Origin of the sequence: Roseomonas sp. HF4, assembly GCF_005222755.1 — a bacterium.
Lineage (GTDB): Bacteria > Pseudomonadota > Alphaproteobacteria > Acetobacterales > Acetobacteraceae > Neoroseomonas.
Window position 1 is genome coordinate 220,250 of record NZ_STGD01000003.1, and the last position, 166,562, is coordinate 386,811.

Sequence of the window (166,562 nt, forward strand, 5' to 3'; positions counted from 1 at the left end):
GTAGCGCCGGGAGAAGAAGCGCAGCTGCGGCTCCCAGGACCGGTGGTCGCCCGCGAATTCATGGACGAAGACCATCGGGATGCCGGACCCGGCTTCTTCGTAGTGCAGGGTCACCCCGTCGTCGGTGCTGATGCTCGGCATGCCGTCCTCGTGCAGTTCCCGGCGCGGAGGATGGAAGCGTCGCGGCGCGGCGTCCAGGCGCCTTGACAGGGACGGGGCGCGAGCGCATCTGAAAACAGTACCTGAATGGTCCTGATTGCAGGAGGGCAACGGCCGTGCTGCGGCTCTCGAAACTCACCGACTACGCCGTGGTGGTGCTCACGCGGCTCGAGGAGGCGGAGGAAGGCGGCGTGCTGACCGCGCCCGGCCTTGCCGCCGCGACCGGCCTCGGCGAGCCCACGGTCTCGAAGGTGCTGAAGATTCTCTCGCATGCCGGGCTGGTCGAGGGCCGCCGCGGCGCGCTCGGCGGCTACCGGCTGACGCGCCCGCTGGCCGCGATGCCATTGACCGACGTGATCGCCGCGATAGACGGACCGATCGCGCTCACCGCCTGCGTGGACAATTCCATCGGCGTCTGCGACGCGGAGGCGACCTGCCCCGTGCGCGGCCGCTGGGACCCTGTGAACGACGCCATCCGCCGGGCGCTGTCCGGCATATCCATCGCCGACCTGGCAGGCGCGCCGCAGCGCGCCGCCCTGGCCGCCGAATAGGACGGAGAAGACCAATGCCTGCCGTCACGGAGACCATCGAGACCGTCCAGGCGGTCGCGGAGTCCGGCTACAAGTGGGGCTTCGAGACCGACATCGAGATGGAGTTCGCGCCCAAGGGGCTGAACGAGGACATCGTCCGCTTCATCAGCGCCAAGAAGAACGAGCCCGAGTGGCTGCTCGAATGGCGCCTGCGCGCCTTCGCCGCCTGGAAGACCATGGAGGAGCCGCGCTGGGCCGCGGTCAAGTACCCGCCGATCGACTACCAGGACAGCTACTACTACGCCGCGCCGGTGAAGAAGCCGGGGCCGAGGTCGCTCGACGAGGTCGATCCCGAGCTGCTGCGCACCTATGAGAAGCTCGGCATCCCGATCCGCGAGCAGGCGATCCTGGCCGGCGTCGAGGGCGCCGGCGAAACGCCGGCCGAGGGCCGCCTGCCCGTCGCGGTCGACGCGGTGTTCGACAGCGTGAGCGTCGCGACCACGTTCAAGGCGCGGCTCGAGAAGGACGGCGTGATTTTCTGCTCGATCAGCGAGGCGGTGCAGAACCACCCGGAGCTGGTGCGGAAATACCTCGGCACGGTCGTGCCGCAGGGCGACAATTTCTTCGCGGCGCTGAACAGCGCGGTCTTCACCGACGGGTCCTTCGTCTACATCCCGAAGGGCGTGCGCTGCCCGATGGAGCTGTCCACCTATTTCCGTATCAACGCGAAAAGCACGGGGCAGTTCGAGCGCACGCTGATCATCGCGGATGCGGGCTCGCACGTCTCGTATCTGGAGGGCTGCACGGCCCCGATGCGCGACGAGAACCAGCTGCATGCCGCGGTGGTCGAGCTGGTCGCGATGGACGACGCCACCATCAAGTATTCCACGGTGCAGAACTGGTACCCCGGCGACGCCGAGGGCAAGGGCGGCATCTACAACTTCGTGACCAAGCGCGGCGCCTGCCGCGGCGCGCGGTCCAAGATTTCCTGGACGCAGGTGGAGACGGGCTCGGCCATCACGTGGAAGTATCCGTCCTGCATCCTGCAGGGCGAGGACAGCGTGGGCGAATTCTACTCCGTCGCCATCACGAACAACTACCAGCAGGCCGATACCGGCACGAAGATGTTCCACATCGGGCCGCGCACCAAGTCGACCATCGTGTCGAAGGGCATCAGCGCGGGGCACGGGCAGAACACCTATCGTGGCCTGGTGCGGATCGGTGCCAAGGCCGCCGGCGCGCGTAACTTCACGCAGTGCGACAGCCTGCTGATCGGCGACCTCTGCGGCGCGCACACCGTGCCCTACATCGAGAACCGCTGCGCGACGGCCAAGGTCGAGCACGAGGCGACGACGAGCCGCATCGCCGAGGACCAGCTGTTCTACTGCCGCCAGCGCGGGCTGACGCAGGAGGAAGCGGTCGGCCTCATCGTCAACGGCTTCTGCCGCGAGGTCCTGAAGGAGCTGCCGATGGAGTTCGCGGTGGAAGCCCAGAAGCTGTTGCAGATTTCGCTCGAGGGGAGCGTCGGTTGATGTTGCATATCGAAGGACTGACCGCCGAGGTCGACGGCAAGCCGATCCTGCAGGGGATCGACCTCCAGGTGCCGACGGGCGAGGTGCACGCCATCATGGGCCCGAACGGGTCGGGCAAGTCCACCCTGTCCTACGTGCTGGCCGGGCGCGACGGGTACGAGGTGACGGGCGGCATCGCCACCCTCGACGGCCGCGACATCCTGGCGATGGAGCCTGAGGAGCGTGCCGCCGCGGGCGTCTTCCTCGCCTTCCAGTATCCGGTGGAGTTGCCCGGCGTGGGCAATGCGATGTTCCTCCGCACCGCGCTCAACGCCGTCCGGCGCGGGCGTGGCGAGAGCGACCTCGACGCCATGCAGTTCCTGAAGCTGGCGCGCGAACGCATGAAGGCGCTCTCGATGCCCGAGGACATGCTCAAGCGCGGCGTCAATGTCGGCTTCTCGGGCGGCGAGAAGAAGCGCAACGAGATCCTGCAGATGGCGCTGTTGCAGCCGGCGTTCGCCATCCTGGACGAGACGGACAGCGGGCTCGACATCGATGCGCTCAAGATCGTGGCCGATGGCGTGAACGCGATGCGCGGCCCGGGCTTCTCGGCGCTGGTCATCACGCATTACCAGCGGCTGCTCGACTACATCGTGCCGGACCGCGTGCACGTGCTGATGGGCGGGCGCATCGTGAAGTCCGGCGGCCCGGAACTGGCGCAGGAGCTGGAGGCGCAGGGCTACGGCGCCGTCCAGGCCGCGGCATGACGGCGGCGCAGACCGGCGCGGCCGGCTTCCTCGCGCGCTACGAAGGGCTGAAGGACCACCTGCCCGGCGCCCGCAAGCCTTGGCTGAATGCACTGCGCGCCGACGCCGCCGCGCATTTCGCCGCGCGCGGCTTCCCGACACGCCGCGTCGAGCAGTGGAAGTACACCGACCTCGCGCCCGTCGCGCAGGCCGCCTTCGCCGAGCCGCTGACCAGCGTGGGCGGCAGCGTTCGCCTGCCCGCGGCGAACTCGCCGCACCGCGCGGTCTTCGTGGATGGGCGCTTCCGTCTCGACCTCTCGACGCTCGACGGGCTTCCCTTCCGCGTGCGCGGACTGGCGCAGGACCTGGCCGAGGCCGAACCGCATCTCGGCGCGCTGGCGAAGCCCGAGGCCGAGCCGCTCGCGGCGCTAAACACCATGCTGTTCGAGGACGGGGTCTTCCTAGAACTGCCCGAGGGCGTGGATGGCGGGCTGCTCGAGCTCGTCTCGGTCGCGGTCGATCCCGGGCGGCCCTTCGCCTTCCATCCGCGCCACCTGGTCCGCCTCGGCGCTGGCGCCCGCCTGACGCTGATCGAGACGGCTACCGGCGCCGGCACCTGCCTGCACAACCCGGTCTTCGAGATCGACGTGGCCGAGGGCGCCATGCTGACCCACGGCCGGATGCTGCAGGAGGCGGCGACGGTCTTCCACCTGTCGACCATCTATGCGCGCATCGCGGCGGGGGCGACCTACGACAACTTCACCGTGGCCGCTGGGCCGCGCCTCACGCGCAACGAGATCCACGCCGCCCTGGTCGGGCCGCATGCGGCCTGCCACATGAACGGGGCGCAGATGGCCGCCGACGGCCAGCACGTGGACACGACCACGTCGCTTGACCATGCCGCGCCGGACTGCGCCAGCCGCCAGACCTACAAGACGGTGCTCACGGGCCGTGCGCGTGGCGTCTTCCAGGGCAAGATCCACGTCCATCGCGTGGCGCAGCGCACCGACGGCTACCAGATGAACCAGGCCCTGCTGCTGAGCGAGGAGGCCGAGATCGATAGCAAGCCGCAGCTCGAGATCTATGCCGACGACGTGAAGTGCAGCCACGGCGCGACGGTCGGCGCGCTCGACGCCGACAGCCTGTTCTACCTCCGCTCCCGCGGTATCCCCGGGGACCAGGCGCGCGCGATGCTGGTCGAGGCCTTCCTGCACGAGGCGGTCGAGACCGTTACGGACGAAACGCTGAAGGGCGCGCTGACCCGCGTGCTGGATGCCTGGTGGGAACGGCAGGGGGTGGCCGCGTGATGGACGGCATCGCGGCTGCCCCGTTCGACGTGGCGCGCATCCGGCAGGATTTCCCGATCCTGTCGCAGCCGCAGGCGCGTGGGCGGCCGCTGGTGTTCCTCGATTCCGGGGCGTCGGCGCAGAAGCCGCGCGCGGTGATCGACGCGATGGTCCGCTGCATGGAGACCGCCTACGCCAACGTCCATCGCGGCGCCTATCGGCTCAGTGAGCTCGCGACCGACGCCTACGAGGCCGCCCGGACCGCCACCGCCCGCTTCATCAACGCGGCCGATGCGCGCGAGGTCGTGTTCACGAAGAACAGCACCGAGGCGATGAACCTCGTCGCTCATTCCTGGGGCCGCGGCGTGATGAAGCCCGGCCAGGCGGTGCTGATCAGCGAACTCGAGCACCACGCCAACATCGTGCCCTGGCAGATGCTGCGCGACGACAATCGCGGCATCGAACTCCGCGTCTGCCGCGTGACCGATGCCGGCGAGATCGACATGGACGACCTCGAGGCGAAGCTCGCGGACGGCAAGGTGGGCCTCGTCGCAATCGCGCACATGTCGAACGTGCTCGGCACCGTCACGCCGGTCGAGCGCATCGTGGCGCTGGCCCATGCGCAGGGTGCGAAAGTGCTGCTCGACGGCTCCCAGGCCGCGGTGCACCGGCGCGTGGACGTGCAGGCGATCGGCTGCGACTTCTACTGCTTCACAGGGCACAAGCTGTACGGGCCGACTGGCATTGGCGTGCTGTGGGCGCGGCTCGAACACCTCGACCGCATGCCGCCCTTCCTCGGCGGCGGCGACATGATCAGCGCCGTCACCTTCGAGACATCCGAATGGGCACCAGCCCCTGCGAAGTTCGAGGCCGGCACGCCGCCCATCATCGAGGCCGTCGGCCTGCACGCCGCGATCGACTACGTCACCGCCATCGGCATGGGCGCGATCGAGGCGCATGAGCGGGCACTGGTCGACCACGCCATGGGCGCGCTGGCCGGTGTCCCCGGCCTGACCCTGATGGGCCGCGCGCAGGACCGCGGCGGCGTCTTCGCCTTCGCCATGGATGCGGCACATCCGCACGACCTCGCGACCCTGCTCGACCGTGCCGGCATCGCCGTGCGCGCCGGGCGGCACTGCGCCGAGCCGCTGCACGCTCGCTTCGGCATGGAGAACGGCACGACCCGTGCCTCCTTCGGCCTCTATACGACGAAGGAGGAGGTGGACCTCCTGGCGCGCGCGCTGGCGGAAGCGCGGGAGTTCTTCAAATGAGCGGGCTGTTCGACGACCTGCGCGACCTCTACCAGGAGGTCATCCTGGACCATGGCCGCAAGCCGCGGAACTTCCGCCGGCTCGAGGATGCCGACGCCACGGGGCGCGGCGACAACCCGATGTGCGGCGACCGGATCGAGCTGTTCGTGAAGCGCGCGCCGGACGGCACCATCGCCGATGCCGCCTTCCAGGGCCGCGGCTGCGCCATCTCGACCGCGTCGGCGTCCCTGATGACCGAGGTCGTGAAGGGCAAGACGCCGGCGGAGGCGAAGGACCTGGGCGCCAAGTTCCGCGAACTGGCCATGACCGGCGCATGCCCCGACTGCGGCGCCGCGCTGGCCGACGACATGGAACGCCTGGCGCCGCTGTCGGGCGTGCATGAATTTCCCTCCCGCGTGAAATGCGCGACGCTCGCGTGGCATACGCTGAACGCCGCGCTCGACGGGACCAAGGAGGCGAGCAGTGAGTGACGACGCCACCACCGAGACCCGCAGCGCCTGGACGCCCGATGGCGAGGTCACGCCGCCGGCGCCCAAGGTGAGCGAGGACGCCGTGATCGCCGCGATCTCGACCGTCTACGACCCCGAGATCCCGGTCGACATCTACCAGCTCGGCCTGATCTACGCGGTCGAGATCGAGGACGACGGCAAGGTCAAGGTCGAGATGACCCTGACCACGCCCTCCTGCCCCTCGGCGCAGGAACTGCCGGCCCAGGTGGACGACGCCGTGCGTGCCGTGGACGGCGTGACCGACGTGCTGGTCGAGGTCGTGTGGGACCCGCCCTGGGACCCGTCGCGCATGAGCGAGGACGCCCGCCTCGCTCTCAACATGTTCTGAGGGCCCGCAGCATGAGCACCACCACCGAAGCCCCGCGCTCCCGGCGCGCCCTGCCGCCCCTGATGGGGCTGACCGACGCCGCGGCCGACCGCCTGCGCGCCCTTTATGCGAAGGGGGAGCACGGGAAGCTGCTGCGCATCGCGGTCAAGACCAAGGGCTGTTCCGGCCTGTCCTACGACCTGTCCTGGACGGATGCGGCCGCGACCTCGGACGAGGTCGTCTCGGACAAGGGCGTGACCGTGCTGATCGACCGCAAGGCGACCCTGTTCCTGATCGGCACGGTGATGGACTACGAGGTGAAGGCGATGACCGCGGGCTTCACCTTCACCAATCCGAACGAGAAGGGCCGCTGCGGCTGCGGCGAGTCCTTCCACGTCTGAAGGACCCGCCGCGCCTCACCATCAGGCGTTCGCCGGCACCAGCCGGTAGCCCGTCCCGGCGCGCTCGACGCGCCCGGTCGCCGGCATGTCGAAGTGATAGCCGACCACCGGCATGCGGTCGGTCGCCGCGCGGTCGAGCAGGCGCTTGCGCGTCTCCACCGCCATGGTCGGGTCCATGTCGAACACCGGGTACCATTCGGGGTTCACCATGAAGAAGGTCGGCGACGTGATGGCGTCGCCGATCACCAGCGCCTGCTGGCTGCCGTCATGCACCAGGAAGGAATTGTGCCCCGGGCTGTGGCCGTTGCTGGCGACGGCGCGGATGCCGGGCGCCACCTCGGCGTCGGGGGCGAAGCGCGACAGGCGCTGCTGGTAGGGCGCGAAGCGACGGCGGACATTGGCGAAGTTCGGGCGGCGGTTCTCGGCCGCGCGGGATTCCTCGCCCGCATCGGTCCAGAAGGCCCATTCGCGTTCCGGCACCGCGACCTCGGCCTGCGGGAAGACCGCGCTGCCGTCCGATGCGAGCAGCCCGCCGATGTGGTCGCCATGGAAATGCGTGTGCGCCACGAGCACGACGCGCGCGGGGTCGAGCCCCGCCGCGCGCATGTTCGCCTGCAGCGTGCCGGTGTCGGTATTCGGGAAGCCGCCGGTGCCGGCATCGAGCGCGATCAGCCCGCGCGGCGTCTCGACGAAGGTCACGTTGAAGGGGTTGCGCATGGCAGCCCCGGTGAGGCCCGCACCCTGCATCGCCGCGGCAACCTGCTCGGGCGATGCGTTCGCCACCAGCCCGCGGGTCGCGTCGGCGCGGACATTGGTGCCGTCGGTCACCACCGTCACGGTCAGTGCGCCCACCCGGAAGCGGTGGAAGGTCGGGCCGACCACCGGCGGCGCCGCGGCCTGCCCATTGGCCTGGCGGGCACCCAGCAGTGCGGGCGCGGCGAGGATGGTGGCCGCGCCGATCGCGCCGCGGCGGGTGATGTTGGTCATGCGTTGGGCCTCCCAGCCCCGAAGGGACGCGCGACGATGTCCCCGCCGCGCGCCGTTGCAAGCGACAAGGTCACACCGTGCTCGACCAGTCGGCCGGCACGAAGCGGAAGCCCTGGCCGGCGCGCGCGACGTAGCCGTTCGCCGGGAAGGGGTAGTGGTAGCCCGTGACGCGGATGCGGTCGGTCGCGACCATGTCGAGCACGCGTCGGCGCACCGTGGCGGCCGCGTCGCCGTCGAAGTCGAAGACAATCTGCCAGTCCGGCCGCGCCATCATGATCTCGGGGCGGTTCGTCAGGTCGGCCAGGAACATCATCTGGGCGTCGCCGTCGGCGATGCGGAACACCGTGTGGCCGGGCGTGTGGCCGTAGGCCGCCATGGAGGTGATGCCGGGCAGCACCTCGGCGCCCGGCTCGAAGGGCCGTACCCGGCCCTGGTAGGGAGCGAAGCGGCGCGCGACGTTGGCGAAGGTGCCACGCTGGCCCTCTGGGCTGCGCGTCTGGTTGCCCTCGGTGGTCCACCAGGCCCATTCGGTGCTTGGCACCAGCACCTCGGCGTTCGGGAAGGCGCGCGCGCCTCCGGCGTCGAGCAGGCCATTGATGTGGTCGCCGTGGAAATGGCTGTGGACCACATGCGTGACGCGCGCCGGGTCGATCCCGGCCGCCGCCATGTTCGCGATCATGCGCCCGTTGGTGGCATTGGCGGGCGTCACGCCGTTGCCGGCGTCGAATGCCGCGACCGTGTCGCCGCGCGCGACGAAGGTGATCGTGAAGGGAATGAGTGTACGGTCCGTGGGCAGGAAGGCGTCCCGCGCCACGGCCTGCACCTCGGCCAGCGGGGCGTTGCGCACAAAGCCCTCGAGCGGGCGGGCGAAGAAGCCGTCATGCACCGTCGTGACGATGAAGCCGCCGACCCGGAATCGATAGAAACCAGGCGCCTGCGGCGCGGCCGGAGCGGCGGCCTGCGCCAGGGCGCCCCGGCTGCGGAGCATCGCGGGCGCGGCGATTGCGGCACCGGCTGTGAAAAGGGCGGTGCGTCGGCTGGTCATGGCGTGGTCTCCTTGGCCGTGCGCCTTGCGACGTGGCCTGGGCAAGGGTGGGTTGCCGCGCGCGCCGATCAAGGCCGAAGGTCCAACAATCGCGCATTGCGCGCATCCCCGGTTGGTGAGATTTTCGAACCCGAGGCGCCAGGGTTCAAGCCAGGGGTTCACACGAGACCAGTGCCGAAGGACGATTCGAACCTGCCGATGCCGATCGAGGCGCCCCGCCGGCGCGGCGTCGTGCCGCGCCTCCTGTCATGGCTCTTCGCCACCGGGTCCGGCTCTGCGCCGCAGGGCGGCTACGCGACGCATGACGAGCTGTTCCGCATGCGCGGCGAGTTGGCGGCCGTGCGCGCCGAACTCGAGGCGATGCACGCCGCGATGGGCCGGCGCGACATCGCGACGCTCGAGGAGCTGTTCCGCGGCGGCAACCGCCGCCAGGTCGAGGCGCTGATCCGCGACCGCACCCAGAACATTCCGCTGCCCGACGGCAGCGTGCTCTGCCGCACCCTCGGCCGCTTCAAGATGTTCGCCGACGCGGCCGATGGCGGCATCGCGCCGCATCTTCTGCTGGACGGCTACTGGGAATACTGGATCACCGAGTTCGTGTGCCGCAACGTGGCGCGCGGCGAGACCGCGTACGACATCGGCGCCATCTACGGTTACTACACCGCGGTGCTGGCCGACCTGGTCGGGCCGGCCGGCCGCGTCGTGGCCTTCGAGCCCAATCCCTGGCTGCACTGGCTGCTGCAGCGCAACATCGCGGTGAACGGACTCGGCGACGTGGTCGCCATCCACCGCATGGCCGCCGCTGAGGCGGCGCGGGACAGCCTGCGTGTCCCCGCGCTGCTGACCGGCCCCTTCCACGGCCAGCACGCCAACTGGTTCACCTTCGAGAAGGGCCGCGCCGGCGCGCCCGCGCCCGCCGTGGCGCTGCAGGATTTCGAGCCCGGCAGCGTGGACTTCCTGCGAATCGGCGTGGCGACGGCCGCGGATTCCATCGTGGCCGGCCTCGGCGGGCTGCTCGACCGCAGCCCCAACCTGCGCATCCTGCTGGAATTCGACGCCAACCGGTGCAAGGAGGCGCCGGCGCTGCTCGCGGCGCTCTCGGCGCGCTACCCGCTGCATTACGTGGACGGGGATTCGCGCGCCAAGCCCTGCACGGCCGAGCAGCTGCTGGGCGAACGCCGCGTCGCGACGCTCTACCTCTCCCGGATGGAGCCGCGCTGAGGCATCGCGCCGCGCGTGAAGGCGACCACCGCCTCGAGCTGCGCCGAATGAACGAACTGGTCGATCGGCGTCGCCGCCGCGACATGCCAGCCTGCGACCGCGAAGGCGCGCGCATCGCGCGACAGTGCCACGGGGTTGCAGGACACATAGACGACGACCTGCACCTGGCTGCGCGCCAGCAGCGCCACCTGCTCCGCCGCCCCGGCATGGGGCGGGTCCAGCACGACGGCCGCGAAGGCGCCGAGTTCCGCCGCGGTCAGCGGTTGCCGCGCGAGGTCGCGCCGCGTCGCCGTGACCTTAACCCCCGCACGCCCCGCCGCGGCCGAGAGCGCCGCGACGGCATCCGCATCGCCCTCGAAGGCGGCGACGCGCCCGCGGGACGCGAGCGGGACCGAGAGCGTGCCGAGCCCCGCATGCAGGTCGGCGATGCGCCCGCGTCCCGCGAGCCGCGCCGGCAACGCCGCCAGCACGGCGGCGACGATCGCGGCCTCGCCCTCGGGACTCGCCTGCAGGAAGGCGCCCGGCGGCGCCGCCACCTCGGCGCCCGAAAAGGTGATGGTTGCCGGCCCGTGCTGCGCGGCGATCTCGGCCGGCGCCTCGCGCTCCGCCCAGGTGATGCGCGGCAGCCCGACCTCGGCCGCGAAGGCCGCAAGCAGCGCGCGGTCGGTGGCCATGAGCGGCCCGTCCGTCCGCAGCAGCAGGTCGGGCCCGGTGTCGAGCAGGTTGACCACCGCCGAACCGTCCCGCCGCAGCGCCTGGAGGCGGCGCAGCATCGCACGCATCGGCGCAAACAGGGCGACGATCCGCGGGTCCAGCACGGTGCAGGCGATCAGGTCGAGAACCTCGGCGCTGCCCGCCCGGTGGAAGCCGAGCACGACGCCGCCCGGCGCGCGCTTCAGCGCGAGGTCCGCCCGGCGGCGGCGGCCGGGCGGCGTCGTTACCGTCTCGGCCACCGGTGCCGCGGGGAAGCCTGCGCGGGCCAGCGCCTCGGCCAGGCGCGCGCGTTTCCAATTCGCCTGCGCCGCCGGCGCCCAGTGCTGCACGGCGCAGCCGCCGCAGCCCTCGTCGAAATGCGGGCAGCGGGGCGGCAGGCGGTCGGGGCTCGGCGCCAGAACGACCTCCAGCACCGCCGCCTGGCCGTCGCCGCGCTTCCCGGCAGCGCGCACGCGCACGCGTTCGCCGGGCAGGGCGCGCGGCACATAGACAGGGCCGGCGGCAACGCCGTCGCCGCCGGCCCCCATGCGTTCGATCGTCAGGTCCATGGCGCGTGCCGCGCCGGCCCGCTCAGCCCCCGAAGGCGTTCAGCCCGGTCTGCGCGCGGCCCAGGATCAGCGCGTGGACGTCGTGCGTGCCCTCGTAGGTGTTCACCGTCTCGAGGTTCATGACGTGGCGGATCACATGGTATTCGTCCACGATCCCATTGCCGCCGTGCATGTCGCGCGCCACGCGCGCGATATCCAGTGCCTTGCCGCAGTTGTTGCGCTTGACCAGGGAGATCATCTCCGGCGCCTCGCGGTGCTCGTCCATCAGGCGGCCGACGCGCAGCACCGCATGCAGGCCGAGCGTGATCTCGGTCATCATGTCCGCGAGCTTCTTCTGGATGAGCTGCGTGCCGGCCAGCGGCTTGCCGAACATCTTGCGGTTCAGCGTGTAGTCGCGCGCGCGGTGCCAGCAATCCTCGGCCGCGCCCATCGAGCCCCAGGCGATGCCGTAGCGCGCGCGGTTGAGGCAGGAGAAGGGGCCGGCCAACGACTTCACGCCGGGCAGGCGGTTCTCCTCCGGCACGAAGACCTCGTCCATCATGATCATGCCGGTCACGCTGGCGCGCAGGCTGAACTTGCCCTCGATCTTGGGGAAGCTCAGGCCCTTCATGCCGCGCTCGAGCACGAAGCCGCGCAGCACGCCGTCATCGTCCTTCGCCCAGATCACCGCGATGTCGGCAATGGGCGAATTCGTGATCCAGGTCTTGGAGCCGGAGAGCAGGTAGCCGCCATCGACCTTCTTCGCGCGCGTGCGCATGGACGAAGGGTCGGATCCGGCATCGGGCTCGGTCAGGCCGAAGCAGCCGACCCATTCGCCGGTGCGCAGCTTCGGCAGGTACTTGTCCTTCTGCGCGTCCGAACCGTAGGCGTGGATCGGGAACATCACGAGCGAGGACTGCACGCTGAACGCGGAGCGATAGCCGGAATCGACGCGCTCCACCTCGCGCGCCATCAGCCCGTAGGAGACGTAGCCGACGCCCGCGCAGCCATGGCTGTCGAGCGTCGCGCCCAGGAAGCCCATCTCGCCGAACTCGTTCATGATCTCGCGGTGGAAGTGCTCCTTCCGGAAGGCTTCCTGGACGCGGGGCTGCAGGCGCTCCTGGCAGAACTGGCGCGCGCTGTCGCGGATCATGCGTTCGTCCTCGGTGAGGACGCCGTCGAGCAGCAGCGGGTCGTCCCAGACGAACTGCGCGCGGACGGGGGGCTTGGAGACGACGTTCATGGCATGTCCTCCGGCATCTTGCCGGCAGGATGCGTCGCCGCCGGCGGTCGGGCAATCTCAATGAGGAGCCGGGCCGCTGCCCGGCCCGGTTTCAGGCGGCCTCGGTCTCGGGCGCCGCGTCGGTCGCGGCCGGCTTCTCGGCACGCGGCCGCGGCAGCGGGATCAGCATGAAGGCCGGCACGGCATCGCCGAAGCCCTTCACCGCCGGGCCGAGGTCTTCCTGGCGGTAGCGGCGCTCGCGGCTCGGGTCCCGGTCGCGCGGGGCGGCGTCGCGCTCGCGGTCCCGGCGCGGCTCGCGGGCAGGCTCGGCGGCCTCGCGCTCGATGCGCGCGCTACGGTCGCCGCTGCGCTCGCGGTCGGCGCCACGCTCGCGGCCGGCTTCGCGGTCGCGCTCGCCCCGTTCGCGGCGCGGGCGCGGCGCGGCCTCCGCGGCCTCATCCCGCTCGCGGCGCGGCCGCGGGGCGGCCTCGGCCGCCTCCTCGCGCTCACGCGGCGCGCGTTCGCGCGGCGGGCCGTCGCGGCGGGACGCGCCTTCGCGCCGGCCGCCCTCGCGTCGGTCGCCGCCGCGGCCCTTGGCGGGGGCGGCGGACCGCCCGCGCCCGCGGCCGCGGGGTGCGTTGCGCGCTTCCTCGATCTCGGCGTCCGTGACGGGGTCGAGCCCCTCCACGAAGATGCGCGGGATCGGCTTGCCGGTCAGCTTCTCGATCGCGGCGACGTTCTTCGCGTCGTCGGCGGTCGCGATGGTGTAGGCGTGGCCCTCGCGCCCTGCGCGGCCGGTACGGCCGATGCGATGGACGTAGTCCTCGTCGCGGAAGGGCACGTCGAAGTTGAACACGTGCGACAGGCCGCCGATGTCGATGCCGCGCGCCGCGACGTCCGAGCAGACGAGCAACTGCAGCTCACCGGCCTTGAAGGCGTTCAGCGTCGCGAAGCGCGTCGACTGGTCCATGTCCCCGTGCAGGGCGCCGACGCTGAAGCGATGCTTCTTCAGCGACTTGTAGAGGATGTCGACCTCGACCTTCTTGTTGCAGAAGATCAGCGCGCTCTGCACCTGCTCGCTCCGGATCAGCCGGCGGAGCGCCTCGCGCTTGTCCATCGGCTGTACATAGACCAGGCCCGCCACGATGGTGGTCGCGACCGAGGCCGGCGCCGAGACCGAGATCTCCTTCGGGTTCGACAGGAACGCATCGGCCAGGCGCCGGATCTCGGGCGCCATGGTGGCGGAGAAGAACAGCGTCTGGCGGATCTTCGGGATCATCGAGACAATGCGCTCGACATCGGGGATGAACCCCATGTCGAGCATCCGGTCCGCCTCGTCGATCACGAGCAGCTTGACGTCGGCCATCAGGATGCGGCCCCGGTCGAACAGGTCGAGCAGCCGGCCAGGCGTCGCGATCAGCACGTCGACGCCCTTGTCGAGCACGTCGCGCTGGTCGTTCATGCTCTCGCCGCCGATCAGCAGCGCGTGGTTCAGCTTCAGGTACTTGCCGTACTTCTCGAAGTTTTCGGCCACCTGCAGCGCCAGTTCGCGCGTCGGCTCCAGGATCAAGGACCGCGGCATGCGCGCCTTGGCCCGGCTGCCGGTCAGGATGTCGAGCATCGGCAGCACGAAGGAGGCGGTCTTGCCCGTGCCCGTCTGCGCGCAGCCCAGCACGTCGCGCGCCATGAGCACGGACGGGATGGCTGCTTCCTGGATCGGCGTCGGGTGGACGTAGCCGGATTCCTCCACGGCGCGGAGCAGTTCGTCCGACAGGCCGAGATCGGCGAAGGTTGTGCGCGGCGGCGCCGACTCGTCCTCCTCGTCCTCCTCGTCCTCGCGGGCCGCGTCGCGCACGTCCGCAATGGCCTCGTCCTCGGCCAGGGCGGCGGCGTCTGCCGGCGGGGCGGGCGCGGCGTTCACGTCGGCCTCGTCGCGCCGGGTCGTGTCGTCGCCGGCAGCGGCGATCGCCGTCTCGGTGGCGGGACCCGGCTGAGCCGGGGCTTCGGCCGCGTTCGCGGCCGTCTCGGGAAGATGGTTCAAAGTCGCTCTTTTCCATGGGCCCGGCGCACCGGGCGGCCAGCCTGATTGTGCGGTGGGTGGCCGAGCCCCGGCGGGGCGCACTCCGGGGCCGGCTATCCGGCCCGCCAATCCACGAGCGCGCGCGGTATGCGCCGCTTCGGGGGGAAAATCAAGGAATACGCAGCCCGTCCCCGGCGCAGCCGCATTTACGGCCCCCACCGGGCGCGATAGAGCCGCGCGCATGACCGAGACGCCGACGCTTCTTCTCCTGCCCGGGCTGCTCTGCGACGCCAGGCTCTGGCGGGACCAGGCGGCGGCGCTGGCACCGCTGGCCCGGCCCGTGGTCGCCGACCTCACGCAGGACGACCGGATCGAGGCGATGGCGGCGCGCGCCCTGGCCGCGGTCGAGGGCCCCGTCGCGCTCGCCGGCCTCTCCATGGGCGGCTACGTCGCGCTCGAGGTCATGCGCCAGGCGCCGGGGCGCGTCACGCGCCTCGCGCTGCTCGACACCTCCGCCCGTCCTGACACGCCGGAGCAGACGCGGCGGCGGCGCGGGCTGCTCTCGCTCGCGCGGACGGGGCAGTTCCGTGGAGTCACGCCGCGCCTGCTGCCGCAGTTGATCCACCCCTCCCGCCTCGAGACGCCGCTTGCCGCCGAGGTGATGGCGATGGCCGAGCGCATCGGCAAGGACGCCTTCCTCCGCCAGCAGGACGCGATCATGCACCGCGTCGATTCCCGGCCGCTCCTCGCACGGATCGCGGTGCCGACTCTGGTTGGCGTGGGGTCGGAGGACGCGCTGACACCGCCCGTCCTGGCCGAGGAGATGGTCGCGCTGATACCGGGCGCGCGGCTCGTTCGCTTCGCCGCCGCCGGGCATCTGCCGACCATGGAGACCCCGGAGGCGGTGACGGCGGCGCTGGCCGCCTGGCTCGTCGCGTGAACGCCGGATCGTCCGGACCCCTCCGCGATCAACTGGCCCGCACGATTCCCGGCGGCTGCCATTGGCCGCGGCCGATCGGCAGCAGGGACGGCGCCTCGGTCTTCGGCCAGTAGAGTCGCATCACGAGGTAGATCGGCCCGTCCGGCGCCGGCAGCCAGTTCGGCCGCAACTCGGCGCCCGGATCATCCTTCTGGATGTGGATGGTCACGCCGCCATCGGGGTTGCGCTTCATTCCGTTCAGCATCGGCGAGTTGATCAGGTAGCGGTCGATGGGGTTCTGCACGAGCAACTGGTTGCCGCCGTGGTACATCGTCACCGACCAGAAGGCGTTGACCGGCGGCAATTGACCCGGGGGGAAAGTCAGGGTGTAGCGACCCTTGCTGCCGTCCAGTGCCTCGCCGGTGGCGGTGGTGCGGGTGAAGGGGTAGGTCGCTTCCTCGGTACTGTTGGCGTAGATGCCGGCGCGGGCGGCGACGGCGCGCAGCATCCAGTCGCCATTGTAGCCCTCGGGGCTGCCGGGCAAGTAGACGACGTTCCAGCCGTTCATCTTGACGCCGGCGGCGGCGACCGCGGCCTCGACCTTCCGGTTGCCCTCGAAGGCGGCGGAGAGCAGTTCCAGCCGGTCGAAGAAGGCATGGGGCAGCGGCGTGCCGCGGCCGTCGATGCCGATCGAGGCGAGTTGCGCGCGGATCGCGGCCTCGTTCGGCTGGGGCGGGTTGAACTGCAGCGCGAAGGCCAGGTAGTCGAAGAAATGGTGCTTCGCGAGGTCGGCGTTGACGCGCGGCCAGCGGATTTCGGGCGCGGCCGGCGGCGCGGGCTGGCGCAGGAAGGTCGAGAGCGGCTCGGTGCGGTAGCCGCGCTGCACCGCCACCACATTGGGCATGTCGTCGGGCCCGAAGAGCTGCGTGCGGAAGATGGTGAGCGCGAAGAGCGTGGTCGAACGGATCACGCCCTTGATGCCGGGCGGCGTCGCGCCCTGCCAGCCGGGTGCCGCCACCAGCCACGACCCGCCCGCCTGCCCGGTCGTGCGGCTGCCGATGTAGCCGACATTGTAGGTGTTGCCGTCGCAGATCTGGACCGAGAAGTAGCGCCCGGCCGGCACGTCGGGCACCGTGATCACCACCGGTTCGGCCCGCATGTCGAGCCAGGACATGGGATAGGGCGTGTCGCTGTTGGGCGTGGGCACGGCGGTGTCGCGTCAGGTGAAGACCTGCGCGTCGTTCCACATGGTGTTGAACGGCGCCTTGAACTGGCCGCTGTTGCGGTCGACCGTGAATTCATACAGGACCGTGTAGTTCATCACGATCGGCAGGCCGAAGACGAAGGCGGGCTTCGACGGCGCCGACAACGCCGGGCCTGCTGGACTGCGCGATCGCGACGCGCGGCAGGGTGAGGGCCGCACCGGCCAGGGCCGACGCACGGAACAGGTCACGCTTCTTCATCGGTCACCTTCGGCATGAAGCGAAGCGGCCATCGTTGTCCGAGCCTCGCACTCGAAAAGCCTACCACCGATGCCGTTGCCGCGTCGTTGTAAAGCGTGTCCGGGTTGGGCGACCGCGCCGAGGCCATCCGGCCGCGATATGCGGGGCGGCGGGCCGAAGGGCGCGCATCATCACGCCGCCTCTGCCGCCCGCGGCAGCAGCGCGAGCAGGTGGCGCGCCAGCGCATCAGTGGCCGACACGCCCGCGCGGCGCTCGGCCTCGGGGTTGTAGTTGGTGTTCGTGTTGACGTCGTAGGCGAAGGTCGCGCCCGCCGCGTCGGTGATGAACTCGATGGCGCCGACGCCGATGCCGTTGGCGGACAGGAAGGCCTCCATGCGCGGCAGCAGCGGATGGGTGAAGCCGTCCAGGATGCGGAACTTCTCGCCCGGCGCCACGGCGGGGCAGGCGGCGCCCTCCGGCACCGCGCAGGCATCGGCGGGGCAGAGCTCGAAGCCTTCCGAGGTGTCCACGCGCACGGCATAGAGGAAGCGCCCGGCCACGAACTCGGCGCGGGTGATGAAGGGCTCGGGTGCCGCGATGTAGCGCTGCACCAGCCAGATGCCGTCGCGCGGCAGGGCGTGCGGGTCCTCGCTGGCGGCGATGCGCGCGACAGCCTCTTCGAGCGCGGCGGCGCTGCGCACGAGTTGCACGCCAAGCCCCTTGCCGGCGCGGTTGTGCTTCAGGATGAGCGGGAAGCCGATGCGCGCGGCGGCGTCGCGGATGTGCTGCTCACCTACCGCGGCCACGGTCGGGGGCGTCGGGATGCCGAGGGCGGCCAGCGCCTCGTACTGCGCGACCTTCGAGACCTCGAGCTGCAGCGCGCGGCGCCCGTTCACCACGGTGCGCCCATGCCGTTCGAGCCACTCGATCACGGCTGCCGCGTATTCCGGCGCGTAGACATGGCCACGCGTGTGCGAGGAGGCGGACATGCGGTTGTAGAAGACGCCCTCGGGCGGCGGCTCCGTCAGGTCGAGCACACCGCGGTCGAGGAACCATTCCTCGAGCGGCGCGCCGAGGCGCGCGAAGGAGGCGCGGAGCGGCGCCAGCCAGGCGTCGTTCTCGTGGATGACGTGGACCTTGGGCATGTGGCGCTCCGACGGTTTGTGTGGTCGGAGAAAACAATTCTTTTCAATGGCCGCAAGTGGCCCACGAAAAGAATAAAATTCTTTCGGTTGGGCACTTCGCGGGAGAGGGCCATGCCGTTGCGCGGCCGCCGGCCGCCAAGCCTTCCCCGTTGCCCCGCGCGGCCCGACCCCGTAATGGTCGGGGAAGGGGCTCGGGGGATATCGCATGTCCGAAACGCTCATGCTGGAGACGCGGGAGACGAAGCGCTCCTACGGCCCGCTCTGGCTCGTGCTTTCCATGCTGATGCTGGGCCTGCCCTTCCTCGGCCGCCAGCGCATCACCGTGACGAACGAGCGCATCACCGTCACCTCCGGCTTCCTGACCAAGGTGCGCGACGACATCGAGATCTTCCGCATCCGCGACGTGGTCGTGCGCCAGAGCCTCTATCAGCGCCTGACCGGCATCGGCGACATCCTGGTCAAGGCGATGGAGGGCCGCAGCGAGGAAGCGCACGTGCTGCGCGGCGTGCCGGATCCCGTGGCCGTCAGCGAGACCATCCGCAACCTCTGGAACCGCGCCGCCCGCCCGACCGGGCCTGCCTCGACGCTGGACTGACGGCGCCGGCGGTCCGTCCATGGCCGACAGCGCGGCCCGCGCCTGGCCGCCGATCGCGCGCTTCATCGCGGCCGAGCGGCGCCTCGGCGCACGCGCCGCGCGGGCCGGACCGTTCGCGTCGGGCTGCTACGAATTCCTCCGCTTCGGCGTGAAGCAGGGCTGGGCCTGCCTGTTCGGGGGCGTCCTGCTCGCGCTGCTGGTGGCCACGCACCTGCTCTATCCGCGCGATGCCTGGCTGCCGCGGTACGACTTCCTGCTGCTCGCCTGCCTCGCGATCCAGGGCGCGATGCTGGCGACGCGGATGGAGACGCTGGAGGAAGCGAAGGTCATCCTGGTCTTCCACGCCGTCGGCACGGCGATGGAGGTGTTCAAGACCGCCATGGGCTCCTGGACCTATCCGGAGCCCTCCTTCGTCCGCATCGGCGGCGTGCCGCTCTTCACGGGCTTCATGTACGCGGCGGTCGGGTCCTATCTGGCGCGCGTCTGGCGGCTGTTCGACTTCCGCTTCACGCACCACCCGCCGGCCTGGGCGGTGCTGCTGCTGGCGGCGGCGATCTACTTGAACTTCTTTACGCACCACTACGCCTGGGATGCGCGCTGGCTGTTGTTTGCCGTGACCGGCGTGATGTTCGCGCGCTGCCGCGTCCATTTCCGGCCCTGGCGGCGGCACCGCTGGATGCCGCTGCTGCTGGGCTTCGCGCTGGTCGCGCTGTTCATCTGGCTGGCCGAGAACCTCGGCACCTTCGCCGGCGCCTGGCTCTATCCGCACCAGCGCGGCGGCTGGTCCCCGGTACCGTTCAGCAAGTTCGGCTCGTGGTTCCTGCTGATGCTGCTGTCCTATGCGCTGGTCTTCGCGCTCCACGAGACGCGGGCAAGCCGGCGGGCGAACCCGTCCACATCCGGAAATCCTTTGCCGCGTAGCGTGGCCGGTGACTAGCCTGGAGGGCGGTGCCGAGGTGTCGTCGCGCCCGCACCGGGAGGAACGCCAGGTGACGATCGACCACAGCACGGCGCTTGCGCTTGCCGAGGCCTACACCGCTGCCTGGAACACCGGATCCCCCGTGGCCGTCGCCGATTTCTATGCGGCGGACGGGCGGATCGTGATCAATGGTGGCGAGCCCTGGGAGGGCCGCGCGCGTGTTGCCGACATGGCCGCGGCCTTCTTCGCCGACGTGCGCGAGATGCGCGTGTTCTGCGACGAGGTCCGCTGCGCCGGCGACCACGTCTGCTATCTCTGGACCTTCACCGGCCTGCATGCGGGGACGGGGATGCCGCTCCGCGTCGTCGGATGGGAGGAATGGGACCTCGATGGCGACCGCAAGGTAAAGCAGTCGCGTGGCTGGTACGACGCCGACGACTATGCCCGGCAGGTGGCGGGCGCCTAGGTCGGGTCAGGCCCCTGGGCCGACGCCGGCCTTCCGCAACTCCGGCCCGAGCCGACCGCTTGCCATCAGCGCCGTCATCCTGAGGTCCGAGACGAAGGACCAGGCCGGGTAGGTGAAGGTGGCGGGCCTGTGGCGCTCCACCAGCAGGTGCGAAACCCAGGCGAGGCCATAGCCTGCGACGGCTGCCAGCGGCAGTAGCCACCGGGACCCGGACAGCAGGCCCGCAAGCATCAGCAGGATGCCGAGCGCCGTGCCGGCCAGGTGCAGCGTCCGCGTCGCGGGCTGCGCATGCTGGCGCAGGTAGTACGGCCAGAACTCCGCGTAGGTGGCGATGCGCACGGCCATGGGGCAAGCCTATCCGCGGCCGCGCATGTCTCGCCAGCGCGAAGATGTCTTTCCGCAACCGTGCCGCCTCTGCCAGTTTGCAGGGATGCCCGCAGCCTTCGCGCCGCTCCGCCACCCCGCCTATCGGATGCTCTGGTGGGCGAACCTCGCCGCCAACATCGGGCTCTGGGTGCAGAACACCGGGGCGGGGTGGATGATGACCTCGCTCGACCCGTCCCCGATCATGGTGAGCCTGGTGCAGGCGGCCTCGATGCTGCCGGTCTTCCTGCTGGCGCTGCCGGCCGGCGCGGCGGCCGACATCTTCGACCGGCGGCGCTATTTGATCTCGGCGCAGGCCTGGGTGCTGTCGGTGGCCGCGCTGCTCGCGCTGCTCGCCTGGGCGGGCGGCGTCGGGCCCTGGGGGCTGCTGGCGCTCACCTTCTGCATCGGCATCGGCAATGCGCTGAACTTCCCGGCCTGGGCGGCGACGACACCCGAACTCGTCCCGCGCGAGGACCTGGTGCAGGCGATCGCGCTGAACGGCATCGGCTTCAACCTCTCGCGCACCGTGGGGCCCGCGATCGGCGGACTCGTCATCGGCCTGCAGGGGGTGGAGGCGGCCTTCGCGCTGAACGCGCTGTGCTTCCTGGTCCTGCTGCTCGCGCTCGTGGCCTGGAAGCGGGAGGCGCCGCGCAGCGCCCTGCCGAAGGAACACTTCCTGGGAGCCATCCGCGCGGGCGTGCGCTTCGTCACCGCGAGCCCGGCGATGCGCGCGACCATCCTGCGCGCCTGCGTGTTCTTCTTCTTCACGGCCGCCGTCTGGGGGATGCTGCCGCTCGTGGTGCGCCAGGGCCTCGGCCTCGGGCCGGAGGCCTACGGCATCATGCTCGGCATGATGGGGGTGGGCGCGGTCGCGACCGGCTTCGCGCTCCCGGCGCTGCGGGTGCGGCTGCCGACGCGCGGCGGCATGGTCTTCGTCTTCTCCCTGGTCTCGAGCGCGGCGCTCGCGATCCTCGGCCTGTCGGGCCACTGGCTGCCGGCGGGCGTCGCGATGCTGCTGTTCGGCAGCGGGTGGCTCGCGGCGGCCGCGACGCTGCAGGCCGCCGCGCAGTTCGCGACGCCCGCCTGGGTGCGTGCACGCGCCATCGGCATCTACCAGCTGTGCTTCTTCGGGGCGATGACGGCGGGCTCGGTGCTCTGGGGCTGGGCGGGGGCGAAGCTCGGCGTCGGGCCGGCGCTGCTGCTGGCCGCGGCCATCGCCGCCGCGGCCGCCGTGGGCGTGCGCCGTTGGTCGATCGACACGGTGCCGGCGTCCGAGGCCCCGTCGGTCGCCATGCCCCGGCCCGAGGCGCCGGCCGATGAGCTCCGTGAAGCGCTTTCGGGCCGCAGCGGCCGCGTGCTGGAAGTCGTGCGCTACACCGTCGAGCCGAAGGACCGTGCCGCCTTCCTCGCCGCGATGCGCGAGGCGCGTCGCGTGCGGCTGCGTTGCGGCGCCGTGGCCTGGCGGCTGCTCGAGGATGTCGCCCATCCCGAACGCTGGATCGAGCTCTGGGCCGTCGAATCCTGGGAGGAACACCTGCGCGAGGCGGAACGGCTCGACCCCGCCGACCGCACCGCGCTCGCCCGCGCCGCCGCCTTCCATGGCGGCGAGGCGCCGCCCGAGGCATCGCGCTACCTGGCCGTGCTGCCCTGACATGGCAGGGCCGGGGCTTATGCAGCGGGCGCAAATCCCCATATCCTGGCGCGAACGGAAGAAGGAGCACGCCATGGCCAAGTCCAAGCCCGGCAAGCTGCACGGGACGCGCAACGACCTGGGCGCCAATGCCCGGGAGACCTCCGTCTCGGTGCTCAACGCCGTGCTCGCCGATTCTATCGACCTGACGAATGCCGCGCGCATGGCGCACTGGACCGTGCGCGGCGCGCAGTTCGCCGCGCTGCACGAATTGTTCGGCACCTTCTACGACGACCTCGCCGCCGTGACGGACGACATCGCGGAGCGCGTGGTGCAACTGGGCGGCACGCCCGAGGGCACGACGCAGGCGGTGGGCGAGCGCAGCCGCCTGCCCGCCTATCCCGCCGGCCTGCGCGCCGGCATGGACCACGTGACGGCGCTGGCCGACCGATATGCGATGCTGGCCAAGGCGGTGCGCGCCGGCATCGACGCCACGGACGAGGCCGGCGACGCCGATACCGCGGACCTTCTGACCGGCTATTCGCGCACGCTCGACAAGGCGCTCTGGATGCTCGAAGCGCATCTGGAGGGCGCGTGAGCTGCGCTGCGCGACGGCTCGCGCTGACGGCCGCGGGGCTGGCGCTGGTTGCCGCCGGGTGCGCCGGGCCGGGAGGCGGCGCCCTCGTCGCCGGCGCGGATGCCTGCGGCCAGCAGGTCGGCGGCTTCAACGGCGCGGGCCAGGCCTTCCTGGCGCCGACCGCCGGCGCTGCGACCTGGGGTTCGCGCCAGCCGCTGACGGCTACGAATTTCGGCCGCGGCGTGCCCGCGCCCGGCACCGGGCTCGAGGCGACGCTCGCGCAGGAGAACGCCGACCTCGATTCGGTGCAGATCGCCTTCGACGCCCTGCTCTATTGCCGCTGGATCGAGGCGCGGACCATCCGCGCCGAACTCGCCGCCGGCCGCACGCCGCGCCCTGCCGCCGAGAGCCGCATGGCGGCGCTGCGCGCACGGCTGCAGCGCGACCTGGCACGCGCGCAGGCGGTGCTGGAGAGCCTGGAGCAGCGCGATTCGCAACGCGCCGCAGCGGTCGAGGCTGCCGCCCCGGGCGTGCGTCGCGCCGCCGCCGCCGCGCGCAGCGGCGCGGGCAATACCCGCCGCGTCGTCGCCGCCGCCACCGTGCCGCTCCGCCTCCGCCCCGAGGCCGGCGCGCCCGAGATCGGCCGCGTTCCTGCCGGGCAGGCCGTCAGCGTGCGCCCAGCGCAATCGGGCTTCGCGCTGGTGGAAGGGCAGGGAGGGCTGCGCGGCTACGCCCCCTCCGGCGCCTTCCAGGTGGCCGAGCGCGCGGCTCCGGCGGTCGCCGCCGCGGGACCCGGCGGCCGGGTGCGGGTATTGGCGGCCAGCAACATCGCCAAGCGCGACAATTTCGCCGAAAGCCTTGCCCTGGCGCGGGAAGCTGCGGTGTCGGGCTTCGAACTGGCGACCTGACTGGAACGGCACGAGGCTTCGGCTCGTGCCGAGGCCGCGACCGCTGCCCGCCGGGAATCCGGCGAAAGCCAAGGAGCCCGGAGGGTTTCGCCCGGCGTCCGAGGGCAGAAAACGACGCATGCCTGCGGTCGACGCATTCGACCGCAGGCATGCGGGGCCGACTCGCGGCGCGCGTTGTTTCCGCGCGCCACCGCCGGTATCCTCGCCGGCCATAGGGGAACAAGACATGAACGACCTGTTCGGCCGTGGCGGCGCGCGCAAGGGCGCCCCCGGGGGCGTCGCTGCGCAGGGCGAAGCCTATTCCGCCAAGGACATCGAGGTGCTGGAGGGGCTCGAGCCCGTGCGCCGGCGCCCTGGCATGTACATCGGCGGCACCGACGAGAACGCGCTGCACCACCTGGCGGCCGAGGTGCTCGACAACGCCATGGACGAGGCGGTGGCCGGCCATGCCGACCGCATCGAGGTGACGCTCGAGGCCGGCAACTGGTTCGCGGTTCGCGACAACGGGCGCGGCATCCCGGTCGACCCGCACCCGAAGTTCCCGAAGCTGAGCGCGCTCGAGGTCATCCTCACCACGCTCCATTCCGGCGGCAAGTTCGGCGGCAAGGCCTACGACACCTCGGGCGGGCTGCACGGCGTGGGCAGTTCCGTGGTGAACGCCCTGGCCGAGCGGCTCGAGGTCGAGGTCGCGCGCGACCGCACGCTGTTCACCCAGGCCTACGAACGCGGCAAGCCGGTCACGAAGCTGAAGAACGCGGGCCCGGTGCAGAACCGCCGCGGCACGCTGATCCGCTTCCGCCCCGACCCCGAGATCTTCGGCGCGCAGGACTTCAAGGCGGCGCGGCTGTATCGGCTGTGCCGCTCCAAGGCCTACCTGTTCCGCGGCGTCGAGATCCGCTGGTCCTGCGACCCGTCACTGTTGAAGGACGACACGCCGGCCCAGGCCACGCTGCATTTCCCGGGCGGGCTGCAGGACTTCCTCGCTTCCGCGATCGAAGGCCAGGCGACGGTTGTGCCCGCCCCCTGGGCCGGCGAGGCCGGCTTCCCCGACGGCGCCGGGCGCGTCGAATGGGCCGCGACCTGGCTCGAGCGTGCCGAGGGCTTCCTCAACACCTACGCCAACACCATCCCGACGCCGCAGGGCGGCACGCATGAAGCGGGCTTCCGCGCGGCGCTGGTCAAGGCGCTGCGCGCCTATGGCGAGCACCGGAAGGAGAAGCGCGCGGCGAGCGTCACCGCCGAGGACCTGCTCGGCGGCCTGGCCGGCATGCTGTCGGTCTTCGTCCGCGAGCCGCAGTTCCAGGGCCAGACCAAGGACCGGCTGACCAGCCCGGAGGCGGCGCGCCTGGTCGAGAACGCGCTGCGCGACCACTTCGACCATTGGCTCGCCGGAGACCCGGCGCGCGCCGACAACCTGCTGGCCTTCGCCATCGAGCGCGCCGAGGAACGGCTCCGCCGCCGGGCCGAGAAGGAAACGCCGCGCAAATCCGCCACCCGCAAGCTCCGCCTGCCGGGCAAGCTGTCGGACTGCTCGCGCGCCAGCGCCGACGGCACCGAGCTGTTCCTGGTGGAGGGCGATTCCGCCGGCGGCAGCGCCAAGCAGGCGCGCGACCGGGAGACGCAGGCCGTGCTGCCGCTGCGCGGCAAGATCCTGAACGTCGCCTCGGCCAGCGCCGACAAGCTGCGCCAGAACCAGGAACTGAAGGACCTGGTCGAGGCGCTGGGCTGCGGCGTCGGCGACCGCTTCGACATCGCCCGCCTGCGCTACGGGCGCGTCGTCATCATGACCGACGCGGATGTCGACGGCGCGCATATCGCCGCGCTGCTGATGACGTTTTTCTACAAGGAACTGCCTGAGCTGGTGCGCCAGGGTCGCGTGTTCCTGGCGCAGCCGCCGCTCTATCGCCTGCAGGCCGGCGGCGTGTCGGTCTACGCGATGGACGATGCCGACCGCGAGCGGGTGATGAAGGCGCGCTTCAAGGCGAACCAGAAGGTCGAGGTCAGCCGCTTCAAGGGCCTGGGCGAGATGCCGCCCGCGGCGCTCAAGGAAACCACGATGGACCCGCGCAAGCGCACGCTGCTGCGCGTCGTGCTGCCGCCCGAGGACCGCGCGCGGACCTCGGAGCGCATCGAGGCGCTGATGGGCCGAAGGCCTGAACTGCGCTTCCAGTTCATCCAGGAGAACGCGGCGAGCGTGGCGGCCGAGGCGCTCGACGCTTAGGGCGTTGTTCGCATGACCGGCACCGGCCCGCTGCCCGACCCGGCCAGCCATCGAGAGTGTCCAGGATTGGGTAGCCGGGTCGCGGAGAGCGAGCTGGTATCGGGTCCCGCTGCGGCGGAAAGCGTCCCGAAGCAATACGGACAACGGTCCGGCACGGTGCGCGGCGCGACTCGGCGCGAGGTCCTAGCCTCGCTGCGAACCACTCCGGAGACACCCCCTTCATGGAGCGCCTGTTTCACCTGAGGGAGCGCGGCACCGACCCGCGCACCGAGATCCTCGCCGGCCTCTCGACCTTCCTGACCATGGCCTACATCGTCGTGGTCAATCCCTCGATCATGGCGGCCGCCGGGATCGACCAGGGGGCGGCCTTCGTCGCCACCTGCCTCGCGGCCGCGATCGGCTCGATGCTGATGGGGCTGATCGCCAATTTCCCGATCGCCCTCGCCCCGGGCATGGGGCTCAACGCCTATTTCGCCTTCGCGGTCGTGCAGGGCATGGGCGTGCCCTGGCAGGTGGCGCTCGGCGCGGTGTTCGTCTCGGGGCTGCTGTTCTTCGCGGTGTCGGTGCTGAAGGTCCGCGAATGGCTGGTCAACGGCATCCCGGTGTCGCTGAAGTTCGGCATCGCGGGCGGGATCGGCTTCTTCCTCGGGCTGATCGGGCTCAAGAACATGGGACTGGTGGTGGCGCATCCGGCGACGCTGGTCGGGCTCGGCAACCTTGGGCAGGTCTCGACGCTGCTCGCCTGCGCGGGCTTCCTGCTGATCGCGGGGCTGTCGGCGCGCGGCGTGCCGGGCGGGATCGTGATCGGCATCCTGGCCACGGCCGCGGCCGGCATTCCCTTCGGCCTGACCACCTTCCAGGGCATCGCGAGCCTGCCGCCGTCGCTGGCGCCCACCTTCCTGCAACTCGACATCGCGGGCGCGCTCGGGCTCGGCATCCTAGGCATCGTCTTCACCTTCTTCCTGGTGGACCTGCTCGACAACACGGGCACGCTGATCGGCACGGTCCACCGCGCGGGTCTCATGAACAAGGACGGCACGGTGCCCAACCTCGGCCGCGCGCTGGTGGCCGACAGCACGGGCGCCATGACCGGCGCGGTGCTCGGCACCTCCACCACCGTCAGCTACATCGAGAGCGCGGCAGGCATCCAGGCCGGCGGGCGCACCGGGCTGACCGCGGTGACGGTCGGCGTGCTGTTCCTGCTGGCGCTGTTCCTGGCGCCCCTCGCGACCTCGATCCCCGGCTTCGCGACCGCGCCCGCACTGGTCTTCGTGGCCTGCCTGATGGCCCGCGCGCTGCAGGAACTGAACTGGGAGGACGCGACCGACTACATGCCGGCCATCGTCACCGCGCTCGCCATGCCCTTCACCTTCTCGATCGCGACCGGCATCGGGCTCGGCTTCATCGCCTATGCCGGCGTGAAGACGCTGGCGGGCCGGACCGCCGAGGTGCATGGCGCGGTCTGGCTGATCGCCGCGCTCTCGGCGGTGAAGTTCGCCATGTAGCGGGGCGCGGGCGGCGGGATCGCCCGCGCGCCCCTGCTCAGTGCGCGGCCTCGGCGGCGGTCGCGAGCCTGTCGCCGAGGCTGCGCGCCCAGCCCGCATGCGCATCCTGCAGGTCGACGCCGATCGCCGCGGGCACCGAGGATGCCTCGAGCCCGAGGAACCACCCCGCCGGCATCCCCAGCACCGCGCCGAGGCCGACCGCGAGGCGCAGCGTCAGCGGCTCCAGCCCCAATTCCACCCGCGCCATCCGCCGCTGGGAGATGCCGACGCGCCGCGCCACCTCGGTGGCGGTGAGGCCAAGACGGCGTCGGCGGTGGTGCAGCGCGGCGCCGGCCTGGCCGTCGAATTCCAGCCCGGCGGCCTCGGCCGCGGCGGGGTCCGCCATCGCGGTCGCCCGGTGCATGTGCTGTGACATCCTGTCGTCCTTTTCGCCTGGTCGTGCCCGGGAACGCCGCGCCCCCGGTCCGCCACGAGTGCGACCGATTCGGCTAACGCGTGGTGAAAATCCCGCGCCCTTGGGGGTGGGCATGGCGCGACCCACGACATCTTGGCCCCCGCGGGCAATTCCGCGCCGCGCCGGCTTGCCATAGGCTGATGTCTCCCAAGGCCAAGGACGCGCCCGATGCTCCCCTCCCAGCGCCATCTCTTCGACATCCCGCGGGAGGTCGCCTACATCAACGCCGCCGCCTGGTCGCCGCTGCCGCTGGCGGTGCAGGAGGCGGGGCGGCGCGGCGCCCTGCGGAAGGGCCGGCCCTGGGAGGTCGACCCCGGCCTCGGCGCGCAGCAGCAGGAACGCTGCCGCGCCGCCGCCGCCGCCCTGATCGGCGCGGCGCCGGAGGATGTCGCGCTGATCCCCTCGGTCTCCTACGGCGTCGCGACCGCGGGCAAGATCCTCGCCCCGCCGGCCGGGACGCGCGTGCTGGTGCTCGAGGACGACCACTCCTCCCCCGTGCTGGAATGGATGGCGCGCGCCCCGGCCCAGGGCTTCGTGGTGGAGGCGGTGAAGCGCCCCGCGGACGGCGACTGGACCGCGGCGGTCGAAGCGGCCATCGCGCGCCCCGGCGCGCCCGTCTCGCTCGCGTCGATCTCCAACGTCCATTGGGCGGATGGCGCGGTGATCGACCTCGACCGCATCGCCCCCGCCCTGCGCGCGATCGGCGCGGCGCTGCTGGTGGATGCGACGCACGGGGCGGGGATGATGGACCTCGATGTCGCGCGCATCGATCCCGACGTCCTGATCTTCCCGACCTACAAATGGGTGCTCGGCCCCTATGGCCGCGCCTTCGCCTACATCGCGAAGCGGCGGCAGGACGGCGTGCCGCTGGAACAGACGCCGTTCGGCCGCCGTTCGGTATCCTCCGAACGCGTGCCGTATTTCGCCGACCTCGCCTACGTGCAGAACGCGCGGCGCTTCGACATGGGCGAACGCGACCATTTCATCGGCCTCGACATGGCGGCGACGGGGATGGAGATGATGGCCGGCTGGGGCCAGGGCGCGATCGCCGAGCGCTGCGCCATGCTGACCGCGCGGCTGGAGGACGGGCTGGCCGCGGCCGGCGCCGCGCTGCCCCGGCGGAGCCTGCGCGTGCCGCACATCCTCTGCGTGTCCTTCCCTGGCGGCATGCCGGCGGGGCTGGTGGACGCGCTGGCGGCGGAGGGGGCGCATGCGGCGCCGCGTCTCGGCCGGCTGCGCATCAGCCCGCATGTCTACAACGACGAGGAGGACGTGGACCGCTTCGTCGCGGCCTTCGCGCGCGCGGCACGGCGCGCCGCCTGAAACGCGAAGGGCCCCGCGCGATGCGCGGGGCCCCCGTTGCGTCCGGTCCCGGGCGGGATCAGACGGAGTAGTACATCTCGAACTCGACCGGGTGCGGGGTGTGCTCGAAGCGGTACACCTCGCCCCACTTCAGCTCGATGTAGCTCTCGATCTGGTCCTTCGAGAACACGTCGCCGGCCAGCAGGAACTCGTGGTCGGCGGCGAGCGCCTGCAGCGCCTCGCGCAGCGAGCCGCACACCGTGGGGATGCCCTTCAGCTCCTCCGGCGGCAGGTCGTAGAGGTCCTTGTCCATGGCATCGCCCGGATGGATCTTGTTCTTGATGCCATCGAGGCCGGCCATCAGCATCGCCGCGAAGGCGAGGTAGGGGTTCGCACCCGGATCCGGGAAGCGGACCTCGACGCGCTTGGCCTTCGGGGACGTCGCATACGGGATGCGGCAGGACGCCGACCGGTTGCGGGCCGAATAGGCCAGCAGCACGGGGGCCTCGAAGCCCGGGATCAGCCGCTTGTAGGAATTGGTCAGCGGGTTGGTGAAGGCGTTCAGCGCCTTGGCGTGCTTGATGATGCCGCCGATGTAGTAGAGCGCGCTCTCGCTCAGGTCGGCGTAGCCGTTGCCGGCGAAGACCGGCTTGCCCGACTTCCAGATCGACTGGTGGACGTGCATGCCCGAGCCGTTGTCGCCATAGACCGGCTTCGGCATGAAGGTCGCGGTCTTGCCGTAGCTGTGGGCCACGTTGTGCACGCAGTACTTGTAGATCTGCATGAAGTCCGCCTGCTGCACGAGCGGGCCGAACTTGGTGCCGAGCTCATGCTGCGACTGCGCCACCTCGTGGTGGTGCTTCTCGCCGGGCAGGCCCATCTCGATCATGGTCGAGAGCATCTCCGCGCGGAGATCCTGCTCGCTGTCCACGGGGGGGACGGGGAAGTAGCCGCCCTTCACGCCCGGGCGGTGGCCCATGTTGCCCTCGGGGTAGTCCTTCAGGCTGGCCTGCGGGCCCTCGATGCTGTCGAGCTGGTAGATGCCGTAGGTGCCGCCCGTGCCGAACTTCACGTTGTCGAACACGAAGAACTCGGCTTCCGGGCCGAAATAGGCGATGTCGCCGATGCCGGTGGACTTCAGGTATTCCTCGGCCTTCTTGGCCGTGCCGCGCGGGTCGCGGTTGTAGCGCTGGCCGGTCGACGGCTCGTAGATGTCGCAGAACAGGATCATCTGCGGCTTGGCCGAGAACGGGTCCATCACCGCGGTCGACGCGTCCGGCATCAGGATCATGTCGCTCTCGTTGATCGCCTTCCAGCCGGCGATCGACGAGCCGTCGAACATGATCCCTTCCTCGAAGATCTCGGGCTCCATCGTCGAGACGTGCTGCGCCGTGTGCTGCCACTTGCCGCGCGGGTCGGTGAAGCGGAAGTCCACGTATTCGACGCTGTGCTCCTTGATCATCTCCATGACCTTGGAGACGGCGGAGCTGCCACCTGCTGCGGCGGCGGGCTTCTTGGCCATGATGTGCGGTCCTGTTCCCTGACTGCGAAAACCCCGAAATCTGTTCCGGCGCCGCGGCTTCGGTGCCCCGCGGCGCTGCCCGGCTTGCCCGGCCCGCCGGCGCATCGCGCCGACCGGCCCGGCTGTTCCGGCCCGGCAGGCGCGATGCGCCGCGTCCGGACCAGGCGCCGCCCCCCGCCGAGGAAGGGGCGACGAAATCCTTGGGCCTAGACGGCGTCCTCGCCGCGTTCGCCCGTGCGGATGCGGATCACCTCGGCGATGTCGGAGACGAAGATCTTGCCGTCGCCGATGCGCCCGGTGCGCGCCGCGGCCTGGATGGCTTCGACCGCGCGGTCCAGCATGTCGTCGCCGCAGACCACCTCGATCTTCACCTTGGGCAGGAAGTCCACGACGTATTCGGCGCCGCGGTAGAGCTCCGTGTGCCCCTTCTGGCGCCCGAACCCCTTGGCCTCGACCACGGTCAGGCCCTGCAGGCCGATCTCGTGCAGCGCGTCCTTCACCTCGTCGAGCTTGAAGGGCTTGATGATGGCCTCGATCTTCTTCATCGGCTCCTGTCCAGCGGCCTTGCGCCTTGCGGCGTCCGGCCTTCCTCCCGGTTGTGCTGCCCGGTCCGTTGATGCCCGCGTGACCTGCCCCCGTGCTGGGCTTGCCCGGGTGCGCAGGCGGTATTGCACGCACCGTGCCGGGGCAGCAATCGGACGGGGCTGCGGAAAATCGCCGGGAGGAACGGTCGATCGCCGATTTCCTGGGCGAATTGCACAATAAAAGCGCAATTTTTGCCGAAAAAGACGGCATGGCGCATGCCGCGTGGCGGGAGCCCGCCCGGTTGCCGCGCTCCGCGACCGGCCCCATAACCCCGCCACGTCACCCACCAAGGACATCGCGCCCGGCCATGCAGCCGCAGAACGCCCTTCTCTCCGCCACCGGCACCACGATCTTCACCGTCATGTCGGCGCTGGCGAACCAGCACCAGGCGATCAACCTCGGCCAGGGCTTCCCCGACTACGACGGGCCCGAGGACGTGGTCCGCGCCGCGGCGGATGCGCTGCTCGACGGCCGCAACCAGTACCCGCCCATGACCGGCGTGCCGGAACTGCGCCAGGCCGTCGCCGCCCACAATGCCCGCTTCTACGGGCTCGAGGTCGACCCGAATGCCGAGGTCGTCGTCACCTCCGGCGCCACCGAGGCGCTGACCGCCTGCCTCATGGCCGTGCTGAACCCGGGCGATGAATGCGTGCTGATCGAGCCGCTGTACGACACCTACCTGCCGGTGGTGAAGCTGCTGGGGGCGGTCCCGCGGCTCGTGCGGCTCTCGCCGCCGCATTGGGACCTGCCGCGGGAGGAACTCGCCGCCGCCTTCGGCCCGAAGACGAAGGCGATCCTGTTCAACACGCCGATGAACCCGGCCGGCAAGGTCTTCACGGCGGACGAGCTCGCCTTCATCGCGGGCCTCGTGCAGCGCCACGACTGCTACGCCATCTGCGACGAGGTCTACGAGCACCTGACCTTCGACGGCGCGAAGCACATCCCGCTGATGACGCTGCCCGGGATGCGGCAGCGCTGCATGCGCATCGGCAGCGCCGGCAAGACCTTCAGCCTGACCGGCTGGAAGGTCGGCTACATCACGACCGACCGCGGCCTCGCGCCCAATGTCGCCAAGGCGCACCAGAACCTGACCTTCACCACGCCGCCGAACCTGCAGCGCGCAGTGGCCGTCGGACTCGCGAAGGACGACGCCTATTTCGCCGGCCTCTCGGCCCATCTGGAGCAGAAGCGGGACAGGCTGGCGGCAGGGCTCGCGCGCCTCGGCTTCGGGGTGCTGGAGACGAAGGGCAGCTACTTCATCACGACGGATGTCCGGCCACTCGGCTGGAACGGGGACGACGTCGCCTTCTGCCGCACGCTGACGGAGGAGGCGAAGGTCACCGCCATTCCGGTCACCGCCTTCTACGCCAGCGAGGGCTCCCCGGATCATTATGTCCGCTTCGCGTTCTGCAAGGGCGACCACCTGCTGGACGAGGCCCTGGCGCGGATCGAGGCATGGCTCGCCGGACGCGGGGCGGCGAAGCGGGCCGCGGCAGGATGAAGGCGTCGATGCGACCTTAGCGCGACGTCTCAAAAATAAACTCGCGTTAATTCATCGTGAATCTACCCCTCGCGGTCGGGAGTAACCTATTGCCACAACATGTGGTGGCGCCTACGGGCATCGCAAAATTAAGATAATAATAGTAATTGCAGGCACGCGAGCAATCGTGGTCTAGTCCCCATCGTCGATTGCAAAAAGGGGCAGTCACCATGTCGGATACGGGACTCATGGATCGTCAGCGCATGCAGCGCTCGATCGCAGACCAACCGTTCGAGGACGGCCGCCTCGCGACCCTCCTTGGCCTGGTCGGCATCCTGATGGGCTTCGCCGCCGCGGCGGCCGGAACCTGGATCGCCTACGGCCAGGCCGGGTCGCTCGTGCCGCTGCCGGGCGGATTGCCGGCCGCCGAATCGCAGGTGGTCAGCATCTATCTTGTGGCCTGCGGCGCCATGACGGCGTTCCTCGGCGGCATCAGCATCTATCGCGCGCAGCGCTCCTGACGCGGCGCCCGTCGGGCAGGGCCGCCGCGCGATTGCGTCGGCCCGACATAAGCTGCTCCGGAATCGGCGTTTTTCGAAGCAGGACATCCGACCAGATTTTCCCGCCTGGTCGGATGGTGCCTAGGCTCCGGCGTCGCGCAGGTAAGGCTCGACGGTCCCGGTCAGCTTCAGCGTCAGCGGCCGGCCATGGCGGTCGAGCGACTTGCCCATGGACACGCGCACCCAGCCTTCGCTGACGCAGTATTCCTCGACATTCGTCTTTTCCTGACCGCGGAAGCGGATGCCGACGCCGCGCGCGAGCAGTTCCTCGTTGAAATAAGGGCTCGACGGGTCGGTGGAGAGGCGGTCGGGCAGGGTCTCGCTCATCGCTCGGCTCCTCAGGCGCCGCGGAAGACGGGGGCGCGCTTCGCGCGGAAGGCCGCGAGGCCCTCCTGGATGTCGGCGCTTTCCTTGCAGAGCCGCGCGCGCTCCTCGCAGGCCGCGACATCCAGCGCGCCGTGGCCGATCTCGTTCAGCGCCTGCTTCATGCCCTGCACCGCGAGCGGCGCCATCGACGCCAGCGTGGCCGCCAGCGCATCCACCGCGGCGTCGAGCCCCTCGGGCGGCACCAGGTGCGTCAGGTAGCCGATGCGCAGCAACTCCTCGGCGCCCAGCTTCTCGGCCGTCAGGAACAGCCGCTTCGCCGTGTTCATGCCGAGCCGCGAGACGTAGCGCCTGAGCCCGCCCGGATAGTAGTGCACGCCGAGCCGCCCGGCCGGCATGAACATCTCCATCCCCGCGACGCCCACGCGGAAATCGGCGGTCAGCGCCAGGTCGGTCGCGCCGCCATAGACGCCGCCCTGCAGGCGGCAGATGGTCGGCACGCGCAGCGCCTCGAAGCGGTCCACCAGCACGTCGAAGCCGGGCGCCTTCGCGGCCGCCTCCCTGTCCTCGGCGAAGCCGCCCAGGTGGAAGCCCGCGCTGAAGGCAGGGCCGGAGGCGGCGAGCACCAGCACGCGCAACTCGCGGTTCGCGTCCACCACGTCGAAATGCTCGAGCAGGCGCACGATGTCGCCGGGCTCGACGCGGTTGCGGTGCCGCGCGCGGTGCAGGCGGATGGTGGCCCGGTGGCCCGAGATCTCGAGGCTCGGCGGGTCCAGGCGGGGGTCTTCGGTCATGGCGGTCCTCTCGTCGCGGCCATTCTCCCCGATGGCGGGGCGGATGGCCATGGCGTCCGCGTCAGGCCGCGCGGGCATCGGCCTCGGCGTCCATCAGCGCGAGCCCCTCGGCGACCGAGACGAACTCGCCGCCGGCATCGATGCGCGCCGCGCCGAAGCGGTCCTCGAAGATCCGCCGCACGGCGGGCACGAAGGAGGTGCCGCCCGTGAGGAACACGCGGTCCACCGCGGCGGGCGCGATGGCGGCGTCGGCCAGCGCCGCGTCGACCGCGCCCGCGATGCGCGCGAGGTCAGGCGCGATCCAGCCCTCGAAGGCGGCGCGGTCGATCTCCTCGGCCAGCGCGAAGCCGCCGTGCCGGAAGTCGAGCACCGCGCAGTCCGCCACCGACAGCGCGGCCTTCACGCCCGAAACCGCGCGATAGAGCGCGTAGCCCGCCTCCTCCTCCACCAGGCGGATCAGCCAGTGCAGGCGCTCGGGATGCTCGGCGGTGCGCGCGACCTCGGCGATGTCGCGCAGCATGCGGGGCGCGCGCATCATCGACAGCCGGTTCCAGCGCGCGAAGCTCGTGAACCAGGCGGGCGGCACGGGCAGCATCTCGCCGCCCATGACGCTGTAGCCCGTGCCCTTGCCGAGGCAGGGCGCGACGACACGGTCGATGATGCGGGCATCGAAGGCGTCGCCCGCGATGCCGACGCCCGCATGGCCCAGCGCCACGACGCGCCGGGGCGACCCGCGGTCGAAGCGCAGCACCGAGAAGTCGCTCGTGCCGCCGCCGAAATCCGCGACCAGCACGACCGCCGCGGCATCGAGGCCGCGGGCGAAGCGATGCCCCGCCGCCGCGGGCTCCAGTGCCACGCGCACCGCGCCGAGCCCTGCCGCGGCGAAGCCGGCGCGCAGCCGACGCTCGCCCAGGCCCTCGTCCTGCCCCTGGCCGACGAATCGCACCGGCCGGCCCACCGTGACCCCGGCGCCGTCGAGGTCGTCGCGGAACGGCTCCAGCAAGGCGCCGAGGAACAGCCCGACCAGCGCCTCGAGGGTGTGGGTGCGGCCGAAGACCCGCGTCTCCGTGAAGCTCTGCTGCGCGAGGTAGGATTTCATCGACATGATGAGGCGGCTGTCGATCGGATCGGCGAGGTGGGCCTCGATCGCGGCCGGGCCGGCGGCGTGGCGGGCCGGCCCCGGGCCGTCGCGCCAGAAGCACAGGACGGAGCGGAACACATCGTCCGTCGCGTGGCGCAGCGTCCGGAGCGAGCCATCGGCGCGCCGCATCGCGACGACGCTGTTCGTCGTGCCGAAATCGATGCCGATGGCGGGGCGCATGCGCAGCGGGTCTCCGGGCGGGGCGCGCCTTGAACCCCGCCCGCCGCGTCCTGGCAAGCCCCGGCGCTACGCCGCCTTGGCTTCGCGCCGCCGGCGCGTCAGCACGAACTCGGTATAGCCGTTCGGCTGCGCCGCGCCCTCGAACACCAGGTCGCAGGCCGCCTTGAAGGCGGGCCCGTCGAAGCCCGGCGCCATCGGCACATAGGCCGGGTCGCCGGCATTCTGCCGGTCCACCACGGCCGCCATGCGCTTCATGGTCTCCATGACCTGCGCCTCGCTCGCCACGCCGTGGCGCAGCCAGTTGGCGATGTGCTGGCTGCTGATGCGAAGCGTCGCGCGGTCTTCCATCAGGCCCACGTCGTTGATGTCGGGCACCTTGGAGCAGCCCACGCCCTGGTCCACCCAGCGCACCACGTAGCCCAGGATGCCCTGCGCGTTGTTGTCGAGCTCCGCCTGCACGTCGGCCGGCGACCAGTTGGTGTCGCGCGCGAGCGGCACGGTCAGGATGTCGTCCAGCTTCGCGCGCCGCCCGCCCTTCGCGATCTCCTCCTGCCGCGCGGCGACGTCCACCTCGTGGTAGTGCAGCGCGTGCAGCACGGCGGCGGTGGGGGAGGGCACCCAGGCGGTGTTGGCGCCCGCCTTCGGGTGGCCGACCTTCTGCTCGAGCATCGCGGCCATCAGGTCGGGCATCGCCCACATTCCCTTGCCGATCTGCGCGCGTCCGCGCAGGCCGCAGGTCAGGCCGACATCGACGTTCCAGTCCTCGTAGGCGCGGATCCAGGGCAGCGCCTTCATGTCGTTCTTGCGCACGACGGCGCCGGCCTCCATCGAGGTGTGGATCTCGTCCCCCGTGCGGTCGAGGAAGCCGGTGTTGATGAAGACCACCCGGTCGCGCGCCGCCGCGATGCAGGCCTTGAGGTTGACCGTGGTGCGCCGCTCCTCGTCCATGATGCCCATCTTGAGCGTGGCGCGCTTCATGCCGAGCGCATCCTCGACGCGGGCGAACAGCGCATCCGCCCAGGCCACTTCGTCCGGCCCGTGCATCTTCGGCTTCACGATGTAGACGCTGCCCGCGCGGGAATTCATCCGCTTGCCGCGGATGTCGTGCAGCGCGATCGCCGCGGTGCAGAGCGCGTCCAGCACCGTCTCGGGCACCTCGGCGCCGTCCAGCGTCACGGCGTCGGTCATCATGTGGTGGCCGACGTTGCGCACCAGCATGACGGAGCGCCCGTGCAGCGTCATGGCGCCGCCGGACGGCTTCTGGAAGATGCGGTCGGCGTTGAGCCGGCGCGTCATCGTCCTGCCGTCCTTCTCGAACTCCGCGGCCAGGTCGCCCTTCATCAGCCCGAGCCAGTTGCGATAGACGCCGACCTTGTCCTCGGCATCCACGGCCGCGACGGAATCCTCGCAATCCTGGATCGTGGTCAGCGCCGCTTCCAGCACGACGTCGGAGATGCCGGCCGCATCCGTCCTGCCGATCGGATGGTCGCGGTCGAACTTCACCTCGACATGCAGCCCGTTGTTCACAAACAGCAGCGCCGTCGGCGCGTGCGGCTCGCCCAGGAAGCCCACGCACTGGCCGGGCCGTGCCAGCCCCACCTTGGCGCCGTCCTTCATCGTGACTTCGAGCGCGCCGGCCTCGAGCCCGTAGCCGGCGGCGTCGGCATGGCTGCCGCGGGCGAGCGGCGCGGCGCGGTCGAGCACCGCGCGCGCGCGGGCGATCACGGCTGCGCCCCGCTTCGGGTCGTAGCCGCGGGCCCGCGGCCCGTCCTGCGGGATCGCATCCGTGCCGTAGAGCGCGTCATAAAGGCTGCCCCAGCGCGCATTGGCCGCGTTCAGCGCATAGCGCGCGTTCGAGACCGGCACGACGAGCTGCGGCCCGGCCATGGAAGCGATCTCGGCATCCACGTCCGTCGTCGCGACCATCACCTCGCCGGGCTCGGGCAGCAGGTAGCCGACCTCCCGCAGGAAGGCGGTGTAGGCGGCGAGGTCGATGGGCTTCGCGGGGTTGGCGCGATGCCAGGCGTCGATCTTCGCCTGCAGGTCGTCGCGCTTCTTCAGGAGCGCCGCGTTCTGCGGCGCCATCTCGCGCAGGATGCGCTCCATTGCGTCCCAGAAGCGCGCGGGCTCGACCCCTGTGCCGGGCAGCGCCTCGGCTTCCATGAAGGCCTTGAGCACGGGGGCGACGACGAGGCCCTTCGTTGCGGGCATGGCAACTTCTCCTGAACGCGCGCGCCCTCCCCGGGCGCGAATGAGGGCCGCTTCCTAGGCGCAAAGCCGCCCTGGGGCAAACGCGGGGCTGCGGGGCTTGCCCGCCGCAGCCCCCGGCGCGACGCTGCCCCCGAACCTGAGGAAGGAACGCCCCATGGCCTGGATGCCGCCCCCGCATGTCACACAGCACTGGCAGGTGACCAAGCCCGGCGCCACGGGGAAGCGCGGCATGGTCGCATCCCAGGCGCGGGACGCGGCGGAAGCGGGCCTGGCCATCCTGGATGAAGGCGGCACGGCGGCCGATGCGGCGGTCGCGACGGCCTTCGCGCTGGCCGTCGTCGAGCCCTGGAACTCCGGGCTCGGCGGCATCGGCTTCGCGCAGGTGGCGGGACCCGGCCTGCCGGCCGAGACGCTCGATTTCGGCCCGGTCTCCCCGCACGCGCTCGACCCCTCGGCCTTCCCGATGACGGGGGTGATGAAGGACGACCTCTTCACCTGGCCCGAGGTGTTCGAGGACCGCAATATCCACGGGCCGCTGTCCTTCGCGATCCCGTCCTCGGTCGCGGGCTACGCGGCGCTGCACGCGCGGCACGGCAGGCTGCCGCTGTCGGTCGTGATGGCGCCGGCCGTGGCGCTGGCCAGGCGCGGCCTGGCGCAGGACTGGTTCACCACGCTCAAGATCGCGAACAGCGCCGCCGTGCTCCGGCGCTACGCGGAATCTGCGCGCATCTACCTCCCCGGCGGCCTGCCGCCCGTCGCCCCCTACCAGGGCAGCCCGGGCTTCTTCCGCCAGGGGAAGCTGGCCGAGACGCTCGAACGCCTGGCCCATGCCGGCCTGCGGGATTTCTACGAGGGCGAGGTGGCCGGCGAACTGCTCGCCGACTTCCGGGAGATGGGCTCGCCGATCAGCGCGGCCGACCTCGTCGGCTGCAAGGCGCTGGTCAAGCCGGCGCTGGAGGCCGAATGGCGTGGCAAGCGGCTGTTCCTGGCGAACGGCCTGACCGCGGCGCCGACGCTGCTGCGCGTGCTCGAGGGCATGCGCAGCGCCGACTTCTCGGGCAGGGCGCCCTCGGCCGCCTGGTATGCGCAGCTCGCGCGCGTAATGCGCGCGGCCTATGCCGAGCGGCTGGCCGGCCTCGGTGATGCCGAGCCGAAGGCCGCGGAATCCTGCACCACCCACCTGACCGTCTGCGACAAGGACGGGATGATGGTGGCGATGACGACGACGCTGCTGTCCTCCATGGGCAGCCGCGTCGTGCTGCCGCGCTCGGGGGTGCTGATGAACAACGGCATCATGTGGTTCGACCCGCGGCCGGAGGCGCGGAACGCCATCGCGCCGGGCAAGCGGCCGCTCACCAACATGTGCCCCGTGATCGCGGCCGAAGGGGGCGCGCCCTCGATCGCCGCCGGCGCTTCGGGCGGGCGGCGGATCATGGCGGCAGTGTTCCAGATGCTGTCCTACGTCGCGGATTTCGGCATGGACCCCGACCGGGCGGCGCATCATCCGCGGCTCGACGTCTCGGGGCCCGACGGGGTCACGGCCGACATCCGCCTCGGCGCCGAGACGCTGGCCGCACTGGCGAAGGACGCGGAGGTGACCGAGGTGGAGCACGCCGTGCTGCCGGTGAACTTCGCCTGCCCCAACCTGATCCGCATCGCCCCCGACGGCACGCGACACGGGACGACCGACGCCATGAGCCCCTGGAGCGCCGCTCTCGCGCAGTGACCCCGTGCGCCCGCGACTCGGCGGGCGCATTCCCCCCCGGGGGCTTTTTCGATAGCCTGCATGCCATCAGCGCCATCGGGGCCGGGTGGAGGTTCGATGTCCGTGGAGGAAGCAGGATCCGATCCGCCGGCGGACGACCCGCCGGCCGCGGCCGGGGGGCTGCACGTCGACCGGCGACGCATGCCGCGCGCCGCGGTCGAGATCCACTGCTCGGTCCATACCGGCGCCCATGTCCATAGCGCCACCATCCGCGACATCTCGGCCGAGGGCGCGATGCTGCGCGGCGTGCCGGGGCTGCTGCCGGACGACGTGCTGCAGCTGCGGCTCTCGCGACTGCCCGGCCGGCCCATCGTGGCGCTGGTCCGGGGCGTGAGCCTGCTCGGCATCCATATCGAGATCGCAGGGCCGGCCGAGCGCGCCGCCTGGCAGGAGGCGGTGCGCGATATCCTGCCCTGACGCGGCGCGCCGGCCGCGGCACGCCGTTTGCCTTGCCCCGTGCCGCGGCATCGCGCCGGGGATGAAGGCGGCAATCCTGCCTGCTTCATGATCAGCCCCCGGCCGCACCGCCGCCGCAGGGAGCAACATGATGCACCGTCGTTCACTCCTGGGCCTTGCCGCGACCGGCCTGCTCGGCGCGCCGGCCGTTGCCTCCGCCCAGTCAGGCGCCTGGCCGACGCGCGGTTCGATCCGCCTCGTCGCCCAGTTCCCGCCGGGCGGGCTGGTCGACACGATCAGCCGCCTGATCGCCCCTGTCATGTCCCAGGCACTGGGCCAGACCGTGGTGGTCGAGAACCGTGCCGGCGCCGGCGGCGTGATCGGCACCGATTTCGTCGCGAAGCAACCGGCCGATGGCTACACGCTGCTGATGAGCCATGCGTCGGTGCATGTCTTCTCGACCGCGACCATGCCGCGCCTGCCGTTCCACCCGGTCACGGACTTCACGCATGTCGGCCTGCTGGTCGAGGCGTCGAACGTCCTGCTGGTCAAGGCGGACAGCCCCTTCCGGACGCTCGAACAATATATCGCGGCGGCGCGCACGCGGCCGGTGCGCTTCGGCTCCTCGGGCATCGGCTCGGCGCCGCACCTGCTGGGCGCCATGCTGTCGGCGGAGGCGAATGCGCCCAACCTCGACCACGTGCCCTATCGCGGCAGCGCGCCGGCGATGCAGGACCTGATGGCGAACACCATCGAGTCCATGATCGACCCGATCACGACCAATGTGCGCATGCTGCAGGATGGCACGCTCCGCGCGCTCGCGGTCTCGTCGCCGCAGCGCCTGCCGGCGCTGCCGAACATCCCGACCTTCGCGGAGCTCGGCTATGCCAAGCTGACCTCGGCGCAGTGGCTTGGCCTGTCGGCGCCGAAGGGCCTGCCGCAGCCGATCGTGGACCGGCTTACCACGCTGATCCCGTCCCTGCTGACGCGGCCGGAACTCGTGACGCGCTTCGAGGAACTGCAGACGCTGCCGCGCAACCCGACGCTGTTCGCGGGCGACTTCGTGAAGATGATGGAGCAGCAGATCGGCGAATGGACCGCCGTGGCGCGGCAGTTCAACATCGTCGTGACGTGACGAAGGTGGGGGGAGGGGACCCTCCCCCGATCCCCCTCCCTGTCCTGGAACCTGGCGCCGACCTCCGCGGTGGGTCCCGAAGCACCCGACAAGATGGAGGGGTGAGCGAGAAGGTCTGCCTCCCCCTGGCGTCACTTCATCCCCGCCTGCGCGCGGCACCAGCGCGCCACCTCCTCATGCGTGCCGAACCACACGCCGGGCCTGCCCTTCATGTACTCGACCAGGCGGTCGAGCAGCACGATGCGGCTGCGGTGGCCGATCACGTGCGGATGCATGGTCAGCAGGAACAGACCGCCTTCGGCATAGGCGCCGTCGAACTCGGCGCGGAAGATCTCCTCCACCGACGAGGGCGGCGTGTAGGGCCTGAGCGCCGAGAAGCGCACCATGTTGAAGTAGACCGCGTCGTCGCGGATCCATTCGGGCGGAAGCTCCACGATGCCCGTAGCCTCGCCCTGGACTTCCAGCTCATAGGGATCGTCGTCCCCCATCAGCGAGGAATCATAGAGCAGGCCCATCTCCCGCACGATGTTCATCGTATCGACGGAAAAATCCCACGACGCCGTCCGGATGCCGACCGGCCGGCGGCCCGACACCTTCTCGAGCGTATCGGCCGCGCGCATCGTCAGCTCGCGCTCGACACCCGGCGGCAGCTGCGTGTTCGCCTCGTGGATCCAGGAATGGATGCCGATCTCATGGCCTTCCTCGGCAACCGCGCGCACCTCCGCCGGATGCAGCAGCGCCGAGACCGCCGGATAGAAGAAGGAGGCGCGTACCCCATGCCGGTCGAGCAGTGCGCGGATGCGCGGCACCCCCTGCCTGGCGCCGTACTGGCCCTGGCTGATGCGCATCGGGCTCTCGTCGGAATCGCGCAGCGGGATCGTCTCGTGGTCCGCGTCGAAGGACAGCGAGACGGCGCAGCGCGCACCCCCCGGCCAGGCCTTCGGCGCCAGGGAGCGGCCCGCGCGGGCGCGCCCCACGATGCTGCGCCATTCCGGCTCGGACCAGTCCCAGGGCTTCTTGGGCGTCTCGCTCATCGGTGATCTCCGTGCATCCGCGGATGGCACGGTAGTTGCGGTGCCCGCGCGGTCAACAGGCAGCGGGGGACCCCACCATGGACATCGGCGTCTTCATCCCGATCAACAACAACGGCTGGCTCATCTCGGCGGCCGCGCCGCAATACATGCCGTCCTTCGAGCTGAACAAGGCGGTGGTGCAGAAGGCGGAGGGCTACGGGATGGAATTCGCCCTCTCGATGATCAAGCTGCACGGCTTCGGCGGAAAGACCGAGTTCTGGGACCACGGCCTCGAATCCTTCACGCTGATGGCCGCGCTCGCCTCCGTCACCAGCCGCATCAGGCTCTATGCCTCGACCGCGGTGCTAACACTGCCGCCGGCCATGGTCGCGCGGATGGCGGCGACCATCGACGACGTCTCGGGCGGACGCTTCGGCGTCAACATCGTCTCGGGCTGGCACAAGATCGAATACAGCCAGATGGGCCTCTGGCCGGGTGATGAGCATTTCGGCAAGCGCTACGACTACAGCACGGAATACGTGCGCATCCTGCGCGAGCTGTGGGAGGAGGGGCGCTCCGACATCAAGGGCGACTACTTCCGGATGGACAACTGCGTCCTGAGCCCGCGCCCGCCCCGCCGCATCCCCGTGGTCTCGGCCGGCCAGTCCGACCGCGGCATGGAATTCGCCGCCGAGTGGTGCGAGTACAATTTCTGCCTCGGCGAAGGGCTGAACGAGCCCACGAAGGCGGCGGGCGTGCCCGCCCGCGTGCTCGCCGCCGGCCAGAAGACCGGCCGCGATGTCGGCGCCTACATGCTCTACATGGTCATCGCCGACGAGACGGACGAGGCCGCCTTCGCCAAGTGGGATTCCTATGTCGCGGGCGCCGACCAGGAGGCGCTCGCGCACCTGTTCGGCAAGGCGGCGGAGGACAAGACCGCAGGCGCCGATTCCACCGCCGCCGCCATGACGCGCGCGGCCAACCCCGTGAACTTCAACATGGGCACGCTGGTCGGGTCCTACGCGAAGGTGGCGCGCATGCTGGACGAGGCGGCGAGCATGCCCGGCGTGAAGGGCATCATGCTGACCTTCGACGACTTCATCGCCGGCATGGACGCCTTCGGCCAGCGCATCCAGCCGCTGATGCAATGCCGCAAGGACCGCATGCCCGCCGCGGCATGACTTGATGGGCGCGGGGCGGGGGGACATGGTGCGGCCATGTCAGACACCGACCCCGCGCTCATGTCCGCCGAGACGCTTCTCGGCCTCTATGCCCGCCGGCGCCTCTCGCCGGTCGAGGCGCTGAAGGCCGTCCTCGAGCGCGTCGCCCGCTACAACCCCTGGGTCAATGCCTTCGCCGTGATGAACCCGCGCGCGCTGCAGGCGGCCGGGGAGAGCGAGGCGCGTTGGGCGGCCGGCCGCCCGATCGGCCCGCTCGACGGCGTGCCCGCCACGGTCAAGGACCTGCTGAACCTTGCGGGCTTCCCGACGCGGCGCGGCAGCCGCGCCACCGACGCGACGCCCGCCACCGAGGACGCGCCGGCGGTCACCGGGCTGAAGGAAAGCGGCGCCGTCATCCTCGGCAAGACGACCACGACCGAGTTCGGCTGGAAGACGCCGGGCGACTGCCCGCTCAACGGCATCACGCGCAATCCGTGGAACCCGAACCGCACGCCGGGCGGGTCGTCCTCCGGCGCCGGCGCGGCGGGGGCCGCCTGCTTCGGCCCGTTGCATATCGGCACCGATGCCGGCGGCTCGATCCGCATCCCCGCGGCCTGGTGCGGGCTCGTGGGCGTGAAGCCGTCCTTCGGGCGCATCCCGCAATGGCCGCTCGGCGCCTTCGGGCATGTCGCGGTGGCGGGGCCGATGACGCGCACGGTGCGCGACGCCGCGCTGATGTTCGGCGCCATGGCGCGGCACGACCTGCGCGACCCCTATTGCCTGCCGGACGAACCGCGCGACTGGCGGCAGGGGATCGAGGAGGGCGTCGCGGGCCTGCGTGTCGCGGTCGTGCGCCGGATGGGCTTCGAGCCGCCGCTCGACGCGGATGGGGAGGCGGTCCTGGCGGGTGCCGCGGCGATGCTCGAGGAGCAGGGCGCGATCGTCGAGGAAGCCGACCCCGGCCTGCCCGACACCCGCGCCATCTTCGGACGCGTCTGGGGCGTGGCGCTGGCGCGCGTCGTCGCCACGGTGCCGGACGACAGGCGCGACCTGCTCGATGCCGGCATCCTGGACGTCGCGCGGAAGAACGGCGGCATGTCGGCGGTGGACTACCTGGCCGCCGAGGCGATGCGCCTCGAGGCCGCGCATGCCATGGCGCGCTTCCACCAGCGCTACGACCTGGTGCTGACCGCCTGCACGCCGACCGCCGCCATCGCGGCCGACCAGCCGACGGTGCAGCCGGACCTGGCGCTCTGGCGCGACTGGGCGCCCTGGACCTTCGCCTTCAACCTGACCCGCCAGCCCGCCATCAGCGTGCCGGTGGCGCTGGACGCGGACGGCATGCCGCGCGCGGTGCAGGTGGTGGCCGCGCTCTATCGCGACGACCTCGCCTTCCGTGGGGCCCGCGCGTTGGAACGCGCGGCGACGCTGCCGCTCGCCAACCCCGAGGAGACCGCGCTCAAGGCGCCGCTCGCATGACCGGGGACGCGACACCAGGCGACGACGACGACGTCTATGACGAGGCGAGCGGCGAGTGGCGCCCGGCCTCGGAGGTCGCGGCGGCGGCGGCCGCGGCTGCGCGCGTCGTCGTGCGCGACGCCGCGGGGTATGAACTGGCCAATGGCGGCCAGGTCACCCTCATCAAGGACCTGAAGGTCAAGGGCGCCGGCACGACGCTGAAGCAGGGCACCGTCATCCGCGCCATCCGCCTGACGGAGGATCCGGAGTTGATCGATTGCCGCCACAACGCCATCAAGGGCCTGGTGCGGCGCGCCGAATTCGTGCGCAGGCGTTGAATCGGGAGAATTCCATGCGGCTGGTGACATTCCGGGACGGCAGCGGCACGCGCATCGGCGCGCTCGACGAGGCGGGGGCGGTGCTCGACCTTGCCGCCGCCGACCCCGCGCTGCCGGGCGACATGCTGGCGTTGATCCGCGGCGGGGAGGGTGCGCTCGCGGCGGCGCGCGCGGCTGCCGGCAAGGCGCCGATCGCCGAGGGCGTGACGATCATCGCGCCCATCCCGCGCCCCGCGAAGAACGTCTTCTGCGTCGGCAAGAACTACCACGAGCACGCGAAGGAATTCGCCAACAGCGGCTTCGACGCCACCGCCAAGGAAGTGGTGCCCGAGGCCCCGGTCGTCTTCTCCAAGCCGCCCACCAGCGTGAGCGGCCCGCACGACCCGATCCCCTCCTACCTCGATGCCTCGGCCAGCACGGACTACGAGGGCGAGATCGCGGTCGTGATCGGCAAGGGCGGGCGCGGCATCAGCGAGGCCGACGCCTACGCCCACGTCTTCGGCTATACCATCGTCAACGACGTGACCGCCCGCACGACGCAGCACCGGCACCGCCAGTGGATTCTGGGCAAGGGCATCGACGGCTACTGCCCGATGGGCCCGGCGATCGTCACGGCGGATGCCGCGGGCGTGCCGCCGCGCCTGTCGATCTCCACCTGGGTGAATGGCGAACTGCGCCAGCGCGCGAGCTTTGGCGACCTGATCTTCGGCATCCCGACGCTGATCGCGGCGATCAGCGCGGGCATCACGCTGGAGCCCGGCGACATCATCGCGACCGGCACGCCCGCCGGCGTCGGCATCGGCTTCACGCCGCCGAAATTCCTCAAGCCCGGCGACGTGGTGCGCATCGAGGTGCCGGGCATCGGCGTGCTGGAGAACCCCGTCGCCTGAGGCGACACCAACCGGGAGGGAACGACAATGAAGCGACGCGACATGCTGGCCGGCACGGCCGGCCTCGCGCTGGCGCCGGGCCTGGCCTCGGCCCAGGGCGACTACCCGTCCCGACCCGTGCAGATGGTGGTCGCCTTCCCGCCCGGCGGGCAGGCGGACATCGTCGCGCGACCGGTGTCCGCCGCGCTCGAGCGTCTCTGGCGCCAGCCCGTGCCCGTGGTGAACCGCGGCGGCGCGGGTGGCGCCATCGGCAATGCCTCTGTCGCGCGCGCGCAGCCCGACGGGCATACGCTGCTGATGGCGCTCTCCTCGCTCGCCATGCTGCCGGAGGCCGATCGGCTGAACGGCCGCACGCCCTCCTATACCGTGGACCAACTGGCGCCGATCGCGCTGATCACGGCCGACCCGACGGTCCTGGTCGTGAAGGCCGACGCCCCCTGGCGCACGCTGGAGGAGTTCGTCGAGGACGCGAAGCGTCGCCCCGGCGCCATCACCTATTCCTCGGCCGGCAACTACTCGACGCTGCATGTGGCGATGGCGATGTTCGCGGGCGCAGCCGGTATCGACATGCTGCACGTGCCCTTCCAGGGCGGCGGACCGGCGATGACCGCGCTGCTGTCGGGGACCGTGCAGGCGCTGTCGTCCGGCCCCGGCCCGGCGCTGTCGCAGGTGCGGGACGGCAAGCTGCGCGCGCTGGCGCAATGGGGCGCCACCCGCGCGCCGGGTTTCGAGACCGTGCCGACCTTCATCGAGAAGGGCTTCCGCGACGTCGAATTCTACATCTGGGCCGGCGTCTTCGCCCCGGCCGCGACGCCGGCGCCGATCCAGGATCGGCTGCGCGCCGCGCTCCGCCAGGCGGTGCGGGACGACGCGCTCAAGACCGCGCTCGGTGCCGCCGGCAGCCCCATCGACTTCCGCGAGGGCGCGGCCTTCGAGACCTTTTTCCGCGAGGACAGCGCGCGGCTCGTGCGCGCCGTGCAGCGGATCGGCAAGATCGACTGACGCGTTGGGGGGAGAAGGGAACCTTGCCCCCCAAACCCCCCCTCAACCTTCTTTGGAACCAGGTGCCGGAGAAGGGAAGGCGCTCGGGGGAGGCTCGCCTCCCCCGACCTTATCAACCGCCGCGCCTTGCGCGACGCGGTTGCTCCGCTAGCCTCGCCGCCGAAGCGAGGGAGACGGGCATGAACAACGTGGCTTCGGGCGCGGCATGAGCGGCACTTCCGTCGGCCGGCCCGTGCGCATCGCCGTCGACATCGGCGGCACCTTCACCGACCTGCAGGTGCTGGATGCGCGGGACGGCATCGCGCGCGCCTGGAAGACGCCGACGACGCCCGAGGACCCCTCCATCGGCCTGCTCCGCGGCGTGACGGAGGCGGCCGGGCGCTTCGGCTTCGCGCTGGCGGATGTCGGGCTGCTGCTGCACGGCACGACCATCGCGACCAATGCGGTGCTGGAACGCAAGCTGGCCCGCGGCGTGCTGCTCACGACCGCCGGCTTCGAGGATGTGCTCGAGATCAACCGCCACGTCCGGCGCGACATCTACGGCCTGGCGCCCGACCCCTTCCCGGTGCTGGTGCCGCGCGACCGGCGCCTGCCGGTGCCGGAACGGATGCGCGCCGACGGCTCGGCGGAGATCCCGCTGGACGAGGCGGCGATCCCGGCGCTGCTCGACCGCGTCGCGGCGCTGGGGGCGGATAGTGTCGCCGTGTCGCTGCTGCACGCCTACGCCAACCCGGCGCATGAGCGGCGGCTGGCCGGGATGCTGCGCGCCGCGCGGCCCGACCTGCCGGTCTCGCTCTCCTCGGATGTCTCGCCCGAGATCCGCGAATACGAACGCACCTCGACCACCGTGCTGAACGCGCTGCTGGTGCCGGTGGTGAAGGCCTATCTCGACCGGCTCGAGGCGCGGCTCGGGGAGGGCGGGTTCCACCCGCTCGTGTTCCTCGTGCAGTCGAATGGCGGCGTCTGCAGCCTGCGCATGGCGGCGGAGCAGCCGGCGCGGCTGCTGCTGTCCGGCCCCTCGGGCGGCACGCTCGCGGCCGGGCGGCTCGCCGGGCTCCTGTCGCGCCCGAACCTCGTCGCGGTGGACATGGGCGGCACCTCCTACGACGTCTCGGTCGTGCAGGACGGGCGCGTGTCGGTCATCACGCAGGGGGAGATCGACCGCCTGCCGGTGCGCCTGCCGATGGTGGAGATGCGCACGATCGGCGCCGGCGGCGGCTCGATCGCCGCGGTCGATGCCGGTGGGCGGCTGACGGTTGGCCCGCGCAGCGCCGGCGCCACCCCCGGGCCCGTCGCCTATGGCCGCGGCGGCACCGAGCCGACCGTGACGGACGCGAACCTGGCGCTCGGACGGCTCGACCCCGACTTCTTCCTGGGCGGCATGATGCGGCTCGACATGCCGGCGACGCGCGACGCGCTGGCGGCGAAGGTGGGCGGCCCGCTCGGCCTGTCCGTCGAGCAGGCGGCGGAGGGGATCCTGACCGTCACCAACGCCAATCTCGGCGCCGCGATCCGGCTGTCGCTGTTCGAGAAGGGCCTCGATCCGCGCGATTTCTGCCTGCTGTCCTTCGGCGGCGCGGGCGGGTTGCACGCGACCGAGGTCGCGGCGGAACTCGGCATGACGGAGGTCGCCTTCCCGCGCGAGCCGGGCACGCTCTCGGCCCATGGCATCCTGTTTTCGGACCTGACGCAGGACATCGCGCGGTCGCGCGTGCTGCGCGCGGCGGCGCCGAGCCTGCCGGCGCTGGCCGAGGGCATCGCCGCGCTGCGCGCCGAGGCCGATGCCCGGCTCGCGGCCGACGGCATCGCCCCCGGGCGCCGGCGCGTCACCATTGCGGCCGACATGCGCTACCACGGCCAGGCCTTCGAACTGCTGGTCCCCTGGGGAGAAGTGGCGGCACCGGATGCGGGCGACCTCGCCGTGCTGGTCGAGGATTTCCACGCCATGCACCGGCAGCGCTTCTCCTACGCAAACCCCGGGGAGGCGGTGGAGATCGTGACGCTACGGGCGACCGCGACCGGCCTGCTCGACAAGCCCGAGGCCGCCGAGCCACCGCCCGCCGAGCGCCCCGCGCGGAAGGGCCTGCGCCGCGTGCACGAGGGCGGCGCCTGGCGGGAGGTGCCGGTCTGGGACCGCGAGGCGCTGGGCGCCGGAGACGTGATCGAGGGCCCCGCGGTGGTCGAGGAAGCCTTCGCGACCCACTGGATCGCGCGCGGCTGGACCGCCCGGCCCGGCCCCGCCGGCACGCTGATGGCGCGGAGGGATGCGGCATGACGCTCGGGCCCATCGAGATCGAGGTGATCCGCAACGCGCTGACCGCCGCCGCGGCCGAGATGGACATCACAATCTGGCGCACCAGCCGCAGCACCATCGTGCGCGAATTGCTGGACTACTCCACGGCGGTGTTCGACGCCGAGGGCAACAATGTCGCGCAGTCGGCGCGCATCCCGCAGCACCTGAACTCGATGGGTGCCGCGCTGCGTACGCTGCTCGACCGCTTCGTCGTCGCCGACGAATGGGGCGAGCATGACGTCGTCGCGACCAACGACCCCTATTGCGGCGCGCAGCACCTGAACGACGTGCTGGTTTTCAAGCCGGTGATGCACGAGGGCCGGCGCGTCGCCTATGTCGGCGCGCTCTGCCATCACATCGACATGGGCGGCATGGCGCCCGGATCCTACGCCGCGACGGCGACCGAGGTGTTCCAGGAGGGGCTGCGCATCCCGCCGCTCAAGCTCGTCGAGAACGGGCGGCTCAACCGCGCGGTCTGGGAGATGATCGGCCAGAACGTGAGGAAGCCCGCACTCATGCTGGGCGACCTGCAGTCGCAGCTGGCCTCGCTCGATGTCGGCGCGGCCTCCATCCGACGCCTCGCCGCGCGCTACGGCGCCGAGGGGCTGGTCGAGGCGACGGCGCGCATCCTCGACATGAGCGAGGCGGCGATGCGCGCCGCCATCCGCGCCATGCCCGACGGCCGCTACGAGTTCGAGGATTTCCTCGATGACGACGGCATCGACCCCGAGCCCGTGCGGCTGCACGCCGCGGTGACGGTCAGGGGCGACGAGATCGAGGTCGACCTTTCCGGTTGCGACGACCAGCGGCGCGGGCCGATCAACTGCACGCCGGCCATGTCCGACTGCGCCGTCTACTACGCCGTGATCGCCGCGACGGACGGGGCGATGCCCGCCAATGCCGGCTGCTACCGGCCGATCCGCATCATGCACCGGGAGGGCAGCGTGACATCCTGCCGCGCGCCCGCCTCGGTCGCGCATCGCATCGCGGTCGGCCATCGCCTGGCCAACGTGATGTTCGGCTGCCTGCACCAGGCGCTGCCGGACCGCATGCCGGCCGCCTATTACGGCGGGTCCTATGTCGCGACCTTCCAGACCGAGGCGGCGGACGGATCGCGCGAGGTGCTGGTCGAGATCGAGATCGGCGGCACGGGCGCCGCACCCGGCAAGGACGGCGTCAACGCCTGGTCCTTCGGCATGCACAACAACGCGAACATCCCGGTCGAGATGATCGAGAGCCAAATGCCGCTGACCATCACGCGCTACGGGCTGCTGCCCGGATCGGGCGGCGCGGGGGAATTCCGCGGCGGGCTCGGGCTCGTGCGGGAATGGCGGGTGGACAGCCCGGCCGCGGTCTTCACCGCCAACATGGACCGCTTCCGCTTCCCGCCCTACGGGCTGGCGGGCGGGGGGGCGGGCAGCCTCGGCCGGCTCACGCGGGTCAGGGACGGCGCCGAGACGCCGATCGCGCCGAAATCGGATGGCGTGAGGCTGCGCGCGGGGGATGTCGTGCGGCTCGAGACCTCGGGCGGCGGCGGGTTCGGCGACCCTGCCGGGCGCGACGCCGGGGCCGCGTCCAGCGACGCGGCGCTCGGCTACGTGCCGTGACCTTCGACCCGGCCGCGCATCGCGTGGTGCCCGAGCAGCGCTGGTTCGAGGACTTCGCCATGGGCGAGCGCTTCGTCCTGCCGAGCCGGACCATGACGGAGGCGATCTTCCTGGCCTTCCAGGCGGCGTCCGGCGACAACCACCCGGTCCATTACGACGTGGAATACTGCCGTGCGCGGGGGATGCCGCACATGCTGGCCCATGGCTACCAGGTTCTGGTCCAGACGGCGGCCGGGGCGGGGATGTTCCCGCACATGGTCGAGGAGAGCCTCAAGGGCTTCCTCGACCAGTCGAGCCGCTTCCTGCATCCGGTCTTCGCGGGCGACACGCTCTACCCGGCGCTCGAGGTGGACGAGGTGACGCCGCAGCGCACGACCGGCATCCTCGGACTTCGCAGCACCGTCCACAACCAGAAGGGCGCGCTGGTGATGGACGGGCGGCAGCGCTACCTGCTGCGCCGCCGCCCGGCCTGAAATCACGACCGCCGCACGCCGTCCCACGGAGGAAAACCATGGCCCGCATTCCCTACGCCGACCTCGCGCATCCCGACCATGTGGAGGCGGCGGAGGCGATCCGCGCCTCCCGCAAGCGGGTCGGGCACCTGCATCGGATGCTGCTGCACGCGCCGCCGATCGCCGCCGGCTGGATCACGATGTTCGACGCCATCCGCTGGAAATCGACGCTGTCGGGCAAGCTGCGGGAGCTCGTCATCTGCCGCATCGCCGCGATCAACGGCGCGTCCTACGAATGGGAGGCGCATGCGCCGATCGCGCTGAAGGAGGGTGCCACGCAGGCGCAGCTCGATGCGCTCCGCGACTGGCAGGGGAGCGATGCCTTCGACGCCGGCGAGCGCGCCGCGCTCGCCTATTGCGACGCCATGACGCAGCGGGTGCATGTGCCCGACGACGTGGCGAAGGCCGTGCGCGACCTGTTCCCGCCGCGCCAGCTGGTCGAGCTGACCGCGACCATCGCCGGCTACAACTGCGTCTCCCGCGTGCTGGAGGCCCTCGAGATCAAGGGCACCGACCCGCTGGCGCCGGGCTGACCGGTCCAGCCGGACGGGATCGGGGGACGGGGCAAGGATCGCTTCTCCCCCTCAGGGTTTCGTCCCCGTTGGTGTGCAGTCTCCGCGGTCGCGGCGCCAGTGTCCCCGCTCAGCACGAGGTACCAAAGAAGGGAGGGGGATCGGGGGAGGTTCTCCTCCCCCGACCTTTCAAACCACCACTGCACGCCAGGACATCAATCGGCGGTGCGCATCCCGTTCTCCTCCACGATGCGCCCGAACTTCGTGTATTCCGACCGCCAGAAGGCGCCGAAATCCACCGCGTTGCGATAGCGCACGGGCTGCGCGATGCGTGCGAGCCCGTCGCGCACCGCCGGGTTCTCCATGGTGCGGCGGCAGGCCGTGTCGAAGCGCGCGACCATCTCGGCCGGCGCGCCGGCGGGCAGGTACATGCCGCTCCAGATCGAGAAGACCTGGTCGTGGCCGAGTTCGCGCATTGTCGGCGCGTCGGGGAAGTCCGACAGCCGCGCCTCGGTGAAGGTGGCGATGGCGTGCAGGTCGTATTGCCGGATCAGGATGGACTGGTCGCTGAACAGCGCGACCGTGCCCTGCTGAAAGGCGAGGATGACGTCGCCCGAGCCACGGAAAGGCACATGCAGCATGGGCGTCCCGGCCGAGCGCGTCAGCGCCACCATCGAGATGTGCGGGATGGTCCCGATGCCCGACGACGCATAGGGCAGGTTGCCGCCCTCGGCGCGCGCGCGCGCCGTCACGTCCGCCCAGGTGCGCAGCCCGCTGGCCTTGGGCGTCATCATGATGACCGGGCTGTCGGTCACCTGGCAGACGGGCGTGAAGCTCTCGAGCCCGTAGGGCTGGCGGCGCATGTGCGGCTGGATGGTGACCGGCCCGATCGGCGTGAGGAACAGCGTGTTGCCGTCCGCGCGCGCGCGTGCCGCCTCGGTGGCGCCGATCGTGCCCGAGGCGCCGCCCACGTTGCGCACCACGATCTGCGTGCCGAGGGCGGCCGACAATTCGGGCTGGATCAGCCGGCCGAGGATGTCGGTGGCGCCCCCGGCGGGGAAGGGGATGATCATCTGCATCTGCATCTGCGCGCGCGCCGGCGCGGCGAGCATGAGCAGCGCGGCAAGCGCCGCTCCCGGCAGCAGTCTCATGGCGTCCTCCTCATGCCCTGCCTTGTGGCGGCCGGGCTTACCCGGCAGGCTAGCGCCATTGCGGGAGGATGCAAAAGCCGGATGAGCGGAACCATGACCGGCGGCGCCTGGCTTGCCGCGAGCCTCGCGGCCTCGGGCCAGACGCATGTCTTCTTCGTCGACGCGGTGCTGCGGCGCACGCTGCTCGCGTTGTCGGAGGCGGGCGTCGCGCCGGTGCTCGCGCATACCGAGAAGGCGGCGGCCTACATGGCCGACGGCTATGCGCGCGTGTCGGGCCGGCCGGGCGTCGTGGCGGTGCAGTCGGTGGGCGCGGCGAACCTCGCGGCCGGGTTGCAGGATGCATGGCTCGCGCGCACGCCCATCGTCGCGATGACGGGGCGCAAGGTGCCGGCGCACCAGCACCGCAACGCCTACCAGGAAGTCGACCACGCGCCGCTGTTCGCGCCGGTCGTGAAATACAGCGCCGACGTCGCCGAGGCCGCCGACCTGCCGCGCGCGCTGCGCCAGGCCTTCGCCGCCGCGACGGCGATGCCGCCGCGCCCCGTGCATCTCGAGCTGTTCGGCCTGCAGGCGGAAGTGGTGGAGGGCGGCGCCGTCGCCGCGCCCCCGGCCGACCTCTCGGCCTTCCGGATGCCGCTGCATCGGCCCGGGCCCGAGCCCGGCGCCATCGCCGCCGCCGCCGCCGCGTTGCTGGCCGTGCCGCGCGTCGCGATCGTGGCCGGCGACGGCGCGATGCTATCGGGGTGCGGGGGCGAATTGCTGGCGGTGGCCGAGGCGCTGGCGGCGCCGGTTGCGACCGCGCTCGGCGCGCGCGGCATCGTCTCCACGCGCCATCCGCTGCATATCGGCGTCGCCGGCGCCTATGCCGCGCCGCCGGCCAACCGCATCCTGCAGGAGGCCGACCTGATCCTGATGGTCGGCGCCGATACCGGCGACATGCTGACCAACTACTGGCGCACCCCCGCGCCGGGCGCACAGGTGGTGCAGATCGACGCCGACCCGATGGAATTCGACCGGTCCTACCCTGCGATGGTGGCGGTGCAGGCGGACCCGCGGGCGGCGCTACGCGCGCTCGCCGCGGCGCTCGGCCGGCCGGAGCGGGACGGCGCCTTCCTCGCGGCCGCGCAGGCGCGCATGGCGGAATGGCGGGCGGAGGTCGCGCCGCGGCTCGCCAGCGACGCCGCGCCGATCGACCCGGCGCGGCTTGCCGCCGAGATCACGGCGGCCCTGCCCGCCGACGGCATCCTGGTGGCCGACACCGGCTATTCCGGCATCTGGACCGGCACGCTGGTCGATCTTGAGCCGGGGCAGTCCTACCTCCGCGCGGCGGGCTCGCTCGGCTGGTCGTTCCCTGCCGCGCTCGGCGCGAAATGCGCCGCGCCGCATCGCAAGGTGGTGTGCTGGTCGGGCGACGGCGCGCTCTACTACCACCTCGCGGAACTCGAGACGGCGCGGCGGCGCGGCATCGCGGTCACGCTGGTGGTGAACAACAATTCCGGCTTCGGCCAGGGCTGGCCGAACCTGGTGCGCCAGGCGGGCAACCGGCCGGATGCGGCGGCCGAGCTGCTGCGCTTCGGGCCGACCGACTTCGTGCAGGTCGCGCGGTCCTTCGGCCTCGACGGCATCCGCGTGGAGCGGCCGGAGGAGATCGGCCCCGCGCTCGCCCGCGCCATGGCGTCCGACCGCACGATGGTGGTCGACGTCGTCACCGACATCGAGGCGCGCGCCCCCGCGCCCTGGGCACCGGAAGGAACATAGCCATGGCTCGCGTCGCGGTTCTCGGCGCCGGCACGATGGGCCACGCGCTCGCGCTGGTCTTCGCGCTCGGTGGCCATTCGGTGCGGCTGACGGACAGCAATCCCGCGACGCTCGCCCGGGCCAAGGGCCTGATGGAGACGGCGCTCGCGACGCTGGCCGAGGCGGGCGAGGCGCCGGACGGCTGGACGGCCGCGCATCTCGCCCAGGCGGTCACGCGCCACGACAGCCTGGCCGAGTGCGTCGATGGCGCCGAGATCATCGTGGAGGCGATCGTCGAGGACCCGGACGCGAAGCGCGCGCTCTATGCCGCGCTCGACGCGGTCGCGCCGCCGGAGGCGATCATCGCGTCGAACACCTCCTACCTCGACATCTTCCCGCTGATGCCGGCCGCACGGCAGCGCCGGACGCTGATCGCGCACTGGTACACGCCGCCCTACCTGGTCGACCTGGTCGACATCGTGGGCGGGCCGCAGACCGACCCGGCGGCGGTCGAGACGGTGCGCGCCACGGTCGCGGCCATGGGCAAGCAGCCCATCGTCATGCGGAAATTCGTCCCCGGCTACATCGCCAACCGCATCCAGTCGGCGATCGGGCTCGAGGTGCAGCAGCTGCTCGACGACGGCGTCGCCACGGCCGAGGAGATCGACGCCGCCATCATCCACGGCATCGCGCTGCGGCTGCCGATCCTGGGCGTGCTGGCCAAGGCGGACTTCACCGGGCTGCCGATGATGCAGCTGGCGCTCGCGAACCGGATGTACACGCCGCCGCCGGTGCGGGGCGCGAGCGGGAGCCTCGATGCGCTGGTCGCGCGGGGCCGCACCGGCGTGATGGCGGGCGCGGGCTTCTACGACTGGGGCGGCAAGGACCCCGAAACATTGTTCGAGGAGCGCGACCGCCGCCTGCTGGCGCTGCGCCGCGCGCTCCGGGAGATCGGCACCATGGCTGGACTGGAGCGCGACGCATGATCCGCTACGACCTCAAGGGCAAGACGGCGCTCGTGACCGGCGGCGCGTCGGGCATCGGCCTCGCCACCGCGGTGATGCTGCTGGAATCCGGCGCCAGGGTCGCGATCAACCACCTGGCCGACGACCCGCGCGGGCCGGAGGTGGTGGAGAAGCTGCGGGCCAACGGGCGGGACGCGATCTCGGCGCCGGGCGACGTGGGCGATGCGGCGGACGGCCCGCGCATGGTGGAACAGGCCGTGCGCGACCTCGGGCGGCTCGACTACCTGGTGAACAACGCCGGCACGCCCGGCACGCGCAGCATCATCCGCCCGGCGGAGCTCGACCGCCTGACCGACGAATTGTGGGACACGCTGCTGAAGGTGAACCTGCTCGGCGTGTTCCGCTGCACCAAGGCGGCGGCGCCGGCGCTGCGGGCGGCGGGCGGCGCGGTGGTCAGCGTGGCTTCCGTCGCCGGCCTCGACAGCCCGGGGTCGTCGATGGCCTACGGCGCGACCAAGGCGGGGGTGATAAGCCTGACCAAGAACCTCGCGCGCGCGCTGGCGCCGGAGGTGCGCGTCAACGCCATCGCCCCCGGCGCGGTCGATTCCACCTGGATGGTCGAATGGACCGAGGAGCGCCGTCAGGCGAGCGCCGAGAAGGCGCTGCTGAAACGCCGCTGCCAGCCCGCCGACCTCGCGGAGGTCATGGTCTTCCTGCTGGCCGGCGCCGCGATGGTGACCGGCCAGACGGTCGTCGTCGATGGCGGGCTGACGCTCGAGAGCCGCTGATCAAGGCCCCTTGGCGGCGAGCCCGCCGAGCGTTCCCGCCATCATCGCGAGCGCGGCCAGGCCGCGCAGGTGGTCGGCATCGCCGAGCGGCACCCGCAGCAGCGCGCCCGACTGGCTGCGCAGGTGCAGCTCCGCCCCCTTCGGGGATTCCAGGAGCGCCACGGAATTCAGGTCGTCTGATTGACGGTGGACGAAAGCCAGGTCGGACATTTTTCGGCCTCTCTGACAGCGATGCCGCGGATTGCGGTGCGATGACAGGACGCCCATCCGGCTTACCGGCACGTTAACGCCGCGCCTTGCGGGCGCGAATTTCGCGCCGCAGCATGCGACGAGGACGAAAAGGACCCCGCCATGCCGAGGATCGACGCCGAGCGCTTCCTGAAGGACCTGAACGACCTCCGGCGCATCGGCGCCTACAAGACCGGCGTGCATCGCCCGACCTATTCGCCGGACGACATGGAAAGCCGGCGCTGGCTGATGGAGCGGCTCGCCGAATGCGGGCTCGAGCCCTCGATCGACGGCATCGGCAACGTCTATGGGCGCCACAAGGGGCCGGGGCCGCACCTGCTGGTCGGCAGCCACATCGAGAGCCAGAACTACGCCGGCTGGCTCGACGGCGCGCTTGGCGTCGTGGCCGGGGTGGCGCTGGCGCGCGCCGGCCTGCCCGTCGATGTCTGCGCCTTCGCCGACGAGGAAGGGCATTTCGAGGGCGGCTTCCTCGGCAGCAAGTCGATCATCGGCGAATTGACCGAGGAGGAGATCGACCGCAGCCGCAGCCGCAACGACGGCACGCCGCTGCGCGACGCGCTCGCCGCCGCGGGCCTCGCCGGCAAGCCGCGCATGACGCTCGAGCCCGGCCGCCACAAGGGCTTCTTCGAGATGCACATCGAGCAGGGCCGCGTGCTGGAGGGCAGCGGGCTCCGGCTCGGCGTGGTCACCGGCATCGTCGCCATCTGGCAGTACCGCATCGTGTTCGAGGGGCAGCAGAACCACGCCGGCACCACCACCATGGCGGAACGGCGCGACGCCGGGCTCTCGGCCATGCGGTTGCTCGCCATGATCGACGCGGAATTCCCGCGCGTCGCCGCCGAGCGCAGCGTCTGGACCACCGGGCGCATCACGCTCGAGCCTGGAGCGCCGTCCATCATCCCGGGCCGAGCCGAGGTGCTGTTCCAGTTCCGCGACGTCTCGCCCGAGGTGCTGGAGCGGATGGACGCCGCGCTGCGCGCCCTGGTGCGGGAGAGCAACCGGCGCGAGAAATGCCAGGCGACGATCACGCAGATGAGCCGCGCGACGCCGGCGCTCTGCGACCCGGCGATGATGGCGGCCCTCGACGCCGCGGCCGAACAGGAGGCGTCGGGCGCCTGGATCCGCATGCCGTCGGGCGCCGGGCACGACGCGCAGTACATCGCGAAGCGGATGCCGGTCGCGATGCTGTTCCCGCCTTCGATCGGCGGCATCAGCCACCATTGGAGCGAGGACACGAAGCCAGAGGACCTGGCGCTCGCCTGCCAGGTGCTGGCGGGCGCAGCGGAGCGCTACCTAGCCGGTTGAGGGTATTGATGGCTCTGGCTGGAAGGGCGAGGGGAGAAGGGAACTTCTCCCCCCGGACCCCCCTCAACCTTCCTTGGCGCCTGGCGCCGCCCCACCCAGGATCGGCGCCAAATGACAAGGAAGGGAGGGGGATCGGGGGAGGTTCTCCTCCCCCGACCTTGTCCCTGACCATCCGCCTCAGGGCAGGTGCTTCAGCAGCCCGACCAGTCGCTTGACCGGCGCCGAGAGCAGCTTCGGCGTATAGAACTCCGACGCCGCGCGCTTGCCCGCCTCCTGCGCGGTCGGATAGGGCAGCACGGCGCCCGCCAGCGCCGACAGCTTCCGCCCGATCAGCAGCGCGAACATCCCCGCCATGTTGCCCACGCCCGGCCCGACCAGCGAGGCGCCGAGCAGGCGGCCCTTGCGGTCGGCCACCAGCTTCACCAGCCCCTCGGCGCGGCCCTCGGCGATGAGGCGGTCATTCTCGGCCAGCGGCCAGCGCGTGATGGTCAGGTCGTCCCGCCCGGCGGCGCGCAGTTCCGCCTCGGTGGGCCCGATCTGCGCGATCTCGGGATCGGTGTAGGTGACGCGCGGCAGGGCGTCGTAGCTCACCTTCGCGGGCAGACGAAACAGCATGGACCGCGCGATGATGCCGGCATGCTGGGAACAGACATGGGTGAATGCGCGCGGCCCGAGCCCCTCGGGGTCCGCAATGTCGCCTGCCGCCCAGACGCGGCGGTTCGAGACCGAGCGCAGCGCAAGGGTCGTCTTCACGCCGCGCGGGGAGAATTCGACCCCCGCAGCCTCCAGGCCCAGCCCATCGAGCCGCGCCGCCCGTCCGACGGCCAGCAGCAGGTGCGTGCCCTCGACCCGCGTGCCGTCCTCCAGCGTGACCGCGACGCCCGCCTCGGCACGCGCGACCGCCGCGACCTTCGCGCCCTCATGCAGGGCGACGCCGTCGGCGACGAGCGCGTCCCGCAGGGGGGGCACGCATTCCGGCTCCTCCCGGCCCGCGATGGCGAAGCCCTCCACCACCGTGACCCGGCAGCCGAGGCGGGCATGCGCCTGCGCCATCTCGAGCCCGATCGGCCCGCCGCCGATGATGACGAGGTGGCCGGGTGCCTCGGTCAGGCCGAACAGCGTCTCGTTCGTCAGGAAGGGCACCTCGCCGAGGCCGGGGATGGGCGGCACCACGGCGGCCGACCCTGCCGCGATAACGGCGCGGCGGAAGGTGTGGCGGCGGCCGGCGGCCTCGATCGTGTCTGGCGCGACGAACCGCGCCATGGCCTGCACGACCGTGACGCCCATGGCGGTGAAGCGCTCGACCGAATCATTGGGCGCGATGGCGGCGATGGCGCCCTCGACATGGGCGTTGACGCCCCCCCAGTCGACCACCGGCGGCGGCAGCCGGATGCCGTAGCGGTGCGCGCGGCGCGCCTCGGCCGCGGCATGGGCGGCGGCGAGCAGCGCCTTGGACGGGACGCAGCCGTAGTTGAGGCAGTCGCCCCCCATCTCCCCCTTCTCGAACAGCACGGCCTTGAGGCCGAGCCCGGCCGAGATGGCCGCGACCGAAAGGCCGGCCGCGCCTGCGCCAATGATGGCCACGTCATGATCAGGCATCGCGCTTCCTATTCCGCCACCAGGCACCAAGGAGGGAGAGCCCCGCCAGCCCGAGCAGCGGCAGCAGGATGGCGGGCGAGAAGATGACCGACAGGTCCGGCCGGCCGCCGGCGGCGAAGATCTCGCCCAATCCGGCGCCGATCCCGGAGAAGACCGCGGTGCCCGGGATGATCCCGATGGCGGTCGCGGCCGCATAGGGGGCGAAGGGCATGCCGACCAGCGCCGGCGCGAGGTTCGCAAGCCAGAAGGGCACGACCGGGATCAGGCGCAGCGTCAGGAGGTAGAAGAACCCGTCGCGCTCGAGCCCCGGCCGGACCTTGTCGAGCAGCCCCGCGGCGCGGCCGGCGACGAAGGGGGCAAGCGCCGTGCGCGCGGCCAGGAACAGCGCGCAGGCACCAAGCGTCGCCCCCACGACCGTCAGCGCCGTGCCAAGCAGCGCGCCGAACAGGAAGCCGCCGGCCAGCGTCATCACCGCGCCGCCGGGCAATGACAGCGCAACGACCGCGACATAGGCCGCCACATAGGCGCCGGCCGCCAGCGCCGGCCGGGCCGCGACCCAGCCGACCAGCGTGGCGCGATGCTCGGCCAGCGCCTCGAAGGACAGCAGGCGGGTCGCGCCGCTGGCCCAGGCAAGGCCGAGCAGCGCGGCGAGAAGGATCAGGGGCCAGAACCTGGCGAGTGCGGTACGGACGGGGCTTGGCATGGCTGCTGACGGGTTCGTCCTGCTCGGGGCCAGGGTTACATGCCGCACGGTTCGGCGGAATCGCGGCCGCCGCGGTTGACGCCCGGCGATCCCCCTCCCTATACCTCGCCCCCTCGCCGGCGCGCGCCCCCCACGGGTCCGCCGGTCCGTTCTGCTGGCGCCAGGCTGCGCGCGCCGGCGCCGAGGTTCAGGAGACTTGTCGTGAAGCGTACCTACCAGCCCTCGAAGCTCGTCCGGAAGCGCCGGCACGGGTTCCGCACCCGCAGCGCCACGGTGGGCGGCCGCAACATCCTGGCCAATCGCCGCTCGAAGGGCCGCAAGCGCCTCTCGGCCTGATCGGGTTCGCCGCGCGGAGCGACGCATGTCGGGCCACGCCGACCAGGCCGAGCCCAGCCCGGGTACGCCCGCGCTTCGCCTCAAGAAGCGCCGGGACTTCCTGCGCGTCTCCTCGCGCGGGAAGCGCGCGGCGCGGCCGGGCCTCGTGCTGCAGGCCGCGGCTGGGGAGGAAGGCCGGCTGCGCGTCGGCTTCACCGTGACCAAGAAGGTCGGCAACGCCGTGGTGCGCAACCGTGCCAAGCGACGGCTCCGGGAGGCCGCGCGCCTCACGCTGCCGACGGTGGGCGCCGCGGGGTGGGACCTCGTGCTGGTCGGGCGCGACGGGACCGGCCGCCGGCGCTTCGCGGACCTGATCGGCGACCTGCAGGGCGCGCTGCGGCAGGCCGGCGTCACGCGATGAACAGGCGCGCCGCCGCCGCGACGACCGAACACGGCCCGGCCGCGACCACCGGGCGCCGCGCCGCTGCGGCGGCCGGGCGCGCCTCCGGCGCGACGAGCGCACCCGCCGCCGTGCTCAAGGGCTGCGTCCACGCCTATCGCTACACGCTGCGCGGCGTGATCGGCGCCAATTGCCGCTTCCACCCGTCCTGCAGCGACTACGCGCTCGAGGCGCTCAGCGCGCATGGCGCGGCGCGCGGCGGGCTGATGGCGGCCCGCCGCATCCTCCGCTGCAATCCCTGGCATCCGGGCGGCTACGACCCGGTGCCCCCACCGACACCGCCCAAGGGCTGAGACATCCCCCCGATGGACCAGAAGCGCCTGTTCGCCGCGATCGCGCTCTCGATCGGCATCCTGCTGATCTTCGACGTGTGGAACCGTGCGAACACACCGCCCGCGCCGCCGCGCGTCGCCCAGCAGGCGGGGCAGGCCGCGCCAGACGTGCCGGTGCCGGCGCCGGCCTCGGGTGCTGTGCCCGCCGTCGTGCCCGCCGCGCCGGGCGCACCCGGCGGCGCCGAGGCGCGGGCCGCCGGGGCCCGCCCACCCGCTGCGCGCGTCGCGATCGAGAACCCGCGCGTCGCGGGCAGCATCAACCTGCGCGGCGCGCGCATCGACGACCTCGTCTTCACGACCTACCGGGAGACGCTCGACCCCGCGTCGCCGCAGGTGCGGCTGTTCGACCGCCGGGACAGCGCCGCGCCCTATTTCGCGCAATGGGGCTGGACCGCCGCCGACGGCCGCACCCGCGTGCCGGACAACGAGACCGACTGGACCGCCGAGGGCGGGCCGCTCGCGCCCGGCCGTCCGGTCACCCTCACCTGGGACAACGGCCAGGGCCAGGTCTTCGAGATCGTGCTGGCGCTCGACGCCGAATACATGGTCACGGCCGAGCAGCGCGTGCGCAACACCGACGCGGATCCGGTGGAACTTCTGCCCTGGGCGCGCATCCGGCGCGAGCACACGCCGCAGACCGCCGGCTTCTTCATCCTGCACGAAGGCTTCACCGGCGTGCTGAACGGCCGCCTGCGGGAAGTCTCCTACGGCGACGTGAAGTCGGAGGCCGCGCGCCGTCGCGGCGTCGGCCTCGAGGAGGAGACGTCCGGCGGCTGGGCCGGCATCACGGACAAGTACTGGCTGGCGGCGATCATGCCGGGCGGGCCGGACCAGACGATGCGCGCCTCCTATCGCCACGTGAACGAGGGCGGCGGCGCCGCGGGCGACCGCTGGCAGGTCGACCTCGCCCCGCCGGCGCCGGTCACGGTCGCGGCCGGCGGCACGGCCGCGACCTCGACCCGGCTGTTCGCCGGGGCGAAGGAGGTGCACCTGCTCGACAGCTACATGTCGCGGCTGAACATCACCGACTTCGACAAGGCGATCGATTTCGGCTGGTTCTACTTCCTGGTGAAGCCGTTCTTCCTGGCGCTCGACTGGCTGTTCCGCATGACGGGGAACTTCGGCGTCGCCATCCTGATCTTCACGGTGCTGATCAAGGCGGCATTCTTCCCGCTGGCCAACAAGGCCTACAAGTCGATGGCGCGGATGAAGGTCCTCGCTCCGAAGATGACCGAGGTGAAGGAGCGCTACAAGGACGACCCCCAGAAGGCGCAGCAGGAGATGATGGCGCTGTACCGGAGCGAGAAGGTCAACCCGGCCTCCGGCTGCCTGCCCATCCTGATCCAGATCCCGGTCTTCTTCGCGCTCTACAAGGCGCTGTTCGTGACCATCGAGATGCGCCACCAGCCCTTCTTCGGCTGGATCCAGGACCTTTCGGCGCCCGATCCGACCAACCTGTTCAACCTGTTCGGCCTGCTGCCCTTCGACCCGATGCAGTGGTCGGCGTTCCTGCACATGCCGGCCTGGGCGATCATCATGGGCGTCACGATGTGGGTGCAGCAGAAGCTGAACCCGCAGCCGCCCGACCCGATCCAGGCCAAGATCTTCGCCTGGCTGCCGATCGTCTTCACCTTCATGCTGGCGTCCTTCCCGGCGGGGCTGATCATCTACTGGGCCTGGAACAACACGCTGTCGGTGGCGCAGCAATACTACATCATGCGGCACGAACGGGCGGAGCGGCGGGCGGCCAAGGCCGGCGGCAAGGCGAAGTGAATCGTCAGCAGGCGGCGGGGGAGGGGGTCCTCCCCCGCGCTCCCTCCTCCCGGCCGTCGTCCCCGTGACCGGCCTGCTCGAGGCCCGCGACGATGCCGAGCGCGCCGCGCTGATCGAGGCCGGCCGCCTGTTGTTCGCGCGCCCCTGCGAGTTCTTCCACGCCGCGCAGAAGCCCGATCAGCTGCCCGAGCCCGGCCTGCCGGAAGTGGCATTCTGCGGGCGCTCCAACGTCGGGAAGTCGTCGCTCATCAACGCGCTGACGGGGCAGAAGGCGCTCGCGCGCGTCTCCCAGACGCCGGGGCGCACGCGGCAGCTGAACTTCTTCGACCTGGCCGGACGGATCGTGCTCGTGGACCTGCCTGGCTACGGCTACGCGAAGGCGTCGAAGGACCTGCAGCGGGACTGGCAGGGCATGATGTTCGACTTCCTGCGCGGACGGCCGAACCTGATGCGGGTGATCCTGCTGCTCGATGCCCGGATTGAGACCAAGACCGCCGATCGCGCGGCGATGGAGTTGCTGAACGCCGCCGCCGTCGCTTTCCAGATCGTGCTGACCAAGGCCGACGAGGTCGGGCCGGTGAAACTGGCGGCGCGGCTGGCCGAGGTTGAGGCCCTGGCGCGGGCGCACACCGCCGCGCATCCGCTCGTGCTCGTCACCAGCAGCAGGACGGGCGCGGGCATCCCGGAGGTGCGTGCGGAGATCGCTTCGCTCGCGGCCTAGGCGACAGGGCGGGCGCGCGCCCCGAACCAAGCCCGCCGCCCGGCGTCCTGGACGGTGCCCGCGGGACTGATACCAAGCGCATGAAGTTCCGACTTTCGGCCCGAAGGGCCGGGGCCGCGACTGCGGCCCGCCGGTCGTCCGGCGAAGCCAAGGGCCGCGGATGCGGCCCGCCCGGCGTCTGAGGGGCACGAAGGTGAAACCTTCGTGCGCCCGGTATGACAACGACAGACGCGCCTCGGGCAAGCCGCTTCGGCCTCCATCCAACCACGCTCAAATTTCCTTGAAGTGGCCCGAAGCCCGGCCGATGCTCCCTCGCGGATCGCCGGATCGGCCGGCCAGGCGGAGGCAGGCGCATGACGCAGGACGCGCAGGGGAATGCCGTCTCGGGCGGTACGCCGGAGTCCGTGGACCGCCTCGACCAAGCCATCCGCGCCTTCACCATCGGCCATGGCGATCCGCTGGCCCTGCTCGACGCGGCCGCCGCCCTGTCGCCCGACATGCCGATGGCCCTGATCGCCAAGGCGTGGATCCTCGCGATCCCGGTCGATCCCAGGCTGGCCACCATGGCGCGCGACCTCGCCGGGCGGGCACGGGCGCTGTCCCTGAACGGGCGCGAGCGCGCACTGCTCGGCGCGCTCGACCTGCTGCTCAACGGCGAAAGGCGGGCCAGCGTCACGGCACTTGAAGCCCATCTGCTGGACCATCCGCGCGATCTGCTCGCGCATTACGCCGCCTTCTACGGCGACGCGCTGTTGGGCCGCTTTCCCCGGACGCGCGAACGGGTGGCGCGCGCCCTGCCGTACTGGTCGCCCGACACGCCGGGATTCGCGGTGCTGCGCGCGGCGCGGGGCTTCGCGCTGGAGGAGGCCGGCAGCTACGCCGAGGCGGAGGAGGATGCCCGGGCGGCCATCGCCCTGGAGCCGCATCTCTATTTCGCCCACCACGGGATCATGCATTGCCTGGAGATGACCGGCCGCCCCGGGGACGGCCTCGCCTGGGGCAGGGAGCACGTTCCGCTGTGGGCCTCGGCCGAAAGCGGCGCGCAGGGCCATCTCTGGTGGCATACATCGCTGTTCCACGTCGAGCTCGGCCAGTTCAACGAGGCGCTGGACCTGTTTGACGGCCCGGTGATGCGCACGATCCGCCCGATCGGCTTCTCGCTCTGCGACCCCGCCGCCCTGCTGTGGCGCCTGGACACGCTCGGCTGCGACGTCGGCCGCCGCTGGCAGGACCTGCTGCCGCGCTGGGAAGGGCATGCCGATGGCCGCAGCATCGTCTTCGCCGACATGCACGCCGCGATGACTGAACTGCGTTCCGGCAACGAGGCCCTCGCCGAGGCGCGCCTGTCCACCATGAGCCAGACCGCCGCTGGCAGCGGCGAGCCCGCGGCGATGTACCGGGAGGTCGGTGTGCCCCTCATCGAGGGCATCATCGCCTTCCACCGCGGCGCGTATGACGACTGCGTCGAGCGCCTGTTCCCGCTGCGCGCCGAAATCTGGCGCATCGGCGGAAGCCATGCGCAGCGCGACATCATCGACTGGACCCTGACCGTCGCCGCGCTGCGCGGCGGCCGCAGAGCGCTCGCCCTGGGCCTGGCCTACGAGCGGCTGGCGGGGCGCCCCGAGAGCCTCATCAATCGGCGGTTCCACGACGAGGCAGAGCAGATCGCTGCCTGATCACGGGCCGGCGGGCTTCGAATGAACGGCAGTCGGGCGGAACCAGCAAGGGAACTCGAAATGCCGGGACCTGCACCGAAGATCCGCACTTCGTTCATGTGCACGATTCCCTCGGCGGTTGTGACGCAAGCCTTGGCACATGCGGGTGCAGACGCTGTCGTTATCGACCAGGAACATGGCGCAATCGGACCGGAGCATCTCCACGCGATGATTGCCGCGACGGCAGGCACGAAGTGTCGTCCTCTCGTGAGAGTCGGCAAGCGCGACGAGGCCATGGTGAAGCTGGCTCTCGACATGGGAGCCGCAGGCGTGGTTTTCCCCCTGGTGAATACCGCACAAGAGGCGGCGGATTGCGTCGCCATGACACGCTATCCGCCCCGGGGCAGGCGCGGTTTCGGCCCCTTTATCGGTCATTCCAGATGGGGCTTCTCGTTCGACGAATATTTGTCAAAGGTTGGAGGCACGATCATCTGCAACATATTGATTGAAACCAAATCGGCAATCGACAACATAGAGGCAATTTGTTCTGTCGAGGGCATCAGCGCCTTGATCCTTGCCCCGTTCGACCTCGCGGTTGAGTTGGGTTGCCCCGGTCAATTTGACAGCCAGGAGTTCTTGAAGGCCGTGGAGCAGTTCGAACGAGCCACGACAGCGGCCAAGGTCGCGAAAAGCACCGTCGCGATGACGGAAGAGCAGGTACAGGCAGCTACGGTGCGGGGCTACGCGGCGGTGATGCTAGGCTTCGACGTTCTTATGCTTAAGAATTCTGCGACAACAGCAATCAGTTGGATAAAATGATCGACTGAAATTCCAATACGGGGCTTAGATCCAGTATTGGTCCACCACGTCGGGCCGCCGATGGTGATTCTGTGCGTGCTGCCGACATCGAAAAGCAGACAACGGCTCGGATCATTTGTTCCTGTGGTGACGCTTGCAGGTCATCGGTTCGACCGGAAGAATAGTGCCTGTTGGCTTCTTCAGGCGACACGTGATGGGCTTGGGAAAATCCCAGGCAGCGAAGCCTCGCTAAGAATTCTTCCGGCACCCGTCGATTGAGCCACGGCTCACCATTGGCGGTCCAGCCGCGGATCAGCCCGTGCTGGCGATCGATCGCGACGTGGTTCTTGTAGCCGAAGGCCGCGACCGCGAGATCGATCTGCGGCGCGCCATCCCCGCGCGGCCTAGCCTTGAAGAACCTTACTGTCCGGCGCGCACCGCGGTCCTTCTGGCGCAACTTCGCGGGCTTCTCCGCCCCGCCCTCGGGTATTTTCCCAGCCGTGACCGCCGCCCGCTCCGCCTCGGTGTTGCGCTGCTTTGGCGCGGCGACGATGATCGCGTCCACGATCTGGAGGTCTCCAGCAGCCTGATCACCACGGGACGACAGGACCCATCTCCGCCTACGCCCGCGCCAGATTCTCCCGCAGCGTCGCCCCCGCATATTCCCGCCGGAACAGCCCGCGCCGCTGCAACTCCGGCACCACCAGCCGGCAGAATTCCTCGAACATCCGCGGATGCACGGTCGGCGTGATGATGAAGCCGTCGCACGCCCCGGCGGTGAACCATTCCTCCAGCGTGTCCGCGATGGTGGCGGGCGTGCCGACCAGCAGCGAGCGCGGCTTCGCCACCGCATCCTGGAAGCCGATGCCCTCCTGCCGCATCACCTGCAGCACGCGGTCCTGCGAGCCCACGATGCCCTGATTGCCCTGGCGTGCCCGCATCTCCTCCGGCGAGGCGACCTTCGACAGGTCCACGCCCATCAGCGCCGAATTCAGCATCCGCTGTGCGTCGGGATCGATCAGCGATTGCAGGTATTCGTACTTCTCCTGCGCGATCGCCTGCGTCTCGCCGATCACCGTCATGAAGGACGGCAGCACCTTGCAGTCCTGCGGTGCGCGGTCGAATTTCGCCATGCGCGCCTTGAGGTCGCTGGTGAAGGCGATGCCATCGGCCATCGTATGCGGCGTGCAGAAGACCAGCTCCGCCCAGCGCGCGGCGAAGTCCCGCCCGCGATCGGACGACCCCGCCTGCATGAAGACCGGGCGCACCTGCGGCGTGCGCGGCATGGCCAGCGGCCCGCGCGTGCGCACGTAACGGCCTTCGAAATTCGTGTAGCGGACCTTCGTCGGATCGACGAAGACACCGCCCTCCCGGTCGGCGACGATGGCACCTTCGTCCCAGGACTCCCACAGCGCGTTGCAGGCGGCGACGACCTCCTCGGCGCGATCGTAGCGCTCCTCCTTGCCTGGGATTCCGTCCATCCCGAAGTTGCGCGCCTCGAGGTCGGTCGCCGAGGTCACGATGTTCCACGCCATCCGCCCGCCGCTCAGCAGGTCGAGCGAGGCCAGCGTGCGCGCGATCCAGTACGGATGCAGCAGCGTGGTGGACAGCGTCGCACCGAGGCCCAGGTGCTTCGTCACCCGCGCCATGACCGGCAGCACCACCAGCGGGTCGAGGTAGGAGATCTGCCCGCCCATCCGCAGATAGGCGTCGAAGTTCCCGCCATGGATGTCCGGCAGGCCGAAGGTGTCGGCGTAGAAGCAGGCGTCGAAGCGCGCATCCTCCAGCACGCGGGCGATGTGCTCGTAGCGGCCGGGGTCGAAGATGTCGTCGAGCGCCGCCTCGGGATGCCGCCAGGCGCCGGGATGGTTCGCTGTCGGCCCGGTCTTGAGGTAGGCGACCAGGTGCATCCGGCGCGCTGTCATGGGCGGCGGTTCCGGTCGGCTGCGGCGGGACGGGCCATGGGACCTCCGGGTCTGGGGCGGCCCTGACGGGGTCTCCGGCGCTGCCGCCGGTCCATGCTGTCAGGGCGCGCACGGGGCGGCAAGGCGAGGCCCGCCGCAGGATCGTCATCCGCGCCGGGCGATTTCCACCCGCGCGGTTCTGCTCTAAGGGGGTCGGCGCCGGCCGCCCCGGCCCCCTCCAGACGCACGAGCCGCGCATGACCGAGAGCCCCGACACGCCCGACGCCATGACCATCCTGGCCGGTGCCCTGCCCTTCCTGAAGCGCTACGACGACGCGATCGTGGTGGTGAAGTACGGCGGCCACGCGATGGGGGAGGAGGAGACGGCGCTGCGCTTCGGCCGCGACATCGCGCTGCTGGAGCAGGTCGGCGTCAGCCCCGTGGTCGTGCATGGCGGCGGGCCGCAGATCAACGCCATGCTGAAGCGGCTCGACGTGAAGTCGACCTTCGTGCAGGGCCTGCGCGTCACGGATGCCGAGATGCTGGACGTGGTCGAGATGGTCCTTGCGGGCCCCGTGAACAAGCAGGTGGCCGAGGCCATCACGCGCGCGGGCGTCATGGCGGTCGGCATCTCGGGCAAGGATGGCGGCCTGATCCGCGCGCGCAAGCTGGCCCGCAGCTACCGCGACCCCGACAGCAACATCGAGCGCGTGCTCGACCTCGGCTTCGTGGGGGAACCGGCGAGCGTCGACCCACGCGTGCTGCGCCTGATGATCGGCGCCGACATCGTGCCGGTGGTGGCCCCCGTGGGCGTGGGTGAGGACGGGCAGACCTACAACATCAACGCCGACACGGCCGCCGGTGCCATCGCCGGCGCGCTCGGCGCCGAGCGGTTGCTGATGCTGACCGACGTTCCCGGCGTGCTCGACACCGACAAGCAACTGATCCCCGAAATGACGGTCGCCGAGGTGAAGGCCGGCATCGAGGCCGGCTGGATCTCCGGCGGCATGATCCCGAAGGTCGAGACCTGCATCTACGCCATCGAGCGCGGCGTGAAGGGCGCGGTCATCCTGGATGGCCGCGTGCCGCACGCGGTGCTGCGGGAATTGTTCACCGACGGCGGCGCGGGTACGCTGATCCGCGCCTGAGGCTATCGCGTCGCGGCGCGCGCGAGCGCGTCGACCCGCCAGCGCAATTCGCCGTCGCCAACGAGGTCCGGCGCGACGGTCGCGAAGCCCGGCATCCCCGGGGCGAGCAGCGCGACCACCGCCCGCGCCGCCGCTGTGCCGAGCCCGGCCCGGCCGCACATGCCGGCGATGGACTTCGCGCAGCGCGTCGCGATCGCCTGGTCGACCGCCTGGCGCGGCAGGCGGCTCAGCAAGGCAAGGCCGGCGGCGACGAAGGCCGCCTGGCCGGCCTCGGCCGCGCGCTGCATCGCGGTCTCATCCAGCGCGCCGGCGTCGCGCAGCATCGCGGCGCGCGCGGCCGCATCCTCGGCCGTCTCCCCGGTACGGACCGGTCCGGCGATGCGGGTCGCGACGGTGGCGCGGATCGCGGCCGCAGCGGCGGCCGGCAGGTCGGTGCGGGCGGCCAGCAGGGCCAGCAAGTCCTCCGCGACGAAGGCCGCAAGCGCGACGGCCGCGCGTGGCGGCAGCGCCGGACGGCGCACCAGCGGCTCCTGCCAGGCGGTGCGCTCGGCAGCCTGCACGACCAGCGCATCGAGGGTGCTCTCGCGCAGCGCGGCACTGCCGTTGCCGAGCAGCGCCGCGATCGCCGCGGCATCGCCGGTCTCGACCAGGGCGTCGGCCACCTGTTCGCTGATCGCGGGGCGGCGGGCGATGGCGGTGAGGGTCGCGGCCACCGGCGGGGCGGCGACGAGGCCGAGCAGGTCGTCCTCGGTCAGCAGCGGCGACAGGCGGAGCACCGGCCCCGCCACGCGGATCCGGCGATCGGCGGCGATGCGGCGCACGAGGTCGCGCGGCGCGCCCGGCAGGCCCGCCAGGGCCTCGGCGATCGTGGCGGCGATCTCCTCCGCCGTGTCCGCGGCCAATTGCGCCAGGGCCGACCAGGCCATGTCGGCCAGGCGGTCGGACTGGGCCGGCGGCAGGCCGGGGGCGAGGGTCGCGAGGCGGCGCGCGAGCGCGGAGCGCACCGCGGCCTCCTCGTCGGCCGCGAGGGCGGCGTAGCCGTGCGGCGGCGTCGCTGGGTTGGCCGCGACAGCGCTGCGCACCGCCGGCTCGGCGTCGCCCACCAGGTAGTACAGCGCCTCCGGCGGCGCGGCTGGATCGGCGGCCAGCGCGCGGCGCGCCCCGGCGCCGCCGTCACCCAGGATGCGCGCCGCCCGCTTGAGGTCGGTCATGCCGTGTCCTCCGCGACGCGCCAGCCGCCGCGCGCGCCGCGCTTGGCGGCATAGAGCGCGTCGTCGGCGCGGGCCATGAGGCGGGCCGCGCCCTCGCCCGAGGCGGCGGTCCAGAGCGCGATACCGAGGCTGAAGCGGGGCGCGCCGGCGGGCGGCAAGGCGGCGGCGCCGCCGAGCAGCGCCTCGGCCCGCGCGGTTGCCCCGGCGGCGTCGGCGCCCTCGATCCAGAGGACGAACTCGTCGCCGCCGAAGCGCCCGGCGAAGTCGCCTTCGGCGGCGGTCCGGCGCAGCAGCAGCGCGGTGGCGCGCAGCGCCGCGTCGCCGGCCTCGTGCCCCTGCAGGTCGTTGAGCGGCTTCAGGTTGTCGAGGTCGAGGAAGACCAGCGCGCCCTGGCGCGCCGTGCCGGTGCCCTCGGTCCGCGCCTGCAGCGCGGCCAGGAAGGCGCGCCGATTGACAAGGCCCGTGAGCGGATCGGTGCCGGCCTGGCGCTCGAGTTCCTGCTGCAGGCGGTGGAAGCCGAGCACGGCGCCCAGCATGGGCGCGGTGGCGCGCAGCACGGCAAGGTCCTCCGCGTCCCAATCTCGGGCCTGCGCCTCCCGCCAGGCGGCCAGCACGGCGCAGGCCGGGTGGCGCCCCTGGTGCGGCAGCAGCGCGGCCGGCACGCCGCCGGCCAGGCGCCCGGCCCAGTCCCGGTCGGCGGCGATGGCGGCGCCGGCCTCGGCCAGCAGCCCGGGCGGCGGGTCGGCGGTCGCGAGCGCGACGGAAGCGCCCGGCCCGTCGGGGACCAGCAGGCCCGTACCGGCGCAGCCGAGCGCCTCGCGCAGCGCGGCCAGCCCCTCCATCGCGGCGTCGTGGGCGGTGGCGGCGTGGCGCACCTTCTCCCCCAGCGCATCGAGCAGCGCGGCCCGGCGCAGCCCCGCGGCGGCGGCGGTGGCGGCGGTTTCCTGCTCGGTCACGTCGTGCGCGGCGCCGCGCAGCCCGACGAAGCCGCCGCGCGCATCGCCGAGCGGCACGAGCGAGAGCGAGAGGCAGCGCGGCCGGCGCGCCGCATCGGCCACCCAGGCGCGCTGGCCGCGCACCGCCTGGCGCAGCGCGAAGGGGTTGGCGCCTGCCCCCAGCAGCAGGCTGTCCGCCCGACGGCCGAGCAGCGCATCGGCGCGGTGGCCGAGCACGGTCGCGGGCCAGAGGAAGGTGAAGCGGCCGGCGGTGTCGGTCTCGAACACCATGTCTGCGCCGAGGCCCGCCAGGTCCTGCCAGCGCTGGCGCGATTCCAGCAGCGCGCCATGCAGCGCGCCGGCCGCCGCCGCTGCAGGCGGTACCGTCACCGTCCGGTCCTCGGGGCGGAGCGCCGTCGTCATCGCGGCATGGAACGGCGGAAGCCGTGAAGGACGGGTTAGCGACCGCCGCCCGCCGACGCGCGTTGACAGGCCCGCGCCATGGCCCCAAGGAACCGCGCCCAAAGGAACAGCCAGGACGCCGCCCATGGACAGCCCCGCGCTTCAGGCCCGCATCGAAGCCCTCTGGCAGGGCCGTGACAAGGTCAATCCCGGCACCGGCGGCGCCGATCGCGCGGCGGTCGAGGAGGCGCTCGATGCGCTCGATTCCGGCCGCGCCCGCGTGGCCGAACCCGACGGGGCGGGCGGCTGGCGCGTCAACCAGTGGCTGAAGCAGGCCGTGCTGCTGTCCTTCCGCCTCACAGACTCCGCGCCGATGGACACCGCCGCGGGCGCCTACGACAAGGTGCCGCTGAAGTTCGAGGGCTGGGGCGCGAATCGCTTCAAGGAAGCGGGCTTCCGCGCCGTCCCCGGCGCCGTCGTGCGCCGTTCGGCCTTCATCGCGAAGAACGTCGTGCTGATGCCCTCCTTCGTGAACGTGGGCGCGCGCGTCGATGAAGGGACGATGGTCGACACCTGGGCGACCGTCGGGTCGTGCGCGCAGATCGGCAAGAACGTGCATCTGTCGGGCGGGGTCGGCATCGGCGGCGTGCTGGAGCCGCTGCAGGCCAACCCGGTGGTGATCGAGGACGACTGCTTCGTGGGCGCGCGGTCCGAGGTGGCCGAGGGCGTGATCGTCGAGCGCGGCGCGGTGCTGTCGATGGGCGTCTTCATCGGCGCCTCGACCAAGGTGATCGACCGCGCGACGGGCGAGGTCTTCATGGGCCGCGTGCCGGCCTATTCGGTGGTGGTGCCGGGCAGCCTGCCGGGCAAGCCGCTGCCGGACGGCTCGCCGGGGCCCTCGCTCTACTGCGCCGTCATCGTCAAGCGGGTGGACGCGCAGACCCGCGCCAAGACCGCGATCAACGAGTTGCTGCGCGATTGATCGCCCCCGGTCGCGGAGCACCGCGCGTGCATCGGAGGCGGGGGACGAATTGATGGCGACCGACCCGGTCCCGCTGGCGCAGGCGCTCATCCGCTGCCGGTCCGTCACGCCGGCGGATGACGGCGCGCTCGACGTCGTGCAGCGGGCGCTGGAGCCGCTCGGCTTCGGCTGCACGCGCCTGCCGTTCGGGCCCGACGACTACCGCGTGGACAACCTCTTTGCCCGGCGCGGCACCGGCGCGCCGCATCTCTGCTACGCCGGGCACACGGACGTGGTGCCGCCGGGCGATGTCGCCGCCTGGACGGGCGACCCGTTCTCGGGCGAGGTGCGCGACGGGCTGCTGTACGGCCGCGGCGCCTGCGACATGAAGGGCGGCATCTCTGCCTTCATCGCCGGGCTTGCCGACTACCTGGCTGCGCGGCCGGACCATCCGGGCTCGATCTCGCTGCTGATCACCGGCGACGAGGAAGCGCGCTCGGTGGATGGCACCGCGAAGGTGCTGGAGTGGATGGAGGCCAACGGCCAGGTGCCCGACATGGCGCTGGTCGGCGAGCCCACCTCCCGCCACGCGCTCGGCGACACCATCAAGATCGGCCGCCGCGGCAGCCTGACGGCGCGGATCGTGGTGCAGGGCAAGCAGGGGCACAGCGCCTATCCGGCGCTGGCCGACAACCCGGTGCACCGGCTGGTGGCGGCCCTCGGCCCGCTGCTGGCCGCGCCGCTCGACCAGGGCAGCGAGTTCTTCCCGCCCTCCACGTTGCAGGTGACCGGCTTCGATGTCGGCAACACCGCGTCGAACGTGATCCCGGCCAGCGCGCGGGCGATGCTCAACATCCGCTTCAACGACCTGCACGACAGCGCGGCCCTGACCGACCGCCTTCATGCCGCGCTCCGCGCCGCCGGCTGCCGCTACGAGATGCAGGCCGAATGCTCGGGGGAGAGTTTCCTGACGCGCCCCGGCCCCTTCGTCGATGCGCTCTCGCGCGCGGTGCAGCGCGCGACCGGCGTCGCGCCGGCGCTGGATACCGGCGGCGGCACCTCCGATGCGCGCTTCATCGCGCGCTACTGCCCGGTGGCGGAATTCGGCGCGGTCGGCGCCACGCTGCACCAGGTGGACGAGCACGCGCCGGTCGCGGAACTGCGTCGCCTGGCCGCGACCTACCGCGCCGTGCTCGAGGAGATCCTCGGCTGAGCGGCGCCCAGCCCCCGCCCGCGCCGGGGCCGGTCGCGCGCGGGCTGGCCGGCGCGCTGCTGCTCGCGCGCGGCCGCGCGGTGGGCGCGCAGGCCTTCGCGCCGACGGTCGAGGAGGCGCGCGCCTCCTTCCTCGCCGCGCTCATCTGCCTGCCGTTGTTCCTGCTGTTGCGCGCGGGCTTCCCATCCCCCGGCGCCGCGGGCGCTGACCCGCTGCGTGCCGTCGCGGCCGACCTCGTCGCCTATGTCTGTTCGTGGGCGGGCTTCGCGCTTGCGTCCCTGCCGATCGTCGATGCGATGGGGAAGCGGGCGCTCTGGCCGCGGTTCATCGCAGCCTGGAACTGGGCGAACGTGGTGCAGTACGCGGCGCTGACGGTCTTCTCGCTGCCCGCGCTGGTTGGCGCGCCCGCGTTCCTGGCCGATGCGCTCGGGCTGTTCGGGCTCGGCTACGCGGTCTGGCTGCAGTGGTTCACGGCGCGCGCTGCACTCGGCGTGAACGGGTTGCGCGCGACGGGGCTGGTCGCGCTCGACCTCGTGCTCGGCGTGTTCCTCTCGGGGGTCGCCCTCAGGATGGCGCTCGGCTGATCAACGATCGTTTGAGACTGCGCCTTCGGGCGCATGCTGAAGTCCGGCGCCGGCCCGCTCCCCCACCCGGCCACCCAACAACAGTATCCTGGATGGGTGGCCGGGTGGGGGAGCGGGCCGGTGCGGGAATTCCCAACCGGTCTCTCAGCGCCACGCGACCGGGTGCTCGTAGTGCACGCCGGTCATCACCAGCCCCTCGGGCGGCGCGGTCTGGCCGGCGAGGCCGCGGTCCCGCCCGTCCAGCACCCGGCGCGGCCAGGTGGCCGGGCGCTTGCCCGCGCCGACCTCGGCCAGCGTGCCGACCATGTTGCGGACCTGGTGGTGCAGGAAGGACCGCGCCTCGGCGGTGATCACGACCTCATCCCCCAGGCGCGCGACATCCAGCCGGTCGAGCGTGCGCAACGCGGATTTCGCCTGGCAGGCGGCCGCGCGATACGCTGAGAAGTCGTGCCGGCCGAGCAGCCCCTGCGCCGCCTCGTGCATCGCCGCCGCGTCGAGCCGCCGCTGCACGTGCCAGACCCGGCCGATGTCGAGCGCCGGCCGTGCGCCGCGGTTCAGGATGCGATAGCGATAGGCGCGGCCCGTGGCCGAGAAGCGCGCCGACCAGTCGGGCGCCACCACCGCCGCGCCGAGCACCGCGACCGGGTGCGGGCGGGTGTGGAAGTTCAGCGCTTCCCGCACGCGTTCGGGCGGCAGGTCCGCGGCGAGCGTCACATGCGCCACCTGGCCTTCCGCATGCACGCCGGCATCGGTGCGCCCGGCCGCGACGACGGCCGGCACCAGGCCGCCGTTCAGCCGCGCCGCCGCTTCCTCCAGCACAAGCTGGACCGAGGGCAAATCCCCCTGGCGCTGCCAGCCCACGAAGGGCGCGCCGTCGTATTCCAGCAGCAGCGCGTAGGTCGCCATCAGCCGAGCACCGTGCCGCGGGCCAGGCTGAAGCCGCGCAGGAAGGCCTCGGCGTCGAGCGGCGCGCGGCCCGGCCGCTGTAGCCGCGTCAGGCGGAGCGTGCCCTCCCCGCAGGCCACCAGTGCGGCATCGTCCAACACCGTGCCGGGCGGGCCGGCGCCGGGCACGGGGCGGGCCGCCAGCACGCGGACCTGTTCGCCGGCATGGGTGAAGAAGGTGCCGGGCCAGGGGTTGAGCGCGCGCACGCGACGTTCCAGCGCGGCGGCATCGTCTTGCCAGTCGATGCGGCCATCCTCCTTCGTCAGCTTCGGCGCGTAGGTGACGCGTTCCTCCGGCTGCGGGACGCCCGGCGGGTCCTCGGCCAGGGCGCGCAGGATGAGGCGCGCGCCGGCCTCGGCCAGCCTGTCGTGCAGGTCCTGCACCGTGGTGGCGGGGAAGATCGGCACGGCCTCCTTCAGCAGCATCGGACCGGTGTCGAGGCCTTCCTCCATTCGCATGATGGTGATGCCGGTCTCGGCGTCGCCCGCCAGGATGGCGGCATGGATGGGCGCGGCGCCGCGCCAGCGCGGCAGCAGGGAGGCATGGATGTTGAGACAGCCCCGTCGCGGCGCATCCAGCATCGCCCTCGGCAGGATCAGGCCATAGGCCGCGACCACCGCCGCATCGAGGCCGAGCGCCGCGAAGGCCGCGTGCTCGGCCGCGTCGCGCTTCAGGCGGGCAGGCGTGCGGACGGGCAGGCCGAGGTCGAGCGCCGCGCGATGGACGGGGCAGGGGGTCTCGCGCTGGCCGCGGCCGGCGGGGCGGGGCGGCTGGCAATAGACGGCGGCGATGTCGTGCCCCGCGGCGTGCAGGGCGCGCAGCGCCGGCACCGCGAAGCCGGGGCTGCCCATGAAGGCGAGGCGCATGCTCAGGGTGTCCCGGAGAGGGGCTTTGCCCCTCTCCGGACCTCACCCCAACAAAGGCCGAAGGGCCTCTGGAAACCGTCACACTGGGTGCGCGACATCGACGACCGGTTCCAAAAATCGGTTTCCAAAGGCCCTTCGGCCTTTGGCGGGTGGGGTCCGGGGAGGGCGGCGCCCTCCCCGCCGTCACGCCCGCTTGAGTTCCTTCGCGAGCTTGCGCAGCAGCATGTTGCGCTTGAGCGCGCTCAGGTAGTCCACGAACAGCACGCCATCCAGGTGGTCGATCTCGTGCTGCAGGCAGGCGGACAGCAGCCCCTCGCCCTCGATCTCCCGCCGCGCGCCCTCGAGGTCGTGGTAGCGCACCTTCACCCGCGCGGGGCGCGTCACGTCGGCGTACTGGCCGGGCAGCGACAGGCAGCCTTCCTCGCGCGTCGCGGTCTCGGCGCTGGCGGCGACGATCTCGGGGTTGACCAGCACGATCGGCGCGCGCGCCTCCTCCTTCTGCAGGTCGATGACCACGAGGCGCAGCAATTCGCCCACTTGCGGCGCGGCGAGCCCGATGCCGGGCGCCGCGTACATCGCCGCCAGCATCCGCGCCGAGAGATCGCGCACGCGCGCGGAATCGGACGCGCCCACGGGCTTCGCCTTGGCGCGGAGCCGCGGGTCGGGGACGAACAGGATGGGGAGTGTGGCGGCGTCGGTCATCGGGCCGGGCGCATGTAGACCCCGCCGCCCCCCCTTGCAACCGGCGGCGCGGCCGCCAAAATCTGCGAGCGGCGGGGTGCTTCGGGTCCCGCCGCCGCTTCGCTCTCGGATGAGGAGGCTTCTCTCGTGTCACGCCAGTCGCTGTTCGGCTCGCCCCTGTTCCTCGGCTTCGACCACCTCGAGCAGATGCTCGACCGGGTCGGCAAGAATGCCGATGGCTATCCCCCCTACAACATCGAGCAGACGGCCGAGAACCGGCTGCGCATCACGCTGGCCGTGGCCGGCTTCGCGATGGACGACCTGCAGATCACGCAGGAGGACAACCAGCTCGTGATCCGCGGCCGCCAGAAGGACGACAGCGAGGGGCGCGTCTTCCTCCATCGCGGCATCGCCGCGCGCCAGTTCCAGCGCGCCTTCGTGATGGCCGAGGGGATGGAGGTCGAGGGCGCCTGGCTCGACAACGGACTGCTACATATCGACCTGCGGCGCCCGCAGCCCGAAACCCGCGTCAAGACCATCCGGATCGGCGCCCGCACCAATGGCCCGACCGCGATCGTGGAGGGCCGCCCCGACCAGGGCTGACCCCCTTTCCCAGCCGGGCCCCCGGGGCCGGCACAAAGGCCGTGCGGGCCCCTTGGGGACGCCCGGCAGGAGACCTGAGATGAACGATCATGACGAATTCGACGACGAGGCGCCGGACCTGACCGCGGCGCAGCTCCGCGCGCTGTCGCCGCTCGACTGGGCGCGCTACGGCGCCCAGCGGATCGCCTATGTGCGGCCGGTGCTGCTGGACGGGCAGCCGGCGGTCGCGATCCACGCCGCCGACGGCACGCCGATCGGCGCCGCGCCGACCATGGACCTTGCCGCCGCGGCGATCCGCCAGCACGGGATGGGGCCGGCGCTGGTGCATTGAGGCCGCGTCTGCAATAGGACCTGCTCCGCCATCCAAGGGGATCGGTTTGGAGACGAGCGACGCGCCGGGCGGGGGAAACGGGCAGGACGGACCGGACCGCGCCCGCGCCGCGATGTCGCCGCCCCGCGCCCGCGCGATCGCTCGCAGGGCGCGCCGCCTCGCGACGCCCGAGGCCGCCGCCGCGGCCGCCGCGGCGCTGATCCCGGCGCCCCTGCCGCCAGCCTGCCGTCTGGCCTGCGCCCTTGCCCTGCTACGCGCCGGCTTCGCGGTCGAGGCCCTCGCGCTGGTGATGGCCGATGCCGCTGCGCTGATGCATCCCTCCGCCGCGCGCGTGCTCGGCCAGGTGGCGCCGGTGCCCGGCCTGCCGCCCGGCTTCGCCGCCATGGCGGCGGCGTTCCTGCGGCGCCGCCAGGACGGCGCGGCGGCGTGACGCGCATCGTCTATGAGGATGACCACCTGTGCGTGGTGCATCGGCCGGGCGCGTCGTGCTTCGCCGTCGCGACCTTCGGCGGCATCGCGCAGCGGCCGCAGGGGCTGCGCATCTGGGCAGACCGGCCGGTCGAGGCGCTCGACCTCGAGGCCTTCGGCTTCCTGGGGAAGTCGCCCAACTGGTATCCGGCCGAGGCCATGGCCCGCGCGGCGCCGGTGGTGGCCGCGCTGCGGCGCGGGCCGTTGATCGGCTACGGCTACAGCATGGGCGGCTATGCCGCGCTGAAATATGGCCGCCTGCTCTGCCTCGATGCCGCCCTCGCGGTCTCCCCGCAGGTGTCGATCGACCCGGCCGAGGTGCCGAACGACCGCCGCTTCCACCGCCGCTTCGACCCCACCTTGCACGCCGCGATGGGGGTGCGGGAGGAGGACCTGGCACCCTTCCCCGTGGTGGTCGCCGACCCCTGGTTCCGGCTCGACCGCCTGCATGCGGATCGCGCCGGCCCTGCCGACCGCGTCGCGCGCATCTGGCTGCCCTTCATGCGCCACGCGACGATCGGCCGGCTCGCCGGCACCGACATCCTGCGCGATGCGCTGGACCTCATGCTGCAACGGGATGCGGTTGGGCTTGCGGCCCTGCTGCGCGCGCGGCGCGCGCGTTCGGCCCATTGGCATCTGGTGATGGCGCGGGAGGCCACGCGCCGCGGGCGCGACGCGACCACTGCCGCGCTCACGCGCCGAGCCGAGGCGCTCGGCGCCGCGCCGGCCGCGCTCGCGGCGCTTCGCGCAACGGCGCGGCTGGACGCGACCATGCGCGAGGCCCGTGGCCGCGCCTTTTTCGCCGTGTCCCCCGATGCTGCGCGCCCCGGCGCCTGGGCTGCGGCCAATGCTGCTGCGCTCGGCGCGAACCCGACGGGTGTCCCGCCCGATGCCGTGATGACCGCGATCAACGCCGCCCTCGGGGCGCCCGACCCCAAGGCCCCCTTCGCCGCGTCCGAGTTCGCCATCGCCGTCGGCCTGCCGGTGCCGCAGCGGCGCATGGCGGCCCAGCGCCTCGCCGTGCGTGGCCATGGGCTGGCGGCGCTGGCCGTCCTGCTTGCCGACCCGGCCGTCATCCGGGACGACGCGGCGCGCGCGGCCATGGTGCCGATGCTCGGCACGATCCTGCGCGACCGCACGCTGCCGCCGCCCTGGCGCGCCTGCGTCGCGGCGTTGCGGACCAGCATCCTGCGCACAGGCCTGCCCGCGGGCGGCCGGGTCGACCCCGGCGCTGCCCAGGCCTCGCGCTTCCAGGAGCCGGGCCCTGCGGCGCGCCGGGCACTCGCGCGCGTGCCCCGCGTGCTCGAGGGCGCGGGCGTCGTCGCGCGCGTCGCGCGCGAAATCCGCGTGGCGGTGGCCTCGCAGGGCGATGCCTTCGCCCCGCCGGCGCGGCACAACCTGAGGCTTCTGCGGGATGTATACGTCAACGATGCGGGCCAGATCTGGGGCCGCGACGGGACACTACACCGGTCGAACGGCCGGCCGGTGCCCCCGGCCAGCCTGGAGGCGATGCGCGCCGCACCGGAGTTCGCAGAGGCCGCCTGGGCGGTCGAGGCCAACCGCAACATCTACCACTGGACGATCGACGTGCTGCCAGGCCTCGCCTGGCGGCTGGATGGCGCGGGGGCAGGCATGCCGGTGCTGATCCACTCTTCCGCGCCGGGATATGTGCGGACGTGGCTCCACTTGGCCGCCGCGGCGCCCTTGCCGTTGGCCGAGGCGGGCGCGGCTGCCTTCGTCAGGCGCCTGCATTTCGGTCCGACCGGCATCGAGGGCCTGGACCCCGCTGGCCGGCATGCGGGCTACCTGGCGCGCATGGCGGCCCGTGCCGATGCGGGTCGCGCGCCCGACGCGCCCCGGCGGCTCTATGTATCCCGCCGCGACACCCCGCGCCGGGCCATCGCGAACGAGGCGGCGTTGGAGGAGGCGCTTGCGGAGCGCGGCTTCACCGCCGTCATGCTGAGCGGGCTGCCACTGCCCGAGCAGATTGCGCTGTTCCGCGGCGCCGAGGTCATCGCGGGGCCGCATGGCGCGGGCCTCGTGCACCTGGTGGCCGCGCCGCGTGGGCGCCGCGTCTTCGAGATCCTGCGCGAGAGCGGCGGCGACATGCGCCCGCTCGCGTGCTTCGCGCGCATTTCCCGCCTTGCGGGACACGACCACGCCATCGCACTCGTGCCGTTCGGGGAGGTCGGCTCCGGCTGGACGATCGATATCCGGGAGGTGACGGCCGGGCTCGATCGCTTCCTCGCTGACGCCTGATTTCGGTGGGCGAGGTCGCGGCTCTGGGCAGAAAGGGCGGGGGAAGAGGGAACGCCCCTCCCACACACTCTCAACCTTCTCCGTCACCTGGCGCCCGACCACCCATGATCAGCGCCAGATGCCAGAGAAGGGAGGGGGCTCGGGGGAGGTTCTCCTTCCCCAACCTTTCGAGGCCCCCCCCGGTTCGAAAGACCCGCCGCGCTGGGTTGCGCGCCAGCCGCGGCGAAATCCCAACGCCCGCGGAGTTCCTGTCGATCACACCGCGCCCGGGTCAATCCACCCCACATTCCCGTCGGCGCGCCGATAGACCACGTTGAGCGCGCGCGTCGCCTGGTTGCGGAACATCAGCACCGGCACGTGTGCGAGGTCCATGCGCATCACCGCCTCTCCCACGCTCAGCAGCGCGATCTCGGCCGGGTGCTCGGCGATGATGGCGCCGTGGTCGGCGCCGTCGGGCGGGGCGGCCTCCTCCTCGTCGCCATGGGCCTGCAGCACGCGCTCGCGCCCCTTCGGCGCCGCCTCGGCGGCCGCGTCGCGGTCCGGGGCGGCGGAGCGGGCGTGCTCGTTCATCCGGCGGCGATAGCGGCGCAGGCGCTTGGCCAGGTGCTCCGCCGCCTCCTCGAAGGCGCGGTGGGCGTCGGGGCCTTCCCCCTCCGCCCGCATGGTCAGGCCGCGCCCGGCCTTGAGGTTGATGTCACAGGCGAAATGCGCACGGGAGCGATGGAAGGTGACGTTCGCCTCGATCGCGTGGTCGAAGTACTTCTGCGTGATGGCCTCGAGGCCGTCGCGCACATGGACCTTCAGCGCCTCTCCGGTATCGACCTGCTTGCCTGCGACAGTGACATGCATGGGGCTTTGCCCTCCTTCTTCCGAGTGAGAAGGGGAGGGGCCGCGCCCAGGAAACCTGACCTGCGGCGACCGTATCGGCGGCCCGCATCCTCCGCGCGGGCCGGGCAGGCCTGGGTCGGGTCAGGCCGGGACGGCCTTCTCCCTTCTGCGCTGCACCGATGACGGTATCCGCAGCGCATCGCGGTATTTGGCCACGGTCCTGCGGGCGATGTCCACGCCTTCCGAACGAAGACGTTCGACGATCGCATCGTCCGAGAGGACGTCGTCCGCGCGTTCGGCGTCCACCATCGCCTTGATGCGGTGGCGGACCGCCTCGGCGCTGACGGAGCAGCCGCCCGCCGTGCCGGCGATGGCGGTGGTGAAGAAGTACTTGAGGTCGAAGGTGCCGCGCGGCGTCGCGATCGCCTTGTTGGACGTGACGCGGGAGACGGTGCTCTCGTGCATCCCCACCTCCTCGGCCACGTCGCGCAGGATCAGCGGGCGCAGATGCGCGACGCCGTGGCGGAAGAAGCCGTCCTGGCGGCGGATGATCTCGCTGGCGACCTTCAGGATCGTGTTGGCGCGCTGCTCGAGCGACTTCACGAGCCAGGAGGCGGTCTGGAGCCGCTCGGCGACCCATGCCTTCTCCTCGCGCGACCGGGCGCCGACCACGGCGCGGGCGTGGAAGCCGCGGTTGAGCAGGACGCGCGGCAGGGTCTCGGGGTTGAGCTCCACGATCCAGTCGTCGTCCGGGCCGCGGCGCATCAGCACGTCGGGCACCAGCGTCTGCGCCGGCGGCGCGTCGAACGACGCGCCGGGCTTTGGGTCGAGGCGGCGGAGTTCGGCCACCATCTCGGCCATGTCGTCGGCATCGACGCCGCAGACGCGCTGCAGGCCGCGCAAGTCGCGCCGCGCCAGCATCTCTAGGTTGTCGAGCAGCGCGGCCATGGCGGGGTCGTAGCGGTTCCTCTCCTGCAGCTGGACCATCAGGCATTCGCGCAGGTCGGCGCAGAACATGCCGACCGGGTCGAAGCGCTGCATGCGCCGGCGGACGGCCTCGACGGTCGCTTCCTCGCAGCCGAGCGCGGCGGCGATGGCGGCCGACGGCATCGCGAGCCGCCCGGCCGGATCCACCAGCGCCATCAGGTTGGCCGCGATGACGCGGTCGCGGTGGTCGGCGAAGGTCAGGCGGACCTGCTCGCCGATATGCTCGCGCAGGTTTTTCTCGGGCGCGGGCATCGCGTCGATGCCGGACAGGTCGTCGTCGAAATCCGCGCGGCCGCCGCTGCCCATAGGCGGCGTGCCGGCATCGTAGACATTGTCCCATTCGGTATCGAGGGGTGCCGCGGATTCGGCCGGCAGCACGTCGGAGGCGGCGGCGGTGGCGGCGTCGGGCGCCTCCGGCCCCGCGGGCAGCGGGTCGGTGCCGCGACCGGCATCGGGGCCGGGCAGGGGGCGGTCGTCGCGCTCGAGCAGCGGGTTGCGTTCCAGCTCTTCCTCGACGAAGGCCGTGACCTCGATGTTGGAGGATTGCAGCAGCTTGATCGCCTGCCGCAGCTGCGGCGTCATCACGAGCTGCTGCGAGTGGCGGAGGTCGAGGCGCGGGGCGAGGGACATCAGCCCGCGTCGCGCTGCCGGGCAGCGCCCTCCCGCGATGCATGCGCGGCTGGCCGTGGCCCCGTCGCGGCGGTGCCGAGGCAGGCACCCGGTGTGGTGGCTGCGGGCATGACGGCCAAGCTAGAGACTGAACCTTTCGCCGAGGTAGACGCGGCGCACCCCTTCATGCGCGACGATGTCGCGGGGGCTGCCCTCCATCAGCACCTGGCCGTCGTGCAGGATGTAGGCGCGGTCGATGATCTCGAGCGTCTCGCGCACGTTGTGGTCGGTGATCAGCACGCCGATGCCGCGGTCCTTGAGGTGCTTGACCAGGTCGCGGATCTCGCCCACCGCGATCGGGTCGATGCCGGCCAGCGGTTCGTCGAGCAGGATGTAGGCCGGGTGCGTCGCCAGCGCGCGGGCGATCTCGCAGCGCCGGCGTTCCCCGCCCGACAGCGCCAGCGCCGGCGCGCGGCGCAGATGGGAGATGCCGAATTCCGCAAGCAGGCTGTCGAGCATCTGTTCCCGGCGGTCGCGGATCGGCTCCACGACCTCGAGAGCCGCGCGGATGTTGTCCTCCACATTGAGGCCCCGGAAGATCGAGGCCTCCTGCGGCAGGTAGCCGAGGCCGAGGCGCGCGCGCCGGTACATCGGCAGCGTCGTCACGTCGTGCCCGTCCATCAGCACCTGGCCCTCGTCGGGCTGCACGAGGCCGGTGATCATGTAGAAGGTCGTGGTCTTGCCGGCGCCGTTCGGGCCGAGCAGGCCGACAGCCTCCCCCCGCCGGACGGAGATCGAAACGCCGCGCACGACGGGCCGCTTCTTGTAGCGCTTGCCGAGGCCCTTCGCGACCAGCCAGCCGCCGCCTTCGAGCACGCGGAGCGGTTCGGTCATCGCGGCGCCTCCTGGCCGGGCTGGCGCCCGGGCTGCTGGCCGGGTTGCGGGCCCTGCTGCGGCACGACAAGCCCCTGCACCCGGGCCCCCGGCGCCGAGATCAGCCGCGCGACGCCGGTCTCCATGTTCACGATCGCTTCCTGGCCCGCCAGCGTGTTGTCGCCGCGCGTGATGCGGACATTGCCGAGCAGCCGCGCCAGGCGCGAATTCGGGCTGTAGACGCCCCTGTCCCCGCGCACGACCTCCTCGGCCGTGCGGATCTCGACATTGCCGAAGGCCTCGACGCGCTCGAGGCTCGACGGCGGGGGCTCCCCGGTCGCGGCGGCCGGCCGCGGCGCCGCGCCAGGGGCGGGGCTTTCGGCGAAATGCGCGACGAGCGTGTCGGCGCGCACGCGCCGCCCGTCATTCGTCACCACCACGGCATTGCCGCGCGCGACCGCCATCCGCCGCTGCGACCAGTATTCGACGCTGTCGCGCGCCGTCAGCACGTTGTCGGGGTTGGTCAGGCGCAGGTCGCGGCCGGTCATGACCATGACCGCCTGGTCCATGTCGTAGACGGCGCGCTCGCCCTCGGCGCGGTCGGTCGCCGTGCGGACCGTCACGTTGCCCTCGGCCTCCAGGCGCCAGATCTCGCCGCCGCCCGCCGGTCCGTCGGCAGGCGCGCGGGCCTCGGTCGCGGCGCCGCCGCGCGGGCGATAGCGCGCGAGCAGGCGGTCGGCCTCGACCGTGACGGCGCCGCGCACGGCCCGCGCGTCGCCGCGCGCGATCACGACCTGGTCCTGCTGGCGCCACTCAATGCCGTCGGTCGCCGTGACCTCGACCGGGCCGCCCTGTGACAGGTCGAGGGACTGGCCGAAGGCCGCCGGGGCAAGGCTCAGCAAGGCGAGAAGAAGGGCGGGGGAGGGAACTCCCCCGCGCCCCCTCCTTCCTTGGTCACCTGTGCTGTCGTGCCGGGCACGGCGGCTGGCGCCCAATTTCCAAGTAAGGAGGGATCGGGGGGAGTTCCCTTCCCCCGACCTTGCCTCGCCCGCGCGCATCACTGCCCGCCTTCCAGCATCGCGCGCGCCCGGCCGGTGAAGACCACGACCTGGCCGCGCTCGGTCAGGCGAAAGCCCTCGCTGACCAGCGTCCCGAACGGGCCCTGCGCCGCGACCGGCCGGTCGCCGGAGGCCGCGCCTTCGTTCAGGTCGATCTCGGCCGCGTCGGTGACAAGCATGTTGCCGCCGTCCTGCCAGAGCGTGACCTCGCCCGTGAGGTCGAGCCGGTTGCGCGCCTTGTCGAAGCGCCCCGCCTGGCTTTCGAGCAGCACCCAGGACCCGTCGGTCAGCAGGATGTCGGCGCGCGGGCGCGCGAGGTCCACGAGGTCGGGCGTGTCCGTCTGCGCCGCGATGTCGGCGGTGACGGTGTAGGGGCGGTTCTGCTCGTCGAGGCCCTGGTAGCGCGGCTCGATGACGCGCACCGCGTCCGGCGCGGCAGTGACCACGCGGCGGAAGGAGACGCGGGCGCGGTCTTCCATCCGGTCGATCTCCGGCCAGATGGCGATGCCGGCCAGCAGCGCGACGCCGGCCAGGGGAAACAGCCACTTCGCGATCCGCACCGCGACGCGGCGGCGGGCGATCTGGCCGGCCGAAGGCGCCCAGCGTTCGCGCGACGGCGGCAGCATCCGGCGCGGCGCGGCGGTGACGGGGTCCAGCGTCATGGCGGGGGCGGGGTCCTTCCGGCCGCTCATGCGACGCCGGCGCGCAGCAGGTCGTGGATGTGCAGGATGCCGACCGGACGCCCCGCCTCGTCCAACACGAACAGGGCGGTGATGGACCGGGTGTTCATCTCGTGCAGCGCCTCGGCGGCCAGCGTCTCGGGCCGGACCGTGCGGGGGGCGCGAGTCATGACCTCGGCCGCGCTCCGCGCCAGCAGGCCGGCGCCGCCGCCGGTCTCGAGCGCGCGACGGAGGTCGCCGTCGGTGATGATGCCGGCCAGCCGCCCCGCCGCGTCCTGCACGCCGAGGCAGCCGAAGCGCCGCGCCGTCATCGCGACGATGGCGGCCTCCATGGGCGTCGTCTCGGGCGCGAGCGGCAATTCGGCCGCACCATGCATCAAGTCCCGCACGCGGGCGAGCCTGGCGCCGAGCTTGCCGCCGGGGTGGAAGACGCGGAAATCCGCCGCGGTGAAGCCGCGCCGCGTGAGCAGGGACACGGCGATCGCATCGCCCAGCGCCAGCTGCATGGTGGTGGAGGTGGTGGGCGCCAGGCCCATCGGGCAGGCCTCGGGCGCCGCGGGCAGCACGAGCGCGACATCGGCGGCGCGCGCGAGCGTGCTGCCGGCGCGGCCCGTGATGCCCACCAGCGGAAGGCCGAAGCGCTTGGCGTGGCCCACGAGGTCGGCGAGTTCCGGCGTCTCCCCGGAATTGGACAGCGCGAGCACCGCATCGCCGCCGACGATCATGCCGAGGTCGCCGTGCGAGGCCTCGGCCGGATGGACGAATAGCGCCGGCGTGCCGGTGGAGGCCAGGGTCGCGGCGACCTTGCGCGCGACGTGGCCCGACTTGCCCATGCCCGAGACGACGACGCGCCCCGTGGCGCCCGCGAGCAGGGAGACGGCGGCCGCGAAGCGGTCGTCGAGCGAGGCGGCCAGCGCCGTCAGCGCCTCGGATTCCAGGGCCAGCACGCGGCGGGCTGTGTCGAGGTCGGGATGGGTCTGCGGCGCGTTCACGGCGCCTGTATGGTGCCGCCGGACTGGAGGGTCAACAAAAGCCGGGCTCGGTAATCAAGAACTGTGCCATGTGGTCGGGTGGCGGCGTCGCGCGCCATGCCGGCGCCCGGCGCCTGAGGGCACAGGCAGCCTCCGAGCCGGCGCCCGGCGCCCGGGGGGCGCAGGACTCAGTGGCTCAGGATGTCCGGGTCCTCGTAGCCGAGGAGGTCGAGCCTGCCGCGTGCCGGCAGGAAGCGGAAACAGGCCTCGGCGAGGTCGAGCCGGCCTTCCCGCTTCAGCAGCCCCTCGAGCTTGGCCCAGAGCGCATGCAGGTGCAGCACGTCGGAGGCGGCATAGGCCAGTTGTTCCGGGGTGAGGTCGGGCGCGCCCCAGTCCGAGGTCTGCTGCTGCTTCGAGAGGTCGACGCCCAGCAGCTCGCGACACAGGTCCTTGAGCCCGTGCCGGTCGGTGAAGGTGCGCACGAGCTTCGCCGCGACCTTGGTGCAGACCACCGGCGCCGTCGTGACGCCGAGGTAGCGATACAGCGCCGCCACGTCGAAACGCGCGAAGTGGAACAGCTTCGTCACCGCCGGGTCGGTCAGGAGCCGCCTCAGGTTCGGCGCCGCATAGCCCTGGCCGCCCAGCGCCTCGGGGATGATCTGCACGAGATGCGCCGAGCCGTCGCCGGAGGAGAGCTGCACCAGGCAGAGCCGGTCGCGGTGCGGGTTGAGGCCCATCGTCTCGGTGTCGATCGCGACGACGCGGCCAAGGTCGATCCCGTCCGGCAGGTCGTTCCGGTGCAGGCGGATGGTGACGCCGGCATGGGTGAAGAGGGTGGTGCCCAACGGGATGCGCCCTTGCAGCAGGATGGAAGGCAGGCGGGCGACCCCGCGCGCGGGTTCAGGCCCTAGACCAGATCGCGGCGGGCGAACAGGGCGTCCGTCCCGGCATGGAGGCGGCGAGCCCGGCCCGCGCCGGATATCGCGTTGCATCCCGCAGCGCGGGGCGCGCAGGATCGAGCCCGGACCAAGACCGGGAAATCCCTGCCATGCCGGAGATCAATGCCTCGCGCCGTGCCCTGGTCCTTGGGGGCGCGGCGGGTCTCGCGGCCGCGCTGGCGTCCGGCCGCGCGGCCCTGGCGCAGGCCGGGCCCGCGACGCCGGGCGAACTCGTGCATGAGTTCCGGGCGGCGCTGGAGGCGCGCGACGCCGCGCGCGTCGCCGAATTCTATGCCGAGCAGGGCATCATCCTGAACGCGCGCGGCGGCGTCACGGCCGGGCGGGATGCGATCAGGGCCAGCATGACGCGAAACTTCGCGGCCGGGCAGCCGCAGCTTCGCCTCGTGAATGCGCGCTTCGACGGGGATGCCGAGGGCGGCGTGGTGCTCTGGATCTGGGAGGGCGATGTCGCCGTGCAGGGTGGGCCGCCGGAGCGCCGGCGCATCCGGTCCATGTTGTATGTTAGGATCACGCCCAGCGGGTGGCGCATCTTCGCCGACATGTTCCAGGACTACCCGGTGCCGCCGGGGTGACCCGCGTGGCGCCGCTGTTCCGGCGTCGGCGGTGGTGCCCAGGAAAGGACTCGAACCTTCACGACCTTGCGGTCACTGGCACCTGAAGCCAGCGCGTCTACCAATTCCGCCACCTGGGCAAGGGGGTCGGCGCCTTTCGGCGAGGCGGGGCAATTACGCGCAGCCGTGCGGGGCGTCAAGCGGGGTCCGCGCTATCGCGCGTCGATCGCGGCAAGGCGCCGTTCCTCGTCCTGGATGTAGTCGCGCAGCACCGGCACGTCGTCGCGCCGGTCGGAAAGCAGCAGCTGGAACACGAAGTTCGACCCGTTCAGGAAGCCGAGCTCGACGCTCGCAAGGTAGAAGTCCCACATGCGGCAGAAGCGATCGCCCATCATCGCCACGGCCTCGTTCCGCCGGGCGTCGTAGGCCTCGCGCCAGTGCCTGATGGTCCAGTAGTAGTGCAGCCGCAGGCTCTCGCAATCGGCACACCAGGTGCCGGTGCGCTCAAGCGCGGCGAAGACCTCCGACAGCGCCGGAACATAGCCGCCGGGGAAGATGTACTTGCGGATGAAGGGCGCGGTGGTTCCGGGCGGCGACATCCGCCCGATGCAATGCACCAGGGCGAACCCGCCGGGCCTGGTCAGTGCGCTGATCTTGCGGAAATAGGCGTCGAACTCGTCGATGCCGATCGCCTCCATCATGGCGATCGACACCACGCGGTCGTAGGTGCCCTCCAGCACGCGGTAGTCCAGTTCGCGGAACTCCACGCGGTCTGCCACGCCCTCGTCGATCGCGCGCTGCTTCGCCACGGCGCATTGCTCCGGTGACAGCGTCACCGAGGTGACCTTCACGCCATAGGTCCGCGCAAGGAAGGCGCCGAGCGCGCCCCAGCCCGAGCCGATCTCGGCCACCGTCATCCCGGGTTCGAGGCGCAGCTTGGCGCCGATATGCCTGAGCTTGGCGATCTGCGCGTCGTGCAGCGAGGTCTCCGGCGTCGGATAGTAGGCGCAGGAATAGGTCATCGTCGGGTCGAGCCACAGCCGGTAGAAATCGGGCGGGATGTCGTAGTGGTGCCGGATGTTCTTCGCCGCCAGGCCGAGCGGATTGCGCTGCTGCCAGCGCCGCACCGACCGCCAGGCCCGCCGCAGCGCACGCTGCACCGGGTGCGACGCGAGTCCCGACCGGTTGACCGAAAACAGGTGGAGCAGGTCGAAGACCGGCGCGCCGCCTTCCATCAACAGCCGCCCGTCCATGTAGGCCTCGGCCGCCTTCAGTTCGGGGTTGAGGAAGATCTCGCGCTCCACCGCCTTGTCGGTCAGGCGGATCGTCACCTCAGGCCCGTCCTGGCCGCTGCCGAAGCGGTGCGCCGCTCCGGTGTGGTCGAGGACGATGAGGCGACCGCGCCGGACGAAGCGGCGCAGCAGGTTCGACAGCAGCATCATGGGCGGCGCAATCCGGGTGCGGGATAGGGAGGCCGGTATGACCCCTTTCCCGGTCGATTCCCAATCGGATTTAGTCGCCGGCCGGTCCCTTGGCGCGCCGGGGGCGTCGCCATATGGTCCGGCACGCATGGCAATGGGGTGTCGCATGGTTGCGCGTCGGGTCGCGACGGTGTTCGGGGGCGCCGGGTTCATCGGCCGCCACGCGGTGCAGCGCCTGGCCAAGGCGGGCTTCATCGTGCGCGTCGCGGGCCGCGACACCGAAAAGGCGGGGAAGCTGCGCACGCTGGGCGGTGTCGGGCAGGTGGTGCCGGTCTCGGCATCGGTGACGGACGAGGCGTCCGTCGCGCGCGCCGTCGCGGGGGCCGAGGTGGTGGTGAACCTGGTCGGCATCCTGTTCGAGCGGAAGGCGGGCGACTTCGACCGCATCCAGGCCGAGGGCGCCGGCCGCGTCGCGCGGCTGGCGGCGGCGGCGGGCGCGCGGCGGCTGGTGCACGTCTCGGCCATCGGCGCCGATGCCGGGAGCGCCAGCGACTATGCCCGCACCAAGGCCGAGGGCGAGGCGGCGGTGCTGGCCGCCTTCCCGACCGCGACCATCCTCCGCCCCTCGGTCGTGTTCGGGCCGGAGGACCAGTTCTTCAACCGCTTCGCGGGGCTGGCGGCGATGCTGCCGGTGATGCCGGTGGTGGCGGGGGAGACGCGGTTCCAGCCGGTCTATGTCGGCGACGTGGCGGATGCGGTGATGGCGGCGATCACGCGCGACGACGTGGCGGGCAGGGTCTTCGAGCTCGGCGGGCCGCGGGCCATGACGATGCGCGACGTGCTGGAGTTCGTGCTGGAGCACACGCGCCGGCGCCGGATTCTGGTGCGCCTGCCGGAGCGGCTGGTCGCGTTCCAGGCCCGCATCGGGGAGATGCTTCCGAGCCCGCCGCTGACGCGCGACCAGCTGATCCTGCTCGGCCAGGACAATGTGGTGGCGGAGGGCGCGGCTGGGCTGGCCGCGCTCGGCATCGAGGCCAAGGCGGTGGAGGCGATCGTGCCGGCTTACCTGGCGCGCTTCCGTCCCGGCGGGTCGCGACGGGAGGCAACCGCCTGATATGGCCGAAGCGGCCAAATGTACGGCCCGGCAGTGACCTGATTGTTGGTGGCGGCGGTTCGCCATGGCAGTTTATGGCAGTAAGACTGTCCTGACGGCGTAGAAAGGACTCGCCTGCCCGTGGCGCTTGCATTAAGTGTCGCGCCGCCCGGGGTCCGGAGACGGATCCTGCGCGGCCTCGCGCCGCCGGGCAGGGACACGCCGCCGCGGGGATTCGCATGGCCGAGAAGATGCTCCAGTTCGTACGCCTGCAGCAGCGGCAGCCGGACAAGCGCGATGCCAGCGCCCGCCGCGCCGACTGGGACGAGGTCTATCGCCCCTATGTCGCCGAGGCCGCCGCGCAGCAGGCGTCGCGCTGCTCGCAATGCGGCGTTCCCTTCTGCCAGGTGCATTGCCCGCTCAATAACAACATCCCGGACTGGCTGAAGCTGACCGCCGAAGGCCGGCTCGAGGAAGCCTACGAGGTGGCCGCGGCCACCAACACCTTCCCCGAGATCTGCGGCCGCATCTGCCCGCAGGACCGGCTGTGCGAGGGCAACTGCGTCATCGAGAAGGGCTTCGAGAGCGTCACGATCGGCGCCGTCGAGCAGTACATCACCGACACGGCCTGGGAAAAGGGCTGGGTGAAGCCGCCGCGGCCTGTGCGGCCCCGGGACGGCAGCATCGGCATCATCGGCGCCGGCCCCGCCGGCATGGCCGCGGCCGAGCGACTGCACGTCATGGGCTACCGGGTCACGATCTACGACCGGCACGACCGCGCCGGCGGGCTGATGATCTACGGCATCCCGAACTTCAAGCTGGAGAAGGAGGTCGTCCTCCGTCGGCATGAACAGTATGTCGAGGGCGGCATCCGCTTCGAGCTGAACACCGCCATCGGCCGGGACGTCACGCTCGGCGAACTCCGCCGCAAGCACGACGCGGTGCTGGTCGCGACCGGGGTCTACAAGGCGCGCGACATCGACGTGCCCGGCGCGGCGCTGCCCGGCGTGGTCGCGGCGCTTGACTTCCTGATCGCGTCAAACCGCAAGGGGCTTGGCGATTCGGTGCCGGACTTCGACAGCGGTGCGCTGAACGCCGAGGGTCGGCACGTGGTCGTCGTCGGCGGCGGCGACACCGCGATGGATTGCGTCCGCACCGCCGTGCGCCAGGGTGCCGCCTCCGTCACCTGCCTCTATCGGCGCGACCGCGCGAATATGCCGGGCTCGATGCGCGAGGTGAAGAACGCCGAGGAGGAGGGCGTGCGCTTCGAGTGGCTCGCCGCCCCCGAAGCCTTTCTGGGCAAGGGCGCGGTCGCCGCCGTCCGCGCGCAGCGGATGCATCTGGGCCTGGCCGACGCCACCGGCCGCCAGCAGGTCGAGCCCATTGCCGGTGCGGAATTCGAGGTGAAGGCGGATCTGGTGATCAAGGCGCTCGGCTTCGACCCCGAGGATCTGCCGGCCGCCTTCAACGAGCCGGCCCTGCCGGTGACGCGCTGGGGGACGCTCAAGGTCGACCACCGCACCATGATGACGGCGCTGCCCGGCGTCTTCGCCGCCGGCGACATCGTGCGCGGCGCCTCCCTGGTCGTCTGGGGCATCCGGGACGGGCGCGACGTGGCCGAGCAGATCCACCACTACATCGAGGCGCGGGGCGCGGCCCCGGCCATCGCGGCGGAGTGAGAGCTATGACGCAGCACGAGACCGGTTCCGCCTTCGTGGAATCCTATGCAAGCGGCCGCGACCTGCTGGCCTCTGCCGCCCATCTCGACCTGACCGAGCACGATGCCTGCGGCGTCGGCCTGGTGGCCGCGCTCGACGGCAAGCCGCGCCGCGAAGTCGTGCAGGCCGGCATCGACGCGCTGAAGGCGGTCTGGCACCGCGGCGCGGTGGACGCCGACGGCAAGACCGGCGACGGCGCGGGCATCCACATCGAGATCCCGCAGGACTTCTTCGCCGAAGTGGTCGAGCGTGGCGGCGACCGCCTGCGCCCGGGGCGCATAGCCGTCGGCATGGCGTTCCTGCCCAAGACCGACCTCGGCGCGCAGGAGCGCTGCCGCCAGATCGTCGAGACCGAGATCCTGAACGCCGGCTACGCCATCTATTCCTGGCGCCAGGTGCCGATCAACGTCGCCTGCATCGGGGAGAAGGCGAACGCGACGCGCCCCGAGATCGAGCAGATCCTGATCCACGACCCCGAGCAGCGCGACGTGGAGACGGTCGAGCGCGACATGTTCGTGATCCGCCGGCGGATCGAGAAGCAGGCGATCGCGGCGCAGATCCCCGAGCTGTACCTGTGCTCCCTCTCGGCCCGCTCGATCATATACAAGGGCATGTTCCTGGCCGAGAGCCTGACGGACTTCTACCCGGACCTCAACGATCCGCGCTTCGTCAGCCGCTTCGCGATCTACCACCAGCGCTATTCGACCAACACCTTCCCGACCTGGCGGCTCGCGCAGCCCTTCCGCATGCTCGCGCACAATGGCGAGATCAACACGCTGCACGGCAACGCCAACTGGATGAAGAGCCACGAGACGCGCATGGCGCATGCGCTGCTCGACCCCTTCATGGAGGACCTGAAGCCGATCGTGCAGGCGGGCGGGTCGGACACGGCGACGCTCGACAACGTCTTCGAGCTGCTGGTGCGCGGCGGCCGCGACGCGCCCATGGCCAAGGCGCTGCTGATCCCGGAAAGCGTCAGCAACAACGCGACGATGCCCGAGCCGCACCGCGAGCTGTTCATGTACTGCAACGCCGTGATGGAGCCCTGGGACGGGCCGGCCGCGATCGCGGCGACGGACGGGCGCTGGGTGATCGCGGGGCTCGACCGCAACGGCCTGCGCCCGATGCGCTTCACCATCACGGCGGACGGTCTGCTGATCGTGGGCTCCGAGACCGGCATGGTGAAGCTGCAGGAAGACCGCATCGTGCAGAAGGGCCGGCTCGGGCCGGGGCAGTGCATCGGCGTCGACCTGGATGAGGCGCGCTTCCTCGAGGACGCCGCGCTCAAGGACATGCTGGCCGCGCGCAAGCCGTTCGGCCAGTGGACGTCGCGCACCACGCGGATCGACGAGATCGTGAAGGCCGAGGCCGACGAGCGCGCGAACCTGGTGGCCGAGGAGCTGCGCCGCCGCCAGCTCGCCATGGGCTACACGCTGGAGGAGCTGGAGGGGATTCTCCACCCGATGGTGGAGGACGCCAACGAGGCCGTGGGCAGCATGGGCGACGACACGCCGATCGCCGTGCTGTCGAGCCAGTACCGCGGCCTGCACCACTATTTCCGCCAGACCTTCAGCCAGGTGACCAACCCGCCGATCGACAGCCTGCGCGAGACGCGGGTGATGACGCTGCGCACGCGGCTCGGCAACCTCGGCAACATCCTGGATGAAGACCCGACGCAGTGCGACATGCTGATGCTGGAGAGCCCCGTGCTCTCCAACGCGCAGTTCGACGCGATGCGCGACTACATGGGCGCGACCGCCGCGACCGTGGACTGCACCTGGCCGGTGGCGGAGGGCGAGGCCGGGCTGCGCCGCGCCATCGAGCGCATCCGCCGCGAGGCGGAGGAAGGCGTGCGCTCCGGCTGCGCGCATGTGATCCTGACCGATGAGGGGCAGGCGGCTGACCGCGCGGCGATCCCGATGATCCTGGCCGTCGGCGCGGTGCAGACGCACCTGGTCAAGCATGGCCTGCGCACCTTCACCTCGCTCAACGTGCGTGCGGCGGAGTGCATGGACGTGCACTACTTCGCGGTGCTGATCGGCGCGGGCGCCACCACGGTCAACGCCTACCTCGCGCAGGAGAGCATCGCCGACCGGCACCGCCGCGGGCTGTTCGGCAATGTCGGCCTGGGCGAGGCCGTCGCGCGCTACAAGAAGGCGGTGGACAAGGGCCTGCTCAAGGTCATGTCCAAGATGGGCATCGGCGTTCTGTCCTCCTACCGCGGCGGGATGAACTTCGAGGCGATCGGCCTGTCGCGCGCGCTGGTGGCGGAATTCTTCCCCGGCACGCCGTCGCGCATCTCGGGCATCGGGCTTTCGGGCATCGCGCGGCGCGTGCTCGCGCTGCACGACAAGGCCTGGCAGGAGGGCGCGGTCGCGCTGCCGGTCGGCGGGCTCTACAAGTTGCGCCGCCGGGGGGAGGTGCATGCCTTCGACGGCAGCCTGATCCACACGCTGCAGAAGGCGGTCGAGACCGACAGCTACCAGACCTACAAGCGCTACACGGAAGCCGTGCGCCGGCTGCCGCCCGTGGCGCTGCGCGACCTGCTCGACTTCCGCTTGGAAGGTCGCGCGCCCGTGACGCTCGAAGAAGTCGAAAGCATTACCGAGATCCGGAAGCGCCTGGTCGCGCCCGGCATCTCGCTCGGTGCGCTGAGCCCGGAGGCGCATGAGACGCTGTCCATCGCGATGAACCGGATCGGCGCCCGCTCCGATTCCGGGGAGGGCGGCGAGGACCCGGCCCGCGCGCGCCCGCGCCCGAACGGCGACAACGCGAACAGCGCGATCAAGCAGATCGCCTCGGGTCGCTTCGGCGTCACCGCCGAATACCTCAACAACTGCCGCGAGATCGAGATCAAGGTCGCCCAGGGCGCCAAGCCCGGCGAGGGCGGGCAGCTGCCCGGCTTCAAGGTGACCGGACTGATCGCGAAGCTCAGGCATTCGACGCCGGGCGTCACGCTGATCAGCCCGCCGCCGCACCACGACATCTATTCGATCGAGGACCTGGCGCAGCTCATCTACGACCTCAAGCAGATCAACCCGGAGGCGACGGTCTGCGTGAAGCTGGTGTCCCGCTCCGGCATCGGGACCATCGCCGCCGGCGTGGCCAAGGCCAAGGCGGATGCGATCCTCGTCTCCGGCCATTCCGGCGGCACGGGTGCGTCGCCGCAGTCCAGCATCAAGTACGCGGGCCTGCCCTGGGAGATGGGCCTCAGCGAGACGCACCAGGTGCTGCTGCTGAACCGGCTGCGCCACCGCGTGCGGCTGCGCACCGATGGCGGACTCAAGACCGGGCGCGACGTCGTGATCGCAGCCATGCTGGGCGCCGAGGAATTCGGCATCGGCACGGCCTCGCTCGTGGCCATGGGCTGCATCATGGTCCGCCAGTGCCATTCCAACACCTGCCCCGTCGGCGTCTGCGTGCAGGATGAGGCGCTGCGCCAGAAGTTCACAGGCACGCCGGAGAAGGTGATCAACCTGTTCTCCTTCGTGGCGGAGGAAGTGCGCGAGATCCTGGCCGCGCTCGGGTTCCGCAAGCTGACCGACGTGATCGGGCGCACCGACCTGCTGCAGCAGGTCAGCCGCGGGTCGGAGGACCTCGACGACCTCGACCTCAACCCGCTGCTGGTGCAGGCCGATGCCGGCCCGCACGCGTCCTACTGCACGCTGGAAGGCCGCAACGAGGTGCCGGAGACGCTGGACGCGGAGATGATCCGCGACGCCGACGCGCTGTTCCGCCACGGCGAAAAGATGCAGCTGCAATACAACATCCGGAACACGCACCGCGCGATCGGCACCAAGGTGTCGTCGCGCATCGTGCGGCAGTTCGGGATGGAGGGGCTGCAGCCCGGCCACCTCAACGTGCGGCTGCGCGGCAGCGCGGGGCAGTCGCTCGGCGCCTTCGGCGTGCGTGGCCTGAAGCTCGAGGTGTTCGGCGACGCCAACGACTACGTGGGCAAGGGGCTGTCGGGGGCGACCATCGTGGTGCGGCCCGCGCCGTCCTCGCCGCTGGTCTGGAACGAGAACACCATCATCGGCAACACGGTGCTCTACGGCGCGACGGCGGGCGAGCTGTTCGCCGCCGGCCAGGCCGGCGAGCGCTTCGCGGTGCGCAATTCCGGCGCGACCGCGGTGGTCGAGGGCTGCGGCGCCAATGGCTGCGAATACATGACCGGCGGCACCGTCGCGATCCTGGGCGCGGTCGGCGACAATTTCGGCGCCGGCTTCACGGGCGGGCACGCCTTCGTCTACGATGCCGACGGCACCTTCGAGCTGCGCGTGAACCCCGACACGGTGCTCTGGGCGCGGATCGGTCATCCGCACTGGGAATGCATGCTGTGCGACCTGATCGCGCGGCATGTGGGCGAGACCGGCAGCCGCTTCGCCGCCCGCCTGCTGAACGAATGGGGGAACGAGCGCGGGCGCTTCTGGCACGTCGTACCGAAGGAATACGCGAAGTACCTGCCCGTGCCGATGGTCGAGGCCGCGGCCGTCGCCGCCGAGTGACGGGGCGCACGCCGCCCGGTGAAAGGCTTCACCGGGTGGCACCGCAACGTCTTCCCTTTCGATGACGCGCCGGTAATCTTTCGTCCGTGGAAACCAGTTCCGCCGCACCGGACGAAAGGACCTTGCCGTGCGACTTTCCGCCCTGGCCTTTGCGGCCCTTCTTGCCGCGGCAGTCGTGCCGGCCTCCGCGCAGCAGGTGCGCGACCTGGCATCCGTCAACGGCTGGCGCGCCTATGTGGCGCAGAGCACCGGCGGGCCGCTCTGCGGCATGGGCACCAATGCGAACAGCCGCGGCCGCTTCTTCTGGATCAAGGTCGAGCGGCTGAACGGCAACCTGCACGGCTTCATCCAGGTGGGCGACCGGTCGTGGAACGTGCGCCGGGAGGCGCGGGGCAGGATCGTCGTCGCGATCGACAGCCGCCGGGCGGAACTCAACTACGTCGGCACCTCGCAGCCCGACATGATCGAGGCGTCCTATGGCGGGGCCTTCCGCAACTTCATCAACTTCGTGGAGGCCTTCGCGGCCGGCTACCGCATGCAGGTGAGCTTCCCCGGGGAGCGCGTCGAGCCCTGGGCCGCCGACCTGCGCGGCACGCGCGCGGTGACCGAGGCCTTCCTGGCCTGCGCGCGGCGGATCTGACGCCAGGCCTTTGCGCGACGCCGGGTCGGGTGGCATAAGCGCCGCATCGTGCGGCTGCTGTATCACCTTCCCCTCTCGCCCTTCGCGCGCAAGGTCCGCCTCGCGCTGGCGGAAAAGCGCATCCCCTTCGACCTGCGCCTCGAGCGCGTATGGGAGAGACGCGAGGATTTCCTCGCCATGAACCCCGCCTGCACGGTGCCGGTGCTGCAGGAGGACAACGGCCTCACCATCCCGGATTCGACCGCGATCTGCGAATACCTGGACGAGGCCTACCCGGACACGCCGCTGCTCGGCCGCACGCTTGCGGAACGGGTCGAGGTGCGCCGCCTGGTCGCCTGGTTCGACGGCAAGTTCCACGCCGAGGTCGGGCTCAACCTGCTGTACGAGAAGCAGATGAAGCGCCTGATGGGCCGCGGCAACCCGGATGCGGGCGCGATCCGCGCGGGCTATGCGAACCTCAAGCCGCACCTCGCCTATCTCGGCTGGCTCGCGGAGACGCGGCCCTGGCTCGCGGGGCCGATGCTCTCGCTGGCCGACCTCGCGGCGGCGGCGCATCTGTCGGCGCTCGACTACATCGGCGACATCGACTGGTCGCTGAACGATGCGGCGAAGGACTGGTACGCGCGGATGAAGTCACGCCCGTCCTTCCGAGGCCTGCTGTCCGACCGCATCAGCGGGCTGGAGCCGCCGGCACACTACGCCGACCTCGATTTCTAAGGCGGCGCGTCACTCCCGCCCCAGCACCTCGGCATTGTGCTCGCCAAGCCGCGGCGCGGCGCGGGACGGGCGCGGGCGGACGCGGTCGAAGCTGATTGGCAGGCCGACGACGCGCGGCCCCCCGGGCAGGTCCTGCGCGATGCCGACGGCGGCGAACTGCTCGCTCGCCGCCACCTCGCCGATGTCGTTCACCGCGGCGCAGGGTACGCCGGCGGCCTCCAGCGCCGCGATCCAGGCATCGCGCGCGCGGGACTTCAGCACCTCGGCGATCAGCGGCACCAGCACGGCGCGGTTGCGCACGCGCGCCGCGCCCTTGGCGAAGCGCTCGTCCGCCCCCCACTCCGGATGCCCCAGCACCCGCGCGCAGCGCGCCCAGAGACGGTCATTGCCGGCCGCGAGGCAGAGCGGCCGGTCGGCCGTCTCGAACACCTGGTAGGGCACGATCACGGCGGCGCCGGTGCCGTGCCGCTTCGGCACCTCCCCGGTCGCGAGATGCGCGTTCACTTGGCCCTCGACCCAATGCACCGCCGTCTCGAACAAGGAGGTGTCAACCAGCCCGCCGCGGCCCGTGATCTCGCGCCGGCGCAGCGCGCCGAGCGCGCCGATCACGGTGAACATCCCCGTCGCCTTGTCGTTGATCGACGCGCCGCAGAAGGTGGGCGGGTCATCCGCGCGGCCGGTCATGCTCATCATGCCGCCATAGGCCTGCAGCAGCGGGTCGAAGCCCGGTCGCATCTTCAGCGGCCCGCGATCCCCGAAGGCCCAGATCGAGCAGTAGATCAGGCGCGGATGCCGCGCGAGCATCGCGTCGGGGCCGATGCCGATCTCGTCCATCACGCCGGGGCGGAGGTTCTGGATCAGGATGTCGGCGCCCTCGCAGAGCCGGTGCAGCGCGTCCAGGTCCGCCGCTGCCTTCAGGTCGAGCGTGACGCTGCGCTTGCTCCGGTTCTGCCCGTGGAAATAGAGCGAGGTCTCTCCGTCCGGCCCGAAGGGCGGGCCCCAGCCGCGCGCGTCGTCGCCTCCGTCCGGTTTCTCCACCTTGATCACGTCGGCGCCCATGTCGGCCATGATCGCGCCCGCGAGCGGCCCGGCCAGCGCCTGGCCCACCTCGATCACCCGCACCCCTTCGAGCGGCAGCATTCCCGGCATCCCTCCAGCGGTCCCGGGCACCGAGCATAGGCACCGGGCGCCGCCTGGAAAGGCACCGCACGCGTGTTCCGCACCCGGCGCTTCTCTGATATGCGGCCGGCATGGCGCTTTCCCCGCACCCCGAGGCCGCCGGGCGCAGGCTCGTCTTCCTGCACCTGCCCAAGACCGGCGGCACCACGCTGCACCACCATTTCTCGAAGCATTTCGCGCCGGAGGAGGTCTGCCCGGAGCGCTTCTCGGCGCTCGACCGCTACTCCACCGAGGAATTGTCGCGCTGGCGCTATTTCTCAGGGCACTACAATTTCGACCAGCTGCGCCTGATCCCCGGGCCGCTCTTCATCGTGACCGTACTGCGCGACCCGGTGGAGCGCGTGCTCTCGACCTATTATTTCTGGAAGCGGCACCGGCCGGAAGTGATCGCCGCGCGCAAGCTCGAAGGGCCGGCCATCGCGCGCGCGGGCACGCTGCTCGACTTCCTGCGCAACCGCCACCACGAGGTGACCGACGCCACCGACAACACCATGGCGCGCTACCTCGCCGGGCAGATGAACGTGTGGGCGGACGGCACCTGGCGCTACAATTCCGGCGCGGGCGGCATGAACGTGACCGAGCTCGAGGTCATGCACCGCGCCACCGGCAACCTCCTGGCCACCGATGTCTTCGGCATCTCGAGCCAGCTCGGGCAGATCTATACGCGGGTTGCGCTGGCCTTCGGCATGCCGCGCGTCGCCGCCATGGGCCGGCTCAACACGCGGCAGGAGGAGACCGCCGCGCTCGAGCCCGTGGTCGAGGAGGAGATCACGCCCGAGATCCGCGCCGAGCTCGACCGCTGCACGCAACTCGACCGGATGCTGTTCCGCCTGGCGCGGGCGCATCTGCGCCAGGTGCCGCGCTGACCGCCACGAACCGCTGGGCGGAACTCGGCATCCTCGCTGCCTCCCGCGCCGCGATGGGCGCGCAGTTCCAGGTGGTGGGCGCGCTCGGCCCGCTTCTGATCGGCTCGCTGGCCTCGGACTGGGCGCAACTCGGCACGCTGATCGGCGCCTATTCGCTGGCGGGCGTCTTCGTGGCGCTGCCGGCGGGCTGGGTGATGGCGCGGCTCGGGGACCGGCGGGTGCTGCTGGCTGGCGTCGCGCTGATGGCGCTGGGCGGAGCGGGGCTGGCGCTGGCGGAGGGATTCGTGGGCGCCATGGCCGGGCGGGTCGTCTCGGGCATGGGCGGCGCCCTGCTCGCGCTCGCCTGCGCCAAGATGGTGCTCGACCGCTTCGCGGGCGCAGCGCTCGCGCCGGCACTCGGGTTCATGCTCATGGCCTGGCCATGCGGGATCGGGCTCGCGCTCGTGGTGCTGCCGCTCCTGGGTGAGGACTGGCGGTCGGGGCTCTGGCTCTCGGCGGCGGTCTGCGCGGCGTCCTTCCTGCCGCTCGCGCTCACGCTGCCGCGCGGGGCGGCGGCTGGCGCGGCGCCGGCGCGGCGCGGCGGGCTGCTCCGCGCGGAATGGGCGCCTCTGGTCTCGGCCGGCGCCGTCTGGGGCTTCTACAACGCGGCCTATGTCGTGGCACTCGGCTTCGCGCCGGCCTTCCTTGTCGCGCGCGGCTGGACCGTGGAGGCGGCGGGCTTCGCCGCGTCGCTGATCGGCTTCGCCATCCTGCCGCTGCTGCCGATGGGGGGCGCGCTGGCCGAACGCGCGGGCCGGCCCGTGGCGGTCATCATCGGCTGCATGGCCGGCATGGCGGGTTGCCTGCTGGGACTGGTGGCGGGCGCGTCGCCCTGGCTCTGCCTCGCGCTGTTCGGGGTGCTGACGGCGCCGCCGGCCTCGCTGGTCATGGCGATGGTCGGGCGCGCGCTCTCGCCCGCCAGCAGGGCCTTCGGCATGGGGGTGCACTACACGCTGTTCTACGGGGCGCTGGCGGTGCTGCCGCCGCTGGCCGGGCTGGCGCGGGACATGACCGGCGCGCCGGCGGCGCCGCTGCTGGCCGGCGTCGGCTTCCTGGCGGTGGCGCTGGGGGCGCTCGGCCTGCATCTTCGCGTGGCACCGAGACGCCTTGCATGATCCCGCGGCCCGACCCCGACACGCTCCGCCCGATCCCGCATGCGCCGGGCGTGGTGTTCCTGAAGCCGCTCCTGGCCCGCCATCCCGAAGTCGCGAACGTCGCCGCCGGGGACTTCACCTATTACCACGACCACGAGCCCGCCGAGGCGCTGCGCTTCCTCGACCGCTGCGTGCACTACAACTACGGCACGGGCCGGCTCTCCTTCGGGCGCTACTGCGCCATCGCGCACCGCGCGACCTTCCTGATGCCGGGCGGGAACCACGCCATGGCCGGGCCGTCCACCTTCCCCTTCGGCATCCTGGGGGGTGCCTTCGCCGAGGCGCTGCCGCTCGCCGACTATCCCTGGCGCGGCGGCGGCCCGATCGAGATCGGGCATGATGTCTGGATCGGCACCGAATGCCTCGTGCTGCCGGGCGTCACGGTCGGCCACGGCGCGGTGGTCGGCGCGCGGGCCGTGGTGGCGAAGGACGTCCCGCCCTATGCCGTCGTCGCGGGCAACCCCGCGCGGGTGGTGCGGATGCGCTTCGATGCGCCGACCATCGCGCGGCTGCTCGAGATCGGCTGGTGGGACTGGCCGGCCGATCGCGTCGCGCGCGCCGTGCCGGCGCTGGTGGCGGGCGACGTCGCGGCGCTCACTCGCGCCTGAGCACCCCGTCCACCAGCCGGTCGGCCCAGGCGGTGCTGCGGAAGGACGCCCGTAGCGCGTCCTCCGAATAATCGTCCCGCACCCAGTCGAGGAACGGCGTCGGCCCGTGCGCCTTCACATGCGCGGCATAGGCGCGGAAGAAGGCGTCGAGGATGCCGGTGCGCGCCGCCGCCACATGCCCGTGGCGGAGCGAGAGCTGCGCCAGCGCCTCCTCCACCGGCCGGCCCTGCAGCACCAGCCAGAGCCCGGCCGCGAGGCCCGTCCGGTCGGCGCCAGACTTGCAGTGGATCAGCGCCGGCTCCTCCATCCGGTCGAACAGGCCAGCCAGGCGCAGGATCCGGTCCTTGTGCGGCGCGCCGCGGCTCTCCAGCGGCGCGTCAATGTGCACCAGCCCGAGATCGGCCGCCGCCTGCCGCCCGAGCACGTCCGATCCGCAGGCCTCCCGGTGGCCGCGCAGGTTGATGACGGTGCGGATTCCATGCCGGCGCACCGCCTGTTCCAGTTGCCAGGGCGTCGGGTGGTTCGACCGGTAGAGCCGTCCGCTCTCCACCACGCCCCAGTTGCGCCAGCCGAGGCGCAGCAGGGCATGGTCGACGAACAGGCTGTTGAGCCAGGCGGCGCGGCGGCCGCCAGGCGCGCTGAGGTCGCGGCCGGACATGCGGGGCGGGCCTTACCCCGGCCGGCGCCGCTTGGACAGGGGAGGCGTCATGCCGCGGCCAGCCGAGCCGCGACCAGCGCGTGCTCCGCGAAGTCGGGCTCGGCGCGGTGTTCCTCGAGGAAGGCGGCGAAGCCGGCGAATCCGGCGCGCGCCGCGCCGCCGCCCAATCCGCCCGTCGCCTGCAGCCAGCGCAGCAGCAGCAGGAAGGTGGCGGCGACGTCGGTCTCGCAATAGGTCGCGACCTCGGCGCCGCGGCCGGCGCGCATGGCGGGCTCGACCTCCGCCCCGTGCATGGCCGCCTTGGCGGTCAGGCCGAGCAGCGCGCAGGCCTCCGCGAGCGATGGCATGGGCGAGGCGCGGAATCCGCTCAGCCGATCCGCCAGGTCCAGGTGATCCTTGCCGAAGCGATAGCCGTAGTCCCGCCCGTTGGCGCCGTGCAGCGAGGGCATGGCGACGCCGGTCGCCATCGCGCGGTAGCGCAGTACGGGAATGTCGAAGCCCGAGGTGTTGAAGCCGACCAGGACCGGGCCGGGGCGCCCCTGCGCGAGGGTGCGCTCGAACAGGGCCAGGATCTCGGCCTCCGGGGTGTCGCCGATGTGGCGCGCGGCCAGGCGGCGGACGCGGAAGGGCTCGTCATGCCCGTCGCGCTCGGCGACCAGCAGAGCGAGGCAGGCGATGGCGTGCAGCGGCGGCTTGAGGAAGGCCGTGGCGGCGTCCTGGCCGTCCCGCGCATAGCGGGCGCCGAGGCGTTCGCGCAGCGCCGCGTCGTCCAGGCCCTCGGCGGCCTCGCCCAGCAGGGCGCGGCCGGCGGCGAGGTCGGGGATGGTCTCGATGTCGAAGACGACGATGCGGTCCATAGGGGCATCATGCCCTGATTCCGGGAGGGGCGCCGCCCCTCCCGGACCCACCCCGCCGAGGGCCGAAAGGCCCTCGGAACCCGATACCTTGGCGTCCCGCCTCCCAGAACCGGCGCCAGGGGACAAGGAAGGGAGGGGGCTCGGGGGAGGTTCTCCTCCCCCGACCTTGTCGACCGACGCGCCCGTCAGGCCCTTGGCGGGGTCGATGGCCTCTCGCGTCGCAGCAGCGCCGCGGCAAGCCCCGCGCACAGCAGCGCGACCCCCGCCCAGAACCCCGCCAGCGCCGCCCCCGCCCCGAAGGCATCCACCGCCAGTCCCGTCAGCAGCGGCGGGATGCAGAACCCCGCATGGGCCACGAGGAAGACCCCCGCCGCGGCGCGCGCGCGGTCCTCGCCCGAGGCTGCCTCGGTCGCGGCCGCCAGGGCGCCGACATAGAGGAAGCCGTAGGCGGCGCTGCCCACCAGCGCGCCGCCCGCCAGCAGCAGCGGCAGGGAGGCGGCCAGCGTGCCGAGCACGACCAGCCCCGCCCCCGCGGCCAGCACCGGCAGCCCGACCAGCGAGGACCGCCGCGCCGCCATGCCGCCGATCGCCTGCTGCACCGCCGTTCCGGCCAGGATCATGAAGCACACCGCCAGCGGGCCGAGTCGCGGATGGCCCGCCGCGGCGAGTGCGCTCGGCACCGAGGTGATGGCGACGCCCGTCACGCCCCAGGCCGCGAACATCCCGAAGGAGGGGGCGAGGGTGCCGCGCGGGAAGGCCGGCACGCGCAGCCATGCGACGCGCGCGGGCGGGCGGCGGTCCGGCAGGCGCGCGACCACGGGCAGCAGGACCACGACGGCCGCGATGTGCAGCCAGAAGGTGACGGGCGGTTCCGCAGTGCCGAGCAGCCAGAGCGCGACCAGCGTCGCGAGTCCCCCCGCGCCGTAGGATCCCGCCGTGCCGAAGGCCATGACGCGCGCCGCGCGCCGCCCGGCCTCCGGCCCGCCCGCGAGTTCCGCCGCCCAGGCCGTGGCGCCGCCCGCGACCAGGCCGATCGCGAGCCCCTGCAGCGCGCGCGCCGCCGCCAGCGCGCCGAGCCCCGGCGCCAGCACGAGCGCGAGCGTGGAGAGCCCCGCCAGCACCAGCCCCGCCAGCACGCAGGGTTTGCGCCCGATCCGGTCGGACAGGCCGCCGAGCAGCGGCGCCGTGACGATCAGCGTGCCGGCATAGGCGATGAAGGCGGCGGCCAGGCCGCCCGCGCCGCCGCCGTCGCGCGTCGCATAGGCGGTGAAGAGCGGCATCGCGAGGGTGGTGGAGAACCCGATCGCGAAGACCGCGGCCCCGACCGTCGCGACGCCTGCATTTCTTGGCACGGGGACATGGTCGGGCGCGGCGCGGGATGCGTCAACGCAGGGCAGGGCGCTGCCTTGCCCGGTGCCCCGATCGGTATTGGTTCCCAAAGGCCCTACGGCCTTTGGTGGGGAGAGGTCCGGAGAGGGAGACGCCCCTCTCCGCCGCTACGACTCCGGCGCCGCCTGCCCCGGCCCGGGCATCGATACCCGCGTGATCGCCCACTGGACCGAGGCCTCGCCCTCCTCGGCCACCAGCACCACCTGGTTCGACCGGCGCGCCTCGGCGCCGAGATAGACGCTTTCCTCCAGCGCCACGCGCGCCCCCTTGGCGCGGATCTTCCAGCCCATGCCGGATGGCAGCCGGAGCAGCGCCGCGCTTTCGTCCTGCAGCAGGGAGGCGACGACCCCCGGATGCAGGTGGAACCGCAGCACGAAGCCCGGTGGGGCGGCGTCGCCGGCCATCTCGACCATGTCCTCGCCGCGCAGGTCGTCCCCGGATTCGGCCAGATAGAGGCGGCGGCGATGCAGCGCGCCGAAGCTGCGGCGCCAGCCGTCGTGCGACGCTTCCAGCCATTGGGCGCCGGCGGCCTCGTGGCGGGCGGTCTCGACCTCCTCCGGCCGGCGGCCAAGGCCGTTGGCGCGGAGTTCGGCGGAATTGGTGTCCGACAGGATCAGCGTGGAATGCGCGGCGGTGGCGCGCAGCGCATCGCGCCAGGCTTCCTCGGCCGCCGGTGCGGCGCCGCAATTCACGATCAGGCGGTCGCGGCCGACCGACATCTCGAAGGCGAGGGTGCCGGCATGGGCGAGTCGGTCGGCCCCGGCCGGCAGCCCGCCATCCCCGGCGCCGGCTGCGCGGCCCGATGGCGGCGCGCCGGTGTCCACGATGACCAGCGTGCGGCCGGCCTGCAGGCGCTCGAAGCCCGTCTCGGGCAGTTCGGCGGGCGCGCGGCCGCGGGCCTGGCCCTGGGTCAGCACCAAATCGACCAGCGCCGAGCCTTCCTCCCGCGTGCCGTTGAACAGCGCGAGCGCGCCGTCGCCGTGGCGGAACAGGCGCAGCGCGGGCGCCGCGCGGTCGAGCACGGCGGCGAGGTGCGGCGGCGGCTCGACGCCAGCGCCGTGCAGTAGGTTGCGGATCTCGATCAGGTCCTGCAGCGCCAGCAACTGCGCGGCCGGGGAGCGTTCCACATGGCCGCCATCGGGGTGGAACTGGCGCTCGATCTCGGCCGGCAGGAAGCGGACGGCGCGCTGGAGGTAGGCGTCCTCCTCCAGCGCCACCGCGGCCGCCATGGCGCCCTTCAGCGCGGCCAGCGCGCCGCGGTGCTCGGCCTCGGCCGGCAGGGCGGCGGAGAGGTCGCGCGCGTCCTGCGCCATGCGCGTCATGACCGCGCGGCGGAAGCCGTCCTCGGCGGTGGCGGCGAAGAAGTCCCAATGGCCGAGCCAGGCCGACAGCCGCGCGCCGGTCACCTCGGGCGCGTCGGCCACCGCTTCGTCGGCGCCCCGGTTGAGCCAGTCCGCGGTCAGCGCGCGGGCATGCAGCCGCGCGGCATCGGTGCCGAGCGCGCGCAGGTCGCGCATCCAGGCGAAGCCATGCGCGGCGGCGCGCCAGGCCGGCGTGCCGGAGGGCGGGTCCCAGCCCTCGGCGCCGGGCGCGCCGGGGCGGAGCATGCGGGCGGTGCCGGCGGTCTCGAATTCACCGCGCAGCAGGCGGGCGCCGCGCGCGGCATCGCCGGGCCAGAGGTCGCGGAAGGCGCGCGCCGGCGCATCCGGCACGCGGACGGGGCGAAGCCGCGCGAGTCGCTGCCGCGCGCCGCGCAGGATGCCGATCATGCGGCCTGCTTCCGGGGCTGGCGCAGCGCCGCCATGGCGGCGCTGTAGTCCGCCTGGCCGAAGACCGCGGTACCGGCCACCAGGACGTCGGCGCCGGCCTTGATGCAGCGGGGCGCGGTCGCGGCCGTCACGCCGCCATCGACCTGCAGGCGGATGTCGCGCCCCGATGCGTCGATCATACGGCGGAGAGTGGCGATCTTTGGCAACTGGCTGTCGAGGAAAGACTGCCCGCCGAATCCCGGGTTCACGGACATGACGAGGATGAGGTCCGTGAGGTCGAGCACATGCGCGACGGTCTCGACGGGCGTCGCGGGGTTGAGCACCACGCCCGCCTTCTTTCCCAGGGCGCGGATGGTCTGCAGCGACCGGTGCAAATGCGGCCCCGCTTCCGGGTGCAGGCTGATCCAGTCGGCGCCGGCCTCGGCGAAGGCGGCGAGGTAGGGGTCGGCCGGCGCGATCATCAGGTGGACGTCGAAGGGGATCGCCGCGTGCCGGCGCAGCGCCTTCACCACGACCGGCCCGAAGGAGATGTTGGGCACGAAATGCCCGTCCATGATGTCGAGGTGCAGCCAGTCGGCGCCGGCGGCGGCCACGGCCGCGACCTCCTCACCCAGGCGGGCGAAGTCGGCGGCGAGCAGGGACGGGGCGATCAGGGGCGGGGGCACGAGTCGATATGTAGCGGTTTGCGCCGGAGGGCGGGAGTCTTCGGTCGCCGCCCGTGCCGCTCGCGCCGCGTCAGATCGGCAGCGCCGTCGTGGACTTGACCCGTTCCATCGCGAAGCGCGACGTCACCTTGCGCAGGCTCGGCACCTCGGCCGTCAGGCGGCGGTAGAAGGCGTCGAAGGCGGCCATGTCGGGCACCACGACGCGCAGCAGGTAGTCGACGTCGCCGCCGAGGCGCCAGCATTCCACGATCTCGGGCATGCGCGCGACCGTCGCGGCGAAGGCCTCGATCCAGGGCGCGGAATGGTCGCCGGTCTCGATCGCGACCATGACCGACACGCCGAGCCCGACCTTCGCCGGGTCCACCAGCACGACGCGGCCGGTGATGACGCCCTCCTGCTCCATGCGGCGGATGCGCTTCCAGCAGGGGGTGGGCGTGAGGCCGACCTCCTTCGCGATGTCGGCGAGCGAGAGGGCGGCATCCTTCTGGATGAGGCGGAGGATGGCGCGGTCGGTGGCGTCAGGCTCGAAGGCGCGGGTCACAGGCAAGGTCCTGGTGAAATATCGTGATTCATTAGAAGGAAAATCTTTCTGTTGCAAGAAATCAGCATTTTGGAAGAACATAATTCTCTTCCGACCGAGACTTCTTCGAGCATGACCCAATGCCGTGACCTCCTTCCGTGCGTCGGCCTCGTCGTGCCGTGGGCGCCGGGCGGCCGCCTCGACATCCTGGGCCGGCTGCTCGCGCGCCGCCTGGCGCCGCGCCGGCGCGCGGCTGGAATGACTGGACAGGGGCGCGCGGCCGTGGTCAGGCGCAACCATGCCGCAGCGTCGCGCGATCCTGGTCGCCGCCCTGGCCGGTTCCTGTGCCGGACCGGTGCCGCCGCGCACGGCCCGGCCCCTCGGCACCGAGGGCGTGATCGCCGCCGCCGAGGCCTGGCACGTGGACCTCTGCCTGCCGGGCGCCGCCGTCCGGGGTGGCGCGCTCGCGCCTTTCGCTGCGGACGCGACGGGCGCGGCGGGCTTCGCCTTCGGCTTCGGGCTCGAATCATGGATGCGTGCGGACCGGCCCGGTTCGGCGGAGGCGCTCGCGGCCCTCGGCGGCGGGCCGGCGGTGGTCTCGGTGCGTGCCCTCGCGGCGTCGGTGCCGCCCGGCGCTGAGGATCAGGTGGCCCTCCGCCTGCCGGAGGGCGGGACGGCTGCCATCGCGCGCTTCATCCTGGGGCAGGTGGCTGCGCCGGTCCCGCCCGCGCCGGCGTCGGGGGCATGGCTGCTGGTGCCCTCGCGGTTGCCCTATTCGATCGGCTTCACCTGCAATGGCTGGGTGATGCGGGCCCTGGCCGAGGCGGGGCTGCCGGTGCCGGTCGAGGGCATCCGGCTGCGCAGCGCGGCGATCGCGGCGGTGCGGGCCGAGGCGGCGCGCCAGGCGGCGGTCTGACCGTCGCCCCGGACCGCGTTGCGCAACGCGATGTCACGCGACAGACACCATGAAGCCCTTCATCTGCAACCATCGCCGCGGAGAAGACGATCCGACCGAGGATCCGAGTCCGAGACCACACAGCATGTCCATCCGCCGCGACCTCCTGATGCGCAGCGCGCTGCTCCGCATGCCGGCCACGTCCCCGCCGCGCGCGACGGTCCTGGCGGCGACGCGCCTCGATCCGCCCGCCGCGCGGCGCGAGCCGCGCAAGCCCCCCGTGCGCGTCGCGCCGCCTGCCAAGGGCCTGCCGGGACCGGGCGCCTGAGGCGGCGCCCGATCGTCCGGCACCGCTGCGCGGGTCCGCAGGTCGGGCCTGAGGCGTTCGGGATGCTACGTTTCCGCGGGCAGGGAATCCGATCGGACGATTCCGCCTGATCCAATGTCTCGCTAACCGGCGGGGCGGAACCGCGCCGCGAAGAAGCCATCCATGCCGCCGCGCGCCGGCCAGAAATCGGGGCGGGTGCGGAGCCACCCCTGTGGCGTGATCGCTTCCGGCAGGCCCGGCAGGTCCGCGGCCGCGAAGGGATCATGCGCAAGCCCGAGGGAGGCGGCGCGGGCGAGATGCGCCTCCCCCTCCTCGGGCTGCAGGGAGCAGGTGGCGAAGACGAGGCGGCCGCCCGGCTTCAGCATCCGCGCGGCCGAGGCCAGAAGGCGTGCCTGCGCCTCAGCGGCCGTCGTCACGTCCCGCGCGCGCTTGGTGTGCGCGACGTCGGGATGGCGGCGGATCGTGCCCGTCGCGGTGCAGGGCGCGTCCAGCAGGATGGCGTCGAAGGGCGCCGGCGGCGTCCAGGTGGCGGCATCGGCCTGCACGATGGTCGCCGCCAGGCGCAGGCGCGCGAGGTTCTCCGCCAGCCGGGCGGCGCGCGCGGGGTCGCGCTCGACGGCCGTGACCTCGGCGCCGGCGGCGGCCAGCTGCGCCGTCTTGCCGCCCGGGGCGGCGCAGAGGTCGGCGATGCGCTCCCCCGGCCGCGGCGCCAGCAGCATGGCGGGCAGCGCCGCGGCGGCGTCCTGCACCCAGAAATGGCCCTCGGCGAAGCCGGGCAGGTCGGTCACGCGCGTGCCGGCGGCCATGCGCCAAGACCCGGTCGGCAGCGCCTCGGCGCCCGCTGGCGGCGCGGCGCCCGGGGCGAGCGTCAGGTCGAGCGGCGCAGGGCCGCGATGGGCCTCGGCGATGGCGCGTACTGCCGGCCCATAGGCGGCGTGCCAGGCGGACCAGAGCCAAGCGGGCGTGTCGAGGCGCGGTGCGTCGAGCCCCTCCAGCGCCGATGCGCCCTCCGCCGCCACCTTGCGCAGCACGGCGTTCACGAGGCCCGCGAAGGCGCGGGGCGCGAGCGCGACGGCGGTCGCGACCGCGGCGTGCGGCGGCGTTTCCAGCAGCAGCAGTTCCGCCGCGCCGATGCGCAGCGCGTGGCGCGCCGGCGGCGGGGGCTCCTTGCGCAGGAACGGCGAGAGCACCTCGTCGATCGAGCCGAGGCGGCGCAGCACCGCCGCCGCGATGCGATGCGCGGCGGCGCGGTCGCGCGGGTCGAGGCGCCGCGGCAGCGCCTCCAGTGCTTCCTCCAGCGGTCGGCGATGCTCGAGCGTCGCCTCCAGGAGGTCGCGGGCGGCTTTGCGGGTCGGCAGTCCGGCGGGGGGCGGGGTCACGACCGGCGCTTCATGGCACCCTTGCCGGTCGCGTGCTAGACGCGCCGCGTCATGCGCGCCGTTGCCTTCCTCGACCGGCTGCCCGAGACGCGACGGCCGGCATCCTGGCTCGTCGCGCTCTGCCTGCTGCTGTGGCTGCCCGGCTTCTTCACCATCCCGCAGGGCGACCGCGACGAGAGCCGCTTCGCGCAGGCGACGCGCCAGATGGTCGAGACCGGCGACTACGTCCGCATCCGGCTCGGCGAGGTCGAGCGCAACAAGAAGCCGGCCGGCATCCACTGGGCGCAGGCGGGCGTGGTGCATGCGCTGGAAGCCGCGGGCGTGCCGGCGCGGGGCGCGATCTGGGCCTATCGGCTGCCGTCGTTGCTCGGCGCGCTGGCGGCGGTGCTGGCCACCTTCTACCTGGGCCGCGCGCTGGTCGGGCGGCGGGCGGCCTTCGTGGCGGCGGCGATGCTGGCCCCCTGCATGGTGCTGGTGGTCGAGACGCATATCGCCAAGACCGATGCCGCGCTGCTGGCGGCCATCACCGTCGCGATGGGGCTGTTCGGGCGCGCGTACCTGGCGCCGGAACGCTTCACGCCGCGCATGGCGGCGGGGTTCTGGGCGGTGCTCGGCCTCGGCGTGCTGCTGAAGGGGCCGATCGCGCCGCTCGTGCCGCTGCTCGCCGGCTTCACGTTGGCGGCGATGGACCGCCCGGCGGGCGCAAGGGTCTGGCGACTCTCGGCGCCCTGGCTGCCGGCGCTGCGTCTGGGCTGGGGCCTGCCGCTGATGCTGCTGTTCGCAGCCCCCTGGTTCGTCGCCATCGGCATCGCGACCGAGGGGCGCTTCTTCACCGAAGCCATCGGCGGCGACATGCTCGACAAGGTGGGTTCGGGGGAGGAAGCGCATTGGGGCCCGCCAGGCCTCTATGCCGCGATCTTCGGCATCACGGCCTTCCCCTCGGCCTGGCTCGTGCTGCGCAGCCTGCCCGGCGCCTGGGCCGACCGGATGGCCGCGCCGGTGCGCTTCCTGCTCGCCTGGGCGGTGCCGACCTGGCTGCTGTTCGAGGCGGTGCAGACGAAGCTGCCGCACTACGTGCTGCCGGCCTTCCCGGCGCTGATGCTGCTCGGCGCGCGCTGGGCGATGGATCCGCTGCGGCGGGAGGCGCCGCGCTGGATGCGCTGGCTCGGGACCTTCGCGCTTGTCGGCGTCGCGGTCGGGCTGCCGGCGGCCTTCCTCGGCGCCGTCCTGTTCGTCGAGGGGCGGGTCGAGTGGTTCGCGCTGGCGGGCATCGCGGCGGGCGCGCTGCTCGCGCTCGTGGTGCTGCGGGCGGTGCGGGCGGGCGCCTTCGCGCGCGCCGCGCTGGCGGGCGCCGTGCTCGCCGTGCCGGTCTATGCCTCGGTGCTGGAGGGAACCATTCCGCGGATGGAGGCGGTCTGGCTGTCGCCCCGCATCGCGGCGCTGGTGCGGGAGGTAGCCCCCGGCCTGCCGCCCGAGCGCTTCGGCGTCTCGGGGCACCATGAGCCGTCGCTGCAATTCGCGCTGGGCGGCGGCATCAGGCTGCTTGCGACCGGCGAGGCCGGGGCGGCCTTCCTGGCCGAGCAGCCCGGCCGCATTGCGGCCATAGGGGACAGGCATGAGGCCGCCTTCCGCCGCGCCGCGGCGGAGCGCGGGCTGACGCTGCGGGAACTCGGCTCGGTCACCGGGCTCAACTACGTGCGGGGGCGGTGGATCACCGTCTCGCTGTTCAAGGTGGACTAGATGTTCGAGTGGGTGACCAACCTCGTCTCGGCCGGCGGGCTGGCCGGTGTCTTCGCGCTGATGGTGCTCGAGAACCTGTTCCCGCCGATCCCGTCGGAACTCATCATGGCGGCGGCGGGGTTCGCCGCGGCGCGTGGGGAGATGTCGCTGCCGGGCCTGATCGCCTTCGCGGTCGCGGGCACGCTGGTCGGCAACATCGTCTGGTACGAGGCGGGGCGGTGGCTCGGCGTCGAGCGGTTCCGTCCGCTGGTGATCCGCTACGGCAAGTGGTTCGCGGTGGAGGAGGAGGATCTCGACCAGGCGACCGGGCTGCTGCGCCGCTGGGGGCCGGTTGCGATCTGCTTCGGGCGGATGCTGCCCGGCGTGCGCACGCTGATCTCGGTGCCGGCGGGGATGGTGCTGATCCCGCGCGGCGTCTTCTACCTCTGGACCGCGCTCGGCTCGACGGTGTGGCTCACCTTCCTGGCGCTGGCGGGCTATTTCCTCGAGGACCACTACGACAAGGTCGAGCACTGGGTGGAGCCGCTCGCCTGGGTCGTGGTCGGCATCGTGGTCGGCGGCTACGCGATGCACCTGCTTCGCGCCTTCCAGCGGGCGCGGCGGCGGCGGCAGCAGGCAGGGCGGTGACGGCCAGGGGCAGCCCGCCCCCGCTTCACGCCGGCAGGAAGGCGTCCGCGAGGCTCTCGAACATCGGCAGGCCGTCCGTGCCGCCCATCAGCGGGTCCACCAGGTCCTCGGGATGCGGCATCAGGCCGCAGACGCGGAGGTTGGGGGAGAGGATGCCCGCGATGTTGCGCGCGCTGCCGTTGCGGTTGGCGGCCTCGGTCGCCTCGCCGCGTTCATCCGTGTAGCGGAAGGCGACCAGGCCCTCGCTCTCCAGCCGGTCGAGCGTCGCGTCGTCGGCGAAGTAGTTGCCGTCGCCATGCGCCATCGGCGCGCGGAACACCGCGCCCTTCTGCCAGCGGGACGTGAAGGCGGTGCCGGCGCGCTCGACGCGCATGTGGCAGTCCATCGACAGGAAGCGCAGCGTCGCGTTGCGCAGCAGCCCGCCGGGCAGCAGCCCCGCCTCGATCAGGATCTGGAAGCCGTTGCAGACGCCGAGCACATGCCCGCCCTTCGCCGCGAAGGCCCGCACGTCGCGCATGATCGGCGACTGCGCGGCCATGGCGCCGCAGCGGAGGTAGTCCCCGTAGGAGAAGCCGCCCGGCAGGACGACCAGGTCGAGGCCCGGCGGCAGCGCGTCGCGGTGGAACAGCATCAGCGGATCGCGGCCCGTGGCGCGCTTCAGTGCAACGCGCATGTCGCGTTCGCGGTTGGTGCCGGGGAAGGTGACGATGGCGGCCTTCATGGGCGGTCCCGTTCGTTCAGCCGAGGTAGAGGCGGAGGTAGTGCAGCCCGCCCATGATCAGCATGGTGGAGGCGGCTGCGATGGCGGCCGCCGTGACCCAGCGGTTCATCGTGTGCTTGCCGCGGGCCACGAGGCCCATGCGCGGCAGCGACGCCATCCGCTGTTCCCGCCAGCGCAGCCCCATCGCGATCAGCACGGTCAGCACCAACATCGCGAGGAGGCTCGCCTTCACCATGTCAGGCGAGCTCGACCCGGAAGGATTCGATGACGGTGTTGGCGAGCAGGCGGCGGGCCATGTCCTCGGCCGCAGCCTTCGCGCGCGCAGGGTCGGTCTCGGCCAGGTCGAGCTCGATCACCTTGCCGGCGCGGACGTCGTTCACACCGCCGAAGCCGAGCCCTTCCAGCGCATGGCCGATCGCCTTGCCCTGCGGGTCGAGGACGCCGGCCTTGGGCATCACGTAGACCCGCGCCTTCATTGCATGACCTCCGGCCCCGACATGTCGCGCGGCCCGGCCTCGGGCAGGATGCCGAGGCGGCGCGCCACTTCCTGGTAGCCTTCCTCGACCTTGCCGAGGTCGCGGCGGAAACGGTCCTTGTCCATCTTCTCGCCGGTCTTGGCGTCCCAGAGCCGGCAATTGTCGGGGCTGATCTCGTCGGCGAGGACGATGCGCATCTCCTCGTTCTCCCAGAGCCGGCCGAATTCGAGCTTAAAGTCGACCAGCGTGATGCCGACGCCGAGGAAGAGCCCGGTGAGGAAGTCGTTCACCCGCAGCGTGAGCGCCACCATGTCGTCGAGGTCCTGGGTGGAGGCCCAGCCGAAGCAGGTGATGTGCTCCTCGGCCACCATCGGGTCGTTGAGCTGGTCGTTCTTGTAGTAGTACTCGATGATCGAGCGCGGCAGGCGCTGGCCTTCCGGGATGCCGAGGCGCGTCGCCAGCGAGCCGGCGGCGACGTTGCGAACCACGACCTCGAGCGGGATGATCTCCACCTCGCGGATCAGCTGCTCGCGCATGTTGAGCCGGCGGATGAAGTGCGTGGGCACGCCGATCTCGGCCAGCCGCGTCATCAGGTATTCGCTGATGCGGTTGTTCAGCACGCCCTTGCCGGTGATGGTGCCCTTCTTGGCACCGTTGCCGGAGGTTGCGTCGTCCTTGAAGTACTGGACCAGGGTGCCTGGCTCGGGGCCTTCGAACAGGACCTTGGCCTTGCCCTCGTAGAGTTGTCGGCGACGCGCCATGGCGGAGGAATCCTTGCAGTCGCCGGGCCGGGGGACGGCGGGCGTAGGTCGGGGGTGCGTATAGCAAGGGTGGCGGGGCAGGGCCATGTCCACGGTCGGGGGCAGCCCCGCGTCAGGCTGCGCCCGGCAGCGCGACCGGGCGGAACGGCGCCGAGCCCGGAGGTTCCGCGCAGAACAGCCAGCGCCGCGCGCCAGCCGTGCCGAGCGCGAGGAGGCTGGAGGAGACGGTGCCGAAGCCGTTCGTCGGCGGCACGTTCAGCGTCTCGGCCGGGCCGATCGCGGGGTCGAAGCCGCCATCGGCCAGCAGGCGCTGCCAGGCCGACCAGTCGCCGGCGCCGGGGTCGGGCGGCGGCTCGGCACGGAAGCGGGGCAGGTGGCGCCGCGTGCGCGGGCTGGTCGGGTCGTTCGGGTCGTGGGCGGTGACCATGGACAGGCCCTCGCCGAGGGCCATGGCCTCGGGCCGGCCGGCGCCGAGGCCGCGGATGAAGTGCGCTTCCGCCGCATCCGCGACCACCATGTTGAACGGGCGCCATTCCTCGGCCGGCAGGGCGGCGATCCGGCGGGCGGCCTCGGCGGCCGACGGGGCGCCGGCGGCCATCAGCGGCAATTCGCCGCGGGAGCGCTTGCCCTGGGCCGGGCCGAGACTGCCCGGACGGTTCAGTACGGCCGCGATGACGCCGGAGGGGCCGAGCGCCATCCAGGTGCCGCCCGCGCTGCGATCGCGGCCGCCGACCAGGCCCGGGGCCTCCGGCCACCAGGGCGCGGGCGGGTCCCAGGCGCGGTCCAGGCGTTCATCGCGATTCGCGGCGACGAGAACCGGCCAGTCATGGCCGGGCCGGCGCAGGAGGATGACGGTGCACATGGGCGCAGGCTGCGGCCAGGGCGGCCGCGCCGCAACCGGGGTGGACGCCGCCCCGCCGGAACCCGCCCCCCGGCCGCGACGTGGTCAGAAGCGGAAGTTGAACGACACGCCCGGGGCCGGGACATAGTATGCTGGCGGCGGCGCGTAGTAGTACCGAGGCGGCGGCGCGTAATAGACGCGCGGCGGCGGCGCGTAATAGTACCGTGGCGGCGGCGGCGCGTAGTAGACCCGCGGCGGCGGCGCGACATAGGCGCGTGGCGGCGGGCCCCAGCCGCGGCCCGGATGGTCCCACCGGCCGCCATGGCGGCCATTCCGGTCCCCCGCGGTGGCTTCCATAGGTGCGGCCGCGAGCGCGGCCAGGACTGCCATTGTCGACAGGCCCAACTTCGTCAGGGTGCGCATGGTCGACTCCCTTGCGTTCATGACAAGAAGATTAACCAAACCCTGCGGCAGAATCACGGCGTCCCCGCATGCGCCGTGAAGTGTTTCAGCGCGGGAGTGTCAGCCCGCCCCGAAGACGCGGCGAAAGACCGTGTCCACGTGGACGAAGTCGCGACGCGGATCCATCGCCTCGTCGAGCGCGGCCGGGGCGAGCAGCGCGGCCACCGCCCCGTCGGCCAGGAGGTTCTCCCGGAAGGACTTCGCGTCGGGCGCGCCCAGAGCGGTCCAGGTCGCCATGGCCGCGCGCTGGACGGCGCTGTAGGCGTCCTCCCGGCTCATGCCCGCCTGGGTCAAGGCGAGCAGCACCTTCTGGCTGTGCACCACGCCGCCGAGCGATTCGACGTTGGCCGCCATGCGCTCGGGGTAGATCGTCAGCTTCTCGATCATGCCCGTGAGGCGCGCGAGCGCGAAGTCGAGCGCGATGGTCGCATCCGGGGCGATGACGCGCTCGACGCTCGAATGGCTGATGTCGCGCTCGTGCCAGAGCGCCACGTTCTCGAGCGCGGGCAAGGCATAGCCGCGCACCAGGCGGGCGAGGCCGGTCAGGTTCTCGCTCAGCACCGGGTTGCGCTTGTGGGGCATGGCGCTGCTGCCCTTCTGCCCGGGATGGAAGAATTCCTCCGCCTCGCGCACCTCGCTCCGCTGCAGGTGGCGTACCTCGGTCGCGAGGCGCTCGATGCCGCTCGCGACCACGGCCAGCGCGCAGAAGAAGGCGGCGTGGCGGTCGCGCGGGATGACCTGGGTCGAGACCGGCTCGACCGCGAGCCCGAGCCTGCCCGCGACGAACTCCTCCACGCGCGGGTCGACAGAGGCGAAGGTGCCGACCGGCCCCGAGATGGCGCAGGTGGCGACCTCGGCCCGGGCCGCGACCAGGCGGGCGCGGCCGCGCTGGAATTCGGCGTGGTGGCCGGCGAGCTTCAGGCCGAAGGTCGTCGGCTCGGCATGGATGCCGTGGCTGCGGCCGATGGTGGGCGTCATGCGGTGCTCGAACGCGCGGGCCTTGAGCGCGGCGAGCAGGGCGTCGACATCCGCGATCAGCAGGTCCGCCGCGCGGGTCATCTGCACCGCGAGGCAGGTGTCGAGCACGTCGCTGCTCGTCATGCCCTGGTGCATGAAGCGCGCGGGCTCGCCGATGCCCTCGGCCATGAAGGTGAGGAAGGCGATGACGTCGTGGCGCGTCTCGCGCTCGATCTCGTCGATGCGGGCGACCTCGGCGGCGCCGATCGCGGCCGCCCGGGGGCCGCCTTTCGCGCGGATCGCGCGCGCCGCCTCGGCCGGGATGGCGCCGATGCCGGCCATGGCCTCGGCGGCCAGCGCCTCGATCTCGAACCAGATCCGGTAGCGCTCGGCCGGGGACCAGATCGCTTCCATCTGCGGGCGGGCGTAGCGCGGGACCATGGCGGGGGGCTCCGAAGGCGGGTGGCGCCCCCTTTGGCGCGCGGGGCGCCCCAGCGCAAGCCGTGCCCCCGGTTAGGTCCGGGGTTGCCCGCCATCGGATGGCCGGCTAACGCTACGCCCCGGTTCAAGACAAATCTCGCCCAGGAACGTCCGTCGCATGTTGGAAATGCTGCCCGAGTGGCTCCAGCCGCTGGCCATGGTGCTATTCATCGACGTCGTGCTGGCGGGCGACAACGCGATCGTCGTCGGCATGGCCGCGGCCGGCCTGCCGGCGGACCAGCGGCGCAAGGCGATCTTCTGGGGCATCATCGCCGCGACGGTCATGCGCATCGCCTTCGCATCGATCACGGTCCAGCTGCTGTCCATCGTCGGCATCGTTCTGGCGGGCGGCGTGCTGCTGCTCTGGGTCTGCTGGAAGATGTACCGCGAGCTGCGCGACGGCGGCGGGCACGACAACCCCGACGTGACCGAGCAGCACGAGGGCGTCGAGGCGCTGGAGGGGACCGAGCCCGGCGCGCCGCGCAAGACACTGCGCCAGGCCATCATCCAGATCCTCGTCGCCGACGTCTCGATGAGCCTCGACAACGTGCTCGCCGTCGCGGGCGCGGCGAAGGACCACCCCTACATCCTGATCATCGGCCTGGCCTTCTCGGTCGTGCTGATGGGCGTGGCGGCGACGCTGATCGCGCGGCTGCTCGACAAGCACCGCTGGATCGCCTGGGTCGGGCTGCTCGTGATCCTCTATGTCGCGATCGCGATGATCTACGAGGGAACGCACCAGGTCGCGATGGCGGTGCCGGAGGCCTATGCCTACCTGTTCCTGCCGCTCGGGTTCCTGGTGCCGACCATCGCCGGCGTCTTCCCGGTCTGGCTCTGGGTCGGTGCGACGTTCATGCAGATGATCGTCTACACGGCGATCATTACGCTCGTGTCGGGGGCTGTGCGCGACCTCCGGTACCAGCGCGCGGGCGCCTGATGCCGGCATGCCCCCGGCGCCTGCGACGACCGGTCACGAAACGGCCGGAATTCGCTGCAGGATGGGCGGGGTGAAGACCGAACCCACCGAACGCCACCGGCAAGACCCGACCGCCGCCATCCGCGCCCCGGGCGCCGCTCGCCGGCCGGTGCTGGCGCTGGCGCTGGCGCTGGCGGTTCTCGGCGGTTGCGCGGCCATCGAGGGTGCGTCGCGCCCGTCGCTCGACGCGGTGGCGGCGGCGATGCCGCGGGAGATCGCGGGCTTCGTCCGCGGCGACGTCGCGCCGCGTTCCGGGCCGACGCTCTCGATGGACTATGCGACCGCGAACCGCGCGGCCGTGGCGACCGTGCTGGTCTATGAGACAGGCGGGCGCGTCCCGTCCGACCCTGAGGCGGCCGAGATCGACCGCGAGTTGACGTCCGCGGTCTCGGAGGTCACGGACGCGCCCTACGGCCGCACCGGTCGGCGCCTCACAGAGCGCGAGAGGGTGACGGTCGCGGACCCCGGGATGCGGTGTGCGATGCTGCACGGCGCCTTCGGGCGCGCGCCGGTGACGCGCCATGTCTGCGTCGGCACCGCGGCGGGGCGGTTCGTGAAGATGCAGATCACGATGTCGGACCGGCTCGCTGCCTCGGTCGACGCCCAGGCCTTCGCGGCCGGCGCTTTGCGGGCAGTCCGCGGCGCCTGACCCGCGGCGCCCGTCAGCGGAGGCAGCGCAGGAAGACGGTCGATGCGTGCGCGATGTCGCCGACCTCGGCGGCCGTCCGCGCCGCGCCGGCATCCTCCAGCACCGGCTGGACGCCGTGCTCGCGCATGAAGTCCACGGCCTCGGTGTGCTTCACGGCGAAGTTCACGTTCTGCGGGATGTCGCCGGTCGCCTGCGCGATACGTTGCGCATTCAGCTTCGAGACGATGACGCCGACCACGTGGCCGCGAAGGTCGAGCAGCGGCCCGCCGGAATTGCCCTGCTGCACCGGCGCGCTGATCTGGATCTGGCGTGGATTGTCCTGCAGCCCCGCCAGCGCCGAGACATCGCCCGTCGTCAGCGTAGGTCCCGACGACAGCAGTCCCGCGAGCGGGAAGCCGTAGGTCACGACGTTCTCGCCGCGCCGCACATCCGCGGCCCGGCGGAAGGGCAGCACGGGGCCGGGGTCGCCGTCCGTGCGCAGCAGCGCGAGGTCACGGTTGCGGTCCGAGGCGATGACGGTGGCCGCGATCTCGCCGCCGTTCGCGAGCCGCGCGGTCATCGAGGAGCAGCCCTCCGCGACGTGCTGGTTGGTCATGATCTGCCGCGGCGCGACGACGAAGCCGGTGCCGGAGGAGACCATCTGGCGGCGGCCGGGCGCCCCCGGGCCGGGCCCGGCTTGGGGGCCGGGGCCGCCCGGCGCGATGCGGCCAAGCGGCGGCGGCTTGGCGGTCGGCAGCGCCGCCAGGGCGCCCGGCGCGCGCGGGACGGGGCCCGGCCCGCCGCGCGGTGCCACGGCGCCGAGCGGCGGCGGCTTGTCCCGCGGCAGCGTCGCTTGCGGCGAGGGCGCCGGCCCGCGCCACGCCGGCGCCTGGGGCGGCGGCGGCAGGTTCCCGAACGACCCCGGCTTCTGCGCGAACGCGGCAGAGGCGGCGAGGCCGGCGGCCAGCACGATGAGGGAGGAGGCGAAGCGCATGGCCGAAGGGTGCCGGCATGCCGCGGCGCGGGTCAACGGCCGCGGTGCGTCACGCGAAACGCGCTGCGAAGCGGATCACAGCAGCCCCTCCCGCCGGAAGGACAGGTGGCGCCCGTTGCCCATCACCAGGTGGTCGTGCAGCACGATGCCGAGGCTGCCGGCCGCCGCCTTGATCTCCTGCGTCATGTCGAGATCGGCGCGCGACGGCGTCGGGTCGCCGGAGGGGTGGTTGTGCACCAGGATCAGCGCCGTCGCCTGCAGTTCCAGCGCGCGCTTGACCACCTCGCGCGGGTAGACCGGCGTGTGGTTGACCGTGCCGCGCGCCTGCTGCTCGTCGGCGATCAGGCGATTGCGCGTGTCAAGAAACAGGATGCGGAACTGCTCCACCCGCTCGCGCGTCAGGGCGGCGCTGAGGTAAGCGATCAGCCGGTCCCAGTTGTTCAGCACCGGGCGGTCCAGGATCTCGGCGCGGGCCAGGCGAAGTGCCGCGCCCTGCACGGTCTTGAGCGCGGCGATGCCGGCCTCGCCCAGGCCCTCGACCTGGCGGAGGTCCTGCGCCGGCGCGGCGATGGCATTGGCGAAGGACCCGAACCGGGCCAGCAGCGCGCGCGCGATCGGCTTGGTGTCGCGCCGCGGCAGCGCCAGGAACAGCAGCATCTCCAGCATCTCGTGGTCGAGCAGCGCATCGGGCCCGGAGGCGAGCAGCTTCTCCCGCATCCGGGCGCGGTGGCCGAGATGGCCGGGCGGCGGCACTTCCGCCTCCGGGTCCGCGAAGGCGAGGAGGCCGGGCATCGCCTCGGCCAGGCCGGATTTCTTGCGCATGGCCTCCGTCCCCGGCGAAAGGCGCCGCGGCGCGATGATTCATACAGCAATTCGACCTTGGGTTGAAAGCCCGGTGCGTCAGCCGGCCCGATAGGGACGGTGCTGCCCGGCGGGCGAGATGGTGAAGACCTCGACGCCCGTCTCGGTCACGCCGACCATGTGCTCGAACTGGGCGGAGAGGGAGCGGTCGCGCGTCACCGCCGTCCAGCCGTCGTCGAGGATCTTCACCTCCGGCCGGCCGGCATTCACCATCGGCTCGACCGTGAAGAACATGCCGGGCTTGAGCTTCGGGCCCTCTCCCGGGCGGCCGTAGTGCAGGACGTTGGGCGGCTCGTGGAAATGCCGGCCGATGCCGTGGCCGCAGAAGTCGCGCACGACGCTGAAGCGATGGCGTTCGACGAAGCTCTGGATGGCGTGGCCGATGTCGCCGAGCGTGGCGCCCGGACGGATGGCCGCAATGCCCTTCATCAGGGATTCGTAGGTCACGTCCATCAGCAGCCGCGCCTTGGTCGACGGCTCCCCGGCCACGAACATGCGGCTGGTGTCGCCATACCAGCCATCCAGGATGACCGTGACATCGATGTTCACGATGTCGCCCTCGGCCAGGACGCGGTCGCCTGGGATCCCGTGGCAGACCACGTGGTTGACCGAGGTGCAGGAGGATTTGGTGTAGCCGCGGTAGCCGAGCGTCGCCGGCACCGCGCCATGGCCCACCATGAAGTCATGGCAGATCCTGTCGATCTCGCCCGTCGTCACGCCGGGCTTCACATGGGTCGCGATCATGTCCAGCGTCTCGGCGGCCAGGCGGCCGGCCTTGCGCATGCCCGCGAAGTCCTCGGGGCGATGGATCGTGATTCGACGGGCTTCGCCGCCCTGCTGCTCCATGGGGTGGGTCCGGATCGCGGCTTCGGTTGATCCGCGAAGATGCGCGCCCCCCTGCCGAGTTGCAAGGTTGCAGGCGCCGCGCCCTATCGGCCGGCCTTCTCCCCGGCGCCCCGCTCGACCGTGCCGAGCGCATCCGCGAGCCGCGCGCTGGCGCTTCCCGGCCGGGCCGGCCGGGGCTGCGCGGCGGAAGGCGCCCAGCCGGTCAGTACCAGCAGGCGGAAGGAAGCCGGCACGCCCTCCGGAGCCACGGGCAGCCGCGCGGCTGCCAGCGGGAACAGCGCGCGCGGCGGGGTGCGGCCGTCGCGCGCCAGGACGGCGTTGCCTTCCCCCGCGGCGCGGAGGTCGGCCAGCAGCCCGAGCGGCGTGCGGTAGGCGAGGCGGATCTCCTCGGCATCCGCGACGGGCAGGGCGAAGCCGGCGCGCTGCAGCAGCGCCGCGCCGTCGCGCAGGTCCGGGAAGGGCGAGACACGGGGCGACAGGCCGCCGCGCAGCTCGGTCTCGGCCTCGGCCAGGGCGGTACGGAGCTCGCCCAGCGTCGGCAGGCCCGGCAGGGCGGCCAGGAACAGCCCGTCGGGCGCCAGCGCGCGACGGATCTGCACCAGGGCCCCCGGCAGGTCGTTCACCCAATGCAGGGAGAAGGCGGCCACCACCAGATCGAAGGCGCCCTCGGCGAAGGGCAGCCATTCCTCGTCGGCCGCGACCGGCAGCGGGCCGGCGCGCCGCGCCATGCGGGGCGAGAGGTCGGCCGAGACGACGAAGGGGATGCCGCGGGCGGCGAGGCGCGGCGCGACCACGCCCCGGCCGCCAATCTCGAGCGCGCGGGCGAAGCGGTGGGTAGTGTCGTCCAGCCGGTCGAGCAGCCGGTCCGCGACCTCGGCCAGGAGGGGCGCAACCGCATCGGTCGTCGCGGCGGCGCGGTCGCGCCGGCGGCGCAGCAGGCGGCGGTCGAAGACCAGGGCGGGATCGGTCATGATGGCCGGCAGATGCGCCCGGTTCCGCCGCGCGGCAAGCGGGAGTAGAGCAGGGGCTAGGGACGGGGAGCGAGCACATGGCCGGCACGATCGACGCGGGTACGCTGAAGCGCCTGATCGCGGAGGGCGGCGAACTCGCCATCCTCGACGCGCGGGAGGAGGGCGAGTTCGGCCGCTCCCACCTGTTCTGGGCGGTGCCCTGCCCGCTCTCGAAGAAGGAATTGCGCGCCCGCGCGCTGCTGCCGCGGCGCGGGGTGAAGGTGGTCTGCACCGATGGCGGGGAGGGGTACGCGGCCCGCCTCGCGGAATACCTCGAAGGCATCGGCTGCACCGATGTTGCGGTGCTCGACGGCGGCACGCCGGCCTGGGTCGCGGCGGGCTACGTGGCCTTCTCGGGCGTCAACGTGCCCTCCAAGGCCTTCGGGGAATGGGTGGAGCATCACTACCATACGCCCTCGGTCGACCCGGCCGAACTCAAGGCGATGATGGAGGCGGGCACGGACATGGTCGTGCTCGACAGTCGCCCGATCGACGAGTTCCGGCGCATGAGCATCCCGTCCGCCGTGAACGTGCCGGGGGGCGAACTGGTCTACCGGATCGGCGAGTTCGTGACGCGGCCGGAGACGACGGTGGTGGTGAACTGCGCCGGGCGGACGCGGTCCATCCTGGGCGCGGAATCGCTCCGCAGCGCGGGCCTGACGAACAAGGTCGTGGCGCTGCGCAATGGCACCATGGGCTGGGAACTGGCCGGCTTCGCCTGCGACCGCGGGCGCGAGGCGCGCTACGCCGAGGGCACGCCGGCGACCGCTGCCGAGGCCTTCGCCCGCGCCGACTGCTTCGCCCGCCGGCACGGCGTGAAGGTCGCAACGCGCGCGGAGTACGAGGCGATGCGCGGCGAGACCGGGCGCACGACCTACCTGCTCGACGTGCGGGACCCGGCGGAATTCGCGGCCGGGCACATGATCGACAGCCGTTCCGCGCCGGGCGGGCAACTGGTGCAGGCGACCGATCAGTGGGTGGCGGTGCGCGGCGCGCGCATCGTGCTGGTGGACGACACCGGCGTGCGCGCGCGCATGACGGGCGGCTGGCTGCGGCAACTCGGCGGATGGGATGTCTACGTGCTCGCCGATGGGCTCGAGGGCCGCATCGCGGAGGGCGTCTGGGCGCCGGACTGCCCGGAGGCGAAGGCGGTGAAGGTGCCGCATGTCTCCCCGGCCGAGGCCGCGGCGCTGGTGGCGGAGGGCGCGGCGCAGGTGGTGGACCTGGCGCGGTCCATCGACTTCCGCGACGGTCATGTCCCGGGCGCGCTCTGGGGCATCCGCACGCGGCTCGAGGCGCTGGCGCCGCGGCTGACCGGCGACCGGCAGCTGGTGGTGGCGGCGCCGGAGGACGCGCAGGCGCGGCTCGGCGCCGAGGAGTTGCGCGGCTTCGCCAAGGCCCCGGTGAAGGTCCTGGCCGGCGGCACCGCGGCCTGGAAGGCGGCGGGCTTCCCGCTGGCAGCCGACCGCCGCGACCCGGCCGATGCCGACTGCGTCGATTTCTACCTGCGCCCCTACGACCGCAACGAGGGGGTGGAGGAAGCGATGCACGCCTACCTCTCCTGGGAGATCGACCTTGTGCACGAGGTCGAGAAGGACGGCGACGCGCCCTTCGGCGCCTGGGTCTAGGGGCGCCATGCCCGGCCTGCAGCGGCTTTCGGGCGGGCTGCGCCGGGCGGGGCTCGGGCTGCTCGATGCGCTGCTGCCGCCGCGCTGCCTGACCTGTGAGGCCGAGGTGGTGGCGCAGGGGACGCTCTGCGCGGGCTGCTTCGCGGGGCTTTCGCCCATCACGGCACCGTTCTGCCGGCGCTGCGGGGTGCCTTTCGCGCATGACGGCCAGGTGGCGGATGCGCTCTGCCCGCGCTGCACGGCGCGGCCGCCACCCTTCCGGGAAGCGCGGGCGGCACTGCGGTACGATGCCGGCGCGAAGCGCCTGATCCTGCCCTTCAAGCATGCCGACCGGACGGAACTGGCGCGGCCGCTGGCCCGCCAGATGGCGCGCGCCGGCGCGGCATTGCTGGCGCGGGCAGATGTGATCGTGCCGGTGCCTGCGCATTGGCAGCGGTTGCTTGGCCGGCGCTACGACCAGGCGGCGCTGCTGGCGCGCGCCCTGGGCACGCTGTCCGAGCGGCGCGTCGTGCCGGATGCACTGGCACGGGCACGACGGACGCCGCCGCTCGGCGACCGCGGCGCCGCCGAGCGCGCGGTGACGGTGGAGGGCGCCTTCGCACTGTCGCGCGCCGGGCGCACGGCGGTCGCCGGGCGGCAGGTGCTGCTGGTGGACGACGTGCTGACCTCGGGCGCGACCGCCGGGGCCTGCGCCGTGGCGCTGCTGGCGGGCGGCGCGGCGGCGGTCGACGTGCTCGCGGCGGCGCGGGTGCCGGACCCACGGCTGCGCGAGGGGTGATGGACGCGGGCGAGGAAGGTCGGGGGAGGGGAACCTCCCCCGAGCCCACTCCCTTCCTTGGCACTTGGCGCCGGTCCCGGGACGCGGGCGCCAGGTGTCAAGAAAGGTTGTGGGGGGTCCGGGGGGAGAAGTTCCCTTCTCGCCCGCCTTGCGGCCGCGTCGGTCTGCTTGGCGTGCGCCGTGTCGCCGCTTGACCGCCGGTCGCGGCGCGCCAAGTCTCGCGGCATGGCCAAGGTTGAAATCTACGTCCAGGACTTCTGCCCCTATTGCGCGCGCGCCAAGGCGCTGCTCGACCGCAAGGGCATCCCCTACGACGAAATCTACGCCCCGAACGGCTCCGAGGCCCGGGCGCAGGCGATCGCGCGCTCCGGCGGCCGGACAACGGTGCCGCAGGTTTTCATCGACGGGCGGCCGGTTGGCGGCTCGGACGACCTGCATGCGCTGGACCGCGCGGGACGCCTCGATGCCCTGCTGACGGCATGAGTGGCCCGGGGGGCTGGCACTTCGTCGGAACGAGTGCCAAATCATCGTCATGGCGTAGGCCGGAGGGCGGCGCGCCGGACGTGAGGGAGCGATGATCCACTACCAGCTGCGCTGTACGAGCGCCGCCGAGGCCCACGAATTCGACAGCTGGTACAAGGACAGTGCGGCCTTCGATCGGCTGGCGCAGGCCGGGATGGTGGAATGCCCCGTGTGCGGCGGCACGCAGGTCTCGCGCGCGTTGATGGCGCCGGCGATCCCGAAGAAGGGCCGGCCCGCGCGCAACGCCGTCGTTCCCGTCGCCCCGCCCGCCCCGCCGCCGCCGGATGCGCCGCCCGCCGCGGCCGCCGCCGGCCCGATGCCGGCGCAGGTCCGCGCCGTGCTCCAGAGGCTTCGCGCCGAGGTCGAAAAGACCTGCGACTACGTCGGCCCGGACTTCGCCGAGGAGGCGCGGCGCATGCACCGCGGCGATTCCGACCGCCGCGGCATCTTCGGGGAGGCCAGCGATCAGGACGCCGAGGCGCTGCGCGAGGAAGGGATCGAGGTGGCGCGCATTCCCTGGGTGCCGCCCTCGGACGCGTGAGGCTTCAGGCAGCCCGCGCCATGACCAGGTAGTTAACGCCGACGTCGCGCGTCGCGCGCCATCTTCCCGTCAGCGGGTCCATCGCCATGCCCGTGATGTCCGCGACGCCGAGCCCGGCGGCGCGGAGCCCCGTGCCGAGTTCGCCCGGTGTCACGAACATCTTCCAGTCATGCGTGCCGACGGGCAGCAGCCGCAGCAGGTATTCCGCGCCGACCTTGGCCATCAGGAAGGACCGCGGCGTGCGGTTCAGCGTGGAAAGGAACACGAGCCCGCCGGGTTTCGCGGCGCGCGCCAGGGCGGCCAGGAAGGCGGCGCGGTCGCCCACGTGCTCGATGACCTCGAGCGCCACGACGGCGTCGAACGCCTCGCCCTCGGGCAGGTCCTCGGGCTGTCCCTCGCGGTAGGCAATGTTGAGGCCCCCGGCGGCCGCATGCGCGCGCGCCGCCTCCAAGGCCTCCCCGGCCGCGTCGAGCCCGGTGACCTGGGCGCCGTGGCGGGCCAGGGCCTCCGCGGCCAGGCCGGCGCCGCAACCGACATCGAGCACCGTGAGGCCGGCCAGCGCGTACCTCGCCGCCGGGTCCCGCCCGTGCTGGCGGGCCAGGCGCTCGGCGATCCAGCCAGTGCGCAGTGGGTTCATCGCGTGCAGCGGCCGCATCGGGCCCGCCGGGTCCCACCAGCGGGCGGCCAGGGCGTCGAATTTGGCGATCTCGCCGTCCAGCGCGGTGCCGGGCTGCGGCATGGGGTCCTCCTCGGCCGGGCGGCGGCGGGTTGCGCGCGCGGCGGCCGATGGGTATCTGTCCCGCCCCGCCGCCCGGCGCAACCGCCGGGTGCGCGCTTTTTTCCGCCCGGCCCCAGGATCCAGACGCCGCCGATGGCTCGCATCGTCATGAAGTTCGGCGGCACCTCCGTCGCCGACCTCGACCGCATCCGCAACGTCGCCACCCGCGTGAAGCGGGAGGTCGATGCCGGCCACCAGGTCGCCGTCGTGGTCTCGGCCATGTCGGGCGTGACCAACCAGTTGGTGAAGTGGTGCCAGGAACTGTCACCCCTGCACGACGCGCGCGAATACGACACCGTCGTCGCCACGGGGGAGCAGGTGACCACCGGCCTGACCGCGATCGCGCTGCAGACGATCGGCGTGGAGGCGCGGTCCTGGCAGGGCTGGCAGGTGCCGATCCTGACCGACAACGCGCATGGCAAGGCGCGCGTCGAACGGATCGACGGCGCGCTGCTGATCGAGCGGATGGAGGCCGGCCAGGTCCCGGTGATCGCGGGCTTCCAGGGGATCGAGACGGGGCGGGGCCGGATCACGACGCTGGGCCGCGGCGGGTCCGACCTCTCGGCCGTGGCGGTGGCGGCGGCGGTCAAGGCCGACCGCTGCGACATCTATACCGACGTGGACGGCATCTACACGACCGACCCGCGCATTGTGCCGCGGGCCCGCAAGCTCGAGCGCATCACCTTCGAGGAAATGCTCGAACTGGCCTCGGTCGGTGCCAAGGTGCTCCAGACGCGCTCGGTGGAACTGGCGATGAAGCTGGGCGTCCGGGTCCAGGTTGTGTCGAGCTTCGAGGACAAGCCCGGTTCGCTCGTGGTGGATGAGGACGAGATCGTGGAACAGCCCGTGGTTTCCGGCATCGCGTATTCGCGCGACGACGCCAAGGTGACGCTGCGCCGCCTGCCGGACCGTCCGGGGGTCGCGGCCCGCGTCTTCGGCGCGCTCGCGAAGGCCAACGTCAACGTGGACATGATCGTCCAGAACATTGGCGCGGACGGCATGACCGACATGACCTTCACCGTCGGCAAGGCGGATTTGGCGCGCGCGCAGGACGTCCTCGGCAAGGCGCAGGGAGACCTCGGGCACGAGGCGCTGCTGGCCGACCCGGATGTCGCCAAGATCAGCGTCGTCGGCATCGGCATGCGCAGCCATGCGGGCGTCGCCAACACCATGTTCGGCGCGCTGGCCGAAAAGGGCATCAACATCCAGGTGATCTCGACCAGCGAGATCAAGGTCAGCGTCCTGGTGGCGTCGGACTACACGGAACTGGCGGTGCGCGCGCTGCACACAGCCTACGGCCTGGACGCGCCGGCATGAACGAAGTGGTCGCGCCCCTTGTTGGGGCGGAAGCCATGCTCGACCGGCTGATGGCGCGCGGCGCCGCCTTCCTCGGCAGTCGCTACGCCATCATGGGCGGCGCGATGTCCTGGGTGAGCGAGCGGCACCTGGTGGCTGCGCTGTCCAATGCCGGCGCCTTCGGCGTGATCGCCTGCGGCGCGATGGAGCCGCCCCGCCTGGCCGAGGAGATCGCCGGCACGCAGGCGCTGACGCGGAAGCCCTTCGGCGTGAACCTCATCACGATGCATCCGCGGCTCGAGCAGCTCGTCGATGTCTGCCTCGCGGCCCGGGTCGGGCACATCGTCTTCGCCGGCGGCATCCCGCCGGGCAGCGCGATCAAGAAGGCCAAGGAGGGCGGCGCGAAGGTGGTGTGCTTCGCGCCCGCGCTGGTGCTGGCGAAGCGGCTGATCCGCAGCGGCGCCGATGCGCTGGTGATCGAGGGATCGGAGGCGGGCGGGCATATCGGGCCGGTCTCGCTCAACGTGCTGGCGCAGGAGATCCTCCCGCACGTGACCGAGGTGCCGGTCTTCGTGGCTGGCGGCATCGGGCGGGGGGAGGCGATCCTGTCCTACCTCGAGATGGGTGCGGCCGGGGTGCAGCTTGGCACGCGCTTCGTCTGCGCCGCGGAATGCATCGCCCACGCGGCCTTCAAGAACGCCTTCATCCGGGGCCATGCGCGCGACGCCATGCCGACCGTGCAGCTCGACGACGCCTTCCCCGTCATTCCCGTGCGCGCGCTGCAGAATGGCGGCACCAGGCGCTTCCTGGAACATCAGGCGGAGACCATCCGCCGCTTCCGCGCGGGCGAGCTCGACAAGGAAGCGGCGCAGCTCGACATCGAACATTTCTGGGCCGGTGCGCTGCGCCGCGCCGTGATCGACGGCGATGTCGAGAACGGGTCGCTCATGGCGGGCCAGTCCGTCGGCATGGTGACGAAGGAGCAGCCCGCGGCCGAGATCATCGCGGAGCTGATGGCCCAGGCCGCGGCCGCGCTCGCGGCCCGCGGCCGCGGGGCGGCCTGAGGTGCGGTTCGCGGCTCAGGCATTTGCGGGCGGGACGCGGGGCGGGTAGAAGCCCGGCTTGCGAGCACGAACCAGCATGAAGCGCGCCCCCCGACCCGACATTGCCGCCGCCGAAGCCGCCCGCGTGGGCGAGGAGCTTCGCGAGGCTCGCCTTTCGCTCGGCGCGAGCGTCGAGGACGTGGCCGAGCGGCTGCGCATCAACCGCCGGTACATCCACGCCCTCGAGGAAGGCCGGCTGAAGGACCTGCCCGGGCCGGCCTATGCGGTCGGGTTCGTGCGATCCTACGCGACAGCGCTCGGGCTCGACCCCGACGAGGCCGTCCGCCGCTTCCGCGACATGACGGGCGGTGCCGCGAGCGGTCGCAACGGCGACCTCGTGTTTCCCGAGCCGGTGCCCTCCCGCGGGGTGCCCGCCGGCGCGCTCGTGGCCGTGGGTGCCGTGCTGGCAGTCGGCGCCTATGTCGCCTGGTTCAACTGGAGCGGGTCGGGCGAACGCGTGGTGGATGCCGTGCCGCCCGTGCCCGCTCGCCTGGAGCAGGCCACGCAGGAGGGCCAGCGGCCGCGCCCGCCTGCCCCCGGGCCAACGCCTGGCACGCCGCCCCCCCCCTCCGCGAACCCGACGCAGGCCTCGGCCGCACCGGCCGTCGGGGCCGCCGCGGCCCCGCCGAGCGCGCCGGCCGCCCCCGCCGCTGCCGCCGCCGCGCCTCGTCCGGCGCCGCCATCGCCGGGCCCGGTCACGGTGCAGTTGCGCGCGCGGGGCGATTCCTGGGTGCAGGTCCGCGATACCCGGGCCAACCAGGTCATCCTCGACCGCGTGCTGCGCAATGGCGACACCTTCCAGGTGCCATCGCGGGAGGGACTCGTCCTGACCACCGGCAAGGCCGAGAACCTCGAGATCCTGCTGAACGACGAGCCTTCCCCGGTGCTGAGCGGCGCGACCGGGGTGCGGCGCGGCATCGTCCTCGACGTCGATCGCCTGCGCCAGCCCGAGACGGCGGCCCCGCGCGCAGCCGAAGGGCAGCCCCCGGCCCGCCCCTGAGGCACGGCAGGGCCGCCCCGCGAACGCGGCCTTCCGACCGGCGGCCTCACCCGCCATATTGATGGGGCCGAGCCCGGAGACCGGATGACCACCATGGCCTATCGCCCCTATCAGCAGATCCTGCGCCGGACGTCGCGGCAGATCCATGTCGGCAAGGTCGCCGTGGGTGGCGATGCGCCCATCTCGGTCCAGACCATGACCAACACGCCGACCGAGGACGCGCAGGCGACCATCGACCAGATCCGGCGCTGCGAGATGGCCGGGGCCGACATCGTCCGCGTGTCCTGCCCGACCGAGGAGAGCACCGCCGCGCTGGCCGAGATCGTGCGCGAGGTGAACGTGCCGATCGTGGCCGACATCCACTTCCACTACCGCCGCGCCATCGAGGCCGCCGAGGCCGGTGCGGCCTGCCTGCGCATCAACCCCGGCAACATCGGGTCGAAGGAACGCGTGAAGGAGGTCGTGAAGGCCGCCCGTGACCACGGCTGCTCGATCCGGATCGGGGTGAACGCCGGCAGCCTCGAGAAGCACCTGCTCGAGAAATACGGGGAGCCCAATCCCGAGGCGCTGGTCGAGAGCGCGCTCTGGCACGCCGACCATCTGCTCCAGGAAGGCTTCGACGAATTCAAGATCAGCGTGAAGGCGTCGGATGTCTTCCTGGCCGTCGCCGCCTACCAGCAACTGGCCGAGGCCTGCGACCACCCGCTGCACATCGGCATCACGGAAGCGGGCAGCAAGCGCGCCGGCACGGTGAAGTCCGCGATCGGGCTCGGCTCCCTGCTCTGGGCCGGGATCGGCGACACGCTCCGCGTCTCGCTGAGCGCCGAGCCGGAGGAGGAGGTCTCGGTCGGCTGGGAGATGCTGAAGTCGCTGCATCTGCGCCACCGGGGCGTGAAGATCATCTCCTGCCCGTCCTGCGCCAGGCAGGGCTTCGACGTCATCCGCACGGTGGAAAAGTTGGAGGAACGGCTCGCGCATATCCGCCAACCGATCACGCTGTCGATCATCGGCTGCGTGGTGAACGGGCCGGGGGAGGCGCTGATGACCGACATCGGCCTGACCGGCGGGGGCGCGGGCACGCACATGGTCTATTCCGCCGGCCGGACCGACCACACGGTCCGCTCGGAGGATATGGTCGAGCACATCGTCTCCCTGGTCGAGTCGCGGGCCGAGGCGCTGGCCGCCGCGGCCCATGCCGCCGCGACCGAGGCGGCGCGGCAGGCCGCGGAATGAGGCCACGGGCCGGTGTCGCGGCTGGCCGGGCCCGACCCCGCCTGTCGCTGCCCTCCGCGGTGCTGGCCGGCGCGGTGCTCATGGCGCTTATCGTGGGCCTGGGCGTGCCGGCCGCAGCCCAGATGGCGCCCAGCCCGGACGATCCAACGGAGGGGGTGGAGGAGCCGCCCGCGGTCGTGATGTCGGCCCCCTTCTCCATCCCGTGCAGCGAGGTGAACAACCGCGCGATGGAGGCGACGCTCGTGATCCGCCAGCACGCGAGCGTGCTCTCGGTCGGGTTCGACGCCGAGGGGCGGGCGGATGCGCTGGTCCTGCTGGCCTGGCTCGACCAATGGGCCGGCCGCCTCAGGGGCCTGATCGACCTCGGCGAGTTCTCGCAATGCCTGGACGACGGGGATGCGGAGACCTACAGGCGGGCGCTGGCGTCCGCGTCCGCGATCGCGAACCAGGCGCGGGAAGAATTCCTCCGCCCCGTGCGCCCGAGGCCGCGCCGCTAGCACCATACGAGTGACCGGAATTCCTGGATGACATCCCTGCAGCCCGTGCGCGGCACGCGCGACCTGATCGGCGAGGAGTTCCGCCGCCACCACGCGGTGGCGGAAGCCGCGCGCCGCGTCAGCGCGCTCTACGGCTTCGAGGAATGGGCGACGCCGGTTTTCGAGGATACGCGTGTCTTCGCGCGCGGGCTCGGCGACACCTCGGACGTCGTGATGAAGGAAATGTATTCCTTCACCGATCGCGGCGGGGAGTCCGTGACGCTGCGCCCGGAGATGACGGCGGGCGTCTGCCGCGCGCTGGTCTCGAACGGGCTGACGCAGTCGAACCTTCCGCGCAGGGTGTTCTACGCCGGGCCGATGTTCCGCTACGAGCGACCGCAGAAAGGTCGCTACCGCCAGTTCCACCAGATCGGCATCGAGGTGCTGGGCGCGGCCGAGCCGCTGGCCGATGCCGAGGTGATCGCGTGCGGCTGGGACATCCTGGTGGCGCTCGGCGTCTCGGACGGGACGATGCTCGAGATCAACACGCTGGGCGATGCCGAGAGCCGCGCGGCCTATCGCGCCGCGCTGGTCGCGTATTTCGCCGCGCACAAGGATGCGCTGAGCCATGACAGCCGCGTGCGGCTGGAGAAGAACCCGCTGCGGATCCTCGACAGCAAGGACGAGACGGACCGCGCGATCGTGGCTGGAGCGCCCATGATCGGCGAGCACCTGACCGAGGCGGCCGCCGCGTTCTACGCCGCGGTCAAGGCGCGCCTCGCGCGCTTCGGCGTGCCGTTCCGCGAGAACCCGCGCATCGTCCGGGGCCTCGACTACTACAGTCACACCGCCTTCGAGTTCGTGACCGACCGCCTGGGCGCGCAGGGCACCGTCATGGCGGGCGGGCGCTACAACGGCCTCGTCGAGGAGATGGGCGGCCCGGCGACACCCTCCGTCGGCTGGGCGGCCGGGATCGAGCGGCTGGCCATGCTGCTGCCGCAGGCGCCGGCGGCACCGCGGCCCGTGGCCGTGATCCCCGTGGGTGATGCCGCGGAGGGCGCGGCGCTCGACATGCTGCAGGCCCTGCGGCGCGCCGGCGTGGTGGCCGAGATCGCCTATCGCGGCAACCTCAAGCGCCGCATGGAGCGCGCGAACAGGATCGGGGCGCGCGCGGCCGTGATCCTGGGGGAGGAGGAGATCGCGGCCGGCGTCGCGCAGCTGCGTGACCTCGATGCCGGAACGCAGGAAAAGGTGCCTCTGCCGGAGGTGCCGGGGCGGCTGGCGTGAGGGCGCGCGAGAAGCGAGTGGGGGGAGAAGGGAACTTCTCCCCCCATGCCACCCGCAACCTTCTTTGGAACCTGGCGCTCCACCACCCGGGATCGGCGCGAAATGCCAAAGAAGGGAAGGGGATCGGGGGAGGTTCTCCTCCCCCGGACCGTTCGTCATGAACCTCCCCGCCCGACTCGACCGGCTGCTGAACCGCGCGGAGGAACTCCGCCACCTGCTGGAGACTGCGCCAGGCGCGGAATTCGGCGCCTTGTCGAAGGAACTCGCCGAACTCGACCCGATCGTTGCGAAGATGGCCGAGCTGCGCGCCGCCGAACGCGCGCGCGACGAGGCCGAGGCGCTGATGGCCGACCCCGAGATGCGCGACCTGGCCGAGGCCGAATGGCTCGAGCAGAAGGAGCGTGTGCCGCTGCTGGAGCGCGAGTTGCAGCTGATGCTCCTGCCGCGCGACGCGGCCGATGAGCGGAGCGCGATCCTGGAGGTGCGCCCCGCTGCCGGCGGCGACGAGGCCGGGCTTTTCGCCGCCGAGCTGTTCCGCGCCTACCAGCGATATGCGGAGCAGCGCGGTTGGCGCTTCGAGGTGCTGGAGTACGACGAGAGCGACCTCGGCGGGATCAAGGGGGCGACGGCCGAAATCGCCGGGCGCGGCGTCTTCGCCCGGCTGAAGTACGAGAGCGGCGTCCATCGCGTGCAGCGCGTGCCGGCGACCGAGACGCAGGGGCGGATCCATACCTCGACCGTGACCGTCGCCGTTCTGCCTGAGGCCGAGGAGGTGGACGTGCAGGTGAATGATGGCGATCTCCGCATCGACACTTACCGCGCCTCGGGCGCCGGCGGGCAGCACGTCAACAAGACCGATTCGGCCGTCCGCATCACCCACCTGCCGACCGGCATCGTGGTCGCGATGCAGGAGGAGAAGTCGCAGCACAAGAACCGCGCCAAGGCGATGAAGGTTCTGCGCGCGCGGCTTTACGACGCGCAGCGCAGCGCGGCCGACAGCGCGCGCGCTGCGGACCGCAGGTCGCAGGTCGGCACGGGCGACCGGTCGGAGCGAATCCGCACCTACAACTTCCCGCAGGGCCGCGTGACCGACCACCGGATCGGGCTCACGCTGCACAAGATCGACCGCGTGATGCTCGGCGAGTTGGACGAGATCATCGACGCCTTGACGGCCGAGGACCAGGCGGCGCGGCTCGCCTCCGAGGCGGCGTGAGCGGCTACGCGGATCCGGGCGGGTCCGTCGGCGCCTTCCTCTGCCAGGCGGGGCAGGCGCTGCGGGCGGCGGCGATCGAGGCGCCGCGGCTCGAGGCACGGCGCCTTCTGGCGCATGCGATGGCCTGCCGCGAGGAGGACCTGCTGCGCGACCCCCGTGCGGCCGTGCCGGCCGAGGCGCGCGCCGTCTTCGCCCGGGTGCTGCGGCGGCGCCTCGCGCATGAACCCATGGCGCATATCCTGGGGCGGCGGGGGTTCTGGACGCTCGACCTCGAAGTCTCGGCCGCGACGCTGGTCCCGCGTGCCGACTCCGAGGCGCTCGTCGAAGCGGGCCTCACGGCTTTCCCCGACCGCGGCAAGATCCGCCGGGTGCTGGACCTCGGCACGGGCACGGGCGCGCTGCTCCTTGCGGTGCTGGCGGAGGTGCCGGGCGCCTGGGGGGTCGGCGTCGACCTTGTGCCGGAGGCGGCGCGGCTCGCGGCGCGCAACGCCGCGGCGAACGGGCTTGCGGACCGGGCGTCCTTCGTCGCCGGCGATTGGGATGCGGCGCTGACCGGGACCTTCGACCTCGTGCTGTCCAACCCGCCCTACATCGAGTCGGCCGCGATTGCGGGCCTGATGCCGGACGTTGCGCGGCACGAGCCGCGGTGCGCGCTCGATGGCGGCCCGGACGGGCTAGACGCCTATCGCCGCATCGCCGCCCGACTTCCCGCACTGCTGGCGCCGGGCGGGCGAGCGGTCCTGGAACTCGGGGCGGGGCAGCGCTCTCCCGTCGAGGCGATAGCCGCCGGCGCGGGGCTGGCGGCGCTGGGCGCGACCCGCGACCTTGGCGGGATCGAGAGGGCCCTGTTTCTCGCGACGCGGGGTCCCTGACCGCGGTGCGGAAAAAACCGTTTGGCGGGCTGGTCCGGCGCCGCTAGGGTGTTCATGCGGCTGGGAACGGCAGGAGCCCGACCCGCATCCGGACAAGGCAGGTGGCGGGCATGGCCCGCACGAGCGATCCGGACCCGCATGGATGCAACAACACCGTTCAAGTGCCGCGTGTGGTGGGCCCAGGGGCCCGGCGTTGCCCGGCACGGTGCGGATGCGAGACAGCGAAACACGATACCGATGAACATGAAGCGCATGCGCGGCCGCGGCGGTCATCGCCACGGGGGCGGGCAGTTCCGCCACGGGAGTGGTGGCGGTGGCGGCGGTGGCGGCGGCGGCGACCGCCAGCCCCTCAACCGCAACCATGTGTTCGACTCGAACGGGCCGGACATGCGGCTCCGCGGGACGTCGCAGCAATTGTTCGAGAAGTACCTCCAGCTCGGCCGCGATGCGACCAGCGGAGGGGATCGCGTGATGGCGGAATCGTACTTCCAGCACGCCGAGCATTACTTCCGCATTCTCAACGCGATGAACCAGGCCGCGGCGCAACAGCAGCAACAGCAGCCGCAGCGCCGCTACCAGCCGAACGAGTCGGGCGAGGGCGAAGGTGGCGATGGCGGCGAGTCGGGCGGACAGTCCGGCGGCGACTATGGCGACGGCGAGGGTTCGGCGGGCGAGCCGGCCGGCGAGGCGCGCGAGCCGGCCTGACCGGCGCAGCCCGTCAGTCCGGGTCGGTGACCTCCAGCGCATCGCCCACCGCGATGCGGCCGCCTCCCAGCACTTCCGCGTAGACGCCGAGATCGGCATGGCCGAAGTGCTCGCGCAGCCAGAGCGGCGGTTCGGCGTCGCGTTCGCCGGTCGCCGGGTTCACCTCGGTGGCAGGGCAGCGGACGATGCGCTTGACGACCCTGAGGCGCGCCTGGCCGACCAGGATCTCCCGTCCGATCCAGTCGAACTCCGCCCAGGGGCTGCCGCCCGAGACATAGACATTGGCGCGGAAGCGGAGCGGATCGAGGCTGCTGCCCGTCGCCTGTTCCAGCGCATGCAGGCTCGACAGCCCGATGATCGACACGACCTTACGAGCGACGTCGGAGAAGGAATGGCCCGGCGCCTCCACGAAGCGGGCCGCGCCGCGGGCTTCATCGCCCATGTACGCGGCGAGCGCGGCGGCGATCGCGGCGCGACCCTCCGCGCTGAGCGTGCTGGCCAGAAGGGGCGCGGCGCCCGGGATGCGCAGCATCAGGTCGCCTGAACGCTCGTCATAGGCGGAATGCACCAGCGCGAGCCCGGCATTCACCATCAGGCAGGCGAAGTTGCGCTTTGACATCCAAGCCGGGGCGGCGGGATCGAAGGCGGAATCGCCCTGGGCCAGGGCGAAGCGGCGATCCTGCGGGAGGGTTTCGCCGGGCGTCAGCGCGACCTGTTCCAGGGCCTCGGCCGTCAGGCCCTTCACGGGGTAGCGGTAGATGGTCTCGATGCGCATGGAGCCCCCTTGAACCAGATCAAGGACGCATACCACATGGGGTGTCATGAAGGGCGTGCCCGCAGCCCCTCGGGGGGCGGGTATCGCCTGTCCGCTCAGGAGAGGGACGCATGGACATCGAGAAGTTCACCGACCGGGCCCGCGGCTTCCTGCAGGCCGCCCAGACCATCGCCATCCGCGAGTATCACCAGCAGGTGACGCCGGCGCATCTCGCCAAGGCGTTGCTGGACGATACCGACGGGGCTGCGAGCGGCCTCATCCGCGCCGCCGGGGGCGACCCCGCCCGGGCGAAGCAGGCGCTGGAGGCGGCACTCGCGAAGCAGCCCAAGGTCTCGGGCGGCGGCGCCGGGCAGCCCGGGTTCACGCCGGACATCGTACGCGTGCTGGATGCGGCGCAGCAGCAGGCGCAGCGGTCGGGCGACCAGTTCGTGGCGCAGGACCGCCTGCTGGTGGCGTTGGCCGCCAGCGAGGGCGATGCCGGACGCGCGCTGCGCGAGGCCGGCGCCGATGCGCAGCGGCTCGAGAAGGCGGTCGCCGACCTGCGCAAGGGCCGCACCGTGAGCAGCCAGAACGCCGAGGAAACCTTCGAGGCGCTGAAAAAGTACGCGCGCGACATCACCCAGGTGGCGCGGGAGGGCAAGCTCGACCCCGTCATCGGGCGCGACGAGGAAATCCGCCGCTCGATCCAGGTGCTGGCGCGGCGGACCAAGAACAACCCGGTGCTGATCGGCGAGCCCGGCGTCGGCAAGACGGCGATCGTCGAGGGGCTGGCGCTGCGCATCGTCAAGGGCGATGTGCCCGAGGCGCTCAAGACCAAGCGCGTCATGGCGCTTGACCTCGGCGCCATGGTCGCCGGCGCCAAGTACCGCGGCGAGTTCGAGGAGCGGCTCAAGGCGTTGCTGTCCGAGGTGCAGTCCGCCGAGGGCGAGATCATCCTGTTCATCGACGAGATGCACACGCTGGTCGGCGCGGGCAAGGCGGATGGCGCGATGGATGCGTCGAACCTGCTCAAGCCCGCGCTGGCACGGGGCGAGTTGCACTGCATCGGCGCCACGACGCTCGATGAGTACCGCAAGCATGTCGAGAAGGACGCGGCACTGGCGCGGCGCTTCCAGCCCGTGTTCGTGGGCGAGCCGTCGGTCGAGGACACCATCTCCATCCTGCGCGGCATCAAGGAGAAGTACGAGCTGCACCACGGCGTGCGCATCACCGACGGCGCACTGGTGGCGGCGGCGACGCTGTCCAACCGCTACATCACCGACCGCTTCCTGCCGGACAAGGCGATCGACCTGGTGGACGAGGCGTCGTCCCGGCTGCGCATGCAGGTGGACAGCAAGCCCGAGGAGCTGGACGCGATCGACCGCGACCTGATGCGCCTCAAGATCGAGCGCGAGGCGCTCAGGAAGGAGCAGGACGCCGCCTCGAAGGACCGGCTGCAGAAGCTCGAGAAGGAGCTGGCCGATCTCGAGGAGGCGTCGGGCGAGATGACGCAGCGCTGGGAGGCGGAGAAGGGCAAGGTCGTCGAGAGCCAGAAGCTCAAGGAGCAACTCGACAAGGCACGCACCGATGTCGAGCTGGCGCAGCGCGCGGGAGATCTGACCAAGGCGTCGGAGCTGCTCTATGCGGTGATCCCCGGCATCGAGAAGAAGCTGGCCGAGGCGGGCGACGGCGACGCGCGCCTGGTGAACGAGGCGGTGACTGAGGAAGGCATCGCTGCCGTGGTCTCCCGCTGGACCGGCGTGCCGGTCGAGAAGATGCTCGAGGGCGAGCGCGCCAAGTTGCTCCGCATGGAGGACGACCTGCGCCGCCGCGTCGTTGGGCAGGAGGAGGCTCTGGAGGCCGTTTCCAAGGCCGTGCGCCGCGCGCGTGCCGGGCTGCAGGACCCGAACCGGCCGATCGGCTCCTTCCTGTTCCTCGGCCCGACCGGCGTCGGCAAGACCGAGTTGGTGAAGGCGCTGGCGCAGTTCCTGTTCGACGACGAGCGGGCGATGACGCGCATCGACATGTCGGAATACATGGAGAAGCACGCCGTCTCCCGACTGATCGGCGCGCCGCCGGGCTATGTCGGCTACGACGAGGGCGGCGCGCTGACCGAGGCGATCCGCCGCCGTCCGTACCAGGTGATCCTGTTCGACGAGGTCGAGAAGGCGCATGACGATGTCTTCAACATCCTGCTGCAGGTGCTCGACGACGGGCGGCTGACGGACGGGCAGGGGCGGACGGTCGATTTCCGCAACACGATCATCGTGCTGACCTCCAACCTCGGCAGCCAGGCGATCGCGGAACTGCCAGAGAACGCAGAGATCGAGGCGGCGCGGCCGGCGGTGATGCGGGCGGTGCGCGAGCGCTTCCGGCCGGAGTTCCTGAACCGGCTGGACGAGGTGGTGCTGTTCCGGCGCCTCGCGCGCGGGGACATGGCCGCGATCGTCGACATCCAGCTGCTGCGGCTGCTGAAGCTGCTGGAGGACCGCAATATCCGCCTCGACCTCGACGCCGCAGCGCGCGAATGGCTCGCCGAGGCCGGCTACGATCCCGTCTATGGGGCGCGGCCGCTCAAGCGCGTCATCCAGCGGAACGTCCAGGACCGGCTCGCCGGCCTGCTGCTGGAAGGCGGCATCCGCGACGGCGAGACCGTGCGTGTGACCGCCTCCCCGGACGGGCTCGAAGTGCGGCCGGCGCTGAACCAGGCGGCTTGATCCATGCGCCGGCGCGGCGGTGACGCCGCGCCGGCGTCAGTCGCCCCGCAGCGCTGCGATCATCGCCAGCGCCTCCGCGGAGAGGTGGCCTTTGCCGATCGCGGCCACGGCGTGGTCGAGTTCGGCGATGCTGGACGTGCCGACCAGCACCGTCGATATCGCCGCGGGCATGGCCGCGAAGCGGAGCGCGAGTTCCACGAGATCGGCGGCATGGCCCGCCTCGACCACCGGCATCAGGCGCTGCGCGGCCGCCACATCCGCCGCGTAGCTGGCGCCGGACGCGATCGGCTCGACCTTCGGCACGCCGAGCGGGCTGCGCGCTTCCGACCCGCTCAGCGCGCCGCCGGCGAGAATGCGGATTGCCATGACGCCGACGCCGCCCGCAGCGGCGTCGCGGATGACGCCGCCGAGGTCCGGCATCGTCGATCCCGGTGGAAGCGGCGTGATGCCGCTCGGGTTAAGGATGTTGTAGGGCATCTGCGCCGAGGCGAAGCCGCCTTCGGCCAGCACGCGTCGAAGCGCGGCGGCATCGCCGAGGCCGGTGAAGCCGTAGCAGCGGATCTTGCCCTGCTCCTGCAGGCGTCCCAGCGCCGGCAGCGCCTCGTCCAGGATCTGCCCTGGCGTGAAGGCAGGCGGCGCGCCGGCCGCGGTGATCGGCTCGTGCAGATGGAAGACGTCGACGCTGTCGCGACTCAGGCGGGCGAGGCTCTCCTCGATCGAGCGGGCGATGCTGCCCGCGATGTCGCCGCGCTGCTCCCCGCGGATGCGCACCTTGGTGCCGACGATGACCTTCGCGCGGAGCGCCCTCAGCGCGCGGCCGAGGTTGCGTTCCGACACGCCGTCGCCATAGGCCGCGGCGGTGTCGAAATAGGTGATGCCCTGGTCGATCGCGCGGCCGATGGCACGGTCCTGCTCGGCCGCGCTGCCCTTCACCATGAGCCCGCCGATGGCGCCGCATCCATAGCCGAGGATGGAGACCGCGATGCCCGTCCGCCCGAGTTGCCGCTGTTCCATCCGCGCCCCCATTCGTGCCGCCCCACGATGCTGCGCCACGGGCCGGCCTGCGGCAAGGCGGGTGCCGTTGCCGTGCCGCACAGCTGGTGCCAGCCTTCGCGCGTGCGCGCCGAGACGCGACACCGGAGGAAACGAGATGATCACCCGACGCCTTCTCCTGGCCGCGCCCGTCGCTGCCGCGTCCGTCGTACGTCCCGCCGTCGCCGCCTATCCCGAACGCTCCATCAGGATGGTCGTTCCCTTCGCCGCGGGCGGAAACACAGACATCCTCGCGCGCATCGTCGCGGGACCGATGGCCGAGCGGCTCGGCCGGGCGATCGTGATCGAGAACCGCACCGGGGCGGGCGGCAGCGTCGGCGCCGAGCTCGTCGCGCGGGCGCCGGCGGATGGCTACACGCTGCTGTTCGGCGCCGGCGGCCCGCTGACGGCCAACCCCGTACTGCAGCAGAACATTCCCTACGACGTGGAGCGCGACTTCCGGCCGATTGGCCTCGTGGGCATTCTGCCCATGATCTGCCAGGTGACGGCGCGCATTCCCGCGCGCACGCTGACCGACCTGATCACCCTGATGCGCCAGCGCGGCGGCCAGCTGACCGTGGCGACGCCGGGCAGCGGCAGCGCCGCGCATCTTGCGCTCGAGCTGCTGATGGCAGGCGCGAATGTCCGCGCGACGCACGTGCCCTATCGCGGGGGCAGCGCGATGATCCCCGACCTCATCACCGGCACGATCGATGCCGGGATGGTGGAACTGCCTTCGGCGCTGCCGCTGCATCGCGACGGCAAGGCGCCGATCGTCGCCATCGCGACGCGGGCGCGCTCTGCGGTGCTGCCCGGCGTGCAGACCTTCATTGAGGCTGGTCTGCCGGATTTCACGGCCGGCAGCTACGGCGGCGTCCTGGCGCCGGCCGGGACCCCGACGGAGGTCGTGGCGAAGTTGCAAGAGGCGCTGGCGGCCGCGCTCGGGGAGGCCGCGGTGCAGGCGCGCATCATGGAGGTGGGCGCGATCCTTGGTGGCGTGCAGCAGCGGACGCCGGATGGCTTCGCGGCCTTCCTGGCGCAGGAGCTGGCCAATGCCCGCCGCGCCGCGCAGCTCGCGGGGCTCAGGCCGTCATGACGGCCTGAAGGGGCGGCGCCCGAGTGACACGTTCGCGCCACGGCGCCCGCGGATCAGCCCGTGGCGATCTCGCCCACGACCCGTGCCCGGACGCGCAGCGCGCCGCCGGGCAGGTAGGCGATGGGAAGATCCTCGATGTCGACCAGCGCGAGCGTCGCGCCGTCGGCGCCGGCCTCGACCGCGCGGTCGCGGGCGATGCGCTCGGCCTCGGCCATCGCATCCGCGCGCGTCATGCCCTGGAAGACCTGGTCGGCCTCGCCGCTGACCTGCGCGATGGCCGCGCCCACGGCATTCGCCACGGCGGCGTGGGCGGGGCGCAGTACCTCCGACACGCCGGGCAGGCTGTCCGGCACCAGGAAGGCTCCGCCGCCGACGGCGAGCAGCGGAACCGCCGCCGCCTCGGTCTTCATGCGGTCCACGGATTCCTCGAGCATCCGTGCCGCCTCGGCCAGCGCGGCGCGGGCAAAGTCGGGCGCGATATCGGCAACGCGCGCCGCGTCGCCCAGGGCAAGCCGCCCAGCGCGCACGGCGATGTCGCTGGCGGTGAGCTGCGGCCCGCCGAAGATTCGGGCCAGTTCCGGCAGGCGGAAGCCGACGCTGCGCGGGCCGATGGCGATGCCGCCGCCGGCGCGTGTCGCGACATGCGATCCGCCGCCGAGGCCGATCGAAAGGAGGTCCGGCATCCGGAACAGGGTGCGCACGCCGCCCACCTGCACCACCGCGTTCGCCTCCCGCGGGAAGCCTGCCTTCAGCGCACCGATGTCGCTGGTCGTGCCGCCGACATCGACCACCAGCGCGTCCGCGAGCCCCGTCAGGAAGGCCGCGCCGCGCATCGAGTTGGTGGGTCCGGACGCGAAGGAGAGCACCGGGAAGCGCACCGCGAGTTCGGCGCGGATGACCGTGCCGTCGTTCTGCGTGATGTAGAGCGGCGCCGCGATGCCCGCCTGGCCGAGCGCCTCCTCGAAGGCTGCGACGGTATGGCGTGCGAGCGGTGTGAGGCAGGCGTTGAGCAGCGCCACGTTTTCCCGCTCCAGCAGCCCGATCCGGCCGAGGTCGTGGGAAAGGGTGACGGAGGCCTCCGGCATCTCGGCCAGCACGATCGCGGCCGCGCGCTCCTCCATGCCCGGGTCGAGCGGCGAGAAGACGCTGCTGATCGCGACGCAGCCGATCCCCGCGGCCTTCATCGCGCGCGCCGCAGCCGCAACCCCGACCTCGTCGAGCGGCATGATGGGGCGACCGTCGTAGTCGAGCCCGCCTTCGACCATGTGGACCTGGCCGCGCACCATCGCCGCCAGGTCCTGCGGCCAGTCGCAGAAGGGGGGCAGGGACCGCGCTGCCGGCAGGCCGATCCGCAACGCGCCGACAGCCGCAAGGTCGCGCCGCTGCACCACGGCGTTCACGAAATGCGTGGTGCCGATCATCACGGCCTGGACGCCCTCGGCGCCTGTCGCGCGCGCCGCGTCCTGCAGCGCGAGGCGCACGCCGGTCAGCACATCTGCCGTGGTCGGCATCTTGACGGCGTGCAGCACGCGATCGCCTTCCAGCAGCACCGCATCCGTATTGGTGCCGCCGACATCGATGCCAATGCGCCGCCTCATGCCGCGCGCCCCTCGAAGACGGACCGGAAGTCGAGGTCGTAGCCGAAGGCGCGCGGGCCTACGAAGTCGAGCCCCCGCGGCGAGAGGAAGACCGGCGGCGCCGGCAACGCCACGACCGTGACGCGCTGGCCGTAGCGCAGCGTCTCGGTGCCGATCGCCTCCCCGCTGACGCTGTCGAGCACACAGATGAGGTCCGGCGTCATCACGCGCGGCACGCCGTCCAGCCAGCCGACCGCCCATTCGTTCTGGAAGGCGAGCTCGAAGCCGTAGCCGCGCCAGTCGTCGAGCCCGTCGAGCCGCGTCGTGCCGCGAAGGAAGCCTTCGGTCGTGCGGCGGGCGATGTCCGCGACCTTGCCTCGGAACAGGAGCAGGCCCTTCTCCTGGTCCAGGATCGCCTGCACCGGGTCGCGGTGTTCCTTCTGCGCCAGCCGGATCGCCTGGCCAAGCGCGATCGCCTGCGTCGTGGTGCGCAGGATGCCCCAGCGCTTCACCTCGGCTCCCGTGCGCGGCGCCTTGCAGGTGGCGGCAATCGAGCCGACCTCGACACACATCTTGCGCGACAGCCGCTCCATCCACTTCCAGGACGGCACGCGCGCCACGATCCCCTCGATCCCGCGCGGATCGACCAGCGAGAGCGGCCAGGGCTTCAGGTCGCCGACCGCGAAGGAGGTCATCTGCGCTTCCGGATAGGCGCGGCCCATGGCATCCGCATCGACCACCGGCTTGCCGGTCTCGGCCGCGGCCATCAGCGACTGCACGCCGTTGTTGCCGCCGATCTCGACGCTCATCACCGCGCGGAAGGGGCGGCCGAGGTATTCCTCCATCAGCGTCACCGCGCGGCCGATGTTCGCGCTGTCGGTCAGGCGTTCCTGCCCGACCAGCGGCGCGCCCATGTTCGAGACGACCGCGACCAGGTCGTCGTCGGCGAGTTCGTCCGGGTCCATGAGGTGGACGCGCCGGCCCTCGGCATAGAGGCGCCGCATGTTCAGCAGCCCGAGATAGGGCGAGCCGCCGCCCCCGGTGCCCAGCACCCAGGCGCCGACGGCGAGCGCTTCGATGTCGTCCGGCGTGATCTCGCGCATCAGGGCTCCGGGAGAAGCGAGGCGGCGGCCCGTGCGGCCACCGCGACGGACAGCAGGATGGGACATTCCATGGCGGCGACGGCCGCCGCCTTGTCGCGTCGCGTATAGGAGATGCAGTCGAGCAGCACGAGGTCGGGTGCCTCGGCCGCCATGGCGCGCATCGCGGCCGCGCGCGCCGCATCGTCGGCATGGGGGCGCAGCGGCACCACCGCGAGCGAGACGCCGTCTCGCGCGCGCGACGCGCCGAGTTCCGCCGCCTGCTCCGGCAGTGGGACGAACAGGCCGAGCCGCCCCCGCGGAAGCAGCGCCTCCGCCATCCCGTTCAGCACGGCGGAGGGCTGCACGAGCCCCGGCCGGTCCGGCAACCCCTTGAAGCGGCCCGTGCAGGCGAGCAGCACCGGGCCCTGCGTGGCCGCGAGCATCGCCCGCATCCGCTCCGTCACCGCAGCCTTGGAAATGGCGACGCCCTCGCCGGACGGCAGCAGGGTAAAGAGCGTGTCGGCGCCGTCCCGCGGCGGGATTGCGGCGATCTCCGGCCGTGTCATGCCGTCGAGCGCGCCGCGCAGGACGACCGCAAGGCCCGGAGCGGCCGCGGTGATCTCGGCTTCGAGGTCGGGCCGCGGCGCCTGGCCGATGACGAAGACGGGAAGGGGCGTCATGGCGTCCTCCGCCTGCAGAGGGTGCCATGATGCCGCGCACGAGGGCGGCTGCAAGTCACGGGGCGGTGCCGTCGGCCCGGGGGCAGCGCAGCCGGTGCCCGTCCGCCAGATCGAGCAGCGGCGGCATCGCGGCGCCGCACGCCTCGGCCGCGATCGGGCAACGCGGCTGGAAGGCGCAGCCGGGTGGCGGCGCCGCGGGGTTGGGCGGCTCGCCCGGCGCCGCCGGCGTGACGCCGCGCGCCTCGAGCCGCGGCACGGAGGCCAGCAGTGCCCGCGTGTAGGGATGGCGCGGCGCGCCCAGCACCTCGGCTGCCGTGCCTTCCTCGACGATGCGGCCGAGATACATCACCGCCACGCGCTCGCAGACCTGGCGCACCACCGCGAGGTTGTGGCTGATGAAGAGGAAGGCGAGGCCGTGCCGCGCACGCAGCCCGTCGAGCACGTCGAGGATCTGCGCCTGCACCGAGACATCCAGCGCCGAGGTCGGCTCGTCGAGCACGAGGAGGTCGGGCGCGAGCGCCAGCGCGCGCGCGATGCAGACACGCTGCTTCTGCCCGCCCGAGAGCTCATGCGGGTAGCGGTGCAGGAAGGCCGGCGGCAGGCCGACCTCGGCGAGCAGCGCGGCGACGCGGTCGCGCAGCGCACGCCCCGAGGCAAGGCCCTGCGCGCGGAGCGGCTCGGCGACCGCGTCCTCGGCCGTCAGCCGCGGGTCGAGCGCGGCCGACGGGTTCTGGTGGATCAGCTGCATCCGCCGCCGCAGTGGGCGCATGGCGCGTTCGTCGAGCGCGGTGATATCCTGCCCGTCGAAGGTGATGCGCCCGGCGCTCGGCGGCAGCAGGCGCAGCAGCAGCCGCGCCAGGGTCGACTTGCCGCAGCCGCTTTCGCCCACGATGCCAAGGGCCGCTCCGCGGTCGAGCGCGAGGTCGAGGTCGGCCACCGCTTGGATCTGGCGCGGAGCGCGGAAGGCGCCCCGCTTCGCATCGAAGGTCTTGGCCAGGCCCTCGGCCCGGATCAGCGGCCCGGTCATGGCGTGGCGTGGTGGCAGGCGACACTGCGTCCGGGCAGGATCTCGCGCCGCGCCGGCTTCTCGGCACGGCAGCGTTCGGTCGCCATCGGGCAGCGGGGATGGAATCGGCAGCCGGCGGGCGGCGCGATCAGGCTCGGGATGCTGCCCGCGATGCCCTGCGGGCGGCGGTCCGGATGGTCGAGGTCGGGCACCGCCGCAACGAGTCCACGCGCATAGGGATGCAGCGGGCGCGCGAGCAGCGCTGCCGTTGGCGCCTCCTCGACGACGGTGCCGGCGTACATCACGGCGACGCGGGCGCAGGCAGCGGCGACCACGCCGAGGTCATGCGTGATCAGCATGAGCGCCAGGCCGCGGTCCTGCACCAGGCGCGCGATCAGCGCCAGCACCTGCGCCTGCACCGTGACGTCTAGCGCGGTGGTCGGCTCGTCCGCCACCAGCAGCGCCGGGTCCCCGGCCAGCGCCATGGCGATCAGAACGCGCTGGCGCATGCCGCCCGAGAGCTGATGCGGATGGCTGTCGAGGAGGCGCGCGGGGTCCGGCAGGCCGACCGCCGCGAGCAGCTCCGCCGCGCGCGCCCGGGCCGCCCTGCGCGGGCGCATCTGCCCTGCCGCCGCGGCATCCTGGCCGCGGATGGCGTCCTGCATCTGCGTGCCGACCGCGAGCAGAGGGTTCAGGTAAGAGGACGGGTCCTGGAACACCATGGCGATGGCGCGCCCACGCAGGCGGCGCAGCTCCCGCTCGGGCATGGCGAGGATATCGCGCCCTTCGAAGCGGATGTGGCCCGAGACCACCCGCGCCGGCGGCATCGGATTGAGCCCGAGCAGACTGCGCGCGAGCACCGACTTGCCGCAACCCGTCTCGCCCACGATGCCGAGCGTGCCCCCGGCCTCGAGGGCGAGGTCGATACCGTCCAGCACCTGCGCCGTACCGTCGAAGGTGTCGAAGGCGAGGCGATAATCCGCGATGTCGAGCAGGGCGGTCACCCGCGGTTGCTCCGCGGGTCGAGGATGTCGCGCAGCCCGTCGCCCAGCAGGTTGAAGCCCAGCACGGCCAGGTAGATGAAGACGCCCGGCGCCATCGCGTACCACCACCATTCGGGCAGGTAGCCGCGCGCGATCGAGATCATTGCCCCCCATTCCGGCGTCGGCGGCCGGGCGCCGAGGCCGATGAAGCCGAGCGAGGCGACCGCCAGGATCGCTTGGCCGATGTCCATGCTCATCTTCACGATCAGCGGCGAGAGGCTGTTGGGCAGCACGTGGCGGCGCAGGATGCGCGCGCGCGTGCTGCCGCCCACGCGCGCGGCCTCGATAAACGGCTCCTCGCGGATCGTCAGCGCCTTCGATTCCGCGAGCCGCACATAGCCTGGCCACCAGACCAGGATCAGCGCGATCATGGCGTTCTCGATCCCCGGGCCGAGGGCCGCGACCAGCGCGATGGCGAGCACGAGGCCGGGCACCGACAGGAACAGGTCGGTGAAGCGCATGATCGCCTCGCGCAGCCGCCCGCCGGCGAGGCCCGCCAGGATGCCGAGCGGCACGCCGATTGCCGCGGCGGCAAAGGTGATGCCGATGCCGACCAACAGCGAGAGGCGCGCGCCGATGATGACGCGCGTGAGGATGTCGTTGCCGACCTCGTCCGTGCCGAGCCAATGCGCGGCCGATGGCGCCTGCAGCTTGTTCGCGAGGTTGACCCCGCCCGCGACATGGTCCGGATAGGGCACGATCCAGGGGCCGATCAACGCGAGCGTCACGATCAGCAGCACCAGGGCCAGGCCCATCATGGAGGAGAAGGATTGCCGGAGCTGCCAGAGCGCCAGGCGCAGCCGGCGGCGCGGCGGCGCAGCGACGACTTCCTCGGCGGCTGCGGACATCGCTCAGGCCTTCCTGAGGCGCGGGTCGAGGACGCCGTAGAGCAGGTCCACCACCAGGTTCGCGACCATGAAGTTGAGGCCGACGATGAGCGTCACGCCCATCACGGGCTTGAAGTCGCCGGAGATGGCAGAGGAGACCGCGTAGAGGCCGATGCCCGGCCAGTCGAACACCGTCTCGACCAGCACGGTGCTGCTCATCATCCAACCCCAGCGCAGGCCGATGATGGCGAGGGTGGGCAGCATCGCGTTCTTCAGCGCATGGACCATCACGATCCGCCAGGGCGTCACGCCATGGGCACGCGCGGCGGTGACGTAATCCATCCGCAGCGCCTCGACCATCTCGGCGCGGTTCACGCGCAGGATGGAGGCGAGGCAGGGCAGGGAGAGCACGATCGCGGGCAGGATGATGTAGGACAGCGCCTCCCGGAACAGCGCGCCGTCGCCGCGCAGCAGGCTGTCGAGGAGCAGCAGCCCCGTGATCGGTGGCGGCGGCTCCGTGAAGACTGAGATGCGCCCGCTGGTCGGCAGCAGCCCGAGCCAGGTCGCGAAGGCCAGTTGCAGCAGGAGCCCGAACCAGAAGGGCGGCACCGCGATGCCCGAGACGGCGAAGATGCGCGTCGCGTGGTCCACCGGCCCGTCCTTCCGCAGCGCCGAGAGCACGCCGAGCGGCACGCCGAGCAGGACGCCCAGCGCCATGGCCAGAATCACGAGTTCCAGCGTCGCCGGGAAATAGGTCGCGAGATCTCGCCCGACTTCCCGCCCCGTCGCGACGGAGCGCCCGAAATTCCCCTGCGCCAGGTCGCCGACATAGCGCAGGAACTGCTCGTGCAGCGGGCGGTCGAGGCCATAGTCGCGGCGCGCCTGTTCGATCTGCGACCGCCCGGCATCCGGCCCCGCCGCCAGCGCCGCCGGATCGGACGGGGCGACGTTGGAGATGACGAAGGTCAGGCAGACCAGCCCGAACAGCATCAGCCCCGCGAGGCCGATGCGCCGAAGGACGTAGGCCAGCACCTATCCGCGGATCCAGAGCGGGCGGAGGTCGATCTCCCCAGTGAAGCGCACCGGGCTGAAGGTGAAGCCCTCCACGTAGTCGCGCCTGGCCCAGATGCGGTTCGCCACCATGCCGAAGATCTCCGGCTGGTCCGCCACGATGCGCCGCTGGATCTCGGCGTAGAGCGCCATGCGCTTCGCGTTGTCCGTCTCGCCCCGCGCCTCGTCGATCATCCGCGTGACCTCGGCGCTGTCGTAGTGCGAGGTGCCGTAATACAGGCCCCAGGATGCGCGGTGATATTGGTAGGCGACCGTGTCGGGGTCGGTGCCGACCGGCGTCACGTAGATCGACATCATGTTGGGCGACGTGTCGGGCTTCGAGCCGCGGCTGACCATGGTGGTCCAGGGCTGGCCCACGATGTTCACCCGGATGTCGAGCGCGCGCAGGCTGTCGAGCAGCGCGAGGCCGATCCTGCGCGGATCCTCGAGCCCCTGGACATGCACGTATTCCAGTTCGATCCCGCCATTGGGGTAGCGGCTGCGCCGGAGGAAGTCGCGCGCCTTGTCGAGATCCTTGCGCGCGATGCCCGGGACGTCGATGTGCCCGGCCATGGAGGCCGGGAAGGGGCTCGTCATCAGCGTCGCGGCGCCGTTGTGGATGGTGATCAGGCTCTCGTAGTCGAAGGCGTGGGCGATAGCCTTGCGCAGGTTGATGTCCGCGGTTGGGCCTTCCTGGCAGTTGAACTTGATGCCGAAGGTGGTCGAGCCCTTGTGGTTCTCCACCACCACGCCCGGCACGCGCGCGAGCTGGTCGATGTCGTCGGGCGTGAGGTTGGTGATGATGTCCGCCTCGCGCCGCTGCAGCGCCGCCTTGCGCGGCGCACTCTCGCGGATGATGCGGTAGATGATGCCCGACAGGCGGTCGCCCTCGGCCATCGGCCAGCCCTTCCAGTGGGCGGGGAAGCTGTCGAGGTGGATCAGCGTGTTGGCATTGAAGCGGCGCAGCCTGAACGGGCCGGAGCCGGCGGCGTTCTCGGTCAGCCACTTCCGGCCGAGGTCGTCGCCCTCCTGGTTCGCCATCACTTCGCGCGGGTTCACGATGTACCACCAGGGCACGTAGGACAGGAACGGCGCGAAGGGCCGTTCCAGCGTGAAGCGCACGGTGCGCGCATCGACCGCGGCAATCTTCTCGGGCTTCAGGAAGTCCTTCAGCATCCATGCGATGCCGGCGTTGAGCTTCAGCCCGCGCTCGAAGGAAAACCGCACGGCCTCGGCATCCACCGGATCGCCGTTGTGGAACTTCGCGGTGGCGACCAGGTGGAAGGTATAGGTCAGCCCGTCGGCCGAGACCTCGTGGCGTTCCGCCAGCCAGGGCACGATGCGCGGCGGGTCGCCTTCGTATTTCAGCAGCGCGTCGTAGACCGACTGCTGGATCATGCGCGTGGACCAGTCGTAGCGCACATGCGGGTCGAGGTTGGGCACCGCCTGGTTGCCCGAGAAGACCAGCACCTTGCGGTTGCCGTCGCGCTCGAAGCCCCAGGAGGTGCCGGGCGCCGCGGCGCCGATGGCGGCCGCGCCGACCAGGATCGCGCGGCGGGAAGTCTGGTGCGTCATGTCTCGTCCCCCGTCGTTGTCGCCATGTCCCTGTCCGCGCGGTCGTCCCGGCCGGCCCGGCGCCGCGCGGTCGCCTCCGGATCGATCCGCCCGTCGGCCGCGAAGACGATACCATAGTCCCGCTCGGCACCTTCGCGCGTGGTGTAGCCATCGTCGAGATCGGCCTGCACCGCCTCCAGTGGGCGGTCCCAGGGCTCGCCGAAGCCGGAGCCACCTGCGATCTGGCCCTCGATCTCCGTCCGCGCGTCCAGCAGCGCGACCATTTCTCCAGTGCCAACGTCTCGGGCTGCGTCGTCGTCCGGTCCCTTCACCGTGCCGCGCCCGGGGCCGCCGGGTCGGCCGCCGAACAGACCCTCGGGCTTCAGGCCCCAGCCCTCGGGGTAGAGCCCGACCATGATCGGCTCGGCCCCGTCGGTGAGGCGCCGCGCGCGCATGCGCTGGCCGAGGCCGCCGCGCTGGCGGCCCGGCCCGCCGCTGTCCGCGACCAACCCCTTTTCCAGCACCAGCACCGGCATTCGGCTTTCCAGCAGCTCGACCGGCGTATTCGCCGCGCTGGTCGGGAACAGCAGCCCGGACCTGCCATCGGCGCGCGAAGACGCCCCCTGGCCGCCGCCCATGAAGAAATGGTCCGACGCGACGCGCCCCTGGATGTTGCGCCCGTAGAAGCCGAAGGCCTTGGGCAGGCCCGTGAAGGCCTGCACCCTGTCCGGGATGGCCGGCGCCAGGGCGCGGTAGAGGTTAGGCCCGATGAACCAGGACAGCCGCGTGCGATAGGCGACCGCCGCCGGCGGCCGGCAGTTCAGCGCGGATCCCTCCGGCGCGACCACGCTGATCGGCGCATAGCAGCCCGCATTGCCGCGCACGCCCGGCGTCAGCATGCATTTCAGCGGATAGGAGGAATGCGCCGCCGTGACGTTCATCGTGCAGTTGAGCCCGCCGCGCGGCAGCGTCGGCGGCGCCTCGACATGCTCGACATGGATCGTCTCGCCCGCCTTGTGCACGCGCACACGATACCGCAACACCTCGCCGAGCGGACGGTTCTCGATCTCGCTTTCGTAGACGCCATCGGGCACGGCGCGGATCGCGGCGCGCGTCGCGGCCTCGCTGCGGCCCTGCACCACGGCGGCGAGTGCCGCCAGGTCCTCGAGCCCGTATTCCGCCATGAAGGCGACCAGCCGTTCGGCGCCGAGCGCATTGGCGGTCACCATGGATTCGACGTCGCCCAGCACCTGGTCGCTGTTGCGGATGTTCTGCGCCATGAGGCGCAGCAGCGAGTTGTCCGGCACACCCGCCGCATGCAGCTTCATCGGAGGGATCTGGAAGCCTTCGTCGTAGATCTCGCGGGCCGAGAGCGGGTCCTTCACGCCGCCGATGTCGCTCACATGCCCGACCGTGCCCATCAGCGCGACGACGCGGCCCTGATGGAACACGGGTGTCACCAGCGCGATGTCGAACAGGTGGCCGGCACAAAGCCAGGGGTCGTTGGTCACCAGCACGTCGCCGGGGCGCAGCGTCTCGGCGGGGAAATGCTCCAGCAGCGCCTTCACGCAGCGGGTCAGCGTCAGGTTGAACAGCGGCATGGCGCGGGGCGAATGCGCCAGCGGATTGCCTTCGGGGTCCAGGATCTCGTTCGCGAAGTCCTGGGCTTCCGCGATGATCAGAGAATAGGCGGTACGGCAGACGGTCTGCCACATCTCCTCGACGATCGAGATCAGGCGCGACCACATGATCTCGAGCCCGATCGGGTCGGCCTCGATGCGCGCCTTCGCCGCCTCCAGCGCCATGCCCGGCGTGACCAGCACCTCGCCCCGGGCGGCGGCGGCGACCGTGATGCGCAGGTTGCGCACGGCATCGACCTCGAGCGTATCGCCCGGTGCGACGATGGTGGTCGCCTCGCGCTCCTCGATGATGGCGGGACCGGCGATGCGCGTGCCGGGCGCCAGGCGGTAGCGGTCATAGACGGGCGTGTCGCTGAATGCGCCGTCGAACCAGGCGGGACGCCGGCCCTTGAGCGCCGCGCCGCCGGTGTCGCCGCCCGCGACGGCACCGGTCACCGCAATGCCGGGGTCCGGGCCGATGACGCGCACGCGCAGCGACAGCACCTCGATCGCGGCGCCCTCGACCACGCGGGTATAGAGGCGCGCATAGGTCTCGGCGAAGGCGGCGCGCAGTTCCGGCAGCCGCGCGGCATCGAGCGCACCGTCGGGCAGCGGCACGGCGATCTGGTGCAGCTGCCCTACAAGCCGCATCTCGGCCGAACGCTCGACGCGCATCGCCGCCGCCGCGACGCCCGCGCCGGCCAGGCGTTCGCGGCCGCCCTGCTCCAGCGCGGCCAGCGCCCCGTTCAGAGCGGGCCAGTCGGCCTCCGGCCCGAGCGGCGAAATCAGGCTGCGCGACTGCTCGAAGGCCAGCGGCGCGGCCAGGAAGCCGAGCGCCGAGGCGGCGCCCGAGGCCGGCGGCACCAGTACCTCGGTCACGCCGAGGATGCGCGCCACGCGCGCCGCATGCGCTGGCCCCGCGCCGCCGAACGCGACCATCGCGTAGCGCCGCGGGTCGCGCCCCTTCTCGACCAGATGCACGCGCGCGGCGCCCGCCATCGCCTCGCAGACCACGGCATGGACGCCCCAGGCGGCCTCGATCGCCGCCAGGCCGAGCCGATCCCCGAGCCCCGCCAGCGCGGCTTCGGCCGCGGCGCGGTCGAGCGCCATGGTCCCGCCCAGGAAGAAGCCCGGATCGTAGTAGCCGAGCAACAGGTTGGCGTCGGTGACGGTCACCGCGGTGCCGCCGCGGCCGTAGCAGGCTGGGCCGGGATCGGCGCCGGCGGAATGGGGGCCGACCTTGATCAGCCCGGTCTCGTCGATGCCGGCGATGGACCCGCCGCCGGCGCCGATCTCGATCATGTCAACGACCGGTGCGCGGATCGGCAGGCCGGACCCACGCTTGAAGCGATGCACGCGCGCCGCTTCCATCATCGGCGCGACCTCGGCGCGGCCGTTCTCGATCAGGCATGCCTTGGCGGTCGTGCCGCCCATGTCGAAGGCGAGGGCATCCGGCAGTCCTGCCGCGCGGGCGAAGAGCACCGTCGCGAGCGCGCCGCCGGCGGGCCCGGATTCCAGCAGGCGGATCGGGAAGGCGCGCGCCACCTCGGGGGCGCAGAGGCCGCCGTCGGATTGCATAAGCCGCAGCGTGCCGGCGAAGCCGAGCGCGCCGAGGTCGCGCAGCAGCCGGCCGAGGTAGCGGTCCATCAGCGGCTGCACGAAGGCATTGGCGCAGGTGGTCACGCAGCGTTCGTATTCGCGGATCTCGGGCGCCACGTCGCTCGATACGCTGACCGACAGTCCCGGGAAGGCGGCGCGCAGGATGGCGGCGGCCTGCCGCTCATGCGCCGGGTTGCGGTAGGCGTGCAGGAAGCAGATCGCGACGGCGGTGCAACCCTCCGCGACCAGGCCGGCGCCGGCGTCGCGCACCGCCGCGGCATCCAGCGGCACGACGACGGTGCCGTCATGGGCGATGCGTTCGGCGATCTCGATGCGGCGCCGGCGCGGCACCAGCGGCTCGGGGAAGCGCAGGAAGAGGTCGTAGATGTCGTAGCGTTGCTCGATGCCGAGTTCGAGCACGTCGCGGAAGCCCTGCGTCGTCAGAAGGCCTGTGGTCGCGCCGCGCCGCTCGATCAGGGCATTCGTCACGAGGGTGGTGCCGTGCACCAGCTCCCCCAGGTCGGCGACGGCGATGCCGGCTTCCGCCGTGATGGCGCGGATCCCGGCGAGCGCGCCCTCCGCGGGGTCCTGTGGCGTCGTGAGGCATTTGTGCAGCGTGATGCCGCCGGTGGCGGCATCGAGCAGGACGAAGTCCGTGAAGGTCCCGCCAATGTCGAAGCCGAGGCGGTAGCGTGAGGGCGCCTGCGTCACCGGTGGCCAGCTCCGTCAGAAGTCTTTCTTCGGCACGCTATCGTCGCCTCCGATCCGCGGCAACGTGCCGCAGGCGGCGCGGCACGTTGCGGGCGAGGCTGGAACGGCTGGTGGCGAACGCGGCGCATGCGCTTCTCGGATGCGGCCCGGAGGATCCTAGTGTGTGGGCGCATTGCGTGCGCTGCCGGCCGTGGGATGGGACATCCAGAGTACGCAACACGCATGAAGCTGCAGGTCATTCCGTAGTCGGAATTCCAGGCCTTGCTTCTGGTTTGTCGTCTACTGTCGGATTGACGCGAAGTGGCGTCCCCTAGGGGATTCGAACCCCTGTTACCGCCGTGAGAGGGCGGTGTCCTAGGCCTCTAGACGAAGGGGACATCGGCCGGAGGCGGGCTTCTACCCCCGACGCGCCGGGCGATCAAGCGCCCTTCTTCGTCCCGCCGTCCCGGTGCCTGGCCGCGTTGCGCCGTCCCGTCCGGCACGCATCAGAACAGAAGCGGACGTCTTCCCAGCAACGTGCCCATTTCCGCCGCCACGCGAACGGCCGGCCGCAGGCCGCGCAAGGCTTCTCGGGCAGGTCGGTCTTGCGATGCACCACCGGGGCCGTCCTGTCAGTCGTGCAGTCTGATCTCGCCGGTCCGCCGGCCGCTCTGCGGGTCCACCAGGACAACACGATCGCCGTCCGGCCGCGTCACCCAGATCGCGATGGCGCGGTCGGTGGCGGCGACGCCCGAAATCCGTGCGCCCTCCGGCGCGTCGAGCGAGACGCTGAAGCCCGGGCGTGCGACACTACCCCCGCCGGCCCGCTGGATGAGAAGCACCACGAGCGCCACGGTGCCGGCGACGATCAGCACCCCCATTCCGATCACCAGAGCCTTGAGCGCCGCCACATCCACCCCCCTCGAAGCCGAACGCGTCGAAACCGTCGCGTCGCCGGAAGCCGCCGGCCGCCGCGCGGACCGCTTCCTCGCGGACGCCATAGGTTCGCTCTCCCGCTCGCGGGTCAAGGCATTGATGGAGGCCGGGCACGCGACGCGCGACGGCTTGCCGCTCACGGACCCGTCCGAGGCGGTCCGCGCCGGCGCCTGCTACGCGGTGACCATCCCTCCGGCGGCGCCGGCAAGACCCCGGCCGCAGGCCATCCCTCTGACGATCCTGTTCGAGGACGGCGATCTCATCGTCGTCGACAAGCCAGCGGGTCTGGTGGTCCATCCGGCGCCCGGGAACCAGGATGGCACGCTGGTCAACGCCCTTCTTGCCCATGCCGGGGAAGACCTGCCCGGCATCGGCGGGGAGAAGCGGCCGGGGATCGTGCATCGCCTCGACAAGGACACCTCCGGTGTGATGGTCGTTGCGAAGACCGAACGCGCCCATCGTACCTTGTCCGACGCCTTCGCCGCGCGCGACCTCGATCGCGCTTACCTGGCCTTGGCCTGGGGCCTGCCCTCGCCCTCGAAGGGTGAGGTTACCGCGCCGATCGGGCGTCATCCCGCAGATCGCAAACGGATGGCGGTCGTGGAGCGCGGCGGCAAGTCCGCGACAACGCGCTTCGCCGTGCAGCGGGCCTGGGGCGCCGCCGTTTCGCTGGTCGAATGCCGGTTGCTGACGGGGCGGACGCACCAGATCCGCGTGCACATGGCGCATCTCGGCCACCCCCTGGTGGGGGACCCCGTCTACCTCCGCCGAACACCCGCCGCCGCGCGCGGATTGCCGGAGGCGACGCGCACGGGGCTTCTCGCCTTTCCCCGCCAGGCGCTGCACGCGGCTACATTGGGCTTCAACCACCCCGTAACCGGCGCGCCGCTATCGTTCGAAAGCCCTCTTCCCGCCGACCTTCGCGCCCTCGTCGCGTTGCTGGACGGTAACAACCAGTAACCCGACTATTTCACTTGGTTTTTCTTGCGCCGAGGAGCCGACCGGGCTACACAGTTGGCGTCGGATTCCGAAGGGCGCCGCGAAGTGCCCCGTCCGGCCAGCCCCGCGTGACCGGGGAAGGCGGCCCGGCGAATGGGCCCTGAGGAAGGCGACACAACCGAGGCGTAGTCGGTCGCGGTCCCCGCCGTCACGGGGGGGTCGCCCGGTACAGGAGACAGGTGCACCATGGCGTCGAGCATGGCTATACCGATGGCGACGGAAGGAAACCTCTCCCGCTATCTCCAGGACATCCGCAAATTCCCGATGCTGGCGCCGGAGGAGGAACTCGCCCTCGCGCGTCGCTGGAAGGACGAGGGGGACGAGAAGGCCGCGCATAAGCTGGTCACTTCGCATCTGCGCCTCGTTGCCAAGATCGCCATGGGCTACCGCGGCTACGGCCTTCCGGTCGGGGAACTGATCTCCGAGGGCAATGTCGGCATGATGCAGGCGGTCAAGCGCTTCGACCCCGAGCGCGGCTTCCGGCTGGCCACCTACGCCATGTGGTGGATCCGCGCCGCCATCCAGGAATACATCCTGCACTCGTGGTCGCTCGTGAAGATGGGCACCACGGCCGCGCAGAAGAAGCTGTTCTTCAACCTGCGCCGCCTGAAGGCACAGATGTCCGCACTCGAGGAAGGCGACCTTCGGGACGAGCAGGTCGCGAAGATCGCCCATGCCCTGGCAGTGCCCGAGCAGGACGTGATCAACATGAACCGGCGGCTCGCGAGCCCCGACCACAGCCTGAACGCGCCTGTCCGGGCGGACAGCGAGGGCGAGTGGCAGGATTGGCTTGTCGACGATGGCGAGAGCCAGGAAAGCGAGCTTGCCGAGCGGGAGGACATGTCCAACCGCCGCGATCTTCTCAACGGGGCGCTCAAGACCTTGAACGAGCGCGAGCGGCATATCCTGATCGAGCGCCGCCTCAAGGAAGAGCCGACGACGCTGGAGGAACTATCCCAGCAATACGGCATCAGCCGCGAACGCGTTCGCCAGATCGAGGTGCGCGCCTTCGAGAAGCTGCAGAAGTCGATGAAGCAGCAGGTCGCGGAGCGTCGCCTCACCGTGGGCTGAACCGGCCCGCAGGAAATGGGCCTTGCGGAAGGGCGGCGGCAGGAATGCTCGCCGCCCTTGCTGAATCCGGGCATGGGATCGCCGCTGGGCGGTGTCGGAAGACGCGAGAACGTCGTCGCTGGCTGGCGGGAGGGCGACACTGCCGCCCCCCACCCCCGCCCGGACCTGGGCGGCTATCCGATCAGACGCAATCCTCTAATCAAGAGGCCGTTCGCGGAAAACATGCAATCCAGGGCGGTTCACGACCGGTCGGCGGGACCGCGCGGCGGTCCTGTCCGACCGGGCGCTGCGCTAGCGGATCGGCGGAGCGTAGTGCAGGCCGCCGTTGTTCCAGAGGTTGTTCACGCCGCGCGGGATGCCGATCGGGGTGATGCTGCGCTCGTACATCTCGCCGTAGTTGCCGACCTGGCGGATGATGCGGACGGCCCACTCGTTCTCGATGCCCATGGCGCGGCCTAGGTCGCCCGAGCGCCCCAGCAGGCGCTGGATGTCGGGGTTGGTGCTGGTGCGCTGCATCTCCTCGACATTCGCGCTGGTCACGCCCAGTTCCTCGGCCGCGATCTGCGCGTAGAGCGCCCAGCGGACAATGTCGAAGAAGCGCCAGTCGCCCTTGCGCACCACCGGGCCGAGCGGCTCCTTCGAGATGATCTCGGGCAGCAGGACGAAGGTGTCCGCATCCGTCGTGCGCGTCGCGCGGAAGGAGGCGAGCGAGGAGGCGTCATTGGTGTAGGCGTCGCAGCGGCCGGCGACGAAGGCGGCGCGGATTTCCTCGACGCTCTCGATCACGACCGGGGTGAAGCGGATCCGGTTGGCGCGGAAATAATCCGAGAGGTTCAACTCGGTCGTGGTGCCCGGCTGCACGCAGACCGTGGCGCCGTCGAGTTGCCGGGCCGAGGTCACGCCCGAGGCGCGCCGCACCATGAAGCCCTGGCCGTCGTAGAAGTTGATGCCGGCGAAGGCGAGGCCGAGCGAGGCCTCGCGGCCCAGCGTCCATGTCGTGTTGCGCGCCAGCATGTCCACTTCGCCCGATTGCAGCATCGGGAAGCGCTGGACGGCGGTGCTCGGCACGAAGCGCACCTTGGTCGCATCACCCAGGATCGCGGCGGCGACGGCGCGGCAGGTGTCGACGTCGAGGCCGCGGAACTCGCCGCGGCTGTCCGGCAGGGCGAAGCCCGGCGCGTTGACCGAGACACCGCAGATCAGCTGCCCGCGGGCACGGATCGCGGCGACCGTGTCGGTCGGGGTCTGCTGCGCCAGCGCCTGGCCCGTCCAGGCAATGACCGCTGCTGCGGCAACACCCGCGAGGCGGGTGCCGAGATTCGTCATATTATGTCTCCCAATGTGTCCCCGCCGGCCGTCCCTGTGGCGACCTGCCGGCAGGACAGAATGCACGTGGCGTGCCTGGGACGACAAGCGTGGCAAGCGGGCGTCAGGCGTTGCCGGCCAGGATCGCGTCCGCCATCTTCTCGGCCGTCATGAGCGTCGGGAAGTTCGTGTTGGCACTGGGCACCACCGGGAAGACGGAGGCATCCACGACCCTGAGGCCCTGGACGCCCCGGACGCGGCCCTCGGTGTCCACCACCGCCATGGGGTCCTCCTCGGCCCCCATGCGGCACGAACAGGAGGCGTGCCAGACGCCGATCGTGGCCTTGCGGATGAAGGCTTCCAGCGCCTCCTCGTCCTCCATCACCTCCCGGAAGCGGAAGCCCTCGATCACGAAGCGGTCGATGAAGGCGCGGCGGAGCGCCGCCGGCCCGTCCAGGAACCTGGCGATGATCGACGTCAGGATGCGGTTCTTCGTGTTGACCACCCCGATCCGCCGCACCCGGTCGGAGTAGGAGGCGGGGAAGGGGTCGGCTGTCACGGCCGCGAGCGGCGGGCTCAGGCTGAGGGTGGCCGCGAGGCGGAACCCGATCATCAGTCTTTCGAGGTCGCGGCGGTCCGACAGCAGGTTGAACTCGACCTCCGGATGCGCCCGCCAGTCGGTCGAGGCGAGGCGCACCTGCCCGCGCTGGGAATAGGTCTTGTTGACCCAGGTCAGCATCGAGCCGACCTGCTCGCCCACCGCGTGCCAGGCGGATTTGCTCGCCACCGACATGAACATGTCCCCGGCGGGCGCGTCCTCGATACCGGAGGAGAAGCGTAGCCCGACGACCATGTGCCGGCGGAGCGCGGTCCGGTTCAGCCGCGCCTCGGGCTGGACGAAGCAGGACAGCGAGATGGCGGGATGGTCCATCAGACCCTGGCCGACGCCTGGCAGGTCGGCGCGCACCGCGATGCCGTGCTCCTTCAGGTGGCCGGCCGGGCCGATGCCCGCGCGCATGAGGTGTGCGGGCGAATGTATGGCGCCGGTGCAGAGGATGACCTCCCGCCCGCGGAACTCCCGTTCCTCGCCGCCCACCAACGCGTGGACACCGACGCAGCGCGTCCCCTCGAAGATCAGGGACATCACCTGCGTCTCGGTCGAGATGGTGAGGTTCGGGCGCCGCCGTGTCTCGGCGTCGAGGTAGCCGATGGCGGCCGAGACCCGCTCGGTCTCCGTCACGTTGACGGTTAGGGGGAAGAAGCCGTCCTCGAAGGCGCCGTTCTGGTCAGGCAGCGCCTTGAAGCCCGCCTGGCGGAAGGCTTCGGCGGCGGCCCTTGCATGGACGGGCCATTGCGCTTCGGGCACGCGGCGGACCGGGATGCGACCGTCCCGCCCATGCCATTCGTTGCCGAAGTCGAGGTCGCGCTCGACCTTCTTGAAGTAAGGCAGCACCGCGTCCCAGTTCCAGCCGCGGGCGCCACGCGCCTCCCATTCGTCGTAGTCGTGCGGCGCGCCGCGATTGGCCATCTGCCCATTGATCGAGGACCCGCCGCCGAGCACGCGCGCCTGTTCGTACTTGCGCAGCGGCGGGCGCTCGGCGTCCGGGTTGTTGTGCGAGACGACCTGCGTGCGGACCTTGAGCTCGGTCCAGTGGAAGCGCGGGTCGAAATACGCCTGGCCCGGATACGTATCGAGGATCGTTGCCGGCACCTTGCCGGGTGGCGTGTCCTGCCCGGCCTCGAGCAGCAGCACCCGGTGCGCGGACGACGCCGAAAGCCGGTGCGCCAGCACCGATCCGGCGGAGCCGCCGCCGACGATCACGTAGTCGTACACTCCGGTTTCCCCCCGATGTCCCGCGCGTCAGCCGCGCGGGCGCAGTCCGCACCAGTCGGCGATGAAGGTCGCGATGGTCCGCGTGCACATGCGCAGGTCCTCGATCGAGGTGCGCTCGTCGAAGCCATGCGCCACTTCGCCCCTGGGACCGTAGCAGAGGCCCGGGAAGCCGAAATAGAGGCCGTAGTATCGCGTGTCGTTCACCGCCGTGGTGCGTCGTTCCGGCATGGCGCCGCCATGCACGCTGGCATGGGCAGCGGCGAGGACCGCTTCCGCCTCGCTGCCGGCCTCGAGGACGTAGGGGTCGGTCTGGAAGCCCGTCCAGACAATCTCGGGCGGGTTGTTCGCCATGAAGGAATCGCCGGTCGCGGCGGCCTTCACGCAGGCCTCGATGCCGGCCATGGCCTGTTCGGGCGTCGTGCCGGGCACGAGGCCGATGCGGCAATCCACCTCGCACCAGGCGGGCGTGCTGCTCGCCCAGTCGCCGCCGCGGATGATACCGGGGTTGAACTTGATCGGGTCCCTGATGTCGGCATACCAGGGATTGCCGCGCGCGGCCTCGTTCAGCGCCCGCGTATGGGCATAGAGCGCGTTGATCAGCGCATAGGCGGACATGATCGCGTTCGTGCCATCCTGTGCGACGGCCACGTGCACCGGCACGCCGCGGACGCGGAGCCGGAACCAGATGGTGCCGGTCTGGGTGCGGGTGATGGTGTGGCCCGTGGGCTCGGGCACAAGCGCGGCCTCGGCGCGATAGCCCCGCAGCAGCGCGGCCAGCGCGCCGTTGCCGGTGCTCTCCTCCTCCGTCACGGTCTGCACGTAGACATCGGCCGCTGGCTCGAAGCCGGCCGCGCGGATCGCGTCCATGGCGAAGACCATGCAGGCGACGCCGGACTTCATGTCGTGCGCGCCGCGCCCGTACATCCAGCCGTCGCGGATGGTCGCGGAGTAGGGGGGGTAGGTCCACATCTCGTGCGGGCCTTCCGGCACGACGTCGATATGGCCCTGCAGGATCAGCGATCGGCCGGTCGGGCCGGGCGGTCGGTGCGCGGCGACGACCTGGACGCTGCCGGCCGGATCCACCCCCACCATCGGTGCCATCTTCGGATGCGCTGGGACGTCGGCGATTGTGAAGCGGTCTACCGCATAGCCTCGGGTTGCCATCTGGCGCGCGAACCAGTCCTGCAGCGGCGCCTCCCGCCCCCGCAGGGAAGGGAAGCGCACGAGCTCCTGCAGGAATTCCACCTGTCTGTCGAAGCCCGCGTCGATGGCGGCTGCTATGATGGCGCGGGCTTCGGGCTCGGGCATGCGTCTGTCTCTCTCACGGTGTCACCCGGGCGGGCGCGCATGCACCGCCGAAGTGTGGTTGACCGGGGAGGGATCGTAGACGACTCGGTCGCGGCGACCAGCCCATGTGTTTCGCAGGAAGATCACAGGCAGTACGCCCTTGTCCTCGAGCAGCGCGCGGGCGGCCTGGTGCGTGAGGATCTGCCGCCGCTCCGGGTCCATCGTGGTCAACGCCTGGCGCACCGGATCGTCGATTGCAGGGTTGGAATAGCGCTGCCGATTGAAGGGACCGAGGCCGAGGTCCGGATTGCGCGTCGCCACCACCTGGCGGAGCGGGTTGATGGTCAGGTAGCTGCTGAAGTAGGTCATGAACATCGAGAATTCGCGGTTCGTCGCCCGGGTGAAAAGGTTCGCCGGCGGCAACGCCTGCACCGTGGTTTCGATGCCCGCGCGGGTGAATTGCTGCGCCAGCGCCTGCAGCAGGTTCTGGTCGGAGGGGAAGAAGCCGTTCGGGCCGTGGATGGTCAGGCGGAAGCCCTCCGGGTAGCCGGCCTCGGCAAGCAGTGCTCGGGCGCGCGCGAGGTCGTGCGGCAGCGGGCCCTGCGTCGGCAGGCGGTGCTCGGCGATCGGCGCGGCGAACTGGTCGGCCGGTGTCGCGAGGCCCTGGTAGAGACGCGTCGCGATGGCCTCCCGGTTGATGGCGAGCGACAGGGCTTCGCGCACGCGGTGGTCTGCCAGCGGGTTGCGCGGCAGCGGGTTGCCCTGGCGGTCCGCGACGAAGGGGGAGGCATCGCGCATGGAATCCGGGAACAGGTAGACGAAGGTCACGCTGTCCACCTCGAACAGCGCGAAGCGCTGGTCGCGACGCAGGTTCTCCACGTCCTGCACGGGCACGTAGTCGATCAGGTCGACCTCGCCCGCCAACAGGGCGGCGGCGCGCGAGGCGGCCTGCGGGATGAAGCGGATCGTGACGCGGTCCCAGGGCTCGGGCGGGCCCCAGTAGGTCGGATTGCGGGCGATCTCCATGCGTTCGTTCTGTGCGAAGGACACCAGGCGATAGGGGCCGGTGCCGATGGCGAGGCGGCCGCTGGTGAAGTCGCTCGTCGCCGGGTTCTGGCCATGGATGCGGCGCGACAGGATGAAGGGCGCCGCCATGTCGAAGCGCATCAGCGGATTGGGCTCATGGGTGTGGATGCGGATGGTCGACGGATCCACGATGTCGACCCGGCTGATGGTCCGCACGGCCGGCGTGTAGAGCGCGGGGCTGTTCGGCACGGTCGGGATGCGGGCGAAAGTGTAGGGGATGTCGTCCGGCTCGAGTGGCGTGCCGTCGTGGAAGCGCACGCCCTGGCGCAGCTTCACCTCCCATGTGCGGTCGTCGATGGCGCGCATCGATTCCGCGAGCCGCGGCTGCGGCACCGCATTGTTGTCGAGCTCGAACAGACGCTCATAGATCTGCATGAGCATCATCGTGTTGTTCGTCGTGTTGTGGTAGTGCGGGTCGAGTGCCGAGGGCGGCGTCTGCACGCCCATGGTCAGCGTCCGCTGGGCGGCCGCCGGAACGGCACACGCCACCAGCGCCGCGAGCGCGGCGCCCTTCATGCCGAAGTGCATCGCCTTCCTCCACGCGGCCCGGTCTGTCGCGGGCCGTCGGGGGAAGCCTCGGCCGCGCGCCGCGCGCGCGTCAAGCGCCGCGTCGCGCGGCGCTCAGTTCGCCGGGTGCGACAGCAGCGCGTTGGTGTACCAGCGCGGATCCGGCTCGTAGCGGACGCGCGCGCGCTGCGTCGCCCAGGTCAGGCGCAGGAAATGCACTGGGATTACGCCGAGTTCCTCGGTCGCCATGCGCAGCGCCTCGGCGGTGATCCGGTCGCGTTCGGCGGTGTCCATCGTCACCATGGCGCGAGCAACCAGTTCGTCCATGCGGGGCGACGACCAGCGCTGGCGGTTGAAGGGGCCGGTGCCCGCCTCGGGGCTGCGGGTCATCACGACCTGGCGCAGCATGTTGGCGGCGTAGTTGGCCGTGAAAGTCGTCATGAAGACCGAGAACTCGCGCGCCGTCGCCCGGCCGAACAGGTTGGCCGGCGGCAGCACCTCGACCCGCGTCTCGATGCCGATGCGCGTCCAGCCCTGCGCGATCGCCTGCATTACATCGGAATCGCCGGCGAACCAGCCATTGGGGCTATGGATGGTGAGACGGAAGCCGTCCGGCCAGCCGGCCTCGGCCAGCAGCGCGCGGGCTGCGGCGGGGTCGTAGGCGAGCGGCGGCAGGCCGGGCGCGCGCCCCTGCAACGCGGGCGCCGCAAACTGGTCGGCGGGCTTGCCCTGACCCTGCAGCAGGCGATCCACGATGCCCTGGCGGTTGATCGCCATGGACAGCGCGCGGCGCACGCGCAGATCGGCCAGGGGGTTGGTCGCGAGCGGTCGGCCCTGCTTGTCCGTCGCGAAGGGGGTCGTCTCGCGCACCGCGTCGGGGAAAAGGTAGGAGGTGGTGTTCGCCTCGATACCGAAGACGGCGATGCGCGGCTCCCGCTCGAGGCGCGGGACGTCCTGCGACGGTACGCTGTCGATCACGTCGACATCGCCCGAGAGCAGCGCCGCCGACCGCGCGCCGGCATTCGAGATGACGCGTGTCACAACGCGGTCCCAGGGCTGGGCAGGACCCCAGTAGTCCGGGTTGCGCACGACCTCCTGCCGCTCGCCGATCTGGTAGGAGACGTGGCGATAGGCGCCGGTCCCGATCATGGCGCGCCCGGCGTTGAAGTCGGCGAGCGCCGCCGTCGCGTGGATGCTGCGCGAGAGGATGAAGACCGCCGCGATGTCGTGCTCGAGGAAGGGATGCGGATTGCGCGTTACGAAGCGGATCGTGCGCGGGTCCACGACCTCGACCCGCTCGATCAGTCGGACGGCTGGCGTGAAGGGGCCGGGGCTGTTCGGCACCGTCGGCACGCGGGCGTAGGAGAAGGCGACATCCTCGGCCGTCAGCGGCGTGCCGTCATGGAAGCGGACGCCGTCGCGCAAGCGGAATTCCCAGGTGCGATCGTCGATTGCGCGCCAGGATTCCGCCAGGCGCGGCACGAACCGCCCACTGCTGTCGAGGTCGATCAGCAGATCGAAGACCTGGCGCAGCTGCGCATTGTTCATGTTGGAGGAGTGGTAGTGGGGATCCATGCCCGTGGGAGCAGAGGAGGCGCCGATTGTGAGCGTCCGCTGCGCGGCGACAGGCGGGGCGCCCAAGGCAAGTGCGGCGGCGGCGGCGAGCGCGGAGGCGCGAAATCCCGGCATGGAGGCTTCCCTTCGTTTGTCGTTGCGGGAAGCGTCGACCCCGGCGGTGGGCCGCGTCAAGTGCGGCGGGCGTGGTCCACGGGGCGCCGGAAGAAGAGCATCGGGACCGCTATGGCGAGCGCGAGCGCGACCCCAAGGATGTGGAGGACGTAGGGCAGCCAGGCAATGACTCGGAGGTTTTCAAGGAAGATCACGAGGACGACTGCGCTACCGAGAATGCTCATGCCGACGAAGCGGCCCCTGATGCTGACCTCGGTCGGGGTGGGCTGGTCGGTCATGGCGATCTCCCTCGACAATTGGGAGCCTCCGCCGGACGAAGGGAGGTCGTCAAGAGAAGTGTGCGCGCGTTGTGTCACAATATGTGGACGTCTCAGGAGGGCCTGCGCGTCCGGCCTTGGTATTGCGATCCTCCGGCCGGCGGCCCGCGCGCTTCGTCCACGCGCAGGTCGGTGACCCGTCGCCCGACCTGCTCGGGATTGCGACACGCGGCTTTGTTGGCGAGCAGGTTCGTGTGGATGCGGCTTGACTGTTGGTGTGGCTCGGATCGCGACGCGTGGTTTCGACCGGACGCCGCGCACGCCTTACACGGCCGTGTGGCGGATGCATGGTGGCGGCAGCCGTTGCCGTTGAGCATGTGCGACCAGGCGCCCGCGATTGCGACTGGGAAACCTCGCACGCGCGGGGAACGGCGTCGAAGTGGGATCCGACGGAGTATTGTGCCGGTTCGGTTCGGCGAGGGGGATGCGTCTCCCCCGGTCGCCACGGAGTCTGCGCGCGGCTAGGGCTCCGAAATCGGCAGTTTTCCGCAGATCTGCATGCGAACTATGCGCCCTGGCCTTGTGGGGCTTGACCCGTTTTCCTGCTGGGCCTAGAAGCCCGTCACGCCGCTGATGCGGGGGGTTGACGGGTTGCCGGGATGTCGGTAGTGTCGTCGGCCCGCTGCGAAAGC

The 166,562-nt window shown here is 71.8% G+C and carries 158 protein-coding genes, 2 tRNA genes and 2 pseudogenes (1 of these 162 cut by a window edge); 84 read left to right on the forward strand and 78 right to left on the reverse strand.

Translation table 11 applies throughout. The features are described 5' to 3' along the window. A protein-coding gene (locus E8M80_RS06640; protein WP_137124880.1) for an alpha/beta fold hydrolase crosses the window boundary here: on the reverse strand, positions 1–141 show its 5' portion. It extends 747 nt beyond the left edge of the window; only the first 141 of its 888 coding nucleotides appear in the window; the start codon lies at positions 139–141; its stop codon lies off the left edge, out of view. Between the two features lie 134 nt (positions 142–275). Here E8M80_RS06640 and E8M80_RS06645 point away from each other — a divergent pair, with 134 nt between their 5' ends. From E8M80_RS06645 to E8M80_RS06680, 8 genes are read left to right on the forward strand one after another with little or no spacing between them, the layout of a single operon-like run. Then, positions 276–710 (forward strand): SUF system Fe-S cluster assembly regulator, encoded by a 435-nt coding sequence (locus E8M80_RS06645; RefSeq protein WP_137124881.1) that lies wholly within the window; start codon positions 276–278, stop codon positions 708–710. A gap of 14 nt (positions 711–724) precedes the next feature. Then, positions 725–2,221, forward strand: a complete 1,497-nt coding sequence (gene sufB, locus E8M80_RS06650) for a Fe-S cluster assembly protein SufB (RefSeq protein WP_137124882.1) — start codon at positions 725–727, stop codon at positions 2,219–2,221. Next, positions 2,221–2,967, forward strand: coding sequence for a Fe-S cluster assembly ATPase SufC (sufC, locus tag E8M80_RS06655; protein WP_137124883.1), 747 nt, complete (start codon positions 2,221–2,223; stop codon positions 2,965–2,967). The genes sufB and sufC overlap by 1 nt, the downstream gene beginning before the upstream one ends. Continuing rightward, positions 2,964–4,253: a Fe-S cluster assembly protein SufD gene (gene sufD / locus E8M80_RS06660; protein ID WP_137124884.1), complete on the forward strand. Its 1,290-nt coding sequence runs from the start codon at positions 2,964–2,966 to the stop codon at positions 4,251–4,253. The genes sufC and sufD overlap by 4 nt, the downstream gene beginning before the upstream one ends. Then, on the forward strand, positions 4,253–5,503 hold the full coding sequence (locus E8M80_RS06665; RefSeq protein WP_137124885.1) for an aminotransferase class V-fold PLP-dependent enzyme: 1,251 nt from the start codon (positions 4,253–4,255) through the stop codon (positions 5,501–5,503). Before sufD ends, E8M80_RS06665 begins: the two co-directional genes overlap by 1 nt. A gap of 5 nt (positions 5,504–5,508) precedes the next feature. Further along, on the forward strand, positions 5,509–5,973 hold the full coding sequence (gene sufU / locus E8M80_RS06670; RefSeq protein WP_137125044.1) for a Fe-S cluster assembly sulfur transfer protein SufU: 465 nt from the start codon (positions 5,509–5,511) through the stop codon (positions 5,971–5,973). After that, positions 5,966–6,340: an SUF system Fe-S cluster assembly protein gene (locus E8M80_RS06675; RefSeq protein ID WP_137124886.1), complete on the forward strand. Its 375-nt coding sequence runs from the start codon at positions 5,966–5,968 to the stop codon at positions 6,338–6,340. Before sufU ends, E8M80_RS06675 begins: the two co-directional genes overlap by 8 nt. 11 nt (positions 6,341–6,351) lie before the next feature. Beyond that, on the forward strand, positions 6,352–6,720 hold the full coding sequence (locus E8M80_RS06680) for an iron-sulfur cluster assembly accessory protein (protein WP_137124887.1): 369 nt from the start codon (positions 6,352–6,354) through the stop codon (positions 6,718–6,720). A gap of 21 nt (positions 6,721–6,741) precedes the next feature. Here E8M80_RS06680 and E8M80_RS06685 read toward each other — a convergent pair whose 3' ends face one another. Together E8M80_RS06685 and E8M80_RS06690 are read right to left on the reverse strand one after the other, a co-directional pair. Continuing rightward, positions 6,742–7,707: an MBL fold metallo-hydrolase gene (locus tag E8M80_RS06685; RefSeq protein ID WP_137124888.1), complete on the reverse strand. Its 966-nt coding sequence runs from the start codon at positions 7,705–7,707 to the stop codon at positions 6,742–6,744. 70 nt (positions 7,708–7,777) lie between these two features. Further along, on the reverse strand, positions 7,778–8,752 hold the full coding sequence (locus E8M80_RS06690; RefSeq protein WP_137124889.1) for an MBL fold metallo-hydrolase: 975 nt from the start codon (positions 8,750–8,752) through the stop codon (positions 7,778–7,780). Positions 8,753–8,923: 171 nt separating this feature from the next. Between E8M80_RS06690 and E8M80_RS06695 the strand changes: the two genes are divergently transcribed. Then, a complete protein-coding gene (locus E8M80_RS06695; protein WP_137124890.1) occupies positions 8,924–9,973 on the forward strand; it encodes an FkbM family methyltransferase in 1,050 nt (349 codons plus the stop codon). Here the strand turns inward: E8M80_RS06695 and E8M80_RS06700 are convergent. From E8M80_RS06700 to E8M80_RS06710, 3 genes are all read right to left on the reverse strand, one after another. Continuing rightward, positions 9,946–11,235, reverse strand: a complete 1,290-nt coding sequence (locus E8M80_RS06700; RefSeq protein ID WP_137124891.1) for a class I SAM-dependent RNA methyltransferase — start codon at positions 11,233–11,235, stop codon at positions 9,946–9,948. The two genes, E8M80_RS06695 and E8M80_RS06700, sit on opposite strands and share 28 nt — an antisense overlap. Before the next feature lie 22 nt (positions 11,236–11,257). Further along, the gene (locus E8M80_RS06705) at positions 11,258–12,457 is read right to left on the reverse strand and encodes an acyl-CoA dehydrogenase (protein WP_137124892.1); all 1,200 of its coding nucleotides are present in this window, start codon (positions 12,455–12,457) and stop codon (positions 11,258–11,260) included. A 91-nt stretch (positions 12,458–12,548) separates the two neighbouring features. Further along, a complete protein-coding gene (locus tag E8M80_RS06710; protein WP_370287260.1) occupies positions 12,549–14,300 on the reverse strand; it encodes a DEAD/DEAH box helicase in 1,752 nt (583 codons plus the stop codon). Between the two features lie 397 nt (positions 14,301–14,697). Here E8M80_RS06710 and E8M80_RS06715 point away from each other — a divergent pair, with 397 nt between their 5' ends. Next, positions 14,698–15,396 (forward strand): alpha/beta fold hydrolase, encoded by a 699-nt coding sequence (locus E8M80_RS06715; RefSeq protein WP_137124894.1) that lies wholly within the window; start codon positions 14,698–14,700, stop codon positions 15,394–15,396. 28 nt (positions 15,397–15,424) lie between these two features. On the opposite strand, the gene E8M80_RS06720 is transcribed toward E8M80_RS06715, so the two are convergent. From E8M80_RS06720 to E8M80_RS06725, 3 genes are all read right to left on the reverse strand, one after another. Continuing rightward, complete coding sequence (locus E8M80_RS06720; protein WP_206035582.1) at positions 15,425–16,582, reverse strand: DUF1254 domain-containing protein; 1,158 nt, start codon at positions 16,580–16,582, stop codon at positions 15,425–15,427. 12 nt (positions 16,583–16,594) lie between these two features. Beyond that, a complete protein-coding gene (locus E8M80_RS26265) occupies positions 16,595–16,744 on the reverse strand; it encodes a hypothetical protein (RefSeq protein ID WP_206035583.1) in 150 nt (49 codons plus the stop codon). Between the two features lie 264 nt (positions 16,745–17,008). Beyond that, a complete protein-coding gene (locus tag E8M80_RS06725) occupies positions 17,009–17,962 on the reverse strand; it encodes a RimK family alpha-L-glutamate ligase (RefSeq protein WP_137124895.1) in 954 nt (317 codons plus the stop codon). Between the two features lie 205 nt (positions 17,963–18,167). Here E8M80_RS06725 and E8M80_RS06730 point away from each other — a divergent pair, with 205 nt between their 5' ends. From E8M80_RS06730 to E8M80_RS06740, 3 genes are read left to right on the forward strand one after another with little or no spacing between them, the layout of a single operon-like run. Continuing rightward, positions 18,168–18,557 (forward strand): PH domain-containing protein, encoded by a 390-nt coding sequence (locus tag E8M80_RS06730; RefSeq protein ID WP_137124896.1) that lies wholly within the window; start codon positions 18,168–18,170, stop codon positions 18,555–18,557. 19 nt (positions 18,558–18,576) lie between these two features. Beyond that, positions 18,577–19,494: a DUF817 domain-containing protein gene (locus E8M80_RS06735; RefSeq protein ID WP_137124897.1), complete on the forward strand. Its 918-nt coding sequence runs from the start codon at positions 18,577–18,579 to the stop codon at positions 19,492–19,494. 52 nt (positions 19,495–19,546) lie between these two features. Next, entirely contained in the window at positions 19,547–19,942 is a 396-nt protein-coding gene (locus E8M80_RS06740) for a nuclear transport factor 2 family protein (RefSeq protein ID WP_206035584.1), read from the forward strand. Between the two features lie 6 nt (positions 19,943–19,948). On the opposite strand, the gene E8M80_RS06745 is transcribed toward E8M80_RS06740, so the two are convergent. Then, positions 19,949–20,287 (reverse strand): DUF962 domain-containing protein, encoded by a 339-nt coding sequence (locus tag E8M80_RS06745; RefSeq protein WP_137124899.1) that lies wholly within the window; start codon positions 20,285–20,287, stop codon positions 19,949–19,951. A gap of 85 nt (positions 20,288–20,372) precedes the next feature. Here E8M80_RS06745 and E8M80_RS06750 point away from each other — a divergent pair, with 85 nt between their 5' ends. From E8M80_RS06750 to E8M80_RS06770, 5 genes are all read left to right on the forward strand, one after another. After that, the gene (locus E8M80_RS06750; protein WP_137124900.1) at positions 20,373–21,959 is read left to right on the forward strand and encodes an MFS transporter; all 1,587 of its coding nucleotides are present in this window, start codon (positions 20,373–20,375) and stop codon (positions 21,957–21,959) included. Positions 21,960–22,032: 73 nt separating this feature from the next. Beyond that, positions 22,033–22,536: a DNA starvation/stationary phase protection protein Dps gene (gene dps / locus E8M80_RS06755; protein ID WP_137124901.1), complete on the forward strand. Its 504-nt coding sequence runs from the start codon at positions 22,033–22,035 to the stop codon at positions 22,534–22,536. After that, positions 22,533–23,423, forward strand: coding sequence for an SH3 domain-containing protein (locus E8M80_RS06760; protein ID WP_137124902.1), 891 nt, complete (start codon positions 22,533–22,535; stop codon positions 23,421–23,423). The genes dps and E8M80_RS06760 overlap by 4 nt, the downstream gene beginning before the upstream one ends. A 226-nt stretch (positions 23,424–23,649) precedes the next feature. Next, entirely contained in the window at positions 23,650–25,644 is a 1,995-nt protein-coding gene (gene parE, locus E8M80_RS06765) for a DNA topoisomerase IV subunit B (RefSeq protein WP_137124903.1), read from the forward strand. Between the two features lie 221 nt (positions 25,645–25,865). After that, complete coding sequence (locus tag E8M80_RS06770; RefSeq protein ID WP_137124904.1) at positions 25,866–27,149, forward strand: NCS2 family permease; 1,284 nt, start codon at positions 25,866–25,868, stop codon at positions 27,147–27,149. A 37-nt stretch (positions 27,150–27,186) separates the two neighbouring features. Here the strand turns inward: E8M80_RS06770 and E8M80_RS25815 are convergent, their stop codons facing one another. Beyond that, positions 27,187–27,564, reverse strand: coding sequence for a helix-turn-helix domain-containing protein (locus E8M80_RS25815; RefSeq protein ID WP_170979236.1), 378 nt, complete (start codon positions 27,562–27,564; stop codon positions 27,187–27,189). A gap of 207 nt (positions 27,565–27,771) precedes the next feature. Between E8M80_RS25815 and E8M80_RS06780 the strand changes: the two genes are divergently transcribed. Then, positions 27,772–28,926 (forward strand): aminotransferase class V-fold PLP-dependent enzyme, encoded by a 1,155-nt coding sequence (locus tag E8M80_RS06780; protein ID WP_137124906.1) that lies wholly within the window; start codon positions 27,772–27,774, stop codon positions 28,924–28,926. Between the two features lie 58 nt (positions 28,927–28,984). Here the strand turns inward: E8M80_RS06780 and glnA are convergent, their stop codons facing one another. Next, complete coding sequence (glnA, locus tag E8M80_RS06785; RefSeq protein WP_137124907.1) at positions 28,985–30,427, reverse strand: type I glutamate--ammonia ligase; 1,443 nt, start codon at positions 30,425–30,427, stop codon at positions 28,985–28,987. Between the two features lie 206 nt (positions 30,428–30,633). Then, positions 30,634–30,972, reverse strand: a complete 339-nt coding sequence (locus E8M80_RS06790; RefSeq protein ID WP_137124908.1) for a P-II family nitrogen regulator — start codon at positions 30,970–30,972, stop codon at positions 30,634–30,636. Between the two features lie 347 nt (positions 30,973–31,319). Between E8M80_RS06790 and E8M80_RS06795 the strand changes: the two genes are divergently transcribed. Further along, the gene (locus tag E8M80_RS06795) at positions 31,320–32,513 is read left to right on the forward strand and encodes an aminotransferase (RefSeq protein WP_137124909.1); all 1,194 of its coding nucleotides are present in this window, start codon (positions 31,320–31,322) and stop codon (positions 32,511–32,513) included. Positions 32,514–32,755: 242 nt separating this feature from the next. Further along, positions 32,756–33,013 carry a hypothetical protein gene (locus tag E8M80_RS06800; RefSeq protein ID WP_206035585.1) on the forward strand — a complete coding sequence of 86 codons (258 nt, stop codon included), beginning with the start codon at positions 32,756–32,758 and terminating at the stop codon, positions 33,011–33,013. A gap of 120 nt (positions 33,014–33,133) precedes the next feature. Here the strand turns inward: E8M80_RS06800 and E8M80_RS06805 are convergent, their stop codons facing one another. The 4 genes from E8M80_RS06805 to E8M80_RS06820 all read right to left on the reverse strand — a co-directional run bounded on the left by E8M80_RS06805 (position 33,134) and on the right by E8M80_RS06820 (position 37,702). Further along, on the reverse strand, positions 33,134–33,379 hold the full coding sequence (locus E8M80_RS06805) for a DUF3297 family protein (protein ID WP_137124911.1): 246 nt from the start codon (positions 33,377–33,379) through the stop codon (positions 33,134–33,136). Between the two features lie 11 nt (positions 33,380–33,390). Continuing rightward, positions 33,391–34,170, reverse strand: coding sequence for an enoyl-CoA hydratase/isomerase family protein (locus tag E8M80_RS06810; RefSeq protein ID WP_137124912.1), 780 nt, complete (start codon positions 34,168–34,170; stop codon positions 33,391–33,393). A gap of 61 nt (positions 34,171–34,231) precedes the next feature. Then, positions 34,232–35,491 carry an Hsp70 family protein gene (locus tag E8M80_RS06815; protein WP_137124913.1) on the reverse strand — a complete coding sequence of 420 codons (1,260 nt, stop codon included), beginning with the start codon at positions 35,489–35,491 and terminating at the stop codon, positions 34,232–34,234. 66 nt (positions 35,492–35,557) lie between these two features. Beyond that, entirely contained in the window at positions 35,558–37,702 is a 2,145-nt protein-coding gene (locus E8M80_RS06820; protein ID WP_137124914.1) for a malate synthase G, read from the reverse strand. A gap of 154 nt (positions 37,703–37,856) precedes the next feature. Here E8M80_RS06820 and E8M80_RS06825 point away from each other — a divergent pair, with 154 nt between their 5' ends. From E8M80_RS06825 to E8M80_RS06835, 3 genes are all read left to right on the forward strand, one after another. After that, on the forward strand, positions 37,857–39,428 hold the full coding sequence (locus E8M80_RS06825; RefSeq protein ID WP_240789922.1) for a gamma-glutamyltransferase: 1,572 nt from the start codon (positions 37,857–37,859) through the stop codon (positions 39,426–39,428). Positions 39,429–39,524: 96 nt separating this feature from the next. After that, positions 39,525–39,884, forward strand: coding sequence for a PilZ domain-containing protein (locus tag E8M80_RS06830; protein WP_170979237.1), 360 nt, complete (start codon positions 39,525–39,527; stop codon positions 39,882–39,884). 130 nt (positions 39,885–40,014) lie between these two features. Then, positions 40,015–40,998: a tripartite tricarboxylate transporter substrate binding protein gene (locus E8M80_RS06835; protein WP_170979238.1), complete on the forward strand. Its 984-nt coding sequence runs from the start codon at positions 40,015–40,017 to the stop codon at positions 40,996–40,998. Between the two features lie 131 nt (positions 40,999–41,129). Here the strand turns inward: E8M80_RS06835 and E8M80_RS06840 are convergent, their stop codons facing one another. Beyond that, the gene (locus E8M80_RS06840) at positions 41,130–42,032 is read right to left on the reverse strand and encodes a polysaccharide deacetylase (protein WP_137124917.1); all 903 of its coding nucleotides are present in this window, start codon (positions 42,030–42,032) and stop codon (positions 41,130–41,132) included. Positions 42,033–42,109: 77 nt separating this feature from the next. Here E8M80_RS06840 and rutA point away from each other — a divergent pair, with 77 nt between their 5' ends. From rutA to E8M80_RS06885, 9 genes are all read left to right on the forward strand, one after another. Continuing rightward, positions 42,110–43,192 (forward strand): pyrimidine utilization protein A, encoded by a 1,083-nt coding sequence (gene rutA / locus E8M80_RS06845; protein ID WP_137124918.1) that lies wholly within the window; start codon positions 42,110–42,112, stop codon positions 43,190–43,192. 36 nt (positions 43,193–43,228) lie between these two features. Next, positions 43,229–44,650, forward strand: a complete 1,422-nt coding sequence (locus E8M80_RS06850) for an amidase (protein WP_137124919.1) — start codon at positions 43,229–43,231, stop codon at positions 44,648–44,650. Further along, positions 44,647–44,967 carry an alkylphosphonate utilization protein gene (locus tag E8M80_RS06855; protein ID WP_137124920.1) on the forward strand — a complete coding sequence of 107 codons (321 nt, stop codon included), beginning with the start codon at positions 44,647–44,649 and terminating at the stop codon, positions 44,965–44,967. The genes E8M80_RS06850 and E8M80_RS06855 overlap by 4 nt, the downstream gene beginning before the upstream one ends. Before the next feature lie 14 nt (positions 44,968–44,981). Then, positions 44,982–45,857 (forward strand): fumarylacetoacetate hydrolase family protein, encoded by an 876-nt coding sequence (locus tag E8M80_RS06860; RefSeq protein WP_137124921.1) that lies wholly within the window; start codon positions 44,982–44,984, stop codon positions 45,855–45,857. Between the two features lie 27 nt (positions 45,858–45,884). Beyond that, positions 45,885–46,859, forward strand: a complete 975-nt coding sequence (locus tag E8M80_RS06865) for a tripartite tricarboxylate transporter substrate binding protein (RefSeq protein WP_137124922.1) — start codon at positions 45,885–45,887, stop codon at positions 46,857–46,859. A gap of 205 nt (positions 46,860–47,064) precedes the next feature. Then, entirely contained in the window at positions 47,065–49,134 is a 2,070-nt protein-coding gene (locus E8M80_RS06870; RefSeq protein WP_137124923.1) for a hydantoinase/oxoprolinase family protein, read from the forward strand. Beyond that, positions 49,131–50,759, forward strand: coding sequence for a hydantoinase B/oxoprolinase family protein (locus E8M80_RS06875; RefSeq protein ID WP_137124924.1), 1,629 nt, complete (start codon positions 49,131–49,133; stop codon positions 50,757–50,759). Before E8M80_RS06870 ends, E8M80_RS06875 begins: the two co-directional genes overlap by 4 nt. Next, positions 50,756–51,232, forward strand: a complete 477-nt coding sequence (locus E8M80_RS06880; RefSeq protein ID WP_240789923.1) for a MaoC family dehydratase — start codon at positions 50,756–50,758, stop codon at positions 51,230–51,232. Before E8M80_RS06875 ends, E8M80_RS06880 begins: the two co-directional genes overlap by 4 nt. Positions 51,233–51,270: 38 nt before the next feature. Continuing rightward, positions 51,271–51,804 (forward strand): carboxymuconolactone decarboxylase family protein, encoded by a 534-nt coding sequence (locus E8M80_RS06885; protein WP_137124925.1) that lies wholly within the window; start codon positions 51,271–51,273, stop codon positions 51,802–51,804. A gap of 194 nt (positions 51,805–51,998) precedes the next feature. Here the strand turns inward: E8M80_RS06885 and E8M80_RS06890 are convergent, their stop codons facing one another. Next, positions 51,999–52,934, reverse strand: coding sequence for a tripartite tricarboxylate transporter substrate binding protein (locus E8M80_RS06890; protein WP_170979239.1), 936 nt, complete (start codon positions 52,932–52,934; stop codon positions 51,999–52,001). Positions 52,935–53,015: 81 nt separating this feature from the next. Between E8M80_RS06890 and E8M80_RS06895 the strand changes: the two genes are divergently transcribed. From E8M80_RS06895 to E8M80_RS06905, 3 genes are read left to right on the forward strand one after another with little or no spacing between them, the layout of a single operon-like run. Next, on the forward strand, positions 53,016–54,692 hold the full coding sequence (locus tag E8M80_RS06895; protein WP_170979240.1) for a thiamine pyrophosphate-binding protein: 1,677 nt from the start codon (positions 53,016–53,018) through the stop codon (positions 54,690–54,692). Between the two features lie 2 nt (positions 54,693–54,694). After that, positions 54,695–55,657: a 3-hydroxyacyl-CoA dehydrogenase family protein gene (locus E8M80_RS06900; RefSeq protein WP_137124928.1), complete on the forward strand. Its 963-nt coding sequence runs from the start codon at positions 54,695–54,697 to the stop codon at positions 55,655–55,657. Then, positions 55,654–56,424, forward strand: a complete 771-nt coding sequence (locus tag E8M80_RS06905; protein WP_137124929.1) for an SDR family NAD(P)-dependent oxidoreductase — start codon at positions 55,654–55,656, stop codon at positions 56,422–56,424. Before E8M80_RS06900 ends, E8M80_RS06905 begins: the two co-directional genes overlap by 4 nt. Here E8M80_RS06905 and E8M80_RS06910 read toward each other — a convergent pair whose 3' ends face one another. Then, positions 56,425–56,634: a hypothetical protein gene (locus E8M80_RS06910; RefSeq protein ID WP_137124930.1), complete on the reverse strand. Its 210-nt coding sequence runs from the start codon at positions 56,632–56,634 to the stop codon at positions 56,425–56,427. A 141-nt stretch (positions 56,635–56,775) separates the two neighbouring features. Here E8M80_RS06910 and E8M80_RS06915 point away from each other — a divergent pair, with 141 nt between their 5' ends. Then, positions 56,776–57,978, forward strand: a complete 1,203-nt coding sequence (locus tag E8M80_RS06915; protein ID WP_137124931.1) for a Zn-dependent hydrolase — start codon at positions 56,776–56,778, stop codon at positions 57,976–57,978. Positions 57,979–58,155: 177 nt separating this feature from the next. On the opposite strand, the gene E8M80_RS06920 is transcribed toward E8M80_RS06915, so the two are convergent. Next, the gene (locus tag E8M80_RS06920) at positions 58,156–59,562 is read right to left on the reverse strand and encodes an NAD(P)/FAD-dependent oxidoreductase (protein ID WP_240789924.1); all 1,407 of its coding nucleotides are present in this window, start codon (positions 59,560–59,562) and stop codon (positions 58,156–58,158) included. 7 nt (positions 59,563–59,569) lie between these two features. Next, on the reverse strand, positions 59,570–60,280 hold the full coding sequence (locus E8M80_RS06925; RefSeq protein WP_137124933.1) for a TVP38/TMEM64 family protein: 711 nt from the start codon (positions 60,278–60,280) through the stop codon (positions 59,570–59,572). A 201-nt stretch (positions 60,281–60,481) separates the two neighbouring features. On the opposite strand from E8M80_RS06925, the gene rpmH reads away from it, so the two are divergent. The 7 genes from rpmH to E8M80_RS06960 all read left to right on the forward strand — a co-directional run bounded on the left by rpmH (position 60,482) and on the right by E8M80_RS06960 (position 66,355). Beyond that, complete coding sequence (rpmH, locus tag E8M80_RS06930) at positions 60,482–60,616, forward strand: 50S ribosomal protein L34 (protein WP_137124934.1); 135 nt, start codon at positions 60,482–60,484, stop codon at positions 60,614–60,616. Between the two features lie 25 nt (positions 60,617–60,641). Further along, positions 60,642–61,016, forward strand: a complete 375-nt coding sequence (rnpA, locus tag E8M80_RS06935; RefSeq protein ID WP_137124935.1) for a ribonuclease P protein component — start codon at positions 60,642–60,644, stop codon at positions 61,014–61,016. A gap of 110 nt (positions 61,017–61,126) precedes the next feature. Beyond that, positions 61,127–61,348 carry a membrane protein insertion efficiency factor YidD gene (gene yidD, locus E8M80_RS06940; protein ID WP_240789935.1) on the forward strand — a complete coding sequence of 74 codons (222 nt, stop codon included), beginning with the start codon at positions 61,127–61,129 and terminating at the stop codon, positions 61,346–61,348. A gap of 12 nt (positions 61,349–61,360) precedes the next feature. Then, a complete protein-coding gene (gene yidC / locus E8M80_RS06945) occupies positions 61,361–63,160 on the forward strand; it encodes a membrane protein insertase YidC (RefSeq protein WP_137124937.1) in 1,800 nt (599 codons plus the stop codon). A 64-nt stretch (positions 63,161–63,224) separates the two neighbouring features. Then, on the forward strand, positions 63,225–63,881 hold the full coding sequence (yihA, locus tag E8M80_RS06950; RefSeq protein ID WP_137124938.1) for a ribosome biogenesis GTP-binding protein YihA/YsxC: 657 nt from the start codon (positions 63,225–63,227) through the stop codon (positions 63,879–63,881). A gap of 353 nt (positions 63,882–64,234) precedes the next feature. Then, complete coding sequence (locus tag E8M80_RS06955; RefSeq protein WP_137124939.1) at positions 64,235–65,557, forward strand: tetratricopeptide repeat protein; 1,323 nt, start codon at positions 64,235–64,237, stop codon at positions 65,555–65,557. A 21-nt stretch (positions 65,558–65,578) separates the two neighbouring features. Next, complete coding sequence (locus tag E8M80_RS06960) at positions 65,579–66,355, forward strand: HpcH/HpaI aldolase/citrate lyase family protein (protein ID WP_137124940.1); 777 nt, start codon at positions 65,579–65,581, stop codon at positions 66,353–66,355. A gap of 274 nt (positions 66,356–66,629) precedes the next feature. Here E8M80_RS06960 and E8M80_RS26530 read toward each other — a convergent pair. Together E8M80_RS26530 and E8M80_RS06970 are read right to left on the reverse strand one after the other, a co-directional pair. Continuing rightward, a pseudogene (locus E8M80_RS26530) lies at positions 66,630–66,905 on the reverse strand (IS5/IS1182 family transposase); the annotation flags it as partial. 49 nt (positions 66,906–66,954) lie between these two features. Next, a complete protein-coding gene (locus E8M80_RS06970; RefSeq protein ID WP_137124942.1) occupies positions 66,955–68,259 on the reverse strand; it encodes an NtaA/DmoA family FMN-dependent monooxygenase in 1,305 nt (434 codons plus the stop codon). Positions 68,260–68,495: 236 nt separating this feature from the next. Here E8M80_RS06970 and argB point away from each other — a divergent pair, with 236 nt between their 5' ends. Beyond that, a complete protein-coding gene (gene argB, locus E8M80_RS06975) occupies positions 68,496–69,386 on the forward strand; it encodes an acetylglutamate kinase (protein WP_137124943.1) in 891 nt (296 codons plus the stop codon). 2 nt (positions 69,387–69,388) lie between these two features. Here argB and E8M80_RS06980 read toward each other — a convergent pair whose 3' ends face one another. Next, complete coding sequence (locus tag E8M80_RS06980) at positions 69,389–70,597, reverse strand: DUF2336 domain-containing protein (protein ID WP_137124944.1); 1,209 nt, start codon at positions 70,595–70,597, stop codon at positions 69,389–69,391. After that, complete coding sequence (locus E8M80_RS06985; protein ID WP_170979241.1) at positions 70,594–71,955, reverse strand: sensor domain-containing diguanylate cyclase; 1,362 nt, start codon at positions 71,953–71,955, stop codon at positions 70,594–70,596. Before E8M80_RS06985 ends, E8M80_RS06980 begins: the two co-directional genes overlap by 4 nt. Before the next feature lie 124 nt (positions 71,956–72,079). Here E8M80_RS06985 and dapD point away from each other — a divergent pair, with 124 nt between their 5' ends. The 3 genes from dapD (at position 72,080) to E8M80_RS07000 (ending at position 74,692) form a co-directional block, all read left to right on the forward strand. Further along, positions 72,080–72,916, forward strand: coding sequence for a 2,3,4,5-tetrahydropyridine-2,6-dicarboxylate N-succinyltransferase (dapD, locus tag E8M80_RS06990; RefSeq protein WP_137124946.1), 837 nt, complete (start codon positions 72,080–72,082; stop codon positions 72,914–72,916). 52 nt (positions 72,917–72,968) lie between these two features. After that, on the forward strand, positions 72,969–74,108 hold the full coding sequence (gene dapE, locus E8M80_RS06995) for a succinyl-diaminopimelate desuccinylase (RefSeq protein WP_137124947.1): 1,140 nt from the start codon (positions 72,969–72,971) through the stop codon (positions 74,106–74,108). 80 nt (positions 74,109–74,188) lie between these two features. Then, a complete protein-coding gene (locus E8M80_RS07000) occupies positions 74,189–74,692 on the forward strand; it encodes a hypothetical protein (protein WP_137124948.1) in 504 nt (167 codons plus the stop codon). A gap of 144 nt (positions 74,693–74,836) precedes the next feature. On the opposite strand, the gene truA is transcribed toward E8M80_RS07000, so the two are convergent. From truA to def, 3 genes are all read right to left on the reverse strand, one after another. Further along, positions 74,837–75,598, reverse strand: a complete 762-nt coding sequence (truA, locus tag E8M80_RS07005; protein ID WP_137124949.1) for a tRNA pseudouridine(38-40) synthase TruA — start codon at positions 75,596–75,598, stop codon at positions 74,837–74,839. Further along, positions 75,598–76,503 carry a methionyl-tRNA formyltransferase gene (gene fmt, locus E8M80_RS07010; protein ID WP_137124950.1) on the reverse strand — a complete coding sequence of 302 codons (906 nt, stop codon included), beginning with the start codon at positions 76,501–76,503 and terminating at the stop codon, positions 75,598–75,600. The genes truA and fmt overlap by 1 nt, the downstream gene beginning before the upstream one ends. Positions 76,504–76,686: 183 nt before the next feature. Continuing rightward, positions 76,687–77,205 (reverse strand): peptide deformylase, encoded by a 519-nt coding sequence (def, locus tag E8M80_RS07015; RefSeq protein WP_137124951.1) that lies wholly within the window; start codon positions 77,203–77,205, stop codon positions 76,687–76,689. Between the two features lie 186 nt (positions 77,206–77,391). On the opposite strand from def, the gene E8M80_RS07020 reads away from it, so the two are divergent. The 4 genes from E8M80_RS07020 to E8M80_RS07035 all read left to right on the forward strand — a co-directional run bounded on the left by E8M80_RS07020 (position 77,392) and on the right by E8M80_RS07035 (position 80,845). After that, positions 77,392–77,787, forward strand: coding sequence for an Hsp20 family protein (locus tag E8M80_RS07020; RefSeq protein WP_137125047.1), 396 nt, complete (start codon positions 77,392–77,394; stop codon positions 77,785–77,787). A gap of 79 nt (positions 77,788–77,866) precedes the next feature. Beyond that, positions 77,867–78,118, forward strand: coding sequence for a hypothetical protein (locus E8M80_RS07025; RefSeq protein ID WP_137124952.1), 252 nt, complete (start codon positions 77,867–77,869; stop codon positions 78,116–78,118). Between the two features lie 46 nt (positions 78,119–78,164). Further along, positions 78,165–78,548, forward strand: a complete 384-nt coding sequence (locus tag E8M80_RS07030) for a hypothetical protein (RefSeq protein WP_170979242.1) — start codon at positions 78,165–78,167, stop codon at positions 78,546–78,548. Next, on the forward strand, positions 78,545–80,845 hold the full coding sequence (locus E8M80_RS07035) for a DUF563 domain-containing protein (RefSeq protein ID WP_137124954.1): 2,301 nt from the start codon (positions 78,545–78,547) through the stop codon (positions 80,843–80,845). Before E8M80_RS07030 ends, E8M80_RS07035 begins: the two co-directional genes overlap by 4 nt. 255 nt (positions 80,846–81,100) lie before the next feature. Here the strand turns inward: E8M80_RS07035 and hpf are convergent, their stop codons facing one another. The 7 genes from hpf to E8M80_RS07070 form a co-directional block, all read right to left on the reverse strand. Beyond that, complete coding sequence (gene hpf / locus E8M80_RS07040) at positions 81,101–81,694, reverse strand: ribosome hibernation-promoting factor, HPF/YfiA family (RefSeq protein WP_137124955.1); 594 nt, start codon at positions 81,692–81,694, stop codon at positions 81,101–81,103. Between the two features lie 120 nt (positions 81,695–81,814). Further along, on the reverse strand, positions 81,815–83,290 hold the full coding sequence (gene rpoN, locus E8M80_RS07045; protein WP_137124956.1) for an RNA polymerase factor sigma-54: 1,476 nt from the start codon (positions 83,288–83,290) through the stop codon (positions 81,815–81,817). Between the two features lie 120 nt (positions 83,291–83,410). Next, positions 83,411–84,163 (reverse strand): LPS export ABC transporter ATP-binding protein, encoded by a 753-nt coding sequence (gene lptB, locus E8M80_RS07050; protein WP_137124957.1) that lies wholly within the window; start codon positions 84,161–84,163, stop codon positions 83,411–83,413. Then, positions 84,160–85,044 carry an LptA/OstA family protein gene (locus tag E8M80_RS07055; protein WP_240789925.1) on the reverse strand — a complete coding sequence of 295 codons (885 nt, stop codon included), beginning with the start codon at positions 85,042–85,044 and terminating at the stop codon, positions 84,160–84,162. The genes lptB and E8M80_RS07055 overlap by 4 nt, the downstream gene beginning before the upstream one ends. 155 nt (positions 85,045–85,199) lie before the next feature. Then, the gene (gene lptC, locus E8M80_RS07060) at positions 85,200–85,862 is read right to left on the reverse strand and encodes an LPS export ABC transporter periplasmic protein LptC (RefSeq protein ID WP_240789926.1); all 663 of its coding nucleotides are present in this window, start codon (positions 85,860–85,862) and stop codon (positions 85,200–85,202) included. A gap of 26 nt (positions 85,863–85,888) precedes the next feature. Continuing rightward, a complete protein-coding gene (locus E8M80_RS07065) occupies positions 85,889–86,872 on the reverse strand; it encodes an SIS domain-containing protein (protein ID WP_137124959.1) in 984 nt (327 codons plus the stop codon). Between the two features lie 167 nt (positions 86,873–87,039). Further along, positions 87,040–87,696 carry a ribonuclease D gene (locus E8M80_RS07070; protein ID WP_137124960.1) on the reverse strand — a complete coding sequence of 219 codons (657 nt, stop codon included), beginning with the start codon at positions 87,694–87,696 and terminating at the stop codon, positions 87,040–87,042. Positions 87,697–87,899: 203 nt separating this feature from the next. On the opposite strand from E8M80_RS07070, the gene E8M80_RS07075 reads away from it, so the two are divergent. Next, positions 87,900–88,382 (forward strand): SgcJ/EcaC family oxidoreductase, encoded by a 483-nt coding sequence (locus tag E8M80_RS07075; RefSeq protein WP_170979243.1) that lies wholly within the window; start codon positions 87,900–87,902, stop codon positions 88,380–88,382. A gap of 32 nt (positions 88,383–88,414) precedes the next feature. Here E8M80_RS07075 and E8M80_RS07080 read toward each other — a convergent pair. Both E8M80_RS07080 and E8M80_RS07085 read right to left on the reverse strand, forming a co-directional pair. Beyond that, positions 88,415–88,501 (reverse strand) — tRNA-Leu (locus tag E8M80_RS07080). 72 nt (positions 88,502–88,573) lie between these two features. Further along, entirely contained in the window at positions 88,574–89,803 is a 1,230-nt protein-coding gene (locus tag E8M80_RS07085) for a cyclopropane-fatty-acyl-phospholipid synthase family protein (RefSeq protein ID WP_137124962.1), read from the reverse strand. A 145-nt stretch (positions 89,804–89,948) separates the two neighbouring features. Here E8M80_RS07085 and E8M80_RS07090 point away from each other — a divergent pair, with 145 nt between their 5' ends. The 5 genes from E8M80_RS07090 to E8M80_RS07110 all read left to right on the forward strand — a co-directional run bounded on the left by E8M80_RS07090 (position 89,949) and on the right by E8M80_RS07110 (position 98,455). Then, complete coding sequence (locus E8M80_RS07090; protein WP_137124963.1) at positions 89,949–90,896, forward strand: complex I NDUFA9 subunit family protein; 948 nt, start codon at positions 89,949–89,951, stop codon at positions 90,894–90,896. 218 nt (positions 90,897–91,114) lie between these two features. After that, positions 91,115–92,554 carry an NAD(P)-dependent oxidoreductase gene (locus tag E8M80_RS07095; protein WP_137124964.1) on the forward strand — a complete coding sequence of 480 codons (1,440 nt, stop codon included), beginning with the start codon at positions 91,115–91,117 and terminating at the stop codon, positions 92,552–92,554. 5 nt (positions 92,555–92,559) lie between these two features. Further along, positions 92,560–97,098: a glutamate synthase large subunit gene (gene gltB / locus E8M80_RS07100; RefSeq protein ID WP_137124965.1), complete on the forward strand. Its 4,539-nt coding sequence runs from the start codon at positions 92,560–92,562 to the stop codon at positions 97,096–97,098. Between the two features lie 127 nt (positions 97,099–97,225). Continuing rightward, the gene (locus E8M80_RS07105; RefSeq protein WP_137124966.1) at positions 97,226–97,738 is read left to right on the forward strand and encodes a hypothetical protein; all 513 of its coding nucleotides are present in this window, start codon (positions 97,226–97,228) and stop codon (positions 97,736–97,738) included. A 48-nt stretch (positions 97,739–97,786) separates the two neighbouring features. Then, positions 97,787–98,455, forward strand: a complete 669-nt coding sequence (locus tag E8M80_RS07110) for a glutathione S-transferase family protein (RefSeq protein ID WP_137124967.1) — start codon at positions 97,787–97,789, stop codon at positions 98,453–98,455. A 9-nt stretch (positions 98,456–98,464) separates the two neighbouring features. Here the strand turns inward: E8M80_RS07110 and E8M80_RS07115 are convergent, their stop codons facing one another. Continuing rightward, the gene (locus E8M80_RS07115) at positions 98,465–99,595 is read right to left on the reverse strand and encodes a CaiB/BaiF CoA-transferase family protein (protein ID WP_206035586.1); all 1,131 of its coding nucleotides are present in this window, start codon (positions 99,593–99,595) and stop codon (positions 98,465–98,467) included. Between the two features lie 110 nt (positions 99,596–99,705). Between E8M80_RS07115 and E8M80_RS07120 the strand changes: the two genes are divergently transcribed. Genes E8M80_RS07120 through E8M80_RS07130 form a run of 3 tightly spaced genes read left to right on the forward strand, consistent with a single transcriptional unit; the run spans position 99,706 to position 102,301 of the window. After that, positions 99,706–100,500 (forward strand): sulfotransferase family 2 domain-containing protein, encoded by a 795-nt coding sequence (locus E8M80_RS07120; protein ID WP_137124969.1) that lies wholly within the window; start codon positions 99,706–99,708, stop codon positions 100,498–100,500. Between the two features lie 53 nt (positions 100,501–100,553). Next, positions 100,554–101,654, forward strand: a complete 1,101-nt coding sequence (locus E8M80_RS07125) for an MFS transporter (RefSeq protein WP_137124970.1) — start codon at positions 100,554–100,556, stop codon at positions 101,652–101,654. Then, entirely contained in the window at positions 101,651–102,301 is a 651-nt protein-coding gene (locus E8M80_RS07130) for a CatB-related O-acetyltransferase (RefSeq protein ID WP_137124971.1), read from the forward strand. The genes E8M80_RS07125 and E8M80_RS07130 overlap by 4 nt, the downstream gene beginning before the upstream one ends. On the opposite strand, the gene E8M80_RS07135 is transcribed toward E8M80_RS07130, so the two are convergent. The 6 genes from E8M80_RS07135 to E8M80_RS07160 form a co-directional block, all read right to left on the reverse strand. Continuing rightward, entirely contained in the window at positions 102,288–102,959 is a 672-nt protein-coding gene (locus E8M80_RS07135) for a tyrosine-protein phosphatase (RefSeq protein WP_137124972.1), read from the reverse strand. The genes E8M80_RS07130 and E8M80_RS07135 overlap by 14 nt on opposite strands. Before the next feature lie 47 nt (positions 102,960–103,006). Further along, the gene (locus E8M80_RS25820) at positions 103,007–103,816 is read right to left on the reverse strand and encodes a 3'-5' exonuclease (RefSeq protein WP_170979244.1); all 810 of its coding nucleotides are present in this window, start codon (positions 103,814–103,816) and stop codon (positions 103,007–103,009) included. Positions 103,817–104,001: 185 nt separating this feature from the next. Then, the gene (locus E8M80_RS07145; protein ID WP_137124973.1) at positions 104,002–105,168 is read right to left on the reverse strand and encodes an MFS transporter; all 1,167 of its coding nucleotides are present in this window, start codon (positions 105,166–105,168) and stop codon (positions 104,002–104,004) included. 144 nt (positions 105,169–105,312) lie between these two features. Beyond that, on the reverse strand, positions 105,313–106,974 hold the full coding sequence (locus tag E8M80_RS07150; protein ID WP_170979245.1) for a heparinase II/III family protein: 1,662 nt from the start codon (positions 106,972–106,974) through the stop codon (positions 105,313–105,315). Next, positions 106,971–107,639: a ribulose-phosphate 3-epimerase gene (rpe, locus tag E8M80_RS07155; RefSeq protein ID WP_137124974.1), complete on the reverse strand. Its 669-nt coding sequence runs from the start codon at positions 107,637–107,639 to the stop codon at positions 106,971–106,973. The genes E8M80_RS07150 and rpe overlap by 4 nt, the downstream gene beginning before the upstream one ends. Before the next feature lie 70 nt (positions 107,640–107,709). After that, positions 107,710–108,180: an Lrp/AsnC family transcriptional regulator gene (locus tag E8M80_RS07160; RefSeq protein WP_240789927.1), complete on the reverse strand. Its 471-nt coding sequence runs from the start codon at positions 108,178–108,180 to the stop codon at positions 107,710–107,712. Between the two features lie 277 nt (positions 108,181–108,457). Between E8M80_RS07160 and E8M80_RS07165 the strand changes: the two genes are divergently transcribed. Both E8M80_RS07165 and E8M80_RS07170 read left to right on the forward strand, forming a co-directional pair. Continuing rightward, positions 108,458–109,075, forward strand: coding sequence for a DUF2459 domain-containing protein (locus tag E8M80_RS07165; protein ID WP_137124976.1), 618 nt, complete (start codon positions 108,458–108,460; stop codon positions 109,073–109,075). Between the two features lie 124 nt (positions 109,076–109,199). Then, on the forward strand, positions 109,200–109,382 hold the full coding sequence (locus E8M80_RS07170) for a hypothetical protein (RefSeq protein WP_137124977.1): 183 nt from the start codon (positions 109,200–109,202) through the stop codon (positions 109,380–109,382). Positions 109,383–109,504: 122 nt separating this feature from the next. On the opposite strand, the gene E8M80_RS07175 is transcribed toward E8M80_RS07170, so the two are convergent. Further along, positions 109,505–110,761, reverse strand: coding sequence for an RsmB/NOP family class I SAM-dependent RNA methyltransferase (locus E8M80_RS07175; RefSeq protein WP_240789928.1), 1,257 nt, complete (start codon positions 110,759–110,761; stop codon positions 109,505–109,507). Between the two features lie 51 nt (positions 110,762–110,812). Between E8M80_RS07175 and E8M80_RS07180 the strand changes: the two genes are divergently transcribed. Further along, complete coding sequence (locus E8M80_RS07180) at positions 110,813–112,501, forward strand: glycosyltransferase family 39 protein (RefSeq protein WP_240789929.1); 1,689 nt, start codon at positions 110,813–110,815, stop codon at positions 112,499–112,501. Further along, on the forward strand, positions 112,502–113,128 hold the full coding sequence (locus E8M80_RS07185; protein ID WP_137124980.1) for a DedA family protein: 627 nt from the start codon (positions 112,502–112,504) through the stop codon (positions 113,126–113,128). It begins immediately after the preceding gene. A 25-nt stretch (positions 113,129–113,153) separates the two neighbouring features. On the opposite strand, the gene purQ is transcribed toward E8M80_RS07185, so the two are convergent. The 7 genes from purQ to purB all read right to left on the reverse strand — a co-directional run bounded on the left by purQ (position 113,154) and on the right by purB (position 117,787). Then, the gene (gene purQ, locus E8M80_RS07190; protein ID WP_137124981.1) at positions 113,154–113,849 is read right to left on the reverse strand and encodes a phosphoribosylformylglycinamidine synthase subunit PurQ; all 696 of its coding nucleotides are present in this window, start codon (positions 113,847–113,849) and stop codon (positions 113,154–113,156) included. Positions 113,850–113,865: 16 nt separating this feature from the next. Continuing rightward, positions 113,866–114,084, reverse strand: coding sequence for a hypothetical protein (locus tag E8M80_RS07195; protein ID WP_137124982.1), 219 nt, complete (start codon positions 114,082–114,084; stop codon positions 113,866–113,868). A gap of 1 nt (position 114,085) precedes the next feature. Beyond that, entirely contained in the window at positions 114,086–114,325 is a 240-nt protein-coding gene (gene purS, locus E8M80_RS07200; RefSeq protein ID WP_137124983.1) for a phosphoribosylformylglycinamidine synthase subunit PurS, read from the reverse strand. Beyond that, entirely contained in the window at positions 114,322–115,086 is a 765-nt protein-coding gene (purC, locus tag E8M80_RS07205) for a phosphoribosylaminoimidazolesuccinocarboxamide synthase (protein ID WP_137124984.1), read from the reverse strand. Before purC ends, purS begins: the two co-directional genes overlap by 4 nt. Positions 115,087–115,198: 112 nt before the next feature. Next, a complete protein-coding gene (locus tag E8M80_RS07210) occupies positions 115,199–115,948 on the reverse strand; it encodes an NRDE family protein (protein ID WP_137124985.1) in 750 nt (249 codons plus the stop codon). Between the two features lie 84 nt (positions 115,949–116,032). Then, positions 116,033–116,350 carry a hypothetical protein gene (locus tag E8M80_RS07215; protein ID WP_137124986.1) on the reverse strand — a complete coding sequence of 106 codons (318 nt, stop codon included), beginning with the start codon at positions 116,348–116,350 and terminating at the stop codon, positions 116,033–116,035. 99 nt (positions 116,351–116,449) lie between these two features. Next, positions 116,450–117,787, reverse strand: a complete 1,338-nt coding sequence (purB, locus tag E8M80_RS07220; protein WP_137124987.1) for an adenylosuccinate lyase — start codon at positions 117,785–117,787, stop codon at positions 116,450–116,452. 157 nt (positions 117,788–117,944) lie between these two features. Here purB and E8M80_RS07225 point away from each other — a divergent pair. Together E8M80_RS07225 and E8M80_RS07230 are read left to right on the forward strand one after the other, a co-directional pair. Beyond that, positions 117,945–118,571, forward strand: a pseudogene (locus tag E8M80_RS07225) (TerC family protein); the annotation flags it as partial. A 262-nt stretch (positions 118,572–118,833) separates the two neighbouring features. Then, positions 118,834–119,451: a hypothetical protein gene (locus E8M80_RS07230; RefSeq protein ID WP_137124989.1), complete on the forward strand. Its 618-nt coding sequence runs from the start codon at positions 118,834–118,836 to the stop codon at positions 119,449–119,451. A gap of 13 nt (positions 119,452–119,464) precedes the next feature. Here E8M80_RS07230 and E8M80_RS07235 read toward each other — a convergent pair whose 3' ends face one another. The 4 genes from E8M80_RS07235 to E8M80_RS07250 form a co-directional block, all read right to left on the reverse strand. Further along, on the reverse strand, positions 119,465–120,424 hold the full coding sequence (locus E8M80_RS07235) for a S1C family serine protease (protein ID WP_137124990.1): 960 nt from the start codon (positions 120,422–120,424) through the stop codon (positions 119,465–119,467). A 75-nt stretch (positions 120,425–120,499) separates the two neighbouring features. Then, positions 120,500–121,216, reverse strand: a complete 717-nt coding sequence (radC, locus tag E8M80_RS07240) for a RadC family protein (protein ID WP_240789936.1) — start codon at positions 121,214–121,216, stop codon at positions 120,500–120,502. Between the two features lie 108 nt (positions 121,217–121,324). Beyond that, positions 121,325–122,131 carry a type I methionyl aminopeptidase gene (gene map, locus E8M80_RS07245; protein WP_137124992.1) on the reverse strand — a complete coding sequence of 269 codons (807 nt, stop codon included), beginning with the start codon at positions 122,129–122,131 and terminating at the stop codon, positions 121,325–121,327. 83 nt (positions 122,132–122,214) lie between these two features. Next, positions 122,215–123,102, reverse strand: coding sequence for a methyltransferase domain-containing protein (locus E8M80_RS07250; protein ID WP_170979246.1), 888 nt, complete (start codon positions 123,100–123,102; stop codon positions 122,215–122,217). Positions 123,103–123,179: 77 nt separating this feature from the next. On the opposite strand from E8M80_RS07250, the gene E8M80_RS07255 reads away from it, so the two are divergent. The 4 genes from E8M80_RS07255 (at position 123,180) to E8M80_RS07270 (ending at position 126,610) form a co-directional block, all read left to right on the forward strand. After that, positions 123,180–124,769 carry a rhodanese-like domain-containing protein gene (locus tag E8M80_RS07255; RefSeq protein WP_137124994.1) on the forward strand — a complete coding sequence of 530 codons (1,590 nt, stop codon included), beginning with the start codon at positions 123,180–123,182 and terminating at the stop codon, positions 124,767–124,769. A gap of 7 nt (positions 124,770–124,776) precedes the next feature. After that, positions 124,777–125,547, forward strand: coding sequence for a ComF family protein (locus E8M80_RS07260; protein ID WP_137124995.1), 771 nt, complete (start codon positions 124,777–124,779; stop codon positions 125,545–125,547). Between the two features lie 225 nt (positions 125,548–125,772). Beyond that, positions 125,773–126,030 carry a glutaredoxin 3 gene (grxC, locus tag E8M80_RS07265; RefSeq protein ID WP_137124996.1) on the forward strand — a complete coding sequence of 86 codons (258 nt, stop codon included), beginning with the start codon at positions 125,773–125,775 and terminating at the stop codon, positions 126,028–126,030. A gap of 91 nt (positions 126,031–126,121) precedes the next feature. Further along, positions 126,122–126,610, forward strand: a complete 489-nt coding sequence (locus tag E8M80_RS07270) for a DUF1178 family protein (RefSeq protein WP_137124997.1) — start codon at positions 126,122–126,124, stop codon at positions 126,608–126,610. 4 nt (positions 126,611–126,614) lie between these two features. Here the strand turns inward: E8M80_RS07270 and ubiG are convergent, their stop codons facing one another. After that, on the reverse strand, positions 126,615–127,349 hold the full coding sequence (ubiG, locus tag E8M80_RS07275) for a bifunctional 2-polyprenyl-6-hydroxyphenol methylase/3-demethylubiquinol 3-O-methyltransferase UbiG (RefSeq protein WP_137124998.1): 735 nt from the start codon (positions 127,347–127,349) through the stop codon (positions 126,615–126,617). A gap of 132 nt (positions 127,350–127,481) precedes the next feature. On the opposite strand from ubiG, the gene E8M80_RS07280 reads away from it, so the two are divergent. From E8M80_RS07280 to E8M80_RS07320, 9 genes are all read left to right on the forward strand, one after another. Continuing rightward, a complete protein-coding gene (locus E8M80_RS07280; protein ID WP_137124999.1) occupies positions 127,482–128,705 on the forward strand; it encodes an aspartate kinase in 1,224 nt (407 codons plus the stop codon). Further along, the gene (locus tag E8M80_RS07285) at positions 128,702–129,748 is read left to right on the forward strand and encodes a nitronate monooxygenase family protein (RefSeq protein ID WP_137125000.1); all 1,047 of its coding nucleotides are present in this window, start codon (positions 128,702–128,704) and stop codon (positions 129,746–129,748) included. Before E8M80_RS07280 ends, E8M80_RS07285 begins: the two co-directional genes overlap by 4 nt. Positions 129,749–129,824: 76 nt before the next feature. Further along, positions 129,825–130,787 (forward strand): helix-turn-helix domain-containing protein, encoded by a 963-nt coding sequence (locus tag E8M80_RS07290; protein ID WP_137125001.1) that lies wholly within the window; start codon positions 129,825–129,827, stop codon positions 130,785–130,787. Positions 130,788–130,880: 93 nt separating this feature from the next. Then, positions 130,881–132,020 carry a flavodoxin-dependent (E)-4-hydroxy-3-methylbut-2-enyl-diphosphate synthase gene (gene ispG / locus E8M80_RS07295; RefSeq protein ID WP_137125051.1) on the forward strand — a complete coding sequence of 380 codons (1,140 nt, stop codon included), beginning with the start codon at positions 130,881–130,883 and terminating at the stop codon, positions 132,018–132,020. Beyond that, on the forward strand, positions 132,017–132,517 hold the full coding sequence (locus E8M80_RS25825; protein ID WP_170979247.1) for a hypothetical protein: 501 nt from the start codon (positions 132,017–132,019) through the stop codon (positions 132,515–132,517). Before ispG ends, E8M80_RS25825 begins: the two co-directional genes overlap by 4 nt. A gap of 27 nt (positions 132,518–132,544) precedes the next feature. Next, a complete protein-coding gene (hisS, locus tag E8M80_RS07305; protein ID WP_137125002.1) occupies positions 132,545–133,783 on the forward strand; it encodes a histidine--tRNA ligase in 1,239 nt (412 codons plus the stop codon). A gap of 157 nt (positions 133,784–133,940) precedes the next feature. Then, positions 133,941–134,996 (forward strand): peptide chain release factor 1, encoded by a 1,056-nt coding sequence (gene prfA / locus E8M80_RS07310; protein ID WP_137125003.1) that lies wholly within the window; start codon positions 133,941–133,943, stop codon positions 134,994–134,996. Next, on the forward strand, positions 134,993–135,868 hold the full coding sequence (prmC, locus tag E8M80_RS07315) for a peptide chain release factor N(5)-glutamine methyltransferase (RefSeq protein WP_137125004.1): 876 nt from the start codon (positions 134,993–134,995) through the stop codon (positions 135,866–135,868). The genes prfA and prmC overlap by 4 nt, the downstream gene beginning before the upstream one ends. Before the next feature lie 237 nt (positions 135,869–136,105). After that, positions 136,106–136,573 carry a DUF4167 domain-containing protein gene (locus E8M80_RS07320; protein WP_137125005.1) on the forward strand — a complete coding sequence of 156 codons (468 nt, stop codon included), beginning with the start codon at positions 136,106–136,108 and terminating at the stop codon, positions 136,571–136,573. A gap of 13 nt (positions 136,574–136,586) precedes the next feature. On the opposite strand, the gene E8M80_RS07325 is transcribed toward E8M80_RS07320, so the two are convergent. Continuing rightward, entirely contained in the window at positions 136,587–137,348 is a 762-nt protein-coding gene (locus tag E8M80_RS07325) for an MOSC domain-containing protein (protein WP_137125006.1), read from the reverse strand. A gap of 110 nt (positions 137,349–137,458) precedes the next feature. On the opposite strand from E8M80_RS07325, the gene clpB reads away from it, so the two are divergent. Continuing rightward, positions 137,459–140,044, forward strand: a complete 2,586-nt coding sequence (gene clpB, locus E8M80_RS07330) for an ATP-dependent chaperone ClpB (RefSeq protein ID WP_137125007.1) — start codon at positions 137,459–137,461, stop codon at positions 140,042–140,044. 36 nt (positions 140,045–140,080) lie between these two features. On the opposite strand, the gene E8M80_RS07335 is transcribed toward clpB, so the two are convergent. Continuing rightward, positions 140,081–141,058, reverse strand: coding sequence for an aldo/keto reductase (locus E8M80_RS07335; protein ID WP_170979248.1), 978 nt, complete (start codon positions 141,056–141,058; stop codon positions 140,081–140,083). 136 nt (positions 141,059–141,194) lie between these two features. Between E8M80_RS07335 and E8M80_RS07340 the strand changes: the two genes are divergently transcribed. Continuing rightward, on the forward strand, positions 141,195–142,172 hold the full coding sequence (locus E8M80_RS07340; RefSeq protein WP_170979249.1) for a tripartite tricarboxylate transporter substrate binding protein: 978 nt from the start codon (positions 141,195–141,197) through the stop codon (positions 142,170–142,172). Positions 142,173–142,225: 53 nt separating this feature from the next. On the opposite strand, the gene E8M80_RS07345 is transcribed toward E8M80_RS07340, so the two are convergent. From E8M80_RS07345 to E8M80_RS07400, 12 genes are all read right to left on the reverse strand, one after another. Then, positions 142,226–143,770, reverse strand: a complete 1,545-nt coding sequence (locus E8M80_RS07345) for a hydantoinase/oxoprolinase N-terminal domain-containing protein (RefSeq protein WP_137125010.1) — start codon at positions 143,768–143,770, stop codon at positions 142,226–142,228. Then, positions 143,767–144,852: a DUF917 domain-containing protein gene (locus E8M80_RS07350; protein ID WP_137125011.1), complete on the reverse strand. Its 1,086-nt coding sequence runs from the start codon at positions 144,850–144,852 to the stop codon at positions 143,767–143,769. Before E8M80_RS07350 ends, E8M80_RS07345 begins: the two co-directional genes overlap by 4 nt. Beyond that, on the reverse strand, positions 144,852–145,511 hold the full coding sequence (locus E8M80_RS07355) for an AroM family protein (protein WP_137125012.1): 660 nt from the start codon (positions 145,509–145,511) through the stop codon (positions 144,852–144,854). Before E8M80_RS07355 ends, E8M80_RS07350 begins: the two co-directional genes overlap by 1 nt. Positions 145,512–145,566: 55 nt before the next feature. Then, entirely contained in the window at positions 145,567–146,538 is a 972-nt protein-coding gene (locus tag E8M80_RS07360) for an oligopeptide/dipeptide ABC transporter ATP-binding protein (RefSeq protein ID WP_137125013.1), read from the reverse strand. After that, positions 146,535–147,521 carry an ABC transporter ATP-binding protein gene (locus E8M80_RS07365; protein WP_240789930.1) on the reverse strand — a complete coding sequence of 329 codons (987 nt, stop codon included), beginning with the start codon at positions 147,519–147,521 and terminating at the stop codon, positions 146,535–146,537. The genes E8M80_RS07360 and E8M80_RS07365 overlap by 4 nt, the downstream gene beginning before the upstream one ends. Then, positions 147,518–148,408 (reverse strand): ABC transporter permease, encoded by an 891-nt coding sequence (locus tag E8M80_RS07370; RefSeq protein WP_137125015.1) that lies wholly within the window; start codon positions 148,406–148,408, stop codon positions 147,518–147,520. Before E8M80_RS07370 ends, E8M80_RS07365 begins: the two co-directional genes overlap by 4 nt. Before the next feature lie 3 nt (positions 148,409–148,411). Next, on the reverse strand, positions 148,412–149,419 hold the full coding sequence (locus E8M80_RS07375) for an ABC transporter permease (RefSeq protein ID WP_137125016.1): 1,008 nt from the start codon (positions 149,417–149,419) through the stop codon (positions 148,412–148,414). Beyond that, complete coding sequence (locus tag E8M80_RS07380) at positions 149,420–151,012, reverse strand: ABC transporter substrate-binding protein (RefSeq protein WP_137125017.1); 1,593 nt, start codon at positions 151,010–151,012, stop codon at positions 149,420–149,422. It lies immediately after the preceding gene. Further along, entirely contained in the window at positions 151,009–154,920 is a 3,912-nt protein-coding gene (locus tag E8M80_RS07385; protein ID WP_137125018.1) for a hydantoinase B/oxoprolinase family protein, read from the reverse strand. The genes E8M80_RS07380 and E8M80_RS07385 overlap by 4 nt, the downstream gene beginning before the upstream one ends. A 301-nt stretch (positions 154,921–155,221) precedes the next feature. After that, positions 155,222–155,297: transfer RNA gene (locus E8M80_RS07390), tRNA-Glu, on the reverse strand. Positions 155,298–155,338: 41 nt separating this feature from the next. Then, entirely contained in the window at positions 155,339–155,593 is a 255-nt protein-coding gene (locus E8M80_RS07395) for a DUF2256 domain-containing protein (RefSeq protein ID WP_370287252.1), read from the reverse strand. After that, positions 155,532–155,780 carry a DUF6476 family protein gene (locus tag E8M80_RS07400; protein WP_170979250.1) on the reverse strand — a complete coding sequence of 83 codons (249 nt, stop codon included), beginning with the start codon at positions 155,778–155,780 and terminating at the stop codon, positions 155,532–155,534. Before E8M80_RS07400 ends, E8M80_RS07395 begins: the two co-directional genes overlap by 62 nt. 16 nt (positions 155,781–155,796) lie before the next feature. Between E8M80_RS07400 and E8M80_RS07405 the strand changes: the two genes are divergently transcribed. Together E8M80_RS07405 and rpoH are read left to right on the forward strand one after the other, a co-directional pair. Continuing rightward, on the forward strand, positions 155,797–156,795 hold the full coding sequence (locus tag E8M80_RS07405; RefSeq protein WP_240789931.1) for an RluA family pseudouridine synthase: 999 nt from the start codon (positions 155,797–155,799) through the stop codon (positions 156,793–156,795). A 225-nt stretch (positions 156,796–157,020) separates the two neighbouring features. After that, positions 157,021–157,905 (forward strand): RNA polymerase sigma factor RpoH, encoded by an 885-nt coding sequence (gene rpoH / locus E8M80_RS07410; RefSeq protein WP_370287255.1) that lies wholly within the window; start codon positions 157,021–157,023, stop codon positions 157,903–157,905. Between the two features lie 291 nt (positions 157,906–158,196). Here the strand turns inward: rpoH and E8M80_RS07415 are convergent, their stop codons facing one another. From E8M80_RS07415 to E8M80_RS07440, 6 genes are all read right to left on the reverse strand, one after another. Beyond that, positions 158,197–159,231: an amino acid ABC transporter substrate-binding protein gene (locus E8M80_RS07415; protein WP_137125023.1), complete on the reverse strand. Its 1,035-nt coding sequence runs from the start codon at positions 159,229–159,231 to the stop codon at positions 158,197–158,199. Between the two features lie 103 nt (positions 159,232–159,334). Continuing rightward, complete coding sequence (locus E8M80_RS07420; protein ID WP_137125024.1) at positions 159,335–161,044, reverse strand: GMC family oxidoreductase; 1,710 nt, start codon at positions 161,042–161,044, stop codon at positions 159,335–159,337. A 27-nt stretch (positions 161,045–161,071) separates the two neighbouring features. Then, the gene (locus E8M80_RS07425; protein ID WP_137125025.1) at positions 161,072–162,352 is read right to left on the reverse strand and encodes an ArgE/DapE family deacylase; all 1,281 of its coding nucleotides are present in this window, start codon (positions 162,350–162,352) and stop codon (positions 161,072–161,074) included. A gap of 21 nt (positions 162,353–162,373) precedes the next feature. After that, a complete protein-coding gene (locus E8M80_RS07430; protein WP_137125026.1) occupies positions 162,374–163,945 on the reverse strand; it encodes an ABC transporter substrate-binding protein in 1,572 nt (523 codons plus the stop codon). A gap of 93 nt (positions 163,946–164,038) precedes the next feature. Then, on the reverse strand, positions 164,039–165,499 hold the full coding sequence (locus E8M80_RS07435) for an ABC transporter substrate-binding protein (RefSeq protein WP_170979251.1): 1,461 nt from the start codon (positions 165,497–165,499) through the stop codon (positions 164,039–164,041). 170 nt (positions 165,500–165,669) lie between these two features. After that, positions 165,670–165,891 (reverse strand): hypothetical protein, encoded by a 222-nt coding sequence (locus tag E8M80_RS07440; RefSeq protein WP_137125028.1) that lies wholly within the window; start codon positions 165,889–165,891, stop codon positions 165,670–165,672. Between the last annotated feature and the right edge of the window lie 671 nt (positions 165,892–166,562).

Bases quoted from the DNA above. Each gene is read 5' to 3' on its own strand.
- truA (WP_137124949.1), bottom strand. From the start codon at position 75,598: ATGGCGACCTACGCGCTGCTGCTGGAATACGACGGCGCGCCCTTCGTG.
- argB (WP_137124943.1), top strand. From the start codon at position 68,496: ATGACCGAGAGCCCCGACACGCCCGACGCCATGACCATCCTGGCCGGT.
- grxC (WP_137124996.1), top strand. From the start codon at position 125,773: ATGGCCAAGGTTGAAATCTACGTCCAGGACTTCTGCCCCTATTGCGCG.
- dps (WP_137124901.1), top strand. From the start codon at position 22,033: ATGGCCAAGTCCAAGCCCGGCAAGCTGCACGGGACGCGCAACGACCTG.
- E8M80_RS06770 (WP_137124904.1), top strand. From the start codon at position 25,866: ATGGAGCGCCTGTTTCACCTGAGGGAGCGCGGCACCGACCCGCGCACC.
- E8M80_RS07170 (WP_137124977.1), top strand. From the start codon at position 109,200: ATGTCCATCCGCCGCGACCTCCTGATGCGCAGCGCGCTGCTCCGCATG.
- E8M80_RS07320 (WP_137125005.1), top strand. From the start codon at position 136,106: ATGAACATGAAGCGCATGCGCGGCCGCGGCGGTCATCGCCACGGGGGC.
- E8M80_RS07250 (WP_170979246.1), bottom strand. From the start codon at position 123,102: ATGACCGATCCCGCCCTGGTCTTCGACCGCCGCCTGCTGCGCCGCCGG.
- E8M80_RS06800 (WP_206035585.1), top strand. From the start codon at position 32,756: ATGCAGCGCTCGATCGCAGACCAACCGTTCGAGGACGGCCGCCTCGCG.
- hpf (WP_137124955.1), bottom strand. From the start codon at position 81,694: ATGCATGTCACTGTCGCAGGCAAGCAGGTCGATACCGGAGAGGCGCTG.
- E8M80_RS06690 (WP_137124889.1), bottom strand. From the start codon at position 8,752: ATGACCAGCCGACGCACCGCCCTTTTCACAGCCGGTGCCGCAATCGCC.
- E8M80_RS07165 (WP_137124976.1), top strand. From the start codon at position 108,458: ATGCCGCAGCGTCGCGCGATCCTGGTCGCCGCCCTGGCCGGTTCCTGT.
- dapE (WP_137124947.1), top strand. From the start codon at position 72,969: ATGGCGACCGACCCGGTCCCGCTGGCGCAGGCGCTCATCCGCTGCCGG.
- E8M80_RS06665 (WP_137124885.1), top strand. From the start codon at position 4,253: ATGGACGGCATCGCGGCTGCCCCGTTCGACGTGGCGCGCATCCGGCAG.
- E8M80_RS06780 (WP_137124906.1), top strand. From the start codon at position 27,772: ATGCTCCCCTCCCAGCGCCATCTCTTCGACATCCCGCGGGAGGTCGCC.
- ispG (WP_137125051.1), top strand. From the start codon at position 130,881: ATGGCCTATCGCCCCTATCAGCAGATCCTGCGCCGGACGTCGCGGCAG.
- E8M80_RS06685 (WP_137124888.1), bottom strand. From the start codon at position 7,707: ATGACCAACATCACCCGCCGCGGCGCGATCGGCGCGGCCACCATCCTC.
- E8M80_RS07150 (WP_170979245.1), bottom strand. From the start codon at position 106,974: ATGATCGGCATCCTGCGCGGCGCGCGGCAGCGACTCGCGCGGCTTCGC.
- E8M80_RS07195 (WP_137124982.1), bottom strand. From the start codon at position 114,084: ATGGTGAAGGCGAGCCTCCTCGCGATGTTGGTGCTGACCGTGCTGATC.
- E8M80_RS25825 (WP_170979247.1), top strand. From the start codon at position 132,017: ATGAGGCCACGGGCCGGTGTCGCGGCTGGCCGGGCCCGACCCCGCCTG.
- E8M80_RS06730 (WP_137124896.1), top strand. From the start codon at position 18,168: ATGTCCGAAACGCTCATGCTGGAGACGCGGGAGACGAAGCGCTCCTAC.
- E8M80_RS06810 (WP_137124912.1), bottom strand. From the start codon at position 34,170: ATGACCGAAGACCCCCGCCTGGACCCGCCGAGCCTCGAGATCTCGGGC.
- E8M80_RS07020 (WP_137125047.1), top strand. From the start codon at position 77,392: ATGCTCGACCGGGTCGGCAAGAATGCCGATGGCTATCCCCCCTACAAC.
- dapD (WP_137124946.1), top strand. From the start codon at position 72,080: ATGGACAGCCCCGCGCTTCAGGCCCGCATCGAAGCCCTCTGGCAGGGC.
- E8M80_RS07135 (WP_137124972.1), bottom strand. From the start codon at position 102,959: ATGTCCGGCCGCGACCTCAGCGCGCCTGGCGGCCGCCGCGCCGCCTGG.
- E8M80_RS06855 (WP_137124920.1), top strand. From the start codon at position 44,647: ATGACCGGGGACGCGACACCAGGCGACGACGACGACGTCTATGACGAG.
- E8M80_RS07280 (WP_137124999.1), top strand. From the start codon at position 127,482: ATGGCTCGCATCGTCATGAAGTTCGGCGGCACCTCCGTCGCCGACCTC.
- rutA (WP_137124918.1), top strand. From the start codon at position 42,110: ATGGACATCGGCGTCTTCATCCCGATCAACAACAACGGCTGGCTCATC.
- E8M80_RS07400 (WP_170979250.1), bottom strand. From the start codon at position 155,780: ATGGGGGTGCTGATCGTCGCCGGCACCGTGGCGCTCGTGGTGCTTCTC.
- E8M80_RS06925 (WP_137124933.1), bottom strand. From the start codon at position 60,280: ATGCCAAGCCCCGTCCGTACCGCACTCGCCAGGTTCTGGCCCCTGATC.
- clpB (WP_137125007.1), top strand. From the start codon at position 137,459: ATGGACATCGAGAAGTTCACCGACCGGGCCCGCGGCTTCCTGCAGGCC.
- E8M80_RS07430 (WP_137125026.1), bottom strand. From the start codon at position 163,945: ATGCACTTCGGCATGAAGGGCGCCGCGCTCGCGGCGCTGGTGGCGTGT.
- E8M80_RS06905 (WP_137124929.1), top strand. From the start codon at position 55,654: ATGATCCGCTACGACCTCAAGGGCAAGACGGCGCTCGTGACCGGCGGC.
- E8M80_RS06815 (WP_137124913.1), bottom strand. From the start codon at position 35,491: ATGCGCCCCGCCATCGGCATCGATTTCGGCACGACGAACAGCGTCGTC.
- E8M80_RS06985 (WP_170979241.1), bottom strand. From the start codon at position 71,955: ATGACGACGGCGCTCCGCCCCGAGGACCGGACGGTGACGGTACCGCCT.
- E8M80_RS07435 (WP_170979251.1), bottom strand. From the start codon at position 165,499: ATGGATCCCCACTACCACTCCTCCAACATGAACAATGCGCAGCTGCGC.
- E8M80_RS07025 (WP_137124952.1), top strand. From the start codon at position 77,867: ATGAACGATCATGACGAATTCGACGACGAGGCGCCGGACCTGACCGCG.
- E8M80_RS06915 (WP_137124931.1), top strand. From the start codon at position 56,776: ATGCCGAGGATCGACGCCGAGCGCTTCCTGAAGGACCTGAACGACCTC.
- E8M80_RS07130 (WP_137124971.1), top strand. From the start codon at position 101,651: ATGATCCCGCGGCCCGACCCCGACACGCTCCGCCCGATCCCGCATGCG.
- E8M80_RS07185 (WP_137124980.1), top strand. From the start codon at position 112,502: ATGTTCGAGTGGGTGACCAACCTCGTCTCGGCCGGCGGGCTGGCCGGT.
- E8M80_RS07440 (WP_137125028.1), bottom strand. From the start codon at position 165,891: ATGACCGACCAGCCCACCCCGACCGAGGTCAGCATCAGGGGCCGCTTC.
- E8M80_RS06870 (WP_137124923.1), top strand. From the start codon at position 47,065: ATGAGCGGCACTTCCGTCGGCCGGCCCGTGCGCATCGCCGTCGACATC.
- E8M80_RS07425 (WP_137125025.1), bottom strand. From the start codon at position 162,352: ATGCCCGAGCCCGAAGCCCGCGCCATCATAGCAGCCGCCATCGACGCG.
- E8M80_RS07260 (WP_137124995.1), top strand. From the start codon at position 124,777: ATGCCCGGCCTGCAGCGGCTTTCGGGCGGGCTGCGCCGGGCGGGGCTC.
- sufC (WP_137124883.1), top strand. From the start codon at position 2,221: ATGTTGCATATCGAAGGACTGACCGCCGAGGTCGACGGCAAGCCGATC.
- purC (WP_137124984.1), bottom strand. From the start codon at position 115,086: ATGGCGCGTCGCCGACAACTCTACGAGGGCAAGGCCAAGGTCCTGTTC.
- E8M80_RS06820 (WP_137124914.1), bottom strand. From the start codon at position 37,702: ATGCCCGCAACGAAGGGCCTCGTCGTCGCCCCCGTGCTCAAGGCCTTC.
- E8M80_RS07355 (WP_137125012.1), bottom strand. From the start codon at position 145,511: ATGACGCCCCTTCCCGTCTTCGTCATCGGCCAGGCGCCGCGGCCCGAC.
- sufB (WP_137124882.1), top strand. From the start codon at position 725: ATGCCTGCCGTCACGGAGACCATCGAGACCGTCCAGGCGGTCGCGGAG.
- E8M80_RS06715 (WP_137124894.1), top strand. From the start codon at position 14,698: ATGACCGAGACGCCGACGCTTCTTCTCCTGCCCGGGCTGCTCTGCGAC.
- E8M80_RS06980 (WP_137124944.1), bottom strand. From the start codon at position 70,597: ATGACCGACCTCAAGCGGGCGGCGCGCATCCTGGGTGACGGCGGCGCC.
- E8M80_RS06705 (WP_137124892.1), bottom strand. From the start codon at position 12,457: ATGAACGTCGTCTCCAAGCCCCCCGTCCGCGCGCAGTTCGTCTGGGAC.
- lptC (WP_240789926.1), bottom strand. From the start codon at position 85,862: ATGACGCTGGACCCCGTCACCGCCGCGCCGCGCCGGATGCTGCCGCCG.
- rpoN (WP_137124956.1), bottom strand. From the start codon at position 83,290: ATGTCCCTCGCCCCGCGCCTCGACCTCCGCCACTCGCAGCAGCTCGTG.
- E8M80_RS07180 (WP_240789929.1), top strand. From the start codon at position 110,813: ATGCGCGCCGTTGCCTTCCTCGACCGGCTGCCCGAGACGCGACGGCCG.
- E8M80_RS06850 (WP_137124919.1), top strand. From the start codon at position 43,229: ATGTCAGACACCGACCCCGCGCTCATGTCCGCCGAGACGCTTCTCGGC.
- E8M80_RS06960 (WP_137124940.1), top strand. From the start codon at position 65,579: ATGAACGGCAGTCGGGCGGAACCAGCAAGGGAACTCGAAATGCCGGGA.
- E8M80_RS06910 (WP_137124930.1), bottom strand. From the start codon at position 56,634: ATGTCCGACCTGGCTTTCGTCCACCGTCAATCAGACGACCTGAATTCC.
- E8M80_RS06735 (WP_137124897.1), top strand. From the start codon at position 18,577: ATGGCCGACAGCGCGGCCCGCGCCTGGCCGCCGATCGCGCGCTTCATC.
- E8M80_RS06885 (WP_137124925.1), top strand. From the start codon at position 51,271: ATGGCCCGCATTCCCTACGCCGACCTCGCGCATCCCGACCATGTGGAG.
- E8M80_RS07270 (WP_137124997.1), top strand. From the start codon at position 126,122: ATGATCCACTACCAGCTGCGCTGTACGAGCGCCGCCGAGGCCCACGAA.
- purS (WP_137124983.1), bottom strand. From the start codon at position 114,325: ATGAAGGCGCGGGTCTACGTGATGCCCAAGGCCGGCGTCCTCGACCCG.
- E8M80_RS07380 (WP_137125017.1), bottom strand. From the start codon at position 151,012: ATGACGCACCAGACTTCCCGCCGCGCGATCCTGGTCGGCGCGGCCGCC.
- E8M80_RS06805 (WP_137124911.1), bottom strand. From the start codon at position 33,379: ATGAGCGAGACCCTGCCCGACCGCCTCTCCACCGACCCGTCGAGCCCT.
- E8M80_RS07085 (WP_137124962.1), bottom strand. From the start codon at position 89,803: ATGATGCTGCTGTCGAACCTGCTGCGCCGCTTCGTCCGGCGCGGTCGC.
- E8M80_RS25820 (WP_170979244.1), bottom strand. From the start codon at position 103,816: ATGGACCGCATCGTCGTCTTCGACATCGAGACCATCCCCGACCTCGCC.
- E8M80_RS07360 (WP_137125013.1), bottom strand. From the start codon at position 146,538: ATGACCGGGCCGCTGATCCGGGCCGAGGGCCTGGCCAAGACCTTCGAT.
- fmt (WP_137124950.1), bottom strand. From the start codon at position 76,503: ATGCGCCTCGCCTTCATGGGCAGCCCCGGCTTCGCGGTGCCGGCGCTG.
- E8M80_RS06795 (WP_137124909.1), top strand. From the start codon at position 31,320: ATGCAGCCGCAGAACGCCCTTCTCTCCGCCACCGGCACCACGATCTTC.
- E8M80_RS07340 (WP_170979249.1), top strand. From the start codon at position 141,195: ATGATCACCCGACGCCTTCTCCTGGCCGCGCCCGTCGCTGCCGCGTCC.
- E8M80_RS06750 (WP_137124900.1), top strand. From the start codon at position 20,373: ATGCCCGCAGCCTTCGCGCCGCTCCGCCACCCCGCCTATCGGATGCTC.
- E8M80_RS07325 (WP_137125006.1), bottom strand. From the start codon at position 137,348: ATGCGCATCGAGACCATCTACCGCTACCCCGTGAAGGGCCTGACGGCC.
- E8M80_RS25815 (WP_170979236.1), bottom strand. From the start codon at position 27,564: ATGTCACAGCACATGCACCGGGCGACCGCGATGGCGGACCCCGCCGCG.
- hisS (WP_137125002.1), top strand. From the start codon at position 132,545: ATGACATCCCTGCAGCCCGTGCGCGGCACGCGCGACCTGATCGGCGAG.
- radC (WP_240789936.1), bottom strand. From the start codon at position 121,216: ATGCCCGGCCTCCTCGCCTTCGCGGACCCGGAGGCGGAAGTGCCGCCG.
- E8M80_RS06830 (WP_170979237.1), top strand. From the start codon at position 39,525: ATGTCCGTGGAGGAAGCAGGATCCGATCCGCCGGCGGACGACCCGCCG.
- sufD (WP_137124884.1), top strand. From the start codon at position 2,964: ATGACGGCGGCGCAGACCGGCGCGGCCGGCTTCCTCGCGCGCTACGAA.
- E8M80_RS06900 (WP_137124928.1), top strand. From the start codon at position 54,695: ATGGCTCGCGTCGCGGTTCTCGGCGCCGGCACGATGGGCCACGCGCTC.
- parE (WP_137124903.1), top strand. From the start codon at position 23,650: ATGAACGACCTGTTCGGCCGTGGCGGCGCGCGCAAGGGCGCCCCCGGG.
- E8M80_RS06725 (WP_137124895.1), bottom strand. From the start codon at position 17,962: ATGCCCAAGGTCCACGTCATCCACGAGAACGACGCCTGGCTGGCGCCG.
- E8M80_RS06745 (WP_137124899.1), bottom strand. From the start codon at position 20,287: ATGGCCGTGCGCATCGCCACCTACGCGGAGTTCTGGCCGTACTACCTG.
- E8M80_RS06680 (WP_137124887.1), top strand. From the start codon at position 6,352: ATGAGCACCACCACCGAAGCCCCGCGCTCCCGGCGCGCCCTGCCGCCC.
- E8M80_RS07215 (WP_137124986.1), bottom strand. From the start codon at position 116,350: ATGCGCACCCTGACGAAGTTGGGCCTGTCGACAATGGCAGTCCTGGCC.
- E8M80_RS06865 (WP_137124922.1), top strand. From the start codon at position 45,885: ATGAAGCGACGCGACATGCTGGCCGGCACGGCCGGCCTCGCGCTGGCG.
- purQ (WP_137124981.1), bottom strand. From the start codon at position 113,849: ATGAAGGCCGCCATCGTCACCTTCCCCGGCACCAACCGCGAACGCGAC.
- E8M80_RS06790 (WP_137124908.1), bottom strand. From the start codon at position 30,972: ATGAAGAAGATCGAGGCCATCATCAAGCCCTTCAAGCTCGACGAGGTG.
- E8M80_RS07415 (WP_137125023.1), bottom strand. From the start codon at position 159,231: ATGACGAATCTCGGCACCCGCCTCGCGGGTGTTGCCGCAGCAGCGGTC.
- E8M80_RS07075 (WP_170979243.1), top strand. From the start codon at position 87,900: ATGCCGGAGATCAATGCCTCGCGCCGTGCCCTGGTCCTTGGGGGCGCG.
- E8M80_RS07125 (WP_137124970.1), top strand. From the start codon at position 100,554: ATGGGCGCGCAGTTCCAGGTGGTGGGCGCGCTCGGCCCGCTTCTGATC.
- rpoH (WP_370287255.1), top strand. From the start codon at position 157,021: ATGGCGTCGAGCATGGCTATACCGATGGCGACGGAAGGAAACCTCTCC.
- prfA (WP_137125003.1), top strand. From the start codon at position 133,941: ATGAACCTCCCCGCCCGACTCGACCGGCTGCTGAACCGCGCGGAGGAA.
- E8M80_RS06825 (WP_240789922.1), top strand. From the start codon at position 37,857: ATGGCCTGGATGCCGCCCCCGCATGTCACACAGCACTGGCAGGTGACC.
- lptB (WP_137124957.1), bottom strand. From the start codon at position 84,163: ATGACCGAACCGCTCCGCGTGCTCGAAGGCGGCGGCTGGCTGGTCGCG.
- E8M80_RS07090 (WP_137124963.1), top strand. From the start codon at position 89,949: ATGGTTGCGCGTCGGGTCGCGACGGTGTTCGGGGGCGCCGGGTTCATC.
- E8M80_RS07285 (WP_137125000.1), top strand. From the start codon at position 128,702: ATGAACGAAGTGGTCGCGCCCCTTGTTGGGGCGGAAGCCATGCTCGAC.
- E8M80_RS06860 (WP_137124921.1), top strand. From the start codon at position 44,982: ATGCGGCTGGTGACATTCCGGGACGGCAGCGGCACGCGCATCGGCGCG.
- E8M80_RS06835 (WP_170979238.1), top strand. From the start codon at position 40,015: ATGCACCGTCGTTCACTCCTGGGCCTTGCCGCGACCGGCCTGCTCGGC.
- map (WP_137124992.1), bottom strand. From the start codon at position 122,131: ATGGAGCAGCAGGGCGGCGAAGCCCGTCGAATCACGATCCATCGCCCC.
- E8M80_RS07120 (WP_137124969.1), top strand. From the start codon at position 99,706: ATGGCGCTTTCCCCGCACCCCGAGGCCGCCGGGCGCAGGCTCGTCTTC.
- glnA (WP_137124907.1), bottom strand. From the start codon at position 30,427: ATGGCCAAGAAGCCCGCCGCCGCAGCAGGTGGCAGCTCCGCCGTCTCC.
- E8M80_RS06895 (WP_170979240.1), top strand. From the start codon at position 53,016: ATGAGCGGAACCATGACCGGCGGCGCCTGGCTTGCCGCGAGCCTCGCG.
- E8M80_RS07095 (WP_137124964.1), top strand. From the start codon at position 91,115: ATGGCCGAGAAGATGCTCCAGTTCGTACGCCTGCAGCAGCGGCAGCCG.
- def (WP_137124951.1), bottom strand. From the start codon at position 77,205: ATGACCGACGCCGCCACACTCCCCATCCTGTTCGTCCCCGACCCGCGG.
- E8M80_RS06970 (WP_137124942.1), bottom strand. From the start codon at position 68,259: ATGACAGCGCGCCGGATGCACCTGGTCGCCTACCTCAAGACCGGGCCG.
- E8M80_RS07335 (WP_170979248.1), bottom strand. From the start codon at position 141,058: ATGGAACAGCGGCAACTCGGGCGGACGGGCATCGCGGTCTCCATCCTC.
- gltB (WP_137124965.1), top strand. From the start codon at position 92,560: ATGACGCAGCACGAGACCGGTTCCGCCTTCGTGGAATCCTATGCAAGC.
- purB (WP_137124987.1), bottom strand. From the start codon at position 117,787: ATGGTCCCGCGCTACGCCCGCCCGCAGATGGAAGCGATCTGGTCCCCG.
- E8M80_RS07115 (WP_206035586.1), bottom strand. From the start codon at position 99,595: ATGCTGCCGCTCGAAGGGGTGCGGGTGATCGAGGTGGGCCAGGCGCTG.
- E8M80_RS06955 (WP_137124939.1), top strand. From the start codon at position 64,235: ATGACGCAGGACGCGCAGGGGAATGCCGTCTCGGGCGGTACGCCGGAG.
- E8M80_RS07350 (WP_137125011.1), bottom strand. From the start codon at position 144,852: ATGCGCGAGATCACGCCGGACGACATCGAAGCGCTCGCCGTCGGCGCC.
- E8M80_RS06890 (WP_170979239.1), bottom strand. From the start codon at position 52,934: ATGAGACTGCTGCCGGGAGCGGCGCTTGCCGCGCTGCTCATGCTCGCC.
- yidC (WP_137124937.1), top strand. From the start codon at position 61,361: ATGGACCAGAAGCGCCTGTTCGCCGCGATCGCGCTCTCGATCGGCATC.
- E8M80_RS06700 (WP_137124891.1), bottom strand. From the start codon at position 11,235: ATGGACCTGACGATCGAACGCATGGGGGCCGGCGGCGACGGCGTTGCC.
- E8M80_RS07235 (WP_137124990.1), bottom strand. From the start codon at position 120,424: ATGCGCTTCGCCTCCTCCCTCATCGTGCTGGCCGCCGGCCTCGCCGCC.
- E8M80_RS07210 (WP_137124985.1), bottom strand. From the start codon at position 115,948: ATGTGCACCGTCATCCTCCTGCGCCGGCCCGGCCATGACTGGCCGGTT.
- E8M80_RS07345 (WP_137125010.1), bottom strand. From the start codon at position 143,770: ATGAGGCGGCGCATTGGCATCGATGTCGGCGGCACCAATACGGATGCG.
- E8M80_RS07370 (WP_137125015.1), bottom strand. From the start codon at position 148,408: ATGTCCGCAGCCGCCGAGGAAGTCGTCGCTGCGCCGCCGCGCCGCCGG.
- E8M80_RS06840 (WP_137124917.1), bottom strand. From the start codon at position 42,032: ATGAGCGAGACGCCCAAGAAGCCCTGGGACTGGTCCGAGCCGGAATGG.
- E8M80_RS07255 (WP_137124994.1), top strand. From the start codon at position 123,180: ATGGCCGGCACGATCGACGCGGGTACGCTGAAGCGCCTGATCGCGGAG.
- rnpA (WP_137124935.1), top strand. From the start codon at position 60,642: ATGTCGGGCCACGCCGACCAGGCCGAGCCCAGCCCGGGTACGCCCGCG.
- E8M80_RS06875 (WP_137124924.1), top strand. From the start codon at position 49,131: ATGACGCTCGGGCCCATCGAGATCGAGGTGATCCGCAACGCGCTGACC.
- E8M80_RS07290 (WP_137125001.1), top strand. From the start codon at position 129,825: ATGAAGCGCGCCCCCCGACCCGACATTGCCGCCGCCGAAGCCGCCCGC.
- ubiG (WP_137124998.1), bottom strand. From the start codon at position 127,349: ATGCCGCAGCCCGGCACCGCGCTGGACGGCGAGATCGCCAAATTCGAC.